Source organism: Belnapia sp. F-4-1, from assembly GCF_000802185.1.
In the GTDB taxonomy this organism is placed as follows: domain Bacteria; phylum Pseudomonadota; class Alphaproteobacteria; order Acetobacterales; family Acetobacteraceae; genus Belnapia.
This window is the reverse complement of sequence record NZ_KN676113.1, coordinates 3,327,019-3,548,882: the sequence shown is the minus strand read 5'-3', so window position 1 is coordinate 3,548,882 and position 221,864 is coordinate 3,327,019. Positions and strand designations below refer to the sequence as shown.

The following is a 221,864-nucleotide window of genomic DNA, read 5'->3' as shown; positions in this document are numbered from 1 at the left end:
CCGGGATGCCGTAGACGAGGCCGACGACGCCCGCGGGCAGGCCGGCATCGATGAAGCAGCGGATCAGCGCGGCCGGGGAGGCAGGCGTCTCCTCGGGCGCCTTCACGATGATCGAGCAGCCGGTGGCGACGGCGGCGGAGAGCTTGCGGACGACCTGGTTGATCGGGAAGTTCCAGGGCGTGAAGGCGGCGACGGGGCCGATCGGCTCCTTCACCACGAGCTGGTAGACACCCTCGGCGCGGGCCGGGATGACGCGGCCATAGGCGCGGCGGGCTTCCTCGGCGAACCAGTCGATGATGTCGGCGCCGGCGAGCGTCTCCATCTTCGCCTCAGGCAACGGCTTGCCCTGCTCGGCGGTCATGAGCGCGGCGATCTCGTCGGCGCGGGAGCGGAGGATGTCGGCGGCCTTGCGCATCAGCTTGGCGCGCTCGAAGGCGGAAACCTTCTTCCAGGTGGCGAAGCCGCGCTCGGCCGCTTCCAGCGCCTCGTCGAGGTCGTCGGTCCCGGCATGGGCGACCTCGCCGATCACCTCCTCCGTCGCTGGGTTGATGACCTGGAGCATCTTGCCGGAGCGGCTGTTGCGCCACTCGCCGTTGATGTGCAGCTGGACGGGCGGATAGGCCATGGGGGTCTCCTTGGCTATTTGGGCGGGGCAGGCCCCGCCGGGCTCGGCCCGCAATGTGGGCCTGTCGCGGGGCGGGGGCAACCCGGGGCGTTGTAGTCCGTCGTTTACAGCGTGACGAAGCGCCCCTGCCCTGCTCCGCGCAGCAGCGCCTCGATCAGCCGCTGCACCGCCAGCGCGCTGAAGCCGGAGTTGGACGGGGCGCGGCCCGCGGCGATGGCGTCCAGCATCTCGGCATGCAGGGCGCGATGGGGGCCGTGGTCGAAGGCCATGGGGTCGGCGCCGCCGCCGCCGGCGCTGCCATGGTCGATGATCTCGGGCGGTGCGCCTTCGGCATGGAGCTCGAGCCGCTCGGCGACCAGCATGGCGCTGCCGCGCGTGCCGGCGATCTCGATCCGCTCCGGGAAGCCGGGGCGCGCGACGGTCGTGGCATCCAGCGTGCCGATGGCGCCGCCCGCGAAGCGGAGGGCGGCGGCGACGATGTCCTCGGTGTCGATGGCGCGCAGCGGGCTGGTGCGGGCGAAGGCGGCCGCCTCGGCCACTGGCCCCATCAGGTGCAGCAGCAGGTCGATGGTATGAATCGCCTGGGTGAGCAGAACGCCGCCGCCGTCGCGCGCCTTCATCCCCCGGCCCGGCTGGGCGAAATAGGCGGCGTCGCGCCACCAGCGGATGGTGGCGGAGGCAGAGAGCGGGGTGCCGAGCAGGCCGCGGTCGAGTGCCGCTTTCAGGCGGAGGGCGGCGGGGCGGAAGCGGTGCTGGAAGACCACGCCGATGGTGACGCCGGCGCGGTCAGCCATAGCCACCAGCGCCTCGGCACGGGCCAGGTCGAATTCGAGCGGCTTCTCCACCAGCAGGTGCTTGCCGGCGGCGGCGGCGGCCTCGGCGACCGGCAGATGGGCTGCGGGAGGCGTCAGCACCAGGACGAGATCGAGGCCTGGCGCGGCGAGCAGGGCGTCGAGGGTATCGAAGACCGGCGCGTTCCAGCGGGCGGCGAAGCCGGCGCGGCGTTCGGCGGAGGGGCTGAAGCCGCCGAGGAGGCGGGCGCGGCCGGCGGATTCGAGGTCGCGGAGCGCGAGGGCGTGCGGGGCGACGGCCATGCCGAGGCCGACCATCCCAACGCCGATCATTCCTGGCATGGCTTCCCTTCCCCCTCGTTCGGCTCCTATCGTGCCGCATCGGCCAGCGCGGGCCAATCGCGCGGCCAGCCCTGGAAGGGGTGTCCGATGAGGCTCGACGAGACCGCGCGGCCGATCGCGCGCCGGGATGTGCTGCAGTTGCTGGGGCTGGCGGCCGGCTCGGCGTTGCTGCCGGCAGGCCGGGCTTATGCGCAGGCGCGCGGCTCGACGCTGGTGATCGGCATCGATATCAGCGACACCATCACCCTCGATCCGGTGAAGCAGGCGCAATACACGGCGCCGATGACGCTGGCCGCGACCTACGATCCGCTGGTGACGCTGACGCCCGGCGACTACATCGAGCCGAAGCCGGCGCTGGCCACTGCCTGGGCGCGGACGCCGGATGGCAAGGGCTGGCGCTTCACGCTGCGCGAGGGGGTGAAATTCGCCTCCGGCGCGCCGCTGACGGCGGAGGATGTGCAGTTCACCTTCGAGCGGCTGATCCGGATGAAGGAGCAGACGCAGCAATATGTGAAGGCGATCGACCGCTGCGAGATCGTCGATGCGAAGACCATCGACCTCGTCATGAACGACCCGGCCGCGCCGCTGCTGAACATCCTCTGCGCGCCGAGCTTCGGCATCACCGAGAAGAAGCTGGTGATGCAGCATGGCGGCAGCATGGGGCCGGATGCCAAGGAGGCCGACAAGGCGACGGACTGGCTGAACCAGAACAGCGCCGGGACGGGGCCCTACCGGCTCGTCAGGTGGGAACGGAACCAGCAGATCCAGCTCGTGCGCAACCCGCATCACTGGCGCGGGGCGCCGGCCTATGAGCGGGTGGTGATCCGGCATTTCAGCGACAGCGCGGCGCAACTGCTGGCGATCCGCCGCGGCGACATCCAGGCGGCCTTCAACCTGATCCCCGAGCAGATCGCCACGCTGAAGGACGAGCCGCAGGTGCGGGCGGAGCGGCTGCCGAGCCTCGACTTCGTCTATATGGCAGTGACGCAGAATGCCGAGTTCAACCGGGCGCTGGCGCAGAAGGCGTGCCGGCAGGCGATCGGCCATGCCATCGACTATGACGGTATCGTCAACAGCATGCTCGGCGGCGCGGCGCTGCGCCCGGCGCATTTCCTCCCCATCGGCGTGAACGGCAGCACGGAGACGGTGGCGCGGGAGATCGGCTTCAAGCAGGATCTGGACAAGGCGAAGCAGCTGCTGCAGCGGGGCGGCTTCGCCGAGGGCTTCGAGTTCGAGATCGCCTATGGCAATGCGGCGGTGGCGGGCGTCTCGTACCAATTGCTTGCGCAGAAGATTCAGGCGGATCTCGGCCGCGTCGGCATCCGCGCGAAGCTGGCGCCGATGGATCAGGTCAACCTGCGGACCAGCTTCACCACCGGGCGGGCGCAGGGCGGGGTGCTGACCTTCTGGAACCCGCCGGCGGTGGAGAACGAGCTCTGGGCCGCCGCCGTGGTGGAGCGGGTGGCGAGGCGCGTCCACTGGAACGTGCCGCCGGAGATGACGGACCTCGTCAAGCGCGCGGCCCAGGAGACGGACAAGGCGAAGGCCGCGGCACTCTGGGTGGAGTGGCAGCGGGCGATGGTCGATCAGGCCAACCACATCATCCTGTTCCAGCCCGTCTACCAGATCGCGGTGCGCAATGCGGTGAAGGAATTCCCGCTGACGGCGGCGGGCTGGCAGCTGGAGATCGGGCAGGCGAAGCCGGCTTAAGGTCGGATGCCGAGACGCGAGAGGCGATGCGCGCGGTCGGCATTCACGGCATGGTCCGGCAGGCGGCCTTCGGTGAGGGCCGTCACCTGCCGAACCGTGTCGAAGGCCTGGTGCTCGATCGCCGCCGGGGTGAGGCCGCCGACATGCGGCGTGGCGATGACCTTGGGATGCGCGGCGAGGCCGGGCGTCGGCATCTGGTCGGGGGCGCGGCCGACATCCATGGCGCAGCCGGCGAGATGGCCGGCATCGAGGGCGGCGCGCAGGGCGGCCTCGTCCACCAGGTTGCCGCGCGAGGGGTTGAGGAAGAAGGCGCCGCGCTTCATCCGGGCGAAGGCGGCGGCGTTCAGCAGGTTCTCGGTCTGCTCGTTGGCGATGGCGAGGCAGACCACGAAGTCGCTCTCGGCCAGCAGCCGGTCCTGCGCGACCTGCTCGATGCGGGCATCCTCAACCTTGGCATGCGGGTCCGTCACCAGCACGCGCATGCCGAGGGCGAGGCCGATCGGGGCGAGGTGGCGGGCGATGGCGCCGTAGCCGATGATGCCGAGGGTGCTGCCGCTGAGCTGCGCACCCATCCGCGCCGAGGGCACCTCGCCGCGATGGTAGCTGGCGGCGGCGCCGCCGATGCCGCGGGCGAGGTCGACCATCTGGCCGAGGACAAGCTCGGCGACGGAGGGGATGAAGCCGGGCGTCGCCTGCGTCACGAGGATGCCGGCGGCGCTGGCGGAAGCGACATCGACGTTGCGGATATCGACGGCGCAACGGAGGAAGGCGACGAGGTCCGGCGCGTGCTCGAAGGTGGCGGCCTCACCGGGCGACTGGCGGTAGCTGACGATGGCCTGGCAGCCGGCGGCGGCCTCGGCCAGCTCGCGCCCGGCGAGGTGGCGGCCGGCCTCGTTGAGGCGGACATCGGCCACCTTCCGGAGCGCGGCGAGGGCGCGGGGGCCGTAATAGTTCTCCAGCGCGTCGGCCGTATGCGTGAGATAGACCTGCATGCTTCCCTCCCCTTCGTTCAGGGCTAGACTACAGGCAAAGGCACCAGGGAGAAGCGGGGCGGATGCTGCGGACGGTGGTCACGCGACTGGCAGGCGCCGCCGTCATGGCTGTGCTGGCAACGCTGGTGGTCTTCCTCATCGCCAATACCGTGCCGGGCGATCCGGTGCTGGCGCAGCTCGGCGACATTGCCGCGAGCAACCCGGCGACGGTTGCGGAATGGCGAGCGAAATGGGGACTCGACCTGCCGCTCTGGGAGCAATACCTGATCTTCCTGCGCGGGCTGGCGCAGGGCGACCTTGGCACTTCCATCGCCTCGCAAAGGCCAGTGCTCGAGGATATCGCGCAATATGCGCCGGCGACGGTGGAGCTCGCCAGCATCGCCTTCGTGCTCGCGCTCGGCATCGGCATCCCGCTCGGCATCGCGGCGGCGGTGTGGCGCGATAGCTGGGTGGATGCGATGGCGCGGGTGGTCTCGCTGATCGGCGTCTCCTCGCCGACCTTCTGGCTCGCCTTCATCATGCTGGCGATCTTCTATGGCGGGTTGCAGATCGCGCCGGGGCCGGGAAGGCTGGATCCAATCGCCTTCCCGCCCGATGAGGTGACTGGGCTGTTTCTGATCGACACGCTGCTGGCGGGCGACTGGGATGGGTTCCATGACGCGGCGGCGCATCTGGTGCTGCCGTCGATCGTGCTGGCGGCGGCGACCATCGGCCTCATCACCCGCACCACGCGGGCGGCGATGCTGGAGGCGATGGGGCAGGATTACGTGCGCGTCTCCCGCGCCAAAGGGATGCGGGAGCGCTACACGATCCTTCGCCATGTGCTGCCGAATGCGCTGATCCCAGTGGTGACGCTGGGCGGGCTCGCCTATGCCAATCTGCTGGCGGGGGCGGTGATGACGGAGACGGTGTTTTCCTGGCCGGGGCTCGGACGCTACACCTTCCGCAGCGCTGCGGCGCTCGACTTTCCGGCGATCATGGGGATCACGCTGGTGGTCTCGGTGACCTATCTGCTGGTGAACCTTCTCGTCGATCTGTCCTACGCGATGCTCGATCCGCGGGTGCGGCGGTGAGCGCGAGCATCGCCCTCCCCGCCCCGCGCTCGCGGCGGGCGCGGCTGTGGCGGCGCTACGGGCTCGCGGGGATCGGGGCGGGGATCGTGCTGGCCTGGGTGCTGGTGGCCGTCTTCGCGCCCTGGCTGGCGCCCTATCCACCCGATTTCGTCGATGTGACGAACCGGCTGAAGCCGCCCTCCGCGCTGCATTGGCTCGGGACCGATGCGTTGGGGCGGGACTGCTTCTCGCGGCTGCTCTTCGGCGCTCGGATTTCGCTGCTGGCGGGGATTTCCGTCGTGGCGCTGGGGGCTGCCTTCGGCACGCTGGTCGGGATGGTCGGGGCCTATGCACGGGGCTTCGTCGATGCGGCGCTGATGCGGCTCACCGATCTCGTGCTGTGCTTTCCGCCGATCATCCTGGCGCTCGCCATTGCGGCGGCGCTCGGGATCGGGACGACCAACACCATCATCGCCATGCTGGTGGTGTGGTGGCCGAAATTTGCGCGCCTCGCCCGTGCTCTCGCGCTGGTGCAACGGAGCCAGGATTATGTCGAGGCCGCCGTCGTGCTCGGGCTGAAGCCAGCGCGCATCCTCGGGCGTCATATCGTGCCGAATGCCATCGGTCCGCTGGTGGTGCTGGTGACGCTCGATATCGGCAATGCGATCATCACCTTCGCCGGCCTCTCCTTCCTCGGCCTCGGCGTGGTGCCGCCGACGGCGGAATGGGGGGCGATGGTGGCCGAGGGGCGGGAGCTGGTGGAGCAGTGGTGGGTGGCGACCTTCCCGGGGCTCGCCATCCTCTCCATCGTGCTCGGGTTCAACTTCCTTGGCGATGGCGTGAGGGATTGGCTCGATCCGAAGGCGCGAAGCCGGTGACCAACCCTGTCCTAGAAGTGGACGATCTCCGCACCGTCTTCCTCACCGATGCAGGGCCTGTGCACGCCGTCGATGGTGTCTCATTCCGCATCGGCGCGGGGGAGACGCTAGGCATCGTCGGCGAGAGCGGCAGCGGGAAGAGCGTAACGGCGCTCTCGCTGATGCGGTTGCTGGAGGAGCCGGCGCGCATCGTGGGCGGCAGCATCCGCTTCCAGGGGCGCGACCTGCTGGCGATGCGGCCGGATGAGTTGCGGTCGCTGCGTGGCGACCGGATGGCGATGGTCTTTCAGGACCCGATGACGGGTCTTAATCCCGTCATCCGCATCCTGCGCCAGCTCACCGAGCCGATGGTGGGGCATGGGCGTTTCGCGGCGCCGGAAGCTAGGCGGCGCGCGGTCGGGCTGCTTGGGCGGATGGGAATCACGGCGCCGGAGCGTAGCGTGTCGCGCTTCCCGCATGAATTCTCCGGTGGGATGCGCCAGCGCGTGATGCTGGCGATGGGTTTCGCCAATGATCCGGCGCTGCTGATCGCCGATGAGCCAACGACGGCGCTCGACGTAACGATCCAGGCGCAGCTCCTCGATCTGCTGCGGCAGCTCAATGCCGAGTTCGGCACGGCGATCCTGCTCATCAGCCACGATCTCGGCGTGATCGGCAGCGTCTGCCAGCGTGTCGTCGTGATGTATGCGGGCGAGGTGGTGGAGGAGGCGGCGACCGAGGCGGTGCTGGCCGATCCGCGCCATCCTTACGCCTGGGCGCTGGTGAACGCGGTGCCGCGGATCGACCAGCCGCTGGGCGCAGACCGGCGTCTCGTCAGCATCGAGGGGGCGCCGCCGGATGCGCTGAACCTGCCGCAGGGCTGCCGCTTCGCGCCGCGCTGCCCCTTCAAGGTCGAGCGTTGCGAGCGGGAGCACCCACCGCTGGCCGAGGTGGCGCCGGGACGGCTGGCGCGGTGCTGGGTGACGCAGGCTGGGCAGGTGTTGCCGAAGGCAGGCGGCTCGGGGCTCGGCGGGGTGCGCGCCTCCCCTCCCCCGGCCATCGAGCCGCTGCTCTCCGTGCGTGGGCTGGTGAAGCATTTCCCGCTGCCGCGCGAGAGCCTCTTCGCCCCGCGCCGCGTGGTGCATGCGGTGAACGGCATCGACCTCGACGTGGGACGCGGCGAGACGCTCGGCATCGTCGGAGAGAGCGGCTGCGGCAAGTCGACCCTCGCACGCCTCGTCACCCGCATCCATGCGCCGAGCGCTGGCAGCATCGTCTTCGATGGGCAGGAGATCGCCGAGGCCAGCCCGGCGGCGATCCGTCCGTTGCGGCGGCGGATGCAGATGGTGTTCCAGGACCCTTACGCCTCGCTCAATCCGCGCATGACCATCGGCGACACGTTGGCGGAGCCGCTGGTCGCGCATGGGCTGGCGCGGCGCGGGGCGGAGGCGCGGGAGCGCGTCGGCGGGCTGCTGGAAATGGTGGGGCTCAATCCGGCCTGGGTTTCGCGCTTTCCCCACGAGTTCAGCGGCGGGCAGCGGCAGCGCATATCCATCGCGCGGGCGCTGGCGCTGGAGCCGGAGATGATCGTCGCCGACGAGCCGATCAGTGCGCTCGACGTCAACATCCAGGCGCAGATCCTGAACCTGATGCTCGACCTGCAGCAGCGGATGGGGCTGACCTACCTCTTCATCGCGCACGACCTGGCGGTGGTGCGGCATCTCTGCGACCGCGTCGTGGTGCTCTATCTCGGCCGGGTGATGGAGAGCGCGCCGGCGGAGGCGCTCTTCGCGCGGCCGCTGCATCCCTATACCGGCGTGTTGATCTCGGCCGTGCCGACGCCGGGGCGGGTGCGCGTGGTCCTGGAGGGCGAGCCGCCGAGCACGCTGGCGCCGCCGCAGGGCTGCCCGTTTCGCGGGCGATGCCCGATCGCGCAGCCGGTCTGCGAAACGATGCCGCCGCTCGCGGAGGCCGAGGCCGGGCGGTGGGTCGCCTGCCACTTCCCGGGCGAGTTCTCTCATGCTGGACTGGGGGCATGAAGGCCAATCTCACCGATATCCTCGCCCGTCTCGATGCCGATGCCCCCGCGGCGGAGGCACGGCTCATCGAATGGCTCCGCATCCCGAGCATCAGCGCGCAGCCGGCGCATGCGGGGGATTGCCTGCGCGCCGCCGAATGGGTGCGCGACCAGCTCGCCGGCATGGGGTTCGATGCGCAGATCAGGCCGACGGCGGGGCACCCCGTCGTCGTCGCGCATCATCCGGGGCCGGGCGGCGAGGTGCCGCATCTGCTGTTCTACGGGCATTACGACGTGCAGCCGGCCGACCCGCTGGCGCTCTGGACCTCGCCGCCCTTCGAGCCGCTGGTGGTCGAGGGGCCACATGGACGGCGCGTCGTCGCACGCGGCGCGGTGGACGACAAGGGCCAGACGGCGATGTGGCTGGAGGCGCTCAGGGCCTGGCACGAGATCGCCGGCGGGCCGCCCTGCCGCGTCTCCGTGCTCATCGAGGGCGAGGAGGAGGTGGGCTCGCCGAGCCTCGATGCCTTCCTCGCCGCCAACAGGGGCGAGCTGGCGGCCGATGTCGCGGTCATCAGCGATACGGGGATGTGGGATATCGACACGCCGGCCATCACCACGCGGCTGCGCGGGATGGTCTATGCGCAAATCGACCTGAAGGCGGCGTCGCGCGACCTGCATTCCGGCATATATGGCGGGGCGGCGTTCAACCCGATCAACGCGCTGTCCCGCGTCATGGGCGGGCTGCATGACGAGAACGGGCGGGTGCAGATCCCCGGCTTCTATGACGGCATCGCCGAGATCACCAATGCGCAGCGGGTGGAGTGGGACAGCCTCGGCTTCGACGAAGGCGCCTTCCTCGGCGATATCGGGCTGGCGACGCCGGCCGGCGAGCGTGGGCGGAGCGCGCTGGAACGGCTCTGGGCACGGCCGACCGCGGATCTGAACGGCATCTGGGGCGGTTACACCGGCGACGGCAGCAAGACCGTCATCGCCTCCGAGGCGCATGCGAAGCTATCCTGCCGGCTCGTGCCCGGGCAGGACCCGGCGAAGGTGGCGGAGGGCATCCACCGCTTCGTCGCCGAGCGGCTGCCGCCGGATGCGAAGGCGGAGGTGCAGATCTTCACCACGACGCCGGGAATCGAGGTGCCGGCGGACAGCCACTGGGTCGGCGCGGCGCGTGGCGCATTGGCGGAGGAGTATGGGCGGCCGGCGGTGCTGATCGGCAGTGGCGGCTCCATCCCCGTGGTCGAGAGCATGCGGCGGCTGCTCGGGCTCGACAGCCTGCTGGTCGGCTTCGGGCTGAACGACGACCAGGTGCACAGCCCGAACGAGAAGTTCGAACTGCGCTGCCTCCACAAGGGCGCCCGCAGCCATGCGCGGATGCTGGCGGCCTTCGCCCGCGACTAGTTCGAGGGGAGCACCTTCCCCGGGTTCATGATGCCCTGCGGATCGAGCGTCGCCTTGATCCGCCGCATCAGCTCCAGCGCCAGCGGGTCCTTCAGCGCCTGCATCGCATGCAGCTTGCTGGTGCCGATGCCGTGCTCGGCGCTGAAGCTGCCGCCGAGCGAGGTGGCGATCTCGTTCACCAGCATGTCGGCGCCGGCGGCGCGGGCAACCCAGTCGGCATGGGTCATGCCGGGCGGCGCCTTCAGGCTGACATGGATGTTGCCGTCGCCGGCATGGCCGATGGCGAACATCCGACCTTCCGGCCAGCGCTCGGCCAGCGCCGCTTCGGTGCGGGCCAGGAATTCGGGGACGGCCGAGACGGGCACGGCGGTGTCGGTCGGGATGGAAGGGCCGTCCATTCGGCCGAATTCGGGGAAATCCTCGCGGATGCGCCAGAAGGCGAGGCGCTGGGCCTCGCTCTCGGCGGGGACGGCGTCGGTGCATTCGCCGGACTCCAGCGCGGCTTCCAGCGCCGTCTCCAGCATGGCGCGGACGGGCACGGCCGGGTGTGGCGCGGCAAGTTCCACCATCACGTACCAGGGGCTCTCCAGCGGCAGCGGCAGCCGGAGCTGCGGGCCGTGGCGGGCGACCATCTCGAGGCAGAGGCGGTTCATCAGCTCGAAGGCGATCAGCTCGGCGCCCGCGCCCTGCATGCGGCCGAGCAGGGAGAGAGCCGCATCCGGCGAGGGGACGGCGAGGAAGGCGGTCTCGACGGCGCGCATCGGCGGTACCAGGCGGAGCGCGGCGGCGGTGATGACGCCGAGCGTGCCCTCGGCGCCGATGAAGAGGTGGCGGAGCGCGTAGCCGCTGTTGTCCTTGCGGACGCGGCGGAGGTCGTTCAGCACGCGACCATCGGCGAGAACGATTTCGAGGCCGAGCACCAGCTCCCGCGCGTTGCCCCAGCGGATGGTGCGGATGCCGCCCGCATTCGTGCCCAGCATGCCGCCGACCTGCGCCGTCCCCTGGGCGCCCCAGGCGATGGGGAAGAGCCGGTCCACGGCGAGTGCAGCCTGCTGCACCTGCTGGATGACGCAGCCGGCCTCGGCAACGAGGGAGAAGTCGCGCGCATCGACGTCGCGGATTCGGTTCAGCCGCTCGAGGCTGAGAACGAGGGAGGGCGGGCCGCCGGGCCGTGCCACGGCGGCGCCGGCAAGGCCGGTGCGGCCGCCGGCGGGCACCACCGGGATGCCGGCCTCGCTGGCGAGGCGCATCGCGGCCGAGACCTCCGCCACCGTGCCAGGCTTCAGCACGGCGAGCGGCATGGCGCGGGAGGTGCCGCGCCAGTCCACCGCATAGGCGGCCATTTCCTCCGGGGTGGTCAGGCAGCTTCTTGGGCCGATGGCTTCGGCCAGGGCGTTGAGCATGGACATGGCCGATAGTCTCCCGCCGCGGATTCCGCTCGGCAAGCCCCTTGGCGCGCGGGTGCAACACGGCTTCACTGGCCCCCATGCGGGAGGAAGCGGAATGAGCGACAGCGTGCCGGTGAGCGCGGATTACGTGGTGGTGGGTGCCGGCTCCGCCGGATGCGCGGTGGCGGCCCGGCTTTCGGAGGACCCCTCGGTGCGGGTCGTGCTGCTGGAAGCCGGGGCGCGGGACCGGAACCCCTGGCTGCATGTGCCGATCGGCTATGCCAAGACCATGTACCACCCAACCCTGTCCTGGAACCTCGCTACCGAGCCGGAGCCCGAGCTGGAGGGACGCCGCGTGCCGTGGCCACGCGGACGGGTGCTGGGCGGCTCCTCGGCCATCAACGGCCTGCTTTATGTCCGCGGCCAGCACGAGGATTACGACCATTGGCGCCAGCTCGGCTGCACCGGCTGGTCCTTCGAGGATGTGCTGCCCTATTTCCGCCGGGCCGAGGACCAGGAGCGGGGACCGAGCGCCTTGCACGGTGTCGGCGGGCCCCTTGCCGTCAGCGACATCCGCGACCGCAACCCGCTGGCCATGTCCTTCATCGAGGCGGCGGCGGAGCTCGGCTTCCCTCGCAACGACGATTTCAACGGCGAGACGCAGGAAGGCGCAGGCCTTTACCAGACCACCTCGCGCAAGGGCTGGCGGGTGAGCGCGGCGACGGCCTATCTGAAGCCCGCCCGCAACCGGCCGAACCTCACCGTGGTCGCCGACGCCCACAGCACCGGCCTGCTGATGGAGGGCCAGCGCGCCGCGGGCGTGCGGTTCCGCCGCCACGGCACCGACCTCACCATCCGCGCGGCCCGGGAGGTGATCCTCTGCGGCGGCGCCATCGCCTCGCCGCACCTGCTGCTGCTCTCCGGCATCGGGCCGGCGGGACACCTGCAGGAGATGGGCCTTCCGGTGGTGCACGACCTGCCATCGGTCGGGACCAACCTGCAGGATCATTTCCAGGCGAGGCTGGCCTACCGCGTCAACAAGCCGGTCAGCATGAACACGCGGACGCAAAGCCTTTGGGGCCAGTTCCTGATGGGCGCGGAATTCGCGCTTCGCCGCACCGGGCCGCTGACGGTCAGCGCCGGCACGGCCGGGTTGTTCGCCCGCGTCCTGCCCGGCAGCGCGACGCCGGACGTGCAGTACCATTTCCTGCCCTTCAGCACCTCGAAGACGATGACGGAGCTGCACCCCTTCCCCGGCATGACCATCAGCGCCTGCCAGCTCCGCCCGGAAAGCCGCGGCACCATCACCCTGGCGAGCCCCGACCCGGCGGCCAAGGCCCGCATCCAGGCCAATTACCTCACCGCCGAGACCGACCGGCGCTGCATGATCGAGGGCATCAAGCTCGGCCGGCGCCTGGCGCAGACCCGGGCGCTCGGGCAATGGGTCGAGGAGGAGATTGTGCCCGGCGCTGCGGCCACGAGGGACGAGGACATCCTCGCCTTCATCCGCCAGACCGGCAATACGATCTACCACCCGAGCGGCACCTGCCGGATGGGCGGCGACCCGCAGAGCGTGGTGGATCCCGAGCTGCGGGTGCGTGGAATCGAGGGGCTGCGCGTTGCCGACGCCTCGATCATGCCGGCGGTGGTGTCCGGCAACACCAATGCCCCAGCCATCATGATCGGCGAGAAATGCGCGGACATGGTCAAGGCCGCGGCGCGGGCGCGGCTGGCCGCCTGAAAGGCGCGAGGCGGACGCCCGCCTCGTCCGCCCCTCAGCCGCCGAGCGTCAGCCCGCCATCCACCACCACCGTCTGCCCCGTCACCATGGCGGCGCCGGCAAGGAGAAAGAGCATCACCTCGGCGAGGTCGTCCGGCGAGCAGCGGCGCTTCAGCAGGGCCTTGTCGATGCTGCCGCTGCGTTGCTTATTGGTCCATTCGATCATCCAGGCGCTGTCCACCGCGCCGGGCGCCACCGCATTCACCCGAACCTCCGGCGCGAGGGCGCGGGCAAGGTTCTTCGTCAGGCTGATGACGCCCGCCTTGGTCGCGCCATAGGCCATGGAGGATCCGGGCGAGTTCAGCCCGGCGATGGAGGCGGTGTTGACGACCGCGCCGCGCGCTGCCCGCAACGCCGGCGCGGCCGCCTTGGTGCAGCGGAAGACGCCGACCAGATTCACCTGCACCAGCGTCTGCCAAAGCTCGTCGGTGATGCGGTCCAGCTCGTGGCTGGCGATGCTGGTGCGGCTGCCCGGCGTGCCGGCATTGTTGGCCAGGAAGTCGAGCCGGCCGAGATCGGCAACCGCCTGCTCCACCATGCGCGGGCCATCCGCCGCGTCGCCGACATTGCCGGGCGCCCCGATCACGTCGAAGCCCTGCTCGCGCAGATGCGCCACCTGCTCCGGCCCGCGTGGGTCGTCCGCCAGATGGTTGAGCGCGACCCTCGCGCCGTTACGGGCAAGCTGCGCCGCCAGCGCAAGGCCGATGCCGGAGGCGGCGCCGGTGACCAGCGCCGCCTTGCCGGCGAGCTCGTAGCGGATCATTCGCTCCGCTCCAGCCCGGCCATCGTGCCGATCTCCCGCATGGCCTGCTTCAACGCGATGAGGCGGCGGTCCCGCGCCTCGAACAGTGTCGCCGGGTCGCCCGGCCAGCTGTAATAGCCGGCGCCGGCGAGGACGCCGGTGCGGCCCTCCGCCACCAAGCGGTCGAGGGTGTCGCTCCGCCCGCGCACCGGTGGCGGCTCATAACTCTTGTTGGCAAGGATCGCCTGGGAGAGGGCGAGCCCCGTGAAATCCGCCTTGGCGAAGACGCCGAGCACCGGCAGGCGCAGGGCGAGGCCATGGATGATGGCGGCGTCGATCTCGGGCGCCGTCGCCACGCCCTCGTCGAGCAGGTGCTGCACCTCGAGCCCGATCGCCGCCTGGATGCGGTTGGCGACATAGCCGGGAACGAATTTCTTCAGGCCCAAGGGCTGCTTGCCCATGGCGCGCAGCATCCCCATCACGCCCTCGGCAACGGCGGGCTCGCATCGTGGGCCGGGGATGACATCGACGAGGTCGACCAGATAGGGCGGCGTGTACCAATGGGCGATCAGCGCCCGCGCCTGCCGCGCCTCCGGAATCAGTGGGAAGACGTCGAGATGGCTGGTGTTGCTGGCGATCACTGCTTCGGCCGGGGCCAGCGCATCGAGCTGGGCGAAGAGGGTGCGCTTCGCCTCCGGCGTCTCGATGATTGCCTCGACGATCAGCTCGGCGCCGTCCACGGCGGCCGCGAGATCGGCATGGCGGGTGACGTGCTGGGCCAGATGCGCGGAGGTCCAGTCCGCCGGCGCTTCGCCGCCTTCGACCAGCGTGGCGAGGGCCTTCTCCATAAGCCCTTGCGCGCGCGCGAGCGTCGCCTCGTTGCTGTCGGTGAGGCGCACCTGATGCCCGCCGAGCGCGAAGACCAGCGCCAGCGCATGCCCCATCGTTCCTGCCCCGATGACCGCGACCCGTGCCATGACTTTCCTCCTTGCCACATTCGGCCCGATACTGCCGCCAGATGGGAGGAAACAGAATGGCCGATCTGCTGATACAACAGGGGCAAGGCGCCGGGCTGCGCTACCAGGACCTGGAAAACCCCGCCGATACCTGGCACTGGCTGGAAGCGCCGCCGGCGGATGCGCGGGAGGGCATTCCCTATGCCTTCATCGCCTCGCTTGGCGATGTGTCGCGGCCGGCGCCCTTCCTCTACACGGTCGAGCTCGACATCGCCGAGGCCGACCTGCCGGCGATCTTCGAGTGGTACGAGCAGGAGCACCTGCCGATGCTGACGAGCTGCCCCGGCTGCATCGGCGGCACGCGCTACCGGCGGCTGGACGGCGGCGCGCCCAACCTGCTGGCCGCCTACCGCTTCGAGCGGCCGGAGGCGAACCAGACCCCGGAATGGATCGCGGCGCGCTCCACGCCCTGGACGGAGCGGGTGCGGCCGATGTTCCGCAGCTCGCGCCGCTTCACCCGGCGCCTGCTGGCGTGACATAGCCGAGGGCGCCGTCACGCGCCGCGGCTTCGGGCGCGCGGCGCGCGGGGTCGCCGAAGCCGCCGCCGCCCGAGGTCTCGAGGCGGATGCGGTCGCCGCGCTGCAGCGGCACATTGTCGGATTTCGGCGGCATCGGGCTTTCGGTGCCGCCGCGCGTCAGCACCAGCTTGCCGGTGCTGGCGGGCGCTCCGCCGGCGAGGCCGTAGGGCGCATGGACGAAGCGGTCCATATTCGCGGTGAAGAAGCAGCGCGGGCTGTCGACGCGCCATTCCCGCAGCAGGCCAAGGCCGCCGCGATGCTTGCCGGCGCCGCCTGAATTCGGCAGGAGCACGTAGCGGGTGATGGTGAGCGGCGCCTGCGCCTCGATCATCTCGATAGGGATGTTGCTGTTGTTGTGCATGCCCGCCGACAAGGCGTTGACGCCGTCCTTCCTCGGATGCGCGCCCGTGCCGCCGATCTCGATCTCGACCAGCACCTCGCGCCGCTCGTCTTCCGCGACGGTCTGGAAGGTGCAGACATAGGAGTTGCCGTAATAGGCGGCCGGGATGCGGTCCGGTACCGCCTGGTGCAGGGCGCCGAACATGGCGTTCAGCAGGCGGTGGGTGACGGCGATGCGGTGAACGACCGGTGCTGGCGCCCGCGCATTCACCACCGAGCCTTCCGGCGCGATGGTCGTCACCGGGCGGTAGCAACCGGCATTAGCCGCGAAGGGCTCGTCGGAGGCGCACATCACGGCGAACATCACCGCCGCGTTGCTGCTGGCGAGCGTCGCATTGGTTGGGCCCTGCACCTGGGGCGAGCAGCCGGAGAGATCGACCGAGATGGCATCGCCCGCGATGGTGAGCGCGACATGCAGCCGGATCGGCCTGTCGAGGTCGATGCCGTCATCGTCGAGCCAGTCGGTGAACTCGTAGGTGCCGTCCGGCATGCGGGCGATGGCGGCGCGCATCGCCTGCTCGCTCATGTCGAGGATGCGGCGGCCGGCCTCGATCATGCCCTCGGCGCCGTAGCGGGTGGCGAGGCGGCGCAGCGCGGCGGCGCCTACCTCGAGCGAGGCGATCTGGCTTTGCAAGTCGCCGAGCAGCAGGTCGGGCTTGCGGATATTCTGCCGGATCATCGCCCAGACGCCCTCGTTGCGGCGCCCGTTCTCGATCAGCTTCAAGGGCGGGATGCGGAGCCCTTCCTGAAAGATCTCGATCGCCTTCGCCGCATAGCTGCCGGCGACGAGACCGCCGACATCGATATGATGGCAGAGCGTGCCGACGAAGGCGATGCGCCGCCCCTCGTGGAAGACGGGCTTGAAGGCGCAGATGTCCGGCAGGTGCTGGCCGCCGCAATAAGGGTCGTTGGAGATGACGACGTCATCCGGCCCCCAGGTGGCGGGATCGACATAGCGGTCGAGGATCTCGCGCAGGAAATGCGACATGCTGTTGAGGTGGCTCGGGATGCGGGCGGACTGGGCGAGGTTGTTGCCCTCCGCATCGAAGACGGCGGTGGAGTAATCGAGCAGCTCGCGCACGATGGTGCTGCGGGAGGTCCGCCAGACGGTGACGTCCATCTCGGCGGCGGCGGCAGTCAGCGCGTTGCGGATGACCTCGATCTCGATGGGTCCGAGGCTCATGCGTCGCTCCTGGCGATGAGGGCACCGGCGGCGGCGAGCGTGGCGGTCCAGCCGGAGCCGATCCAATGGGTGGCGAAGGGTTCCTCGACGATGGCGGGGCCGGTGATGCGCTCGCCGGGCTTCAGCGCCTCGCGGTCCCAGATCGGCAGGTCGTGCCAGACGCCATCGGCGAAGATGCGGCGATGGCCCTTCAGTGAGGGACGCTCCGCCGGACTCGGCTCCGCCGCATCCGGCTTCGGCAGGCGGCCGGTGGCGATGGCGCGGAGGGTGACGATCTCCACCGCCTCCTGCTCATCGGCATAGCTGAAGCGCTGGCGGTGCATTGCATGAAAGCGGGCGAGCAGCGCGGCGAGGTCCGGCAGCTCAGGCCAGGGGATCAGCAACTCGAAGGCCTGGCCGTGGTAGCGCATGTCGGCGGCGATGCCGATCTCGCGTTGCTCGGCCGGCACGCCGTCGCGCGCCAGGCCGGCATCGGCCTCGGCGCGCAGTGCGGCGACGATCTCCTCGATGGCGGGTAGGCTGGCGGGGACCGCCGGCATCATGCGGGAGCGGGCGACGTCCTGCACGAGGTCGGAATAAAGGATTCCATAGGCTGACAAGGTGCCGGGCTCACTCGGGAAGATCACCTCGCGGATGCCCATCTCCGCCGCGACATCGGTCGCGTGCAGGCCGCCGGCGCCGCCGAAGGAGAGCAACGCGAAGTCGCGCGGATCGAGCCCCTTCTCGAAGAGCGACAGCCGCACCGCCGCACCGAGATTGGCGTTGGTGACGGTCAGCATCCCCTGCGCCGCCTGCTCGACGGAGAGGCCGAGCGGCGTGCCAACCTTCGTGGCGATGGCCTCTCGCGTCGCCGGCATGTCGAGCTTCATCATGCCGCCGAGGAAGTAGTCGGGATCGAGCCGGCCAAGGGCGAGGTTGGCATCCGTCACCGTCGGCTCCGTCCCGCCGCGCCCATAGGCGACGGGTCCGGGGCGGGAGCCGGCGCTGCGTGGCCCGACCGTCAAGCGCCCGCCGCTGTCGACGCCCGCGATGGAGCCGCCGCCGGCGCCGATGGTGCGCATCTCGACCATCGGCAGGCGCACAGGCAGGCGGTCGATCTCGCCCTGCGTCACGACGGAGACGCGCCCGCCCTGCACCACGGAGACGTCGTAGCTGGTGCCGCCCATGTCGACGGCGACGAGGTTCGGCCGGCCCAGCAGTTCGGCGATGCGCCCCGCCGCCAGCGCGCCGCCGGAGGGGCCGGAGAGCAGCAGCCGCGCCGGCTGCCCGGCCGCCTGGCGCAGGCTGCAGACGCCGCCATTGCTCTGCACGAGGAAGACGAGCGGGTGGAAGCCCCCTTCCCCCAGCCGTGCCTCCAGCCGGTCGAGATAGGCCTTCACCACCGGCATCAGCAGCGCGTTCAGCACGGTGGTGCTGCTGCGCTCGTATTCGCGGATCTCGGGGCTGATCTCAGAGGAGAGCGAGATGGGGAGCGTGGGCCGGGCAGCGGCGATCAGCGATTTCAGCCGCAGCTCATGCGACGGGTTGACGTAGCTGTGCAATAGGCTGATCGCCACCGCCTCGGCGCCGAGCGCATCGAGTTGCGCGAGCAGGCCGGGCAACGCCGCCTCGTCCAGCGGCTGCTCGGCGGTGCCGTCGGCGCGCATACGCTCTGGCACGCCGAGGCGGCGGTCGCGCTCGATCAGGCAGGGGAAGGGATCGAGGTCGAGCTTGTAGAGCTCCCGCCGCACATGGCGGGTGATCTCCAGCACATCCTCGAAGCCCGCCGTGGTCAGCAGCACGCCGCGGGCGAGCTTCCGCTCCAACACCGCGTTGGTGGCGATGGTCGTGCCGTGCAGCAGCAGCCCGACCTCGGGCAGGGCGAAGCCGAAGCGCCCCGCCGCCTCGGTCACGCCGCGGAGCAGGCCGATGGACGGGTCCTCCGGCGTGGTCGGCGTCTTCCAGGCACGGACGGCGCCGTCGCGGGCATCGAGGATCTGAAGGTCGGTGAAGGTGCCGCCGATATCGACGGCGATCCTGATCGGCTTCTCGCTCATCCCATCACCCGCGGCAGCCAGAGCGCGATATCGGGCCAGATCATCATCAGTACCACCGCCAGAAGATAGGCCCCAAGGAAGGGCATCACGCCCGCGAAGACATCGGTGATGGGCCCGGGCCGCGGCCGCATCCCCTGCAAGACATACATCACCGTGCCGTCCGGCGGGCTGATCTGGGCGATCTCCACCAGCATCGTCACGATCACCCCGAACCAGATGGGATCGTAGCCGAGGGCCTGCACCACGGGGAAGATCACCGGGATAGTGGTGATGATCATGGAGAAGCCCTCCATGAAGGTGCCGAGCGCCAGGTAGAGCGCCAGGATCGCCGCCATGATCGCCCAGGGCGGCAGCGGCAGGCCGCCGATGAAGGCGGCGAGGGCCTGCGGCACGTTGATCGTCGTCAGCAGGTAGTTCAGCAGATAGGCGCCGAAGATGATGAGGCCGAGCAGCGCCGTGTTGCGCGCTGTCGCCTCGGCGCTGGTGTTCAGCAGGCGGAACGAGAGCTTGCCCTCGATTGCAGCGAAGACCGCGGCGCCGACGACGCCGAGCGCCGCCGCCTCGGTCGGAGTCGCATAGCCGGCATAGATCGAGCCGAGCACCAGCACCATCAGCAGCAGGGTTGGCACCAGATCCACCAGCGCCCGCAGCTTGACGGCGAGCGGCAGCCGCTCCGGCTTGGGCAGTGGGTGCCGCAGCCCATGGACGGTGATGACGAGGATGAAAAGGCCCGTCACGAGGAGGCTCGGCAGCAGCGCCGCGACGTAGAGCGCGCCGACCGAGGTCTCGGTGATGAGGCCGTAGATGATGAAGGTGATGCCCGGCGGGATCAGGTTGCCAAGCGCCCCGCCGGCGGCCAGCGAGCCGAGCACCATGCGCTGGCTGTAGGCCGAGTTGTTGAAATAGGGCAGCGCGACGGAGCCCATCGTCGCCGCCGTCGCCACGGAGGAGCCCGAGATCGCCGAGAAGACGGCGCAGGAGACGATGTTGGTGTGCAGCAGTCCGCCGGGCAGCCGGTTCAGCCAGACATTGAGCGCGCGGTAGAGCCGGTCCGACAGGCCGGCGCGCAGCAATATCTCTCCCATCAGCAGGAAAAGCGGCACCGCGACGAGCACGAAATTGGAGGACGGCCCCCAGAGCGTCTGCCCGGCGAAGGCCCACCAGGGCCGGTCGGAGAAGGTGAGGCCGATCAGCACACCGAGCAGGCCGAGCACCGCCGCGACATAGACGCCGGCGCCGAAGAAGACGAGGAAGGCGCCGGTGAGCGCCAGGATCTCCACCACCGGCACCGCCTGCCCGCCCGTCGCCGCGGCGAAGACGGCGACGCCGAGCAGCACCAGCATCAGGACGACGGCGATCATGGTCTGCGCGCCATCTCGACCGCCTCGAGCGCCTCGGCCGCCTCGTCGTCGATGGTGCGCGAGCCGAGTAGCCGGTCAAGCTCCTCCGGCCGGCCCGCCAGCAGGGCGAGCGCGCCATCGAGGGCAAGGACAATGATCATGGCGCAGAAGGCGAAGATGCCGAAGGCCCAGATACCCTGCGGCAGCACCAGCGGCACGCGTAGCGCGCTGTTGTCATGCGCATCGAACAGGATGCTCTCATCCACCAGCGACCAGGCGGCCCAGGCACAGAAGGCTGCGAAAGCCCCGAGCAGCAGCAACGACAGCAGGTGCAGCACGGCCCGCAGCCGCAGCGGCAGGCGGTTGACCCAGACATCGACGCGGATATGGGCCCGCTGCGCCAGGGTATGCGCCAGCGCCCAGGCGATGCCGCCGGCGAGCATGTAACCCGTCACCTCCACCGTCGCCGAGGAGGAGATGCCGAGGAAGCTTCGTCCCAGGATGTCGGCGGTGATGAAGAGCGCGCAGGCCAGGTAATTCCAGCCCGCGACATAGGCCATGCCCGCCGCGAGGGCGGCGGTGCCGCGGCGCAGCCCCCTCACCCGCCGAACCGGATGCCGGCGATGGGGGCGATTACCTGGTTATAGACTTCCCCGCAGCGGGCGCCGCAGCGGCGGACGAAGCCGGGGAGCACCGTCTTCTCCAGGATCTCGCGCAGGGCGGCGCGGTCGGCCTCGGTGCCGGGCACCTCGGTCATCGGGCGGGCGGCGAGGCTGTGGATGCGGCAGGCATCGGCCTTGCCGATGGCGCAGTCGATGCCGTCCCGCGTCGCGGCGGCGCCGAGCTCCCATTGGCGGTTGCTGATCTCGCGGAGCGCGCCCTCCATGAAGGCGCGGACCTGTGGGTCCAGCCGGTTCCACCAGGCGATGTTCACCATGTAGCCGGCCAGGGCCCAGGCGACGGGGAGGTTCGAGACATGCGTCGTCACCTCCGGCCAGCGGGCGGCGACGCCGCTGCCGCTGCCGGTGATGGCGCAGTCCACCACGCCGCGCTCGAGGGCCGAATAGACCTCGGGGAAGCCGATGGAGACCGGCTGCGCGCCGAGGGCGGTGACGAGATCGACCAGCGAGTTGCCGAAGGTCCGCACCTTCCGCCCGCGCAGGTCGGCGAGGCTGGTGAAGGGCGCGCGGCAGAAGACCACCTGCGCCGGGAAGGGGTAGATCACCATCAGCCGGGCGCCGAAGCGCTCCAGGTCGCGGTTGACGACGGGCAGCATGGCCTCGGCGATGCGCTTCGCCGCGCCGATCTCGGGGGCGAGGCCGGCGAGGTCCACCATGTCGAGGATCGGCACGTCGCCCGAGAGGGTGGAGAGGGTGCTGGCGCCGATATCCGCCTGGCCGGAGCGGACGAGGCGCACCAGCTCCGTGCCCGAGAGGTTGCGCTCGGCATGGGTGGAGAGATTGACCTCGATGCGGCCGCCGCTGCGCTGGGCGACCTCCTCCCGCAGCACGGGGATGTCGATGCGGGTGTATTGCGGCTGGGTCGGCAGCGGCTGGGTGACGGCGACGACCGAAACCTTCGGGCCGGCGGGCAGGCTGGCGGGGACCTGCGCCAAGCCTGGGCGGGTGAGCGACAGGGCGGCCAGCGCCGCGATCCAGGCCAGTCTCATGCGGGAGCCTCTCCGTTGCGGGCGGAGCATGGCATGGGCGTGCGCGCTGTCTACCGGTGGAGCGGGCGGTAAAGCGGGGTTCGGGGCGGGCTTTGCCTGCGGGCTGGGCAGGCGGGGAGCAGGGCTTGGGCAGAGGCGGCGTCGGCGGCTAAGCCGTTGATGCAGCTTTCGGACAAATGCAGAGGCGGGGCCGCCCGGGACCCTTGGGGCGCGGGTTTTCGGGCGCTTGGGGCAAGGCGCGATCCGGCTGTTGGCAGCCCGAGGCTAGGTCACGCGGCCACGGCATGACAAGATTATTTTCCTGTTCGGCCCCTGCTGGCTGGCCGTCAGATCAGTCCGAGGGCCATGCCGAGGGCCGTCATGTCATGGGCGGAAATGACGGAGGAGCGCTTGATGTCCTTGTCCCTCAAATTCGGGATGTAGAGCTGCCAGGCTTCCAAGCCGCCGAGAACGTCGAACATCACCGCGCCGCCAGCGACCTCCCGCTCCTTCGCCTTGCGCTCGCGGATGTCCTTGAGGTTGTACTTGGGCTCGCTCCACTTGGGCTGCGGCGTGTAGGTGCCCCAGAAGGCGCGGGCATCGTCCAGCAGTTCGACCTGGACGTAGTTGTCGAGGTCGTTCCAGTCGATCCGCACTGCGGACATGAAGCGGACCATGGCGCTCATGTCGATGCCGTTGAGCTTGGCCTGCTGGTAGCGGCCGAGGGCGCCTTCATAGTCTTCCTTGAAGGGCTTCACCGCGGACCACCAGGCGGTGACGCCGTACTGCCCCTCCTCCGCCTCGCCCTTGGTCAGTTTGAAGAGCAGCATCCCCTTGGGCAGCGTCTCGATCCGCCACTTGGCGAAGCCGCCCTGGTCGGATTTGCGGAGCTTGTAGAAATCGGCGATGGAAAGGCTGGCGTTGAGCATTGGGGCGGCGTTTCCCTCGGTCCGGATGCGCCGGCACCAAGGGAAATGTAACGAGCTCGGTACGCATTCGCCACAAGATTGTATGATTAATGCACCATAAAACCGTAAGGCTTTATTGGCCTCGGTGTACCAAGTTACCAGCGAAGACGACGACCGCCCGCGCCGGATGCGCCCCAATCGCCTCTCCCACCGTCTCCGCCGCGATCGAAAACAGATGCGCCGGCGCCCTCACCGCCAGGGCCGGCGCCTCCTCCCCCATCACCGCCGCCCCGGCCGCGCTCACAATGTCGAAGATCTCGGCGAGCGCCGCATCCGTCCGCGCATCCAGCCGCCAGCCGATGATGGCGGCGCGCTCCAGCATGTCCCCGGTGCCATAGGGGCTCCAGAGGTCGCGCAGGTTGTCGTTGCCGCAGAAGACGCGCACCCCCGCCGCGCGCAGCCGCAGCAGCGGCGGCAGGGGGGCGCCGCCGGCGCCGTGGCTCACCAGCGCCATCCCGGCCTCGGCCATCATCGCCGCCGCCGCCTCCAGCCGGCTCTCGGCGAGCGCCCCGAGGCAGAAGCCGTGGCTGATCGTCACCCGCCCCTGCATGCCATGCGCCCGGGTCCGCGCCGCGATCTCGGCGAGGGAGAAGAGGCCGAGCTCGCTCGCCTCGTGCAGGTGTATGTCGAGGCCGACGCCGTGCCGCTCCGCCAGGCGGAAGAGGATGTCGAGCTGGCCCTTGGGGTCGCGGTCCACCTCGCAGGGGTCGAGGCCGCCGAGCAGGTCGGCGCCGGCGCGCAAGGCGGCGTCGAGCAGCGCCTCGGTCCCCGGCGCCGTCACCACCCCGGCCTGGGGGAAGGCGACGGTCTGGATGCGGACCTCGCCGGCATGGCGGGCCTTGGCCTCCAGGATGCCCTCCAGCATGGAGAGGCCGAAGGTGGGGGTGATGTCGGCATGGGTGCGGATCAGCGCCGTGCCCTGCGCGACGCAGCGGCGGATGAGGTTGCTGGCGCGCTCGGCGGGGGGCAGCGGCAGGTGGGGCATCAGGCGCTGGTCGGTCTCGATGCGGCTGGCGCGGCTGGGGCCGGCGGCGTGCGGCATCCAGGGCAGGCCCATCAGCGTCTTGTCGAGATGGAGGTGCCCGTCGGTCAGGCCGGGGAGGAGGAGCTGGCCGCCGAGCGCATGGGTCGCTGCGGCCGGGGGCAGCGGAGCGCCGGGCGGCAGGATGGCGGCGATGCGGCCGCCGGCGCAGGCGACGGCCATGCCGGTGCGGCCATCCGGCAGGCGGGCCTCGGTGAGGAGCGTGTCGACGGGGTCCATGCCGGGCATGGGAGGCGAAAGCCGCCCGCCCGGCAAGGGCCGTGGTTCAGCGCCCGGAGGTGACGGCCCGGATAGCGTCGGCGAGGGCCGAGAGGGCGCGGGCGATGTGGCCGGCGGCCAGTTCCTCCTGCGCGGCGCGGACACCGCTGGTCGCGGCTTCGAGCGACGGGGTCAGCCCCTTCTCGGCGACCAGCCGGCGGAGATGCGCTTCGGCCAGCGACAGGTTGACGGCGCCGGCCTTGGCATGGTCGTCGCGGAGGTCATGGTCGGCGCCGAGCAGCAGGTCGCGCACATGCTCCGCCTCGGGCGAGCCGGGCGGCAGGGGCAGCACGTTCGGGGCCGGCGGGTCCTTCATGTGGTCGAGCGCCGTCTGGCGCGGCACCAGGCTGGCGATGAAGGCGTCGAGATAGGGGTGTGGCTTGTTGGTCTGCATGGACGGATGCCTTGCTGGGCGGCGTTGCCCGCCGCCTCTGAAAGCTGGGGATTTCAGCGCCGGCACGAATAGCACGGCTGCGTGACGGCGCTGAAGCTTCGGTCACCCAAGGCTCATTCCTTGTAGTCGGGTTCGCGCCGGTCGAGGATCCGCTTCAGCGCAGAGAAGTGCCAGTCGGCATTGGAGCGGCCGCCATACTTGGTGGAGTTCTCGCGGAAGACGGCGATGGTGCCGTCGATGACGGGCTGCGGCAGGTGGCGGAGCGGCTTGCCCGTCCACATGGCGTAGAGCTGCACCTGCGCCACGCGCTCGATGTAGTAGAGCCGGTCATAGGCCTCGGCGACGGTGCGGCCGACGGTGGCGACGCCGTGGTTCGCCATGATGAGGATGGTCTTGTCGCCGACCACGCCGGCCAGCCGCTCGCCCTCGGCCGGGTCGTAGGCGAGGCCGGTATAGGTGAGGTCGTAGGCGGTGTTCAGCATGGTGCCGAGCTCGGTCTGGCCGATCGGCAGGATGCTCGGGTCCTCGAGGCGCGACAGGGCGCTGGCGAAGGGCATGTGGGTGTGGAAGACGGCGGCGGCATTCGGCAGCAGGCGGTGCATCGGCGCATGGATGCAGTAGGCGGAACGCTCGATCTCGCCCTCGCCCGCGAGGCGCGTGCCGTCATAGGCGATCTCCATGAAGCAGCTCGCCGTCACCTCGGACCAGTGGAGGCCGAAGGGGATCTGGTAGTAGCGGTCATCCGTGCCGGGTACGCGGAGCGTCAGGTGGTTGAAGATGCCTTCGTTGAAACCGTGCATGACGGCCAGACGGTGCGCGGCGGCGAGGTCGACGCGCGCCTGCCAGCGCTGGTCGGCGAGCGAGAGGTCCTCGGCGGGGAGGGATTCCAGCGGCATCGGCCTGCTCCTTCGGCGGTAAAGCGGGGATGGTAGGCTTCTCCCGCCCGGGGGCAAGCGTTCAGCGCGCCGCGGCTGCCGCCTGTTGCCGCCGGCGCTCGGCCCTTCGGGCGATGGCCATCAGCTGCAGCCGGGCGGGGCAACGCGGTCGGCCGGGCCGATCAGCTCGAAGCGGTAGGGCTCGGCGGCCTGCGGGTCGATCGTCACCATCACGGCCCGCGTGTCGCCATCGCCGGGGACCATGACGCGGGTGAGGTTCGGCGCCTCCGCCACCGGGTTGTCGCGCAGCCAGAAATGGCTGTCGCCATGCAGCAGCAGCACGGGCCGCCCGAATTCGCGGGCCGCCGCGGCGAGGGCGTTGCGCGTATCCACATGCCCGGCGACGGTGCCGCGGCCGCAGCGGTCGCGGAAGTACATGTCGGCCTGCATGGCAATGACGACCACGCGGCTGCCGGCGCTCCTAGCGGCGGCGAAGCCTCCGCGCAGCCAGGCAAGGTTCGCGGCATTGCGCGCCGGGTATTCCTGCGCGGCGCCGGGCGGCGTGCCCGGCCGGCCATCCTGCGGGCGATTGTTGTCGGAGCCCGGCACATGCAGGGTGAGGAAGGTGATGCCGTCCCGCTCCCAGCGGGCATTCTCGGGATAGGCGCGGAGGGCCGGGTCGAGATCGGCTTGGCGGCGCAACGCCATCGGCTGCTGGCCGAGGCTCACCGGCGCGCTGAAGAAGCGGGCGCGCAGCAGGGCCAGCCGCTCGACTGGGTCGAAGCCGCCGGCGCGCGGCTGCCAGCAATCGGTCCATTCGTTGTCGCCCGGCGTATAGACCAGCGGGCCGCGGATGCGGTTGAACCATGCGGCGGTGCGGTCAAGGATGATCGCGTCGGAGCAGGCCTCGCCGCCCGCCTTGGTGTCGCCGAGGAAGATGCTGAAGGCGGGGCGCGCGGCGTTGATCGCCTCCGTCAATTGCTCGACGCGCGCGACCTCCGCCTCGCAGGCGGTGCCGCGGTTGCAGTAGGGCATGTCGCCGAAGGCGGCGAAGCGCAGCGGCTCGGCAACAGCGGGAGCGGCGAACAGCAGGAGTAGGGGCAGGAGAGCGAGGCGCATGGCGGCAGTCCTAGCCGAGGCGCTGGCGGGGGGACAGTGGCGAAAGCCCGGCGATTCACGCGGATGCGAATTCCGCCTCCCCTGTTCGGGGGAGGCTGGCCGGGCCGTCCCCGCGCTTGCATGGCGGCGGAGTTCGGAGGGATCCCCATGCGCCATCTCGCCCGCCTCGCCGTTCCTGCCCTGCTGGCTGCCGCGCTGTCCGCGACCGGCCGCGCGGCGGCGCAGCCCATGACCGACAGCTTCGACATGCTGCTGGCCCCGCCGCAAGGGCGGAGCCAGCATGTCGCAACGATGCTGGTGACGCCGCAGCCGGGGCGGGCGCTGCCGGCCGTCGTCATCCTGCCGGATGAGGCGGGGCTCGATGGCCGTACCGCGCGCCTCGCCGATGCGGTGCTGGCGCGGGGCTGGGTCGGCATCGAGGTCGATCCGGAGCCGCTCTCGCTCGACGGTGCGGCAGTGCCCCCACCGCCGGCCCCGCCCCGCCTCGGCCGCCTGCTGCGAGCCCTGCACGAGGCGCTGCAGACGGATGACCGGGTCGACCCGCGCCGCATCGCCGTCATCGGCCTCGGGCCGGGGGGGCGGGCAGCGATCCATGCCGGGCTCGGCGATGGACGGCCCGGCTTCGCCGCCCATGCCGCGCTCTATCCGGGCTGCGCCGCCCTCGCCGCCGAGCAGGAGGAGGCGCCCGAGGCCCCTGCCCTGCTGCTGGTGCCCGGGACGGAGGAGCCGGAGGGGGCCTGTGCCGGGCTCGGTGCCCGGGTGGAGCGCTTCGCAGGCGCGACCTATGGCTGGGACCATCTGATGACCGGCGGGATGCGGCGCTGGACCGCCACGGGCTCCACCCCGATCCGCTCCGACATGGCGGTGGCGGCAGCGGCCGAGGCGGCGTTGACGGATTTCCTGGCCGAGGCCTTCAGCCGGGTCCGCTGATGCCGGGCAGCCGGGCGACCAGGGCAGCAAGTGCTGCCTGGCTGCGGGCGCCGGTGGCGTCGAAGCAGCGGTTGAGGTGGCTTCGCACGGTCTCGGCGGACAATCCGAGAGCCGCCGCCGCCCCCGGCACCCCGATGCCGGTTGCGATGCAGCGCAGCACCCGCGCCTCGGCCTGGGTGAGGTCGAAGGCGGCCCGCAGCACTTCGGCCTCCGGCGGCGTGCCGGGGCCGCCGGCCAGGACGGCGACGACGGGGCGCCCGGCCGCTTCCGTCGCCATCGGCAGGGGCGTCACCAGCAGCGGCCAGCCAGGCTCTCCAGAGGGGCGGCTGACCCGCATCCGCCCGCCGAGCCCGGCTGCCACCGCGCGGCCGATCAGCTGGTGCAGCCGCCGCGCCTCGGCCGGCAGCGTGGTGGCGAGGCGGCCTGGCCCGCCCTGTTCCGGCAGCAGGCGAAGACCATCGGACAGCCGCAGCAGCGCCTCGCCGGCCAGATTGGCGTGGCGGAGCCGTCCGCCGGAATCGAGCAGCATCACGGCAAGCGGCGTGGCATCGAGCGCTGCAGCGAGACCCCGCTCCGCAGCGCGGCTGGCCTGGAGCGCACCGGCGAGGTCGAGGGCTTGGCGGAAATGCGGCGCCAGGCGGGTGAAGCGCCGCAGCGCTTCGCCGGGCGCATCCGCAGCCCGGGCGTCGAGGCAAAAGGCCAGGCCCCCGCTGCCATTGCTGCCGCCCCAAGGCCCGTAATTCAGCATGAGGTGATCCTCGATGCCCTGCGGCAGCAGAATCTCGGCATACAGGGCGCTACGCCTCGCCTCGGTATGGGGCCAGAGCGAACTGGCGAGCACCGGGTCGCCTTCCGGCCGCCACTGGATCCCCCTCGCATAGCCGTTGTCGGCATGGCGCTCGATATAGAGGCCGGTGAGCTCGGGATCGAGCCTGCCAACCATGATGAAGTCGCCGCCCTTGGCATAGGTATGCCGCGTGAGGAGGCCACCGATGGCACCGAGATGGTCGGCGGCGAGGGTCAGGGCTTCGGACCAGCGGCCGGGGTCCTGCGCCGCGCCATACATCGCCAGCAGCACGTCGTCGAAACCGATCTGCCGCATTGCCCGCCTCCGCTTGCGGACGGAAAGCCTGCCTGAAACGGCCTGCAATATTCATCACAAGCGATGAAACCGTTTCGCACCGCACCATCACGACTCACGGAGAGTGGTATGGGGGCCTCTCGCCCCGCCCATGGAACACGTCATAGCGGCATCGATGCCGGAAGCCTCAGCAATGGACGCCGGCAGTCAGGTCCAGCCCATGGCGACCACGACCGCCGCACCGAACAGCACGGCGACGGTCGTCAGGGCGAAGGGCAGCATGGCGCCATAAGCATCACGCTCGCGGCCCGGCGTGCCAGCGAGGCTGCATGCGATGGATATGCGCACCGGCGAAACCATGTTCAGCGACAGGGCCGCGGCATGCTGCAAGGCAATCGCGGCAGGCAGGTCGAGTCCGGCCTCGGTCGCCAGGCTGACCTGCGCGGTCATGAAGAGCCCGTTGGCGGCGTTGCTGCTGTTGGCCAGGGCACCATAGACGGCCGAGACCAGCGGCAGCAGCACGACCGCGACCCCGCCGAATGCCTGGAACAGGCCCCCGGCAAGGCCGCTGGCGATGCCCGAGCCGGACAGGATCTCCGCGATGGCGGAAAAGGTGAAGATGCTGAGCACGGCGAGGCGGCCGGTCTTCCACGCCGTCCCGAGGTCAGCCGCGAAGGCCCCTGCCCTTCCCCGCAGCAGCCCGGTGAGCACCGCCGCGACGATCAGCCAGGTGCCGGCATGGAAGAAAGGCGCCCAGGCCGGTGCGCCGGCGAAGGGTTGCAATCGCCCCGCATCGGCGAGGAACGCCTCGACGGGCGGGATCAGCCGGGTCGCCGCAAGCCAGCCGATCAGCGCGGCGAAGGGCAGCATCCGGCGCGCCGTCCGGATCAGCGTGCGGGCATCGGGGCGCTCGTCCAGCAGGTAGCGAAGCGCGATGACCGGGCCATAGGCGGCGAGCATCGCCGTCTCCGACCCGAACACGGCGGTTGCGGCGATGACAAGGGCGAGGCTGGCCCCGAGCCACAGGGCCTCGCTGAACCGCTCCCGCCACCCGGCCTTGAATCCGGCCCGGTCCGCCAGGCGCCAGTAGAGCGCCAGCCAGGCGATGTTGAAGGCGACCACCAGGACGCTGGTATGAATGACCAGCACGGCGGGATCGGTGCGGGCCAGGGCCGCCGCGACGATCGCGCCACTGCCCATCGCGCCCCAAAGGATCATCGTCTGGCTGAGCAGCGAGAAGGCGAGCAGCTGGACCGGCCCCATGCCGAGGCGCCGCACCAGCGTCATGGTGCCGATGATGCCGACGCCGAAGCCCGTGGCCGATTCCGCGAAGGGACCGATGAGGAAGCAGGCCGCGAACAGCAGCCGCCGGGCGGCCTGGCCTTCCGGCGCAACCGTCGCGGCTGGCAGGATGGCATCGCCGGTTCGCATCGCGATCTGCCAGAACAGCAGGCCGCCCAGGATGTACGGGACGACGATCCAGCCGATCCAGGCCCCCCGGACCAGGGAAAGGCCGGCATCCGCGAGCTGGTAGTCCTGCGGCGCGGCTGTCAGCGCAACCGCCAGCGAGGCGGCGAGGCCGCACATCGAAGCACCGAGCGCGCCCATGCGCCCGCTCACGATGGCGCCGATGACGACCAGCGCAGGCAGGCTCCAGACGAGGTAGATCAATGGCCGGCCTGCGTTCGCCGGCCCTCGCCGGGATGCGGGCCGCACACCGCCGCCGCGGCAAGACCCGGCGCCGGGCCGACGGGTTCAGGCATTCGGCCTGAGCAGGTAGGGCGCACCGGCACGTTGGCAGATGCCGCGGATGAGGGCATCCAGGCTGTCCGGCACCGGCACGCCCTGCGCCAGCCGCTCGGCCCGCATCCGGTCCTCCGGCTCGCCGGCCACCAGCACCGGCTCGGCGGGGTCGGCCGGCGGCGTGGCGTGCAGCACGTCGAGCGCATCGTCGAGATCGGCGGCGAAGGCGTCGGCCGTGCGGAAGGCACCGGGATCGAGCGCCAGGAAGAAGTGCCCGATATTGTGCGGCTGGCCCGGCGCCTGCGTGCGGTTGCGGATCGGCGAGAAGCTGGCGCCGACCAGGGTGCCGGCCAGGACATGGACCATCATGGCCAGCCCGTAGCCCTTGGCGCTGCCCGTGGACTCCGCGCCGCCCAGCGGCGTGATGCCGCCTTCCGGGCGCTGGAAGACCAGGGCATTGGCTTCATGCGGGTCGGTGACGCCCTGCCCGGCGCCGTCGATCACCCAGCCCTCGGGCAGGGGCGCGTCGTTCAGGTGGTGCACCTTGACCTTGTTGGCGGCGACGGTCGTGGTCGCCATGTCCAGCACGAAGGGCGGATTGCGGCCGGCGGGTGCGGCGAAGGCGATCGGGTTGGTGCCGAGCACCGGCATGGCGCCGCGGGTCGGCACCAGCGACACGCCCCGCGTCGAGGATGTCACCAGGCCGATGGCGCCGCGGGCCGAGGCCATGCGGGCATAGGCGCCGGCAGCCCCGAAATGGTGGCTGTTGACGACGCCTACCGCGCCGACACCGAATTGCTTCGCCTTGTCCACCGCCATGGTCATGGCCATGGCCGAGACCGGGTGGCCGAGCCCGTCGGCGCCGTCGAGCAGGGCGGTCGGCCCGGTGTCGCGCAGCGGCTTCGGCTGGGCGTCGAGCCGGATGCGCCCTTCGCGCACGCCCTCCTCATAGGCCATCAGCATCGAGACGCCATGGCTGTCGATGCCCATCAGGTCGGTCTCGACCATGATGTCGGCGGTGGTCGCGGCGTGCTCCGCCGGCATGCCCCAGGCACCGAGGATGGCAAGAATCTGCGCGCGGATGGCCTCGGCCGGCACGCGGCGGCCGGTGGTGACGTTGCGGGCCATGGCTCAGTCCACCCTTGCGCCGGTGGCGCGCACGATCGGCACCCAACGGTCGATCTCGGAGGCAATGAAGGCGCGGGTGCGATCCGGCGTCATCCCCTCGGGAATGGTGTTGCCGAGGCCGGTGAGGCGATCGCGCACCGCGGGCTCGCGCAGCGCCTCGGCGATCTGCTCGTAGAGGAACTGGCGGATCGGTGCCGGCGTGCCGAGAGTCGCCGACCAGGGCGTCCAGGTCGTCGCCTGATAGGCCGGCAGCCCGGCCTCGGCGCTGGTCGGCAAATCGGGCGCAAGCGGCGAGCGTTCGGGCGTGGCGATGACCAGGCCGCGCACCGTGCCCGCCTTCAGCGGCTCGGCGAGGAAGGAGATGGTATCGGCCTGGAAGGCGGTGCGCCCGGCGGCGAGATCGGTGAAGGCGGCGGCCGAGCCTCGATAGGGGACATGCTGCGCCTGTACGCCGAGGAGCTGGACCAGCATGGCGCCGGCGATGTGCCCCGTCGTGCCGTTGCCGGAGGAGCCGTAGTCGTAGCGGCCGGGATTGGCCCGCAGCAGCGCGGCGAATTCGGTGAGCGTCCTGACCGGCAGTGAGGGATTGACGGCGACCGCGATGGCCGAATGGCTGGAGATGGTGATGTGGTCGACGCCGGTCAGCGGATGGACACGGAGACGGTCGCCATAGAGGCCGATATTCAGCGCATGCGAGCCGAGCGCGCCGACCAGCAGCGTGTAGCCGTCGGGCGCCGATGCGGCGAGCGTCTCAAAGGCCACGGTGCCGCCGCCGGAGGGACGGTTCTCCACCAGGAATTGCTGGCCGAGCTGGGCGGAGAGCTGGCCGGCGACGACGCGCGCGTTGATGTCGGCATTGCCGCCCGGGGCCAGCGCCACGATGATCCGCACGGGGCGCGCCGGATAGTCGGAGCCCGGCGCCCTCGGCTGGGCCTGCGCGGTGCCGATGGCGAAGGCCGCGAGCGCCGCCGCGATCCATCTCGTCATCATCCGACCCCGTGCTCCAGCACGCCGACGCGCTCCACCTCCAGCCGCATGCGGTCGCCCGCGCGCAGATAGCGAGGCGGCTTGCGGAAATGGCCGGAGCCGGCCGGCGTGCCGGTGGCGATCACGTCGCCCGGCTGCAGCGCTATGTAGCGCGAAACATAGGCGATCAGCGCGGCGACGCTGAAGATGAGGTCCCTCGTATTGCCCTCCTGCACCAGCTCGCCGTTCAGCCAGCAGCGCAGGCCGAGCTGCCAGGGCTCACCCACCTCCTCGGCGGTGACGAGCCAGGGGCCGATCGGGCAGAAGCCGTCCATTCCCTTGGCGAAGCTCGTCATCGGCAGGGGCTGGTCGAACTGGAATTCCCGCGCGGAGACGTCGTTCAGCACCGTGTAGCCGGCGACATGCTCGAGCGCGGTGCCCTCGCTCACCTGCCAGGCGGTGCGCCCGATGACGACGGCGAGTTCCACCTCCCAGTCCGGCTTGGTCACGCCGGGTGGGATGCGCACCACATCGCCCGGCCCGCAGACCGAGGAGCCGGGCTTCAGGAACAGCCGCGGCGCCGTAGGTGCCGGGCCGCCGACCTCCTTCGCGTGTTCCGCGTAGTTGCGGCCGACGCCGATGACCTTGCCTGGCACCAGCGGCGGGCACAGCGTCACCGAGGCCAGCGGGCGGCGCAGCGCCGCCTGGTCCGGCCGATTGGCGAAGGCAAGGGCCCGGCCTGCGGCGACCATCGTCTCCTCCCCGGCGGCAAGCAGGCCGAGCATGCTGTCCGGCAGCGCTTCGGGCGGCTGCCCGGCGGCGGCTCGGGCGGCGTCGAGCGCGGGTTGCAGGGGCACGATCGCATCGCCGTGCACCGCCCCGATCCGCCATGCGCCGTCGGCGCGGAAGGTCGCCAGCTTCATCTCAGGCGGCCAGCGCGGCGTAGTCGAGCGTCGCCATGACCTGCACCCGCAGGATGGTGCGCGGCTCCTCCGCGGCATAGTCGGCGACGGCGTTGTGGGTGGTGCCGATATTGTCCCACATCAGCAGGTCGCCCGGCGTCCAGGCATGGCTGTGGAGGTATTTCGGCTGCGCCTGATGACGGAACAGGTATTCCAGCAGGGCGTCGCTCTCGCCGGGCTCCAGCCCTTCGATGCGCATGGCATAGCCGGGGTTGCAGTAGAGCACGCGGCGGCCGGTGATCGGGTGGATGCGGAAGATCGGCTGCGCAACCGGCGGCTTCTTCGCCCGCTGCGCCGGGGTCAGCGGGCCACGGATGCTGCCCGGGCGCTGGCGCATCATATCCCAGAATTTCTCGAAGTCGTGGATGGCGGTGCGCCCTTCCAGCCGCTCGACCACCTCGCGCGGGAGGTCGTCATAGGCCGCATGCATGTTGCGGAACTGGGTGTCGCCGAGCGGCCTTCCGTCGCGCTGCGGCACCTCCCTGGCATGCAGCACATTGGCCAGCGCGATCTCGGTCGAATAGGACATGTCGGTGTGCCAGCCCTGGCCGGCGTCGTTCAGGCCGGCCGGCCGGCCCTCGGCATCCTTCCGGTTCGAGAGGATCATGACCTCCGGGTGGCCAGGGGCATGGAACAGGTTGGCGACATTCACCTCCAGCATGCCGAAGCGGCTGCCGAAGGCGGAGAGCCGCGGCGCGTCGAGATCCTGGCCCGGGAAGCAGAGCACGCCATACTGGCCGAGGGCGCGCAGCACGTCGCGGCGATCCTCGGTCGATAGCGGCATCGCGAGGTCGATACCTTCCACCCGTGCGCCCAGTGCAGCGTCGTTCGGTGTGATCCGCATGGCCACGTCCCTCCCTTTCGGGGCAGCGTCAGGCGGCGGGGCGCTTCCGTCAACCTTGCCGCGCAGCGGGCGGCGCCGAGTACGGCGCGGTTGCCTTCCGCGCCCCGCCGAGCTACCGCCCCCGCCCATGCGCACCGCGGATTTCGACTTCGACCTGCCCGAGCGGCTGATCGCCCAGGCGCCGGCCCGGCCACGCGACGCGGCGCGGCTGCTGCAGGTAGGGCGCGACGGGCTGGCGGACCGCATCATCGGCGACCTGCCGGGCCTGCTGCGGCCGGGCGACATCCTGGTGGTCAATGACACGCGGGTGATCCCGGCCCGGCTGCGCGGCCGGCGCGGGGATGCCTCGGTCGAGATCATGCTGAACCGCGCCGAGGGCGGCGGGCTGTGGGAGGCGTTGGTGCGCAACGCCAGGCGGCTGCGGCCAGGCGACACGGTCGCTATCGAGGGCGCGCCCGGCCTCGCCCCGCGCGTCGTCGAGCGGCGGGAGGGTGGCATGGCGCTGCTCGATTTCGGTCCTGACCAGGCGGCGCTGGCCGCGGCGCTGGAGGCGGCCGGCGAGGTGCCGCTGCCGCCCTATATCGCCCGGCCGGAGGGCCCGCTGCCGGAGGACCGGGAGGACTACCAGACCATCTTCGCGGCCCGCCCCGGCGCCGTCGCCGCGCCGACGGCGAGCCTCCACTTCACGCCAGCGCTGCTGGGGGCGATCGCCGCCCGCGGCGTCGGCCAGGCCGTGGTGACGCTGCATGTCGGCGCCGGCACCTTTTTGCCGATGCGGGCCGATGATCCGCGCGAGCACAAGCTCCACCCGGAATGGGGCGAGGTGACGGGGGAGGCCGCCAGCGCGGTCAACGCGGCGCGGGCGGCGGGCGGGCGCGTCGTCGCCATCGGCACCACGGCATTGCGGCTGCTGGAGACGGCGGTGGGGGAGGATGGCGTGGTCCGCCCCTTCCGCGGGCTGACGGACATCTACCTGCTGCCCGGCCACCGCTTCCGCGGCGCCGACCTCCTGCTGACCAATTTCCACCTGCCGCGGAGCACTCTCTTCATGCTGGTCTCGGCCTTCGCCGGCGTCGGGCGGATGCGGGCGGCCTATGCCCATGCCATTGCGAACGGCTACCGCTTCTACAGCTATGGGGACGGCAGCCTGCTGGAGCGGGAGGATGCCCCATGACCCTGCACTGGACCCCCCTCGCCCGTGACGGCGCCGCCCGCGCCGGGGTGCTGCACACCGCCCATGGCACGGTCGAGACGCCGGTCTTCATGCCGGTCGGCACCGCCGGCACGGTCAAGGCGATGACCGCCGACGCGGTGCGGACGACCGGCGCGCGGATGGTCCTCGGCAACACCTACCACCTGATGCTGCGTCCGGGGGCGGAGCGCGTGGCGCGGCTCGGCGGCCTGCATCGGTTCATGGACTGGCACGGGCCGATCCTCACCGACAGCGGCGGCTTCCAGGTGATGAGCCTCGCCGGGCTCCGCAGCATGGACGAGGAGGGCGTCACCTTCCGCAGCCATGTCGATGGCGCGAAGCACCGGCTGACGCCGGAGCGGAGCGTCGAGATTCAGCGGCTGCTCGGTGCCGACGTGACCATGTGCTTCGACGAATGCACGCCCTTCCCAGCGACGGAGGAGCAGGTGGCGGCCTCGATGCGGCTGTCGATGCGCTGGGCGGCGCGGTCGCGTGCGGCCTATGAGCCGCGGGAGGGGCACGGGCTGTTCGGCATCATCCAGGGTGGGGTGCATCCCGCGCTGCGGGCCGAAAGCGTGGCGGCGCTGACCGCGATCGGCTTCGAGGGCTATGCGGTGGGCGGGCTCGCGGTCGGCGAGGGGCAGGCGGCGATGTTCGCGACCCTCGACTGCACCGTGCCGCTGATGCCGCAGGGTGCGCCGCGCTACCTGATGGGCGTCGGCACCCCGGCCGATATCCTGGGCGCCGTCCGGCGCGGCATCGACATGTTCGACTGCGTCATCCCGACCCGGTCCGGGCGCACCGGGCGGGCCTATACCAGCCGCGGCATGCTGAACCTGCGCAACGCCCGCCACGCCGATGATCCGTCGCCGCTCGACCCCGCCTGTGGCTGCCCGGCCTGCGCGCGCCACTCGCGGGCCTACCTGCACCACCTCATCAAGGCCGAGGAGATGCTCGGGCCGATGCTGCTGACCTGGCACAACATCCAGTACTACCAGGATTTGATGCGCGGCCTCCGCATCGCCATATGCGAGGGGCGCCTCGACGAGCATGCGGCGGCGCTGGAGGCGGGCTGGGCGACATCGCCCCAAGGGCCGCGTGAGGAAAACGATGGCTGAGGCGACCACCGACACCACCGGGCTGACCCTGCTCGGCCGCAACACTGGCCTGCCGGCCACCCCGGAGGAGGCACGGCTCGAGCGCGTGCCGAACCCGCATCCGGGGCTGCGCTACCTCGTGCGCTTCGCGGCGCCCGAGTTCACGTCGCTCTGCCCGCTGACCGGGCAGCCGGATTTTGCGCATCTGGTGATCGACTACGTGCCACGCAGCTGGCTGGTGGAAAGCAAGTCGCTGAAGCTTTATCTCGGCGCATTCCGCAACCATGGCGCCTTCCACGAGGCCTGCACCGTCGCCATCGGCCGGCGGCTGGCCGACGAGCTCGAGCCGGAATGGCTGCGCATCGGCGGCTACTGGTATCCGCGCGGCGGCATCCCGATCGATGTCTTCTACGCCACGGGGCCGACGCCGGAGGGCGTTTGGGTGCCGGACCAGGGCGTGCCAAGCTACCGGGGACGGGGCTAGAGTTCCGCCGCGATCTCCTCCGCGCCCATGAAGGGGAAGCGCAGCCAGAGCGTACTCTTCGGGTCGGCGAAGGACTTTACCCAGGCGGGAATCTTCCCCGCCGGCGCGGTCTTGATACCGGTGACGGCGCCGCCGTTCGGATATTGCCGCACCTGCGCGTTCGAGAAGGCATGGCCGTCGCTGGCATGGCCATAGACGCCGTAACCCTCCTGCGCCCAGGGCTTCATCGCCTCGGAGATGCGCCACGCATAGCCTGCATCGACGCCGCAGGAGCAGGCATAGAGCACGACCTTCACAGAATACTGCCCGCAAGCCCAGACGGCGTTGGTCAATTGGTCGATGGATTTCAGGTCGAAGCCGGCCGAGGGCATGCCGTCCGGGTAGCCATGGCCGAAATAGACGATCGCATCGTACCAGCCGCCCCCGGTGCCGATGCAGAGGGCATTGATGATCTGCGCCCGCCGCTGTTCCGCGGGCAGGTGGTTGTCGAACATGTACATCGTCACGTCGCAGCCGAGTTTCGTAAAGTATTTCTCGTACAGGGCGGCGCCAAGCTGGAAGGCGCCGGTCGCGTCGTTGCCCAGCGGGTTGGCCTTGTCCGGTGGCTGGTTGTGCATCGGATAGAAGACGAAGCTGCGCTGCGGTGCGTTCATCGATCGCCTCCTGCCGTCTCTTCCGCAACATCCTAACCGTATTGTCCGACTGCCCGATGTCATCTGCCCGTTATTATTGTTTCGGGTCCTCGAACCATCCTTCCTGTCGCCGGAAGGGCTCGCCGGATGCTAAGGAGGCCGCGTGACGAAGGACCTGATCCGCACCGAGGCCGGGCGCCTCGGCTTCGACGCCATCGGCTTCACCGCCGCGACCCTGCCGGAGGAGGCGCGCGCCCGGCTGAATCGCTTCCTCGCCGAGGGCCTGCACGGCACGATGGGCTGGATGGAGGCACGCGCCGAGCAGCGGGCGCATCCCCGCGCGCTCTGGCCGGAGGCGGTGAGCGTGGTCTCGCTCGGCCTGAGCTACGCGCCGGCGGAGGACCCGCTGGCGGTGCTGCAACAGCGCGACCGCGGCGCCATCAGCGTCTATGCGCAGAACCGCGACTATCATGACGTGGTGAAATCCCGCCTCAAATCCCTCGCCCGCTGGATGGTCGCCCACTGGCCGGAAGCGCTGGTGAAGGTCTTCGTCGACACCGCGCCGGTGATGGAGAAGCCGCTGGCGCAGCAGGCCGGGCTCGGCTGGCAGGGCAAGCACACCAATCTGGTGAGCCGGCAGCACGGCTCCTGGCTCTTCCTCGGCGAGATCTACACGACGCTCGACCTGCCGCCCGATCCGCCGGGCCAGGACCGGTGCGGGCGCTGCAGCGCCTGCCTCGACATCTGCCCGACCCGCGCCTTCCCGGCACCACGCCGGCTCGATGCGCGGCGCTGCATCAGCTACCTCACCATCGAGCATCGCGGGCCGATCCCCGAGGAGCATCGCGTGGCGATGGGCAACCGCATCTACGGCTGCGACGACTGCCTCGCCGTCTGCCCCTGGAACAAATTCGCCCGCGCCCATAGCGAGCCCGCCTTCGCCCCGCGCGCCTCGCTCAGTGCCCCGCGTCTCGCCGAGCTGGCGGCGCTGGACGATGCCGGCTTCCGCGCCCTCTTCACCGCGAGCCCGGTGAAGCGCATCGGACGGGACCGGTTCGTGCGGAACGTGCTGGTGGCGATCGGCAATTCCGGCGAGCCCGCGCTGCGCTCCACGGCGCAGGCCCTCGCCGACGATGCCGATCCGGTGGTGGCGGAGGCGGCACGTTGGGCGGCAGGGAGGCTGGAAGCGGCATGATGCGGGACGATGCGGCGCTCGTATTGTTCAGCGGCGGGCAGGACAGCGCCACCTGCCTCGCATGGGCGCTCGAGCGCTTCGCCCATGTCGAGACGATCGGCTTCGACTACGGCCAGCGGCACCGGGTGGAGCTGGAGGTGCGGCAGACCTTCCGCACCCGGCTGCTGCGGGAGAATCCTGGCTGGGCCGCGAGGCTCGGCGAGGATCACCTGCTGGCGCTCGACGCCCTGCGGGCCGTCTCTGACACGGCGCTGACGCGGGAAACGGCGATCGCCATGCAGGCGGACGGGCTGCCAAACACCTTCGTTCCCGGCCGCAACCTGCTCTTCCTCACCTTCGCCGCGGCGCTCGCCTACCGGCGCGGGCTGAGGCACCTGGTGGCCGGCATGTGCGAGACGGATTATTCCGGCTATCCCGATTGCCGCGACGACACGCTGAAGGCGCTGCAAGTGGCGATCAACCTCGGGATGGACCGGCGCTTCGTGCTGCACACCCCGCTGATGTGGCGTGACAAGGCGGCGACCTGGGCGCTGGCGGCGCGGCTTGGCGGCGCGGCGCTGGTGGAGGCGATCCGCCTCGACACGCATAGCTGCTATCTCGGCGACCGCAGCAGGCTGCACGATTGGGGCCATGGCTGCGGCACCTGCCCGGCCTGCGACCTACGCCGCAAGGGCTGGGAGCGCTGGCGGCTCACGGCGGACTGATCGGCCCGGCAGGCGACGGCACCGGGCACGGTGCGCTGGAGCGCAATGCCCCTGCTGCTAGTCCTGATTCTCTCCATCCTGGCCGCCTGTGGCCCACTGCAACCGGCCAGCGGCCCTCCGACCTACAACGAGCGCGGCATGGGCGGCAGCAACAGCGGCGCGTGACCGGCCCAAGCGGTGCACGTCCGGGTTGCCCTAACGCTTCGGCTGTTCCGCCTCGGCCTCCTCGGCCGGCGGGCAGACGGTGACCTGGCCGCCACGCGCATAGAATTCGGCGACCATGCGGCTCGCCTCATCCTCGCTTGGCTTGCCGCCGGCCTGCTCGCTGCGGGCGCGTTGCTCGGCGATGCGGTAGCGCGTGCGCTGCTGCTCCGCGCGCCTTGCGGCAGCGGACATCACCTTGTCGTCGGAGGTGGGATCGGGTTGTTCAGCGGGGGAGGAGGCCATGCCGGCAACCTACCGGGCATGATCCGAGGCCGCCAGCGCCCGGGCGTCACGTCGCCGTCAGCCGCTGCCGATGGGGCCGGGGTGCAGACCGCAACCGAAACATGATGAGACGACGGCTGCATGTTGAACCTCTCCTTCCCCCCAGACCGCCGGGACGGTCCCGGCACCGAAGCTGCGACGGCGGCGGGACTGGGTGGATAGCATCCTGCGCCTGCTGCTCCCGGCCATGGTGGCGCTGCCATTGGCGAGCCGCCGAGCGCACGGCGGCAATCGCCGAGAGCGAGGAGCGGAAGCGGGCGGCGTCGGCCTTTGGGGACCGGCTGGCCCCCGGCTGAGGGCTCGCCGGACCCGGCCGCTACCGGTTCATCTGCCGCCGCGCCTCGGCCAGGCCGGCGAGGCAGCCGGCTTCGTCGCCCCGCCCTGCCCTCTCGCGCGCCTCGTTGAGCCGGGCGCGGGCCTGCACCACGCCATCGCCGCCGGCCCCGGCCTCGGCGGCGCGCTGCGTCGCCTGGGCCTCGCGCGGCGCAGCCTGGAAGGGCCCGCTCGGCGGCGCGGGCTGGTTCGCCGGCGGTGGCTGCAGCGCCTGGCTCTCCCGCGCCGCGGCGACGCCCTGCCCGCCCGAGGAGGCGGCCGCCGCCTCCGCGCCGGCGCCGGACACCTGCCGCTCCAGCGCCGCGATCTGGTCGGTGCAGGGCGAGGCGAGGGCCGGCCCGGCGAGCATCGCCAGGCCGAGAAGGCTCAGGGCCGCCCTCATGTCGTCACCTGGTCGCGGATCGGAAGCTGCCGTATTCGCTTGCCGGAGGCGGCGAAGACCGCATTGGCGATGGCCGGCGCCACGGGCGGCACGCCCGGCTCGCCGACGCCGCCGAGCGGCTGGTTGTAGTCGCGCGAGGGCAGCAGGTGGACGTGGATCTCGCGCGGCGCGCTGTCGATGCGGGTCAGTTCATAGGCGTCGAAGTTGTTCTGTTGCACGCGCCCGTCCTTGAAGCTGACCTCGGCCGAGAGGGCGAGGCCGGTCCCCATGACGACGGCGCCCTCCATCTGCGAGCGGATTCGTTCCGGATTGACCTGCGGCCCGCAATCGATGGCGATGTCGACCCGCGGGAAGCTGATCTCCCCGCGGCTGCCCATCTTCACCTCGACCGCGGCGGCGACATAGGAGACGAAGCTGTAATGCCCGGCGATGCCGAGGCCGCTGCCCTGCGGCATCACCCTGCCCCAGCCGATGCCGGTCGCCGCCGTCTCGATCACCCGGCGCAGGCGGCCGGTGTCGATCGGGTAGCGCTTCGGATCCTCGCCATGGTTCCAGACATCGCCGAGCGTGGTCGGATCGACGACGCGCGGCGCGCCGATCAGCTCCAGCAGGTAGTCCTTCGGGTCCTTGCCCGCGGCATGCGCCAGCTCGGCGACGAAGGACTGGATGGCGAAGGCATGCGGGATGTTGGAGACGGAGCGGAACCAGCCGATCCGCGCATGCGCCTGCGCCTCAGGGTTCTCCATGCGGATGTTGGGGATGAGGAAAGGCGTGTTGACGAGGCCCATGCCGAGTTCGAGCGGCAGCTCGTGCTTCGGGTCGGGCGCGAAGATGGAGCCGATGGTCGGCGCCACGCTGCGATGCAGCCAGGCGACCGGCTTGCCGGCGGCATCCAGCCCCGCCTCGATCCGTTCGACGGAGACGGTGTGGTAGTAGCCGTGATGCAGGTCGTCCTCGCGCGTCCAGGTCATCTTGACCGGGGCGCCGTCCATGGCCTGGCTGCACAGCCCTGCCTCGAGGACGAAGTCCGGCTTCGACTTCCGCCCGAAGCCGCCGCCGAGCAGCGTCACATGCACCGTGACCTTGTCCTCGGGCATGTTGAGGCGCTGCGCGAGGCGCGTCCGCGTCGCCTGCGGCGCCTGGGTGCAGGCCCAGGCCTCGCAGCGGCCGTCGGCGATGCGCACCAGGGCGGCGGGCGGCTCCAGCGGCGTCTGGGCAAGGTGCGGGATGTAGTATTCCGCCTCGACGCGCTTCGCCGCGCCGGCCATCGCGCGGTCCACGTCACCGGCGTTGCGGACGACCTTGCCCGGCTTGCGCGCCGCCTCCTGCAGCTGCGCGCGGTAGGTATCGGAGGAGTAGACGGCGTGCGGCCCGTCATTCCAAGCGATCTTCAGCTTGTCGCGCCCCTGCATCGCCGCCCAGGTGTTGCGGGCGATGACGGCGATGCCGCCGAGCGGCTGAAACTCGGAGGGGATCGCCGGCGCATCGATCGCCACCACCTTGACGACGCCGGGCACCTTCATCGTCTCGGCGGCATCGAAGGAGGTTACCTTGCCGCCGAAGACCGGTGGGCGGGCAACAACGGCGTAGAGCATGCCCTCCGTCCGGGCATCGATGCCGTAGATCGCCTTGCCCGTGGTGATGTCACGGTTGTCGAGGAGTTCGGTGCCTTCCTTGCCGATCAGCCGGAAATTGGCAGGGTCTTTCAGCCGGACGGTCGCGCGGTCCGGCACCGGCATGTCGGCCGCCGCTTTCGCCAGCGCACCGTAGCCGAGCGTGCGGCCGGATCCCTCGTGCACCACCTGGTGGTTGGCGGCCCGAACCTCGGCAACGGGAACGCCCCATTGCTTCGCCGCCGCCGCCTCCAGCATGGTCCGCGCCGCGGCGCCGGCCCGGCGCATCGGCATGAAGAAGTGCCGCAGGCTGCGCGAGCCGTCGGTATCCTGGTTGCCGAAACGGCCCTCGTCGCCATCCGCCTGGGTGACGCGGACCTTCGACCAATCGGCCTCCAGCTCCTCGGCGATGACCATTGGGATGGAGGTCCGCACCCCCTGCCCCATCTCCTGCCGATGGCAGGTGACGGTGACGATGCCGTCCTCGGCGATGGCGATGAAGAGGCGCGGGTCGTCGCGCCAGCCATTCGGCATGCCATCGGCGCCGAAGCCTGCCTGCTGCGCCTCGGAGCGCGGCAGGCCGATGCCGAGGACGAGGCCGCCGGCGGCAAGGCCGCCCAGCAGCCCACGCCGGCTGAGATTGACGATCATGGCCGCCCCCCCTTCGCCGCCTGCTTGATTGCCGCGCGGATGCGCGGATAGGTGCCGCAGCGGCAGAGATTGCCGCTCATCGCCGTATCGATGTCGTCGTCGCTCGGGTCGGGGATGTCCTTCAGCAGCGCGGCCGCCTGCATGATCTGTCCGGTCTGGCAATAGCCGCATTGCGCCACGTTGAGCGTCCGCCAGGCGACCTGCACCGGGTGGTCGCCATCGGGCGAAAGGCCCTCGATGGTCGTCACCTTGGCGCCGTCGATGGCGGAAACCGGCGTCTGGCAGGCGCGCACGGCATTGCCGTCGACATGCACGGTGCAGGCGCCGCAGAGCGCCTGGCCGCAGCCGAATTTTGTACCGGTGAGGCCGAGCTCGTCGCGCAGGAACCAGAGCAGGGGCATTTCGGGGTCGCCCTCGAAACGCCGCTCCGTGCCGTTGATCGTCAGGGTCGTCATTGGGATCGATACTCCCGTATCCGTGTGGGCGATCAAACCACGCGGCGGAAGCGGGCCAGAGTGCCGTTGTCGCGACCTGCCTCAGCCGAGGCGCACCAACCCGTCCAGCGCAACGACGCCGCCTTCCGCCTCGGCGCGGATCATGAGCGGATTGATCTCCGCCTCCGGTACCTCCGGCAGCACGGCGAGGGTGGAAAAGGCAGCAACAGCGAGAGCGAGCGCATGGAGATCGCCGCGCGGCAGGTTGCGCCAGCCGGCGAGTGGCTTCAGCTCGGGAAGAGCTGCGATCATCTCTCTCGCCTCGGCAACGGTGACCGGAGCGAGGCGGAGGGTGAAGCTGCGGCGCAGCTCCGCCATCACGCCGCCCATGCCGAGCACGACGACCGGCCCCACCTCGGGATCGCGGCGGAAGCCGAGGATGACCTCGGCAAGGCCGCGCTGCATCGGCGCCGCCAGCACGCCGCGCAGCCGCGCCGTGGGGAAATGAGCGCGGGCGCGCTCCAGCAGCTCGGCCGCCGCGGTGCGCACTGCCGCTTCGCCCTCAAGGCCAAGACGCACCAGACCGGCATCGGTCTTGTGGGCGATGTCCGGCGAAAGGATCTTGACAGCGAAACGGCCCCCGCCGCGGAACTCCCCGGGTGATTGCAGGAGCTGCAGCTTCGGCACTTCGAGGCCGAGGGCGGCGAAGAGGGCGCAGGATTCCGCCTCGTCCAGCACGCCGGCGGCGCGGCCGGCGAGTACCGCGCGGGGGCCCTCCATCGACTGCGCGGGCACCGGCGGGCGGCGGCGCGGCGCCTGCCAGGCGAGGAAGGCATGCAGGGCATCGGCGCAGCTCTCCGGCGTGCGGAAGCCGGCGATGCCGGCCCGGTCGAGCATGGCGAGCGCGCCATCGGCCTGCGGCGCGCAGAAGACGGCGAGCGGCTTCGGCCCCGGCCCGGCGGCGAGGATGAACTCCTCGACATGGCTCTCCGGCTTCAGCCGTGCCGTGCTGCCGAGCACCGCCAGCACCGCGTCGCAATGGCTGGAGCGCAGCAGCGCGCGCAGCGCCGCCGGGTACTGGCCCCTGGTGCCGCCCATCGGCAGGTCGATCAGCGGCGAGTCGGAGACGGGGACGCCCTCGGCGGCGAGGGCGGCGCGGAAATCCTCCGGCGGTACCGGCACCTCGTCACCGAGCAGGCCGAGCCGATCGACGATCATCCCCGCACCGCCGCCGGTGCCGGTGAGCGCCGCGACGCGCCGCCGCGCGCCCGTACCGGGCTGGTGGCCGAGCACCAGGCGCGGCAACTCCACCAGCCCATCCAGCGTCTCGACGCGCAGGATGCCATTGTCGCGGAAGAAGGCGGAGGCCAGCTCGTCGCCGCCCACCATCGCCCCGGTATGGGAGACGGCAATGCGCCGCCCGAGCTCGGACCGGCCGAGCTTGTAGGTGATGACCGGCTTGCCCAGCGCATGGGCGCGATGCGCGGCGCGGGCCAGCGCCTCCGCATCGCGGAAGGTTTCGAGAAAGAGGAGAATGGCCTGGGTCGCCTCGTCCTCGACCAGGATCTCGGCGATCTCGCCGACGCCGAGGTCGCATTCGTTGCCGACCGAGGCAAGCTTGGAGAAGCCGAGGCCGCGCGCGGCGCAGCGCGAAAGCAGCGCGCCCATCATGCTGCCGCTCTGCGAGACCATGCCGAGCCAGCCGGGCAGCAGCGGCTCCGCCTCCACCGCGGCGTTGACGGTGATGGGGATGGCGTCCGTCACGTTGAGCAGGCCGAGGCAGTTCGGCCCGACCAGGCGCATCCCGCCGGCGCGGGCGATGGCGACGATGCGCTCCTGCAAGGCGCGCCCCTCCTCGCCGATCTCGGCGAAGCCGGCGCTGTAGATGGTCGCAGCCGGGACGTCGGCGGCGACGCAATCCTCGATCGCCCCCGGCACGGCGGCGGCCGGGACCATGATCAGCGCATGGTCCACCGGCCCCGGTGCATCGCGCACGGAAGGATAGGCCGGCACCCCGCCGATCTCGCGGCGCGTGGGGTTGATCGGCAGGATCCGGCCGGCATAGCCCGCCTGGGCGAGGATGCGCTGGGGGCGGGAATTCGTCTTCGCCGGGTCCGGGCTGGCGCCGATGAGGGCGATGGAGCGCGGGCGGAACAGCGCCTCGGCGAGGCTGGCCTTGGTCATGCGCTCTCTCCCAGCGTGCTCGGGTGGAACAGCGCCTCGGGCGGGATCGCCTCGGCCGCCAACCCGTCGGCGACGGCGAAGCGGATCATCGCCGCGGCTTCCTCGCGGTTACGGGCGAAGCCGTAGGGCCATGGATCGCCGCCCATGATAGCCGCCTGTTCCTCATAGGCGGCGGCGATCCAGGGCAGCGAGGCGCGCAGCACATTGACCAGCTGCAGCTCGCCGAGCGCCAGGTCGCGGGCCTTGGCGAAGGCGCGGAACAGCTCCACGGGCAGCCAGGGGTGCCGCTCCGCCAGCTCCCGCCGCAGGGCAATGCAGTGCATGATGGGAAAGAAGCCGGTGGCGCGATGCCAGGCGATCTCCTCCGCCTTGTAGTCCGGGTAGAGCCGGGCGACGCCCTCGCCCTTCGGCGGCCGCGGCGCGATCAGCGCATCGACCTCGCCATCCGCCAGCGCCACGACCGGATCGCGCCCGAGCGGCCGCACGTTGAAGCCGGGCGGCAGGGTGATGGCGATGCGCTCGGCGCCGATCCGCCAGCCGATGCTGCGCGTATCGACGCAGTAATGCTCCCGCAGGATGCCGCGCACCCAGAGCGCCGCGGTCTGCTGGTATTCCGGCAGGCCGATGGTGCGGCCGGCGAGATCGGCGGCGCTGCGGATGCCGCGATCGGTGCGAATATAGATCGCCGAGTGGCGGAAGGCGCGGCTCGGGAAGACCGGCACGCCGACATAGGCGGCATCGCCCCGTGCGGTGGTGACGATGTGCGAGCCCATCGAGAGTTCCGTGACATCGAAAGCCCGGTCGCGCAGGGCACGGCGGAAGATGTCTTCCGGCTCGCCCACCAGCGGCACGATCTCGACGCCGGGGATGGTGACGCGGCCGTCCAGCAGCGGCCGGGTCCGGTCGGAGGCGTGGCAGGCGAGGGAAAGGGTCAGTCGGCTCATGCGCGGGCCAGGTTCTCCGGAGTGAAGGGAAGCTGGCGCGGCCGGATGCCGAGCGCCTCGGTGATGCCGCCGGCGATGGCGGCGATGGCGGGCGCCATGCTGGCCTCCCCGGCGCCAAGGAACGCTTCCTCCGGCCGGTCGATCAGGGCGAGCTCCACCTTCGGCACCTCGGAGAAGCGGAGGATCGGGTAGCCTTCCCAATGATCGCTGGCGACGGTGCGGCGGTCGAAGCGCACCTTCTCCAGCAGGGCGACGGAGGCGCCGTGGATGGCGCCGCCCTCGAGCTGGTTCAGCACGCCGTCCGGGTTCACCGCCTCGCCCACATCGCCGGCGATCCAGAGGCGGCGGCAGAGGACGCGGTCCAGCGCCTCCACCTCGGCGATGACGGCGGCCCAGGCGCCGGTGTTCTTGTAGCGGGCGAAGCCGATGCCCCGGCCCCAGCCTTCGCGCCGTGCCCGCCCGGCCCAGCCGGCGAGATCGGCCGCGCGCCGCAGCACGGCGACGGCGCGCGGGTCCTCGAGATGCCGCAGGCGGTAGTCGAGCGGATCGGCGCCTGCCAGCGCCGCCGCCTCGTCCATCACGCTCTCGATCGACCAGACATTCAGCGTCGCCCCGAGGCCGCGGAGCGCGGAGGTGCGGAGCGGCATCTCCAGCAGCCGCGTCGTCTCCACGCTCATCGCCGGGATGCGGTAGAGGGGCACCGCGTTGCGCGGCGCCCCGCCGCCCGCCGCCATGGCCGGGTTGATGCTCGGCTTCACCGGGAAGGGCGTGGCGAGCATGGAGGCCGCGAGCAGCGTCGGCACCGCGTCCCGCCCCGGCCGGCTGGAATGGCCGTTGCTGACGATATGGCTGCGCCATCCGATAAGCGTGCCGGCGGCGTCGAGATCGGCCTCCACATCGACCAGCATCGCCGGGGAGAAGGGCGACCAGCCCAGCTCCTCCGCCCGCGACCAGAGCAGGCGGACGGGCGTGCCGGGCACGGCGCGGGCGGCGAGCACCGCATCCAGCGCCACGTCGTCGGCGCCGTTATGGCCGTAGCAGCCGGCGCCCTCGCGGTGGCGGACGGTGATGAGCGTCGGGTCGCAGCGCAGCGTCTTCGCCAAGTCGGCGCGGAGGTTGTACGGGCCCTGGCTGTGGGTGAAGACCTCGACGCGCTCGCCCTCCCAGCGCGCGACGGCGCAGGAGGGGGCGATGGAGGCATGCGCGAGATAGGGCCGGTGGAAGCTGCGCCGCAGCGTCTGCGCGGCTGGCGGCGCGGGCTCGGCACGGCTGGCGACGCTGCTGCGCTCGCCTCGCGTGGCAGCCTCGCGCAGCCAGTCGGCGAGCAGCGCCTGTTCGGGCAGCGTGTCCGATGCCTCCCACTCCGTGCGGGCGGCAAGGCGGGCGGCGGCGGCCTCCACCTCCCACTCCGTCGCGGCGAGGACGGCGAGGAAGCTGCCGTCCCGCACAACCCGCGCCTCGCCCGGCAGGGGGCCGTCGCGCAGCGCCACGAGCCTCGCCCCGCGCGCCGGCGGGCGCACCACTCGCGCATGCAGCATCCCCGGCAGGCGCAGGTCGTGGACGTAGCGCGCGGCACCGAAGACCTTGTCCGGCAGGTCGATGCGCGGGATGGAGCGGCCGACAATCCGCCGTTCGCCCGGCGCGCGCGGCCTGGCTTCGGCCGGTGCTTCGCACTCCAGCAGCGCCTGGTCGGCGAGCGACCAGTAGCTGCCGATCGGGCCGGCGGGCCCGTGGAAGATGCCGTCCTCGACGCTGATCGCCTCGACAGGAACGCCAACGCGCTGCGCGACGACGCCGAGGAAGATCGCCCGCGCCGCCGCGCAGGCATGGCGCAGCGCCCCGCCGCTGTCCTGTGTCGAGAGCGAGCCGGAGGTGACGCCCTCATCCGGGCTGTCGGGCGTCGCGGCCGGCCGCGCCTCGATCCGGGCGAGGTCGACCTCCAGCTCCTCCGCCGCGATCTGGCTGAGCGTGGTCAGGATCCCCTGCCCCAGTTCGACCTTGCCGGGCGTGATCGTGACCCGCCCCTCGGGATGGATCGCCAGCCATTGCGACAGCCGGCGGTTGGTCTGGAGGTTGCCCGGAAGCCGATGCATCACGCCATCTCCCGCGCCGCCCGCGCCACGGCGCGCAGGATGCGGTTATGGCTGCCGCAGCGGCAGAGATGCGGATCGAGCGCCGCGCGGATCGTGGCTTCCCCGGGCGCCGGATCGCGCGCCAGCAGCGCCGCGGCACTGACCAGGATGCCGGAGAGGCAATAGCCACACTGCCCCGCCTGCTCGGCCAGGAAAGCCGCTTGCAGCGGATGCGGCGCCTCCGGCGTCCCAAGACCCTCGACCGTCACGACCGCCTTGCCGGCGACGGCGGCAGCGGCGAGCGTGCAGGCACAACGAGGCTCGCCCTCAACCAGCACCATGCAGGCGCCGCACTGCTCGTTGCCGCAGCCGAAGCGCGGGCCGGACAGGCCGAGCGGGCCGCGCAGCGCATGCAGCAGCGCGACATCCTCCGGCAGGTCGAGCGTGACGGCTGCGCCGTTCAGGGTGAAGGAAAGCATCGGCATCAATCCATCCCGATCTTCGCCATGCGGATCCACTCCCGCTGCCGCTCGATGTCGCGGCGCAGGAAGGCGTCGAAATCGGCGATCGTCATCGGCATCGGCTCCGCCCCGCCCTTCGCCATCACATCCCGCCCCGCGGGCGAGGCGAGGACCTTGCCCACCTCTTGGTTCAGCCGCGCAGCGATGGGCGGCGGCAGCCCGGCCGGCGCCATCAGCCCGAGCCAGATCGAGGCCTCGAAGCCCGGCACCGTTTCCGCCACCGCCGGCAGGTCCGCCAGCAGCGGGCTGCGTGCGGGGCCGGTGGTGCCGAGGCCGGTGACGCGGCCGTTGACGATCTGCTCCCGCATGGTCGGGATCGCGTCGAACATCAACGGCACCTGGCCGGCAAGCAGCGCCGTCCGCGCCTCGTTGCTGCCGCGGAAGGGAATGTGGTTGAGCCGGATGCCGGCCATCGCCGCGAAGACCTCGGAGGCGATGTGATAGGGCGTTCCCGGCCCGGAGGAGGCGTAGTCGAGCTTGCCGGGCATGACCTTCGCCCGTGCGATCAGCTCCGGCACCGTCCGGACGGCGAGCGCGCCGTGCACGGCCAATACGTGATAGGCGATGTTGATGGCGGCGACCGGCGCCAGGTCGCGCATCAGCGCATAGGGACGGTTCGGCAGCAGCGTCTCGTTGGCCGTATGGGTGTTCGACATCAGCAGCAGGGTGTGGCCATCGGGCGCCGACTTCGCCACCACATCCGTGCCGATCACCGCCCCCGCCCCGGGCCGGTTCTCGACGACCACCGGCTGGCCGAGCGCGGCGCTCAGTGGCTCTGCGAGGAAGCGCGCGGCGATATCGGCCGAGCCGCCGAGGCCGAAGGGCACGACGATGCGGACCGGACGGCTCGGCCAGGCCTGCGCGGCGCCCATGCGCGGCAAGGCGAGAAGGCAGGGCGCGGCAAGCAGCATGCGGCGGCGCATGGACGTTCCCCAGGGACCATTCTTGCCCCGAGGCTACTCCCCCGCTGCGGCCTCCGCCAGCCAGTCCGGCCGCGGCAAGGCCATATAGGCATTCCGCAGCGCCCCCGACCAACCTTCCGACACCGCGCGGAAATACGGATCCTCCTCGGTGATCCGCCGCCTGAGCGTCACCCGGAAGCCGTCCGTCCGGCAGAGCAGCAGGTCGATCGGCATGCCGACGGTGAGGTTGGAGCGCAGCGTGCTGTCCATGCTGATCAGCACCAGCTTCACGCCATCCATCAGCGGTGTGTCGAAGCCGACGACGCGGTCGAGGATCGGCTTGCCGTATTTGTGCTCGCCAATCTGCAGGAAGGGTGTGTCGGTGGTCGCCTCGATGAAATTCCCCGCCGCATAGACGAGGAAGAGCCGCGGCGGCCCGCCGGCGATCTGCCCGCCGAGCATCAGCGAGATGTCGAAGCCGACGCCATGCGCCGAGAGCGCCGGCCCGTCGGCGGCATAGACCTCGCGCACCGCCTGGCCTACGAGTTGCGCCGCGCGGAACATGCTGGGCGCGCTGCGCAAGGTCAGCGTCTCGCCGCCGAGGGAGACGCCCTCCTGCAGCCGGTTCCACACCGCCTGGGTGATGGCGAGGTTGCCGGCCGAGAGAATCGCCAGCACGCGCTCGCCCGGAATCTCCTCGACCTGCATCTTGCCGAAGGTCGAGATGTTGTCGACGCCGGCATTGGTCCGCGTGTCGGAGAGCAGGACCAGGCCCTCGCGCAGGTGCAGTCCGACGCAATAGGTCATCGCGTGCTCAATGCCGGATGTAGAAGGCGTCGATCTCGCCCCCGAGCGCCGCGACGCGTTCGATCATGGTGGTGAGAAAGGCGTGCAGCCCCTCCTCCATGATGGCGTCGATCCGCCCGTAGCGCAGCTGCGCCTGCAAGGTGCCGGCGAGACGGTGGCATTCGCCACGCCGCCCGCCCTGGCCGAGCGCGATCGCCTCCAGCGTCTCCGCCACCTCGGCGAGGCAGGCCATCAGGCTGCGCGGCAGCTCCGGGCGGAGGATCATCAGCTCGGCGATGCGGCGCGGGTTCAGCCGGTCGCGGTAGATCCACTGATAGGAGCGCAGCGCCGAGACGGAGCGCAGCACCGCCTGCCACTGCACGTAGTCGACCGCGCCCTCGGCTTCCGCCGTCAGCAGGTTGTGCTTCACGTCGAGCAGCCGCGCGGTGTTGTCGGCACGTTCCAGCATGGTGCCGAGATGGACGAAGCGCCAGGCCTCGTCGCGCAGCATGGTGTCATGCGCCGCACCGTTGAAGAGCGTGACGCGCTCGCGCACCCAGCCCAGGAAGTCGGCGAGCTTCTCGCCCTCCATCGCCTCGGGCGGCAGGGCGCGGAGATGGTTCCAGGTATCGTTCAGCGCCTCCCACATGTCGACGGTCAGTGCCGTGCGCACCGCCCGGGCGTTGCGCCGTGCCGCCTCGATGGAGGAGAGGATGCCGGAGGGGTTCTCCGGGTCGAAAACCAGCCAATGGACGACGGAATCGGCCGTCGGCGCCTCGTACTTGCGGTAGAAGCTGGCATCGCCGCCGGAGGCAGTGACGAGCGAGCGCCATTCCTCCGTCTCCGCTCCCAGCCGCGCGGTGAGCGCCGCCATGCGCGAAGCGACGCCGAGGCCGCGGGCGACATTGCCGGCCCGCTCCGTGTAGCGCGCCAGCCAGAAGAGGTTGTCGGCCGTGCGGCTGAGCATCAGCCGCCCGCCGATTGGGATTGCGATTGCGACTGCGCCGATTGGGATTGCGACTGGAAGGCAGCCTCGCCCGGCCCCTCGTCCTCAAGGATCCAGGTATCCTTCGTTCCGCCCCCCTGCGATGAGTTGACGACGAGCGAGCCCTCGCGGATGGCGACGCGCGTCAGCCCGCCGGGGACGATGCGGATTTCCCGGCCCGAGAGGATGAAGGGCCGCAGGTCGACATGGCGCGGCGCAATGCCCTGCTCGACGACTGTCGGACAAGTTGAGAGGGCCAGCGTCGGCTGCGCGATGTAGTCGCCGGGCCGGGCCAGGATGCGGGCGCGGAATTCCTCGAGCACGTCCCGCGTCGCATGCGGGCCGATCATCATGCCGTAGCCGCCCGAGCCCTTGGCGAGCTTCACCACCAGCTTGTCGAGATTGGCGAGGACGTAGCGCCGGTCCTCGTCACGGTCGCAGAGATAGGTGGGAACATTGGCGAGCAGCGGCTCCTCGCCGAGATAGAAGCGCACCATCTCCGGCACATAGGGATAGACCGCCTTGTCATCGGCGATCCCCGCCCCCGGCGCGTTGGCCAGCGCGACATTGCCAGCGCGGTAGGCCGCCATGAGCCCCGGCACGCCGACCAGGCTGTCCGCGCGGAAGGCCTTGGGGTCGAGGAACTCGTCGTCGATCCGCCGGTAGATGACGTCGACCCGCCGCGGTCCCGCCGTGGTGCGCATGTGGACGACATCGTCCTCGACGCAGAGGTCGGCGCCCTCCACCACTTCGATACCCATCTCGTCGGCGAGGAAGCAGTGTTCGTAATAGGCGCTGTTGTAGGGGCCGGGCGTCAGCAGCACGACGCAGGGCTCGGCCCCGGCCTGAGGCGGGGCAACGGCCTTCAGCGTCTCCAGCAGTTCCTCCGGGTAGCGGCCGACCGGCGCCACGCGGTGCTGGGCGCAGAGCTTGGGGAAGAGCCGCAGCATCGCCTCGCGGTTCTCCAGCATGTAGGAGACGCCGGAGGGCGTGCGGCAATTGTCCTCGAGCACGTAGAATTCGTCCGGCCCGGTGCGCACCATGTCGATGCCGGCGACATGGGTATAGACCCCGCCGGGCGGGACGATGCCCACCATCTCCGCGCGGTAGCCCTCGTTCTGCAGCACCAGCGCGGTCGGGATGCGGCCGGCCCTTAGGATCTCCTGCTTGCCATAGACATCGGCGAGGAAGGCGTTCAGCGCCCGCACCCGCTGGCTGAGGCCGAGCGCCATGCGCTCCCATTCCGACCGTGCGATGATTCGGGGGATGATGTCGAAGGGGATCAGCCGTTCCGGGTCACCACCCTCGCCATAGACGGCAAAGGTGATGCCGATGCGTCGGAAGAGCAGTTCCGCCTCCCGGCGCTTGGCGTCCAGCTGCTCCCGCGGGGTGGCGCGGAGCCAGCGATCGATCTCGGCATAGGCGGCCCGGATGCCGTCCTCTGCCCGCATTTCGTCGAAAGCGGCGATTCTAGCCTGCGACACGGACGATGCGGCCCCCATTCTGCGTTCCCGTTCCTGGAAAGCAGCACGGACCATGGCTCCGCCGCAAGCGCCCCGCCGCGATGTTTTGCCCATGCGGCTACCGTTCTGCCCAACCCATGGCCAGCCCCGCCCAGATCAGGGCGATTTTGGCGCCAGCCGAGGACGGCCCTAGGATCGCCTCGTTCCGGAAGGGTGGAAATGATGACAGGTGCGGAGGCGGTGGCCGCAGCTTTGGCGGCGGCAGGGGTAAAGCGCATCCATGGCGTGCCCGGCGGCGGATCGAGCCTTGCGCTGATCGAGGCGGCCGCGGCACGCGGCATCCGCTTCGTGCTGGCGCGCCAGGAAACGGCTGCGGTCATCATGGCGGCGACCGAGGCGGAGCTGACCGGCCGGCCCGGCGTCGCCCTCGTGACGCGTGGCCCCGGCGTCTCCAACGCCGCCAACGGCATGGCCCAGGCGAGCCTCGACCGCGCCCCGGTGCTGCTGCTGGCCGATGGCTTCACCGGCGCCGAACGCGCCTTCGTCAATCACCAGTTCTTCGACCACGCCGCGCTGCTGGCGCCGGTAACCAAGGGAGCGGCGCGCGCGGTGGAACCAGGCGCCGCCGCCGGGGTGATGGCCGCGAGCCTCCTCGCCCTGGCCATGCAGGCACCGCGCGGCCCGGTGCTGCTGGAGCTCTCCGCCGCCGCGGCCCGCGCCCCGGCCCTGCCCCCGCCGCTCGCCGATGCCGCGCCGCCCAGCTTCGTCCGGGGCGCGGCCTTCTCCGAAGCGAACCGGATCCTCTCGGCCGCCCGCCACCCGGTACTGATCGCGGGGCTGGAGGCCGCGGAGCCCGCCGCCTGCGCCGCGCTCCGCGGCCTGATCGCCCGGCTCGGCTGCCCGGCCCTCGTCACCTACAAGGCCAAGGGCGTGGTGCCCGATTCCGACCCGCTCTTCGCCGGCGTCTTCACCGGCGGAGCGGCCGAGGCGCTGGTCCTGGCCGAGGCGGACTGCATCATCCTCGCCGGTGCCGATCCGGTGGAATTCATCCCGCAGCCCTGGCGCTACGCCGCGCCCATCATCGAGTTGGCGACGGCGCCGCGGCCATTGGCCTACCACGCGCCGGAAGTGGCGCTGCACGGCCCCCTCGCCCCGGCCCTCGCCGCGCTGGACGCGCCACGCAGCGCCTGGGCGCCGGAGGCCATCGCCAGGCACCGCCGGCGCTGGCGCGAGTCGCTCGGCAACGGCCCGAGCGGCAACCGCGGCCTTTCGCCCCAGGCGGTGGTGGAGCTCGCCCAGGCCGCCTGCCGCGAGGCCGGGGCGGAACCGCGCATCGCCGTCGATGCCGGAGCTCATATGTTCCCCTGCACCAGCTTCTGGGAGGCCAGCCACCCGGGCGACCTGCTGATTTCGAACGGCCTCGCCACCATGGGCTTCGCACTTCCGGCCGCCATCGCCGCGGCGATACTGGACCCGGCGCGCGGCGCCGTCGCCTTCACCGGGGATGGCGGGCTGCTGATGGCGCTCGGCGAGCTGGCGACGGCGGCGGTGCTCGGCGCCCGCCTCACCGTCATCGTCTTCAATGATGCGACGCTCTCGCTGATCGACATCAAGAAGGACGGACGCAGCATTCCGGAGGCGGCGCTCGGCTGGCCGGAGGCCGATTTCGCCACGGCCTTCATGGCGCTGGGCGGCACCGGCCTGCGGGCCGGCAATGAAGCGGAATACCGCGCGGCCCTCGCCGAGGCCCTTGGGGCATCCGGGCCGGTGCTGCTCGACGTGCGGGTCGATCCGTCAAGTTATCCAAGCCAGATCAAGGCCTTGCGCGGCTAGTAGACCCGTTCCGAACTTCACCCGTTGAGCAGCCGCCCCATCGGATCTCAACCAAAGAGCGATTTAATGTGCAAAACTCCGTGAATGCGATATACCAACACTCACGGTGCCGTGAGGGTTTGGCACCAGGAACATTCCTGGAGGCCAGGGGGCCTCTTCCACAGGGCCCTCCGTGGGCCGCCCCCTTTGCGGGGCAGAACGGACGGAACGATGACGACCGACGTGAACATCCTCATCCGGGGCCAGAGCAACGCGCTCCTGTTCGTCGCCAATGGTGGGGCGCGGGACCTGGAGAAGCAACTCGAAGCCAGCCTGCCGGGCGTCAACGTCAACCTCATCCAGCATTACGGCGACAAGAATTCGACGATCTATTCCGGTACGGCCTTCCTCAAATGGGACACCGACGGCCAGCAGCAGGGCCTGCTGAACTACGTGAAGGCCGAGCCGGCCGACATCAAGAACAACCCGACCGTCACGCTCTGGATGCACAACGAGTATGACGGCAACACCGGCGGCGTCACGACGGCGAACTGGGTCTCCGAGGTGAAGACCGACGCCGCGCTGGTGCGCTCCGCGCTCGGCCAGGACGCCTCGACCACGCCCTATGTCTTCACCTATGTCCCCTACGCCTATGCCCAGGGGAACAGCCCCGCCAACATCCAGGCCGGCATGCGCCAGCTCTCGGCCGACGCCTCCTTCAACGCCAGCTTCGACAGCACGGCGATGAGCGGCCTCCGCATGGATGGCGACGGCTATGCCCATAGCAGCCATATGGGCCAGCAGGACGCCATGCTCGTCGCCGACCGGCTGGCGGACTCGATGAAGGGCATCGTCTCCGATCTCGCCAAGGGCTCGGGCTCGACACCCACTCCGACGCCGCCCGGGCCGACGCCGCCCAAGCCTGCTCCGGACAATGGCATCGTCAAGACCATTGGCACCGGCGCCGACGGCCTGGTGCTCAAGATCAGCCAGGACGCCTGGAAGGGCAGCGCGCAGTACACGATCAGCGTCGACGGCAAGCAGATCGGCGGCACCCAGACCGCCAGCGCCTCGCATGCCGCCGGCCAGGACGACGTCATCACCGTCAGGGGCGACTGGGCGCCCGGCGCGCACAAGGTCACGGTCAACTTTCTCAACGACGCCTGGGGCGGCACCGCCGCGACCGATCGCAACCTGCATGTCGACGGCATCACCTACAACGGCACGGCGCTCGCCAAGGGCACCGCCGACCTGCTGAAGAAAGGCCCGGTCGACTTCGCCTTCACCGACGGCGCCGCCACCCCGGCTCCGAGCCCCGGCCCGGGCGCGGGCACTGCGGTGGTCAAGACCATCGGCGCCGGCGCCGACAGCCTGGTGCTGAAGATCAGCCAGGATGCCTGGCAGGGCAACGCGCAGTACAGCTTGTTCATCGACGGCAAGCAGGTCGGCGGCACGCTGACGGCAGGCGCGCTGCATGGCTCAGGCAATGAGGACAAGATCACCATCAAGGGCGACTGGAGCGCCGGCGACCACAAGCTGACCGTCCGCTTCCTGAACGACGCGGCGGGCCCGAGCGGCGACCGCAACCTCTATGTCGAGGACGCCAGCTTCAACGACGCCACCCTCGGCAAGCATCACTCGACCTTCAAGATCAACAGCCCGGACGACTTCCGCTTCACCAAGACGGCGGATGGGCTCGGCGCCACCTTCAGCGGGACGATGGGCAAGGATGTCTTCGCCGTGCAGCATGGCGACGGCGACATGGTGATCGCCAACTTCACCGCCGGCACCGACAAGCTGCGGTTCGAGGGCTTCGACGAGGCCAAGATGCACATGATCGCGGCGAGCGAGGGCGGGGTCTCCGGCACGCTCGTCATCTTCGACGCGACGGCGGAGAACGTCTTCCTGCCGCACGTCACCAACCTGACCGCGGCCGACACGCTCTTCGTCTGACCTTGCCACGACAGGCCCCGCCCGGCGGGGGCGGGGCCGCGTGCTTACAGGGCTGGCGCCTTGCGGTGCCAGCTCGTTTCCTGCTGGAAGGCATCAGCCGCGCGCAGCACCGTCGCCTCCGCGAAGGGCCGCCCGGCCAGCTGCAGGCCAACCGGCAGGCCCCGGTCGTCGAAGCCGCAGGGCACGCTGACCGCCGGCAGGCCGAGGTAGTTGAAAGGCCGCGTATTGGCGGACACCGCCATGAAGCGCGACCAGTTGGCCGGGTCGGCGTCGATATCCGTCTCGGCCAGCGTCGGCACGCGCGTCCGCAGCGTCGGCGTCGCCACCAGGTCATGCCCGGTCAGCGCTTCGGCGACGAACTGCCGCAGCAAGGATCCGCGCCGCGACAGCGCCTCGACATAGAGATGCGCAGGGAAGGCATAGCCGCCATAAAGCCGCGCGCTCAGATGAATGGCGTAGTCGCCGGGATGCTCGCGCATCCAGTTGGCGTGGATCGCAGCACCTTCGACGCGGCTGATCAGCGCTGTATAGGCATTGATCGCGCGCAGCGACGGCACGGCGATGCGCGTGACGACCGCGCCCCGCGCCCGCAACGCATCGAGTGCTGCCTCGAAGGCCGCAACCACCGGCGCATCGGCACCCTCGAGGAACCAGGTCTCGCAGACCGCGACGCGCATGCCGCGCATGTCGCCCGTCAGCGCCGCCTCGTAATCCGGCACCGCCTCGCGGGCGCTGGTCGGGTCGCGCGGGTCGTGACCTGCCGTCACGCCGAGGAAGCGCGCCGCATCCCGCGCTGTCCGCACCAGCGGGCCGACATTGTCGCAGGAGAAGGAAAGCGGCATCACCCCTGCCCGCGAGACGCGCGTCTGCGTCGGCTTCAGCCCCGTCACACCGCAGAGCGTCGCCGGCAGGCGGATCGACCCGCCGGTATCGGAGCCGAGCGCCGCGTAGAAGAAGCGCGCCGCCACGCCCGCGCCGGAGCCCGAAGAGGAGCCTCCCGTGCAATAGGCCGGGCTCCATGGGTTGTGGCAGTCGCCGAAATGCCGGTTGTGGCCGGTCGGGTTCTGCGCGAACTCGGCCATGTTCAGCGTGCCCATGTCGATGGCGCCGGCGGCATCCAGCCGCTCCAGCACCGTCGCCGTCACCGCCGGCCGGAAGTCGCGGCGGATGCGGGAGCCGCAGCTGCTCACCCTCCCTGCGCGGTAGTACATGTCCTTGTGCATCATCGGCACGCCCGCAAGCCTGCCGAGCGGCCGCCCTGCGCGCCGCGCCGCATCCGCCACCGCGGCGGCCTCCAGCGCCGCCTCGCGGTCGAGGCGGATGACGCTGTTCACCACGCCGTCCTGCGCGGCGATGCGGGCCAGGCAGGCCTCGGCCAGCGCGGTGGCGGTCACCTCGCCCGCGGCGAAGGCATCCGCCGCCTCGGTCATGGAAAGGAGGGCGAGGTCGGCGGCGGCGACGGGGGCGTTCATTGGCCGGGCTCCCTGCAATCGCGCAGCGCGGCCTCGAAGCCGCTCGGCTCCTCCTCGAATCCCATCGTGCCGCGCAGCGCCTCGAGCTCCGCAATCAGCGCCGCATTGTCGGCGAGGCCGATCCGCGCCGCCTCGTTGGGCAGGACGATGCCGCCCCAGCGGGCGATCGCCTCCATGGTCACCTGATCGGGCTCCATCGCAGTCTTCCATCCTTGGCCCTGGCGAGGGTAGCAAGCCGCATGCCTAGCTTCGGCTCGCGAAATTTCGCGAGGGGGTGAGCGCAGGAATTCCGTCCGTCCCGATTACAATCCGGCTCCGATCGAGGAGGACAGCATGGCTGGGACGCTGACCGTCTATCTCGTCAACAAGGCGGGCGATCTCGAAGGCATGTTCGATGAGACAAAGCGCCGCGCCTGTGCCGCCGCCTTGCAAGGCTACTTTTCCACCATCATCAACGGCGTCGCGGCCTTCGGCGGCGTCAGCGTCACCTGGGAGGGCAAGGTCGGCCAGCCGAAGCCGCGCGACTTCGTCTGCTACCTGCTGACCACGGCAAAGGAGAGCATCGCCGCCTCGAAGGCGACCGGCGACGTGACGCTCGGCCCCGCCGGCTCCACCCTGTTCAGCACGGCGGAGCAGGCGGTGATCTGCGAGGTCTATATGCGCCAGGTCGTTCAGGGCGGCGTCCAGCGCGGCAATGCGACGCCAGATGCGGAATGGGTAGTTGCCAACTGCATCCTGCATGAACTCGGCCATGCGCTGCTGGATGCCAAGCCGCCCATCGTCGCCGAGGTCCACAGGCTGAAGGGCGGCAGCATCCTCCGCGACACCGACGGCAGGCCGCTCACTGAGCGGGACCGCCCCTCCGATGCCGACTACCGCGCCTTCCAGACCGGCTTCGGTCGCCCCGGCGCCGGCGCGAAGCCCTATGCCGGCGCCATGCCCACCTGATTTTTCGGTTGAACCGGGCCGCCAGCCATGGCACCCCACCGTTGTTCGTTACGGAGACGACGCGATACGCTGGCTGGCCTTGACCCTTGCACTTACCCTCGCACCCGGCCTCGCCGAGGCCGCCGCCCAACAACGCGAGCCGAGCCCCGCCCAGCGCGCCCAGCAGGCGAAAATGCGGAGCTGCGCCACCCAGGCCTCCAGCCAGCAGCTGCGCGGCCAGCCGCGGCGCGACTTCATGAAGACCTGCCTTTCCGGCCGCGCTGCGTCCTGATCAGCCGGCGCGGCGCGTCAGCCGCTCGCACTGGTTGTTCTCGCCAACGCCGAGCTGGATGGTCGGCAGCAGGGCGAGCGGCGGAAAGACCAAGCCGAGTCCCACCGCCGCACCGCCGCGCGCCACCAGCTCCCCCACCTCCGGCACGACGGAAGGGTTCTTGAAGGTCCCACCGATGCCGATCGCCGTCGGCAACGAGCCGATGGTGAAGTGCTTGCTGCGGGTGCGCATCCAGAGATCCAGCGCCTCGCGGCCGAGGTCGGCGGTGCCGCCGCCGTTCACCACGTAGCTTTCCGTGTCCAGCACCATTGTCCGCGTGGAGAGCCGCCCGCGCTGCAGGCTGAAATCCGCGATGAGGCATTCGATCTCGGTCCGCGCCGGTATCCCGAGCGCCGAGAGCAGCGCATTGCTGAACTGCAGCCCGGACAGGTCGACCAGCAGCGAGGAAAGGTTGCCGCCGACCGTCACCAGCGTCAGCTCGCCATTGCCGTTGCCGAGCAGTTCCGAGACCGAGCGCCCGGTGCCGTCGATCCGGCCCACGCCGCCGAGCGTCCCCGCGCCGCCTGCACCCGCCGCCTGCATGAGCCGGGAGATGTCGACCCGCCTCAGGTCGATCTCGCCCTTGGCCCGCAGCGAGCCGTTTTCCAGCGGCGTCAGCGTGAAGTCGCCGGAAAGCCGCCCTCGCCCGATTCCGAACTGCACCGGATGCAGGCGGATCACGCCATTCTCGATATCGGCGGTGACAGCGAGGCTATCGAAAGGCATCCCTCGCCCCTCGATCGCCGCCGCCTTGTAGCGCAGGTGGATATCCGCCGCCCGCAGGCGGGGGATGCTGATCGGCTGCGTCGGCAGCAGGCGCGGGCTGGCCTCGGCCCGAACGAGGGCCTGGCGCTGCTGCGCCGTCTGCCCCGGCGTGCCGACGCGCCCCGGCGTCGTGCCGACGAAGCCGCCAAGGTCGGCGAGGTCCACCCGGCGCGAGAAAACATCCGCATCCAGCACCGGCCGCTCCGCGCCCGGCGTGATGCTGAAGCGGCCATTGAGGTCGCTGCGGCCGAGCCGGCCCTCCACATCGGAGAAGCGGAAGGCCCCGGCCTCATAGTCGAGCTTGCCGGTGACGCGGAAGGGCGTCGTCGCCGGGATGACGATGCCGGTGAGCGACGCCAGCAGCGCCATGTCCGGCCCGGTGATGTCCAGCCGTATGTCCGCGCCGGCGAGCGCCAGCGGATCCTGCACCGTGCCGCGCAGCCCTACCTTGGTTGGCCCGTTGGCAAGGTCGAGGCCGATCGGCCAGGGCCGTTCCTTGTCCCGCAGGTTGAGTATGGCGCCGCCGCGCAACTCGGCGGTGATCGGCTGCGCAGCATAGGTGCCCTGCGCCCGGGCGACGAGCCGGGGCTCCTCCCCCGGCTGATCCTCGGTGGAGGCAGTGACGCGAAAATCCGATTTCAGCTTGGCGATGGCCACATGCGCCCCGCCCTCCACCAGCCGCAGCGCGCCAATGCGCGGCCCGGGACCACCCGCGGTGGACGAGCCGCCGCCGAGATCGAAGCTGTAGTTGTTGCTGCCATCCGGCTTGCCGAGCACCTCGAATTGCGGCCGCTCCAGCGTCACCGAAGGGATGACAATGGCGCTGCTCTCGATATAGGCACCGACATCGAAGTCGAGGCTGGCACGCTGCACCTCCGCAAAGGGCGGCGCGTCCTCAAATCCTGGCGGGTTGCCGACCCGTAGCCCTTCGGCGCTGATCGTGGTGACCCGGCCCAGCGAGACATGCAAATGCTCGATCGTCACCTTCCGGCCGAGCTTGGCGCTCGCCTGTGCTTCCACGATCGGAATCAGCCAATCCCAGCGGAACAGCGCGACAAAGACGCCGATCGCCAGCAGCGGCACGCCCAATCCCAATGCCCAACGGCGCCAGCGCATCATTCGACCTCCGCAGGCAGAGCGCGGCACGGAGGCGGGAGTTCATCGGTTCGGGCCGCGTGAACGCCATCGACGAAGCGGCTGGCTTCCGTGCCTCCAGCGTCAGTTGCAGGGCCGGCATCCCAATCATCCCCGCGTCATGTTCCATTGCAGCGCAACGCGGCCGCGAGTCCGGACGAGGTTTCCGTGGGTCGTGGAAGCCTCGCCCGATTCCGCTAGGACACCGAGATCGCCGCATCCGGCGCGGTGAGCGCGGCCAGCACCATGTCGCGGCTGGCGCTGACCTGGGCCTGCATCCGCGCCTCGGCCGCCGGTGCGTCGCCGGCGGCGAGGGCCGCGATCAGGGCGCGGTGCTCATGCGCCATCTCGCCGCTGCGGTCGCGCCGGCGGAGGCCGAGGACGAGCATGCGTGTGCTCTCGTCGAGCAGCCTGCCGACCTGCCGGGCGAGGCGGGCATTGCCGGAAAGCCCCGCAACGGCGACGTGGAATGCGCGGTTCGCCTCGAGGAAGCCGAGGGCGGTCTCGGCCGCTTCCGGCCGGTAGCCGGCGGCGCAGACGGCGTCGAGCTGCGCCAGCGCCGCCGCATCGGCGCGGGCAAGCGGGTTGAGCGCGGCGCGGCGGGCGGCCTCCGGCTCCAGCAGCAGGCGGAGGTCGAAGACCTCGTGGATGTCGCGGATGGTGACAAGGGAAACGACCCAGCCACGCCGGGGAACGGCCTGCACCAGGCCTTCCTCCCCAAGGCGGGCAAGGGCGGCGCGGACCGGCGCCTTGCCGAGGCCGAGGCGGGCGGCGGTGGCGGCCTCCGACAGGGTTTCGCCAGGAGCGAGGCGGGCGGCGAGGATGTCGCAGCGGATCGCCTCCAGCGCCCTCGCTGTAAGGGGCGCGGGCATGGCAATGGGTGCGAGGAATGACATGCGGCGCGCCCCCGGGGCTGGTGGAAACGCGAGATTATACGGCGATGGATAACGCCGCAAATCATGGCACGATTCGAGATCGGGATACCTGGACTGCACCGCGACATGGGGATTTTCGGCGGTTCAGTCCACGCTGGCACCGGATTGCCGGATGATTTCGCCCCAGCGGCCGATGTCCCGCTCATGGATGCGGCGGAAGCCTTCCGGCGTGAGGTCGTCCGGCGGGGTGATGCCCTGGGTCTCGACCAGCCACTGACGGAACTCCGGCGTCGAGAGAATGCGGCTGATTTCGCCATTCATCCTCGCCTGGATGGCCGACGGCAGGCCGGGCGGAGCGAAAAGGCCGTACCAGGTGCTGGTCTCGAACCCCGGCAGGTTGCAGGCCGCGGCGATGGTGGGCACGCCTGGCAGGGCTTGGACGGGGCTGAGGGTGCTGGTGCCAAGGGCGCGCACCTGGCCCTGCCGCACCGGTCCGATGGAGGGGCCGGTCTGGTTGAAGAACAGGTCCACATCCCCGGCGAGCAACGCCGACATCGCGCCGGGCTGGCCGCGATAGGGAACATGGGTCAGCTCGATCCCGGTCGCCGCGGCGAATTGGGCTGCTGCGAGATGCGTCGAGGCGCCGTTGCCGGTGGATGAGTAGTTCAGCGCGCCGGGGCGGGCGCGGGCCGCCGCCATCAGGTCTTCGCAGCCGCGGTATTGCGGCCGCTTCTCCGGGCTGACCAGCAGCACGTTGGGGACGTCGCCGAGCAGGGTGACATGGGTGACGTCGCGCAGGGCATCGAAGGGCAGGTTGCGGTAGAGGCCGGGATTGATGGCATGCGTCCCCGCCGTGCCGAGGAGGAAGAGGTAGCCGTCCGGCCTCGCCTTCGCCACCGCGTCGGAGGCGATGTTGCCGCCGGCGCCGCTGCGGTTGTCCACCACCACTGGCTGGCCGAGGGCGCGGCTCAGCGGCTCGGCCAGCTTGCGGGCGTAGATGTCGGTGCCTGCGCCGTTCGGGAAGCCGCCGAGGATGGTGATGGGGCGGCTCGGCCAGGGCTCCTCCGCGTGGGCGGGAGCCAGTGTGGGCGGCAGGGCCAGCAAGGCGGCGAATATCCAGCGGAGCATCCCGGCTCTCCTTTCGGTTTCGGTGCGCACATGGTGTGGGCTAGGCTCGCTGCATGACCAGTCCTTTCGGCCGCGTCGCGCGCGGCGGCAAATCCATCTATGGCGCGCCGCTCGGCATCCTGATGCTGGAAGCCCGTTTTCCACGCATTCCCGGCGATATGGGCAATGGCGAGACCTGGCCATTCCCGGTGCTGTTCCGCGTGGTGCGGGGTGCGACGCCGGAGCGGGTGGTGCTTCAGGGCGCGCGCGGGTTGCTGCCGGACTTCATCGCCGCGGCGCAGGAGCTGGTGGCGCTGGGGGCGGAGGCGATTACGACCAATTGCGGCTTCCTTTCCCTGTTCCAGCGCGAGCTGGCGGAGGCGGTCGGCGTGCCGGTCGCCACCTCCTCGCTGATGCAGGTACCCTGGGTGCAGGCGATGCTGCCGCCGGGGCAGCGGGTCGGCATCGTCACGGTAAGCCGGTCCTCGCTGACGGCGGCGCATCTGGCGGCGGCGGGGGTGCCGGCCGATACGCCCGTCGCCGGGACCGAGGGCGGGCGGGAATTCTTTCGCGTGCTGATCGCGGCGGAGAAGGACGACCTCGATATCGGCCTCGCCGAGCAGGACATCCTCGAGGCCGGTCGCGCATTGGTCGGAGCACATCCCGAGGTGGGCGCGATCGTGCTCGAATGCACCAACATGCCGCCCTATGCGGCGGCGTTGCGCGAGGCGGTAGGCAGGCCGGTCTATGACATCTATTCGATGGTGTCGTGGTTCCAGGCGGGGCTCCGGCCGCGACGCTTCAATTCCCTCAATCCGCTTTAGCCGCCAAGCGGTGCGGAGCCGGCAAAGGATTGATCTGCCTCGGATACGGGTGAAGCAATTGAGGCATTGAAGGTTTGAGGGACTTCGGCGCCCGGTTGGTGATGGGCGCCTGTTATGATTTCAGTCCTATAACGTCGATTGGGCGGCGGGGGCAAGCGTGATGGATGCGGAGGCGGAGTACAACAATCGGGCGCGGGTGCCGGAGAGCGGGACCATTATCGCGGGCTGGGCACGGGATGCGGCGACCTTCCGCGAATCCTGGGCGGAGAAGGAGCTGGGCATCGCCTATGGGGCGGAGGAGCGGGAGCGGCTCGATCTGTTCCGGCCGGGGCCGGGCGGGGACTGGCCGGTGGCGATGTTCATCCATGGCGGCTACTGGCAGGCGCTGGACCGCAGCTTCGCCAGCCATTGCGCGCGGGGCCTGCTGGCGCGTGGGGTGGCGGTGGCGGTGCCCTCCTATGACCTGTGCCCGCGGGTGGCGCTCGGCACCATCGTCGAGCAGATGCGTGCGGCGGCGGGGCTGCTGCACCGGCGCGGCGCCAAGCGGGTGCTCGGCATGGGGCATTCCGCCGGCGGGCATCTGACGGCGATGCTGATGGCGACGGACTGGCCGGCGCGGGGGATGCCGGCGGGGCTGGTTTCCCGGGGAGTGGCGATCTCGGGCGTGTTCGAGCTGTGGCCGTTGCTCGGGACCAGCGTCGGGGCCGGGCTGCGGCTCGACGAGGCGGAGGCGCGGGCCTTGTCCCCTGCCCTACTGGCGCCGCCGGAGGGGGCCGTGTTGCATGCCGTGGTGGGTGGGGCGGAGAGCGGGGAGTTCCGGCGGCAGACGCGGGACTTCGCGGCGAATTGGGCCGGCACCGCCGAAGAGCTGGCGGGGCTCGACCACTTCACCGTGCTCGAGCCGCTCGCCGATCCGGGCAGCGCGCTGGTGAAGCGCGCTGCCCAACTCGCCCGTTAGGTTAGCGAGTGGGGTTCCGAGGCGTGCCAGTGGTCGTGTCGGTGGTCGTGCCAGTGGTCGTGCCCGTGCCGCGGGCGCCGACCTGGCGGTCGTCCTCGATCTCCACCTCGGTGCGGCGGACGGTGTCCTGCACCGTACGGGTCTCGTCATCGGCGGTCTTGCGGATGACGACTTCCTCCGTCACCCGAGCCTCCTTGGCGATGACCGCTTCCTCGGCCGTCTCGGTGGCCTCGATGGTCCGCTCGCGGAAGGCGTCGGCGCCGGCTTCCACCGGGCGATCAACCGGGCGGCGGTCGACCTGCACATGCTCCTGGTGCAGCGTCACCTGCTCCTGCACGGGCGTCTCGACGACATAGGAGCGGACGCGGACACGGCCATGCGCAGTCTCGCGCTTGCCGACGCGGAGGCGCTCCTCAACGATGGGGATGCTCTCCTCGCGACCTGCGGCGAGGCCGGTGGCGCCGGTGGATGCGCCCGTCGCCATGCCCCCGGTCATGCCGGTGGTGGTGGTGGCGGCGGTCGGGGTGCCGGCATTGGCGGCGAGGTCGGCGCGGCCCATGGTCGCCTGCTGCGGCGTCGCCGGGGCGGTCGCGGTCGTCATGCTGCCGCTCTCGGCGATGTTGTCCTCGCTCCAGCCGGCGCCGCGCCATTCTGCCTCACGGCTGTCGAGGTCGATGGCGCCGGAGGCCTCGATCACGTCGGCAGCGGCGGCGAAGCGGTCCTCGGGGACGGTGGCGGAGAGGACGACGCTGCCGCGGCGCATCGCTTCCTCGAGCACGCTGCGGTCGGGGCCGGCGATGCCGAGCTGGTCGAATTCGCCGGTCTGGTTGGCATTGGTGAAGACGGCGGCGCGGACGCCCCCGACCTTGGTGGCGAGATCGCGGGAGGCGGCATCGGCCTCGGCGGCGGAATCGAAGACGGCAGTGATGGTGCGGTTGCTCATGCGTTTGGCTTCCCTGTTCATTCAGTGGTTCGAGGCGGCAGCCTCTCGATCTCGGCGTGCTGGCGGCGCAGCGTGACCGGCGTCTCGACCGACTCGCTGGCGCTGGTGCGGTGGAGGCGGATTTCCTCCCGCAGCACCAGGCGCTTCTCGACGACCAGCACCTCCTCGAAGACGGGGATGACAAGCACCCTGCCCTCGTCCTCCTCGCGCGGTCCGGGCGGCACCTCGCCCTCGGCCAGCTGGCGGCCGATGGGGATGCGCTCGACCTCGATCGCCTCGGAGCGGAGATCGGCATGGAGCTGGGTTTCCTCCGTCTCGGTGCGGAGACGGACGCGCAAGCGCCCGGTCTCCACCTCGCGGCGGTGGATGCTCAGCTTTTCCTCCAAGACAGGAACCGCTTCAGTATCGTCGGAGGACGGTATTTCGTTCTTCTGTGACACGTATTGCGATTCCCATGGCGTTTGCCCGCCTCGACTGGCGACACAACAGGCGAGCGGCGGATTCGTTCATTGCGCAACTGATGGGGACGGCCGATCTCGCTGAGGCTTCTGCTTCGCCCCGGGCTCTGCGAAGCTGCTTGAGTGGCGAAGCGATATGGTTGAGGCTTAAAGCAATCAGCCGGGGGGAGTTTGGGATGACGGGGATCGCCAAAGGGATCGGCAGGCGGGGCGTGCTGGGCGCCGCGGGTGTGGCGCTGGCGATGCCGGCGGTGCGGGCGCGGGCGCAAGCGGCGGGCGTGAAGATCGGGCTGGTGGCGGTGCAGACGGGACCGCAGGCGGCGCTCGGGACGCAACTGCGCGATGGCTTCCTCCAAGGGCTGAAGCATCTCGACGGCAAGCTGGGCGGGCTGCCGGCCGAGGTGCTGGTCATCGACGACGAGCTGCGGCCGGAGGTGGCGGTCACCAAGGTTCGCGCTGCGATCGAGCGGGACAAGGTGGACTTCGTCGTGGGCGTGGTCTTCTCGAACATCCTCGCCGCCATCGTCCGGCCGGTGACGGAATCGGGGACCTTCCTGATCTCGACCAATGCGGGGCCCTCGACGCTCGCGGGGCGCGGGTGCAACCCGAACTTCTTCACAACCTCCTACAACAACGACCAGGTCCACAGCGTGATGGGCCAGGCGGCGCAGGACAGCGGGTACAAGCGGGTCTTCGTCCTCACGCCGAACTATCAGGCGGGGCGGGACGCGGCGGCGGGGTTCAAGTCGCGCTTCAAGGGCGAGGTGGTGGACGAGGTCTACGTCCCACTGACGCAGCTCGACTTCTCAGCCGAGTTGGCGAAGATCGCGGCGGCGAAGCCGGATGCGGTCTTCACCTTCATGCCGGGCGGGCTCGGGGTGAACCTCGTGCGGCAGTACCGGCAGGCCGGGCTTGCCAACATCCCGTTCCTCTCGACCTTCACGGTCGATGAGGCGACGCTGCCGGCGCAGGGCGAGGCCGCGCTCGGCTTCTACTCGGCGGCGTCCTGGGCGCCGAACATGGACAACCCGGCCAATGCGAAATTCGTGAAGGATTTCGAGGCTGCCTATAACTACGTGCCGGCGACCTATGCGGCGCAGGCCTATGACGGGGCGATGCTGCTGGACAGCGCGGTGCGCAAGGTGGGCGGCCGGCTCGGCGACAAGGACGCGCTCAGGGCGGCGATCCGGGCGGCGCAGTTCCGGTCCGTGCGGGGGCCGTTCGAGTTCGGCGCCAACCATTATCCGGTGCAGGATTTCTGGCTCTGCCAGGTGGCGAAGCGGGCGGACGGCAAGTTCCAGACCGAGACGGTGCGGAAGGTGCTGTCGCACGACACCGACCCCTACGCCGCCGAGTGCCGCATGCGATGAGCCTTGGCCTGCTGCTAGTCCAGGGGCTGAACGGGCTGCAATTCGGAGTGCTGCTCTTCCTCGTGGCGGCGGGGCTGACGCTGGTCTTCGGGGTGATGGATTTCATCAACCTGGCGCATGGCGTGCAGTACATGCTGGGCGCCTATCTGGGCGCGAGCCTGGCGGCCTGGACGGGAAGCTTCTGGTTGGGGCTGGTGCTGGCCTTGCCGGCGGCCTTGCTGTGCGGGCTGGTGCTGGAATGGCTGGTGTTCCGGCATCTCTATGAACGGGACCATCTGAGCCAAGTGTTGGCGACCTTCGGGGTGATCCTGTTCCTCAACCAGGCGGTGCGGGCGATCTGGGGATCGGCGCCGTTGCAGATGCCGGTGCCGGCCCTGCTCGAAGGTGGTGTGCAGCTGATGCCGGGGCTGCAGTACCCGGTTTATCGGATCGCCATCCTCGTCGCCGGGCTTGCGGTCGCGGGACTGCTCTGGCTGCTGGTGGAGCGGACACGCGTCGGGGCTCTGGTGCGGGCGGGGGCGACGCATGCGCCGATGGTGGCGGCGCTCGGGGTCGACATCCGTGGGTTGTTCATGCTGGTCTTCGGCTTCGGGGCGATGCTGGCCGGCTTCGCGGGCGTGATGGCTGCGCCGGTGCTCTCGGTCGATCCCGGCATGGGCGACACGGTGCTGATCCTTGCCTTTGTCGTCATCACCATCGGCGGGATCGGCAGCGTGCGGGGCGCATTCATCGCGGCGCTGCTGGTCGGCGTCATCGAGACGCTCGGGCGGTCGCTGCTGCCGGATCTGCTGCGGCTGGTGATGGCGGCCTCGCCGGCGCGGCAGGCTGGGGCGGCGCTCGGCTCCATGCTGGTCTACATCGCCATGGCGCTGATCCTGGCTGTCCGGCCGCGCGGGCTGTTTCCGGTGCGGGGCTGATGCGCGCGGCGCTGGTCGTGCTGGCGGCGCTGGCGGCGGCGCCCTTCCTCGGCTTCGGCGAGGGGTATTCGCTGACCTTGCTGGCGCGGGTGATGATCCTGGCGATGGCCGCCGTCAGCCTGTGGCTGCTGGTGGGCGGGGCGGGGCTGGTCAGCCTCGGGCATGCGGCGATGCTGGGGATCGGGGCCTATGCGGTGGTCGTCCTCGACGATGCGCGTGTGACTGATGCCGTGGTCGTGGTGCCGGTGGCGATGGCAGCCGCCAGCCTCTTCGCGCTGGCGACGGGGGCGGTGGCGATCCGCACCAGCGGGGTGCATTTCATCATGATCACCCTGGCCTTCGGGCAGATGGCCTTCTTCACCGCGTCGTCGCTGGCGGCCTATGGCGGGGATGATGGGTACACGCTCTATGGGCGGATGACGGTGCTCGGGCATCGCTGGCTGGAGGACCGGATGGTCTTCCACTACCTCTGCCTCGGGCTGCTGGCGCTGGTGCTGCTGGGGACGCGGATGGTGCTCGGCTCGCGCTTCGGGCGGGTGCTCAGAGCGGCGCGGGAGAATCCGGTCAGGGTGGAGGCGGTGGGGTTCTCGCCTTACCCCTATCGGTTGGTGGCCTATGTCCTGGCGGGGGCGGTCGCGGGGCTCGCCGGCGTGCTGCTGGCGAATGCGGCGGAGTTCGTGGCGCCCTCCTACCTCGCCTGGCAGAGGTCGGGCGACCTGCTCTTCATGGTGATCCTCGGCGGGCTCGGCTCCCTGCAGGGGGCGGTGCTGGGGGCCGTCGGCTTCGTGCTGCTGGAGGAGTGGCTGGGGCATCTCACCGAGCATTGGCGGCTGATCTTCGGGCCGTTGCTGGTGCTGTCGGTGCTGTTCCTGAAGGGTGGGCTGGTCGGGGTGCTGCGGCGTGGCTGAGGCGCTGCTCGCCGTCGCGGGGCTGCGGAAGCGGTTCGGCGGGCTGGCGGTGACGGATGAGGTCTCCTTCGATGTCGCCGCGGGCGAGATCCATGCGGTGATCGGGCCGAACGGGGCGGGCAAGACGACGCTGATCCATCAGCTTTCGGGGACGCTCAGGCCGGACGCGGGGAGCATCCGCTTCGGCGGGCGCGAGGTGACGGGGCTGGGGCTGGCGCGGCGGGCGCGGCTGGGGCTGGCGCGGAGCTTCCAGATCACCTCGGTGCTGCCGGGGTTCACGGCGCTCGAGAATGCGGCGCTGGCGGTGCAGGTGAGGAGCGGGTCGTCCTTCCGGTTCCTGCGGGCGGCGGCCGCGGAGCGGGCGCTCAATGACGAGGCGATGGCGGTGCTGGAGCAGGTGGGGCTCGGGGCGCGGGCGGGGGTGATGGCGGGGCTTCTGTCGCATGGGGAGAAGCGGCAGCTCGAACTCGCCATCGCGCTCGCCATGCGGCCGCGGCTGCTGCTGCTGGACGAGCCGCTGGCGGGCGCGGGGCCGGAAGAGACGGAGCGGCTGATCGGCATCCTGCGCGGGTTGCGGGGGCGATATGCGATCCTGCTGGTCGAGCATGACATGCAGGCGGTCTTCGCCCTCGCCGACCGCATCTCCGTCCTCGTCTATGGGCGGGTGATCGCGACCGACGTGCCAGCGGTGATCCGGGCGAATGCGGAGGTGCGGGCAGCGTATCTTGGGGAAGATGAAGCGGCATGACCCTCGTCGTCGAAGGGCTGCGGGCCGCCTATGGCGAGAGCCAGGTGTTGCAGGGCGTGTCGCTGACCATCGGCGCGGGGGAGGTCGTCACCCTGCTCGGACGCAACGGGATGGGGAAGACGACGACCGTGCGCGCGGTGATGGGGCTGCTGCCCGGGATGGGCGGGCGGGTGCTGGGCGGGCGGTTGGAGTGGGACGGGGTGGCGCTGGAGGGGCTGGCGCCGCACCGGATTGGGCGGATGGGGCTCGGGCTGGTGCCGGAAGGGCGGCAGGTGTTTCCGCGGCTGACCGTCGAGGAGAACCTCACCGCCACGGCGAGGGCGAGCGGGCGGTGGACGCTGGAGGCGGTGTATCGGTTCTTCCCGCGGCTCGCCGAGCGGCGGCGGAACATGGGGTCGCAGCTTTCCGGCGGCGAGCAGCAGATGCTGGCGATCGGGCGGGCGCTGATGACTAATCCGCGGCTGCTGCTGCTCGACGAGGCGACGGAGGGGCTGGCGCCGCTCGTCCGCGCCGAGATCTGGGCGGTGCTGGCGGCGCTGAAGGCGGAGGGGCAGGCGATCCTGCTCATCGACAAGAACCTGGCCGCGGTGATGCGGCTGGCGGACCGGCATGTGGTGGTCGAGAAGGGACGCACCGTATGGTCGGGGACGAGCGAAGCGCTGGCGGCGTCGCCCGATCTGCGCGAGACCTATCTGCATCTGTGAGGAGGAGGCGAGCATGGTGGAACCGATGACGGCCGGAATCACGCCGGCGGGCGAGGGCGAAGGGGGCGTGGCCTGGAACATCCTCGGCCAGACCTACAAGCCGCTGCAGCATTCGGCGGCGTCCTTCGCCTTCCACACCTACTTCCCGGACGGCACCTTCGTGCCGCCGCATGTGCACCGGGAGCAGGACGAGTTCATCTACATCCTCGACGGGCGCTTCGAGCTGATGCTCGACGGGCAGACGCAGCAGGCCGGCAAGGGCGACCTGATCCGCATGCCGATGGGGCAGCCGCATGGCATCTTCAACAAGTCCGGCGGCCCGGTGACGGCGCTGTTCTGGGTGGCGCCGAGCCATGGGCTCTACGAGCTGTTCAGTCGCATCCACAATCTCGGCGACCCGGCGGAGGTGGTGCGGATCGCCGCGGAATACGCCGTGGATTTCCTGCCGCCGCCGGGCTGAACGCGCGTCAGGGCGGGGCAGTGACCAGCGTCGATTGCGCCGGCACCGCTTCGAGAACCGAGAAGGTGACGCCGCCGATCAGCAGGGCGGCGAGGCCGGCGGCGATGGCGAGGCGCCGGGTGCGACGGTGACGGCGGCGCCGGGAGGGGATGGGGACCACCTCGCCCTGCGGGGCGTCGCGCTCCAGCACGCGGCGGGCGCAGGTGAGCCAGGCGTCGCCGCCAGGCAGGTCGAGCCGCGCCTTCGGGCCGAAGCCGGCCTCCGGCGGCTGGCCGGGCGCGATACGGACGACCGGCAGGTGGCCAGGGAAGATCGCCGGGAAGCGGGCGCGCTCGAGCCGCTGGCGAAGCAGCGCCACGGCATCGGGCGGGCCGCCCTGGATGGCGATGCCGAAGCGGGGATGCAGCAGCACCAGCGGCAGCAGTTGGCCACCGACGCGGCAGCGCGGCAGTGCCAGCCAGCCGGTGGCGGGATCGGGGGTGGGGTCGGGCGACATTGTCTCCTGCGTTCCAACCTTGGCTCACAGGAGGGTAATGGATCGCAGCGGACGATGTCGCTGCATCGCACCATCACAGGCGCGGGAAGGCTTACCGGCGCCTGTGGGCGAAGGCGCCGAGCATGCGGCGGGGTTCATCCGTGCGCCATGCGCTGGCGAAGCTTGGGATGCCGGCGGCGATGGCCTCGGTGATCGGCAGATCCTCCCAGCGGCGGATGAGGGCTTTCTGCAGGCGGAGCGCCTCCCGCCCGGCGGCGCCCAGCATGGCGAGCCATTCGGCGAGCGAGGTGTCGAGAGCTTCATCCGGGCAGGTGCGCTCGACCAGCCCCCAGTCGAGGGCTTCAGCCGCGTCGATGGTTTCGCCGAGGAGGAGCAGGCGGCGGGTGCGGCCCAAGCCGATGAGGCCCGGGAGCAGGGCCGCTTCCACCACGGAGGGAATGCCGACGCGGACCTCGGGCATGCCGAAGCGGGCGGAATGAGCGGCGAGGCGGAGATCGCAGGCGGCGGCGAGTTCGAGGCCGGCGCCCAAGGTCCAGCCATTGATGCGGGCGATGACCGGGGCGGGGCAGGCGCGGACGGCGCGGCAGCAGTCATGCACCTGGGTGATGAAGGCCTCCGCCTCGGCCTCGGTGGCGATGCCGGCCATGGTGTTGATGTCGGCGCCGCCGATGAAAGCCTTGGGGCCAGCGCCTGTCACCACCACGGCGTGCAGGCTGTCGTCGCCCGAGAGGCTGGCCATGGCGGCGACGAAGTCGGCCATCAGCTCCGGGTTCAGCGTGTTCAGCTTGGCCTGGTTGTCGATGGTGAGATGGGCGACGCGGCCGGTCTCGGGCGCCTCGCTGTGGGTGACGTGGATGGTGCCGGGCATCAGCGGGCGACCGCGAAGCCGGCGGTCTGGGCGTAGCCGCGGGCGATGGCGGCGAGGTCTTCCATGGGGATCACATCCTCGATTCGGGTGAAGCCGCGGGGGGCGCGTTCGCAGACCACGTCGACCACGCGCTCGGGGCCGCCGCGGCGGTTGCTGGCGACGAGAGCCGCCGTCTTCGGGAGGCGGTCGGCCTCGTAGGATTTGAGGGCGGTGGGGACGGGCTGGCTGGCCAGGAGGTCGGCAAGGCAGCGGGCGTCGAGGATGGCCTGGGAGGCGCCGTTGGAGCCGACGGGATACATCGGATGGGCGGCGTCGCCGAGCAGGGTGACGCGGCCGGCCGTCCACCAGGGGAGCGGGTCGCGGTCGCACATCGGGTATTCGAGGCGCATGGGCGAGGCGCGGATCATCGCCTCGATGTCGAGGAAGGGCAGCTTCAGGCGGCGGGCGAGCGGCAGGACGTCGCGCAGGCGGCCGGGGCGGGACCAGTCCTCGCGCCTGGGCGGGGGCGCCTCGCCGGTGGCGGTGCGGGCGTAGATGACCCAGTTGGTCAGGCGGTGGGCGGGCGTGCTGCCGGGGCCGATGGGGTAGAAGACGAGCTTCGCCTTCAGGTCGCCGGCGATGAGCATGACGTCGCCACTCTCGAAGGCAGGCCAGTCGAGGGCGCCGCGCCACATCTGGATGCCCTGCCAGCGGATGCCGCCATCCTCCGGGTGCAGCAGGGCACGGAGGGCGGAGTGGATGCCGTCGGCGCCGACCAGGGCGGTGCCGCGCTGCGGGCCGGAGGTGGTGTGGACGGTGACGCCGGTGTCGTCCTGCTCGACGCCGAGGAGGCGCTCGCCGGTGCGGAGCGCGCCGGCGGGCAGGCGCTCGGCGGCGGCGCGCCAGAGCAGGCCGTGCAGGCGGCCGCGATGGATGGAGAACTGGGGCATCGCATGGCCGGCATGGAGGCCGCGCGGCTCCGACCACAAGGTCTGGCCGAGATGGTTGAGGTAGCGCAGCTCGCGGGTGCGGATGGCCGCGGCGTCGAGGGCGGGGAGCAGGCCCAGCTCGGCGAGTTCGGCGATGCCGTGCGGCAGGGTGTTGATGCCGACGCCGAGCTCGCGCACCTCCGTCGCCGCCTCGAGGACGGTACAGGGGATGCCGCGGCGGTGGAGCATCAGCGCGAGGGTGAGGCCGCCGACGCCGCCGCCTGCGATGAGGATCATCCCGGTCCCTCCCCTGCCCTGCACCGGTGCGAGGCTACTCCGCGGCGCGGGCGAGCGGCAATCCGGGGGCATGGCTGCGCGGGCGGGCCTTCAGCCTGAGGTCGCGCAGGTCGGCTTGGTCGCGGGCGGCGTTGCGCAGCAGGGCGTTCTTGCCCCAGCGGTATTGCGGCGGGCAGGCGATGTCGGCGACGCCGTAGGCCGCCGCGGCGCGGAGGGTAAAGCTGGGGTCGGTGAGGTGCGGGCGGGCCAGCGCCACGAGATCGGCACGGCCGGCGGCGAGGATGGTGTTGACCTGATCCGCGCTGGTGATGTTGCCGACGCACATGGTGGCGATGCCGGCCTCCTGCCGGATCATGTCGGACCAGGGGACCTGGAACATGCGGCCGAAGACGGGGGCGGCGTCGTGGACGGTCTGGCCGGTGGAGACGTCGATGAGGTCGCAGCCGGCGGCGGCGAAGGCGCGGGCGATCGCCAGCGTGTCGGCATCGGAGATGCCGCCATCGGCCCAGTCGGTGGCGCTGATGCGGACGGACATCGGCTTGTCCGCCGGCCAGACGGCGCGGAGGGCGGTGAAGACCTCCAAGGGGTAGCGGAGGCGGTTGGCGATAGGGCCGCCGTAGTCGTCGGTGCGGCGGTTGGTCAGGGGGGAGAGGAAGCTGGCGAGCAGGTAGCCATGGGCGCAGTGCAGCTCCAGCATGTCGAAGCCGCAGCGGAGGGCGCGCGTGGCGGCGGCCAGGAAGTCGGCCTTCACGGCGTCCATGTCGGCGCGGGTCATGGCGCGCGGGGTCTGGTTGTCGGAACGGTAGGGGATGGAGCTCGCCGAGAGGATCGGCCAGGCGCCGTGCTCCAAGGGGCGGTCCATGCCTTCCCACATGAGTTTCGTCGCGCCCTTGCGGCCGGCATGGCCGAGCTGGAGGGCGATCTTGGTCGGGCCGTGGGCGTGGACGAAGGAGACGATGCGGGTCCAGGCGGCTTCCTGCGCGTCATTCCACAGGCCGGTGCAGCCGGGGGTGATGCGGGCCTCAGCCGAGGGGCAGGTCATCTCGGTGAAGATGAGGCCGGCGCCGCCGACGGCGCGAGCGCCGTAATGCATCAGGTGGAAGTCGGTGGGAAGGCCGTCTTCCGCGCTGTACATGCACATGGGCGAGACGACTGTGCGGTTCGAAAGCTCCATGCTGCGGAGGCGCAGGGGCTGGAACATCGGCGGCTTTGCCGGGTCGCCGCCTTCCTGCGCGGCGAAGACCGCCTGGGTCTCGGCGACGAATTCCGGGGCGCGCAGCGACAGGTTGTCCCAGGTGATGGCTTTGCTGCGGGTCATCAGGCCGAAGGCGAAGCGGGTCGGGTGCATGTCCCAGAAGCGCTTCACATGCTCGAACCAGACGAGGGAGACATCGGCGGCGTGCTGGGTCTTTTCCACATCCTCGCGGCGGCCGTGCTCGAAGCGCGAGAGGGCTTCCGCCGTGTCGCCGGATTGGAGGAAGGACTGGTGGAGAGCGATGGCGTCTTCCATCGCCAGCTTGGTGCCGGAGCCGATGGAGAAATGCGCGCTGGCCTTGGAGTCGCCGATGAGCACGAGGTTGCCGCGCGTCCAGCGGGCGCATTTCAGCGCGGGGAAGCGGCGCCAAGCGGAGCGGTTGGTGATGAGGCGATGGCCCTGGAGTTCCTCGGCGAAGACCTCTTCCATGAAGCGGGCGCTTTCGGCCTCGTCCATGGCGTCGAGGCCGGCGCGGGCGAAGGTCTCGGGGTCGGTCTCGAGGACCCAGGTGCTGGCATTGGCCTCGTACTGGTAGCAATGGGCGATGAAGATGCCCTCGGGCCGCTCCTTGAAGAAGAAGGTGAAGGCGTCGAAGGGGCGCGTCGATCCCATCCAGGCGAAGCGGTTGGGGCGGAGGGTGACCTCGGGCTGGAAGTGGTCGGCGTGGCGGGTGCGGATGGGGCTGTTGATACCGTCGGCGGCGACGATGAGGTCGGCATCGGGGAAGTCCTCGGGCGTGGCCTCCTCGCCGAAGCGGAGTTCGACGCCGAGCTGGCGGGCGCGCTGTTGCAGCAGCAGCAGGAGGGTGCGGCGGGAGCAGCCGCAGAAGCCGTTGCCGCCGATGCGGTGCTCCGCCCCTTTGGCGTGGATGGCGATGTCGTCCCAGTAGGCGAAGCTTTCGGTGATGGCGCGGTAGCTCGGCGCGTCGGCGGCGGCGAAGGCGTCGAGGGTCGCGTCGCTGAAGACGACGCCGAAGCCGAAGGTGTCGTCGGCGCGGTTGCGCTCTACCACGGTGATGCGCGCCTTCGGGAAGTCGCGTTGCATCAGGATGGCGAAGTAGAGGCCGGCGGGGCCGCCGCCGATGATCGCGATGCGCATGGAGAGGCCTCCGCTGACCGGGATAGTTTAGGCTTCAACTATTTTCCGCCGCAACCGGAATTGGGCGTTGCGGGATCTGAGGACGATGTTTTAGGCTTCAAGCATCATGGATCATGGCAGCGCCGCATTGAGGGGTCTGCCTGCGCTCGTCACCGGCGGGGGTAGCGGGATCGGCCTGGCTTGCGCGCGGGCGCTGAGCGCGGCGGGGGCCGAGGTGACGGTGCTCGGGCGGCGGGAGAGGCCGTTGCGGGCGGCCGTTGCAGCAGGGGCGGCGGCGGGTTTCGTCGTGGGGGATGTGGCGGGGGTGGTGCCTCCCCTGCCCCGCCTGGCGCTGCTGGTGAATGCGGCCGGCGCCGCCGAGAGTGCGCCCTTCCTCAGGACCGACGATGCGATCTGGGGACGGATGCTGGGGGTCAACCTACTGGGGGCGGCGGCCGTGATCCGGGCGGTGCTGCCGGGGATGATCGAGGCGGGGCATGGGCGGGTCGTCAACATCGCCTCCACTGCGGCGGTGAAGGGCTATCCTTACGTCACCGCCTATGCGGCGGCGAAGCATGGGCTGCTCGGGCTGACGCGGGCGCTGGCGCTGGAAGTGGCGGGGCGCGGGGTCACGGTGAACTGCGTGTGTCCGGGGTTCACCGAGACGGAGATCGTGGCGGAGAGCGTCGCGCGCATCATGGCGAAGACCGGGCGGGGCGAGGCGGAGGCACGGGCGGAACTCACGCGGCACAATCCGCAGGGACGGCTCGTCCGGCCGGAGGAGGTGGCGGCGGCGGTGCTGTTCCTCTGCTTGCCCGAGGCAGCGGCGGTGAATGGCGTAGCGCTGCCGGTTGCGGGGGGCGAGGCGTGATGCCGCTCGATGCCGAGACTGCGCTCGCCGATGCGCCGCCGGGGCACAAGGACGAGCTGCGGCTGTGGCTGCGGTTGCTGACCTGCACGAATCTGATCGAGGCGGAAATCCGGCGACGGTTGCGGGCGGAGTTCGATACGACGCTGCCGCGCTTCGACCTGCTGGCGCAGCTCGAGCGGCATCCGGGCGGGCTGACGCTCGGCGACATCTCGCGGCGGATGATGGTGAGCAACGGCAATGTCACGGGGCTTGCCGCGCGGCTGGAGGAGGAGGGGCTGGTCGAGCGGCGCGTCAGTGCGACGGACCGGCGGGCGCAGAGCCTTCGGTTGACGGCGAAGGGGCGGCGGGAATTCGCGCGGCAGTCGGCGGCGCATGAGGGCTGGGTGGCGGAGCTGCTGGGCGGGCTGAGCATCGCCGAGCGGGAGGCGCTGCAGACGCTGCTCGGGCGGGCGAAGGCGAGCGTGACGGCGAGTTTGCAGGAGGGTGGCGCATGATTCCGCTGGCGGGGTATCGGGCGGAGCATTTCAGGCTCGGCATCGAGGGAGCGGTGGCGACGATCACGCTCGACCGGCCGGAACGGAAGAATCCGCTGACCTTCGAGAGCTATGCGGAATTGGGCGCGCTGTTCCGGGCGGCGGCGCGGGAGGAGCAGGTGAAGGTCTTCGTGCTGGCCGGCGCGGGGGGGAATTTCTGCTCGGGCGGCGATGTGCATGAGATCATTGGGCCGCTTATCGAGCGCGACACCAAGGGGCTGATGCAGTTCACCGCGATGACCGGCGAGCTGGTGAAGGCGATGCGGGCCTGTCCGCAGCCGATCATCGCGGCGGTCGATGGGGTGGCGGCGGGGGCGGGGGCGATCCTTGCGATGAGCGCCGACCTGCGGCTGGCGACGCCGCGGGCGAAGGTGGCCTTCCTGTTCAACCGCGTCGGGCTGGCGGGGTGCGACATGGGGGCTTGCGCGATCCTGCCGCGGATCATCGGCCAAGGGCGGGCGAGCGAGCTGCTCTATCTCGGGCGAAGCATGGGCGCGGAGGAAGGGCTGAACTGGGGGTTCTTCAACGCGGTGCACGCGCCTGAGGAGCTGGCGGGGAAGGCGGCGGCGCTCGCCAGCGAGATCGCGGAGGGACCGAGCTTCGGCCATGCGATGACCAAGCGCATGCTGCAGATGGAATGGGCGATGAGCGTCGAGCAGGCGATCGAGGCCGAGGCCGTCGCGCAGGCGCTCTGCATGACCACGGGGGATTTTCGCCGCGCCTATGAGGCATTCGCGGCCAAGCAGCGTCCGGTCTTCAAGGGCGACTGACAGGGATCACGCACAGCCGGCCGACTGCACTCCGGACAGGGAGGTGGCGATGGATGGCATGATGATGGAGACCGTCTCGGCGCATGTGGACGGCTTCGCGCGGGAGCGGTTGCCGCCGCGGGAGCAGTGGCCGGAATTCCGCTTCACCCTGCCGCAGCTGCGGTATCCGCCAAGGCTGAACTGCGCGAGCGTGCTGCTCGATGGGAATCTCGCCGCGCGGGCGGATCATCCGGCGCTGGTGACGCCGGCGGAGACGCTGACCTATGCGCAGCTCGCCGAGCGGGTGAACCGGATCGCCAATGTGCTGGTGCATCGGACGGGGCTGGTGCCGGGGAACCGGGTGCTGCTGCGGGGGGCCAATACCGCCTGGATGGTGGCAGCCTATTTCGCCGTGCTGAAGGCGGGCGGGATCGTCGTCGCCACCATGCCGCTGCTGCGCGCCAAGGAGCTAGGGCAGATGCTGCGGAAGGCGCGCATCAGCCACGCGCTCTGCGATGCCAGGCTGCGCGAGGCGCTGGCCGGGGCGGAGGCGCCGGATCTCGCGCATGTGCTGCATTGGGGGGACGGGGAGCTGGAGGGGCTCTGTGCCGGGGAGAGCGCGGAGTTCACCGCCTGTGATACGGCTGCCGAGGACATCTGCCTGATCGGCTTCACCTCGGGCACGACGGGAGAGCCGAAGGGGACGCTGCATTTCCACCGCGACATGCTGGCGATCTGCGATGCCTATGGGCGGGAGGTGTTGCGGCCCGAGGCGAGCGACGTGTTCATCGGCTCGCCGCCGCTGGCCTTCACCTTCGGGCTCGGGGGGCTGGTGCTGTTCCCCTTCAGCGTCGGCGCGACGGCGGTGCTGCTGGAGCGGGCCGCGCCGGATGACTTGCTGCCGGCCATCGCGCGGCACCGGGCGACGGTGTGCTTCACGGCGCCGACCGCGTACCGGGCGATGGCGGCGAAGGCCGGGGAGCATGATCTCTCCAGCTTGCGGAAATGCGTCTCGGCGGGGGAGGTGTTGCCGAAGCCGATCTTCGAGGCGTGGCGGGAGGCGACGGGCCTCAAGCTGATGGACGGGATCGGCGCGACGGAGATGCTGCATATCTTCATCGCGGCGCGTGAGGAGGAGATCAGGCCCGGGGCGACGGGGCTGCCGGTGCCGGGTTATGAGGCGAAGGTTGTCGATACCGAGGGTGAGGAGGTGCCGCGGGGCGTGGCGGGGCGGCTCGCGGTGCGGGGGCCGACGGGATGCCGCTACCTCAATGACCCGCGGCAGGCGCGGTATGTCGAGCGCGGCTGGAATATCACCGGGGATACCTACATCCAGGACGAGGACGGGTATTTCTGGTACCAGGCGCGGAGCGACGACATGATCGTCTCGGCCGGCTACAACATCGCGGGGCCGGAGGTGGAGGCGGCGCTGCTGACGCATCCGCTGGTGCGGGAATGCGGCGTGGTCGGCGTGCCGGATGACGAGCGGGGGATGGTGGTGAAGGCTTTCGTCGTGCTGGCCGAGGGCGCCGTCGGCGATGCGACGACGGTGCGCGCCTTGCAGGAGCATGTGAAGGCGGAGATCGCGCCCTATAAGTATCCGCGCCGGGTGGAGTTCGTGGCGAGCCTGCCGCGGACGGAAACCGGCAAGCTGCAGCGCTTCGCCTTGCGCCGGGGAGAGATCGCGTGAGCCTCGTGAGCCTTCAGCCGCCGGGCTGGCCGCAGCCGAAAGGCTATGCGAACGGCATGGCAGGACGCGGGAAGACCGTGCTGCTCGGCGGGCAGATCGGATGGGATGCCGAAGGGCGTTTCGCCGGGGGCTTCATCGGGCAGGTGGAGCAGGCGCTGCGGAACATCCTCGCCGTGCTGGCCGAGGCGGGGGGCGGGCCGGAGCATATCGGGCGGATGACCTGGTACGTCGCCGACATGGCGGAGTACCGGGACAGCCTGCGGGCTCTCGGGCCCGTGTATCGTGCCGTGATGGGGCGGCACTTCCCGGCGATGACGCTGGTGCAGGTGGTGGCGCTAGTGGAGCCGGAGGCGCGGGTCGAGATCGAGGCGACGGCGCTCATCCCCGACTAGCGGTTTGCTCCGCACCGGCTCGAGGAGCCCGCTCCAACGGCTGTCGTTTTTGCGAGCCAATTACTCCGACCGGATGCTTCCATCCGACCGGAGTTTGCTCCGGTACTCCCGCGAAACCGCCGCGCGGCTTGGCGGGGCCCCGGATCGTCGCTCGGCGCCTGAGGCGAAGGCCGGGCACCCGGCCCGGCCGTGACGGGTCAGATGGGGTTGGCGCCGGCCATGGGCTCGCCCTCGTCGGGCATCGACTCGGTAGTGGGCATGGGCATGCTGGTGGTGTCGTCCTTCCAGCTGTTGCGGCGCTTCATCGCCTGGCGGGCGAGGCAGGCGCCGCCCACGGCGGCGGCGCCGAGGCCGAGGCCGGTGAGGAAGGCGAAGCTGGCGACGACCATGCCGGTGGTCGTGGCAGCGGCGGCGGTGGTGGCGGCGGCGCGCATAAACATGCTGTCTCTCCGGGACGTCAGGTTAGAGGTGGGGCGGGTGTGGGCTGAGGCAAGCGGCCGGGCTCCCGGTAGGTGAAGCCCTCCCCTGCCCGGTCGGAGGCGTCCAGCGCCAGGGCGAGCAGGGCATGGTGGGGCGAAAGCGCGCAGGCTGGATCGGTCGCCCCCGCATCGCCGGTGAGGGCGAAGGCCTGGCAGCGGCAGCCGCCCCAGTCCTGCTCGGCGCGGGCGCAGCCTCGGCAGGGCTCGGGCATCCAGCCGGTGCCGCGGAAGCGGTTGAAGGCCTCCGACGCTTCCCAGGCCTCGCGGAGGGTGGTCACGCGGGCATCGGGGAAGTCGAAGCCGGGAAGGCTCTCTGCCGCGTGGCAGGGCAGGATGCGGCCGGCGGGGGAGACAGCGAGGAAGCGCTGGCCCCAGCCGCCCATGCAGGATTTCGGGCGCGTGGCGTAGTAGTCAGGCACCACGTAGTCGATAACGAGGCGGCCGCGATGGGCGGCGCGGGCGGCCTCGACCGTCGCCGTCGCGGCGTCGAGCTGGGCGCGGGTGGGCATCAAGGCGTCGCGGTTCGCCAGCGCCCAGCCGTAGTACTGGACGTGGGCGACCTCCAGCCGGCCGGCGCCGAGGTCGAGGGCGAGGTCGATCATCGCAGGCAGGCGGTCGAGATTCTGGCGGTGGACGACGGCGTTGAGCGTCAGCGGCAGGCCGGCTTCGGTGACGAGGCGGGCGAAGTCGAGCTTCTTCGCGTGGCCGCCGCGATAGCCGCCGATGCGGTCGGCGGAGGCGGCTTCGGCATCCTGGACGGAGAGCTGGACGTGATCGAGGCCGGCCTCGGCCAGGGCGTCGAGGCGGGTGCCGTTCAGCAGGACGCCGGAGGTGATGAGGTTGGTGTAGAGGCCGGCCTCACTCGCGGCGCGGGTGAGGTCGAGGATGTCGCGGCGGGCGGTGGGCTCGCCGCCGGAGAGGTGGATCTGCAGGCAGCCGAGATCGGCGGCCTCCGCGAAGATGCGGGACCAGGTGGCGGTGTCCAACTCCTCGCCTGGGCGGGAGAGCGCGGTGGGGTTGGAGCAGTAGGGGCAGCGCAAGGGGCAGCGATGGGTGAGCTCGGCCAGCAGGGCGAGCGGGGGGGCGGTCATGCGGTGACAACGCCCTTGGCGGCCAGATCGTCCAGCATGGTGGTGATGTCGGCGAGGATTTCCTCGCGGGGGGCGGTGTAGCGGGCGGCAAGGGTGTCGGCGATGGCGGCGAGGCTGCTGGTGCCGTCGAGCAGGCGGATGACCTCGAGGGCGATCTCGTCGGGGACGAACATGCGCTCGGGGCCGAGGACGACCCATTGGGCGCGGGCCTTGTCCTCGCGGAGCTTCATGCCGCGGGCCAGGCGGGGGACCGTATCGGGCCTCACGGCTTGAATGCGCCGGGTGGGGGCAGGGCCGGCTCGACATAGGCGAAGTGGAGCGCGTCAAGCTGGGCCCAGAGGAGGTCGCATTTGAAGCGCAGAGCGGCGAGCACCTGCTCCTGCTCAGCGCGGCTGCGGGCCTCGCGCTTCACGTAGCCGAGGGCGAAGTCCACGTCCTGCGGGGCCTGGGTCAGGCGGGGGGTGAAGTAGGCGAGGGTTTCCTCGGAGACGAACTCGTAATTGCGAAGCATGCCGGAGACGCGCTCCGAGATGATCGCGGGGGAGAACATCTCGGTCAGCGAAGAGGCAACGGCTTCGAGGATGGAGCGGGACTTCACGAAATTGACGTAGGCGTCGACGGCGAAGCGGGTGCCGGGGAGAAGGCCTTGCAGCGAGGTGACGTAGTCGCGGTCAAGGCCGAGGCCGTCGGTCAATTTCAACCAGCGCTCGATGCCGCCGGGATGGGTGCCGTCGCCATCGTGGTCGACGATGCGGCGGCGCCATTCGCGGCGGAGCTCGGGCGTCGGCAGGCGGGCGACGAGCGAGGCGTCCTTCGCCGGGATGCTTGCCTGGTAGTAGTAGCGGTTGAGCGCCCAGGCCTGGACCTGGGCCTTCGTCAGCCTGCCGTTGTGCAGCAGGCGGTGGAAGGGGTGGTGGACGTGGTAGCGCTCGGCGCCGATCGCCTCGAGGCGGGCGTGCAGCTCGTCCGGGGAGAGCAGGTCGTCGGTCATGGGGTGACCTCCATGCCGTCCTCGGCGACCTCCCAGCCGGCGGCATGGACCGCTGCGCGCTCGGGGCTGTCGTCCAGCAGGACGGGGTTGGTGTTGTTCAGGTGGATCAGGATGCGACGGCTTATGCCGAGGTCGCGGCAGGTGGCGAGGACGCCCTCGGGGCCGGAGATGCTCATATGGCCCATGCGGCCGCCGGTCTTGGGGCCGGCGCCGGCCAGGATCATCTCGTCATCGCGCCAGAGGGTGCCGTCGATGAAGAGGCAGTCGGCGTTACGGAGGCGGGTGGCCAAGGCCGGGGTCATCGCGGCGCAGCCGGGGATGAAGTGGAGGCTGCGGCCATGGGCCGAGAGGCGCAGGCCGATGGTCTCGCCCTCATCGGCGCGGCCGGGATCCCTGCCCTGCTCGGCGAAGAGCGGGATCTTGCCGGGGACAGGATAGGCCTCGACCGTCAGGCCAAGGAATGTACCGGCGGCATCCGTCAGCGGGAGCGGCGCCTCCAGCGGCAGCGGGCGGCGGGGGACGAGGGCCGGGTTCACGGCGAGGAAGATGGGGTTGGCGGCGATGATATCGAGTGATTGCGGGGCGCCGTAGAGGGCGAAGGGATGGCCTTCGCGGAGCGTCAGCAGGCCAGTGATGGTGTCCACCTCGGCGCCGGTCAGGACCACGGCGGCGACGGGCGAGTGGCGGATGGCGCCGTCGCGTGGCCGCGGGTGGAGGGCGGGCGTCGCCTGGAGCTGGGTGCGGAGGTCGGGCGAGGCGTTGAGCAGCACCCAGCGCTCGCCATCGGCTGTCACCGCCAGCGAGGCCTGGGTGCGGGGGCGCACGGCGGGGTCGCCGGCGCGGGCGCGGAGGCAGCCGGGGCCGGCGGAATTCCATTGCGGGAAGCCGCCGCCGGCCGCGGCGCCGAGGACGATGGCGCGAAGCATGTGGGGAGACTAGCGCCCCGGGGGCGTGGCCGTCACCTCGATGGCGGCGTACCAGGCGGCGAGGTTGGCGATGTCGGCCTCGCTCAGTGGGGCGGCCATGAGGTTCATCTGCTCGTGGACGCGGACTTTGTCGCGGAAGGCGCGGAGCTGGGCGGCTAGGTAGATGGGGTTCTGGCCGGCGAGGTTGGGGGCGTCGGGCTGCACCGCGATGCCGTCATTGCCGTGGCAGACGGCGCAGCGGCCGCCGGCGAGGCGGCGGCCGGCGCGGGCGTCGCCGTCCTGGGCAACAGCGGGGCTGGCCAGGAGGAGGGCCAGCCCCAGGAGCGCGAGCCGCATCAGCGGCGGCGGTCGTAGGAGATGCGGTAGACGGCGCCGGCCATGTCGTCGGAGACCAGCAGGGAGCCGTCGCGCAGCGTCGCCACGTCGACCGGACGGCCGAGATACTCGTTGGTTTCGGAATCGAGCCAGCCTTCGGCGAAGGGCTTGTGCTCGCGCACCGTGCCGTCCTGGTTGAGGAAGGTGACCATGATGCGGGCGCCGATGGGCGTCGTGCGGTTCCAGGAGCCGTGCTGGGCATTGAAGATGGCGCCGCGGTATTCCTCGGGGAACATGCGGCCCTCGTAGAAGGTCAGGCCGAGATCCGCGGCGTGCGGGGCGGTCTCGACGACCGGCGGGACGGTTTCGGCCGGGGCCTGGGCGGTGCGGTACTCGTTGGTGCGGACGCTGCCGCCGCCGAACCAGGGGAAGCCGAAATTCTGGTTCGCGGCGGTGATGCGGTTCAGCTCGCCGGGCGGGGTGTCGTCGCCCATGCCGTCCACCTGGTTGTCGGTGAACCAGAGCTCGCTGGTGTTCGGGCGGAAGGCGATGCCGACGCTGTTGCGGATGCCGCGCGCATAAACCTCGCGGTTCTGGCCGTTGCGGTCCATCCGCACGATGCCACCGATGCCGACGCGGTTGTAGACGTCCATTTTGGCCGGCGCGGGCACGTTGAAGGGCTGGCCGAGCGAGATGTAGAGCTTGTTGTCCGGGCCGATGCGGCAGACGCGGGCGCCGTGGTTGAAGCTCTCCTCCGCCGCGGGGATGAGCCCGCCCTGCGGGACGACCACTTCGGCGGCGACGTCCGGCGTCTCGTAGAAGAACTCGGCCGCGGGGAAGGCGATGACGCGGTTGTGCTCGACGACGTGCAGGATGCCGTCGGGCGAGAAGCAGAGGCCGTTGGGGACGCTGAACTGCACCGAGGGGGCGAAGACCTTCACCTCGTCGGCGACGCGGTCGCGGTCGCGGTCGGTGATGGCCCAGACGCGCTGCTTGCGGGTGCCGACGAAGACGACGCCGGAGGAGGGACCGACCGCGATGTGCCGCGCGTCGGGGACGACGGCGTAGAGCTCGATGCGGAAGCCCTCGGGCAGGCGGATGGATTCGAGGTTGCGGCGGATCGCGTCGGCGCGGCGGCCATCCTGCGGCACGGTCTCGATCTGCATCGAGGTGCCGGTGGTGCGGAATTGGCCGAGGCGGTCGAGGTTGTTCTGGCCAGCATTGGGCACGGGGCCGGGCGGGGGCGGGCGGACCGCGGGGCTGGTCTCGCCGGGGACGGCGCCGCCGGTGTTGGTGGGGGCGCGGCCCGGCTGGGCTTGGTTCTGGGCCTGGTTCTGGGCAACGGCCGGCGTGGCCACGGCGATGGCGGCGCCGAGCAGGATGGCGAAATGCTTCATGGGTCCCTCCCCGCTTCCGCCTTCGCGGCGGTTCGCCTGGGAGCATGCGCAGGCAAGCGGCGGCGGCGGGATGACATCGCCGTGAGAAGCAGGGGCCGGTCGCGACAGCGCCGCGCAGAGGGGGTGCCCCGGCGCGGCGCTGCGTTAGCCTAGACCGGCGGTCAGCCGATTTCGGCGCAGGCGTAGCTGTTGATTTCGAGGGCGAGCGAAACTTCGGTCACCCGCGGCTTCTTCCAGGCCATGATATCCTCCATCGGAGTTGGTGGCCGCTTGATAGTGGGGCCGGGATCGGCGATGGGCAAGCATTCGCTGAGGCCGGACGCGCCGAAGCGGAAGGATGCAAGGAGCAGGGCATGAGCTACAGGGTCGCGGTCGTCGGCGCCACCGGAGCCGTGGGGCGCGAGATCTTGAAGACCCTGGCGGAGCGGGACTTCCCCGTCCGCGAGGTGGTGGCGCTGGCCTCGGCGCGCTCGGTGGGGGCGGAAGTGTCCTTCGGCGAGAAGTCGGTGCTGAAGGTCAGGAGCCTCGAGAGCTTCGACTTCAAGGGGACGGATATCGCGCTGTTCTCGCCGGGCGCGGCGATCTCGGCGGTGCATGCGCCAAGGGCTGCCGCCGCGGGGTGCCTGGTGATCGACAATACCAGCCGGTTCCGCATGGAGCACGACGTGCCGCTGGTGGTGCCGGAGGTCAATCCGCAGGCGCTCAAGCGCCTCGGAAAGCGCGGCATCATCGCCAACCCGAATTGCTCGACGATCCAGATGGTGGTGGCGCTGAAGCCGCTGCACGACATCGCGCGCATCCGCCGCGTCGTCGTCTCGACCTACCAGTCGGTGAGCGGCGCGGGGAAGGAGGGGATGGACGAGCTGTTCAACCAGACCCGCGCCATCTACGTGAACGATGCGACGGTGCCGGAGCAGTTCACCAAGCCGATCGCCTTCAACGTCATCCCGCATATCGACGTCTTCCAGGAGGATGGGGAGACGAAGGAGGAATGGAAGATGACGGTGGAGACGCGGAAGATCCTCGATCCGGACATCGCCGTCATCGCCACCTGCGTGCGCGTGCCGGTCTTCGTCGGCCATGCCGAGGCGGTGCATGTGGAGTTCGAGGTGCCGATCTCCGTCGAGCAGGCGACCGAGGCGCTGCGGGATGCGCCAGGGGTGCAGCTCGTCGACAAGCGGGAGGATGGCGGCTACGTCACGCCGATCGATGCGGCGGGGGAGGATGCGGTCTTCGTCAGCCGGTTGCGGCGCGACCCGACGGTGCCGCATGGGCTCGCCTTCTGGTGCGTCAGCGACAACCTGCGGAAGGGGGCGGCGCTGAATGCCGTGCAGATCGCCGAGCTGGTGGTGGCGCAGGGGATCGTGGAAGGGAGGCGCTAGGCGCCTCCCCACCGGTTACGCGATGGGGTCGAGCATGACGACCGGGATTTCGCGGTCGGTCTTCTTCTCGTAGTCGGCATAGGGTGGCCAGAATTCGAGGGCCTGCTTCCACAGCCGGGCGCGCTCCTCGCCGGAGACGGTGCGGGCGCGAGCCTTGGTCTTCAGCGTGCCGACCTGGACCTCGACCTCCGGGTTGGCGACGAGGTTCTTGTACCAGCCGGGATGCTCCGGGGCGCCGCCCTTGGAGGCAACGATGACATAGCCCTCGCCGACCTTGCCGTAAAAGAGTGGGAAGATGAAGCGCTCGCCGGACTTGCGGCCGGTGGTCGTCAGCAGCAGGGCGGGGACGGTCATCTCGGCATAGCCGGGGGGCGTGACCGTGTACATGTGGCCGTCGGTGCCGCCGCTCGAAAGGTAGCGGTGGATGTGGTCCAGCATCCATTGCGGCAGGTTGGGGGCGATCTTGGCCTCGGGCATGGTCGGGATCTCCTCGTCTCCGCCCGAGGCTACACCCTCCGCCGCGCGGCGGCTAATGCGCGTTGAGGGCGCGGACCAGGGCGGGCTTGTCCATGCGGGAGCGGCCGGGGATGTTGCGGCGGCGGGCCTCGGCCATCAACTCGGATTTGGTCTGGCCGCTGTCCTGCTCGCGGGCCTCGGTGTGGCGGAGGTTGCGGCGGTTGCGGGCGGGGGTCTCGTCGCGCGAGGCGCCGGCCTCGTGGAGCGCGATGGCGACGGCCTGACGCTGCGAGCGCACGGGTGCGCCGCGGCTGGTTTCCAGGTCGCCCTCCTTGAACTCGCGCATCACGCGCTCGATGGTTTCGCGCTGGGGCTTGGATTGCTTCGCCATGGCATGGGCCTCCTACTTCATGGCATCGAGAAGGGACTGGCAGGCCTCGGCGCAGGCGTCGCAGGCCTCGGCGCAGATGCGGCAATGGGCGTGCATCTCGGCATGCTCGCGGCATTCGTCGGCGCAGGCACCGCAGGCGATGATGCAGGCCTCGAGCGCCGCCTCGGTCAGCGCACGGTTCGGCTTCGTCATGCGGGAGACGATGCGACCGGTCGCGGTGCAGAGGTCGGCGCAGTCGAGGTCGAGGCGGATGCAATAAAGCAGCATCGCCGGGTCCGTCTCCGCCATGCAGGCATCAGCGCAGATGGTGCAGCTCTGGGCGCAGTCGTAGCAGGCGGCGATGCAGCTCTCGATCGCGGCCAGCGCCGAGGGCTGGTGCGGCTGGTTGCGGAGCATCTCGGCGAGATGGGTCATGCTGGCACGCCTCGGTCCGGTGATGCGGGGACAACGCGGGCGGGCAGCCGGCCGTTCATTTCAGGCTGGCGCGGGGCGGGCGGTTTCCGGCAAGCTTGCCTTGGTGCGGGAACGTAAAAAAGAGGTCGGCCATGGAGGGATCGGCGCGGCGGGGCTTCCAGCCCCTGGTTCCGGAGCCGCCGGACCTGATGGCGTTGCATCGGCACGGGCTGGAGGTGATGGCGGCGGCGAACCGGCTGGCGCTCGGCTGGCTGCGCAGCGCGGCCGAGCAACAGGCAGCCGCCAGCCGGCGCACTTTCGAGGAGATGTCCGAGGCGGCACGGCGGGTGGCGGCGGCGGGGGCCGGGTCGGATCAGGCGGAGGCGATGCTGGCCATGCTGGACCAGGCGCGCCGGCTCGGGCTGGAGACCGCGGAGGAGCTCGCCCGGCTGATGGAGCGGGTGCAGGGCGAGGCGCTGGAGCTGATGGACCGGGCGATGCGGCCCCCGCAGGAGAGGTAGGCGCCCCAAGGATAGGCGCCTCCCCGGTCAGCGTCCGGTGAAGGTCGGCTTGCGCTTCTCCAGCATGGCGTTGACGGCTTCCTTGTGGTCCTCCGTCGTGTGGGCGAGGGCCTGGAAGGCGGCGGACATCTCCAGCAGCGTCGAGAGGCGGGTATGCTGGCCCTCGCGCAGCAGCTTCTTGGTCATCCGCACCATCTCGGGCGGGTTGGCGGCGATGCGGGCGGCGAGCGCGCCGGCGGCGGCCATGAGCTCCTCATGCGGGACGACCTTGGAGACGAGGCGGACCTCCTTCGCCTCCTGCGGGCTCAGCAGATCGCCGGTGAAGCTCATCTCGGCTGCGACGGACATGCCGACGACGCGCGGCAGCAGCCAGGCGCCGCCATCGCCGGGGACGATGCCGACCTTGACGAAGCTTTCGGCGAAGCTCGCCTTGTCCGAGGCGATGCGGATGTCGCACATGCAGGCGACATCGAGGCCGAGGCCGATGGCCGGGCCGTTCACCGCGGCGATGGTCGGGGCGTCGCAATCATAGAGGGCATTGGCCATGGCCTGGACGCCGCGGCGGTAATTCTCGCGCACATCGGCATGGCTGCCCTCGAGGATGCCGCGGCGGTCGCGCATGGCCTTGAGGTCGCCGCCGGCGCAGAAGGCGGTGCCGGCGCCGGTGAGGATGACGGCACGCACCGAGCGGTCGCGGTTGATGCGGTGGACGGCGGCGACGACGTCGTCGCAATCGGCGAAGGTGGAGATGGCGTTGCGCTTCTCGGGCGCGTTGAGGGTCAGGGTGATGATCGGGCCATCCTGCTCGTACTTCACGTAGTCGGTCATGCGGCGGGTTCCTCGTCGCGGCTGGTGAGGTCGGCCCAGAGATGCGCACCGCCTCTTGCGAGTGCGGCGTCGCCGATGCGGCGGGCCCAGAGCCGCTCCGGCCCGGCGCCGTCGCGCCAGGACCAGATGCGGCGGGTATAGAGGTGCAGCGGGTGCTCGTCGGTGAAGCCGATGGCGGCATGGACCTGGTGGACGATCTCGGCGCCGGTGCCCCCGGCCTCGCCGGCCACGATCTTGGCGGCGGCGATCTCGAATTCGGCACCGGCCAGGCCGCGGCGGTCGGCGGCGCGGCCGGCATTGGCGACGGCGACGCCGGCGGCCGCCACCTCGCCGGCGCAGCGGGCAAGGAGCTGCTGCACGGCCTGGAAGCCGCCGATGGGGCGGCCGAACTGCTTGCGGGTGTTGGCGTAGTCGACCGTCATGTCGAGCACCGCCTCCAGCGCGCCGGCGATGCGGGCGGCGTTCAGCAGAGCGCCCGCGAGGAGGGCGGCGTCGGGGCCGTAGGCGGCGGGGAGGCGGCCTTCAGCCAAGGCCGTGCCGAGGACCGGCTGGTCGGCGGGTTCGCGGGCGATGAGGCCCCTGCCCTGCTGCCAGTCCGTGGGGGCATGGAGCGAGATCTCGCCGCCGGGGGCGAGGGCGAGGTGGGTGGCGCGGCGGCCCCAGGCGACGGCCTCGCCAGGGAGGCCGAGGGCGATGAAGCCGGTGGGGGGCGCGATGCCGGCGGCGGCCAGCAAGGCGGCGGCGGCCATGCTCTCGCCGAGCGGGATGGGGGCGGCGTGGCGGCCCATCACCTGCCAAAGTGCCGCGGCGTCGCCCCAGCCGAGGCCGACGCCGCCCTGCTCCTCGGGGACGAGGGCCAGCGGGAGGCCGAGGGCTTCGGCTTCCGACCAGAGCGCTTCGGGCCAGGTGTCGGCCTCGGCGGCGCGGAGGGTGGCGGGGTCTGAGCGGTCGGCAAGCAGGCGGCTGACCTGCTCGACCAGCATGTCGCGGATGTCGCTCATGTCAGCGGAGCCCCAGCTGGCGGGCGATGATGCCACGCAGGATTTCGCGGGTGCCGCCGCGCAGGCTGTAGCTGCGGGCGACCATGGTCATCAGGCCGAGCATCTCGATCACCTGCGGCGGCGTGCGGGCCGGGTCGACCAGGGCGCGGATCCTCTCGGGCAGGGCTTGCTCGAAGTCGTTGCCGGCATCCTTCACCAGGGCGGCCTCGCGGGCGGGGGTATGGCCCTCCTGCAGCATGCCGGCGACGGAGAGGGACATCTGGCGGAGGGTGGCGGCGCGGGCCAGCAGCCGGCCGACGGCCTCGGGGGCGGCGGGTTCGGCGCGGAGGTCGTCGAGGGCCTCGGTCAGCAACGGGAGGGAAGAGAGGTAGCGCTCCGGTCCGGCGCGTTCAAAGGCGAGCTCGGCGGTCGCCTGTTCCCATCCATTGCCTTCCTGGCCGACCAGCATCGAATCAGGAACGAAGACGTCGTCGAAGGTGATCTCGTTGAAGCCGTCCTGGCCGACGAGGTCGAGGATCGGGCGGATGGAAAGGCCGGAGCTGCGGAGATCGACCAGGAACTGGCTGAGGCCCTGGTGCTTCGCGCGCGCGTCAGGCGCCGGGGCGGTACGAAGGAGCGCGATCATGAAGTCGCAGCGATGGGCGCTGCTGGTCCAGACCTTGCGGCCGTTGACCTTCCAACCGCCCGGGACCTTCTCCGCCTTGGTGCGGAGGCTGGCGAGGTCGGAGCCGCTGTCGGGCTCCGAGAGGCCGATGGCGAAGGCGAGCTCGCCGCGGACGATGCGGGGGAGGAATTCGCGGCGCTGCTCCTCGGTGCCGAGGCGAAGGATGAGGGGGCCGGATTGCCGGTCGCCGATCCAGTGGGCGCCGACGGGGGCGCCGACGGCCAGCATCTCCTCGAGCACGACGTAGCGTTCGAGGGCGGTGCGCTCCCCTCCCCCGTAGGTTTTCGGCCAAGTCATGCCGATCCAGCCGCGCTGGCCGACCTCGCGCGAGAACTCGCGGTCGAAGCCCATCCAGGAATAGGCGGGAACCATGGGCGACCAGTCGCGGCCGGCCTCGGCGAGGAAGGCGCGAAGCTCGGCACGGAGGGCGGGCGCCTCGGCGGGCGTGTCCCGGAGCGGGAATTGGAGGCTGGGCATGGACGTTCTCCCTTGCCTCGATTGGTGCCCCGGATCGGGCGCGGGCGCTACCCCCCTCTCGACAGGGCGGGGGTGGCAGGGCTTTGCTGGCGGGCCAGGGAGGGCGCGCGTCCATGGACAAGTTCGGGATCGGGCAGCCGGTGCGGCGGAAGGAAGACGTCCGCCTGCTGACCGGGCAGGGAACCTATACGGCCGATATCGACCGGCCGGGGCAGGCGCATGCCTATGTCCTGCGTTCGCCCCATGCCCATGCGCGGATCGTCTCGATCGATACGGTGGAGGCGTTATCCGCCCCCGGCGTGGTCACGGTACTGACCGGGCTGGATGCGGCGAAGGATGGCATCGGGCACTTCCCGGTGATGGTGGAGGTGCCGGGCAAGGGCGGGAGCAAGCTCTTCTCGACGCCGCGGGAGATCCTGCAGACGCAAAAGGTGCGCTTCGTCGGCGACCCGGTGGCGCTGGTCGTCGCGGAGACGCGGAAGCAGGCGCAGGACGCGGCCGAGCTGATCGAGGTGGAATACGAGGGCCTGGCGAGCGTCACCGAGACCGGGGCGGCGCTGGAGCCGGGGGCGCCGCTGCTCTGGGAGGAGAATGGCAGCAATCTCTGTGTGCTCTGGGACAGCGGGCGCGAGGCGGAGGCCGAGGCGGGGCTGGCGCGAGCGGCGCGGACGGTCTCGATCGAGCTGGTGAACAACCGCCTGGTCGGCAACCCGATGGAGCCGCGGGTCGCCATCGGCGAGTACGAGGCGGCGACGGGGCGGTACACGCTGCACTCGCCGACCCAGGGCGTGATGCGGGTGCAGGACGGGCTGGCGCGGCTGATCCTCAAGGTGCCGAAGGATCGGGTGCGGGTCGTCTCGCCGGATGTGGGCGGGGGGTTCGGACTGCGCGGGAAGATCCATCCGGAGAGCGGGATGGTGTTGTGGGCGGCCAAGCGTGTCGGGCGGCCGGTGAAATGGGTCAGCGACCGGAGCGAGACCTTCCTCTGCGATCCGCACGGGCGGGACCATGTGACGCGGGCGCGGATGGGGTTCGATGAGGAAGGCCGGATCACGGGGGTCGCCATTCGCACCTTCGCGGCGATGGGGGCCTATCTGCAGGATTTCGGGCCACGCGTGCCGACCGTCGCGGGCGGGCGGATCATGGGCACGGTCTATGACATCCAGGCGCTGAACGCGCAGGTGAGCTGCGTTTTCACCAACACCTCGCCGACCGATGCCTATCGCGGCGCGGGGCGGCCGGAGCAGGCCTATGTGCTGGAGCGGCTGCTCGACCTCGGGGCGGCGGAGCTGGGCATCGGGCGGGAGGAAATCCGGCGGCGGAACTACATCCGGCCGGAGCAGATCCCTTACGTCAACGTGGTCGGCAATGCGATCGACAGCGGGCTCTTCGCCGAGACCCAGGCGCGGGCGATGGCGCTGGCGGATTGGGATGGGTTCGCGGCGCGCAGGGCCGAGGCGGGGGCGCGGGGGAAGCTCAGGGGCATTGGGCTCGGCTATTTCATCGAGGCTTCGGGCGGGCAGCCGAGCGAGTGGGCGCGGGTGCGGTTCGAGGCGGATGGCGGAGTATCCGTCACCGTCGGCACCTTCAGCCATGGGCAGGGGCACGAGACGGCCTATGCGCAGGTGCTGCACGAGAAGCTCGGCATCGGGTTCGACAAGGTGCGGCTGGTGCAGGGCGACACGGATGTCGTCGAGGCGGGGAACGGCACGGGCGGGTCGCGCAGCTCGCAGATGGGGGGCGTCGCCGTCGCCCGCGCCTCGGAGCTGGTGATCGCCAAGGGGCGAAGGCTGGCGGCGCACCTGCTTGAAGCCGCGGTCGATGACGTGGAGTTCGAGCGGGGCGTGTTCCGCGTCGCCGGGACCGACCTGCGCGTCGGCTGGGACCGCGTCTACGAGCTGGCGCAGCGGCCGCCGGAGGGCGAGGCGGCAGGGCTCGACGAGGCGCTGCTCTACACGCGGAACACCGAGTGCAACTTCCCCAATGGCTGCCATGTGGCGGAGGTGGAGATCGACCCGGAGACGGGGCAGGTCGCGCTGGTGCGCTATGCGGCCGTCGACGATGTGGGCAACGTCATCAACCCCATGCTGGTGCATGGCCAGTCGCATGGCGGGATCATGAGCGGCATCGGGCAAGCGTTGCTGGAGCATGCGGTCTATGACCGGGAAAGTGGGCAGTTCCTCAGCGCGAGCTTCCAGGACTACTGCATGCCGAGGGCGAGCGATGCGCCGGAATTCGAGCTTGGCTTCCACGTGGTGCCCTGCCCGAACAACGATCTGGGCGTGAAGGGCGCGGGCGAAGGCGGGTCCTGCGGGGCGCCGCCTGCAATAGTCTCGGCAGTCTGCGATGCGCTGGGCGTTGGGCATATCGACATGCCGGTGACGGCGGAGAAGGTGTGGGGGGTGTTGCAGTCCAGGCAGCAGGTGGCGGCATGACCCAACGCTTCATCCCGGCGACCTTCATTCGCGGCGGGTCGTCGAAGGGCGTGTTCTTCCATGCGCGGGACCTGCCGGCGGACAGGGGAGAGATCGATCCGATCCTGCTGGCGGTGCTGGGGAGCCCCGATCCCTATGGGCGGCAGCTGGACGGGATGGGGGGCGGGATTTCCTCGCTCTCCAAGGCGGTCATCATCGGGCCGCCGACGCATCCGGAGGCGGATGTCGATTACACCTTCGCGCAGGTGGCGGTGGACAAGCCGGTCGTGGACTGGAAGGGGAATTGCGGAAACCTCTCGGCGGCCGTTGGGCCCTTCGCGCTCGATGAGGGGCTGGTGCGGGTGACGGATGGGGAGGCGCTGGTGCGCATCCATCAGGTCAACACGCGGAAGATCATCCATGCACGGTTTCCGGTACGGGACGGCAGGGCGGAGGTGCGGGGGGATTTCGCCATCGCCGGCGTCGCGGGGACCGGGGCGCGGATCAGGCTCGACTTCCTGGCACCGGGAGGAACGCAGACGGCGGGGCTGCTGCCGACCGGGCGCGTCGCCGATGTGCTGGAGGTGGAGGGGTTCGGCTCCATCCGGGCGACGCTCGTCGATGCGGGAAATCCGGCGGCCTTCATCGATGCGCGGGATGTCGGAATGACGGGCGGGGAGAGCCCGGAGGAGATCGAGGCGCGGGCGGACCTCATGGCTTTGCTGGACCGCATCCGGCGGGTGGCGGGGGTCGCCATGGGGCTGGCCGATGCGCCCGAGGGGGTGGGGCTGGCGGCGCCGCGCATTGCCCTCGTTGCCGGGCCGCTCGCGGCGAGGGCCTTGGATGGGGCTGTGCTCGATCCCCGCTCGCATGAGGTGACGGTGCGGATGCTGTCGATGGAGCGGCCGCACCGGGCGGTGCCGATGACGGGGGCGATGGGGCTGGCCGTCGCCTGCCGGGTGGAGGGAAGCATCCCGCACGCGCTGGCGGGGCGGGGCAAGCGGCCGGAGGAGATCCGGGTGGCGCATCCTTCGGGGATGCTGACGGTCGGTGCCGAGGTGGAGCGGCGGGATGGCAGATGGCATGCGGAAAGCGCCGTGGTGTTCCGCACGCAAAGGCGATTGATGCAAGGCGCGGTGGCGGTGCCGGCCTGACTCAGGGGCTCTAAGGGCCTTTCGGCCCCTGGCGGGAGGAGCTTGAGGAGGGCAGCGCCCTCCTCAACCGAGCAGCTTGGGCAAGCTCGACGCCAGCAGCGCCGCTCCGGAGGCCGCCAGCAGGCCGAGGACGATCCGCTGGAAGCCGACATCGCCGAGCCGGCGATAGGCGGCGGCGCCGAGCAGCGCCGCGGCGATGACGATCGGCAGCATCACCGGGAAGAGCCAGGCGGCGCGGACGGAGACGGTGCCGGTCAGCAGGTAGCCGGCCATGGTCATCGTGTGCATCGTCAGGAAGACGAGCTGGAAGACGCTGCGTTGGGTCGCGCGATCCCAGCCGCGGAGGACGCACCAGAGGGTCGGGATCGGGCCGGGCAGGCCGCCGAGGCCGCCCATGATGCCGCCGAGGAAGCCGGCCACGCCATCCGCCGCCGGGCCGCCGAAGGTGACGCGCGGCAGGCGCGCGGCGAGCAGCATCGCCGGGCACCAGAGGATCAGCAGGGCGCCGAGCCCGGCCTGGAAGAGGCGCGGGTCGACCATCGGCAGCAGCCAGACGCCAACCGGCACGCCGGGCAGGCCGCCGAGGATGAAGGGGATGGCGCGGGGGATGGCGGCGAGCTTCAGCATCCGCATGCCCATCGCCTGACCGATGAGCGAGCAGAAGACGACCAGCGGGCCGGCGATGGCGGGCTCCAGCGCCCAGGACCAGAAGGCCATCGCCACCAGGCCAAAGGCGAAGCCGGATACGCCCTGGATGAAACCGGCCAGCGCGCCGCCGAGCACCACGATGGTCATCTCGAATGTCACGTGGCCTGCCCCTGGAATGTCAGAGGGCGGGTTTTCGCGCGGGGCGGCGGGGGATACAACCGGGGCAAGCATCATCGAGAGGAACGTCATGCGCCGCTTTCGAGTCGGCTACCTGTCGCATCTGCCGCACCGGGCCTTCCTCGACACCGCCGCCGGGTGCGCGGCGCTGGAAGTGGTGCGGATTCCGCTCGACCAGCCGGAGGAGGCGGTGCTGGCGGCGCTGCGGGATGTGGACGGGTATTACTGCATGGCCTCGCGGGATGAGCTGCCGCGGCGGTTCCATGTGACCGATGCGTTGTTGGCGGAGCTGCCGGGGCTGCTGATGGTGGGCAGCACGGGGGCTGGATACGACACGGTCGATCCGCTGGCCTGCACGCGGGCGGGGGTGCTGCTGGTCAACCAGGCGGGCGGCAATGCAGAGGGCGTCGCCGAGCATGCAGTCGGCATGATGCTCTCGCTGCTGAAGCGGATGCCGGAGGCGCAGGCGGCCATACGGGCCAGGCGGGCGCAGAGCCGCGAGGCGCTGATGGGGCGGGAACTGCGCGGGCGGGTCGTGGGGCTGGTCGGCATCGGGCATGTCGGGACGCGCGTCGCCGAGATCGTGCGGCTGGCCTTCGGCTGCACCGTGCTGGCCTGCGACCCCAATCTGGATGCGGCGACGGTGGCGGCGCGTGGCGCTCGCAAGGTGGAGATGGATGAGCTGCTGGCGGAGAGCGACGTCGTCAGCCTGCATCTGCCGCTCTCGCCCGAGAGCCGCGGGATGATGGACGCGGCGAGCTTCGGGCGGATGAAGCCGGGTGCGATCTTCGTCACCACGGCACGGGGGCACATCCATGACGAGCCGGCGCTAGCGGAGGCGCTGGCCTCCGGGCACCTGGCCGGGGCCGGGCTCGATGTCTGGGCGCAGGAGCCTCCCTCCCCCTCGCATCCGCTGCTGCAGATGGACAACGTCATCCTGACCCAGCACACGGCCGGCGTGACGCAGGAGAGCCGGGCGAACATCACCCGCATCGCAGCGCTGGCCTTCGCCGATGCGGCGGAGGGGCGGCTGCCGCCGCGGGTCATCAACCCGGATGTGGTGCCGCACTACCAGGAGCGGCGGGCCAAGGCATTCGGCAGCGAGGGAGTAGGCGGATGATCGATCTTGTCGTCAGTGGGGACTGCGTCGTCACGCCGCATGCGATCGGGCCCGCCGATGTGGCGATCGGTGGCGGCAAGGTGGTTGCCGTCGCCGAGCGCGGCGGCTTCCCCGTGCCGGAGGGTGTGCGCCGGGTGGATGCTACGGGGAAGATCATCATGCCGGGCGGCATCGACCCACACACGCATTGCCTCTGGCCGGTCGTGGTGCCGGACGGGACGCCGACGCTGACGCAGGGGCCGTCCGTCGTCGGCAAGGCTGCGCTGTTCGGCGGGACGACGACGATCATCGACTTCACCCGCTGGACGCATGGGCAAAGCGTGCAGGGCGCGATCGAGGCGCGGATGGCCGACTGGCGGGCGGATGGCTGCGCCTGCGACTGGGCGCTGCACACCATGGTGGAGGGCGATCTGCCGCCGGAGGTGCCGGGGCAGCTCGGCGAGGCGATCGAGGCGGGGCATGCCTCGGTGAAGATCTTCACCACCGACATTACCCCGAGCCGCAAGGGGCGGATGGTGGATTTCGGCGATATCTGGGAAGTCTTCCAGGTGCTGGCGCGGAAGGGCGGGCTCGGCGTCATCCATGCCGAGGACAACGACATCGTCATGCACATGTATGCCAAGCTGTTCCGCGAGGGCCGCGCCGGCTTCGAGAACATGGCGGAGGTGCACAACACGCTGTCGGAGGATCTCTCCTTCCGCCGGGTGCTGCGGCTGGCCGAGAAGGTGCCGGGGACGGCGCTCTACATGCTGCATGTCTCGGCTGGTGACGGCGTCAGAGCGATCCGCGAGGCGCGGGCGCGCAACCAGCCGGCCTATGGCGAGAGCCTGCACCAGTACATGCTCTACACGCAGGAGGACTACAAGCGGCCGAATGGGCAGATGTATCACACCTACCCTTCGCTGAAGTCACAGGCCGACCAGGACGAGCTGTGGCGCGGGGCGATGGACGGGACGATCAACTGCGTCGCCACGGATGAGCTGTGCTGCTCGCTGGCGGTGAAGACGCAGGGGAAGCGGATCGACGATACCACGGGGGGGAATTCGGGTGTCGAGCCGCGGGTGGCGGTGATGTATTCCGAGATGGTGGGGAAGCGGGGCTTCACGCTGCGGCAGTTCGTCGATGCGGTCTCGACCAATGCGGCGCGCATCATGGGGATGTATCCGCGCAAGGGCTGCATCGCGCCGGGGGCGGATGCGGATCTTTGCATCCTCGATCCGGCGTTGAAGCGCGAGGTGCGGGCCGAGGCGATGCACGAAAGTGACTACAGCCCCTGGGAGGGCCGGCAGGTGGATGCTTGGCCGGCGATGACCATCCTGCGCGGCAAGATCGTCGTGGAGGGCGACCGTTGGGTCGGCGACGAGCGTGGGGGCGAGTGGATTTCGCGCAGTATCCCCAACGAGATCAGGGCCGGCGCGGCGCTGTGACGCCGCCGGAGCTGCGCGACCTGCTCTCCGACGCACTGGCGCTGTGGGAGGTGCCGGGGCGCGTCGGCGTGGACGGAGGGGGCGTGGTGCTGGCCGGGCTTCGCGTCGCGGCGGCCAGCAAGGACGAGTTGCCGATCCGCTGGTGGATCGAGCGGGCGGGGCATAGGCGGCCCTGCACCTCCGTCTCCGGGCTGCTGCGGGGGGTGCGCAATGCCGTCGGCGCCGGCGAGGGCGAGGCGCGCAGGCTCAGGGTGGCGGGGGCTTGATCCCCGTTTCCGTCGTTACGGGCTTTCTCGGGGCGGGGAAGACGACGCTGCTGCGGCGGGTGCTCGCCGATCCGGCCTGGGCCGACAGCGCCGTCATCGTCAACGAGTTCGGCGAGGTGGCGATCGACCACGAGCTGCTGGCGGCGAGCGAGGAGGTGCTGGTCAATGTCTCGACCGGCTGCCTCTGCTGCCTGGTGCGGACCGATCTCGGCACGACGCTGATGGAGCTGCGGCGCAAGCGGGCGGCGGGCGAGGTGCCGGCCTATAGGCGGGTGCTGGTGGAGACCTCGGGCCTCGCCGATCCGGCGCCGATCCTCCATGCGCTGATGACGGAGGCGCCGGTCGCCGAGACGCACCGGCTGCTGTCAGTGGTGACGCTGGTGGATGCAGTGCTGGGGCCAGCGGTGCTTGGGCGGCATCCGGAGGCACGGCGGCAGGTGATGCTGGCGGACCGGGTGTTGGTGACGAAGCCCGATCTCGGCGATGCGGCGGCGGCTGAGGCCGCGGTGCGAAGGCTGCAGCCGGGGCTCCCTGTCCGGGCGGCGGAGCGGGGCGCAGTGGAGCCGGGATGGCTCTTCGCGCCGGGCGAGCCGGTGGTGCCCACGGATGCGGAGGCCCGGCATAGCGAGGGGGTGGGCAGCATCGTCATCGAGCGGGAGGCGCCGGTGGCGGCCCTCGCCCTCACCCTCTGGATGCAGGCGTTGGCGGAACATGCTGGGGCGAAGCTGCTGCGGCTGAAGGGGCTGGTGGCGCTGGCCGAGGAGCCGGCTCGGCCGATGGTGGTGCATGCGGTGCAACATCTGGTGCATCCGCCCGAGTGGCTGGCGGAATGGCCGGGGGACGAACGGCGGACGCGGATCGTGCTGATCGGCCAGGGCATCCCCAGGCATTTCCCGGCGCGGCTCCTCGCGGCGATCGAGGCGGAGGTCGCCACCGCCTGAGGCGGCGGCTTGCCCCCTGCCCTGCCGCGATGGTCAACTGGCGGCAAGCGGGAGGAACGGAATGGTCGATCCGCAGAGGTTGTTCGGGCTCACGGGCTCGGTGGCGCTGGTGACGGGTGCCTCGGGCGCGCTCGGGGCGCATTTCGCCCGGGTGCTGCATGCGGCGGGGGCCAGGGTGGTGCTGGCGGCGCGCCGGGTGGAGGCGCTGGAGGCGCTGGCCGGGGAGTTGGGCGCGGGGGCCGTGGCGGTGCCGCTCGATGTGGCGCGGCCGGAGAGCGTCGCCGCCTGTTTCGATGCCGCCGAGCGAGCCTTCGGCGTGGCGCCGGACGTGCTGGTCAACAATGCGGGGATCGCGGTCTCGAAGCCCGCCCTGCAGCAGACGGCCGAGGATTGGGACGGCGTGGTGGAGGTCAACCTGCGCGGCTGCTTCCTCGTCGCCACGGAGGCGGGGCGGCGGCTGGTGGCGGCGAAGCGCGGCGGGGCGATCGTCAACATCGCCTCCATCGGGGGCTTGCGCATCCTGCAAGGGGTAGCCGGCTATACGGCCTCCAAGGCGGGGCTGGTGCAGCTAACGAAGCAGCTCGCCGTGGAATGGGCGCGGTATGGCATCCGGGTGAATGCGCTCTGTCCGGGCTATGTCGAGACGCCGATCAACCGGGAATTCTTCGCCTCCGAGGCGGGCCAGGCGGTGGTGAAGCGGGTGCCGCAGCGGAGGCTCGGCGCGCCGGATGACCTCACCGGGCCACTTCTTCTGCTCGCATCGAAGGCGGGGGGCCATATGACGGGCGCCACGCTGGTCGTCGATGGCGGGCATTCGGTCAACGCTCTGTAGGATCAGCAACGATGGATTTCAGCCTGTCTCCCGAGGTCGAGGCGACCCGCGCGCGCATCCGCGAATTCGTCGAGCAGAAGATCATCCCGCTGGAGGCCGACCCCGCCAGCTATGACGAGCATGAGAATATCAACAAGCCGCTGCTGGAGCGGCTGCGGGCGGAGGCGAAGGCGGAGGGGCTCTGGGCGCTCAACCTGCCGAAGGAGCGGGGCGGCGGCGGCTTCCCGATGACCGCCATCGCCGCCTTCTACGAGGAGATGAACCGCAGCATCTTCGGGCCGGTGGTGTTCCATGGCGCGGCGCCGGATGACGGCAACATGCGCGTGCTCAACATGGTCGGCACCGAGGCGCAGAAGGAGCGGTGGCTGCAGCCGATCATCGACGGCAAGGTGCAGTCGAGCTTCGCCATGACGGAACCGGATGGCTGCGGCAGCGATCCGTCGATGACCTACACCAAGGCCGAGCGGCGGGGGAATGACCGCTGGGTGATCAGCGGGCGGAAGCACTACATCACCGGCGCCGAGACCTCGAAGCATTTCATCCTGATGGCGCGGACCTCGGATGACGACAGGACGGGGCTGACCGCCTTCCTGTTCCATGCCGACCAGCCGGGGTGGCGGATCGTGCGGCGCATTCCGATCATGGGGCCGGAGGAGCATGGCGGGCATTGCGAGCTAGAATTCGACGGGCTCGAAGTGGCCGATGAGAACGTGCTGATGGGGGTGGGCGACGGGTTGCGCGTCACCCAGATCAGGCTCGGGCCGGCCCGTCTTACCCATTGCATGCGCTGGACGGGGATGGGGCGGCGGGCGCTCGAGATCGCCATGGCGCATATCGAGCAGCGTAGCAGCTTCGGCAGCAAGCTCGTGGAGAAGGAGGCGGTGCAGCAGCTCGTCGGGCAGGCGGCGATGGAGCTGGATATCGGGCGGCTGCTGACCATGCGCGCGGCCTGGCTGCTTGACCAAGGGAGCCTGGCGCGGAAGGAAATCTCGATGGCGAAGGTCGTCGTCGCGGATGCGCTGCACAAGGCGGTGGATACCTCGCTGCAATTGCTGGGCGCGCGGGGATATTCGAAGGATACGCCCGTCGAGTGGATGTACCGCTATGCGCGACAGGCGCGGCTCGTCGATGGGGCGAGCGAGGTGCATCGCATGGTGCTGGCGAATTTCCTCAGGCGGCAGGGAAAGGATTTCTTCAAGTGGGGGGCGGATCGTGGATGACCATGACCTGCCGAGGCTGGCGGCCAATCATGTGCCACTCTCGCCGGTCTCCTTCCTGCTGCGGGCGGCGCGGGTCTATCCCGGCAGGGTCGCCGTCATCCATGGGGCGCGGCGGACCACCTACGCGGAGATGGCGGAGCGGTGCCGGCGGCTGGCCTCGGCGCTGAGGCGGAAGGGGGTCGGCACGGGCGATGTCGTCGCAGTGCTGGCGCCGAACACGCCGGAGATGCTGGAGGCGCATTACGGCGTGCCGATGGCGGGCGCGGTGCTGCTGACGATCAACATCCGGCTGGATACCGCTGCCATCGGCTTCATCCTGCGGCATTCCGGGGCGAAGCTGCTGATGGTGGACCGGGAGTTCACCCGTGTCGCGCGGGGGGCGGTGCCGGAGGGCGTGACCGTCATCGATATCGCCGACAGCGAGGCGCCCGATGGCGAGGCGCTCGGGGAGGCCGAGTACGAGGATTTCCTGGCGACGGGAGACGCGGCGGAGCCGATCCGCATGCCGGAGGATGAGTGGGAAGCGATCAGCCTCTCCTACACCTCGGGCACGACGGGCAATCCGAAAGGTGTCGTCGCGCACCACCGCGGCGCCTACCTGAACGCGACGGCGAATGCGCTGGCCTTCGAGCTGACGCCGCGGAGCGTCTATCTCTGGACGCTGCCGATGTTCCACTGCAATGGCTGGACCTATACCTGGGCCGTCACCTTGCAGGGTGGGACGCATGTGTGCCTGCGCAAGGTGGAGCCGGGGGCGATCTTCGCCGCCATCGCGGAGCATGGGGTGACGCATATGTGCGCCGCGCCCGTGGTGCTGACCATGCTGATTCATGCGCCGGAGGTGGTGAAGCGGGCACTGCCGGGGAAGGTGGCCATCGCCACGGGTGGGGCGGCGCCGCCCTCGCCCGTCATCGCCGGGATGGAGGGGATGGGCTTCGCCGTCACCCATCTCTACGGGCTGACGGAGTGCTACGGGCCGGCGACGATCTGCCTGTGGCAGCCGGGGCTGGAGGACATGCCGCTCGGCGAGAAGGCCGCCTTCATGGCGCGGCAGGGCGTCAACCACCCGATGCTGGAGGAGGCAGCGGTGATCGACGCGGCCTCGATGCGGCCGGTGCCGACGGACGGGCGGACGCTCGGCGAGGTGATGCTGCGCGGTAATACGGTGATGAAGGGTTACCTCCGCAACCCGGAGGCCAACCGCGAGGCCTTCGCCGGGGGGTGGTTCCATACCGGCGATCTCGGGGTGATGCATCCTGACGGCTATATCGAGGTGAAGGACCGGGCGAAGGACATCGTCATCTCGGGCGGGGAGAATATCTCGACGCTGGAGGTGGAGGAGGTGCTCTACGCGCATCCGGCGATCATGGAGGCGGCCGTCGTCGCGGCTCCTGACCCTAAATGGGGAGAGGTGCCGCATGCCTTCGTCACGCCGCGGCCGGGGGCCGAGCCGCCCACGGAGGCGGAGGTGATCGCCTGGTGCCGCGAGCGGCTGGCGCATTTCAAATGCCCGAAGCGGGTGAGCTTCGGGGCGCTGCCGAAGACCTCGACGGGCAAGATCCAGAAATTCGAACTGCGGGAGCGGCTGCGGGGGGTGTAGCCTTTCCGGATAAACCGGGAGGAAACAACGATGACCATCCTGCGGAGGGGGCTGCTGGCGGCCCCTGCCCTGCTTGCCGTTCGCGCGCGGGCGGAGAGCTGGCCGGACCGGCCGGTGCGCATCCTGGTGCCCTATACGCCGGGCGCCATCAACGACACCCTGGCGCGGCTGGTCGGCGAGAAAATGGGCGATGCGGTCGGGCAGCTCGGCGTGGTCGAGAACCGGCCGGGGGCGAGCGGCTCGCTCGCCATCGCGGCGACCGCGCAGGCGACGGACAACCACACGATCTGCGTCGCCAATACCGCCAACCTGACGATGAACCCCTTCCTCTTCGCCAATACGGGCTACGATTCGACGAAGGACATCGCGCCGCTCTGCGTGACGACGCGGCTGATGAACTGCCTGGCGGTCAGGAGCGATGGCGGGATCGGCAGCCTGCGGGAGCTGATCGCCAGGGCGAAGGCGCAGCCGGGGAAACTGAGCTATGCCAGCTCGGGCGCGGGGAGCAGCCCGCATCTGGCCGCCGAGCTGTTCCGGGTGCAGGCGGGGATCGAGCTGACGCATGTACCCTATCGCGGCAGCGCGCCCGGCATCGCCGACCTGCTGGGCGGGCGCGTCGACATGACCATCGACAACCTGCCGAACGTGCTGCCGCATGTGCAGGGCGGGCGGCTGAAGGCGCTGGCGGTGACAGGGAGCGAGCGGGACCCGACGCTGCCGGATGTGCCGACCTTCGCCGAGGCGGGGCTGCCGGGCTACGAGGTCTATGTGTGGTTCGGTTTCATTGGCGGGGCGGCGATGCCGCAGGCGGTGCGCGATCGGTTGTCGCAGGCGATCATCGGCATCGTGCAGGGGGCGGAGACGGCGGAGAGAATCCGTCGGGCGGGGGCGACGGTCTGGGTGCAGGACGGGGCCCAGATGGCGGCGCTGATCCGGAGCGAGCTGGGGAAGTGGGGCGGGGTGATCCGGGCGGCGAATCTGCGGATCGATTAGTCACGCTATCTCGCGGATCAGCTTGGCGCGGAGAGCGCGGGCGATGTCGCGGCGGTCTTCGGCCGTGACGACGAAGGCACCGGGGCCGCCGATGACCTCGCGGCGGTAGGTCTCGGCGAGCGGCTCGCCGGCGCGGGTGACCTGGCCGGCGGCGGCGACGGCCAGCGCGTTGATCGTGATGCCGGCGGCGACCGCCGCGTCGCGGGCGGTGGCGGCGGGGATATGCGAGCGGAGGTCGGGGCCGTCGCCGGAGATGTCGATGACGCGCTCGGCGGCGCGGAAGGGCGAGGTGGCGATCAGCGTCGTGCAGTGGTCGAGGGCGTCGCCGATGGCGTTCCAGCTCTGCGGGCTGCGGGGGGCGCGGAGGATCGCCTCCGCCAGGGCGGTGGCGGAGGCGGCGTCGGCGAGGCGCATCCACTCCACCACCGTCGCGGCGCCGGCGGGCGAGCCCCATTCGACCATGGCGACGGCGATGGCGCCGCGCGGCTTGCCGCCGATGGCGGCGAGGACGGCGGGATGGGTCAGGGCCTCGGCATAGCCCTCGCGCTGGAGCTGGAATTCGTCGGGGTCGATGGAGCCGGAGGCGTCGACGGCGAGCGCCAGGAGTAGGTCGACCTCGGCCGGTTGGGCTGCGGCGGGAGCGGCGGCGAGGCTGGCGAGGAGGTGGCGGCGGCGCATCGGGGCTCCTTGCGGGGGTCGGTCGGGGGCCGCATCCTTCGCGGGAAGGAATGGGAGGGAAGCGATGCCGAGCCTCGAGGTCAACGGGTATGAGATGTCCTATGCGGAGGCCGGGCGCGGGGCGCCGGTAGTGCTGGTGCATGGCTCGCTCAACGACCAGCGCTACTGGGCGCCGCAGATGGAGCCGCTCGGACAGCGCTTCCGCGTGCTGGCGCCGAGCCTCCGGCATTACTGGCCGGAGCGGTGGGATGGCGTCGGCGAGACCTTCAGGATCGACCAGCATGTCGAGGATGTGGCCGGTTTCATCGAGGCGCTCGGGGCGGGGAAGGTCGACCTGGTCGGGCATTCGCGGGGCGGGCACATCGCCTTCCGGGTGGCGGAGCGGCATCCGGGGCTGGTCCGGCGGCTGGTGCTGGCGGAGCCGGGGGGCGAGCTGGATGAGAGCCTCGGCGGCGTGCCGGGCGGGGCGGGCAAGCAGGCGGGGGCCTTCGCCGCGGCGGCGGAGCTGTTGAAGGCGGGCGACACCGAAGGGGCGATGCGGCGCTTCGCCGAGCATACCGGCGGGCCGGGGGCCTGGGAGCGGCGGAGCGCGGTGCGCAAGGGGATCAACCTCGACAATGCGCAGACGCTGCTCGGGCAGATCGACGAGCGGAGGCGGCCCTATGGGCGGGCGGCGGCGGAGGCGATCCGGGTGCCGACCTTGCTGGTGAACGGGGCGCAGACCCAGCCGCAATTCATCGCCATCGTCGAGGCGCTGGAGCGGGTGATGGCGGATGTGCGGCGGGTGGTCATCCCGAATGCGGCGCATGGGATGAGCAGCGACAATCCGGCGGAGTTCAATGCGGCGGTGCTGGATTTTCTCGGCTGACGGGTTTCGCGTCCCGGCGGAACCGCTTCTGCCGATGTCCTTCCGCGGCTTTCGCCGCGGAAGGACGTACGAGGCGGCGATGCGCTTTCGTGAAGGTTTCTAAATTCGAAATTCGTCCCGGCTGCGGCCTTCCGCTTCCATGGCATGGAGCCATTTCGGCAGCCTGCCGCGCCCGGTCCATTCCTCGCCGTTCGGGCCTCGGTATTTCGCGGCGACCTGGCCTCCGGTGCCGGCCTTCTTCGAAGTCCGGGGGGACGGCTCTGGGGAACGGCCCGGCCAGGCGGTTTCGAAGGCGAGGCCGAGCTGGGCGAGTTTCTCCTTGGCTTCCGCCAGGATGGCATCGCGGGCGCCGTCGAGCTTTTCCAGGCGCTTCGCCTCGGCGGCGTCGCGCAGGGCGGTCAAATCCTGGACGCTCATGTTTTCGAGATCGAATTTGCCTTTTTCCACGACTCGCTTTCTCCGTTGAATTCGGGCGTTTCCTATAACATCGGGAAAAACCCGGCAAGCGAGTCGACGCAAAAATGCCCCGCCGTTTCCGGCAGGGCATTTCTCAGACCGAAACACGTGGTGACGGGTTTGGCTTATCCCTGCGCGCGCACCAGCCGCCCGGGCCGTGCGCCCGTTTCCTCGCCGCGCTCGAAGATCGGCACGCCGCTGCAGATCGTCATGTCGTAGCCGTCGACATGCTGGACGAGGCGGCGGCCGCCGGCGGGGAGGTCGAAAATCATCTCCGGGTGGTGCGGGCGCAGCGCGGCGAAGTCGATGACGTTGACATCGGCCTTCTTGCCGACGGCCAGCCGGCCGCGGTCGTGGAAGCCGAAGAAGTCGGCGGTCTCGCTGGTCTGCCGCTTGATGACGAATTCCAGCGGCAGGCGGGGGCCGCGGCTGCGGTCGCGGACCCAGTGGGTCAGCATGGTGGTGTTGAGCGAGGCGTCGCAGATGACGCCGCAATGGGCGCCGCCATCGGAGAGGCCGAGGACGGTGTGCGGGTCCTCGATCATCTCGCGCACCACCTCCAGGTCGCCATGGACGTAGTTGGTGACCGGGAAGTAGAGCATGCGGCCGCCATCGCCGCCGGTCAGGTAGTCGTAGCAATACTCCTGTGGGGGCTGGCCGGCCGCGGCGGCGAGGGCGGCGATGCTGCGCTCGGGCGGCGGCTCGTAATCCGGGTTGTCGCCGAGGACGTACATGCGGTCCCAGCGGGTGGCGACCTGGCGGGAAAGCGGCGGCAGGATCTCCATCAGGCGCGGCGAGGCCTCCTGCGCCAGGATGTCGGCGCGCACCGCCGGGTCGCGCAGGCGGGCAAGCTGCTCGGCGGGGGAAAGGCGGGCGAGCTCGGCGAAGCCTTCCCGGAGCGCGAAGGGGTTGAGGCTGGTGGCGAGGCCGAGGATCAGCCCGACCGGGCGGCCGGCGACCTGGGCGGAGAGCGCCAGGCCCTGGCCGCGGGCGGCGCGGACGCCGTCCATCAGCCGGCGCCAGCGCTGCGGGTCGTAGCTGCGGTCGGTCAGCAGAAACCAGACGGGGCGGCGGCTGTCGGCGGCGACTTGGCGGAGCCAGCCGAATTCGGCGGCCTCGTCCTCGAAGTCGGAGAGCATGCCGAAGGTGCCACGGCCGGCGCGGCCCATCGCCTTGCCGATTGCGATCAACTCCTCATGCTCGGCGTAGCGGCCGGGGACCAGCTCGCCGGCCGGGGTCTTGTGCTGGTCGGTGCGGCTGGTGGTGAAGCCGAAGGCGCCGGCCTTCAGCGCCTCCTCGGTGAGGCGGGCCATCAGCTCGATGTCGTCCGCCGTCGCCATCTCGCGGGCGATGGCTCGCTCGCCCATGGCGTAGACGCGCAAGGGGTGATGGGCAAGCTGGGCGGCGACGTCGATGGTGCGGGGCAGCCGGGCGAGGGCGTCGAGATAGTCGGGGAAGCTCTCCCAGTCCCATTTCAGCCCCTCGGCGAGGGCAATGCCGGGGATGTCCTCGACGCCTTCCATCAGGTCGATCAGCGCCTGGTGGTGGGCCGGGCGGACCGGGGCAAAACCGACGCCGCAATTGCCGAAGAGGATGGTGGTCGCGCCATGCCAGGAGGACGGGGCGAGCACCGGGTCCCAGGTGGCCTGGCCGTCGTAATGGGTGTGGACATCGACCCAGCCGGGGGTGACGAGGCGGCCCTCGGCCTGGACCTCGCGGCGGCCCGGGCCGGCCTTGCCGCCGACCTGGGCGATGCGGTCGCCGTCGATGGCGAGATCGCCGGTGAAGCCGGGAGCGCCGGTACCGTCGACGAGGGTTCCGCCACGGATCACGATGTCATGCATAGGGGGCTTCCTTGGTCGTTCGACCAAGTGTGGCTTCGGCGGGCCCTGGGGGCAATGGGCGGGTTCAGCCGGCGATGGCGTAGGCCGGGCGGCGCGGGTCGGCGCCAGCGGCGATGAGGCCGGTGCGGGGGTCGGAGCGGACCACCTCCACCGCGCCGGCGAGCCAAGTGCGGTGGGGCCAGTCCTTCACCTCATGGTCGCGGGCGGCAAGGGCGTCGCGGGTGGATTGGGGGATGCCGTCCTCCACGGCGAGGCGGGCGGGGAAGTAGTCGAAGGGAGCGAAGGAGGAGGGGAAGGCGTAGCTGGCGATGCGCGGGGCCTCGATCGCCTCCTGCAGCTCCATGCCGAAATGCAGGATGTTCACCATCACCTGCAGCATAGCCTGGATTTGCACGTCGCCGCCCGGGGTACCGAGGGGCATGAGGCCGCCCTCCGCCGTCACCACGAGGGCCGGGTTGGGGGTGAGGCGCGGGCGCTTGCCCGGGGCGATGCCGCAGGGGTGCGCCGGGTCCGGCCGGCTCTGGCTGCCGCGGTTGGAGGGGATGAGGCCAAGGCCGGGGACCACGGGCGAGTTCCAGGAGCCGTCGGAGGGGGTGGCGCTGAAGGCGTTGCCCCAGCGGTCGATGACCGCGCAATAGGAGGTGTCGGCCTCGACCGTCGGCAGGGCGCGGGGGGCCGGGGCGGGTTCGCCCGCGTCGGCGCCAAGCAATGCGGGGAACATGCCGGGCTGAGCGCGGTCCGGGTCGATGGCGGCGAGGCGGGCCGCGAGATGCTCGTCTGAGAGCAGGCGGTCGATGGGGACGTCGAGGAAGGCCGGGTCGCCGAAATGGTATTCGCGGTCGGCCATCGCTGCCTTGATGCATTCGGTCATCAGATGGAGGTAGTCGGGACTGTTGTGCGCCATGTCGGCGAAGCCGCCGCGCTCGAAGAGCAGCAGCGCCTCCAGCAGGGCGGGACCCTGGCACCAGGGGCCGCAGGTGATGACCTCATGGCCGCGCCATCGCCGGCTGACGGCCGGCTCGATGCGGGAGCGGAAGCCAGCCAGGTCGGCCATGGTCAGGTAGCCGCCCTCCTCGGCCATGAAGCGGGCGATCTCGCGGGCGATGTCGCCGCGGTAGAAGGCGGCATGGGCGGCGGCGAGGCCGGCCGCCCTGCCCTTCCCGGCGGCCGCCGCTTCCTCGTCCACCATGTATTGCAGGCTGCGGGCGAGGTCAGCCTGGACGAATTTCTCACCGACCTCGGGGCGGCGTCCGTTGGGGAGGAAGATGGCGGCGCTGGAAGACCAACGGGCGTAGTCAGCCTCATGGGTGAGGATGTTCTCGGCGAGCAGCGGGTTGACGGCGAAGCCGTCGCGGGCGTGACGGATGGCGTAGCGGGCGACCTCGCCGAAGGAGAAGGTGCCGTGGCGCTCGAGGGCGGTGATCCAGGCATCGGGCGCGGCGGGGACGACGGTGCGGAGCACGCCATCCGGGATGCGGCCGCCATGCTCCCGCTGGAAAAGGTCGGCCGGGATGGAGGCGGGCCAGGGGCCGAGGCCGGCGATGGTCTCGACCCGGCCATCGGCCAGGCGGACCAGGATGGGGGCGACGCCGGCGACGTTCACCAGGTCAGGCAGCAGCACGCCGAGGGCAAGGCCGGTGGCGCAGCCGGCATCGACGGCATTGCCGCCGGCTTCCAGAACCGCGAAGCCGGCGGCCGCCGCCAGGTAGTGGCCGGCGGAGACGGCGTGGCGGGCGCCGTAGAGGGTCGGGCGGGTGGCGTGCATGGGATATGGGCCTCGGCCATGGACGGGGCTGGCCGGCGGCGACACCATCCGGCCCGGTGAAGGCTCCGCCCTGGGCGGAGCGGCTGTCAACGGAGGAAGAAAGATGGAAGATGCGCCCGTCCTGCTCGGCCGCGATGCGCGGGGCATCGTCACCGCTACGTTGAACCGGCCGCATCGCGGCAATGCCTACAACGCTGCCCTGCTCGCCGGGCTGACGGAGGCGCTGGAGGCGCTGGCCGGTGATGCGGGCGTGCGGGCGCTGGTGGTCCGCGGCGCGGGACGGCATTTCGCGGCCGGGGCGGATCTCGGTTGGCTGGCGGAGGTGGCGGGTTATGCGCCGGAGGCCGCCTTCCAAGCCTCGCTGGCGACGGCGCGGACGATGCAGCTGCTCAACGAATTCCCGCGCCCGACCATCGCCCTGGTGCAGGGGGCGGCTTTCGGCGGGGGGTGCGGCATTGTCTGCTGCGTCGATGTGGCGCTGGCGGTGCCGGAGGCGGTGTTCGGCCTGACCGAGGTGCGGGTGGGCGTGGCGCCGACGCCGATCTCGCCGCAAATGGTCCAGGCCATGGGGCTGCGCCAAGCGCGGCGCTATGCGGTGACGGGCGAGCGGTTCGATGCAGCCGAAGCCCTCAGGATCGGGCTGGTGCATGAGGTCGTGGCTGCGGAGGCGATCGAGGCACGGCTCGAGGCGGTCCTCGGCGAGGTGCTGCGGGCGGCGCCTGGGGCGGCGGCGGCGACGAAGGACAGCCTGCTCGGCGCCAATGGGGCCAAGCTCGATGCGCGGGCGATGGCGCTTCTGGCGCATGAGGGCTGGATGCAGCGGGCGACGGCCGAAGGGCGGGAGGGTTTGGCAGCCTTCCGCGAGAAACGTCTCCCGGCCTGGGCACGGCACACCGGAATCGTATAGCAAATGCGGATGACCGGGCCATTTATCGAGCCGGTGTCATCGAAGCTTCATGGATATGAAACCCAGCCGTCTTACGGCGGCTCTAGGAAGGCGCCGCATCCGGGGCCGTAGAGTCCCGGTCGGGACAATCGCGGAGACATACACGTGCATCGTCGCCAACTGCTGGCCTCGGCCAGCCTGCTCGCCGCCGGCACCGCCTTCGGCGGCCGCGCCTTCGCCCAGGGTGGCCAGATCACCGGCGCCGGCGCCACCTTCCCCAACCCGGTCTACCAGAAGTGGGCCGAGGCGGGGCGCAGCGCGACCGGCCTTACGGTGAACTACCAGTCGGTCGGCTCGGGCGCGGGCATCAACCAGATCCGCAACCGCACCGTGGATTTCGGCGCCTCCGACGCGCCGCTGACGCCGCAGCAGCTGACCGAGGCGAACCTCCTGCAGTTCCCGTCGGTGATGGGCAGCCTCGTCGCCATCGTGAACATCCCCGGCATCGAGGATGGGCAGCTGAAGCTGACCGGCGAGCTGCTGGCCGAGATCTATCTCGGCAAGATCACCAAGTGGAACGACCCGAAGCTGGTCGAGCTGAACCGCGGCCTGACCCTGCCGAACCTCGCCATCGCCCCGGCCTACCGGGCGGACGGCTCCGGCACGACCTTCGTGTGGGTTTCCTACCTGGCGGCGGTGTCGCCGGAGTGGAAGGAGAAGGTCGGCGTCGGCACCTCGGTCCGCTTCCCGGCCGGGACCGGCGCGCGCGGCAACGAGGGCGTGGCCGGCACGGTGAAGAACATCCGCGGCGCCATCGGCTATGTCGAGAACGCCTATGCGGTCTCGAACAAGCTGGTCACCACCCAGCTCCGCAACAAGGCCGGGCAGTTCGTGAAGCCGACGCATGAGAGCTTCATCGCCGCGGCGCAGAATGCCGACTGGAACGCGCCGGGCATGGCCGCCAGCCTGATCGACCAGCAGGGCGCCACCTCCTGGCCGATCGTCTCGCCGACCTTCATCCTGCTGCCGAAGAACCCGACGGATGCGGAGCGCAGCCGCAACGTGATGAAGTTCTTCGATTGGGCCTTCAACAACGGCGCGCAGCTGGCGACGCAGCTGGACTACATCCCGCTGCCGAAGCCGGTGCAGGACCAGATCCGCGCCGCCTGGAAGGCCGAGGTGAAGGCCAACGGCCAGACGGTGTGGAACGGCTGATCGCGTAACGGATAAGGAGCCCGCCGCGTGTCGCAGGCCACCACCATGACCACCGGCGCGCGGCCGGCCGCGCCGCGCCGCGCCGGCAGCCTCGGCGATGCCGTCTTCGCCGGGGCCTGCCAGGCGGCGGGCGCCTTCGTGCTGCTGCTGCTCGGCGGTATCATCGTCGAGCTTTTCATCGGCGGGCTGCCCGCCTTCCGGGCCTTCGGCCTGCCCTTCCTTTGGTCCACGGAATGGGACCCGGTGTCCGAGGTCTTCGGCGCCGGCGTCTCCATCTACGGCACCATCGTGACGGCGGTGCTGGCGATCATCTTCGCCGTGCCGCTGGCCTTCGGCGTCGCCTTCACGCTCACCGAACTGGCGCCGCCCTGGCTGCGGCGGCCGGTCGGCACGGCGGTGGAGTTGCTGGCCGCCGTCCCCTCCATCATCTACGGCATGTGGGGCTTCTTCCTCATCGCGCCGCTGATGGCGCAATACGTCCAGCCGACGTTGATCGACAGCCTGGGCGAGCTGCCGGGCATCGGTGCCCTGTTCCAGGGCCCGCCCTTCGGCACCGGCATCCTGACCGCGGCGCTGATCCTCGCCATCATGATCCTGCCCTTCATCGCCGCGACCATGCGCGACGTCTTCGAGCAGGTGCCGCCGGTCTTCAAGGAGAGCGCCTACGGCCTCGGCTGCACCACCTGGGAGGTGATGCGCGGTGTGGTGCTGCCCTACACGCGGATCTCGGTGGCCGGCGGCGTGATGCTGGGGCTCGGCCGGGCGCTCGGCGAGACCATGGCCGTGACCTTCGTCATCGGCAACGCGAACCGCATCACGACGACGCTGTTCGGGCCGGGCAACACCATCGCCTCGGTCGTCGCGCTGGAGTTCGGCGAGAGCGAGACGGGGAGCCTGAAGCTCTCGTCGCTGCTGGCGCTCGGCTTCATCCTCTTCGTCATCTCCTTCGTGGTGCTCGCCACCTCGCGCTACCTGCTTCGCTCCCGGCTGAAAGGCTGACCCGATGAGCGCCACGACACAACCGGCGTTGACGCCGGTGAAGGACAACAAGGTCGCGGCCCGGCTCGGCAGCCGGCGGCGGCGGACCGATGTCATCATCCGCATGCTGTCGCTCGCGGCGACGGCGGTCGGCCTCGTCTTCCTCGCTTCGATCCTGATCACGCTCTTCGTCAAGGGCTTCGGGGCGATGAACCTCGCGGTCTTCACCGAGGTGACCAAGCCGCCGGGCTCCGAAGGCGGGCTGCTCAACGCGATCGTCGGCAGCCTGATCCAGGTGGCGCTGGCGACGCTGATCGGCACGCCGATCGGCATGCTGGTCGGTACCTATCTCGCCGAGTATGCACGGGGCTCGCGCTTCGGCGACGTGGTGCGCTTCGTCTCCGACATCCTGCTCTCGGCGCCCTCGATCCTGATCGGCCTCTTCGTCTACCAGCTGCTGGTGCTGCCCTTCGGCGGCTTCTCCGGCTGGGCGGGCGTCGCGGCGCTCGCCATCATCATCATCCCGATCGTGGTGCGGACGACGGAGGACATGCTGAGCCTCGTCCCCAACACGCTGCGCGAGGCGGTGATCGGGCTCGGCGCGCCGAAGTGGAAGATGATCGTGCTGGTGAGCTGGCGCTCGGCGATCTCCGGCATCATCACCGGCGTGCTGCTCGGCATCGCCCGCATCGCCGGCGAGACGGCGCCGCTGCTTTTCACCAGCCTCGGCAACAATGCCTGGTCGACCAACCTTTCGGCGCCGATGCCGAGCCTGCCGATCACGATCTATTCCTATGCCGGCTCGCCCTTCCAGGACTGGATCGAGCTGGCCTGGGCCGGCGCTCTCCTCATCACCCTCGCCGTGCTGCTGCTGAACATAGGCGCGCGCAGCCTCCTCGGCCGCGGCAAGTGAAGGATCCGAACCCCATGAGCGATCAAGCGACCACTTCCGCCCGGCCCTCCCTTGGCACCATTCAGGCGCGCTCCGGCGCCGCGCTGAACGAGGCGAAGCTGGCGATCAAGGGCCTCGACTTCTTCTATGGCGCGCACAAGGCGCTGAAGGGGATCGGGCTCGACATCCCGGCCCGGCAGGTGACGGGCATGATCGGCCCCTCGGGCTGCGGCAAGTCGACCCTGTTGCGCGTGCTGAACCGCATGTACAGCCTTTATCCCGGCCAGCGGGCCGAAGGGCAGGTGCTGCTCGACGGCGAGAACGTCATCGCGGACGGCGTCGACCTCAATGCGCTGCGCTCGAAGATCGGCATGGTCTTCCAGAAGCCGACCCCCTTCCCCATGACCATCTACGAGAACATCGCCTTTGGCGTCCGGCTGCACGAGCAGCTCAGCAAGGCGCAGATGGACGAGCGGGTGGAATGGGCGCTGACCCGGGCCGCGCTCTGGTCCGAGGCGAAGGACCGGCTGAACACCTCGGCGATGGGCATGTCGGGCGGGCAGCAGCAGCGTCTCTGCATCGCGCGGACCATCGCGGTGCGGCCGGAGGTGATCCTGTTCGACGAGCCGACCTCGGCGCTCGACCCGATCTCGACCCTGAAGATCGAGGAGCTGATCGACGAGCTGAAGCGCGACTTCACCATCGCCATCGTGACCCACAACATGCAGCAGGCGGCGCGCTGCGCCGACCAGGTGGCGTTCTTCTATCTCGGCGAGCTGATCGAGGTGGCGCCGGCGGGGCAGCTCTTCACCGCGCCGAAGCATCCTAAGACGCAGGAATACATCACCGGCCGGTTCGGCTAAGGCGGGGGCCAGGAACATGGAACAGATGGCCGAGCATACCGTGCGATCCTATGCCGAGGAGCTGCGGCGGCTGCGCGACATGATCGCCCGCATGGGCGGCCTCGCCGAGCGGCAGGTGGCGGATGCGGTCGCCTCGCTGATCCGGCGCGACACCGACCTTGCGACCGAGGTGGTCGGGCGCGACGCCGCGATCGACGCGCTGGAGCGTGAGATCGAGAATTTCTGCATCCGCATCCTGGCACTGCGGCAGCCGGTGGGGCAGGACCTGCGGCTGGTCATCGCCTGCCTCAAGATCAGCCACGGGATCGAGCGGATCGGCGACTATGCGCGCAACGCGGCGAAGCGGAGCATCGTGCTGGCGCAGCAGCCGGCGATCGGCAGCCTCAACGGCTTCAACCGGATGGCGGTGCTGGTGCAGGAGAACCTGAAGGGCGCGATCGACGCGCTGGTCAACGACGACGTCGCCCGGGCCGACGAGGTCTGGGAGGCGGACGAGCCGGTCGACCAGGTCTATAACGGCATCTTCCGCGAGATGCTGACCTTCATGATGGAGGATCCGCGCAACATCACCGCGGCGACGCATCTGCTGTTCGTTGCCAAGAACCTCGAGCGCATCGGCGACCACGCCACCAACATCGCCGAGACCGTGCATTACGCGGTGCGCGGCGACAACCTGCCGGACGAGCGGCCGAAGGGCGACGGCTCCGCCTATGCCGTGGTTCGGCCGCCGGGCTGAGGAAGGAATGCCCCCTATGCCTGACATGGTCCAGGGCCATGCCAAGCCGACCATCCTGGTGGTGGAGGACGAGGCGCCGCTGATCACGCTGCTGCGCTACAACCTCGAGAAGCAGGGCTTCCGCGTCGAGGAGGCGGCGGACGGGCAGGAGGCCCTGCTGCGCGTCGCCGAGGCGCGGCCCGACCTCGTGCTGCTCGACTGGATGCTGCCCGCGCTCTCGGGCATCGAGGTCTGCCGCCAGCTCCGCCGCAAGCCGGCGACGCGGGACCTGCCGATCATCATGGTGACGGCGCGGACCGAGGACCAGGATGCGGTGCGGGCGCTCGATACCGGCGCCGACGACTACATCGCCAAGCCCTTCGCCATGGACAGCCTTCTGGCGCGCATCCGGGCGCTGCTGCGGCGCTCGGGCAGCATCGCCACCAAGGGGACGCTGGCCTATCTCGACATCACCATGGACCAGGATGCGCACCGGGTGACGCGGGCCGGCCGCGCCCTGCATCTCGGCCCGACCGAATACCGGATGCTGGAATTCTTCCTGCAGAACCCGGGCCGGGTGTTCAGCCGGGAGCAGCTGCTGGATGCGGTCTGGGGCCGCGACATCCATGTCGAGCCGCGAACGGTGGACGTGCATATCCGCCGGCTGCGCAAGGCGATCAATGTCGAGGGCGGGGCGGATGTGATCCGCACCGTGCGCTCGGCGGGCTATGCGCTGGACCAGGACGGGGATTGAGGCGGCCCAGCACCACCACGGCCGCCGCGGCCTGGATCGCCGCGGCGGCGAGGAAGAGCCACGGCTCAGCGATCGTCCGCAGCAGGCCGAAGGCGGCCGGGGCGAAGGCATAGGCCGCCTGGCTGCAGGCCGTGACCAGCGCCACCGCCCGCGCGGTATCGGCCGCCGCGAAGTCCTGCTGCGCGATCAGTGGCGGCAGCGATGTCGCATTGCCGAGCCCGAGGCCGAACAGCACCACGCCGAGCAGCAGCAGCGGCACCGAGGTCCCGCCCGCCGCCAGCAGCACCAGCGAGCCGCAGACCTGGAGGGCGAAGACCGCCGCCAGCGCCCGGCGCCGGTTCGCCTCCGCCGGCAGCAGCCAGCCGAGCCCGGTCCGCCCGGCGATGGCGCACACCGTCGCCAACCCCGCGGCGAAGCCTGCCCCTTGCGCGCCCATTGCCGGGATCAGCAGCGAGACGAGATGCGCGATCAGCCCGATCTGCGCGAAGAGGCCAAGCGAGGTGGCCGCTGCCAGGGTAAGGAAGCGCCGGTTCCGCCAGAGCGCCCTGCCAGGCAGCGCCGCCGCACCGGCCGGCGCCGCACCGCCCGCCGCCTCGCCATCCGCATATTGGCCGAGCGAGGCCGGCGTCGGCGCCAAGTAGCGGCCGGAGAGCCACCACAGCGCCAGCACCATCGCCCCGCCGGCGAGCGCCGCCGCGCCGGCGAAGCCAAGCATCGCGATCAGCGCCACCCAGAGCGGCGAGAACAGGATGCCGCCGAGGCTCGCCCCGTTATAGGCGGTACTGAGCGCCGCGGAGCGCCGCCGCGCGAACCAGGGCGAGACCATGGCATTGATCGCCGCGCCGCCGGTCGCCGCCCAGCCGAAGCCGCTCAGCAGGGTCGCGGCGAAAAGTTGCCAGGGCTCCGCCGCCAGCGCCCAGCCGAGGATGCCGAAGGCACTCGCCAACGCCGCCGCCCGCGTCACCGCGACGATGCCGAAGCGGCCGTGCAGCGCCGCGAGATTGGCGACGATGACGGCGCCGAGCAGGAAGTGGCAGGTGACTGCGGCGGAGATCAACGCCACCGGCCAGCCCCGCTCCGCCTGGATGGCGGGGAGGAAGACCGGCGGCCCGTAGAACCCTATCCCCCAGCCGAAGACCGCGACGGTGAAGGCGGCCCAGACGACGCGCCAGCCGAAGAAGGGCGGCACGGCGGTCATGGCGGCATGCGGCATGGGCGGTCTCCGGCAGGGTCTGCGGCACCCTAGCCCACGCCGTCTGCTTCAGGTTTCGTCCCCGCGCGAAGCCGGCCAACCCGGCTCCTCAGGCCGGGACGAGGGTCTCGGCCAGCCGGCTCCAATTCGCTTCGCGGAGGTCGCGGCGCATCGCCTCCTCGTCGGTCCAGCGGGCTTCGGCGGGAAGGCGGATCACCTCGCACTGCACCGTCAGCGTGCTGTCGCGGAAGGGCCAGGGGTCCAGCGACCACCGGGATGGCCCCAGCCGCACGAGATTCATCTTGCGGGTACTGCCATCCGCCATCGGCGCCTCCCCGGCCTTGTCCGGATCGGCGAAGCAGAGGGCGAGGGAAAGGGCATCGGTCACCCCGACGAGGTCGTGGTTCCGCCTGACCTGCCCGGGGTCCGCGCCAAGCTTCGCCACCCAGTCCGCCTGGAGGGCGGCCTCCTTGGCGGCGTTGCGGTCGATCGCGGCATGGTCCTCCGGCGGCAGGCGCTCCGGGTCCATGTACTCCGTATAGACACGCGTGCCGTGCAGGGAGATGAGCAGGGCGGGCCAGAGGCCCCAGGCGGCACGGGCGACCTCCACGCCCCGGGCCCACATCGGCGCATGGACGGCGGGGCCGAGGCTGGTGAAGGGGTGGGGCAGGCCCGTCTCCGGATCGAGGGTCGGGGCGGTTTCCCAGTCGAGCCAGGCGAGGTCGTGCTGCTCGGCGGCCAGGATGACCTCGGGCGCCGGGTCGGGCCGCGTGAAGCCGGGGGCGCCCCAGGCGGCCATCATCTGGCCGGACAGCAGGGCATGGGAGGGCTGGGAGATGAGAAGGCGGATGCCGTTCTCGGGGCTGCGCAGGATCATGGCGGGGTCAACGCGCGAGAGAGGCCTGCGGATACGGCGCCTCCGCAACTCCGGCGCTACCCCTCGTCCTCCAGCCCGAGCGCCCGGAGCCGCCCGCGCTCCTCGTCCCAGCCCGGCCGGTCCTTCACGTTAAGGAACAGATGCACCCGCCGTTCCAGCAGCCCCTCCAGCTCGCGCCGGGCGCTCTGGCCGATCGCCTTGATGCGCGCCCCACCATCGCCGATCAGGATGGCCTTCTGCGTCGCCCGGCCGACATAGACGGTGCAGTCCACGCGGACGCTGCCATCCTTCCGCTCCTGCCAGTTCTCGGTCTCGACCGTCGCGTGGTGCGGCACCTCCTCATGCGTCTGGCGGAGGATCTGCTCGCGCACGATCTCGGCGACCAGCATGCGGTTGGGCAGGTCCGACAGCTCGTCCTCGGGGAAGAGGTAGGGGCCAGGCGGCATGGCCTCGGCCAGGCGGTCGAGCAGGCGGTCGAGGCCCCTCGCCTTCTCGGCCGAGATCATGAAGGTCTCCTCGACCGGGAGCAGCGCGTTCAGTTCCTGGGCCAAGGGCAGCAGACGGGGCGGGTCGATCAGGTCCACCTTGTTGAGCGCCAGCCAGACCGGCCGCCGGTCGCGCGCCAGCCGCTCGACGATGGCGCGGACGGCGTCCGTCAGCCCGGCCCGCGCATCGACGATCAGCAGGGTGCGGTCGGCATCCTGCGCCCCGCCCCAGGCGGCGGCGACCATCGCCCGGTCCAGCCGCCGGCGCGGGGCAAAGATGCCCGGCGTATCCACAAGGACGATCTGCGAGCCCCGGTGCATCACGACGGCGCGGATGCGGAAGCGCGTGGTCTGCGGCTTCGGCGAGACGATGGTGACCTTGGCCCCGGCCAGCGCATTCACCAGGGTGGACTTGCCGGCATTCGGCGCGCCGACCACGGCCACCAGGCCGCAGCGGGGCCCCTCCTGCTCGCTCTCGCTCATCCCTGCTCCAATTTGGCCGGCTCCAACTGGGCGAGCCAGGCCTCGGCCGCCACCTGCTCCGCCGCGCGCTTCGACTCGCCCACCCCCTCGGCCTCGCGCCCCGCCGCGCTTACCGCGACGACGAAGATCGGCTGATGCGAGGGCCCGGTAGAGGAGACCAGCCGGTATTCCGGCAGGCCGAGCCCCCGTCCGAGCGTGTATTCCTGCAGCCGGCTCTTGGCCGACATGGGCGGGCGCGGGTCGGCGCCCATCTGCGCCTCCCATTCCCGCCGGACCAGGGCGCGCGCCACCGGCAGCCCGGCATCGAGGTAGAGCGCCCCGAGCAGCGCCTCCATCGCATCCGCGAGCACATTGGCGCGCTCGCGCAACCCCGCCCGCCCCTCGGAATGCGGCACCCGCAGCACGCCCGCGAGGCCGAGCCCCTCGGCCACGCGCGTCAGCGTGTCCCGCGCCACCAGCACGCCGAGCCGCTTGCCGAGATCGCCCTCCCGCTCCTCGGGGAACCGCTCGGAGAGCCATTCGGCGATCAGCAGGGCCAATACCCGGTCGCCGAGGAATTCAAGCCGCTCGTTGCTGTCGAGTTGGGCGCGCTTCGGGTCGGCGGCGGAGCGGTGGGTCAGCGCCTGGGTCAGCAGCTCCGGCCGCGCGAATTCATGGCCAAGCCGAGCGGCGAAGGCCGCGAGGTTGCCTCCGGTCGTCATGGTGTCAGCGGACGCCGGAGAGCAGCCTGGACCAGCGGATCGCAAAGGGCCATGCCCAAACCTCCCACCAGGCGGCAGAGCCGTCGACCGAGAAGAAGATGAATTCGGCCCGGCCGACCAGGTTGTCCACCGGAATGAAGCCCACCGCGTTCTGCACCCGGCTGTCCAGGCTGTTGTCGCGGTTGTCGCCCATGGCGAAGACATGGCCCTCGGGCACCCGGTACTCGGTGGTGTTGTCGAGCGGGCCGTCATCCGCCTGCTCGACGATCGGGTGCGTCCGCTCCGGCCCGCCCGCCGAGGCCGGCAAAGTCTCGCGGTAGAGGCGCACCGTCATGCGCGGCCCGTCGCCCTCGACTACATAAGGCCCGGCCGCCTCGCGCCGCACCGCCGTGCCGTTGACATAGAGCAGCCCGTTACGGACCTGGATGCGGTCCCCCGGCAGGCCGACGATGCGCTTGATGTAGTCCTGGCTCGTGTCCCGCGGCAGCTTGAAGACGGCGACGTCGCCCCGCGCCGGCAGGCTGCCGAAGATGCGGCCCTGGAACAGGTTCGGCCCGAAGGGCATCGAGTAGCGCGAATAGCCGTAGGAGTATTTCGAGACGAAGAGGTAGTCGCCCACCAGCAGCGTCGGAATCATCGAGCCGGAGGGGATGTTGAACGGCTCGAAGGCGATGGTGCGGATGCCGATGGCGATCAGCCCGGCATAGACAACCGTCTTGATGCTCTCGAGCCAGCCGCCGCTCTTATTCTTCGCCATGGAGGTGCTCAAGATCTGACCCATCGGTGCAGGAGGAGGTTCGCCCGCGGGTCGGGTCCCCAATGGTCGGGGATACGGCATCAGGCAGCAGGGATGAAGCCTGCCGGGGGGTGGGGTGTCAAGGAAGGCCCCGGTTACGGCATGTAGCTCCCCCCGCCGACATCGATGGTCGCGCCGGTGAGGTAGCCGGCCGCCTCGGAAGCCAGGAAAGCCGCCACGTCCGCCACATCCTCCGGCGTTCCGAGCCGGCCGAGCGGGATGTTGGCGGCGAAAGCGGCATTGGCGCCCTCGGTCGTCCCCCGCGCCATCGGCGTGTCGATGCGCCCCGGGGCGATGCTGTTCACCGTGATTCCGTCCGGCCCAAGCTCGGTTGCGAGGCTGCGCGCGAAGCCCATCAGCCCGGACTTGGCCGCCGTGTAGTGCGCGCCCGCGATCTGGCTCTTCGCCCGCGCCGCCTGGCTGGTCAGCATGATGATGCGGCCCCAGCGCCGGGCCCTGAGCGGCGGCAGGCAGGCCTGGGAGACGAGGAAGGCGCCGGTGAGGTTCACCGCCAGCACCCGTCGCCATTCCTCGGCCGGCATCTCGCGGATGGGCCGCGCCTTGCCGTCCGGCCCCTTCGGCGAGATGCCCGCATTGTTGACCAGGATGCCGAGCCGCGGCCACCAATCGCCCAGCGCCTCCGGCAGGGCCGAGATTGCCGCCTCGTCCGCCACGTCGAGGGCCATGGCCCGCGCCTCGCCGCCCGCGGCGCGGATGGCGGCGGCGGTCGCCTCCCGCTCCTCCAGTACATCGGCGACGACGACCGGATGGCCGAGCACCCCGAGCTTATGCGCGATGGCGGCGCCGATGCCGCGCGCCGCGCCGGTGACCAGGGCAACCTTGTCCGCATTGCTCATGGCGTGAGGATCACCTTGCTGGCCGCCCGCTGCCGGGCGAGTTCGAATCCGTCGATGCCGCGGGCGAGCGGCAGGCGATGGGTGATCATCGGGCGGAAGGCCTCCGGCTCGGCCGCGAGCCAGGCCATCACCCGGTCCCAGGTCCGCCGCGCGGCGCCATGGGTGGCACGGAGCTGGTGGCGCATGCGGACGAACTCCGTCAGCGGCAGGGTCAGCGACCCGGCATGGATGCCGGCCGCGACGATGACGCCGCCCTTCTTCAGCACCGAAAGCCCCTCGTTGAGGCTCTCCGGCACGCCGGTCGCCTCCAGCACGACATCGACGGGGCGGCCCCCGGTCAGCGCCATCACCTGATCGGCCAGCGGCCCCTCCGCCACGTCGACCGTCTCGGTGAAGCCGAGCTCGTGCAGCACGGCGAAGCGCGGCCCGTCCGCCCGCCCCACGACGATGACGCGGGCGGCGCCGGCGCGCCTTGCCATCAGCGCGATCGCCTGGCCGATGGTCCCCGGCCCCAGCACCAGCACCGTCTCGCCGAGCCGGACCTCGCCGGTCAGCACCGCCTCGGCGCCGACGCCCAGCGGTTCGGCCAGCGCCGCCAGTTCAGCATCCACCTCGTCCGGCACGGCGACGCAGCAGCGGGCCGGGATGCGAACGCTGCGGGCGAAGCCGCCGTCTCGCGTCAGCCCGATCCCCTCGCGCCGGGTGCAGTTGCGGGCGTCATCCGCCCGGCAGGCGGCGCAATGGCCGCAGGCGACGAAGGGGATGACGGCGACCCGCGCACCCTCCGCCCAGCCCGAGCCGGTGCCCGAGCGCACCACGCGCCCGGCGAATTCATGGCCGAGGGTAAGCGGCATGTGCGGGGTCATGAACTCATAGCCCCCCGTCCACTCATAGGCATGGACGTCGGAGCCGCAGATGCCCGCGGCCTCCACCTCGACCACCACCTCGCCCGGGCCCGGCGGCGGCGCCTCCGGCACCTCCTGGAATTCGAGGCCGAAGCCATTTCCCGTCTTGCGCAGCGCCAGCATCAGAAGGGCTCCGGATAATGGCCGGCGTAAAAAGAGATGGGTGGCTTCGCATCCGGGTCGGTGAGCACGTCGAGCAGCACCGGCCGCCGCGCCGCCAGCGCCTCGGCCAGCGCCGGGCCGATCTCGCTGCCGCGCTCGACCCGCCTGCCATCCACCCCGCAGGCGCGGGCGATGGCGGCATGATCCACGGTGGCGAAGAAGACGGCCTTGGTGTGCTCGCCGAATTTCACCTCCTCGGCATGCTTCTGGTAGCCGAGGATGCCGTTGTTCAGCACCAGCGTGACGACGGGCAGCTCCATCCGCCGCAGCGTCTCCAGCTCCGCCCAGCTATGGGCGAAGCCGCCATCGCCGCAAAGGCAGACGACCCGCGCCTCGGGGGCGGCGATCTGCGCGCCGATCGCCATCGGCAGGCCCCAGCCGAGTCCGGCGATGCCGCGCGGCGTGAGGAAGCGTTGGCCTGGTCGCTTGGCGGTCAGGTAATTGGCGATCCAGATGGAGGAGTAGGAGGCGTCGGCGACGACGATGTCCTCCGGCCCGATCAGCCGGTCGAGCTCCGCCATCAGCCGCTCCGGCCGACAGGGCGAGCTCTCCCGGGTGGTGACGCCTTCGACGGTACGGCGCCAGCCGGCGACGGCCTCCGCGATCTCGGCCTCGATGGCCGGCCTCGTGGCGGCGCGGGCCGAGAGGTCGCGCCCCGCCAGCGCCTCGGTCAGCGCGGCCAGGGTGAGCTTGGCGTCGCCCACCAGCCGCATCGCCTCGTAGTTGCGCCCGACCTCCATCGGATCGGCATCGAGATGGATGAAGCGCGTTTCCGGGCCGAAGAGCTTCCAGCTATCCGTGCCGTTCTGGTTGGTGCGGCTGCCGACGAGGAGAACCAGGTCGGCCCGCTCCACCATCGGCCTGAGCGCCGCCGTCCGCGCCCCCTGCCCCATGACATAGCCGACGATGCCGAGGGTCAGCGGATGGGTCTCGTCCGCTGCGCCCTTGCCCATGACGGTGGTGGCGACCGGCAGGTGCGCCCGCTCCTGCAAGCCCGCCAGCTCCGCCGCCGCGCCTGAAAGGTGCACGCCGCCTCCCGCGATCACCAGGGGATGCTTGGCGATGGCCACCGCCTCCGCCGCCGCGGCGATGGCGGCCGGGTCGGCGAGGCTGCGATCCAGCGGCACTTCGCCGAGCGAGAGCCGGCGCGGCCGGAGCCCGCCGAGCGGCGCCGCCGCCTCGGTCAGCAGGTCAGCCGGCAGCAGAAGCACCGCGGGTCCCGGCCGGCCGGAACAGGCGGCGGTGAAGGCCATGTCCACATAGTCGTCCAGCCGGTCCGCCCGGTCGATGCGGCGGACCCACTTCGCCACCGGGGCGAAGAGGCCGAGATGGTCGAGCTCCTGGAAGGCGTTGCGGTCGGTCGCGTCCCGCGTCACCTCCTGCACCAGAGCGAGGACGGGGATGCTGGCCTTCAGCGCCTCGGCTAGCGGCGCCACCAGCAGGGTCGCGGCCGGCCCGTTCTGCGCCGTGACGACGCCGACCTTGCGGGTGATTCGTGCATAGCCATCGGCCATGGCGCCGCCGGCATTCTCCTGGCGATAGACCTTCTGGTCGATTCCGGCATGCGGCGCCGCCAGGTGGAAGGCGGAGGGAAGGCTCTGGCCGAAGGTCAGCGTCACCCCATGCCGGGCGAAGGCTTCCGCGAGGCGTAGGGCGACGGTGGCATTCGCGGCGCTGGCATGGTCCGGCATGACGTTTCCCCTTTGGCCCGGCACGGGCTGGCAGCGGGATTGGACGGCGGTGGAAGCCGGGGCGTCAAGCCGGGCTGCCGCCCGGGCGATGCAGTGCAGCTTGTCTCGCATCCCGCAACGACATGGCGTGACGGGTATCGCTCGCCCAAGTGGCACCCAGGCAGCCGTTCCGGCCTGAACTCGAGAGGTGGGACGCCCTTTTCGACGGGTTCGGCGAGCCGGCATGGCTTGAGGGCCCCTTCGCGGAAAAAGACAATTTTCCGTTTCTCGCGAGGCAAAATTTCCCCATAAGTTGAAAAGCATTTCCCAATAAAGACGCCGAAGAGCGGGGTCACAGGGTCCCGATATGGCACCGCAGCCAATCGTCAGCTTCCTCAACGGCCTCCCGCAGCAAGCCTTTCTTGGTGCCAAGCAACCCTCACCCTGCGCTTGGACAATGCCGCCAGCGGTGCCGAGACGGGCTATGCGCCCTATATCGACCTGATCCTGCCGGCCAACGGCGCGGATGGCGCGGGCGCCGGCAACACCCCCGTCAATGACGGCGTCAGCTTCGTCTCCGCCACCTATCTCGACGCCAGCCTGCAGGCGAAGACCATCGAATTCGACGCGACGGGCCGTGCTACCCACCCCTTCGCCAGGGACACGCTCGGCAACCCAGTGGTCGTCACCGGCACGCCGGGCGACACGCTGCTGGTGCTCACCCTGCCCTTCGGCAGCTTCACCACCGCGCAGACGCCGGCCGACATCGCCCTCACCCTGCAAGTCTCGAACCTGGCCGATCCCGGCACGCTGCTCGGCGTGACGGCGAAGGGCGGCTTCGCCTACGGCGCCGAACCCTTCAACAACCCGTCTGCCAACCCAGTCATCACCGGCCCCGCGGCGGTGACGGCCATCGACCCGGTCGTCGCCAGGCTGTCCGTCACCTATGCCGGTCCGGAACAGGAGACGGCGACCGGCCCCTCCTATCCACGGGAGTGGGTGGTGAAGGGGCTGCTCGCCAGCGGCCAGCCCTTCACCAACTTCACCCTGAGCGACACCACGCCGGACGGCGTCGTCGTCACCGGCGCACATTTGGAACTGAACGGCGTCACCATCGCGGCGCCGGTCAGCATCGTGCGAAATGCCGACGGCACCACCAGCCTGACCGGCACCTTTCCCGGCACCATCACCGGCGGCAGCCAGGTGCCGACCATGGTGATCGACTGGTACGTTACCGAATTCCTGCATGACGGGACGCCGGTGCTTGACCCCTGACCGGCAGTTTTCGTCCGCTGCTCGACAATGCCCGGCTGGAGGCGGACTGGACGCCGGTCGATGCGCGCGACGCCACCCCGACGCATATCGACCTGAACCCCTCGGGCGCCGAGAACATCGTCACGGCGAAGTCCATCGCCATCCAGAAGAGCGTTGCCCTCATCAACGGCGATGCCGACCACGACGGCGTGCCGGACTGGCAGCCGCACGGCACGCTGGCCTACACGCTGAACGGCCAGGTATCGAACTACTTCGAGCTGGGCGGGCTGGTGGTGAGGGACAGGCTGGGCGACGGCCAGACCTTCGATGCCGCCTTCGCACCCACGGTGATCATCCGCGAGGGCGGCCAGACCGTCTACCAGGGCCCGGTGGCCTACACGCTGGGCGCCAAGACCGCGGACGGCACCGCCGCGATCCAGTTCGACATCTCGCAGACCATGGCGAATGCCGGGCTCGACCGGGTGCTCGACGGCAATGGCGTCGCCCTCAACCAGGCGGCCCACGCCACCGACTACAAGCATGCAACCATCCAAGTGGTCTTCCGCACGACCCTGGACGCGACCTGGACCGGTTCCGTGCCGGGCGACCCGCTGGTGGACCAGGGCGACACCGTCCGCAACGACGTGCTCTACGACGGCAATGTCGTCCCGACCGGCAGCACCGCCGAGGATGACAGCCAAGCGGGCGTGACGTTGCCGGTCAACCAAGTCTCCAAGTCGATCTATGCCGTCAATGGCGGCACGACGAAGGGCACGACGAGCTTCGCCACGTCGGCCAAGGTGCAGTCCGGAGACCTTGTCACCTTCCGCCTCGGCCTCGACATCCCGCTGACCTCCTCGCATGTGGTCAATCTGAAGGACTACCTGCTGCTCCCGGTCCTGAAGGCGATAGACCCGGACGCCGACGGCACGGCCAGCGGCTACACCTTCCTTGGCAGCTTCAACCCGAGCGGCCTCGCCGCCGGCACGGTGATGTTCGGGCCGACGGACAGCTTCCACACCCAGGTCCCGGGCGTCGCGCCACGCGTCCTTGTCGATGCCAACGGCAACTCCCTGACGCTCGACTTCGGCGGCGCCACCAACGCGCTCTACCCGGCGACGCATCTCGATTTGCTGGTCACGCTGCGCGTCAACGACCAGGCTTTCGGCGACGGGCTGCTGCTGACCAACCAGGTCACCGCCTCGGAGGCCAATTCCCAGCTCCAGGGCGTCGAGGACAACGCCATCATCCAGTTCGTCCTCGGCGAACCGGCGCTGAAGGTGACAAAAGGGATCATCGGCGTCGACAACCCGGCGTCGATCTTCCGCAACGCGACGACGCAGGACGCGACCATCGGCCCGGTGAGCTTCACCACACCCGGCAGCGCCGGCCTGCGCTTCCGCGGCACGATCGACAGCACCAGCCTCGCGGCGAAGCCGGTCGATGCCAACATCACCTTCGCCGATGCGGGCGACCGCGTCTCCTTCGCCATCATCGTCGAGAACAGGGGCCAGGGCTGGAAGGGCGCCTTCGACACGCTGGTCCACGACACCCTGCCGAGCGGCTTCGTCATCCCGCCGGGCGGGCTGAACCTGCAGGTGACCGACGGCACCGGCGCCGCGCTCCGCGCGACGGGCGACCTGTTCGGCACCGGGCTCGAGATCACGGATGGCGCCAACAAGGGCGGCATCGGCACCTACGACCCGACCAGCGGCAAGAACATCGCCGTCATCACCTATGACCTGGTGCTGGCCACCGCGCTCGCCACGCCGCAGCAGGCGCTGACCAACACCGCCGCCGTCACCCATTACGCGGCGCAGGAAGGCGGCATCGACCGCACGCCCTACGACATCCTGCCGCTCACCGATACCGCCTCGGTCACGGTGCTGCCGACCATCGCCAAGGCGGTGACCGCGACGAGCCTAGCCGCCACCACCAGGGCGCAGGGCGACGCCACGATCGATGATGTGGCGATCGGCGAGACCGTGACCTACACCATCACGCTTCGCTTGCCGAAAGGCGTGATGAGCCAAGTCCATCTCGACGACCTGCTGCCGACGCTGGGTGGGCAGATCAAGGCGGTTTCGGCGAGCGTCACCGGCATCGGCGGCAATGTCAGCGGCACCAGGCCGGCCCTGAACCAGGCAGCGACGCTGAGCGACGGCAACGGCGACGGCGTCGCCGATACGCTGAGCTTCGATTTCGGCACCGTCGCCACTGCCGTCGACAACGTCAGCGACGCGAAGGACACCATCACCGTCCAAGTGGTCGGTCAGCTCACTAAAAATGCGGCCAATGCCGCCGGCGACGTGCTGGTGAACACGGCACGGGTCAGCGCCGCCGACCCAAGCAGCCCCGGCAGCCGCATCAGCCAGGAGGCGACGGCGAAGATCGAGGTGGTGGAGCCGCATCTCGTCATCAGCAAGGCTGTCAGCCAGGCGACGGCGGATGCCGGCGACGTCCTGACCTACACCGTCACCCTGACCAACCAGGTGAAGGGCTTCGACGTCTCGATCGTCGACCTGCTGAACCAGATCGGGCCGAATGCGAGCTATGTAGCCGGCTCCGCGAGGATCACCGGCGGCACCGCGACCATCGCCAGCGGCAACGGCGCCGGCGACGCCAGCCTGCTGGTGACGGCGGCGGCGCTCGATCCCGGCCAGGCCATCACGGTGCAGTTCCAGGCGCGGGTCGGCGACACGGCGACGAGCGGCAAGACCTTCACCAACACCGCCAGCGCGACCGGCAGCTCCCTGCCCGGCACCGACCCGGAGGAACGCGCCAGCCCGGTGAGTGCCTCCGCCTCGGTCGGCATCGGCGCCTCCACCATCACCAAGGCGGTGACGGCGACAAGCTATGCCGATACCAGCGCAAGCCGGGGCACCGCAACCGATCAGGACGTCAAGGTCGGCGAGACGGTCACCTACACCAACACCCTGACATTGCCGGAAGGCGAGAGCGTCAACTACAGGGTGATCGATCAGCTGGCCGACTCGCTCGTTACCGGCAACACCGGCGGGCAGTTGGTCTATGTGCCCAACTCCGCCAAGGTCGCCGGCATCGGCACCAACCTCTACACCAATGCAGGCTTCACGAAGCATCCATCGGGCGCCGCCATCACCGCGGCGAACGGCACCGGCAGCGGCGACCCCGCCTCGCCCGACACCGTCACCTGGGCCTTCAGCAACATCTACAATAAGGCCGACAACACGGTCAGCGCCGCCGACCAGATCGTGCTGCAGATCCAGGCCGTGGCCTCCAATGTCGCGGCCAACCAGACGGGCGACCGGCTGGTAAACACCGCCAGGGCCTATAGCGACTTCACCGCCACCCAGACCGCGACGGCGACCGTCTACGTCGTCCAGCCCCTGCTCGCCGTCACCAAGGCCGCCTCCGCCACCACGGGCGATGCGGGCAACCTCATCACCCACACGCTGACGATCAGGCACGCCTCCAGCAGCACGGCCGATGCCTATGACGTCGACCTCGCCGACATCCTGCAGCCTGGCATCGCCTACGTCACCGGCAGCCTGACCAGCACGGCGGGTAGCGCCAGCCTGGCCAACGGCACGCTGAGCTTCCACATGAACCAACTGGCGCTCAGCAGCGGCACGGTGACGCTGACCTACAAGGCGATGCTGCTCGACAGCGTGGTGAACGGGCTGACGATCCCGAACACCGCCACGCTTGACTACCAGACCTCCTCCCCCGTGCAGGATCCGACCGGGGGCCGCAACATCACCGCCTCGGCGGCCGCGCCGGTCACCGTCGCCATCACCGACACGGTGACCAAGGTCATCGCCAGCACCGACAACCCCTATTCCACGGACGGCAACCTCGCGGTCGGCGAGACGGTCACTTATCTGCTCACCGCGACACTCGGCGAGGGCAGCCAACACCTCATCCTAAAGGATGCCCTGTCGGCCGGCCTCACCTATGTCTCCTCGCAGGTCACGGCAATCAACGGGATCACCGGCTCCGCGCTCGCCATCGGCGATGCGGGCAGCGTGAGCGACGGCGCCCTCACCTTCGACTTCGGCGACATCGTCAACCTAGGCGACAACAACGCCGCGACGGGCAGCGTGCAGGTCCAGGTGGTGACGAAGGTCGCAGCCGGCACTGCCGTCGCTACGGTGCTGACCAATACCACGACCCTCGCCCCAACGGTCGGTGTCAATCCCTACGGCATCAACCCGGGCACTGTCATGCCGCCAAAGACCGCGAGCGTCGCCTCGACGGTCGTGGCCGCCTCGATCGGCGACAAGGCCTTCGAGGAATTGAACGCGAACGGCGTCCAGGACAGCGGCGAGCCGGGCCTCGCCGGAGTGAAGGTCGACCTCTACAACGCCGCCAACCAGCTCGTCGCCACGACCACGACGACCGGCACCGGCGTCTATTCCTTCGGCAACCTCGTCCCCGGGCACTACCGCGAGGCCTTCACCGCGCCGGCGACGGGAAGCTGGTTCGCCTCGCCCCAGGGCAGGGGCCCCGCAGCGACCGACAGCGACCCGGACGCCGCGGGCAACGGCCCCGTCATCACCTGCGCGACCGGGACGGCAGCGACGCCGCAGACAGCGATGCCAGCCCGCTTACCGGCATCACCGGCACCTACACGCTCGTCTCCGGCCAGATCGCGACCGGCGTCGATGCCGGGCTCTACCAGCCGGTGACAATCGGCGATCGCGTCTGGGTCGATGCCAACGGCAATGGCGTGCAGGATGGCGGGGAGCAGGGCCTCGCCGGCGTCACCGACCTCGGCCGCGATGCCGGCCTCTACATCCCGCCGAAGATCGGCGGCACGGTCTCGCTCGACCTGCCGCCGGGCATTTGCGACTACAAGCGGCCCGATGCGGTCTTCGCCGGCGTCACGGTGGAGCTGCGCGACGCAGATGGCCGCGTGGTGCGCACAACGGCCACCGGCAGCGACGGCACCTATCTCTTCGAGAACCTGGTACCCGGCACCTACAGCGTCGCCTTCGTCGCCCCAGCCGGCACGCATTTCATCAAGGGCGTGCCTGAAAGCGGCCTTAGAGGCAGCATCGCCACCGTCAGCGGCGATGCCTTCACCCATGTCGATGCCGCGCTCAGCCATCTGACCCGCACGATCTTCGACCAGCCGCCGACCGTGCTCACCTCCTCAAACGCCTATGATGCGAATACGGCGGTGAACATCCCCTTCGAGGGCGCTGGCCATACGAACCTCAACGCGCCGGGCAGCTACGTGGTCGGCGGTCACGGCGGGCTCACCGCCAGCAGCAACCAGGCGGGCCAGTACATCATCGGCGGCGCCGGCGACAACCTGCTGCATGGCGGCTCCAATGGCGCGACCCTCGGCGGCAACGTCCTCGTCGGCGGCGCCGGCAACAACGCCTTCGAGGCGACCAGCGGCAACGACATCGTCCTCGGCGGCTGCGGCGCCAACAACATGCAGGGCCTCGGCACGGTCGGTGCCGGCGCACCACGCGGCCTCGCCGGCTTCGACATCCTGGTCGGCGGCCTCTCGGCCGATGTGGTCGAGGGCAACAACAGCACCGCCGTCATGCTCGGCGGCGGCGGCGGCGACCAGATCCATGGCGACGGCACCATCATCGGCGGCACCAATGACGGCACCATCAGCCATGCCGACGGCGTCTTCTCCAATTTCCGCATCGGCGATCACCTGGAAGGCGGCGGCGCGGCAAATACCTTCGTCTACCAGAAGGGCGACGGGGTCCACTGGATCGAGAACTACCACCCGGGCCAGGGCGATAGCCTGCAGATCTACGGCTATGCCGCCCCGACCGCGACTGGCACGGTGAACGGCTTCACCGTGCTCTATTTCGGCCCGGATGACGCGCTGGTCTTCAACAGCGCGGCGCCGACCGAGAATGTCACCTATTTCGCCCACCAGGACAGCGCGCCCGGCGCCTATGGCCGTTGGGCGCCGCTCCCGCCGACGCTGCTGGCCGCCGCCGTCACCCTCTATACCGGCACCCAGGGCGACGACATCGCCATCGGCTCCTCCAGCGGCAATGCGCTCGACAACCAGATCACCGGCAACGCCCTGCCGAACTGGCTGATGGGTCAGGCAGGCAGCGACACATTGGAGGGTCTGGGCGGCGGCGACGTGCTCCATGGCGGCTCGGGCGCGGACAGCTTCGTCTCCGGCCGCGGCACCGGCCAGGACGTGGTCGGCGACTTCACCCTGGGCGAGGACAGGCTCCTGCTAAAGGGCTTTGGCCTCGCCAGCTTCGCCGATGTCGAGGCGCATATGACCGAGGCCAATGGCAGCACGATCATCGATCTCGGCCAGGGCGACGGCATCCGGCTCCACGGCGTGGCGAATGCCGCGCTGACGGCGGCGGATTTCCTTTACGCCTGACTCTGCATGAAGAGCGGGCGCCCCAGCAAGGCGCCCGCCAGCACCAGCAGCAGCATGGCCCCGCCATGCCAGAGCAGCACCATCAGCGCCGCATCCAGGTGATGGAACAGGCTGAGCCCCGCCGAGCAGAGCGCCGCCGAGGCCAGCCCCCCCAGCAGCAGCACCGGCAGCGGCCGCACCGGCCCAGCATGCCGCAGCAGCCAGAACTGCGCCGCCGCCAGCGGAATCCCCATCGCCAGGATGAAGCGCAGGCACGGCCAGCTCGTCCTCATCTGCCCGGCCATCGGCCCGAGCCGTGCCAGGTCGGCCAGGCACCCCCAGCCGAGGCTGGCGAACCAGGCGAGCAGCGCCGGAACCGGCAACAAGGCCCAGCGCCAACTCCGGTCCGGCCGCGCCAGCATCGCCGCCGCCACCGCCGCCAGCACGCCGGCCAGCACGGAGGCTACCCACTGCCCGACCTCCTGCGGCATGAGCATGCGCTGGTGAAGGTCGTGCCGCAGCCCATTCGCCAGCACGGCAGTGCCGACGGCCATAGCCGCGAGGCCGAGCCACAGGGCCGCCTGCCGCCACGGCGAGGCCATCCGCCGCACCGGCCGCAGCCCGGCCGCCAATTCGCCGATCAGCTCCTCGCTCCGCACCTACTCCTCCACGCCCAGGCGCCGCCGCAGCACCTTCATCGCTCGATGCGTCGCCACCTTCAGCGCCCCGACCGACATGCCGGACCGCGCGCTGGCCTCGGCCAGCGGCAGGTCCTCCAACTTGGCCAAGCCGAGCGCCGTCCGCTGGGCCTGGCTCAGTTCGGCCACGGCAGCCCGCAACTCGGCCGAGGCCACCCTCTCCTCTCCCTGATTCGCGCTAGGGGCCGGCAAGGTTTCACCGAAATCCTCGAGCGGTGTCTCGCGCGCACCACGCCGGCCGTGGCGCCGCAGACGGTCGATCGCCCGCCGCTCGCAAATCGCGACCAGCCAGGGCCGGATGGGCCGGGCGGGATCGTAGCTGTGGCGGAGGGTGTGGATGGTCAGCAGCGCATCCTGCACCGCATCCTCCGCCTCGGCGGCATTGGCGATGCGCCGGCGCGCGACGGCCCGCAGCAGCGGCAGCGCCGCCCGCAGCAGGCGGTCATAGGCGGCGGCATCGCCGGCCTGGGCCGCCGCCATCCAGGCTTCCCACTCGCCTTCCGTCCGGCTCACGCAGCCATGGCGGGGCGTGTCGCGCGCCAGGCATGCGCCTTCTCGTAGGCGTCCGCGGCGCAGAACAGCAGCGGCTCGGCGAAGGGCTTCGCCACCAGCTGCATGGCGACCGGCAGCCTGCCCTCACCGAAGCCGGTCGGCACGGTGATGCCGGGCCAGCCGGTGACGTTGAAGGGGATGGTGAAGTTCGGCTTCTCGAGGAAAGCCCATTTCGGCACGGCCTCGATCCGCGGTGCCTCGCCCGGTTGGGCAGCCGTCAGCAGCAGGTCGCACTCCGCCGAGGCGGCCTCGGTGGCGGCGATCAAGGCCCGCCGCCGCTTCTGCGCCTGAAGGATGTCGGCGGCGGAAAGCAGTCCGCCGAGCACCAGCCGGTCCCGCAGCAGCTCGCCGTAGAGGTTGGGGTCCTGCCGCATCCAGCCCTCGTGGACGGCGAAGGCCTCGGCCAGCAGAATGATCCAGCCGCAGGCATTGAACTCGGCGAGCGAGGGCAGCGTGACGTCCCGCACCTCCGCCCCCTCGGCGCGAAAGAAGGCGGCGGCGCCCTCGATCCCGGCCAGCGTCGCCGGGCTCACGGGATGGTCCGTCTCATGGAAATGCCGGATGACGCCGACCCGCAGCCCCTTCACCCCCCGCCCGAGTTCGGCGCGGAAATCCGGCACCGGCCGGTTGGCGCTCGCCGGATCGGCCGGGTCATGGCCGGCCATCGCCTGGAGCAGGATGGCGCAGTCCTCCACCGTCCAGGCCATCGGCCCGGCATGGTCGAGGCTCTGCGCCAGCGGCAGGATGCCGGCGCGGGAGCAGAGGCCGTAGGTCGGCTTGATGCCGGTGATGCCGCAGAGCGCCGCCGGGCCGCGGATGGAGCCGCCGGTATCGGAGCCCGTGCCGCCCAGCACCATCCCCGCCGCGACGGCCGCGCCGGTGCCGGAGGATGAGCCGGCCGTGAAGTGATCCGGGTTCCAGGGGTTGCGCGCCGGCGGCCAGGGCAGGTCGAAGCTCGGCCCCCCGAAGGCGAATTCATGTGTCGCGAGCTTGCCGAAGGGGATCACGCCCGCCGCCGCCAGCTTCGCCACGGTGGTGGCATCCATGGCAGGGACATGCTCCTGCAGGACGCGGGAATGCGCCGTCGTCGGGATGCCGGCCGTGCCGTAGATGTCCTTGTGGGCGAAGGGGATGCCGTCCAGCGGTCCGCGTGGCCCCTCCTTCATGATGCGTGCCTCAGCCGTCCGGGCCACCGCCCGCGCCTCCTCCGGCATCAGGCGGATAAAGGCGTGCAGCTGGCCGTCCAGCCGCTCCGCCCGCGCCAGGCAGGCCTCGGTCAGTTCCACCGGGGAAAGCTTGCGAGCGGCAATCAGCGTGGCCGCTTCGGCGATGCTCGGGATCATCGGCCCGCCTCCGCCGAAAAGGTGGTCGCCGGCTCCTCCTCCGCCTTGGGCAACGGCGTGCGGATCAGCGCCTGCATCGCGGCCAGCCCCGGCAGCGCCGGCAGGATGCCCGCCTGTTGCGCCGGGCTGAGCGGAATGCCGGCCCGCGCGAGCATCGCTTCGAGTTCGGCCTCGGTGATCGGCTGCGGCATGCCCTCGCCCCCTGGACTGAATGTGACCGCCGCCGAGTATGACGTGATTCCCGGGCGCGGAAACCACCCCCGCGAAGCCCGGGAGGCGTGGTTGCGCATTCGCCCCGCCGGGGGTTAGGCTCCCTCCAAGGAAACGAATGCGGGGCCGGATGCCGGCGCCGCGATAAGGGCCGGGTGGCTCATATCAGGGGAGGACGACCCAATGAAGCTCGGCGACGCGATCGCAGAGATCATGAAGCGCGAGGGGATCGAGATCCTCACCGGCTATCCGGTGAACCATCTCATCGAGCACGCTGCCGCCCGCGACATCCGCCCCGTGATGGTCCGCCAGGAGCGCATCGGCCTCCACATGGCGGATGCCATCTCCCGCGTCACCTCCGGCCGCAAGCTCGGCGCCTTCTGCATGCAGCACGGGCCGGGCAGCGAGAATGCCTATGGCGGCGTCGCCCAGGCCTATGGCGAGTCTGTTCCCATCCTTGTCCTGCCGATGGGCTATCCGCGCCGCATCGCGCATGTCGACCCGAATTTCAACTCGACCGCGGCGATGCGCGGCATCACCAAGAGCGCCGAGCCGATCACCCTCGCCGCCGAGGTGCCGAACATCCTCCGCCGCGCCTTCACGCAGTTGCGCAACGGGCGCGGCGGCCCGGTGCTGGTCGAGATCCCGACCGACATGTGGAACGAGGAGGTGCCGGAGCCGCTCGACTATCAGCCGGTGATGGCCACGCGCTACGGTCCCGACCCGGCCGATGTGAAGCGCGCCGCGCGCATGCTGGCGAATGCGAAGCGCCCGGTGATCTATGCCGGCACCGGCGTCCACTGGGCCCAGGCTTGGCCGCAACTAAAGGCGCTGGTCGAGCTGCTGGCCGCGCCGGTGACGACGAGCCTCGGCGGCAAGTCCTCCTTCAACGAGGACCACCCGCTGAGCCTCGGCTCCGGCGGCCTCGCCATGCCGAAGCCCGTCCGCCACTTCCTCGACGCGGCCGACGTGATCCTCGGCATCGGCTGCTCCTTCACCGAGACCAATTTCGGTGTCCGCATGCCGCGCGGCCCGCGCATCATCCACGCGACGCTCGACCCGATGCACCTGAACAAGGATGTGCGGGCCGAGATCGGCCTGATCGGCGACGCCGCGCTGACCCTCGATGCCCTGCTCGCCGAGCTCTCGACCCTCGTTTCCTCGCCGCGCGACCCCGCCCCCGTCGCCGCCGAGATCCAGTCGATCCGCGAGCCCTGGCTCGCCGAATGGATGCCGAAGCTCACGCACAAGGACGCGCCGCTGAACCCCTACCGCGTCCTCTGGGACCTCCAGCACACCGTCGACCGCGACAACACCATCATCACCCATGACGCCGGCAGCCCGCGCGACCAGCTCTCGCCCTTCTGGAAGTCGACGACGCCCCTCTCCTATCTTGGCTGGGGCAAGACGACGCAGCTCGGCTACGGCCTCGGCCTGGCGATGGGCGCGAAGCTGGCGGCGCCGGAGAAGCTCTGCATCAATGTCTGGGGCGATGCCGCCATCGGCTTCACGGGCATGGATTTCGAGACCTGTGTGCGCGAGCGCATCCCGATCATGTCCGTCCTGCTCAATAATTTCTCCATGGCGATCGAGCTGAAGGTGATGCCGGTCAGCACGGAGAAGTACCGCAGCACCGACATCTCCGGCGACTATGCGGCGATGGCCCGGGCCTTCGGCGGCCATGGCGAGCGCATCACCGATCCTGCCGAGATCGTCCCCGCCATCCGGCGCGGCATCGAGAAGACGCAGCAAGGCATTCCCGTGCTGCTCGAGTTCATCACCTCGAAGGAGACGCAGGTCTCCCGCTTCGCCTGAACGATAAACAAGCCGCGTCCATCAGGGAGGACCAATGGCCAGCGTCGAGATCCGCAACGTCCGGAAAGCCTTCGGTCCCGTGCAGGTGCTGCATGGCGTCAATGTCGATATCGCGGATGGGGAATTCGTGGTGCTGGTCGGGCCCTCCGGCTGCGGCAAGTCCACCCTGCTGCGCATGCTGGCCGGGCTCGAGAACATCACCAGCGGGGAGATCGCCATCGGCCCGCGGGTGGTGAACAACGTGCCGCCGAAGGACCGGGACATCGCCATGGTGTTCCAGAACTACGCGCTCTATCCGCACATGACCGTCTTCGACAACATGGCCTTCTCGATGAAGCTGGCCAAGGCGCCTAAGGAGGTCATGGAGCAGGAGGTCGGCCGCGCCGCCAAGATCCTCGGCCTGGAGGCGCTGCTGCAACGATACCCGCGCCAGCTCTCTGGTGGCCAGCGGCAGCGCGTGGCCATGGGCCGCGCCATCGTCCGCAACCCGCAGGTCTTCCTCTTCGACGAGCCGCTTTCCAACCTCGACGCCAAGCTGCGCGTGCAGATGCGCGCCGAGATCAAGGAGCTGCACCAGCGCCTCCGCGTCACCACCGTCTACGTAACGCATGACCAGATCGAGGCCATGACCATGGCCGACAAGATTGTCGTGATGAATGGTGGCCATGTCGAGCAGGTCGGCCCGCCGCTCGAGCTCTACGACCGGCCGGCCAACCTTTTCGTTGCCGGCTTCATCGGCTCACCGGCGATGAACCTGGTGAAGGGCGGCCCGGCCGAGGGAGGTTTCCAAGCCGAAGGCGGTGCCGTGCTGCCGCTGCCGCAGAGCCTGCGCGGTGAGGCCGGCATCTACGGCATCCGCCCCGAGCACATCCAGCTCCGCGAGGACGGCATCCCGGCGACCGTCGTGCTGGTCGAGCCGACCGGCTCCGAGACGCAGGTCGTCGCCCGCATCGGCCAGACGCCGCTGACCTGCGCCTTCCGCGAGCGCGTCACCGCGCGCCCGGGCGAGACCATCCGCATCATGCCCGAGATGGGGCTGGTGCATCTCTTCGAGTCCGGCTCCGGCCGGCGGCTTGCCGCATAAGCAACAAGACAAAGGGGAAACCACAGGGAATGCACATCATGAACCGGCGCGCCGCGCTGAAGCTCGGCCTCTCCGCCGCCGCGCTCTCCGCCTTCCGCGCCTCCGCCCAGACGCCGATCCAGGCCGCCGACGCGCCGGAGCCGCGCCTCCAGATCGAGAGCGGCGCCACGCTCCGCATGCTGCGCCCCGTCCGCTTCGTCCAGCCGGATGAGGAGGTGTTCCGTGCCAATGCGGCGAAGTTCACCCAGAAGACCGGCGTGCAGGTCCGCGTCGACTTCGTCGGCTGGGAGGACATCACCCAGCAGACGGCCGTGACGGCCAATACCGGCGCCGGGCCGGACATGATCATCGGCTTCGGCGACGCGCCGCATATCTACCAGGACAAGCTGGTGGAGCTGAGCGACGTCGCCGAATATGCGGGCAAGCGCTATGGCGGCTGGCTGGCCCTCGCCGAGCGCTACGGCAAGAAGCACGGCACCAACTCCTGGATCGGCCTGCCCTTCGGGGCGACGGCCGGCCCGACTGTCTACCGCAAATCGGCCGTCAGCGCTGCCGGCTTCGACCGCATCCCGGACGACCATGCCGGCTATCTCGACCTCTGCAAGAAGCTGAAGGCGGCGAACAAGCCGGCCGGCTTCGCCCTCGGCAATGCGGTGGGCGACGGCAATGGCTTCGCCAACTGGCTGATCTGGTCGCATGGCGGCTTCCTCGTCGACGAGGAGGGCAAGGTCGCAATCAACAGCCGCGAGACGATCAACGCCCTCAACTACCTGAAGGAGCTGTACCCGACCTTTGTGCCGGGCACGCTGTCCTGGGGCGATATCAGCAACAACCGCGCCTATGCTGCGAGCGAGTGCTGGATGACGGCGAACGGCGTCTCGCTCTACTTCAGCATCAAGAACGACCCGGCGACGGCGCCCATCGCCCAGGATACCGAGCATCAGGAACTGCCGAAGGGCGTGTTGAGCGCCTCGCCCATGGCGGGGCTGACGCTGAACGCCATGGTCTTCAAGCACAGCCGCTACCCAAACGCTTCCAAGGCCTTCCTGCAATTCATGCTGGAGCGGGAGCAGTACGACCCCTGGCTGAATGCCAATCTCGGCTACTGGGCGCATCCGCTGGCGAATTACGACGCCAGCGCGGTCTGGACCAGCGACCCGAAGGTGGCGCTGTTCAGGAACACCATGCGCAGCACCTTCTACAACGGCTACAAGGGCCCGCTCTCCGAGGCGACGGGTGCCGCGACGGCCGACTACGTCATGGTGCAGATGTGCGCCGCCGTCGCCTCCGGCCAATCGACGCCCGAGGCCGCCGCGCGCGAAGCCGAGCGCCGCGCCCGCCGCTACTTCCGCCGCTGAGCCGCGCGGGCGGTGCCATCCCGGCGCCGCCCCCGACCGGGGAGCCACGCATGTCCGCCACCACCGCATCGGTCTGGACCAAGCCGCAGCAGCAAGCCAACTGGCTGGTCCGGCTGTTCGACTGGAAGCCCTTCCTCGCCTTCGCCTGCCTGCTACCGGCGGCCGGCCTGCTGCTGGTCTTCCTCACCTATCCCCTGGGCCTCGGCATCTGGCTCGCCTTCACCGACACGACCATCGGCCGCAGCGGCTACTGGGTGGGCCTCGAGAACTTCCAGTACCTATTGGAAGACCCTTTGTGGTGGAACGCTGTCTTCTACAGCGTCTTCTACACGGGCATTGCGACGATCGGGAAATTCGCCCTCGGCCTCTGGCTGGCGCTGCTGCTGAACAACCACCTGCCCTTCAAGTCGCTATTGCGGGCCATCATCCTGCTGCCCTGGATCGTGCCGACGGTGCTCTCCGCGATCGCCTTCTGGTGGATCTACGACCCGCAATTCTCGATCATCTCCTTCCTGCTGGTCGACAAGCTCGGCATCCTCGACAACTACATCGACTTCCTCGGCAGCGCCTGGCCGGCGCGCTTCTCGCTGATCGCGGCGAATATCTGGCGCGGCATTCCCTTCGTCGCCATCTCGCTGCTCGCCGGGCTGCAGACCATCTCGCCCTCGCTCTACGAGGCGGCGCTGCTCGACGGCTCCACCGGGTGGCAGCGCTTCCGCTACATCACCTTCCCGATGCTGATGCCGATCCTGGCGATCGTCATGACTTTCAGCATCATCTTCACCTTCACCGACTTCCAGCTGGTCTACGCCATCACCCGCGGCGGGCCGGTGAACTCAACCCACCTGCTGGCGACGCTGGCCTTCCAGCGCGGCATCCCCGGCGGGCAGCTTGGCGAAGGCGCGGCGATCGCCGTCTCGATGATCCCCTTCCTCGTCTTCGCAACCCTCTTCAGCTATTTCGGCCTCGCCCGGCGCAAGTGGCAGCAAGGAGAAGGCAATGACTGACGCCGCCGTTCTGCCCGAAGCGCAGCAGAGCAATGCCGCCACCGCCCAGCCCGAGGCCATGGCCTGGGACAACAAGGCGCGGCGGATGGTGACGATTTACCTGCCGCTCGCCTGCTTCCTCCTCATCCTGCTCTTTCCCTTCTATTGGATGACGGTGACGGCCTTCAAACCGAATGCCGAGCTGTTCGACTACAAGACCTACAATCCCTTCTGGATCGGCTCGCCGACGCTCGACCACATCAAGCACCTGCTGTTCAACACGGCCTATCCGCACTGGCTGGTGACGACGATGACCGTCGCGGTCTGCGCCACCTTCCTGTCGCTCTTCGCCTCGACGCTCGCGGCCTATGCGATCCAGCGGCTGCGCTTCAAGGGCAGCCAGTATGTCGGGCTGGCGATCTACCTCGCCTATCTCGTGCCGCCCTCCATCCTGTTCATTCCGCTGGCGACGATGGTCTTCCGCCTCGGCCTGTTCGACAGCCCGCTGGCGCTGATCCTCACCTACCCGACCTTCCTCGTGCCCTTCTGCACCTGGCTGCTGATCGGCTACTTCAAGTCGATCCCCTACGAGCTTGAGGAGTGCGCCCTGATCGACGGCGCGACCCGGCTGCAGATCCTCCGCCAGATCACCCTGCCGCTCGCCGTGCCGGGGCTGATCTCCGCCGGCATCTTCAGCTTCACGCTCTCCTGGAACGAGTTCATCTACGCCCTCGCCTTCATCCAGAGCAGCGAGAACAAGACCGTCCCGGTGGCGATCCTCACCGAACTGGTTTCCGGCGACGTCTACCAATGGGGCGCGCTGATGGCGGGCAGCCTGCTCGGCTCGCTGCCTGTCGCCATCTTCTATTCCTTCTTCGTCGACTACTACGTCTCGTCGCTGACGGGCGCGGTGAAGGAGTAAGCGCTCACAGCTTCCGACCCAGCGCCGCGACATAGCCGCGGTTATGGGTCGGGGTGAGCCAGACCTCGTTCATCGTCACATGCGGCGGCAGCGTCGCCACATAGAGCAGCAGCTCGGCGCAATCGGCGGGCTGCAGCATCTGGTTCAGCTCCTCCTGGCTCAGCGGGTTTGGCCGCTTCTTCAGGATCTCGGTGTTCACCTCGCCCGGGCAGAAGGCGGTGGAGCGGATGCCGTTGACGCATTCCTCCATGTTGAGGCTGTGGCTCATGGCGACGACACCATGCTTCGCCGCCGAGTAGCCGCCGCCGCTCATCACCCCGACATGCCGCCCGGCCATGGAGGCGGTATGAATCATCACCCCGCCGCCCTGCGCCCGCATGATCGGCAGCACCGCCCGTGCCACGTAGAAGGCGGAGGAAAGGTTGCCCTGGATCAGCTCGTCGATCCCTTCCGGCGTCAGCTTCGCCCAACTCCGCTCCACCACATTGAGCCCGGCATTGCTGACCAGCAGGTCGAGCCGACCGAATTCCTGCCCGATCCCATCGGCGACCCGCTGCACCTCCGCCGGCTTCATCAGGTCGGCCGGCCGTACATGCGCCGTGCCACCCGCCTCGCGGATGCGCCCGGCCACCGCCTCCAGCTTCTCCGCCCGGCGCCCGGTGATGACCGTCACGGCACCCTCCGCGGCAAAGCGTTCCGCCACCGCCTCGCCGATGCCGCTGCCCGCGCCGGTCACCCAGGCGATCTTCCCATCCAGCTTGCCCATCGCATCCTCCCTTGATGAAGGCAGGCTAACCCCGCCCCGGCGTCTTGTGGAGCCGCCGCCGCCATGCTTCGCTTGGCCGGAGGGATAAGGAAACGGAGGACGCGATGAAGATCGCCCGGGTCGAGACGCTGCGCGCGGATGCCGGATGGCGCCTGTTCTCCTTCCTCAAGGTCACGACGGATGACGGCCTCACCGGCTGGTCCGAATACAATGAGAGCTTCGGCAGCACCGGCCTCTCCGCCGTGATCGAGGGCCTCTCACCCCTCATCATCGGCCGTGATCCGTGCCGCTGGGAGGAGGTGACGGCCTGGCTGCACGTCATGACCCGCCAGTCGCGCGGTGGGCTGAACCAGCAGGCCATTGCCGCGATCGAGAACGCGTTGCTCGACATCGCCGCCCGCGCGCGGGGGATTTCCGTCGCCGCCCTCCTCGGCGGGCCGATCCGCGAGCGCATCCCCGTCTACTGGTCGCATTTCGGCAGTTACCGCGTGCGCAACGCGAAGCATATGGGCGTCCCCCCGCTCGCCGATTACGACGAGGTCGCCCGCCACGCCGCCGAGGTGAAGGCAATGGGCTTCCGCGGCCTCAAGACCAACATCCTGATCCCTGGGCCCGATGGGCTGCTCTACCAGTACTCCCCCGGCTTCGGCCGCCATGGCGGCTGGCCCGAGCTGAACTGGGACAACCGGACGCTGGCCCAGCTCAAGCACCACCTGCGCATCATCCGCGATGCCGTGGGCCCGGAGATGGGCATCCATCTCGACACCAATTTCCACTTCCGCACCGAAGGCTTCCAGCGCGTCGCGGAGGCGGTGGCGGAGTTCGACCTCACCTGGCTCGAGATCGACAGCCACGACGCCGCGGCCCTGGCGACGATCAAGCGCATGGCCCCCTGCCCCATCGCTTCCTGCGAGACGCTGCATGGCCGACGCGAATTCCGCCCCTTCCTCGAGCATTACGCCATGGATGTCGGCATCGTCGACGTCATCTGGAACGGCATCGCGGAATCGATGAAGATCGCCGCCATGTGCGACGTCTATGAGGTCAACTGCGCGCCGCACAACTTCTACGGCAACCTGTGCAGCATGATCAGCGCCACCTTCAGCGCCTGCATCCCCAATCTCCGCGTCATGGAGATCGACATCGACAGCGTCTCCTGGCGCGACGAATTCACGCCGCCGCCGGTGATCGAGAATGGCGAGCTGGTGATGCCGACGGGCCCCGGCTGGGGAGTCGAGGTGAACGAGGCCGCCATCCGCGCGCGGCCGCCGAAGTAAGAGGGACGAACCTATGAGCAAATACCGAATCGTCACGCCGGCCGGCGCCAGCTTCACCGTCGCCGGCGGCGGCTATGCGTTGGAGAGCGAAGCCCTGGACGGCCTCGACGCCGAGATCGTCGAAGCCCCGACCGACACCGCCGGCTTCATCGCCGCGGCCAAGGATGCCGACGCCATCTACGCCAAGGGCATCCCCATCACCAAGGAGATCATCGACGCGCTGCAAAGCTGCAAGGTCATCACCCTCGGCAGCGTCGGTGTCGACAGCGTTGACGTGAAGGCGGCGACGGCGCGCGGCATCCCCGTCACCAACATCCCCGACACCTTCATCGAGGAAGTCGCCGACCATGCGATGACCCTGCTCCTCGCCGGCTTCCGCCGCCTGATCGAGCAGGACAAAATGGTGCGCGACGGCCGCTGGAAGGAAGGCCGCCCGGCGCTGCTGAAAATTCCGCGCCTGATGGGCCAGACCCTCGGCTTCATCTCCTTCGGCCGCGTCGCGCGTGCCGTCGCCCGTCGGGCCGCGCCCTTCGGCCTCAGGATGATGGCCTACGACCCCTTCGTCGAGGAGATGCAGATCTCCGAGTACGGCGTCCAGCCCGCCACCCTCACCGAGGTCCTGAGCCAGTCCGACTTCGTCAGCATGCACGCCCCGGCGCGGCCCGAGGTGCATCACATGCTGAAGGAGCAGCATTTCCGCCTGATGAAGCCCTCGGCGATCTTCATCAACACCGGCCGCGGCCCGACCGTGCAGGAGGAGGCGCTGATCAAGGCGCTCCAGGAAGGCTGGATCGCCCATGCCGCCCTCGACGTGCTGGAGGTGGAGCCGCCCTCGCACAACAACCCGCTGCTCAGCATGGAGAACGTCACCCTGACGGCCCATGTCGCCAGCGCCAGCGCGCGCTTCGACGAGGCCCGCAAGCGCCGCGTCGGCAGCGAGTTGGCCCTCGTCCTCCAGGGCAAGTGGCCGATGAGTTGCGTCAACCCGGCGGTGCTCCAGAATACCCAGCTTCGCCGCTGGCAGCCCATCGGCATGGGCCGCGGCCCGAACAGCTAGGCCCGAATAGCTAGGAAAGACACAGCCATGACCACCCAATATGCCGTCGTCACCGGCGCCGGCTCCGGCGTCGGCCGCGCTGCGGCGCTCGCGCTGCTTGGCGGCGGCTGGACCGTCGCGCTCGCCGGCCGTCGCCGCGACGCGCTAGAGGAGACGGTCGGCCTCGCCGGCGACGCCGCCTCCCGCGCTATCCCCGTTCCGACGGATGTCGGCGACCCGCAATCGGTCAACGCCCTCTTTGAACGGCTGAAGTCCGACTGGGGCCGGCTCGACTTCCTCTTCAACAATGCCGGCGGCAACGTGCCCGCCGGGCCGATAGAGGATCTCGCCTATGAGGATTGGGCGCGCGTCGTCCAGGTGAACCTGACGGGCAGCTTCCTCTGCGCCCAGGCCGCCTTCCGCATCATGAAGCAGCAGCAGCCGATTGGCGGCCGCATCGTCAACAACGGCAGCATCAGCGCGCATGTGCCGCGGCCGGAAAGCGTTGCCTATACCTCGACCAAGCACGCCATCACCGGCCTCACCAAGACGCTGGCGCTCGACGGCCGCGCCTTCGACATCGTCAGCGGCCAGATCGACATCGGCAATGCCGCGACGCCGATGACCGCCCGCATGGCGAAGGGGGTGAAGCAGCCCAATGGCGAGATGAAGGTGGAGCCCACCTTCGACGTCGCCCATGTCGGCAGCACGATCCTGATGATGGCGAACCTGCCGCTGGATGCGAACATCCAGTTCGTCACCATCGCCGCGTCCAAGATGCCCTGGATCGCCCGCGGCTGACCCTCAGGCTGGCCGTGCCGGCTCGATGAGCCCCAGCATGGCCAGCAGCGTCGCCCGCTGCACCGGCTTGCCGAGATACTCGTCCATCCCGGCATCCCGGCATTGCTGCTCGAAGACCGGGCCGACGGCCGCCGTCAGCCCGATGATTTTGGTCCGCCGGTTCGGCCCAGTGCTGCGACGGATCTGCCGCGTCGCTTCCAGCCCATCCATCACCGGCATTTGCAGGTCCATCAGGATCACGTCGAACAGCTCGCGCCGTGCCGCCGCCACCGCCTCGGCCCCGTCCGGTGCCACCTCCACATCGCAACCGGCGCGCTGCAGGATGGTCCGCATGACGAGCTGGTTGGTGGCATTGTCCTCCACCAGCAACGCCTTCAGCCCCAGCGCTTCCGCGGCAAGGACCGCTACCGGGGCTGGCCGCGCCGTCTCCGCCCCGCCCAGCGCCTGCGCCAGCGCCTCGCGGAATCGCCCCGGCAGGGCCGGCTTCAGCAGCACCGCCTCCACCAGCCCGGGCGGCGGCGGGTCGCGCAGCGCCTCGCCGGCGCTGGCGCAGAGGATGATCGCCAGCCGCGCCTCGCCCGCCGCAGCCCGGATGCGCCGCGCCAACTCCTGCCCCTCCTCGCCCGGCAGATCGGCATCCACCACCACGGCCGCGAAGGGCCGGCCGGCGGCGCGCCCTTCCTCCAGCGCGGCCAGCGCCGCCTGCCCCGTCTCCACGGCGGCGGATTCGGCACCGAGGACCATCAGCTGCCGCGTCAGGATTTCGCGGTTGAGCGCCAGGTCATCGACTACCAGCACCCGCTTGCCGGCGAGCGGCCGCGACTCCCGCGCCTCCCCCGTCTGCTCCGGCGCCATGCCCACCAGCAGGTCGAAGCGGAAGACGCTGCCCCCGCCCGGCCGTTGCGCCGCGCCGATGCTGCCCCCCATCCCCTCCACCAGCTTGCGGCAGATGGCCAGCCCCAGCCCCGTCCCGCCGTATTTCCGGCTGATCGAGGCATCCGCCTGGGTGAAGCGCTCGAAGAGCAGCGGAATCGTCTCCGGGTCCAGCCCGATCCCGGTATCGCTGACCCGGCAGGAGAGCCGCCACCCCTCTTCCTCCCGCTCCGCCGAGAGCCCCAGCTCGATCCAGCCGGATTCGGTGAATTTCACCGCATTGCCGACCAGGTTGAACAGCAGCTGGCGGAACCGGCCGGGGTCTCCCACCACCCGCGCCGGCATGCTGGGCGAGAGCGAGCAAACCAGCTCCACCCCATTGGCCGCAGCCTTCGGCGCGAAGAGTTCGACGATGGTGGACAGCTCTGTCTCGATGGCGAAGGGCACCTCCTCGCGCTCCATCATCCCCGCCTCGAGCTTCGAGAAGTCGAGGATGTCGTTCAGCACCATCAGCAGGTGTTCGGCCGAGCCGGCGATGGTCTGCGCGTAGCGCCGCTGCACCGGGTCGAGCTCCGTATCCAGCAGCAGGCCGGACATGCCGATGACGCCGTTCATCGGCGTGCGGATCTCATGGCTCATGGCGGCGAGGAAGTCCTCCTTCGCCCGGCTGGCGGCGACGGCCTCCTGCTCGCTCCGCGCCAACCGGCTGCCTTGGCGCTGCAGCTTCTCGGCCAGCCGAACCATCATCCAGAGCGCCGCCAGCGTGGCGACCGCCGCCGCCCCCACGCCGCCACCGAGCACCAGCCCGAGCTGGCGCAGCGCCGCGAAGGCGTCCGACCGGGCGCGGGCCACCTCGACGACGAAGCTGCCCTGCCGCGTCACCGCGAAGCTGGCGATTACCGGCTTGCCGTCCTGGTCCAGCCCCTGGAAGGTGCCGAGCTCCCGCCGCGGCAGGAAGTCGCGGAACAGCCAGGCGCTGGAATGGAGCTGCCCGACGCCCTGGGTGCTGCCATCCGAGCGGGTGAGGAGCTGCCCGCTGGTCGAGTGCAGCCGCACGGTGACGCCGAAGGCCTCGGCATAGCGGCGCGAGACGCCGTTGAAGTAGTCGGGGTTCAGCAGCGCGACAGCCGCCCCTTCGAATTCCCCGCGTGGCGAGCGCAGCGCCCGGGCGAGCGGGATGGTCCAAAGCCGGCTCTCGAGGAGCGCCGCGCTGCCGGTGCCGAGATAGCGCCCTGCCTCCGGCGCCCCGAGGCGGATCGGCTGGCCGCCGAAGCGCAGCACGCGGAACCACTCGCGCTCGCCGACCGTCAATTCGCGCAGGGAATCGACCGTCGCCTGGGTTACCCGCCCGGCGGCATCGGTCACCACCAGGGCACGGATCTGCGCCAGGTCGCGCAGCCGGTTCGCCATGGTCTCGGCAAAGACCGCCGGACCTGGCTCACGCGGGTTCTCCGCCAGGTCGTTGAGAATCAGCTCCACGGTCTGGGTCGCGCGGGTGAGTTGGTCGGACAGTGCGGCAGCGACGCTCTGCGTCAGCTTCTCGGCCTCGGTCAACGCATCCTGCTGGCCCCGCCGGAGGACGATGCCGTAAATCACCACCAGGCAGGCGGCGACCAGGGCCACCGCCGCACCGAACAGCAACCACGGCCGCGGCTCCGCCGGCTTGGGAGCGCCAAGACGAAGGGACCGGCGGATGAAGGCGTCCAATTTTGCAAAAGGGTGCATTGCCGCATCCCTTATTGCACCATTGGTATGGTTTATCGAGATGAATGCAGCCCTCGGCCAGGCAGCGAACCGCCCGGCCGCCCGTCCGCCCGTGGCGGCCCCCCAGGCCCCTCCCGCCTGGCCGGCCGAGCCGCCGGCCGCGCCCGACCGTCTCTCCCTCATCCGCAGCCGGGGCGAACTCGCCATCTGCATCTGGCCCGACTACTTCGCCATCAGCTACCGCAACCCGCGCAACAGCGAGCTGGAAGGGCTCGACATCGACATGGCGCGGGCGCTCGCCAACCGCCTGCTGGTCCAGCCGCGCTTCATCGAGACGAATTTCGCCGAGTTCATGGACAAGATCGAGGCCGGCGCCTGCGACATCGCCATGATGGGCGTCGGCATTTCCGCCGCCCGGCAGCAGCGCGTTGCCTTCTCCAAGCCCTACATGACCAGCGCCGTCCATGCGGTGACGACGCGGGAAAGCAACCGCATCACCCGCTGGGAGGATATCGACGCGGTCGGCACGGTGGTCGCCGTCGCCGCCGGCACGTTGATGGAGCCGCTGATGCGCCGCAGCCTCAAGGCGGCCGAGCTGCTCGTCGTCCGCCCGCCCCGCACTCGCGAGTCGGAGGTCCAGGCAGGCCGCGCCGACGTCTTCATGAGCGACTTCGCCTATACCCGCCGCATGGTATCAGTGCATGACTGGGCGCGGGTGATCGAGCCGCCGGACCGCTTCGGCGAGGCGCTCTACGCCTATGCCGTGCCGCGGGGGGATGCGCCCTGGCTGGCCGAGGTGAACGGCTTCCTCACCATCGCCAAGGTTGACGGCACCTTAGCCCGCGCCGGCGCGCGGCACGGGCTGAGCGCAGCGCTAGTCTATTGATCAACCCTGGCCAAGGGCCGCCAGGGCCTTCGCCACCTCGCCCGGCAACCGGCCGAGGGCGCCATGCAGCCCGCCTAAATCTTGCTGCCGCGCGGCCATTTCCACCGTCAACAAATCCTCGGCGAGCACGCCAAGGCCGAAATTGGCGGCGACGCCGCGCAGCGCATGGGCTTCGGACAGCAGGGTGCGGAAATCCCCGGCTGCCGCGGCCGCCTGGATGCGCGGATGACGCTCCCGCAACTCCTCGGCGCAGAGCCCGGCCAGGACGGGGCCGTAGAGGGCGGCGAGCGAGGCTTGGTTGTTTGGCATGGCGGCGACCTCCCGGCCGGGCTGGAAGGCGATTGTGCTGCGGCCCTGGCTTTGATCAAGCATGCGGCGTACCCTCAGCCAGAGGATCAGGCCGGACGCCGGCCCTTGGAACAGCCGAAGCGGGCCCGGGTTTTCACCGGACCAACAGAAGCAGGAGCATTCTACCGCCCCGCGACGTCTCTGCGGCCTTCGACACGTCAGGCGCGACTAAACACGAAACCGCCACTACCATCAAGTGTGTCGTTCTCGAACCAAACACGCCGGCTTCCGATGGGCTTGCCCGCGACCGGGCCGGGTGCGATGTTCCCGCCGCCCCAACCCCCGCGGCGCCCCGGGCGCCCCATGCGGGAGACCATCGAGGACAGGCATGGCAAAGATCCAGGTAAAGACCCCCGTCGTCGAGCTCGACGGCGACGAGATGACCCGCATCATCTGGGGGTTCATCAAGGAGAAGCTGATCCTCCCCTACCTGGACGTGGATCTGAAGTACTACGACCTCGGCATCGAGTACCGCGACCAGACCGACGACCAGGTGACGGTCGACGCCGCCAACGCCATCAAACAGTACGGCGTCGGCGTGAAGTGCGCGACCATCACCCCGGACGAGGCACGCGTCGCCGAGTTCGGCCTCAAGAAGATGTGGAAGTCGCCGAACGGCACCATCCGCAACATCCTCGACGGCACCATCTTCCGCGAGCCGATCATCTGCTCCAACGTGCCGCGCCTGGTGCCGCACTGGTCGAAGCCGATCGTTGTCGGCCGCCATGCCTATGGCGACATCTACCGCTCGGTCGAGATGAAGGTGCCGGGCGCCGGCAAGGTGACGATGACCTTCACGCCCGAGGGCGGCCAGCCGCAGGAGATCGGCGAGTTCGTCATGCCGGCCAATGGCGGCGTGGCCATGATGATCCACAACCTGAACAAGTCGATCGAGGGCTTCGCCCGCGCCAGCTTCAACTACGGCCTGGCGCGCAACTATTCGGTCTACTTCAGCCACAAGAACACGATCCTCAAGGCCTATGACGGCAACTTCAAGGACATCTTCCGCGGCATCTACGACGCCGAGTTCAAGGCGGAGTTCGAGAAGCGCGGCCTGACCTACGAGGACCGGCTGATCGACGACATGGTCGCCTCCGCGCTCAAGTGGGAAGGTGGCTATATCTGGGCCTGCAAGAACTACGACGGCGACGTGCAGTCCGACATCGTGGCCCAGGGCTTCGGCTCGCTTGGCCTGATGACCTCCGTGCTGCTCTCGCCCGACGGCAACACCGTCGAGTCCGAGGCCGCCCACGGCACGGTGACGCGCCACTACCGCGAGCACCAGAAGGGCCGCGAAACCAGCACCAACCCGATCGCCTCGATCTTCGCCTGGACCCGTGGACTCGCCTACCGCGGCAAGTTCGACAACACGCCGGACGTCACGGCCTTCGCCGAGACGCTGGAGAAGGTCTGCATCCAGACCGTCGAGAGCGGCTCCATGACCAAGGACCTTGCCATTCTCATCGGTAAGGACCAGCCCTATCTGAGCACCCAGGCCTTCCTCTCGAAGCTCGACGAGAACCTGAAGAAGGCGATGGGCTGAGCCCAGCCGCTGCCACGGAAGGAGGGCGGGCCCGCAACGGCCCGCCCTTTTTTTGCGCTATACCGGCCGCATGCATTCACTGACCCTGCTCGACTGGCTGGCCTTCGGCGTCTTCGCCGCCAGCTGGGCCATCTACTCCACACTGGTGGACCGCCACCCGGCGCTCCGCCGGCGCAGCGTCATCGCGGCGATGGACGAGCACCGCCGGCGCTGGATGCGCGTGATGGCGACGCGGGACAACCGCATCATGGATACGAACATCGTCGGCAACCTGATGAACAGCACCAGCTTCCTCGCCAACACCGCCATCTTCATCCTGGGCGGCCTCGTGGCGATGCTGGGCAGCCCAGAGCTTGGCGCCCGGGTCTTCGGCGCCCTGCCCTTCGCCACCGCGCCCGACCCGGCAGCCTGGGAGATGAAGATCGCCCTGCTGCTGCTGATCTTCGTCCGCGCCTTCTTCGAGCTGACCTGGGCGCTCCGGCAGTTCAATTACTGCTCGATCGTCATGGGCGGCATCTCGCAGGACCCGCAGGACCCCGGCCAGGCGCACCACGCCGAGATGGCCGCCAAGGTCGCCAACCGCGCCGCCGGCCACTTCAACAGCGGGCTGCGTGCCTACTATTTCGGCCTGGCGGCGCTGGCCTGGATCCTCCACCCGCTGGCGTTGATCCTGGCCAGCCTCCTGGTCATGCGCGAGCTCTACCGCCGCGAATTCCGCTCCGTAGTCCGCGAGGCCCTGCGCAGCTGAGCGGTGCCGGTCAGGCGGCCACGAGCGCCGCCCTGACGGCCTCCAGAGCCGCATCGGCCAGCGCCGCATCCGGCCCGCCCGCCTGCGCCATCTCTGGCCGGCCGCCGCCGCCCTTGCCGCCCGCCGCCGCGCTCGCCGCACGCACCAGGGCGACAGCGTCCGCCTTGCCCCGCGCCGCCTCGCCGAGCCCGACGACGATGCTCGCCTTGCCCTCCGCGGTGGAGACCAGCGCCGCCACATCCGCCGTGCCGCCCTTGAGAATGGCCTCCGCCACGCCCTTCAGGTCGCGCGCCGGGATGTCGCCAAGATTGCGCAGCGCCACGCGAAGCCCGCCGATGCTCTCCGCCTCCGCCGCCGCGCCACCCGTCGCCAGCTTCTTCCGCAGCTCGCTGACCTCGCGTTCCAGCCGCCGCCGCTCCTCGACCAGGGCCGCGACCCGGGCCGGCACCTCGGCCGGGGCCACGCGCAGCGCCTGCGCCGTCTCGGTCAACTGCCGCGCCTGATCCTCGACGAGCGCCAGCGCCGCCTCGCCCGTCACGGCCTCGACCCGCCGCACGCCGGCCGAAACTGCGCCCTCGGAAACAATCTTGAACAAGCCAATATCGCCCGTCCGCCGCACATGTGTGCCGCCACACAGCTCAAGCGAATAGACGCCCTGCTTCTCGGTGGCCGCCGGATCATGCCCCATGCCGACGACCCGCACCTCGTCGCCATACTTCTCGCCGAACAGCGCCATGGCCCCGACGCCGACCGCCTGCTCCGGCGTCATCAACCGCGTCGTCACTTCGGCATTCTCGCGGATGCGGGAATTCACCTCCGCCTCGGCCCAGGCGATGTCCTCCGCCGTCATCGGCGTCGGCTGGGAGACGTCGAAACGCAGCCGGTCCGGCGCATTGAGCGAGCCCTTCTGCGCCACATGACTGCCGAGCCGCCGCCGCAGCGCCTCATGCAGCAGGTGCGTCGCGCTGTGATGCGCGCGGATCGCCCCCCGCCGCCCATGATCGACCTCCGCCAGCACCGCCAGCCCCGCCCGCGCCTCACCATGCGCGACGGTGCCGTAATGGACGAAGAAGTCGCCGAGCTTCTTCTGCGTATCCCGCACCACGATCCGGCAGGCCTCGCCCGCCGAGATCAGCCCGGCATCGCCCACCTGCCCGCCGCTCTCGGCATAGAAGGGCGTCTGGTTCAGCACCACGGCGACCTCCGCCCCCGGCCCGGCACTCTCGACGGCCTTGCCATCCGCGATGACGGCCAGGATCTCGCCCTCGGCGGACTCCGTGCTGTAGCCGAGGAACTCGCTCGCCCCAACCCGCTCCTTGATGTCGAACCAGACGGCATCCGTCGCCGCCTCGCCGCTGCCGGCCCAGGCCGCCCGTGCCCGCCGGCGCTGCTCCGCCATCGCCGCCTCGAAGCCGGCGACATCGACGCCGCGCCCCTCCGCCCGCAGCGCATCCTGCGTCAGGTCGAGCGGGAAGCCGTAGGTGTCATACAGCCGGAACGCCACCTCGCCCGACAGCACGCCGCCCTCGCCGAGCTTGCCGCTCTCATCGGCCAGAAGGCCGAGCCCGCGCTCAAGCAGGTTGCGGAAGCGCGTCTCCTCCAGCTTGAAGGTCTCAGTGACCAGCGCCTCGGCCCGCACGATTTCCGGATAGGCCGCGCCCATCTGCCGGATCAGCGCCGGCACGAGCTGGTTCAGCAGCGGCTCCCGCGAGCCCATCATATGCGCATGCCGCATCGCCCGTCGCAGGATGCGCCGCAGCACATAGCCTCGCCCCTCGTTGGAGGGCATGACGCCATCGGCCATCAGAAAGGTGCCGGCCCGCAGATGGTCCGCAACCACGCGATGGCTGGTCTTCCACCGGCCGTCAGGGTTTTGGCCGGTCGCCTCGGCCGAGGCGAGGATCAGTGCCCGGAGCGTATCCGTATCATAATTGTCGTGCTTGCCCTGGAGGATCGCGGCAAACCGTTCCAACCCCATGCCGGTATCGATCGAGGGCCGCGGCAGCGGCACGCGGGTGCCGGGCGGTCCCTCCTCGAACTGCATGAACACGAGATTCCAGATCTCGATGAACCGGTCGCCATCCTCGTCCGGCGAGCCCGGCGGTCCGCCCGGGATATGCTCCCCATGGTCATAGAAGATCTCGGAGCACGGCCCGCAGGGCCCCGTATCCCCCATGCGCCAGAAATTGTCGCTGGTCGGGATACGGATGATCCGGCTGTCCGGCAGCCCGGCGATCTTCTTCCAATAGACCGGCGCCTGCTCATCCTCGGAAAAGACCGTGACCAGCAACTTGTCCTTCGGCAGGCCGAAGTCCCGGGTCAGCAGTTCCCAGGCATGGGCGATCGCCTGTTCCTTGAAATAGTCGCCGAAGGAGAAATTCCCCAGCATCTCGAAGAAGGTATGGTGCCGGGCCGTATAGCCGACATTGTCCAGGTCGTTGTGCTTGCCGCCCGCGCGGACGCATTTCTGCGCCGTCGTCGCCCGGCTGTAGGGTCGTTTCTCCTGCCCCGTGAAGACATTCTTGAACTGCACCATGCCGCTGTTGGCGAACATCAGCGTCGGGTCGTTCCGCGGCACCAGAGGCGAGCTTTCGACCACCTGATGCCCGTTGCGGCCGAAATAGCCGAGGAAGGTCGCGCGGATATCGTTGCTGCTGGTCATCGCCGGTGCCGGTCCTGTCTTCCGCCCCGCCGCATCCCGGCCGCGGGGCCTCGACGCCTCCTACCGCGCAGGGCAGGAGGCGTCGAGAGGCGCCGGCTTACTCGGCCGGCGCCGCCTCGTCCTCGCTCTCGGCCGACTCGCTTTCGCCCGTCAGCATGGCATTGGCGACGATGCCGGCCTGCGCCCGCACCTTGGCCTCGATGCCGGCGCCCATGGCCGGGTTGTCGCGGAGGAACTGCTTGGCATTCTCCCGCCCCTGGCCGATCCGCTGGCCCTCGGCGCTGAACCAGGCGCCCGACTTCTCGACCACGCCGGCCTTCACGCCGAGATCAACCAGCTCGCCGACCTTGGAGATCCCCTCGCCATACATGATGTCGAACTCGACCTGCCGGAACGGCGGCGCCATCTTGTTCTTCACCACCTTCACCCGGGTCTGGTTGCCGACCACGCTCTCCCGGTCCTTGATGGCGCCGATGCGGCGGATTTCCATGCGGATCGAGGCATAGAATTTCAGCGCGTTGCCGCCCGTCGTCGTCTCCGGGTTGCCGAACATGACGCCGATCTTGAGCCGGATCTGGTTCAGGAAGATCAGCAGGCAGTTCGAGCGGGAGACGGTGCCCGTCAGCTTGCGCAGCGCCTGGGACATGAGCCGGGCATGCAGGCCGACATGGCTGTCGCCCATCTCGCCCTCGAGCTCCGCCCGCGGCACCAGCGCGGCCACGCTGTCGACCACCAGCACGTCGATCGCGCCGGAGCGCACCAGCGTGTCGCAGATCTCGAGCGCCTGCTCGCCGGCATCCGGCTGGCTGATCAGCAGGTTGTCGATATCGACGCCGAGCTTCTTTGCATAGCCCGGATCGAGTGCATGCTCGGCATCGATGAAGGCGCAAGTGCCGCCCTTTTTCTGGGCCTCGGCGATCATGTGCAGCGCGAGCGTAGTCTTGCCCGAGCTTTCCGGCCCATAGATCTCGATGATGCGGCCCTTCGGCACACCGCCGATGCCGAGCGCGATGTCGAGGCCAAGCGAGCCCGTCGAGATCACCTCGATCTCACCGTCCAGCGCCTGGCGGGCGCCCATCTTCATGATGGACCCCTTGCCGAAGGCCCGTTCGATCTGGCTGAGCGCGGCGTCGAGCGCCTTTCCCTTATCCATCCTGGCTATCCCGTCCTGGCCCCGTTCACCCGCCCAAACTACACGCAAGGAGCTGAGAATGAAACAGGATCGTAACTAAAACCATCGCCTCGCAATGGCACTGTCAAAGTATGGGCTCGGCGCCACCGGAAAACAAGAACATTTGGAAAACACCTTCATGCTGCAACCGGCTCCCGCCGGGCCGCCGCCAGGGCCGATGTCAGCTCCGCAGGCGTGTAAGGCTTCGCCAGCAACTGGAAGCCTTCCGCCGCCAGATCCGCCTGTAGCGCGGCATAGCCGGAGGTGAGAACCACCGGCAGGTCCGGCCATCGCGCGCGCAGCCGCCGCGCCAGCGCCAGCCCGTCCATTCCTGGCAAGGCGATGTCGCTCACCAGCACTCCTGGCGCCGGCGCCCGCTCGAGCAGGTCGAGCGCAGCCTCGGCATGCTCGGCGAGCATCAGGGTATACCCGGCCCGGCCAAGCACCCGCTCGGCGAGCCGCCGCAGCACCGCCTCATCCTCCACCAGCAGCACCGGCCCCTGCACCACCGATGCCGGCCGCGGCTCGACCACTTCGCAACAGGGCAGGTGGATCAGGAAACAGGCCCCTTGACCCGGCTTGCTCTCCACCGCAATCCGCCCGCCGGCACCGGCGACGATATCCTGCACCGTCGCCAGGCCGAGCCCGGTGCCACCCGACGCCGCCCGTGTGGTGAAGAAGGGCTCGAACAGCCGCGGCATCGCCTCGGGCAAAATTCCCCGCCCGGTATCCCGCACCGCCAGCACCACCTCGCCCGCCTCCAGCCGCGTGGTGATGTCGAGGCTGCCCCCCTCCGGCATCGCCTCTCCCGCATTCACCGCAAGGTTCAGCACCAGCTGGTCGAGCTGCACTGCCGCCAACCTCACCTTCGCCCCGGGCGCGTGCAGGGTAAGGTCCAGCCGCACCCCCACCCCCAGCAGACGCCGCAGCATCGGCGCGAGCGCCTCGATTGCCGCATCGAGCTCCAGCTGGCCGGGTGCCGCCTGCCCCGGCCGGATGAAGGCCAGCAGCTGGCCGATCAGCGCCGAACCGCGCTGCGCCGCATCCTCGATCTCCTGTAATTCCGCCAGGACCGGCGGCGCCAAGCCCTCGGCTCGCATGGCATCGGCACTGCCGCGAATGGCCGCCAGCAGGTTGTTCATGTCGTGCACGACCCCGCCGGTGAGCCGACCGAGCAGCTCCAGCCGTCCGGCGGCCGCCAGCCGCGCCTCGGTCCGCCGCTTGGCGCCGTGGTCGGCGACTCGCAGCAGCTTCTGCCCATCCGGCAGGGGCTTGACGGTGACGGTCCATTCGGCCTCGCCACTCCCGGTCGGTGAGGCCTGCAGGCTCGCCGGCCCGGCCCCTGCCAGCAGCGCCGCCAGGGCCGGCCGGTCCACCGCCGCCAGCAAGCCGGTCGCCGCATGTCCGGGCTTTGCCCCCGGCCCGGCCATCCGGCCGAATGCCGGATTCGCCTCGATAACCCTCCCCCGGGCATCAAGCAGCGCCAGCCCTTCTGGTGCCGCTTCGAAAAGGGTCCGGAACGCCGCCCGCAAGGCCGTCGGGGACTTAGCCATGACGTTGCCCCTGCAGCCGCCAGACATAGGCGATGATCTCGGCTACCGCCTGCCAATGCTCGGCCGGAATTTCGCTATCCACTTCCTGCCGCCAGAGTGCCCGGGCAAGCGGTGGGTTCTCAACGATCGGCACGCCATGCTCGGTTGCCGCAGCCCGGATCCGTGCCGCCATGGCATCCACCCCTTTCGCCACCAGCTTCGGCGCCGAGGCCTGACCCGGCGCATAAGACAGCGCGATAGCGTAATGAGTTGGGTTCGTTACGACAACCGTTGCTTTGGGCACCGCCGCCAGCATCCGCCGGCGCGCCCGCTGCTCCCGCAGTTGCCGCAACCGGGCCTTGATATGCGGGTCGCCTTCGCTCTCTCGGTACTCTTGCCGCAGTTCTTCGCGGCTCATCCGCATTCGCCGCAGGTGCCGCCAGCGCACCCACAGCAAATCGAGCAAGGCGAGTGCCCCGAGGGCGAAGAGCGCCGCCACCAGCAGCCGCAAGCTCCCTCGCCCGACCTCGTCGAGGAGCATCGTGGCAGGCAGGTGCAGCAGCATCTGCAGCATCGACAGGTCGACGGCATGCCAGACGGCCGCCCCGACCAGTGCCAGCTTCATCAGGGTTCGCGCCAACTCCGCCAGCCCATCCGGCCCGAGCAAGCGCTTCAGCGCCGCCGCCGGGTTGAGCCGACTCAACTGCGGCGCCAAGGCTTCCGCTCGCATCACCATTCCGGTTTGCGCCAGGCTCGCCAGCATCCCCGCCAGCGCCACCAAACCCAGCACCGGCAGGAGGGTCAGCGCCGATTGCCGCAGCAAGGCCGGCGCCAGCACCGCCCCTTCCCCCGGCATCTCCAGCAAGGCCCGCATCAGCCGCAGCCACTCCGCACCGAGCGGTGGCAAGGTCAGGAACCCGGCCAGCGTCCCGGCCAGCAAGGTGGCGAAACCAACCACCTCCCGCGAAAGGGCTGACTGCCCCTCATCCCGTGCCCGATCCAGCCGCCGTTGCGTCGGAGCTTCTGTCCGGTCCTCCGCGGATGCCGCTTCCCCCTCTGCCATCGCCTAGTACGCCAAGGCGAGCGAAGTGGTGGCGGCCCCCAGCCACGCCGCGACCAGCGCCGGCAGCAAGAGGCCGAGCAACAACAGCCCGCCCAGGATTTGCCCCGGCGCTGCGACGGTGAACACCTGCACCTGGGGTGCCAGCCGCGCGAGCAAGCCAAGCGCGAAATTCCCGAGCATGGCCGCCAGCACCAGTGGCCCGGCCAGGCGCAAGGCCAGGGCTAGGCTCTCGGCCACCGCCTGCGCCACCGACTCCGCACTCCGCCCCAGCGGCAAGGGCGCCCCCGGCGGCAACGCCGTGTAACTTTCCGCCAGGGCCCGCAAGGGCACCGCATACAGCCCCGTGGACAAGACCAGCAACGCCGCCAGCAAGGTGAACAACCGCCCCGTCGCTAAGGACTGCGCGCCCAGCATCGGGTCTGTCTGCAGGGGACTAGCTAGACCAATCATCAACCCCACCACTTGCCCCGCCTGGCCGAGCGCCAGCGCGACCAGCCGCGCCAGCATGCCGAGCCACAACCCGATCGCCGTTTCCGTTAGCATCAGGCGCAGAAGCTCCGGCAGTTCCGCCGGCAGCGGTGGCAGCCCGGGCGCCAGTACGGGAAGCAGCACCGCAACCAAGGCCAGCAGCAGGGCAAGCCGGATGCTGGCAGGCACGTCCTGCTCGCCGAGCCCGGGCAACAGCAGCACTGCCCCGCCGAGCCTCGCCACCAACAGCATTGCCTGGAACGCCAGCGCGGGGAGCGCCTCCACCATCAGGGCTGCCCGCCGACCGCGATCATCCGGTCGAAAAGCGACGCCGCATATCCTCGCATCGCCCCGGCCATGGCCGGCCCGAGCAGCAGCGCCACCAGCCCAAGCACCACGAGCTTCGGCAAGAAGGCCAGCGTCGCCTCCTGCACCTGCGTCAGCGCCTGGAAGACGGACACCACCAGCCCAACCGCCAGCATCGCCAGCAGGGGCGGACCGGCCAGCTGCAGCGCCATCCACAACGCCTCCCGCACCGCCAGCACAGACTGGTTCTCCATATCCGCGCCTCCTGCGCTAGATTGGCATCCGCATGACGTCCTGATAGGCTGAAACCACCCGATCCCGCAGCGCGACCGCCGTCTGCAAGGCAAGTTCCGCCCGCGACACCGCCATCACCACATCGGACACACTGCCCTGGCCGAGCAGCGCCTGCGTGCTGGCCGCATCGGCGCCTCGCCCCATCTCGACCGCGCCTTCCACCGCCCGCTGCAGGGTCGCGCCGAAGCCACCCTCGGCCGGGACCTCCGGCGCCGCCGCCGCACGATAGGCCGCTGCGGCCTGGACCGGCGCTATCGCCACCGGCATCAGCGCAGGGCCTCGATGGTGCGCGTCAGCATCCCGCGCGTAGTCTCGAGTACGGCCAGATTGGCGCTGTAGCTCCGCTGCGCCTCGCGCATGTCCATCATTTCGACCAAGCTGTCGACATTGGGCCGCTTGACATAGCCCGCCGCGTCGGCCGCCGGGTGCGACGGGTCATGAAGCTGCGGGAAATCCCCGGGCGCCGTTCCAATCCGCCTTATCTGCACCATCTCGACGCCAAGGCTGCGGTCCAGCCGATTGCCGAAGGTCACCGTCTTCCGCCGATAGGGGTCCGCCCCAGGCGCTGGCCCGGTGCTGTCCCGATTGGCGAGGTTTTCCGCAACCACCCGCAACCGCGTCGCCTGCGCCTGCATGCCGGCAGCGGAAATTCGCAAGGCGCTGTCTAGATCCATGACCAACCCTCCCTCATGCCTCATTGCGACCGGCCGAGCGCGGTCCGGAACAGCCCCATCCAGCGCCGGTAGAGCCCGGTCGCCAGCGCATGCGCCGTGTCGGTATCGGCCACCCTCATCGCCTCGCGGTCGAGCGAGACGGCATTGCCGTTCGGCGCCCGGTCCGCCGCCGCCCGATCCAGGCGGGCCCGCACCGCACCGCCGCTGCCGGCGACATGCAGTTCGCTCGTCCGGGCCAGGCCGAAAGCTCCGGCGAGGCTTTTGCGAAAGTCATCGAGGTCGCGCGGCTGATAGCCTGGCGTATCTGCATTGGCGATGTTCTGAGCCAGCACCCGCTGGCGCTCCTCGAGCCAGGCGATGCGGCGTTCCGCCAAGGCGATGGTCGGGCTGCGGGTGGGGTCCATGGCGCGATCCTGCACGCCGACTTCCGAAGATTCCGTAAACCTCGATCCTAAGCCTTCCTTAACCCTGCCGCGCGCAGGATCGCGGCATGACGCAAGCGACCCTCGCCGCGATCGAAGCCCTCTACGACACAGTGGTGATGGCGCGCGCCCTCGCCACGAGCGGTCGCCAGATCGACCTCGCCGGCCTCGATACGGAAGCCGCCGCCCTCTGCGCCGCGATCGCGCAGATGCCGCGTCACCGCGCCAAGCTGCTACGCCCGGCGCTCGAATCCCTGGCGCAGGAGGTCGAAGGCCTCGCCGCCGCCTTGCCGCCGCCCTAACACCCCTTGCTGGCAGGATGCCGCATGACGATCGACACCGGACCATGGTTACAGGCCGCCGGCGCCCTCGCCGCCATCCTCCTGTTGCTGGCACTCGGCGCCCGCGGGCTGCGCTGGGGCGGCCTCGCCACGCGGCCCAATCGACGCCTCGCCGTGCAGGAGGTTCTCGCCCTCGATTCCCGCCGCCGCCTCCTCCTTCTCCGCTGCGACGAGAGGGAGGTGCTGCTGCTCACCGGTAATGGGCAGGATGCGTTGCTCGGCTGGCTTCCTGTTCGGGATGAGCCGGCATGAGGCGCCTGGCCCTCGCATTGCCGCTCGCCGCCATGGCCCTGCCCGCTGCGGCGCAGAGTGTGAACATCGATCTCGGCACCGGCGGCCAAGCCGGCGCGACGATGCGCCTCGTCCAGTTGACGGCGCTGATCGGCCTGCTCTCCCTGGCCCCGTCGCTGCTGGTGATGGCAACCGCCTTCACCCGCATCGCCATCGTGCTGTCGTTGCTGCGCAGCGCCATTGGGGCCCAGGGCGTGCCGCCGAATCCGGTGCTGATCGGCCTCGCGCTCTTCCTTACGCTCTTTGTCATGCAGCCGGCGTTGGAGGCAAGCTGGCAGAACGGCCTTGCGCCGATGATGGAAGGCCGCATCGGCGAAGTCGATGGCCTCGTGGCGACGGCCGAACCCTTCCGCAGCTTCATGGCCAACCAGGTGCGCGAGGGCGACCTGGCTCTCTTCCTCGACCTTGCCGGCCTCCCGCCCGTGTCGGAGAATGTCCGGCCGGATCAGCTCCCCTGGCGCGCGCTGTTGCCCGCCTTCCTCGTCGGTGAATTGAAGCGGGCCTTCGAGATCGGTTTCCTCGTCTTCCTGCCGTTTCTCGTCATCGACATGGTCGTCGCCAGCCTGCTGATGTCGCTCGGCATGATGATGCTACCGCCGAACGTCGTCTCGCTGCCCTTCAAGCTGATCTTCTTCGTGCTGATCGACGGCTGGAGGCTTATCGCCGGCAGCCTCGTGCAGGGCTTCGCCACCAGCTGACGACATCGAGGGCCGTGGCTGCTGGCCTCGGCCCTAAACGTCCGGCAGGTGCTCCGCGATATAGGGAGGCAAGTTGAATGCGCCGCAATGGATCTCGGGCGTCCAATACCGCGTCTCGCCAAGGATGCCTGCCATCGCCGCCCGCTCGCGGATTTCGCTCACCGTCGCGGCCCGCAACCCGGCATCCTTCGCCGCCCAGCCGAGGGTCATGAATCCGCCCACATAGGTCGGCACGGCCGCCACATAGGCATGGACATCGGCAAAGGCCTTGGCCCGCCGCAGGCTGGTCTCGTGCAACTCATCGGCCTGCATGAAGGGCACGCCGCACTGGTTCACTACAAGGCCGCGCTCGGTGAGCAGCCGCGCGCAGTTCGCATAGAACTCGTCGGTGAACAGTACCTCGCCGACGCCGATCGGATCCGTGCTGTCGACGATGACAACGTCGAAGCTGGCATCCGGCGCTTGACGCACGTAATCGATTCCGTCCCCAACGATGACCTCGGCCCGGGCGTCGTTCCACGCCTCGCCGGCGATGCCCGGCAAGTGTTCCTTGGCAAGCCGGATCACCTCGCCATCGATCTCAACCATGACCGCGCGCTCGACGGTGCGATGCTGCAGCACCCGCCGCAGCACGCCGCCATCGCCGGCGCCGATGATCAGCACCCGCTTGGCGGCGCCATGCGCCAGCAGCGGCACATGGGTCAGCATCTCCTGGTAGACGAACTCATCCGCCTCGGTGATCTGCACCACGCCGTCGAGCAGCATGACCCGGCCGTGGGTCTCGCTTTCGAAGACCATGATGTCCTGGAAGTCGCTCTGCGCCCGCGCCAACTCGCGTACCACGCGGAAGCGCTGCCCCCAGGCGCTGTAGAGCGTCTCGTTCACCCACGAATCGGTCGCCATGGAAAACCCCTGAAACAACGAGGGCGGGACCTTAAGGCCCCGCCCCTCGCCTTGCATGCACGCTTCGATGTCAGCCGACGAGGCCGCGCTTGTGCTCGGCCAGCTGCACGCGGCCCGGCATGAAGCCGCGCTTCAGCACCGGGATAGCCTTGTACGGATTGCAGACGCCACAGACGAAGATGTCGAGCGCCGCATAGTCCCGCTCCGGCCAGGTGTGGATGGAGACATGGCTCTCCGCCAGCACCAGCACACCGGAGACGCCGCTGTTCGGGCCGAAATGGTGAAAATGCCCGTGCAGGATCGTGGCGCCCGTGGCGATAGCCGCCTCGCGCAACACAGCGTCGATATGCTCCGGATCCGCCAGGTTGGTGGCATCCCAGAGATCGATGATCAGATGCGTGCCGGCGAACTTCACGCCATCACGGGTAACAAAATAGTCCTTAGCCTCGCTCGCCGAGGTTTCAGAATTCTGGGCTTCGCTCGGGAGCAACTCCGAGACCATCCCCAGTTGGAGAAGAGCGTCCATCGCGGGCTCCTATTCCCACCAGCAGATGACCAGGGTGATCGGGATTGATCAGGTCAACGGGGCGCGCATATGGGGCACGGGCGACAGGGACGCAAGCGAAAACTGCCCGCAACGGCCGAAATTTTTGCCGCCCTCCCCCGCGCCCGACGCGGGACTTAACGTGTCACCGGGCCGCCAGCCCGCAATGCCTCCAGCCGCGGAGGGATGGTTTGAAATAGCAACAATTCCTTTTGCAGCCGCGGCAGGTCGGCCAGGCCTCGCAGGTGCTCCGCCGTCAGCAGGGTGAAAGCCGCGGCCAGGGGTCCCTCCGGCAAGCGCGCTGCATAGTTCCGTCGCACCGCGGCGAGCCCGGCCTCGTCACCGGCCAGAGCCAGCATTGCCGCCTGGGCCAGCAGTGATCGCTGTTGCGGCTCATCGAGCGGCGCGGGCGCAGCCGGTAGCGCTGCACGCAAATGATCGGAAAGCGCCGCAGCGGCACCCGCCCAATCCTGCCGCTCTGCCAGGAGCTGCGACAACGCAGCGGCCCCAGCCGCACCGAGTGCCTTGAGGCCCGCCACCGCCTCCTCGACGCGCCCCAGCCGCGATTGCGCCTGAGCCGCGAGCACGGCACGAGGCAGCACCAACGCATCAGGCAGCATTTCTCCGCTGCTTTCCTGTAGAGCCTTCAGCGCTGCGGTCGCATCGCCGTTGGCGAGGTGCAACACACCCTGGTGCAGGCCGAGCGCGGCACGCGGCGCCCCGGCAGTGCGGCCTACGGCTTGGCCCAGGAGAGCGGCGGCGCGGTCGGATAGGTCGAGCGCCACCAGCCGGTCCGCAAGGACCAGCATCGCTGCCTGTCCGTTCGCATCCTTCGGCAGGAGGTCAGGATAGGCGTCGAACAGCGCAACCGCATCGAGTGGCGGCTCATGCTCCAGGGCGGCGACAAAGGCCGCGTTGATCGCTGCGCGCAAGGCCGGCCCACGCTCGGGGAAAAGCGCTTCCGTCTCCCGCAGCAAGGCAAGCGCGCCTCGCGCATCGCCGGCGGCGCGCCGAAGCTCGGCAAGGCGGATGCGCGCCGCCGCCTCCTCGCCATCGCCGCGCCAGGCGAATAGCGTTGCCTCGAGTGCCCGTGCCGCCTGGGCGGCATCGATCTTGTGCGTGGCAAGCCGCAGTTCGACTGCTCGCCGCAGCGCTCGTGCCCGCGCCAGCCGATCCCGGCCCAGCGCGATCTGATCGTACCCGGCCAGCGCCACTTCGGCATCGCCGTTGGCTTCGGCCAGCATGGCGCGCGGCAGGGCAAGCTCCGGCATGGGTCCCGCCTTCTCCAGCAATTGCCGCAAGGGCGCGACGGCACCGGCCTCGGCCAGGCTCTGGGCTGCCAGCGGCAGCAACCGGGAACGCAGCCCCTCCGCATAGTCGAAAAGCACCGGCAGGGCCGAGGCCAGCCTAGGGGCGGCCTCCTGCGCTTCGCCCTCGGCTGCGAGCAGCAACGTCTGCCAGAAGCTCAGCTCATCCGTCTCCGGCAGTTCGGCCTGGCGCAAGGCGATGGCTTGCGGCATCCGGCCGGCCAGCAGGGCCGCAGCGCCTGCCAGGGCATTGAGCCGCCCGTCCCGGGTTGCCTCGGGGTCTTCCCCCCGGGCCAGTTCTACCATCGCCTGGGCTTCCTGCGGCATCCCGAGCGCCAGCAGCGTCTCCGCTGCGGCGCGACGCAGCGCCAGGCGGTTCAGCGGCGGCGCCGCAGCGATGCTGGCCTGTAAGGTCCGGAGCCGCTCCAGCAAGCGCGGCGTCGGCATGCGCGGCAGGTCGAAGCTGCGCGTCATTGCCTCGGCGTGGGGCATCTCGGCCGCGGCTGCGTCGAGGGCGAGTGGCCCGTTCGCCGCGCCAACCAGGAAGCCACCGGCCGTCGCCCGCATCGTCACCTGGTCGGCCCGGGCAAGCACGGCGACGCCGAGCAGCGTTGGCGGCAGATCTAGCTCCGGCAGCCGTCGCCAGATCGGCATCAGCTGGCCGGCCGCGCGCACCGTGCCGACCAGCAGCGGCAGGCCACTTTCGGGATCGGTGATGGGGACGACCCGCCCCGGCTCGCCGGCACGCAGCATCAGGCGCGCGGCCACGCCGCCTTCCGCCTCCAGCCCCACCGACCGGCCGGCCGCACCCTGGCCCTCGGCCGGCCGATAGGCTTCCAGCACCCAGCCATTCGGCTCCCGCCGGGCCTTCAGCTGACCGGGTGATGGCAGCGGCAGGCGCAGCAAGGTCGCTCCACCCAAGGCCTCGACCTCCAGCGCCGCGAAGACCGGGTCGGCCCGCAGGCCCGTCAGGTCAAGCGCCTCGCCGCTGTCGAACAGCGCCAACAGCTCGCCGCCGCGGCGCAGTACCGCAAGGCCGGTGCTTGCGGGATAGGGCAGCAGAATACCGCCCCCCCTCGGCAACGGCTTCACCGCCAGGGCATCTGGCCGCGGCAGGGCAAGCACGGGCGTGGCCGGCGCCGGCGTCGCCGGGCGCGATATTGGGGACGCGGCTGGCGCCGCGGGCGGCACCACGGCCTCAGGGGCCAACTCCGCCCTCGCCGGAACCGCCTGCGCCTGCGCCATCTGTGCCGGCTCGGCCGGCGGGCTCAGGGCGTCGACGACGAGCTTCGGCCCGAGGCGGAAGATTCGCGCCCGCACCCCTGGTTTCAGCGCGATGCGGATGCCCTCCCCCTCGGCCGCAACGGCTGCCATGTTGCGCGGCAGCCGGCGCGCGCCCGACAGGTCGATGGCCGAACCCGGCGGGAAATACAGCACCACCGCATCACCCACCTGCTCCACCCGGTACTGGGGCGGCGCAGGCCAGTCGAAGACGAGTCGGCCATGGCCGGGATGATTCCCGACCCGGACCCCGACCGCCTCCTGCGCCCAAGCCGCCGGCGCAGCCAGGAGCAGAGCGAGCAATGGTGCCCAACGCATCAGTCGAAACTCGCCAGCAACCGGTCGATCTCCGCCTGGGAGGTGCCAGCCCCCGGCAGCTGCGGCCCGTTGGCCAGTTCCTCGCCCTCGGTCCGTGGTGCCGCGGGCTCCTCCTGCTCCGCGAGTGGGGCGCTCTCGCCACGGCCGAAGCTTTGCGTCACCGCCGCCACCCGTCGTTCGATCGACTTCAGCGCCGAGACCACCTTGCCAATGCGCTGGCCGGTGATGTCCTGGAAGCTGCAAGCCTCGTAGATGCGGGTGACGGCGCCGCCCAGCGCCTCGGCATCCTCGCCCGCCAGCCGCGCCTGGAGGCCTTCGAGCACCTCGCAGCAATCGAGGATCTCGTTGGTCGCCGTCGCGGTATGGTTAACGACCGCATCCAGCTCATCCGTCGCGGTCGGGATATGGCTGGCATTGATGTCGTCAACGCGGAGCGCGGCGATCTCGCTCTTCGCCCGCGCCACCTCGCGACCGAGCGCCTCGAGCTCGCCGAGAAGCGCCGCCTCGGTCACCGTCATGTCGCCCGAGAGGCTGCCGAGCACCGCCCGAACCGCGGCCTCGATCCGGTCTCCGCCGGCCTGGCCGTCAGGCATGGGTCAGCACCTTCTCGATCTTGCCGCGCAAAGTCTCGGCGTTGAAGGGCTTGACGATGTAGTTGGAGACGCCGGCCGCCTTCGCCGCCACTACGTTCTCCGTCTTGCTTTCGGCCGTGATCATGATGAAGGGCGTATCCTTCAGCCGTGCATCCGCCCGCACCTCCTTCAGCAGGTCGAGGCCCGTCATCGGTTGCATGTTCCAGTCGCTGATGACCAAGCCGAACTGCCCGGCGCGCAGCTTGGCCAGCGCCTCCTGCCCGTCCGAAGCCTCCTCGACATTGTCGAATTCCAGCTGCTTGAGCAGGTTGCGGATGATGCGCAGCATCGTCTTGTAGTCGTCGACGATCAGCACGTTGGTGTTCTTGTCCATCGCAGGCTCCTTGACTGTCCTCACTCGGTCGGCCGGGCACGATGCCGGGCCAGCTCGGCCGTCAGCAGCCGGGCGCGATCGGGCTTCATCGCGCCGAGCACCGGTGCTGCCTTCGCCTCCCGCATCCGGTCCACCAGCTGGACCAGAACGGGCATCTCCAGGTCGTCGAAGATCGCCGCCGCGTCGCGCGGCCGCATGCCTTCGTAAAGCTTCACCATCTGCCGCCAGCCGGCCTCCTCGCGCGCGCCGAGCGCCTGGTCGGCGGCTTGCAAGCGCTGCTGAAGCGCCGTCATCTCCTCGATCCGCTGGGTCAGCCGGCGTTCGGCGGCGGCCAGCACCACCTCGCGCGCTGCCAGCGCCTGCTCGCGGCCGTCGAGCTCCGCCCGCCGAGCCCGCAGCCCTTCGAGCAACGCCCGTTCAGCCCGCTGCTCGGCTGTCGGCTCCGCCGGCGCGGGCGGAGGCGCCACGGCCTGCGCCGGCACCGGTGGCGGGGCCGGGTTGCTGGCCTGTGCCGGCGTCACGCCCAGGGACGCCCCGGCCAGGGGCTGCACGCCGGCTGGCAGCAGCGCCGCCAGCTTCGCCGCCAGTAGCAAGGCGATCGCACCGAGCGCCGCCGGCATGAGGCGAGGGCGGAAGCGTATCATCGTCCCCCCCGCGCGCCGGCCAGGCCCTGGCTCAAGGCCCGCAGCAGGTCCCGCTCGGCCTGGCTCGGCGCGGCGATGGCCGGGTCTGGTGCGGCCATCGGCCGCGCGGTGCGGACAAGGCCCTCCAGCCGGTCCGCCAGCCCTTCGGCCCGCTCCACGAGATAGCGCAGGTCGTCCCGCATCGGCTCGGCCGTTGCCAGCCGCTCGGCCACCTGCCGTCCCGCGCCCTCTGCCGTCGCCCGCAGCCGCAGCGAAGCCGCCTCCGCCATCCGCGTCGCCTCGCCGAGGCCCGCCGCGCTGACCTCCAGCGCCTCGCGGTCGCGCCGCACCGCGGCCAGCGTCCGCTCCAGCTTGAGGATGCAGGGAATCGCCGCCACCAGCAGCCCGATCAGCAGCAGCTGCGCCGACCATTCGTACCAGCCCATGCTCACGCCTCCGCCTTTTGCCGCAGCTCGCGCGTGATGCGGACGGCCATGCGGTTCTCCCGCCGGCCGAGCTCCGCCTCGAACATCGTCACGTCGCCGCAGCGCAGCTGCACCGGCGCCCCGGGCGCGGTGTTCAGCGTGATGCGGTCGCCGCGCTGCAGCGACATCACCGCCGCCAAGGGCATGGTCTGCTCGTCGAGGACGACGTCCATCGACATCTCGGTATGCCGCAGCTCCTCGGCGAGGTGCGTCTCCCAGATGCTGTCGCGGCCGAATTTCTCTCCCATGAACTGTTGCAGCAGCAACTCACGGATCGGCTCCAGCGTTGCATAGGGCAGCAGCAGCTCGATCTTGCCGCCGCGGTCCTCCATGTCGACCCGGAGCCGCGACAGGATGCAGGCATTTGACAGCCGCGACACGGCCGCGAAGCGCGGATTGACCTCCAGCCGTTCAAAGCGGAAATGTGCCGGCGACAGCGGGCTGAAGGCGTCCGACAGGTCGGCCAGAACCACGGTGATGAGCCGCTCCACCAGCGTCCGCTCGATCGTTGTGTAGGGCCGCCCCTCGATCCGCATCGCCGCGGTGCCACGCCGCCCGCCGAGCAGCACGTCCACGACCGAATAGATCAGCGCGCTGCCCACCACGATCAGCCCGTAATTGTCCCACTCCTCCACCTTGAAGACGGCGAGCATCGCCGGCAGCGGCACGCTGTTCAGGTAGTCGCCGAAGCGCAGCGAGACGATGCTGTCGATCGAGACCTCGACATTGTCGCTGGTGAAGTTACGCAGCGAGGTGGACATGATGCGCACGAGCCGGTCGAAAATGATCTCCAGCATCGGCAGGCGCTCGTAGGAAACGAGGCCGGCGCTGACGATGCGCTGGATGCCGGACTGCTCCTCCTCCTGCTGCGCGCCGCCGCCGAAGCCGAGCAGGCTGTCGATCTCCTGCTGGTTCAGCACGCGCGTTGCATCCGGCGTCAGCGCGGCCGGCGCGCTCTCCGGCGCGGCCTCCGCCTCCAGTGCCTCGCCCCAGGCGGCAGCCATGTCGTCTTCTTCGGCGCTCATTGCAGCAACAGCTCCGTGAAGAGGATGTCGGTCACGCGGGCCGGCGGCGCCGCCAGGTTGGCGCGCGCGATCAGCTCCTCGCGCAGGCGCTGCGTGCCGCTGCTGCCACGCAGCTCCTCCGGCCGCAGTTCCCGCAGGTAGGTGGTGAAGAGGTCGAGCAGCCGCGGCATCGCCGCCTGCAACGGCGCGGCATCCTCGGCCCGCGCCAGTTCCAGCTTGCTGCGCAGCTTGATGTAGCTCGCCCGCCGGCCGCTGACGCTCAGATTGGCGACGATGTCGGGCATGTCGAAGAAGACCGGCGCCCGCGGCGGCGGCGCCGCATGCTCGGCATGGGCGTCCTCCGCGCCGCCCTGCAGCAGCTTCGGCAGGATGCCGCTGAACCAGAGCCCGGCCCCTGCCGCCGCCAGCAGCAGCGGCACCGCGAGCAGCAGCTTACGCTTGCCCTTGCCTTCCTGCTTCTCCGGCTTCGCCTCGCTCGACATGCCCTGCCCCAGGTCATCGCTCCGGGCAGTCTCGCCTCCCAGCCGTTAAGGAAGCCTTGCGACGGCAGGAAGCGCCGCGCCGCCCGGCATTTCCTGCCGCCCGCGGCAGTCCTCGCCGCCCTGCGCCGGGCCCATCCCTGGCACACCCCTTGCCCCGGGACCTGCCAGCAGGAGACCACGATGGACCAGCCCGGCTACATCATTCTGTCCCGCCTCAGTGCCCAGATGCGGGCGACGCAGGTGCTGGCGAACAACATCGCCAATGCCGACACGCCTGCCTACCGTGCCGAGCGCCCGCTCTTCGCTACCCGGCTGAGCTGCGCCGCCGCGGGCGAAGCGCCCATCGCCTACAGCCTCGACCGCGCCACCTGGCGCGACACAAGCAGCGGCCCACTCGCCACCACCGGCAACCCGCTCGATGTCGCCCTGCGCAGCGAAGGCTTCTTCGTCGTCGAGACGGAGGGCGGCGAGCGCTACACCCGCGCCGGCCGCTTCACCCTGGACCCGACCGGCCGCCTCACCGACCAGGAGGGCAATGCCGTGCTCGGCGCCGGCGGCACGCCGATCGCCTTCGGGCCCGGCGACACGCGAATCGAGATCCAGGGCGATGGCACCGTGCGCAGCGAGAACGGCGTCGTCGGCCGGCTTCGCATCGTCCGCTTCGCCGACCCGCAGCGCCTCCGTGCCGAAGGCGGCCGCCTCTACGCCGCCGACGGTCCGCCCGAGGACATGCCTCGCCCGCAACTCGTGCAGGGTGCGGTCGAGGGCAGCAACGTTTCCCCCATCACCGAGATCACGCGCCTCACCCAGGACGTGCGGGACTTCGAGTTGGCCACCCAATTCGCGGAGCGCGAGGGCGACCGGCAGCAGAACGCCATCGACCGCATCCTCCGCCGCCGTAGCTAAAGGAAACGTCCCATGCGCGCCTTGCAGATCGCCGCCACCGGCATGATGGCCCAGCAAACCAATGTCGAGGTCATCTCCAACAACATCGCCAATATGAGCACGACCGGCTTCAAGCGCCGCCGTGCCGAATTCGAGGACCTGATCTACCAGAACCTCCGCCGCGTCGGCTCGCAGAGCTCGGAGAACGGCACGGTCCTGCCCTCCGGTGCACAGATCGGCCTCGGCGTGAAGACGGCGGCCATCTACCGAATCGGCGAGCAGGGCAGCCTTTCGCAGACCGACAACCGCTTCGACCTCGCCATCCGCGGCAACGGCTTCTTCCAGGTGCAGCTGCCTTCCGGCGAGATCGCCTATACCCGCGACGGCACCTTCGGCCTTTCGGCAGAAGGCCAGCTGGTCACCTCGGAGGGCTTCCAGGTGCTGCCCGCCATCACCATCCCGGCCGCCGCGGTGGATGTCACCATCAATGCGGCGGGCGAGGTGCTGGCGAAGCTCGACGGCCAGGCCAACCCGCAGAATGTCGGCCAGATCCAGACCGCGATCTTCGCCAATGAAGGGGGCCTGGAGCAGACCGGCGACAACATGCTGCTGGCAACGCCCGCCTCCGGCCAGCCCCAGCTCGCCGCCGCCGGCCAGCCCGGCCACGGTCAGGTGCTGCAGGGCTTCATCGAGACCAGCAACGTCAACGTGGTGCAGGAGATCACCCAGCTCATCACCGCTCAGCGCGCCTACGAGATGAACAGCAAGGTCATCACCGCGGGCGACGAGATGCTCTCCACCCTTTCGCGGATGCGCTGACCATGCGCGCCGTCGCCCTGCTCCTGCTGCTCGCCGGCCCGGCCGTGGCGCAGGACCTCGCCAGCATCCGCCCGCTCGCAACGGTCGAATCGCCGACGCTGCTGCTCGGCGACATCTTCGACGGCGCCGGCCCGCGCGCCGGGCAACCGGTCGGCGCCAGCCCCGCCCCCGGCCGCCGTATGGTGCTGGAGGCCTCGCAGCTGATGGCCCTCGCCCGCGCCCATGGCCTCGCCTGGAGGCCGCTCTCGTCCTACGACCGCGCCGTCGTCGAACGCCCAGGCCGTCCGGTCATGCCGGCGGAGATCGCCGATACCCTCCGGCCCGAGCTGCTCCGCCTCGGGATGGATGCGGAAGCCGAGCTCGACCTTGGCCCCCTGCTGCCGCCCATGGTGCCGCCCGGTGCCGTTCTCCGCCTCGCTGCCGAAGGCCTCGCCTTCGACCCGACGACCGGCCGCTTCGCCACCACGCTGGTGGTGATGGCCGAGGGCATGCCGGTGCAGCGCCAGCGCCTTGCCGGCCGCGCCGTGCAGACCGTCCCCGCCGTCGCTGCCACCCGCCGCCTCGCCGCTGGCGAGATCCCCCGCCCCGCCGACCTGCGCCCCATCCGCCTCCGCGCCGAGCGCACCCGCCTCGGCCTCGCCGAGCGGCCCGACCAGGTGATCGGCCAGCAGCTCCACCGCCCCGTCGCCGCCGACAGCCCCATCGCGCTCGCCGACCTCGGCCCGCCCGCCCTTGTCGAGAGGAACGCCCTCGTCACCATGCTTCTCGAGTCCCCCGGCCTCTCCCTCAGCGCCCAGGGCCGCGCCTTGGAGGCCGGCCCGCGCGGCGGCCTCGTCCCGGTAATGAACCTCGCCAGCCGCGCCGTCATCGAGGGCGAGGTAATCGGCCCCGGCCGGGTCCGCATCGCACCCGGCGCCACCCCGCTGCGGAGGCCCTGACGATGCGCGCCGCCTTCCTCCTGCTGCCCCTCGCTCTCGCCGGCTGCGGCTCGCTCGAGCGCCTTTCCCGCGTCGGCCGCCCGCCAGAGCTTTCCGAGGTCCGCAACCCCACCGCCGACCCGGCCTGGCGCCCCGTCTCCATGCCGATGCCGGGCGCGCAGGAGGCGCCCTCCGGCGCAAACAGCCTGTGGCGTACCGGCAGCCGCACCTTCCTGCGCGACCAGCGCGCCTCCCAGGTCGGCGACCTCGTGACGGTCCTGGTCACCGTCTCCGACAACGCCCAGCTGCAGAACCGCACCCAGCGCAGCCGCGCCGGCACGGATAGCCTCGGCATCCCGCAGATCTTCGGCATGCAGACGCGCTGGCTGCCGCGCGGCGCCAGCCCCGCGAGCCTGCTCGATGCGACCGGCGGCCAGACCAGCGACGGCGACGGCACGGTGAAGCGCGGCGAGACGATCAATCTCCGCCTTGCCGCGACGGTCACCCAGGTGCTGCCGAACGGCAACCTCGTCGTCACCGGCAAGCAGGAAGTGCGCGTCAGCGCCGAGCTGCGCGAGCTTTCCGTCCAGGGGGTGATCCGGCCCGAGGACATCGCCAGCGACAACACCATTCGCCACGACCGCCTGGCCGAGGCCCGCATCGCCTATGGCGGCCGCGGCACCCTCTCGGACCTGCAGCAGCCACGCTACGGGCAGCAGCTGCTGGATGCGGTACTGCCGTTCTAGGGAGGCATGCCGCCGATGGCGGGCACCTGCCCCATGCATGCCCCATGCGATGGCTGGCCTCAGCCATCTCCGGGCAGCGGCAGGCCTTCAGCCCAGATCGAAGTCGAATTTGAAGTCCGAGGCCGACAACCGGTAGGTCCCGACAAGCTCGATCTGGCCATGGGCAGTTGGCGGCGTCGCGGGATCATGGAGATCGCCGACGTAGAATTCGACGATGGTTCGCCCGTCCTGCACCTCATAGCGGAGCTGCGTACGGTCCTCGTCGACGAATCCGCCGGTTCCGTGGAAGACCGTGGGGCCAAGGTCGGAGCCGTAGACCGCCTTGTAACCGGCAAAGTCGAGGATGTCCTCGCCCTGGCGAAAATCGAGCACCACATCGCGCTTGCCGTGGCCGATGCCGGTGTCGATGCCGCTGGTACTCGGACGCCAGCTCTGCATGCTGAAGGCGAAGGCGTCATGCCCCGCACCACCGAGGAGGACATCCACGCCGGTACCACCCGCGACCGTGTCGTCCCCGGACCCGCCCCGGATCGTATCGCGGCCGCCGAAGCCCTGGATGCTGTCGTTTCCGGCGCCACCCGAGAGAAGGTCGCCCCGGTCGAAGTTGAGCGCCTCGATGATAAGCGGGGGATAGGGGAAGCTCGGCGTGCCTGCTCCCGAGAGCGTGTCATTGCCTGCCCCGCCGGATACAATGTCATGACCGAAGCCGGCGATGATGCTGTCGTTCCCGGTCCCGCCGAAAATCAGGTTGCTGCCGGCCGCAGGCTCGCCCGGAGCGGTGTTGATGTAACCGCGTGGGTCGGGGCCGACTTCATTCTCGCCATGAATGGTATCGTTGCCGCTACCGCCGCTGAGAACGTCGTCCCCGAAACCGCCTATCAAGCTGTCGTTGCCGGCACGACCAGCGACGAGGTCCAAATGTCCGGTACCGTGCAGGGTGTCGTCTGCCGCCGTGCCGAGCCGCATCGCCATGGCCGTTCTCCTCGCCTGTCTGCAACTTTTGTTTTTTCGAGGATGTCGAGACAGGGCAAGCGGAGCCAGTGTTTTATAACAAGCGCCACGCACGAGATTGCGAGAGCCGCTCCCGGCGTTTCCGTCGACGCTCGCGTTCGTCAGCGACGAACGTCAGGCAGCGACGCCATGAGCGCGCGGAACCTGGCGGAGGTACCAGGCGCCCCGTCAGCCGATACCCGCATTCCGCCCAGCCATCCTGAGCGCCGCCTCCAGCGCCTCGAACATCCGGGGCTCCGAGGACCGTGCCGCGTTGAAGCGCAGGTGCCGGCTCTCCCCACGCTCCGGCCGGAACAGCGAGCCGCGCGCCAGCAGCAGCCCGCGGTCGAGCGCTGCCTGGTAGACCGCCTCGGGGTCGCAACCCGGCGGCAGCCCCGCCCAGAGGAAGAGCCCCGGCTCTCCTTCCGCCGCCAGCCCGAAGCCGAGCGCCGTGAGGCGTACCACCGCCTGCGCCCGCGCCGCCGCCAGCTTCGGCCGCAGCCGGTCGAGCCAGCGCCGGTACCGGCCAGAGGCCAGCAGTTCCGCCACCAGCGCCTCCATCAGCGGCGGCAAGGCGGGCGCCGAGAGCAGCTTCGCCTGCAGCAGCGCCTCGATGATCGGCCGCTCGGCGGCGATGAAGCCGAGCCGCGTCGCCGGCCCCACCATCTTGGTGAAGGAGGAAAGGTAGATCAGTCCCCGCCCGCCGGCCAATTGCAGCAGCCGCACCGGATGGCCGGGATGCAGGTCGGCATAGGTGTCGTCCTCGACCAGCAGCAACCCGTGCCGCTCGGCGATCAGCAGCAGCCGGTGCAGCGTCGCCGCCGAGGCCGTCCAGCCGGTCGGGTTGTGCAGCACGCTCTGCACCAGGAAGAGCTTCGGCCGCACCGCCCGGCAGGCCTGCTCCACCGCCTCCAGGTCCGGCCCCTCGGGCGTCCAGGGCACCGGATGCAACCGCACCCCGGCCCGCTCCAGCATGGTGTAGAATTTGAAGTAGCCGGGATCCTCCGCCAGGACCGTGTCCCCGGGCTGCAACTGCGTGCGGATGACGAGGTCGAGCGCCTGCGTGCCCCCGAGCGTCGTCAGCAGGCAATCCGGCGAGACCGGCATCGCCATCCCGGCCAGCCGCACCGCGATCTGCTCGCGCAGCGCCCCGTCCCCCCGCGCCGTGCCGTCGCAGGCCAGCAGCTCCGGCATCCGCCGCTGCACCCGGTGCAGCACGGCGGCCGGCCAGGCCTCGCGCAGCCAGCCTTCCGGCAGGTAGCCGTTGCCCGGCTTCCACAACGCCGGCGGCCCGGAGCCGCGGAGGCTGACCGCCTCGTCCCCCACATCCGGGTCCGCGCCCCGCCCTGCCGGCTGCGGCCCGATAGTGGCGACGAAGGTTCCCGCCCCCGGCCGCGGCGCCACCAACCCCATCGCTCCCAGCCGGTCATAAGCCTCGACGACCGAGTGGACGCTGCATCCGAGCCGCCCCGCCATCGCCCGTACGGAGGGCAGCCGCACCCCGGCGGCGAGGGCACCGCCGCGGATCATCCCGCCGAGCTTCTCGACGATCTGCTCCACCACCGGCTCATCGCGGTCGAGCCTCAGCGTCGCCAGTGAATGGGCCAGCGGCAGCGTGTCCGACATGCCCCCAGCCTGCCGCCCCCCAGCCCGCTTCCGCAAGCATCACCGTCCCGGTGGCGCGACGCACTGTACCACCCGCCAACCGGTACAGTTCCCCCGGCATCCGCCTGCCCGTACCGGGACCGCAAGATCGGTCCGCTCCACCCTCCGCAATGCCAGTCCAGGAGATGGAGCCATGCAAACCGCCCTTCGCACGCTCGCCCTCGCCCCTCCCGCCAGCCTGACCCGGCGCCCGCTGCGCGTCCGCGTCACGGCCTGGCTGCGGCTCGGCCTGGCCCGGCACCGCGAGCGGCAGTACCTGCAGGAGATGGAGCCGCGCATGCTCCGCGATATCGGCATCGGGCCGCATGATGCGCTGCACGAGGCGCGGAAAAACTGGTGGAAGGCCTGAGAGACGAGGGGGACCCTGTCCCCCTCGAACTCCCCATGCCAAGGGCCGGTTGAACCTATAGGTTCACCCCCTGGCCCCTTCGAGTCAGCGCTGTTTCGGCGGTGGGGGCTCCGTCGATGCAACGCTCGGCCGCGCCAGATGCCGCGTCAGGTAACTCGCCAGCGCCGGCAGGCCGGCTATGATCGCCCCGGCCTCCGGCAACCGCGCCAGGTAGTAGAGGATCGGCAGCAGGTTCGCATCCGCCAGCGTGAACCCCTCCCCCACCAGATGCCCCGTCGGCGCCACGCTCCGGCCGAGGAAGCCAAGCTGCTCCCGCACCCCCGGCACCGCCGCCTCGATCGCCCCACGGTCCGACGCCCCGTCCCCGGTCCCTGGGAACACATGCGCATAGAGATACCGCCGGATGCAGAGCGGATCGATCACTGTATTCACCACCGAAACCCATTGCTCCACCAGCGCCTGCGCCACCGGCTCCTCCGGGATGAGCCTCGGCCCGGAAAACACCCGGTCGATATAGGTGCAGATCGCCTTCGACTCGTAGAGCACCACCTCGCCATGCCGCATCGCCGGAATCTTCCCGAAGGGATGCAGCGCCCGCATCTCCGGCGTTCCCGGCCATCCCCTCGTGTGGAGATGTGGGACGCCCTTCTCCGCGCAGACCATCCGGCAGGCCCACACATAGGTGCTCCGCGCCACGCCGATGATCTCGAGCTCCGCCATCGCATTCCTCCACCCATGCTGTAGACTGCGCCGATGTGCGGACGATACTTCCAGCAGCGCGGCCCGGCCTCCGTCGCCCGCTACTTCGAGACGCTGAACCCCTTCCCCAACACGCCCCCGAGCTGGAACCGCGCCCCGACGCAGGATGCGCTGGTCGTCCGCCGCCATCCCGAGACCGGCGCCCGCCACCTGGACCCCTTGCGTTGGGGCCTCGTCCCCCGCTGGACCAGCGACCCCTCGGTCGGCAGCAAGATGATCAATGCCCGCTCCGAGGGCATCACGGAGAAACCCTCCTTCCGCGAGGCCTTCCGCAAGCGCCGCTGCCTCGTCACCGCCGACGGCTTCTACGAATGGCGCACCGAGGGCAAGGCGAAGCAGCCCTTCGCCGTGGCGCTGGCCGGCGGCGAGCCCATGGCGCTCGCCGGCCTCTGGGAAGGCTGGCGCGCCCCCGACGGCAGCATTCTCCGCACCTGCACCATCGTCACCGGCGAGGCGAACGAGAAGCTCGCCGCCATGCACCACCGCATGCCGATGATCCTGCCGCGCGAGGCCTGGCCCGCCTGGCTCGGCGAAACCCCCGCCGAACCCGAAGATCTCCTCGCCTTGCTGAAGCCCTACCCGCCCGAGCTGACCCTCGCCTGGCCCGTCACCAGCCGCGTCAACAAAGTGGCCGAGAACGACCCCAACCTCTTGTTGCGCGACCCCTTGGCGATGCCGCCGGCGGGCCTCGACGACCCGCCGCCCGAGTTCAGGGAGTGACCACCGGGTCCCGTGCCGCCAGCCGCGCGAGCAGGTAATCCACCTCCGCCCGCGTCTCGGCCGAAAGCTTCGGCCCCGGCCGCCGTAGCGCGTCGGAGGCAATTATGCCGCGCCGCATCAGCACGTATTTCCGGACGGCAAGCCCAAGCCCCGGCTGCAGCTCGGTCCGGATCAGCGGCAGATGCAGGTCGAAGAGGTCCTGCGCCGCGTCGCGCTCCCCCCTCGCCATCATCTCGCAGACCCGCACCAGCATCTCCGGCACGCCATAGCCGGTCATGATGCCATCCGCACCGCGCGACAGCTCCTCCGGCAGGAACTGCCCGCCGAGCCCGCCGAGGATGCTGACGCGCCGCATCCGCCCCTCGTCGGACAGCCGCCGCAGCGCGCTGATCTTGTCGAGCCCCGGCCAGTCCTCCGCCTTCACCATGACGAGGCGCGGGTCCTCCGCCATGCGCCGGATCATCTCGACCGACATGAAGATGCCGTTCGCCTGCGGATAGTCCTGCAGCACATAGGGCGCCTCACCCACCGCCTCCGCGGCGCCGGCGATGTAGGAGACAACCGCGTCATCTCCCTTCAGCCCCGGCGTCGGTGCGATCATCACCCCCGCCGCACCCGCATCCATCGCACTCCGCGACAGCGAGGCCATGCTGGCGAAGCCCGGTGACGAGACGCCGACCACCACCGGCACCCGGCCATCCACCCGGCGCAACACGCGGGCGGTGAACTCCACCGCCTCCGCCGCATCCAGCTTCGGCGCTTCCCCCATGATGCCGAGGATGGTCAGCCCGCTTGCCCCGGCGGCGAGATAGGCCTCCACCATCCGGTCCGTGCTGCCGAGGTCGAGCGCGCCCTCCGGCGTGAACGGCGTCGGCGCGATGACGAAGACGCCGCGCGCCGTCTCGGTGAGCTGTGCCATATCAGGCCGCCGTCACGGACATGTCGAAGGGCGGCTGCACATCGGGCGACAGCACCGGCTCGTAAGGGTTGGCCGCCGTCCTTGCAGCGAGATCGGCCTTCGCCGCCTCGATCAGCCCCGGGTCGCGCAGGCAGTCGACCGCCGTGCCCGCCATCACCTTCGCCACATGCACCATGCCCTTGTGCGCCGCTGGCAGCTTGCCCTGCGCGGTGAGCTGCCAGGAATGCCCCGGCGTGCCGATCGCATAGGTCGAGCCCCGTGCCTGCACGGTCGGCACCACCCAGGAGACGTCGCCCACATCCGTCGAGCCCATCATCGGCGCTCCCCGCACCTCGAGCGGCACGACGACGTCGCAGAGCGACACGCCCTTGCGCATCGGCAGCCCGATCCGCCGCCAGGAGGCCGCGATGTCTTCCTCGGTCAGCGTCGCCTGGAACTCGGCGGCCCGCGCCCGGTCGAGGTCGTCGAAGGGCGGCGGCCCCAGCCGGTCGAGGTTGTTCTGCATCGCCCGCTCCAGCGGCCCATTGCCGAGCAGGTTGGAGACGCCCGAGACGACCTTCGACGAGACCTTGGTCTCCGTCATCAGCGCCGCCCCGTCGGCGACCTTGCGCACCCGCTCGATCAGCCGCCGCAGCTCGACGAGGTCCCGCGCCCGGATCAGGTAGCGCACCTTGGCCGTCGGCTGCACGACGTTGGGCGCGACGCCGCCCGCATCGAGATAGGCGTAGTGGATGCGCGCATCGCTCGGCATGTGCTCGCGCATGTAGTTGACGCCGACATTCATCAACTCGACGGCATCCAGCGCGCTCCGCCCCAGATGCGGCGCCGCCGCCGCATGGCTGGCGCGGCCCACGAAAGAGAAGTCGATCCGCGTATTGGCGAGGCTGACGGCCTCCTGCACCGCGGCGAAGGCCGCCGGATGCCAGGAGATGGCGACATCGACATCCTTGAAGGCGCCGTCACGGACCATGAAGCCCTTCGCTGCCCCGCCTTCCTCCGCAGGACACCCGTAGTACCGCACCCGTCCGGGCAGGTTGTTCTCCGCCAGCCACTCCTTCACCGCCGTCGCCGCCAGTAGCGAGGCCGAGCCCAGCAGGTTGTGCCCGCAGCCATGGCCGAAGCCCGGCCCCGGCAGCGGCCGCGGCTCGGCGACCCCCGCCTCCTGGGAAAGGCCCGGCAACGCGTCATACTCGCCGAGGATGGCGATCACAGGCCCGCCCTCGCCCGCCTCGCCCATCACCGCGGTCGGGATGCCCGCCACCGTCTCGGTGACGCGGAAGCCCTGCTCGCGCAGCATCGCGGTGTGCTCCGCGCAGGAGCGCGTCTCTGTATAGGCGAGTTCGGGCATGCCCCAGACACGGTCGGAGAGCGCCTCGAAGCCGCCCCGCTTCGCATCCACCAGCCGCCAGATCGCTTCGCTATTGTCCATGATGGTCAGGCCCATGCCTTGAGTGTGCCCGGATCATAGCCCGCCCCGCGCATGTAGCCACCCGTGAAGGCCAGCATCTCCTCGCGCGACATCACATCCTCGATCCGTGCGAAGGGCCGGTCGCCCGTCCGCGCATAGACCTCGCCGAGGATCGCATCCGGCGGCACCTTGCGGTTGGTCAGCACCACCTGCGTCGTCGCCGGCAGCCGTTCCGCCTCATAGGCCTTCAACGCCGTCTCCGGGTCGTCCACATGCTGCGCCAGCCGGTCCGCCAGGCAGCGCGCATCGAGGATGGACTGCATCGCCCCGTTCGACCCTCGTGGCACCATCGGATGCGCCGCATCGCCGAGCAAGGTCAGCCGCCCGAAGCTCCAGCGCGGCAGCGGGTCCTGGTCCACCATCGGGAATTCCAGCACCACGTCGGAAGCGCGCAGCATCGAGGGCAGGTCGAGCCAGTCGAAGACCCAATCCCGCACATAGGCGATGACATCCTCCACCTCGCCCGGCCGGTTCCAGTCGCGGCGGGAACGGTGCTTCTCCGTTTCCACCTCGAAGACCCAGTTGATGAGCTGCCGTCCCTCGTCATCGACATCGCGGCGGATGGGGCAGATCACCATCTTGCCGGTCTTCAGCCAGCCCGCCCGCGTCACGCTCGCGCCCGTCAGGATCGGCGTCCAGCGCGTCACGCCCCGCCACATGTTGTAGCCGGTGTATTTCGGCTCGCCCTCATTCGGGTAGAATTGCCGCCGCAGCACGGAATGGATGCCATCCGCCCCGATCGCCGCACTGCCCCGCAGCGGCTCCGGCGTCGCCCCGCCGCGCCCCGGGGTGAAGTGGATGGTGACGCCATCCTCGTCCTGCTCCACCCGCGCCACCCGCCGGTCGAGCAGCACCGCCTCCTTCCCCAGCCGCTCCCGCACGGCGGCCAGCAGCACGCCGTGCAGGTCCGCCCGGTGGAGCGACATCTGCGGGTGGTCGTAGCCCGCTGCCCGGCCGAGCGGCTCGCGGTGGATCAGCTGCCCGAACCGGTTGAAGAAATTCGCCTCATCCGTCAGCACGCACTGCCTGAGCAAATCATCCTCGAGGCCGAGCCGCGCCAGTTCGGCCGCGGCACGCGGCAGGATGTTCACCCCGACGCCGAGCGGCTTGACCTCCGCCACCGCCTCGACCACCCGGCAGGGGATGCCGCTGCGGTGCAGGCCGAGGGCGAGGGTCAGCCCCCCGATGCCCCCGCCGATGACCAGGATGCCCTCCATGGCGCCTTTCCCCTCCGCCTTGCGGATACTGGCTCCCCCGCCCCCGGGGTCAAGCGCCGCCGCCTTCGTGCCGCGGCACGATCCATGCTTGTCGGCGACCGGATCGACCGGGGAGCTCGCGTGCTGCGCGTCTTGCTTGTGGACAGTGACCCGGAGCGGGCGGCCGCCGTCGAGGCCGGCCTCTCCGCCACCGGCTGCACCGTTGTCGCCATCGCCTCGGGCACGCGCGACCTGACGCGGCATGTCCGCGACACCGGCGCCGAGGTCATCGTCTGCGGCCTCGACGACCCTTCGCGCGACGAGCTGGAGGGCATGGACGCCCTCCACCGCGACGAGCCCCGCCCCGTCATCCTCTTCGCCGAGAAGGCCGAGCCGGAGCAGATCGAGGCGGCGCTGGCCGCCGGCGTCTCGGCCTATGTGGTGGAAGGCATGGCCCCCGCCCGCATGCGCCCAGTGATCGAGGTCGCCATCCGCCGCTTCCGCGCCCATCAGGCGCTGCGCGAGGAGCTTGCTACCGCCCGCCGCGACCTCGATGAGCGCAAGCTGGTGGACCGCGCCAAGGCGCTGCTGATGTCCCGCCACCGCCTCACCGAGCCCGATGCCTATAAGCGCCTCCGCCGCATGGCGATGGATCGCGGACTGCGAATCCCCATCCTCGCAGCGCTTCTCGTGGACGCAGATTAGGCATTATGCCCACATAATAAACCAGAACTGTGCCTCCACGTCTTTCTGCCTATTCTTATCGCATTTTCTTCTTGACCCGTCGCTCCGGCTTCTGGTGCATTGCAGCGGCGAGGCGATGCGCAACGGCGTGCATCGCACCGGCCCCGAGCGGGGCCCGCGCCCGATCCACCCGCGGTCCAATGGCGGCCCGCACCTGGCCCTTCCCGGGCCGGAGGACCGCCTCGTGCCGCTCGATGCCGACGACGCCCCCCGCCCGACGCTCCGCCGCCCGGTTCTCCGTACCCTCCGCCTCGGCTTCGTCCCGCTGACCGACGCCGCGCCGCTGCTTGCAGCGCAGGAACTCGGACTGTTCGATGCCGTCGGTCTCCGCGTGACCCTCTCGGCCGAGCCCTCATGGGCGGCGCTGCGCGACAAGTTGGCCTTCGGCGCGCTCGACGCCGCCCACCTGCTGGGTCCCATGCCGATCGCGCTCGCCGCCGGCCTCACCGGCGTTCGCGCCCAGGTCACGATTGCCGCCGGGCTCGGTGCCAACGGCAACACCGTCACCCTGTCGAACAGACTGGCGCAGGACCTCGGACGCTTCCCCAGCCCGCTCGCCGCCGCCAGCTTCGCCGCCCTGGTCCGCCGGCGCGCCGCGGCAGGCAGGCCACCGCTGACGATCGCCGTCGTCTTCCCTTTCTCCTCGCACAGCTACCTGCTGCGCTACTGGCTGGCCAAAGGCGGGCTCGACCCCGACCGCGACCTCCGCCTCACCGTCGTCCCGCCGCCGATGGTCGCCCAGCGCCTGGCCGAGGGCGAGATCGACGGCTTCTGCGCCGGCGAGCCCTGGGGCAGCCATGCCGCCGCCCTCGGCGCCGGCCGCATCGCGCTGTCCTCTGGCGACATCTGGCCGAACCACCCCGAGAAGGTCCTCGCCTTCGACACTGCCTACGCCACGCGCGACCCGGAGAGCGCGACGGCCTGCACCGCCGCCGTCATCGCCGCCGCCCGCTGGCTGGACGAGCCGGCCAACCAGGCCGAGGCGGTGAACATCCTCCGCCGCCGCGCCTTCCCCAAGCTCGACCGCACCGAGATCGCCGCCGCCTTCGAGGGCACCGCCGAGGGCCTCCCCCTCGACGCCCCGCTCCGCTTCCACAACGCGACGCTGCCGCGCCGCGAGCAGGCCGCCTGGTTCCTCCGCCAGATGCGCCGCTGGGGCCACGTCCCCGCCGCGGTCAGCGACAGCCTGGCCCTCGCCCCCTGGCGCCAGGAGATCTGGCGTGCCGCCGCCGCCCGCCTGCACGAGGCCGAGCCGCCCGCGCCCCCGCCACCCCCATCCTCGCCGCTGACCGACAGCCTGGAGCACGCCTGAGATGAGCCTCACCCGCCGCACCGCCCTCACCGCGACGGCCGCCCTCCTCGCCGCCGCCCGCGCCGCCACGCCCCGCGGCGCCCACGCCCAACGCGCGACCACGCCCGAGGTGAAGAAGGCCGTGCTCGGCTACATCGCGCTGACCGACGCCGCCCCCCTCATCATCGCCAAGGAAAAGGGCCTCTTCGCCAGGCACGGCATGCCCGATGTGGAAGTCTCGAAGCAGGCGAGCTGGGGCGCGACGCGCGACAACCTCGTCCTCGGCGGCGAGCGCGGCGGCATCGACGGCGCGCATATCCTGACGCCGCTCCCCTACCTGATGACCGCCGGGCGCGTGACGCAGAACAACCAGCCGGTGCCGATGGTCATCACCGCCCGGCTGAACACCAACGGCCAGGCGCTCTCGGTCGGCGAGAAGCACAAGGCGCTGAAGCCGACCATCAACTCCAGCAGCCTGAAGCGCGCCCTGACGCAGGAGAGCAAGGTCGCCATGACCTTCCGCGGCGGCACGCACGACCTCTGGATCCGCTACTGGCTGGCGGCCGGCGGCATCGACCCGGACCGCGAGGTGCAGACCATCGTCGTCCCGCCGCCGCAGATGGTCGCCAACATGAAGGTCGGCACCATGGACGCCTTCTGCGTCGGCGAGCCCTGGAACGACCAGCTCGTCAACCAGAAGATCGGCTTCACCGCCGCCGTCACCGGCGAACTCTGGCGCGACCATCCGGAGAAGTCCCTCGGCCTCCGCGCCGACTGGGTGGAGAAGCACCCCAACGCCGCGACGGCGCTCACCGCCGCCGTCATCGAGGCGCAGCGCTGGTGCGACGAGGCCGTGAACAAGGCCGAGATGTGCGCCATCATCGGCCGCCGCGCCTGGTTCAACGTGCCCGTCGCCGACATCCTCAACCGCAGCCTCGGCAACATCGACTACGGCGACGGCCGCAAGGTGGAAGCGAGCCCCCTGCTGATGAAGTTCTGGCGCGACCACGCCAGCTACCCCTATCCGAGCCACGACCTCTGGTTCCTCACCGAGGACATCCGCTGGGGCATCCTCCCCGAATCCACCGACACCAAGGCCCTCATTGCCCAGGTCAACCGCGAGTCCATCTGGCGCGCCGCCGCCGAGCGCGCCGGCGTCCCCGCTGGGGAGATGCCCACCGGCACCAGCCGCGGCCGCGAGACCTTCTTCGACGGCAAGGTCTTCGACCCGGAGAACCCCGCCGCCTATCTCGCCTCCCTTTCCATCAAGAAACTCGCCGGAGCCTGAGCGATGACCATGTTGGCCCAGAAGCCGGCGGCCACCGCCCCGGCCGCCCTCTCGGCGCCGGCGAGCTTCGCCGCCCTGCCGCGCGCCTCGCGCCTCCGCCCCATCCTGGCGCAGGCGATCCCGCCGCTTCTGGTGGTGCTCGCCCTCGCCGCCCTCTGGGAATTCGCCGCCAGCGGCCCCGGCGCCACGCTGCCCCCGCCGAGCAAGGTCTGGACGGATGCGCGCGACCTCATCACCGACCCCTTCTTCGACAACGGTGGCCTCGACAAGGGATTGTTCTGGCACCTGCTGGCGAGCCTGCAACGCGTCGCCCTCGGCTTCGCCCTCGCGGCGCTGGCCGGCATCCTGACGGGCCTCTTGATCGGCACCTCGGACTTCGCCATGCGCGGCCTCGACCCGATCTTCCAGGTCCTCCGCACCGTCCCGCCGCTCGCCTGGCTGCCCCTCTCGCTGGCCGCCTTCCGCGAGGCGCAGCCTTCGGCGATCTTCGTGATCTTCATCACCTCGATCTGGCCGATCATCATCAACACCGCGGTCGGCGTGCGCAACGTGCCGCAGGACTACCGCAACGTCGCCGCGGTGATCCGCCTCCGCGGCCCCGCCTTCTTCTGGAAGATCGTGCTGCCGGCCGCCGCCCCCTACATCTTCACCGGCCTCAAGATCGGCATCGGCCTCTCCTGGCTGGCGATCATCGCCGCCGAGATGCTGATCGGCGGCGTTGGCATCGGCTTCTTCATCTGGGATGCCTGGAACAGCTCCAACCTCTCCGACATCATCGTGGCCCTCACCTATGTCGGCCTGGTCGGCTTCGCGCTCGACCGCATCGTGGCCCTCGTCGGCCGCTTCGCCACCCGCGGCACCTCGGCCTCGTAAGGGAGAACAGCAGATGGACCGCTTCCTCGACATCTCCCAGCTCTCCGTCGCCTTCCCCAAGACGCCGGTCCCCGTTCTCCGCGAGATCGACCTGCAGATCGCCCGCGGCGAATACGTCGCCGTCATCGGCCACAGCGGCTGCGGGAAAAGCACGCTGCTGAACGTCATCGCCGGCCTCCTCCCCGCCACGGCGGGCGGCGTGGTGCTCGAAGGCCGCGAGATCGAGGGCCCCGGCCCCGACCGCGCCGTCGTCTTCCAGAACCACAGCCTGCTGCCCTGGCTGACCTGCTACGAGAACGTCAAGCTGGCGGTGGACCAGACGCTCAGCAAGACGATGTCCCGCGCCGACCGCCACGCCTGGGTGCTGGAGAACCTTGCCCTCGTCCGCATGACCCACGCCAAGGACAAGCGCCCTTCGGAAATCTCGGGTGGCATGAAGCAGCGCATCGGCATCGCCCGCGCCTTGTCGATGAAGCCCAAGGTCCTGCTCCTCGACGAGCCCTTCGGCGCCCTCGACGCCCTGACCCGCGCCCACCTCCAGGACCAGGTGATGGAGATCCACGCCAGCCGCGGCACCACCGTGGTGATGATCACCCACGACGTCGACGAAGCCGTGCTGCTGTCCGACCGCATCGTCATGCTGACCAACGGCCCCAACGCCCGCATCGGCGAGATCCTCGATGTGGACCTCCCCCGCCCCCGCGACCGCCTGGCCCTCGCCGCCGACCCGCGCTTCGTCGCCGCGCGCACGGCGGTGCTGGAATTCCTCCACGCCCGCCACGCCAACCCGGCGCTGGCCGCCGCCTGAGGCCCAGCACCATGCGCATCCTCGTCATCGGCGCGGGCCCGGCCGGCACGCGCTGCGCCGTCCGGCTCGCCGAGCGCCTGCCCGAAGCCCGCGTCACCCTCGCCGGCGCGGAGGCCGCGCTGCCCTATGACCGCGTCGCCCTGTCGAAGCTGCTGACAGGCGACGCCACCATCGAATCCCTCATCACCCACCCCCTGCCGATGCTGCGGCGTTTAGGCATCCACTACCGCCCCGCCACCCCCATCGCCGCCCTCGACCGCGCCGCGGGCGAGGCCGTCACCACCCGCGGCGAACGCCTCCCCTATGACCGGCTGGTCCTCGCCACCGGCTCCACCGCCATCCGCCTGCCGCTGCCGGGCGCCACGCTGCCCGGCACCGTCCTCTACCGCGACATGGACGACGTCCGCGCCATGCTCCGCGCCGCCCGCACCGGCGGCCGGGCGGTGGTGATCGGCGGCGGCCTGCTCGGCCTGGAGGCCGCCGTCGGCCTCGCCGCCCGCGGCATGCGGGTGACGGTCGTCCACGCCGTCGGCTGGCCCATGGAACGCCAGCTCGACCCGGCGGCCGGCGCCCTGCTGACCACCCGCCTCGGTACCCGCGGCATCCGCTTCGCCATGCCGGCGAGCACCACCGCCATCGAAGGCGAGGACCGCGCCCGCGCCGTGCTGCTGGCCGATGGCACCCGCCTCCCCGCCGAGCTGGTGGTGATGGCCGTCGGCATCCGCCCCAACATCGCCCTCGCCCGCGAGGCCGGCTTGCCCGTGGCCCGCGCCATCACCGTGGACGACGCCATGCGCACCGCCGACCCCGCCATCTTCGCCATCGGCGAATGCGCCGAGCATGCCGGCCGCTGCATCGGCCTCGTCGCCCCCGCGCTGGAGCAGGCCGAGGTCGCAGCCCGCGCCATCGCTGGCGAGGCCGCCGCCTGGGCCCCCCGCGCCGATGCCACGGCGCTGAAGGTCTCCGGTACCGCCGTCTGGTCCGCCGGCGACATCGCCGACGCGGAGGCCGAGTGCATCACCCTCCGCGACGAGGCGGAGGAGCGCTACCGCCGCCTGCTGCTGCGCGACGGAAGGCTCATCGGCGCCGTCCTCTACGGCGACACGACGGATGCCGGCTTCTACCTCGATCTCATCACCACCCGCCGCAGCGTGGCGGGATTCCGGTCGGCCCTCGCCTTGGGTCCGGCCTTCGTGCGGGAGGCCGCCTGATGCCCGACACCGGTTTCAGCCCCGAACAGCAGGAATACCTGAAAGGCTTCATGGCCGGCGTCGAGGCCCGCCGCGGCGGCCTCGCCCCGGCCTCGGAGGGCACCGCCCCCGCCGACGCCCTCCGCGCCGCCCAGGACCGCACGCTGGCCGCCGGCGGCAAGCTCGTCCCCCAGGAGCAGGCCAAGCGCGAGCGCCACCCCCTCGACCGCTGGGACGAGCTCGCCGCCCGCGCCGCCGCCGGCCGCTTCCCGAAGCCGATCGAGGACTTCATCGGCCGCTACCACGGCCTGTTCTACGTCGGCCCGGCGCAGGACGCCTTCATGTGCCGCCTCCGCATCCCCGGCGGCATCCTGAACGCGTGGCAGCTCCGCGGCATCGCCGACATCGCCGAGGACTGCGCCGGCGGCTATGCCGACGTCACCACGCGCGCCAACCTGCAATACCGCGAGATCCCGGCCGCGAAGGGCCCCGAGGTGGTGATGCGCCTCGGCGATCTCGGCTTGCTGCCGCGCGGCACTGGCGCCGACAACATCCGCAACATCACCGCATCGCCGACGGCCGGCATCGACGCCGCCGAGCTGGTCGACACCCGCCCCCTGGTCCGTGCCCTCCACCACCACATCCTGGCGACGCGCGACCTCTTCGCCCTGCCGCGCAAGTTCAACATCGCGCTCAGCGGCGGCGGCGCGGTGGAGGTGCTGCAGGAGACCAACGACATCGCGCTCACCGCCATCGAGACGGCCGAAGGCATCCGCTTCAGCCTTAATCTCGGCGGCATCACCGGCCACCGCGACTTCGCCCGCGCCACCGGCGTCGCCATCCCGCCCGAGGATGTGGTCGCCACCTGCGACGCCATCCTCCGCGTCTTCATCGCCGAGGGCTGCCGTACCGACCGCGCCAAGGCCCGGCTGAAATATGTCCTCGACCGCATGGGCATCGGCGCCTTCCTCCACGCCGTCGAGGATCGCCTCGGCAAGACCCTCCCCCGCCTCGCCACCACCACCCCGCCTGCCACGCCCGCGAAGCACGGCCATATCGGCATCCACCCCCAGAAGCAGCCCGGCCTCTTCTATATCGGCGTGACGACCCGCCTTGGCCGCCTCACTGCGGCGCAGCTCCGCGGCCTCGCCGCCCTCGCCGAGCGCCATGGCAGCGGCACCATCCGCCTCACCGTCTGGCAGAACCTCCTGCTGTCCGACATCCCCGAGGCCAACCTCCCCGCCCTCAAATCCGGCCTCACCGCCCTCGGCCTCGGCTGGGAGCCGAGCGCCCTCCGCGGCGGCCTCGTCGCCTGCACCGGCGCCGCCGGCTGCAAATTCGCCGCCGCCGACACCAAGCGCCACGCGGCGGAGCTCGCGGACTTCCTCGAGCCGCGCATCGCCATCGACCAGCCGGTCAACATCCACCTGACTGGCTGCCACCACTCCTGCGCCCAGCACTACATCGCCGATATCGGCTTGATCGGCGCCAAGGTCGAACGCGGCGAGGACATGGTCGAAGGCTACGACCTGCATGTCGGCGGCGGCGCCGGTCCCGAGCAGAAGATCGGCCGTCTGGTCCGTAAGCATGTCGCCCATGACGAGCTCGGCCCCATCCTGCTCAGCCTGCTGCAAGCCTGGCAGCGCACCCGCGCCGAGGCCGAGAGCTTCCACCTCTGGTCCGCCCGCCAATCCGACGAAGCCCTCACCGCCCTCGCCGCCGCCCAGGTCCTGGAGGCCGCATGAACGCCATCTCCCCCACCCCGCTGATTCCCGAATCGGCCCCCTTCACCCCCGCCCAGCGCGCCTGGCTGAACGGCTTCCTCGCCGGCCTCTACGGCGGCGCCGAAGCGACCCCCGCCCCCGCGCCGGAAGCGGAGGACTTCCCCTGGCACGACCCCGCCCTCGACCTCGCCGAGCGCCTGGCGCTGGCCGAAGGCAAGCCGAAGCCCCGCCGCCTGATGGCCGCCATGGCCCAGCTCGATTGCGGCCAGTGCGGCTACATCTGCCAGACCTACGCCGAGGCCCTAACCAGCGGCGCCGAAACCTCCGCCTCCCTCTGCGTCCCCGGCGGCAAGCCGACCGCGAAGGCACTGAAATCTCTCCTCGCCGAAGCCGCCCCCCTCGCCGTACCGGCCCCGCCGAAACCCACCGGCCCCCTCGGCGAGCCCGTTCGCTTCCTCGCCGCCACCCGCCTGACCGGCCCCGCCTCGGCCAAGGACGTGCGCCACGTCACCCTCGACCTCGCCGGCACCGGCCTCGCCTACCAGCCCGGCGACAGCCTTGGCATCGCCGCCGAGAACGACCCCGCCTTGGTCGATGCGGTGATGGCCACCCTCGCCGCCGACCCCACCTTCCGCCCCGTCCTCCTGCGCGAGCGTGACATCGCGCGCCCCCTCGACCGCACGACGGACCTGCTGGCCGGCGCCGCGAAGGATCCGCGCGAAGCCGCCATGCTCCGCAAGCTCTCCGATGGCGACGACGACGCCGAGCCGAAGGACGCCGACCTCCTCGACCTCCTCCAGGCCTTCCCCTCCGCCCGCCCGCCCCTGGTCGACCTCATCGCCTCCCTCCCCGCGCTGAAGCCCCGCCTCTACTCCATTGCCTCCTCGCCCCTCCCCACCCCGGGCAAGGTCGAACTCTGCATCGGCGTCGTGCAGGCCGAGCGCCGCGAACGCCGCCGCGACGGCATCGCCTCCTGCCACCTCGCCTTCCGCGCCACGCCCGACCAGCCCCTCCGCGCTCATATCCACCCCAGCCACTTCCGTCTGCCTGAGAACCCCGAAACCCCCATCATCATGATCGGCCCCGGCACCGGCATCGCCCCCTTCCGCGCCTTCCTCCAGCACCGCGCGGCGACCGGTGCGCAGGGCCGCAACTGGCTCTTCTTCGGCGACCAGCGCAGCGCGACCGACTTCCTCTTCCGCCCGGAGATCGAGGCCTGGCGCGAGGACGGCCTGCTCACCAGCCTGTCGCTCGCCTGGTCCCGCGACGGCGTGCAGAAGGTCTATGTCCAAGACCGCATGCGCGAGTCCGCCGCCGATCTCTGGCGTTGGCTGCAGGATGGCGCCCATGTCTATGTCTGCGGCGACGCCTCGCGCATGGCGAAGGATGTCGACACCGCCCTCCGCGTGATCGCCATGCAGCAGGGCAAGATGAACGCCGACCAGGCCCGCGACTGGATCGTGGCGCTGGCCCGGCAGCACCGCTACCAGCGCGACATTTATTAACTCCCCGCGACACCGCTGACGCGGCGTCCCCGGTCGTCGCTCACGCCCGAAGCCTCGCCTCGCCTGCCACGGCCAAGCCGCGGCAAGGCATCAGCCAGCCCGCTCCTGACAGGCGCATCCCCAATGGCCGAGACGCGTACCACTTGCCCCTATTGCGGCGTCGGCTGCGGCGTCCTCGCCTCGCCCGACGGCACGGTGCGTGGCGACCCGGACCACCCCGCCAACCGCGGCCGCCTCTGCAGCAAGGGCACCGCCCTCGGCGAGACGCTCGACCAGCCCGGCCGCCTCCTTCACCCCGAGGTCGACGGCAAGCGCGCCAGCTGGGACCTGGCCCTCGACGCGGTGGCCGAAGGTTTCCGCAAGGCGTTGGCTGAGCACGGTCCCCAAGGCACCGCCCTCTATGTCTCCGGCCAGCTTCTCACCGAGGACTACTACGCCGCCAACAAGCTGGCGAAGGGCTTCCTCGGCACCGGTAACATCGACAGCAATTCCCGCCTCTGCATGGCCAGCGCCGTCGCCGGCCACCGCCGCGCCTTCGGCGAGGACCTCGTCCCCGGCCTCTACGAGGATCTCGAACTCGCCGACCTGGTCGTGCTGGTCGGCAGCAACCTCGCCTGGTGCCACCCCATCCTCCACCAGCGCCTCCAGGCCGCCCGCCTCGCCCGCCCTGGGATGCGCCTCGTGGTGATCGACCCCCGCCGCACCGCCTCCTGCGAGGGCGCCGACCTCCATCTCCCCATCGCTCCCGGCCGCGACGTCGCCCTCTTCAACACCCTGTTCCGCCACCTCCACGCGCAGGGCTTCCGCAGCGACGCCCCCGGCCTCACGGAAGCCCTGGCGAAAGCCGATGGCGAGACCGGCCTCGACGCGGCCCTGCTCGCCACCTTCCTCGACTGGTTCACGACGACGCCCCGCACCGTCACCCTCTTCAGCCAGGGCGCCAACCAGTCCTCGGCCGGGACGGACAAGGCCAACGCCATCATCAACTGCCACCTGCTGACCGGCCGCATCGGCGAACCTGGCGCCGGCCCCTTCAGCATCACCGGCCAGCCGAATGCCATGGGCGGCCGCGAGGTCGGGGCGCTGGCCAACACCCTCGCCGGCCACCTCGACTGGTCCAGCCCCGCCGAAGCCACGGCGCTGCGCGACTATTGGCGGGCGCCCAACCTTGCCGCCGGCCCCGGCCTCAAGGCGATCGACCTGTTCCACGCCGTGGGCGCTGGCCGCATCGGCGCCCTCTGGGTGATGGCCACCAACCCCGCCGTCTCCCTCCCCGACGCCGCCCGCATCCGCGATTCCCTCCGCCGCACCCCCTGCCTCGTCGCCTCCGACTGCACGCGGGAGAGCGACACGATGGACCTCGCCCGCATCCGCCTCCCCGCCCTCGGCTGGGGCGAGAAGAGCGGCACGGTGACCAATAGCGAGCGTGTCATCAGCCGCCAGCGCGCCTTCCGCCCCGCGCCCGACGAGGCCCGCCCGGACTGGTGGGCCATAGCAGGGGTCGCCGCCCGCCTCGGCTGGGGCGATGCCTTCGCCTGGACCTCCGCCGCCGCCATCTTCCGCGAACATGCCACCCTCACCGGCTTGGCCCGCCCCGCTCCCCGCGCCTTCGACCTGTCCGGCCTCGCGGACCTGACCGATGCCGAGTACGCCGCCATGGCGCCCACCCGCTGGCCCGTTGCCCGCCGCGGCCAGCAGGGTGGCCGCCTCACCCCCGCCACCCGCTTCGTCCCCACCGCCTACCGCTCCCCGGCGAACCCGACCGGCGCCGCCTACCCGCTCGCCCTGCTGACAGGCCGCCTCCGCGACCAGTGGCACACCATGACCCGCACCGGCCCCGTCCCGCGCCTCATGGCCCACACCCCCGAGCCGACAGCCGCCGTCCATCCGGAGGATGCGCCCGGCTTTCCGGATGGCAACCTCACCCGCATCGAGAGCCCCTGGGGCAGCGCCACCCTCCGCCTCCGCCACGAGCCGGGCATGGCCCGCGGCACCGTCTTCGTGCCGATGCACTGGACCGCCCGCTTCGCCCCGGCGGCCCGCATCAACGCCTCGGTGAACCCCGCCGTGGATCCCATCAGCGGCCAGCCCGAGCTGAAGCACACCCCCATCCGCCTCGTCCCCGCGCTCATGGCCTGGCACGGCTTCCTCCTCGCCCGACGCAGCCTCGGCGCCGGCCTTGCCGGCTGGACCGCCCTCATTCCCGCCGGCCCCGACCTCTTCCGCCACGAACTCGCCGGCACCGAGCCCCCCGCCGAGGCCTTCGCTCGCCTCCGCGCCCTGGTGGAAGAACCCGACGCCGCCTGGGTCCTGCTCGAAGACCCCGCCGCCGGCCTCCACCGCGCCGCCCTGCTCCGTGATGGCCGCCTGTTCGCCTGCCTCTTCCTCGCCCCCAATCCCGCCGCCCTGCCGCCACGCGACTGGCTCCTTTCCCTTTTTCCCGAGCCCGCCATCGGCAGCGCCGCCCGCCGCGCCCTGCTCGGCGGCGCCCCGGCCGATGGCCCCACCCCCTCGCCCACCATCTGCGTCTGCCACGGCATCGCCGCATCCGTGATCTGCGCAAGCATCGCCCGTGGTGCTAACACGCTCGCCCTGGTCGGCGAGGCGACGCGGGCCGGCACGGGCTGCGGCTCCTGCCGCCCGGAGATCGCCGCCCTGCTCGCCAAGACCCCGGTGCCGGAACCCGCCTGATGCAGCATTTCCCCGTCTTCCTCGACCTCCAGGCCCGGCCGGTGCTGGTCCTCGGCAGTGGCGAGGTGGCGGAGCGCAAGGCCGAGCCCCTCCGCGCCGCCGGCGCCGAGATCCGCTTCGCCGCCCGCTTCGACGAAGCCCTGCTGGAGGGGTGCTCCCTCGCCATCGGCGCCGACGCCCCGGAGGAGGAACTGCACGCCCTCGCCGCCGCCTGCCGCGTGCGGGGGATCCCGGTGAACGTGGTCGATCGCCCCGCCCTCTGCACGGCATTGATGCCGGCGATCATCGACCGCGACCCGGTCACCATCGCCGTCTCGACCGGCGGCGCCGCCCCCGTCCTCGCCCGCATGGTCCGCCAGCGGATCGAGGCCATCCTCCCCCCCACCCTCGGTCGCATCGCCGCCATGGCCGAGCGCTTCAAGTCGGCCGTCCGCGCCCGACTGCCCGACCTCGGCGCCCGCCGCCGCTTCCTCGAGACGGCGCTCGCCGGCCCTCCGGCCGAGCTGGCGCTGGCCGGGCGCGACACCGAGGCCGATGCCGCCTTCGCCGCCGCCCTCGAGCAGGCCGAGGCCCGTCCCCGCGGCATCGTCCACCTGGTCGGTGCCGGCCCCGGCGCGGCAGACCTGCTGACGCTGCGGGCGCTGCGTCTGCTTGGCGAGGCCGATGTCATCGTCCATGACCGCCTCGGCACGGAAGCGGTACTGGAGATGGCCCGCCGCGACGCCGAGCGCATCTTCGTCGGCAAGGCCCGCGCCAACCACTGCATGAAGCAGGAGGACATCAACGCGCTGCTGGTCCGCCTCGCCCGCGAGGGCCGCCGCGTGGTCCGCCTCAAGGGCGGCGACCCGCTGATCTTCGGCCGCGGCGGCGAGGAAGCGGAAGCCCTGGCCCAAGCCGGCATCCCCTGCGAGGTCGTCCCCGGCGTTACCGCGGCGCTGGCCTGCGCCGCCGGCGCCGGCATCCCGCTGACCCACCGCGACGCCGCCCGCGCCGTCACCTTCGTCACCGGCCACCGGCGCGACGGCGGGGTCGATGTCCGCGGCCTGGTGCAGCCCGGGCAGACGTTGGCGATCTACATGGGCATCACCACCCTCGTCCCGCTGCGCGACGCCCTCATCGCCGAGGGCATGTCGCCCGCGATGCCCGCCGCCGTGATCGAGCGCGGCGGCACGCCGCAACAGCGTGTCCTCCGCGGCACGCTGGAGAGCATTGCCGGCGACGCGCCGGACTGGGTCACCGGCGGCCCTGCCCTGCTACTGGTCGGCGAGGCGGTCGCCCGCGGCGCAGCCGGGGGCTGGCTTCAGGCCGCCTGACCGCGCCCCCTGTCGCCCCCCGGGTCCCGCGCGTCATAGGCACGCTGCGCCGCCGCCACCTCGCCGAACCGCGCCTCCGCCCAATCCATCAGCGGCCGCAGCGCCGTCGCCAGCGTCCGTCCGAGCGGCGTCAGCGCGTATTCCACCGTCACCGGCACGGTGGCGAAGGCGGTCCGCGTCACCAGCCCATCCCGCTCCAGGCCACGCAGCGTTTGGGCCAGCATCTTCTGCGACAGCCCCTCCACCTCCCGCCGCAGCTGGTTGAAGCGCCGCGGCCCGACCTCCAGCAGCCCGAGCACCAGCACCGTCCATTTGTCGGCGATGCGGTCGAGCACCTGCCGGGTCGGGCAATCCGCCACATAGGGATTGGGCAGCAGCATCGGGGTTTCTCCTCGGTAACCAGCGCACCCCAAGGTGCCTTCTTGTGACCAGGATTACTTTAGACCACCTGGTTCCCATCCGAAACCTACGGAGCAAACCATCATGAAGATCGCCCTCCTCGGCGCCACTGGCCGCGCCGGCTCCCGCCTCCTCGCCGAGCTGCTGCGGCGCGGCCATGCCGTCACCGCCATCGCCCGCCACCCGGAAGGCTTGGCCCCCGCCCCCAGCCTTACCCCCGCGCGCGGCGATGCGGCGGATGAGGCGAGCCTCGCCGCCCTCCTCGCCGGCCATGACGCGGCGATCAGCGCCCTGCCCTTCGCCGGCACCGACCCGCACCGGCTGCTCCGCGCGATGAAGGCTGCCGGCATCTCCCGCTATCTCGTCGTCGGCGGCGCCGGCAGCCTGGAGGTCGCTCCTGGCCAGCTGCTGATCGATGCGCCCGGCTTCCCCGCCGAATACCGGGCCGAAGCCAGCGCCGGACGCGCCTTCCTCGATATCCTGCGGGGCGAGGCGGCACTCGACTGGACCTTCCTCTCACCCGCCGCGATCTTCGAGCCGGGCAGGCGCACCGGCCGCTTCCGCCTCGGCACGGACGCGCTATTGACCGATGCCGGGGGCAACAGCCGCATCTCCATGGAGGACTACGCCATCGCCCTGGTGGACGAGTTGGAGCACCCTGCCCATTCCCGCCGCCGCTTCACCGTCGCCAACTGAGCTTGCAGAACGGATGCGGCCAGAATATAGGACTTAAAACCTATTTCCAAGCTGCATCCGGTGTTCGCTCACCTTCCAGAACCCTTAAAAATCGCAATTCCCGGCGATCATCCCAACGGCATGAGGGCCTTGCCCGGCCGCCGGTTGAGGATTTCAGACCACCCGCTCCAGCGGCAGCCCGCGGCAATCCATCTCGTATTCCAGATCGACCACGGGCGGCCGGCAGTGCTGCCAGGTAACGCCATGCCGCGCTGCCCCTCGCCGCACCAGCTCGTCGCCGAGGAAGGGATGGATGTCATGCACCGTATAGACCTGCACCCCCGTGGTATCCCGCCACCCGGCATCGAGCGCCGCCATCCGCCGCTCCATCTCGCCCAGCACATACTCCGACTTGGCGCGGAGGCCGGCCGGCGAAAGGTCCCGGTAGGCGACCGTGCTTTCCGCGTAGGTCGCCTTGCCCTCGACGCTCTCCCCGCTGCCCGCGACGACGAAGCTTGGCCCCGCCGCAGCATCCGGCAGCGCAAAGGTGAAGGCGTGGAGGGCCGGCTCGGCCGGCGGCGCGATCTCCGGGCAAACATTGCTCCGCGCGACGGGGTTGTGTCCCTCCGTGAGCACGCCCCATTCACCGAGCACCTTCGCGTAGCCCTCGTTGAAGCTGCGGAAACCAGCATCGGTGAAGGGCGCGGGCGAGCGCAACTCGCAGGCGCAGAAGGCCGTCAGCGGCAGCCCTGCCCCCCGCAGATAGTCCGCGATCCGCGCGAAGCCCGCCAGCAGCGGCACCGGCTCGGCGAAGCGCACCCGCTCCAGCCGCCAGCCGGGCAGCGCCGCGACGCCGCCCGAATACTGGAACACCGCCGGGATGAATCGGTAGCCGCGCCCGGCGAGCGTGATGGTGCTGTACATGCGGGAATCTCCTTCGCACCGCTATGGTGCCACTGAAACCATCTTCCGGAAGCCCCCGCCGATGCCGATATCCCGCCGCGCCGTCCTCCACCGCGTCCCCATGCGCCACCCGGGCGACACCGCGGCGATCGAGGACCTCATCGCCGCGGGCAGGCTCGACCCTTCGGGCATCGTGGCGATCCTCGGCAAGACCGAGGGCAATGGCTGCGTCAACGATTTCACCCGCGCCTATGCCGTGCAGTCGCTGACGCTGATGCTCGCGCGCCATGGGGGCGCCGAGGCCGCGGCCCGCGTCGCGCTCGTCATGTCCGGAGGCACCGAGGGCGGGCTTTCTCCGCATTTCCTCATCTTCGCGGTCGAGGCGGGCGATGCGGCCAACTCGGCCGGCGCGCTCGCCATCGGCACCGGCTTCACCCGCGACTTCGCCCCGGAGGAGATCGGCCGCCCCGCCCAGGCCGAGGCCGTCGCCGCCGCCGTCCGCCAAGCCATGGAGGAGGCCGCCATCACGGAGCCGCACTACGTCCAGGTGAAATGCCCGCTGCTGACGACGGAGCGCATCGCCGCCGCCGGCGCAGCCGTGGCGACGGAGGACACCTATGCCTCGATGGGCCTTTCGCGTGGGGCCTCCGCCCTCGGCGTCGCCCTGGCGCTCGGCGAGGTCGAGGCCGTCCTGCCGGAGGATATCGGCCGGAACTGGGAAAGATACTCCGCCGTCGCCAGCGCCTCGGCCGGCGTGGAGCTGGAGCGCTGCGAAATCATCGTGCTCGGCAACAGCACGGCCTGGTCGGGCGACCTCGCCATCGCCCATGCGGTTATGCAGGACGCGATCGACCTGCCCGCCGTGCACCGCGCCATGCGCCTCGCCGGCCTGCCGGCCGAGGACGGCCAGCTTGCCCCCGCCGCCGCAGAGCGCCTCGTCGCAGTGCTGGCGAAGGCGGAGCCTTCCTCCACCGGCCGCATCCGGGGCCAGCGGCATATCATGTGGGACGACAGCGACATCAACGCCACGCGCCATGCGCGGGCGCTGGTCGGCGGCGTCATCGCCGGGGCGGTCGGCCGCACCGACATCTTCGTCAGCGGCGGCGCCGAGCATCAGGGCCCGGATGGTGGCGGGCCCGTCGCGGTCATCGCGCGACGGGCCCTGCCGGTTTAGACAACCGAATCGGGATTCCGGTTCGGGTTGGTCTCGTTCTCGGGGTGGGCGCCGCTCACATTGGTGCCCGCCACCTTGTCGAAGCCGCGCGACACCTGGGTGCCCGGCGGGTTGCCCGGCGTGCCGTCCGGCGCGCCACTGCCCAGCCCCGTCCCACGCGAAGCCTCGTTGCCTGGCCGCGCGCCGCTGACATTGGTGCCGGCGACATCGTCGAGGCCGCGCGAGACCTGCGTACCCGGCGGGTTGCCTGGCGTGCCGTCCGGGGCGCCGACTGCGGCATCCGTCACCGTGCCCGTCCCCGTGCGGGTGCCCATCTGCCCCGCCGCCGTGGTGGTGCCGATGCCGGCCGCGGTGCCGAGGCCGCCTGCGGGGTTCGCCATGCCCGGCGTCGCCGCGGCACGGGACGGAACGGTGGCGTCCGCCGCGCCCGTCGCCGTGTCACCACGCACCCAGCCGCCCTCGTCCCAGCGACCGGTGCCCACGTCGAGCTCCTGCGCGTTGTGGCGCGAAAGGATGGCGTCGATCTCATGCGCGCGGCTTTCCTCGGCGCGTACGGTGACGAGGTTGCTGCCGCGCCGCACGCCCTCGGCATAGGCGGCCGCATGCTCCTCGCCGAGCCCCGCCTGGGTCAGACCGCCAAGCAGCCCGCCTGCCGCGGCACCCACGCCGGCGCCGGTCAGCGCTGCCACGAGCCAGCCGGCCGCGACGACCGGCCCGAGCCCCGGGATGGCCAGCGCGCCGATGCCGGCGAGCAGCCCCGCGCCGCCGCCAACCAGCGTGCCGAGCGTCGCGCCCGTGCCCGCGCCGGTCCCGGTGCCGGTATGGCCTGGGCCGTTGTCGGCGACATCGGTGGTGCTGGTGGTCGGCGTCGTCGTCGCTGCGCCGCCCTCGGCGCCGCGTGCGACGAGGCTGATGTCGTCATGGGCGAAGCCGGCCGCCTCCAGGTCGCGGACGGCCGCGGCCGCGTCGGAATAGTTATCGAAAAGACGCGCGATCGTGCGTGTTGCCATAATGGAATCTCCTACCTATCGAGGGGGGTTCAGCGCGTCGTCACATTGCCCTGGTAGTCGAGCGAGACGGAAACCTGCTGGCCGTTCCGCGTCGCCCGGCCGCGCCAGATGCCCTGATCGTCCTTCTGCAGGTCGTCCACGCCGCTGAAGCCGGCGGCCTCGATGCGGCTGCGCGCCTGGCCTTCCGTAAAGCTGTTGGCGCCGGCGGCCGGGGTTGTCGCGGTGCGGGTGCCATTGTCCGTGGTGACGGCCGGCGGCGTGCTCTCGGTACGCGCGCTCGGCGCATTGGTGCCAGTTGCACTCGGCGCAGTGGCGCGAGGGGCAGCGGCGCCAGGAGCAGTGGCGCCAGGAGCAGTGGCGCCAGGAGCAGTGGCGCCAGGAGCAGTGGCGCCAGGAGCAGTGGCGCCAGTGCGGTCGGGCGCGGTCTGCGCGAGGGCTGGCAGGGCGGCGATGGCGCCCAGCAATGCCAGGCTAAGGCTCGTCTTGCGCATGTCTTGTTTTCCCGTGTCGTGGCCATGGCCCGCTTGCAACGAGCCATTGCGGTACTAACGGGAAGCGGGGCATCGCGTTCGTTGCGTTTTCAGTTCGAACGACCAGGATCAGGGCTGTCCCGCAAACGTGTCGCAGGCCCGCGGGTCGCCCGCCTCCAGCCCGCGGCGGAACCACTGCATGCGTTGCGCCGAGCTGCCATGGGTGAAGCTTTCCGGCACCACCACGCCGCGCGAGCGCCGTTGCAGCCTGTCGTCGCCGACCGCCGCCGCGGCATTCAACCCTTCCTCGATATCGCCCTGCTCCAGGACCCGGCGCGTCTGCTGCGTCCGGTTCGCCCAGACGCCGGCGAAGCAATCCGCCTGCAACTCCACACGCACCTGCAGGGCGTTCGACTCAGCCTCGCCCATCCCGCGCCGCTCCGCCTCGACGCGCCGCAGCACGCCGATCTGGTTCTGGACATGGTGGCCGACCTCATGCGCGATGACGTAGGCGCGGGCGAAATCGCCCGGCGCGCCGAGCCGCCGCTCCATCTCGCGGAAGAAGGCGGTGTCGAGATACACCTTCTGGTCGAGCGGGCAGTAGAAAGGTCCCGTCGCCGTCTGCGCCGTGCCACAGCCGCTCTGCGTCACGCCGCTGAACAGCACGAGGTTGGGCGGCTGGTAGGTGTTGCCGCCGCGACGAAAGGCTTCCGTCCAGACATCCTCCGTCGTCGCCAGCACCTGGGCGACGAAGCGGCGCTGCCCGTCATCCGCAACCTCGGACGGGCCGCCGCCCTCCTGCTGGCGCGTCACCGGCGCTTCCGGCTGCCCACCGCCACCCGAGAGGATCACCGAGGGATCGACGCCGAAGAACAGCGCCACCAGCACCAGCGCGATGGTGCCGAGGCCGCCGCCGGCCACGCCGATCGGAAAGCCTCCACGGCCGCCGCCGCCGCGCCGGTCCTCGATATTCCCGCTTTCCCTCTCGTCGCCGAGCCGCATGACCAGGGCCTCCCGCTTCGGCGGCACAACAGCCAGGGAGGCGGATGGTTCCGGAAGCGGGTGTTACCCCTCGCGCAGCACGCCCGCCTCCCGCAGCCGCGCAACCTCGTCCTCGCCGAGCATCGGGCCGAGCACGGCGTCGTTATGCTCCCCGAGGCGCGGCGCAGGCCGGGCGAGGATGCCGGGCGTCGCCGAGAGTCGCGGCACCATGCCGTGCATTGGCAGCCAGCCCTCCGGCATCTCCTCGTCCGGTACGGCGATCACCGCCTCGCGCTCGATCACGTAAGGGTCTTCAGCCAGCATCTCGGCATCCATGATCGGGCCGATGGTGACGCCCGCCGCGTCGAAATGCGCCAGCGCCTCAGCGAGGCTCCGCTCCGCGATATAGGCCCCGATGATGGCATCCAGCTCCTCGCCATGCCGCACCCGGTCGGCATTGGTGCGGAAGCGCGGATCGTCGATCAACTCCGTCCGGCCGATGCTGCGCAGCAGCTTCTCCGTCATCCCCTGAGTCGAGGCCGAGAGGCAGACCCAGCCGCCATCCTTCGTTTGGTAGGCATTACGCGGCACCGCATTGGTGCTGCGGCTGCCGGTGCGCGGCTTCAGCTCGCGGGTGAGCTGCCAGTTGGCGTGCTGCGGCTCCATCATCACATGGATCGGGTCGAAGAGCGTCAGGTCGATCACCTGCCCCTGCCCGGTCGCCTCGGCATGGCGGAGCGCGATCATCGCCGTCGCCGCACCGTAGAGGCCTGCATAGCCATCGGCCATGTACATCGGCGGCAGCACCGGCTCGCGGTCGGCGAAGCCGTTGACGGCGGCGAAGCCGGCATAGCCCTCGACCAGCGTGCCGAAGCCCGGCTTGTGCCGGTAGGGCCCGTCCTGCCCCCAGCCGCTGATCCGGACGATGACGAGGCGCGGGTTGATCGCCAGCAGCACCTCGGGCGCGAGGCCCATCGCTTCCAGCACGCCGGGGCGGAAGCTCTCCACCAGCATCGACGCATCGCGCACGAGGCGCTTCACCACCTCGATCGCCCGCGGGTCGCGCAGGGCGAGGCAGACCGAGAGCTTGTTGCGGCTGAGCGTCTTCCAGGTGGTGGAGACGCCCTTGATGCGCCAGGCGCGCAGCGTGTCGCCTTCCGGCGGCTCCAGCTTCACCACCTCCGCGCCATGGTCGGCCAGCACCTTGGTCAGCACGTTGCCCGCGACGAGGCGCGAGAGGTCGAGCACGCGGAGCCCATGCAGCGCACCTGTGGCGGCGGGGTCGAAGTCGTGGCGATGCGGCGTCATTCGGCGCGGATCTCCGCGATGCGCGCCACCTCGCGCCAGCGCGCGAGATCGGCATGCAGGATGGCAGGGAATTCCTCCGGCCCAACCGGCGAGGGCGTCGCACCTTCGGCGGCGTAGACGCGGGCGAGGTTGGCATCGCCGAGTGCGGCATTCGCCGCCGCATGGATGGCGGCGCGCGTCTCGGCCGGCAGGCCGCGCGGCGCCAGCAGCCCCCACCAGATGGCGGCCTCGTAGTCGATGCCCGCCTCGTGGACGGTCGGCACCGGCGGCGCCTCCGGCGGCAACCCGCCACCCGGCGCGGTCGCCGCGATAACGCGCACCCGCCCGTCGCGGATGGCGGCATTGGCGCTGGCGACGGTCGTGATCATCACCGGGATCGTCCCTGCGACGAGGTCCGTCACCGCCGGCGCGGTGCCGCGATAGGGGACGTGGTTCATGCGGATGCCGGCGCGCTGGCAGAAATACTCGGAGATGAAGTGGTTGATCCCGCCGGCGCCGGAGGTGGCGTAGTCGAGGCCACCCGGCTTCGCCTTGGCCAGCGCCACCAGCTCCGCCACGCTGCGCACCGGCACCTCCGGATTGACCATGATGAAGAAGGGCGCGCGGGCCAGCAGCGCCACCGCGTCGAAACTCCCCTCCGCGTCCCAGCCCGGCTTCTGCAGGATCGCCGTGGTCGGGAAGGAGGAGGAGGTGACCATCAGTGTGTAACCATCCGCCGGCGCCTGCGCGACCTGGCCGGCACCGATCGCCCCGCCCGCGCCGCCGCGGTTCTCGACGACGAAGGGCTGGCCGAGCCGCGCCTGCAACCGCTCCGCCAGCGGCCGCGCGACGACATCGTTGGAGCCGCCCGGCGGGAAGGGCACCACCACCCGCACCGGCCGGTTCGGCCAGGCCGGCTGCGCCCGCGCCACGGCGGGCGCCGCGAACAGGCCAGCCATCAAGGGACGCCGGGCGATGGGGCGCATGGACTTCCTCCGTGCCGCGAGCCTCCCCGGCATGGCGGGCGCTGTCAATCTTGCGGCCTCCCGCCCGCCCCGCCTAGGCTCGCGGGGACCGCAGGGGATGCAGGCATGGCCGAGGACGAAGGCTTCGATCCGATCACCCTCGAGATCCTCTGGAGCCGGCTGATCTCCATCGCCGACGAGGCGGCCGCCGCGCTGCTGCGCACCGCCTTCTCCACCATCGTCCGCGAGTCGAACGACTTCGCCTGCGTGCTGATGGACCGCAACGGCGACAGCATCAGCGAGAATACCGGCGGCATCGCCAGCTTCTCCTGCATCCTGCCGAAGACGACCAAGCACTTCCTGCAACGCTTCCCGGCGGAGGAGTGGCGGCCGGGCGATTGCGTCGTCACCAACGATCCCTGGCTGGCGACCGGCCACCTGCCGGACATCACCGCGGTGACGCCCATCTTCCATCGCGGCGCGCTGGTCGGCTTCGCCGGCTCCATCGCCCATAGCCCGGATGTCGGCGGCAGCCTCTGGTCGGCCGATTGCCGCGAGGTCTATGAGGAGGGTGTGCGCATCCCGCCGATGCGCCTTTTGCGCGAGGGCGTGCGGAACGAGGCGCTGCTGGAGCTCTTCCTCAACAATGTCCGCGTGCCGAAGCAGGTGCTCGGCGACCTCGAAGCGCAGATCACCGCGAACGAGGTCTGCGCCGCCCGCCTCGCCGAATTCCTCGAGGATGCGAAGCTCGACGACCTGCAATCCCTCGGCCGCGCGCTCCATGCCCGCGCCGACCGGGCGATGTGCGGGGCGATCGCCGCCCTGCCGGACGGCAGCTGGTCCGCCAGCATCGAGGCCGACGGCTTCGACGAGCATGTGACGACCATCGCCTGCACGGTCACTGTCGAGGGCGAGCGCATGGTGATCGACTTCACCGGCAGCAGCCCGCAAATCGATCGCGGCATCAATTGCGTGATGAACTACACCCACGCTTATGCCGTCTACCCGGTGAAATGTGCGCTCGATCCCTTCACCCCCCGCAACGAGGGCAGCTACCGCGCCATCGAGGTGCGGGCGCCGGAGGGCAGTATCCTCAATCCGCGCTTCCCGGCGCCGGTCAGCGCGCGGCAGCTCACTGGCCACCTGCTGGCGGGCGCGATCTACAAGGCGATGAGCGAGGTCGTCCCATACCAGGTCGTCGCCGAATGCGGCGGGGCGCCGACCATGCGGGCGCTCTTCTCCGGCCTCGACCGGGCGGGGGACCGGTTCAGCCAGGTGCTCTTCGCCTCGGGCGGCATGGGCGCCTGCCCGCACCGCGACGGGCTGCCAACCACCGCCTTTCCGACCAATGCCGGCGCCGGCAGCATCGAGGCCTTCGAGAGCGTCGCGCCGTTGGTGGTCTGGGCGAAGCAGCTCCGCCCCGACAGCGGCGGCCCGGGCCAGTATCGCGGCGGGCTCGGGCAGGAGGCGGTGATCGAGGTGCGCTCGCCGGGGCCGCTCCGCCTCTCCCTGCTCTCCGACCGGCGCGACCATCCGGCGGAAGGACTGCTCGGCGGCGCGCCCGGCGCCCCGGCCGAGATCGTGATGAGCGACGGCACCCGGCCGCACCCGAAGTCCCGCACCACCATCGCGCCCGGCACACGGCTCGTCATGCGCTATGCCGGCGGCGGCGGCTACGGCCCGCCCACGGCACGCGACCCGGCGGCGCTGGCCGCCGACCTGCGCGATGGCTATGTCACCGACCCCAGCCCCTATGAGGGGCGCTGAGCATGGCGCGGCTCGGCGTCGATGTCGGCGGCACCTTCACCGACCTCGTCCTGCATGACCCTCAGCGCGACACGGTCCATACCGGCAAGCTGCTGACCACGCCGGACGATCCCTCCCGCGCCATCGTCGAGGGCACGCAGCGCATTCTGCGCGAGGCCGGGCTCGCGCCACGCGACCTCACCAGCATCGTCCATGGCACGACACTGGTGACGAACACCGTCATCGAGCGCACCGGCGCCCGGGTCGGGCTGCTGACCACGGCTGGCTTCCGCGATTCCATCGAGATCGGCCGGGAGATCCGCTACGACCTCTACGACCTCTTCCTCGAGGCGCCGCCGAGCCTCGTCCCGCGCCATCTCCGCCGCGAGGTCCCCGGCCGGCTCGATGCCTCGGGCGAGGAGCTGCTGCCGCTCGACGAGATCGCGGTCGCGCGCGAGGTCACGGACCTCGTCGAGGGCGGGCGGATCGAGGCGCTGGCCATCGGCTTCCTGCACAGCTACCGCGACGCCCGGCACGAGCGCCGTGCCGGCGAGATCGTCCGCAAGCTCTACCCGCGCCTGGCGCTGACCCTCTCGGCCGAGGTGGCGCCGGAAATCCGCGAGTACGAGCGCAGCTCCACGGCCTGCGCCAATGCCTATGTCCAGCCCCGCATGCGCCGCTACCTCGACAAGCTGGAGGCCGACCTCGTCGACATCGGCTTCGCCGGGCGACTCTATGTGATGCTCTCCGGCGGCGGCATCGCCGCGGTTCGGGAGGCGAAAGAGTTCCCGATCCGCCTGATCGAGAGCGGCCCGGCCGCGGGCGCGATGGCCGCCGCCTTCTTCGCCCGCCTCGCCGGGCTCGACCGCGTCGTCAGCTACGACATGGGCGGCACCACGGCGAAGATGTGCCTCGTCGAGGATGGCGCGCCCGACCATAAATTCGACTTCGAGGCCGGGCGGGTGCGCCGCTTCGTCAAGGGCAGCGGGCTGCCGCTGAAGGTCTCGGTCGTGGACATGATCGAAATCGGCGCCGGCGGCGGCTCCATCGCCCGCATCGAGCACGGCTCCGGGCTGATGAAGGTCGGCCCGCGCAGCGCCGGTGCCGTCCCCGGCCCGGTCTGCTACGGCCGTGGCGGCACGGAGCCTTGCGTCACCGATGCCGACTTGCTGCTCGGCCGGCTCGACCCCGGCTACTTCCTTGGCGGCGAGATGGCGCTCGACCCGGACCGCGTGCGCCGCGCCTTCGCCGAGGGCGTGGCCGAGGCGCTCCGCCTGCAGCCCGTCGAGGCGGCGCTCGGCGTGCAGCGCATCGTCGACGAGACCATGGCGGCGGCGACGCGCATGCATCTCGCCGAGAAGGGGCGCGACCCGCGCGGCTACACGCTGATCGCCTTCGGCGGCGCCGGGCCGGTGCATGCCTGGAACCTGGCGCGGCTGCTGAAGATCAGGCGCGTGCTGGTGCCGCTCGGCGCCGGTGTTGCCTCGGCGCTCGGCTTCCTCGTCGCGCCACCGGCGACCGACATGGTCCGCAGCCATGTCGGCCGGCTGGAGCGGCTGGACTGGGGCGTCGTCAACGGCCTGATCGCGGAGATGGCCGCGGAGGGCCGCGTCCTGCTCGCCGAGGCCGGAGCGGACCCGGCCGCCATCACCCTGACGCCGACCGCCGACATGCGCCATGTCGGCCAGGGCTTCGAGATCGCCGTGCCGCTGCCTTCGGTCGCGCTCGGCGAGGCCGACCTGCCCGCCATCCGCCGCGCCTTCTTCGACAGCTACCGCACCCGCTTCGGCCGGGTGGTGGAGGATCAGCCGATCGAGGCGCTGTCCTGGCGGCTGGCCTGCGCCGCGCCCGGCCAGGACATCCGCATCCGCGCCCCGGAAGGCTCTGCGCAGGCGGGCGAGCGGCCGGTGCCGCGCGGCGAGCGGCCCGTCACCTTCGAAGGCCATGGCGCCCTGCCCTGCCCGGTCTACGACCGCTACGCGCTCCGCCCCGGCATGGAATTCGCGGGGCCCGCTTTGGTGGAGGAGCGGGAATCCACCTGCGTCATCGGCCCTGGAACGCGCGCCTCGGTCGATGCGCAGCTCAACCTGCTGCTGGAACTCGGCTGATGCGCCGCCGCACGCTGCTCGCCGGCCTTGCCCTGCCCGCCGTCGCGCGGGCGCAGGGCGCCTATCCCGACCGGCCGGTGACGATCGTCAATCCCTGGCCGGCGGGTGGATCCTCGGACAGCGTGGCGCGCATCCTGGCGCAGCGGATGTCAGCCGATCTCGGCCAGCCCTTCGTCGTCGAGAACCGGCCCGGCGCCACGGGGACGCTCGGCCACAACTACGTCGCCCGCGCCCGGCCGGACGGGGCGACGCTGCTGGTCGGCACCAACAGCACCTATGCCATCGCGCCGCACCTCGCGGCGCTGCCCTATGACAACGCGACGGCCTTCACCGGCATCTCGCTGCTCGCCAGCAGCCCGCAGATCCTCTGCCTGCACCCTTCGGTCCCGGCCCGGAGCTTGGGCGAATTCCTCGCCCTGGCACGGGCGAAGCCGGACGGGTTCAGCTTCGGGACCTCCGGCATCGGCGGCACCAGCCACCTGGCGACGGAGATGCTGATGGCCATGGCCGGCATCTCCATGCTGCACGTCCCCTATCGCGGCGGCGGACCCTCGGCGCAGGCGCTGCTGGCAGGAGAGACGCAGATGACCTTCATCGACCTCATCACCGCCCTGCCCTTCTTGGCAAGCGGGCAGGCGCGGCCGATCGGCACCTCGACGACGCGGCGCGCGGCGCTGGCCCCGGAGGTGCCGACCATCGCCGAGGCAGGTCTGCCCGGCTTCGAAAGCTCGACGGATTTCGCCATGCTTGCCCCGGCCGGGACGCCGGAGCCCATCATCCGCGTGCTCGCCTCGGCCAGTGCCGCGGCGCTGCGGGCGCCTGAGGTCCAGGCGAAGCTGGAGGCAGCAGGCATCAGCATCCTCGCCGAGGGGCCGGCGGAATGGGCCGGCTATTTCAGCCGGGAAGTCGCCAAATGGGGCGGCATCATCAAGGCACGGAACATCCGCGCGCCCTGAACATCGGCCCCTCGGGCAACCGCATCAGTCGTCGCGGTGGACCCGCTCCATGCGCTCGTGGCGCTCCTGCGCCTCGATGGAGAGGGTGGCGATCGGCCGGGCCTCGAGGCGGCGCAGGCCGATGGGCTCGCCGGTTTCCTCGCAATAGCCGTAGGTGCCGTTCTCGATCCGCTCCAGCGCCTGGTCGATCTTGGAGATCAGCTTGCGGGCGCGGTCGCGCGTGCGAAGTTCGAGGGCGCGGTCGGTCTCGACGCTGGCCCGGTCGGTCAGGTCGGCCTCCGAGATGCCGCCGGCGGAGAGGCTTGCCAGGGTATCGCCAGCTTCCCGCAACAGGTCGAGCCGCCAGCGCCGCAGCTTCTGGCGGAAATACTCCTGCTGCCGGGAACTCATGAACTCTTCGTCGTCCGTGGGACGGTAATCGGGCGGGAGGGTGATCAGCATTGTCTGGACGGCCCCATTCCGCATTGGGAGCCCGGACACGCCGCCCCGGCCCCTTGACGCGGCCGGACCATACAGGCGGGTCCAGGCGGAAGCCAAGGGGTTGCGATACCGCAAATTGCTGACGGAACGCGGTTTTCACGCAAAGGCCATAGGTCCATCCAGGCCGCGGCGCAGCAATTCCACCTGGGCGCGCAGAACCACGCCTTGCACCACCTCTCGCAATGCGGGGTCGACGCCCTCCTCGCCCGACTCCACCAATCGCCGCAACCGGGCAGGGTCGGCCTGGTTGCCGCCGAGCATATCGCATTGCAGCGCGGTCAGTTCCGCGAGGATGTCGGTGGCCCGGCGCTGCGCCGCCTCGTCCCGCTCCGCCGCGCTGCCATGTTCCTGCAAGGCGAGCAGGCCAAGCCCGGCCGGGGCGATGCCGCCCGTCGCCGCCGCCTCTCGCGCCGCCTCGCCCTCGCCTGCCTCGATGCGGAAGCCGCCTGGCCCGCCGCGGGTCTTGCCACGTGCCGGTGCGGCCTGGCCGATGCCGCCCAGCCTGCCGATCCCCTGCATTCCGAACCCCCTTTTGCCCATGGCCCGGCAAGGCCGGGCCCCTGCCCGGCAAGCCTTGCCGGCCTTACCCCCCCGCGGCGCCTGGCATGGCGGTTGCGATGCCGGGGGCGGTGTGACCGACAAGGTGCAGCGTGGCCAAAAAGCTTTCGCAAGGGCGAAGATCTTCCAGTCTGCCGTGCTGGCCCTGACCCTCCTTTTCCTGGCCGGGCCGGCCACGGCGCAATCCGTCCGCATTAAGGACATCGCCGATGTCGAGGGGGTACGGGACAACCAGCTCGTCGGCTACGGCCTCGTCGTCGGCCTCCCGGGCACCGGCGACCGGCTACGGACGGCGATCTTCACCCGGCAATCACTGATCGGCATGCTGGAGCGGCTCGGCGTCAACACCCGGGACAACGAGGCGCGGCTCGACACCCGCAATGTCGCGGCGGTGATGGTGACGGCCAACCTGCCCGCCTTCGCCCGGCCCGGCAGCCGGATCGACATCTCCGTCTCGGCGCTCGGCGATGCGACCAACCTCCAGGGCGGCACGCTGGTGGTGACGCCGCTGCTCGGTGCCGATGGCGAGGTTTATGCGGTGGCTCAGGGCGCCGTCGCCACCGGCGCGGTCGCGGCGCGGGGAGCGGCCAGCAGCATCCAGCGCGGCGTGCCGACCAGCGCGCGCATAGCCTCCGGCGCCATCGTGGAGCGGGAGATCCCCTACAGCCTCGCCGGGCGGCCGAATATCCGCCTCTCGCTCCGCAACCCGGACATGACGACGGCCCGCCGCATCGCTGCCGCCATCAACCAGTCCACCGGTAGCACCTCAGCCGTCGCGACCGACCCGCGCACCGTGGCGCTGGCCATGGTCGGGCGGGACCCGGTCGGCTTCCTCGCCCAGATCGAGCAGCTTCGCGTCGAGCCGGACCAGGTCGCGCGGGTCATCATCGAGGAGGCCTCGGGCACCATCGTCATGGGGGCGAATGTGCGGGTCTCGACGGTCGCCATCGCCCAGGGGAACCTCACCATCCGCATCACCGAGACGCCGCAGGTGGCGCAGCCCAACCCCCTCGCCGGGGGCGAGACGGTGGTGGTGCCGCGGACCAATATCGAGGTGGACGACCAGGCGCAGCGCCGCGTTGGCCTGCTGTCGGGCGGCGTGTCGCTGCAGGAGCTGGTGCGGGGACTGAACGCGCTCGGCGTCGGGCCGCGCGATCTGATCTCCATCCTGCAATCGGTGAAGGCGGCGGGCGCCCTCCAGGCCGAGATGGAGCTGCGCTGATGAACCCCGTCTCGCTGCAATCGGCGCCGCCGGCGCTCCGCCGCGCCGCCCAGGCCTTCGAGGCCCAGGCGCTCGGCCAGCTGCTGCAACCGATCTTCGCCACCCTGCCGAAGGGCCGCTTCGGCGGCGGCGCGGCGGAGGCGCAGTGGCAGCCCATGCTGGTCGACGAGATGGCGAAGGCCGCCAGCCGCTCCGGCCATGGCATGGGCCTTGGCGATGCTGTGCTCAGGGAAATGCTGCGCTGGCAGGCCGCCGGCGCCCGAACGGAGGACCAATCCCGATGATGGATGCCCTGCTCACTGCCGGCCAGCGCCTGGCCGAGGCGCTGCGCGCCGAGAACGAAGCCCTGGCGGCGCTCGACCTGCCGCGCGCAGCCGGCCTCGCCACCGCCAAGATGCAGGCGGCGGATGCCTTCGCCGCCGCCTTCGCCACCACCCGCAAGCTCGGCGTGCGGGCCGAGGGCACGCAACGGGCCAGCGCCTCCGACCTCACCGCCCGGCTGCAACAGCTTGGCGATGAGAACCGGCGGCTGCTGGAACGCGCCATCGCCATCCAGTCCCGGGTGATCGAGACCATCGCCGGGGCGGCGCTGCCGCGCAGCGGCTCCGGCGCCTATGGGGCCGCCGGGCGGCTGGCGACGGCGCGGCAGGCGCCGGCCATCGCCATGGCCACCAGAGCCTGATCAGCCCTTCTTGGCGACCAGCGTCTTCACCTCGTCCATCGCCTCGGTGAAGCGCGTGTTGAGCAGGGCCAGCGCCTCGGTGTTCGACTTCTGGATGAGGTCGGCCACCTCGCGCATGTTGCCGACGGCCTTCTCGTAGGCGCTCTTCAGCAGCTCGGTCTGGCGGGCGGCCTTGGCCTGGGGGCTCTCCTGGCTGGAGATGGCCTTCACAGCCTCGGTCATCTCCGACATGGCGGACTGAAGGATCTCCATATGCCGCCGGGCCACCGCCTGGGCGCCCTCGAGCGCGATGCGGTTGGCAGCGGAGAGCGCCTCGAGGTTGCGGCGCTGCGCGGCGGCGAGCGCTTCCATGTCCGGCATGCCGGGCAGGCGGAACTCCGTCAGCATGCGCATGATATCGGTTTCCGGCTTGAAGCCCATCGGGTCTGCCATGCGGTCCTCCTCCACCCTGTTTTGTCGTCCCCGACCCTAGGCCCGGCGCTGCGGGCCGGTCAAAGCATCGAGGCGTCTGGTTCGCCGGTGGTCTCCCCCGGCTCCAGCCGCAACGCACGAGCGACCTGTTCGGCACGATCGAGCGCCCGATCGAGCGCGGCCATGGTGGCGCCGAGATCGGCCGTGTCGTCCCCCGCCCAGGCCCGGAGCGTCGCCAGCCAGACCGCGGTCAGGCCCTTGGCACGCGCGAGGCCGGCCAACCCGCCGGAGCCGAGCCCCGCCGCTTCCAGCATCCAGGCCATGGAGCCCGGCAGGGCGGCGAGCAGGGCGAGGGCCAGCAGCGGGTCGCGCTTCAGCTCGTCGAGGAAGCGGAGGATGCCGGCGCGGTGCGGCTGCAGCGCATCGATCCGCCGCATGATGACGTCGAAGACGCGGTCGCGCGGGGTGTTGTCGTCCGGCGCCTCGGGCACGATGCCTTCCAGCACCGCCTGGTCCACCAGGCGGCCGTGCAGCAGCAGCAGGTGGTGCGGCGTCGGGCAGCGGCGCCTGATATCGGCCGGGGCGACGCCGGAGGCGGCGGCGACCCGCCGCATCGAGAGCCCCGCCCAGCCATGCGCGGCGACCACCTGCCAGAGGCCGGCGACCAGCCGGGCCTCGATGTCCTGCATCTCGCTCATGAGGCTGAGTGTGGGGATGGAGCGCTGCTTCGGATAGGGGTCAACCTGCCAGCTCCCGTGATCGCTCGGTGGCGGCGGCGATGGCGCGGGACATCAGCGCCGGCCAGGCCTCGTCCGCCATCAGCACGGCGAGCGCCCGCTCGGTGGTGCCCTTGGGGCTGGTGACGTTGCGGCGGAGCTGCGCGCTGTCCTCGGCGCTTGCCGCCAGCAGGGCACCGGAGCCGGCGACGGTGGCGCGCGCCATCCGCCGGGCCAGATCGGGCGGCAGGCCTTGCTCGATGGCGGCGGCCTCCATCAGCTCGGCCAGGAGGAAGACATAGGCCGGGCCGCCGCCCGAGACGGCGGTGACCGGATCGATCAGCCCCTCCTCCTCCACCCAGGCCGTCTCGCCGATGGCGGAGAGCAGCCGGCCGGCCAGCGCCCGCTGCCCGGCATCGACGCCCGGGCCGGGAAAGGCGACGGTGAAGCCCTGCCGCACCGCCGCCGGGGTGTTCGGCATGGCACGGACGATCCGCGCCGCCTCGCCGAGCATGCCCCGCATGCCGGCGGTACTGCGCCCGGCCATGATGGAGATGAACAGTGTCTCCGGCCCGGCGAGCGAGGCGAAGGCTGGCAGGGTTGCCCCCGCCTCCTGCGGCTTGATCGCCAGCACCACGGCGCCGGGGCGGAAGCCGGCGGGGATGGCCGCCGGGCTGTCCACCACCCGTACCCTTCCGGCGAAGGGCGCGGCGGCGGCGGCATGCGGCTCCACGACAACCGCATCGGCGAGGCCATTCTCCAGCCAGCCGGCCAGCATGGCCCCACCCATCTTCCCGCAGCCGACCAGCAGCAGCGGGGGCAGCGCTTCGGCGCTCATGGCATCCCTCCCCAGGCGAATCCGGGGAGAGGCTGTCAGGCCTCGCCGACGCAGTCCAGCATGGCGGCCTGGAGCGCCTCGGCCGGGCTCTTGCCGCCCCAAAGGACGAACTGGAAGGCCGGGAAGAAGCGCTCGCACTCGGTCAGCGCGATGTCGACCATGTCTTCCAGGCTCTCGGCGCTCGCCCCAGGGGCGCCGCGCAGCAGGACGGAATGCCGGAAGACCGGTACCCCTTCCTCGGACTCGATGCCGAAATGCCCGATCCAGAGCTTCTCATTGGCCAGCGCCAGCAGCTCGAAGAGCTTGCCGCGGGCTTCCGGCGGCACCTTCATGTCAAAGGCGCAGGAGAAGCCCATGGCGCTGATCTCCCCCGACCAGGAGAAGTAGAGGCCGTAATCACACCACTTGCCCGGCGCCTCGGCCGCCATCTCGCCATCCGAACGGCGCTCGAAAGCCCATTCGTTGGCGGCGACGATCTGTTCGAGGACATCGAGGGGGTTGGTCGCATGCTCGCGCTCGAGGGCCAGCAAGCCTGACATCGCGCACCTCCTCACTGGTCTGCGGCATTCCCGCCCACCCGATATCTTGGGTGAATCGGCTGAGCGGGACCACCAGGGCTAGGATACCCAGGCGCCAAACGCGGCTGCAAGCCCGACGGTTGCGCGAGCGTTGCGAGGCCCGTTCGAAATGCCGTCAGCCGCCGCCGATCGGGGGCGGATTTTTCATCGTGCCGCTGATCGGCGGGGGCTCGCCCGGCGCGCTGGGCGGGACCTCGGTATTGGGCATCGCCTCGGCCGAGGCGGTGCCGGCGTCAGGCGCCGCGGCCTCGCCAAGGCGGGCCTCGAGGGCGGCAACGCGGGCCTCCAGCGCCTCCTGCGCCTCGCGGGCGCGGCGGGCGAGTTCCATGGCCGCATCCAGCTCCTCGCGCTTCACCAGCTCCAGCCGCTGGACCATCTGGTCCACCTGGCTCCGCACCGCGGCCTCCACCTCGGTCCGTACCCCGGCCAGGGCCGAGAAGGCACCGCCCGCCACCCCGGCGAGGTCGTCAAACATGCTGCCGCGCTTCCGGCCGCCGCTACCCGTATCGTCCATGGACCCGCTCCCCTTCACAGCCCGCGTCGCCGCGGCCTATACCCCCCGCCGCCCGGTGCCGCCATGCGGTGCGCCGGCCATTGGGGGTCGTGGAGATGTATCTCGTCACCGGCGGGGCCGGTTTCATCGGCTCCAACCTCGTCGCCGCGCTCTGTGACCGCGGCGCGGAGGTTATGGTGGCCGACCGGCTGCGCTCCGGCGAGAAATGGCGGAACCTGGCGAAGCACCCGATCGCCGGAATCCTGCCGCCGGAGGAGCTGGAACGCTTCCTGGCCTCGGCGCCGCCGCTCGAGGCCGTGCTGCATCTCGGCGCCATCAGCGCAACGACGGCGACCGATGGTGACTTGGTGGCTGCGACCAATCTCACCCTCTCGCTCCGGCTCTGGGAGGCCTGCGCCGAGCGGGGCATTCCCTTCCTCTACGCCTCCTCGGCCGCGACCTATGGCGATGGCTCGCTCGGCTTCGAGGACGACGCCTCGCCCGAGGCGCTGGCACGGCTCCGCCCGCTCAATCTTTATGGCTGGTCGAAGCTGGCCTTCGACCGGCGCGTCGCCGACCTGCTGCGCCGCGGCCGCCCGGCGCCGCCGCAATGGGCGGGACTGCGCTTCTTCAACGTCTACGGCCCGAACGAGGCGCACAAGGGGCGGATGGCGAGCGTCCTCTTCCACAAATTCCGGCAGGTGATGGGGGGCGAGGCGGCGACGCTGTTCCGCTCCGACCGCGAGGGCATCGCCGATGGCGAGCAGCAGCGGGACTTCGTCCATGTCGATGACTGCGTCGCGGTGATGCTCTGGCTGCTCGACAACCCCGGCGTCTCGGGCCTGTTCAACCTCGGCTCCGGACGGGCGCGGAGCTTCCGCGCGCTGATCGAGGCCATGTTCGCCGCACTCGGGCGCGCCCCCGACATCCGCTACATCGACATGCCGGCGGACCTGCGCGGCAAGTACCAGTATTTCACCGAGGCGCCGCTGGACCGCCTGCGCGCCGCGGGCTTCAACGCGCAGATGACGCCGCTCGAGGAAGGGGTTCGCCGCACCGTGCAGGACTTCCTCACCCAGCCGGACCCGTATCGCTGATGCTCTTCGCCATCCCCTTCCCGATCATCGACCCGGTCCTGGTGCAAGTCGGGCCGCTCGCCATCCGTTGGTATGCGCTGGCCTATATCGCCGGCATTCTCGGCGGCTGGTGGCTGGCCCGCCGGCTGGTGGCGCTGAAGCCCGAGGTGGCGACGCGGCAGCAGATCGACGACTTCGTCACCTGGACGACGCTCGGCATCATCCTCGGCGGGCGGCTCGGCTATGTGCTGTTCTACCGGCCCGGCCACTACCTCGCCCATCCGCTCGACATCCTCAAGGTGTGGGAAGGGGGCATGAGCTTCCATGGCGGGGCGCTCGGGGTGATCGTCGCCATCGTCCTGTTCTGCCGGCAGGAGCGGCTCGACATGCTGGGCTTCGCCGACCGGGTGACGGCGGTGGTGCCGATCGGGATCTGCCTCGGGCGGCTGGCGAATTTCATCAATGCCGAACTTTGGGGGCGGGTGACCGACGTGCCCTGGGCCATGGTCTTCCCGACCGGTGGGCCGGAGCCGCGGCATCCCAGCCAGCTCTACCAGGCTGGCATGGAGGGCGTGCTGCTCTTCATCCTTTTGCAGGTGCTGGTGCACCAGCCGGCGATCCGGGCACGGCGGGGCTTCGTCGCCGGGGCCTTCCTCGCCGGCTATGGCGTGGCGCGCTTCATCGGCGAGTTCTTCCGCCAGCCGGATGCCTTCCTGGGCTTCCTCTTCGCCGGCGCCACGATGGGGCAGCTGCTGTCGGTGCCGATGATCCTTGTCGGCGCCTGGCTGATGCTGCGGGCGAAGCCGCGGCGGGAGGCGGTGGCCTGAGCGCGCCCGAACGCCTCGACCGGTTCATGGGCCGCGCGGCCCAGGCCTATTACGCCGGGCGCGACCCCTTCGGCCGCGGCGGCGACTTCACCACGGCGCCCGAAATCTCGCAGGCCTTCGGCGAATGCCTAGGCCTCTGGGCGGCCGTCACCTGGCAGATGATGGGCGCGCCGGCGCCGGTGCGGCTGGTGGAGCTCGGGCCGGGGCGCGGGACGCTGATGGTGGATGCGCTGCGGGCGGTGGCGGAGGTGATGCCTGCCTTCCGGTCGGCGGCAGAGGTCCACCTCATCGAAACCTCGTCGGCGCTGCGGGCGGCCCAGGCGGCGCGGCTGCCGGGCGCGGCCTGGCACGAGCGCGTCGAGGCGGTGCCGGCAGGGCCGGCCATCCTCATCGCCAACGAGTTCTTCGACGCCCTGCCGATCCGTCAATTCGTCCGGCGCGAGGGAGCTTGGCACGAGCGCTTCGTCGCCGGTGGCGGCTTCGTCGAGCAGCCGGCCGAGGCGGCCCCTGTCCTGCCCGAGGCAGCGCCGGACGGCGCCATCCATGAGGTGTCCGAGGCCGGCCTCGCCATCGCCCGCCACCTCGCCGGGCGGCTGCGGGTGCAGGGGGGCGCGGCCCTGATCCTCGATTACGGCCCGGCCGGGCCCGGCTTCGGCGACAGCCTCCAGGCCATGGCCGCGCATGGCCGGGCCGACCCACTGGCCGAGCCGGGCAGCGTCGACATCACCGCCCATGTCCGCTTTCCCGCCCTGGCCGCGGCGGCGCGGGAGGCGGGCGCCGCCACGCATGGGCCGCTGCCGATGGGGCTCTTCCTCCAGCGGCTCGGGCTGATGAGCCGGGCGGCGATCCTGGCGCGGTCCAACCCGCGCCAGGCCGGGCTGATCCTCTCCGGGGCGGAGCGGCTGGTGGCGCCGGAGGGGATGGGGCGGCTGTTCAAGGCGCTCTGCCTGTGTCATCCGGGGCTCGCCATTCCTCCGGGCTTCGAGCCAGCATGAGTTCCGCCGAATACCTCACCACCCCCGTGCTCGCCGCGGCGACCGGGCTGCGCCATGGCTTCTTCACCCGCCGCGGCGGGGTGTCGGAGGGGCCCTGGGCGGCGCTCAACTGCTCCCTCTCGGGCCAGGACGACCCGGCGCGGGTGCGGGAGAACCGCCGCCTCGCCGCCGGCGCGCTCGGCCTGCCGGCCAGCGCGCTGCACGGGCTGACGCAGGTCCATGGCGTCGCCGTCGCCGAGGTCGATGAGCGGGGCTGGCGCGAGGGCGAGGGGCCGCGTGCCGATGCCGTCGTGACGCGGCGGCCGGGCGTCCTGCTCGGCATCGTCACCGCGGATTGCGCGCCGGTGCTCTTCGCCGAGCCGGCAGCGGGCGTCATCGGCGCCGCCCATGCGGGCTGGCGCGGGGCGGTGGATGGGGTGATCGAGGCGACGATCGGCGTCATGGAAGGGCTCGGCGCCACGCGGTCCCGGATGCTGGCCGCGGTCGGCCCCTGCATCGGCCAGGCGAGCTACGAGGTTGGGCCCGACCTGCGCGAGGCCGTGCTGGCCCGCGACCCGGAGGATGCGCGGCACTTCGCCCCCGGCCGGCGGGAGGATCGCTGGCAATTCGACCTCGCCGGCTACTGCGCCGCCCGGCTCCGCGCCGCGGGACTGGCGGTGGTGGGGACGGCCGATACCGACACGCTGGCCAACGAACAGGCATTCTTCAGCCATCGCCGGCGCACGCTGGCGGGGGGCGGGCCGATCGGGCACCAGCTCTCGGCCATCGGCATCGCGGTCTGAGCCATGCCCTACATGGTCCAGTTCTTCGTCCTCACGCTGCTTACCATCATGGTGGCCTGTGCGCTTCTCTAGGCTGCTGCTCATCCTGCCGCTGCTGCTCGGTGCCTGCGGCGACCTGCCGCAGCCCTTCCGCGGCCGGCCCGGGGCGGAGGCACAGCGGCTGGCCGTGCCGCTCGCCATCCGCCTCGCCGTGCCGCCGCCGACCGAGGCGCTGCTGAACGATGCGGGGGCGAAGGGCCTGGCCGACAGGATGGCCGAGGCGCTGCAGGCGCAGGACATCCCGGCTGTCGCCACGCCGGCGCCGCTGCCGCTCGACTGGCGCGTCGACATCGCCGCCGAGCGCCAGGGCCAGGCGGTGCTGCCGAGCTTCCGACTGGTCGATGCCGATGGGAAGGTCCAGGCAGCAAGCCGGGGTACGCTCGTGCCGCTCGCCCGCTGGGCCGAGCCGACGCCGGAACTCTTCACCGAGGTCACGGCGCAGGCCGTGCCCGAATTGGCCAGGCTGCTGCTGCAGGTGGAGGCGGCGCGGAAGTCGACCGACCCGCAATCCATCGCCGCCGGGCCGCCGCGCATCCGCCTCGCGGGCGTGAAGGGCGCGACGGGCGACGGCAACCAGGCGCTCGCCGGCCGGATGCGCGAATTCCTCGGCAATGAGGGTTTCGTCGTCCAGGACGTGGCGGATGGGGCGGCCTATGCGCTGGAGGGCGATGTCGTCATCGTCCAGGCTGCCTCGCCGGCACAGCAGCGCGTCGAGATCCAGTGGATCGTCAGCCGGCGTGACGGCGAGGAGCTCGGCCGCGTCGTGCAGCTCAATGAGGTGCCAACCGGGCGGCTGCGCGGCCTCTGGGGCGACATCGCCTATGCCGCGGCGGAGCAGGCGGCGCCGGGCGTCCGCACCGTCGTCGCCAATGCGATGAGCACGCCGCCGAGCACCGCGGCCGAGCCGGCTGCGGCGGCGCCGCCGCCCCGCTGAGGGCTACGGGTTGGCGATGCCGCGCATCGCGTCGAAGCCGACCGAGACCGCGCCGAGCTGGAGCTGGATGTCGCCGCCCGAGGGGCGGCGGGCCGCCGTCGCGGTGCCGACCACCGTCGCCGTGACGGGCTGCACGGCGCCCTGCGCATCGAGCCCCGCGACGGCGAAGTCATAGGCGCCGTCCGGCATGCGCTGGCCGGCCCTGGTCTTGCCATCCCATTGCCAGTCCCGGGCCGCGCTGCCGAGCTTCACCGTATCCTCGCGCAAGATGCGGCCGGCGGAATCCAACACGCGGATCACCGCCTGCTGCACCGTGCCGGCGGCCGGCAGGCGGAGCGTCGCGCTGCCGTCTTGCAGGCTGAGCCGGTTGCTCTCCACCTCCACCCGCTCGCCAATCAGCGGCGCCGCGGTGGTGAGCTGGGCGCCCTGCTGCAGGCCGATGAGTCTGGTCAGGTGGGCGTTCATGGCGATCTGCTGCTCGACGCCGGCGAAGGAGACGAGCTGGTTCGTCATCTCGTTGGTGTCCATCGCCTTGGTCGGATCCTGGTTCTGCAACTGTGTGGTCAGCAGGGTGAGGAAGGTGTTGAAGTCGCCGGCGAGGCCGGTCGTGCCCTTGGTCGCGGTGGCGGCAGCGGCGGCGCCTCCGCCCGCGCCCGTGGTGCCCTGGATGGTGCCGCTCATCGGTTGTGCTCCGTCAGACTGCGATATCAAGGATGGACAGGGCGTTGAGCGTGGTCTGGACCGGGCCGGCCAGGGCGAGCGGCGCCTGCCCTCCCCCCTGATCGCGCCCTTGCCCGCCGCCCTGCTGCTGCGGGCGCTGGTCCTGCGTCGCGCCGCCCTGCCCGCCGGAGAGGCCGAATTGCATTCCCCCGCTGGCTACGACGACACCGGCCTGGGCGAGGGTTCGGTCGAGTTCCCGCGCATCGCGTTGCAGCAGGGCCAGGGTTTCCGGCCGTTCCGCCAGGACCCGGACCGAGGCGGCATCGCCATCCGCCCCGCGCTCGATGCGGATCTCGACCCGGCCGAGGCTCTCCGGCTCCAGCGCTACGGTGAGCCGCGGCGCCCGGCCCTGACCGAGGGCAAGGGCGATCGTCACCTGCGCGACCTGGCGCGCCGGCGGCGGCGGTGGGGCGACAGGCACGGTGCCGGCCGGGGCAGCCGGGGCAATGCCGTCGGTGGATGCGGGGGCCGTGGACAACGGACTCAGGCCCTGTGGCATCGCCTGGAGCGGATCCGGTGGGGCGGGTTGCGCCTTCGCCGACTCGGCGGGCCAATGCGGTACGGGGAGGAGAGCGGCCGGCTCCGGCCCGATCCGCTCGGGCAGCGGCGCGGGCTGGTCCGAGGGGGCAAGCATCTGCTCCTGGGCCGTGGCCTGGCCGATGGCGGCGGCGAGGGCCATCGGCCGGTCGCGCGAGGGTGACGGCTTCGCCGGGTCCTCCGGAGCGGCCTGACGCGGTCGCGGGATTGGCGGCGGCGTGGCCGGCACGGGGTCCGGCGAGGCCGAGGTTGGCTCCTGCGGCGCGGCATTCGCTTGCGCGGCACCCGCGGCGGGTGGCGCGGCAGCCTGTTGGACGGCGGCGGCCCAGGGGTCGGACGCTGGGCTGGGCGCCGGGCCGGCCCGCGGCGCCGGCCGCGGCGGCGCCCCGGCCTCCGGCCAGGTGGCGGCAGGCATCCCGCCACCGAAGGGTTCGGCCATCGCGGGCTGATCCGGCTGGTTTCCGTCCGGCAAAGCCGTCGGCGGAGCCTCAGGGGTGGTGCCGGTGGCCGTGGCGAGGACGGGTCGCCCCGCCCCGGCCGCGGCGGCAGTGCCTGCCTGGAACGCGCGGACCGAGGGCGGAAGCCCTGTCATCGCCGGCACGGGTGGCGGAGGCGGGATGGGCAGCGGCATGGCGCCCGCGGCCAGTGCCGGGGGCATGTCCGCCAGATCGGGCGCCTCCGCATCCTGCGCTTCGCCGGCCTCCCCCATTCCTCGGAACCGCCGTCGGCCGCGGTTCCGGGTTGGGCGGGGTCCAGCAGGCCGGGTGCCGCGGGCGGCGCCGGGGAAGGCGTGGCGACCGGGACCGCAACCGGCGGGAGACCGGCCGGCGCCAGCGCCGCGGGCATGGCAGGCTCGGTCACGTCCTGGCCGGCACGCAGCAGCAGGGCGGCAAAATCGCCATCACTCGGTGCCGGCGGCTTGCCGGCAGCGGCAGCGGGGGAAGCAGGCGGCGCCGTCGGTGACGGCGGGAGGGCGGTGAGGTCCATGGCGGTCCGGTCCAGCGGCGCGCCCCCGGTGCGAAGCCCGGGCCAGTCCCCAGGCCCATCGCGGCGGCAAGCTCCGCCGCCTGCTCGGCAAAGCCTGCCGAGCAGGCGGCAGGACCGGCTGCCCCGACCCGTCCCGGCGCTGGCACGCCGCCTGCGAAGCCCGGCACGACGAAGGCCGGGCCGCATCCACTGCGCGGCGCGGCTCCTGGATGACGGAGGCCCGACCATGTCCCTCTTCGGCTCGCTCACCGCCGCCATCAGCGGCCTCACCTCGCAGAGCCGTTCGCTCGGCAACATCTCGGACAACATCGCAAACAGCCAGACCGTCGGCTACAAGCGCGTCGATACCAACTTCATCTCCTACATCACCTCCTCGAGCCAGACGAACAACCTGCCGGGGGCGACGATCGCCATGCCCTCCTACACCAACACGGTGCAGGGCACGATCGAGCAGTCCGAGAACCCGCTCGCCATGGCGATCGGCGGCCAGGGCTTCTTCAGCGTGGCGCAAGCCAAGGGTACGGTGAACGGCCAGCCGGTCTTCGACGAGCGGCAATTCTTTAGCCGCGCCGGCGACTTCGCGCGGGACTCGGACGGTTACCTGACGAACGGCTCGGGCTACTACCTGAAGGGCTGGCCGGTCGATGCCGGCGGCAACCCGGACCGCACGACGATCGAGCCGATCCGGGTGAACCAGCAGGTCTTCAATCCCATCGCCACCAAGCAGATCGACCTTGCGGCGAACCTCCCCGCCACCATGCCCACCTCGGCCGTCACCACCCAGGCGCAGCTCTACGACACGCTCGGCAGGCTCCATACGGTGAACCTCATGTTCAGCCCGGGGACCAGCACCAACCACTGGACGCTGGAGGTCGTCGTACCGGACGACACCGTCCCGACGACACGCACCGTCGAGCTGAATTTCGGCGCGGGCGCCTCGCCGGCCGTGGCGGATGGCACCATCGGCACCTTCGGTGCGGTCAGTGCCATGAGCGTGCCGCCGACCAACGCCGTGGGCGATCCCGCAGCGGTGAGCTTCAGCGTCGATTTCGGCCAGGGGCCGCAAGAGGTATCCCTCTCGCTCGGGCAATTCGGCAAGGCCGTGGGGCTGACCCAGTATGCCGGCTCGGAATTCGCCCTGCGCAACCTGACGCAGGACGGCGTGCCGCTCGGCGCCTTCTCCTCGCTCAGCATGCGCACCAACGGCGACGTGGCGGTGAATTACGACAATGGGCAGAGCCGGGTCATCGCCCGCGTCCCCCTCGTCGCCTTCAACGACCCGGACAGGCTGCAACGCCTCGACGGCCAGGCCTTCATGCGTACGCCGGAATCGGGCGAGGCGCGGGTGACGGATGCCGCCTCCAACGGCGTCGGCAAGCTCGTGATCGGCTCCATCGAACGCTCGAATGTCGACATCGCCAGCGAGTTCAGCAAGCTGATCGTCGCGCAGCGCGCCTATACGGCCAATACCAAGGTCGTCAGCGCGACGGATGAGCTTTTGCAGGACACAATCAACATGCGGCGCTGAGGCAGGGGGCTGAGCGATGAGCCTCGACCTCGCCCTCGGCATCGCCCGCAGCGGCCTCGCCGCGGTCCAGCGCAGCCTGGCGCAGGCCTCGCAGAACGTCGCCAATGCCGAGACGCCGGGCTATGTGCGGAAGACGGTCGAGCAGCGCTCGCTCGTCGTCGCCGAGATGCCGGCCGGGCTGCGCAGCGGCGATACGCAGCGTGCGGTGGACCTCGCCCTGCTCGCCGGCTCGACCGGAGCCGCGGCGCCGCCGCTGCCGCCACGCTGCGCGAGGAGCTGCTGACCGGCATCGAGCAGGCGCATGGCGCGACCGCCGACCGGGCGACGCTCGGCGATGCGGTGGCGGTGCTGTCGACCGCCTTC

Annotated in this window: 218 protein-coding genes (1 of these 218 running past the window's edge); 98 read left to right on the top strand and 120 right to left on the bottom strand. The window is 70.6% G+C overall.

Going from position 1 to position 221,864, the window contains the following annotated elements:
* Together LH62_RS16815 and LH62_RS16810 are read right to left on the bottom strand one after the other, a co-directional pair.
* Window positions 1-625: the 5' end (the start) of an NAD-dependent succinate-semialdehyde dehydrogenase gene (locus tag LH62_RS16815; RefSeq protein WP_043363186.1), read on the bottom strand. 812 nt of this gene lie to the left of the window's left edge; the window shows 625 of its 1,437 coding nt (coding positions 1-625); it begins with the start codon at window positions 623-625; the stop codon falls past the left edge of the window.
* A 104-nt stretch (window positions 626-729) separates the two neighbouring features.
* Window positions 730-1,758: a Gfo/Idh/MocA family protein gene (locus tag LH62_RS16810; protein WP_043363184.1), complete on the bottom strand. Its 1,029-nt coding sequence runs from the start codon at window positions 1,756-1,758 to the stop codon at window positions 730-732.
* A gap of 87 nt (window positions 1,759-1,845) precedes the next feature.
* Here LH62_RS16810 and LH62_RS16805 point away from each other — a divergent pair, with 87 nt between their 5' ends.
* Window positions 1,846-3,468 carry an ABC transporter substrate-binding protein gene (locus LH62_RS16805; RefSeq protein WP_043363182.1) on the top strand — a complete coding sequence of 541 codons (1,623 nt, stop codon included), beginning with the start codon at window positions 1,846-1,848 and terminating at the stop codon, window positions 3,466-3,468.
* Here the strand turns inward: LH62_RS16805 and LH62_RS16800 are convergent.
* Window positions 3,465-4,460, bottom strand: coding sequence for an NAD(P)-dependent oxidoreductase (locus tag LH62_RS16800; protein WP_043363181.1), 996 nt, complete (start codon window positions 4,458-4,460; stop codon window positions 3,465-3,467). The two genes, LH62_RS16805 and LH62_RS16800, sit on opposite strands and share 4 nt — an antisense overlap.
* A 62-nt stretch (window positions 4,461-4,522) precedes the next feature.
* On the opposite strand from LH62_RS16800, the gene LH62_RS16795 reads away from it, so the two are divergent.
* Genes LH62_RS16795 through LH62_RS16780 form a run of 4 tightly spaced genes read left to right on the top strand, consistent with a single transcriptional unit; the run spans window position 4,523 to window position 9,796 of the window.
* A complete protein-coding gene (locus LH62_RS16795; protein ID WP_043363179.1) occupies window positions 4,523-5,533 on the top strand; it encodes an ABC transporter permease in 1,011 nt (336 codons plus the stop codon).
* Window positions 5,530-6,390 carry an ABC transporter permease gene (locus LH62_RS16790; protein WP_052214600.1) on the top strand — a complete coding sequence of 287 codons (861 nt, stop codon included), beginning with the start codon at window positions 5,530-5,532 and terminating at the stop codon, window positions 6,388-6,390. The genes LH62_RS16795 and LH62_RS16790 overlap by 4 nt, the downstream gene beginning before the upstream one ends.
* A complete protein-coding gene (locus LH62_RS32045; RefSeq protein ID WP_236552566.1) occupies window positions 6,387-8,408 on the top strand; it encodes an ABC transporter ATP-binding protein in 2,022 nt (673 codons plus the stop codon). Before LH62_RS16790 ends, LH62_RS32045 begins: the two co-directional genes overlap by 4 nt.
* Window positions 8,405-9,796, top strand: a complete 1,392-nt coding sequence (locus LH62_RS16780; RefSeq protein WP_043363175.1) for a dipeptidase — start codon at window positions 8,405-8,407, stop codon at window positions 9,794-9,796. Before LH62_RS32045 ends, LH62_RS16780 begins: the two co-directional genes overlap by 4 nt.
* Here the strand turns inward: LH62_RS16780 and LH62_RS16775 are convergent.
* Window positions 9,793-11,205, bottom strand: coding sequence for an FAD-binding oxidoreductase (locus LH62_RS16775; protein WP_043363173.1), 1,413 nt, complete (start codon window positions 11,203-11,205; stop codon window positions 9,793-9,795). The two genes, LH62_RS16780 and LH62_RS16775, sit on opposite strands and share 4 nt — an antisense overlap.
* Window positions 11,206-11,299: 94 nt before the next feature.
* On the opposite strand from LH62_RS16775, the gene LH62_RS16770 reads away from it, so the two are divergent.
* Window positions 11,300-12,925 (top strand): GMC family oxidoreductase, encoded by a 1,626-nt coding sequence (locus LH62_RS16770; RefSeq protein ID WP_043363171.1) that lies wholly within the window; start codon window positions 11,300-11,302, stop codon window positions 12,923-12,925.
* Window positions 12,926-12,959: 34 nt separating this feature from the next.
* On the opposite strand, the gene LH62_RS16765 is transcribed toward LH62_RS16770, so the two are convergent.
* Entirely contained in the window at window positions 12,960-13,727 is a 768-nt protein-coding gene (locus LH62_RS16765; RefSeq protein WP_043363167.1) for an SDR family NAD(P)-dependent oxidoreductase, read from the bottom strand.
* A complete protein-coding gene (locus tag LH62_RS16760) occupies window positions 13,724-14,683 on the bottom strand; it encodes a 3-hydroxyacyl-CoA dehydrogenase family protein (protein ID WP_043363164.1) in 960 nt (319 codons plus the stop codon). The genes LH62_RS16765 and LH62_RS16760 overlap by 4 nt, the downstream gene beginning before the upstream one ends.
* Before the next feature lie 56 nt (window positions 14,684-14,739).
* Between LH62_RS16760 and LH62_RS28495 the strand changes: the two genes are divergently transcribed.
* Window positions 14,740-15,198: a DUF4286 family protein gene (locus LH62_RS28495; protein WP_052214599.1), complete on the top strand. Its 459-nt coding sequence runs from the start codon at window positions 14,740-14,742 to the stop codon at window positions 15,196-15,198.
* Here LH62_RS28495 and LH62_RS16750 read toward each other — a convergent pair.
* The 10 genes from LH62_RS16750 to LH62_RS16705 form a co-directional block, all read right to left on the bottom strand.
* Entirely contained in the window at window positions 15,176-16,822 is a 1,647-nt protein-coding gene (locus LH62_RS16750) for a hydantoinase B/oxoprolinase family protein (RefSeq protein ID WP_043363161.1), read from the bottom strand. The two genes, LH62_RS28495 and LH62_RS16750, sit on opposite strands and share 23 nt — an antisense overlap.
* Window positions 16,819-18,858 carry a hydantoinase/oxoprolinase family protein gene (locus LH62_RS16745; RefSeq protein ID WP_043363159.1) on the bottom strand — a complete coding sequence of 680 codons (2,040 nt, stop codon included), beginning with the start codon at window positions 18,856-18,858 and terminating at the stop codon, window positions 16,819-16,821. Before LH62_RS16745 ends, LH62_RS16750 begins: the two co-directional genes overlap by 4 nt.
* On the bottom strand, window positions 18,855-20,219 hold the full coding sequence (locus LH62_RS16740; protein ID WP_052214598.1) for a TRAP transporter large permease: 1,365 nt from the start codon (window positions 20,217-20,219) through the stop codon (window positions 18,855-18,857). The genes LH62_RS16745 and LH62_RS16740 overlap by 4 nt, the downstream gene beginning before the upstream one ends.
* On the bottom strand, window positions 20,216-20,800 hold the full coding sequence (locus tag LH62_RS16735) for a TRAP transporter small permease subunit (RefSeq protein ID WP_043363156.1): 585 nt from the start codon (window positions 20,798-20,800) through the stop codon (window positions 20,216-20,218). Before LH62_RS16735 ends, LH62_RS16740 begins: the two co-directional genes overlap by 4 nt.
* On the bottom strand, window positions 20,797-21,867 hold the full coding sequence (locus tag LH62_RS16730; RefSeq protein ID WP_052214597.1) for a TRAP transporter substrate-binding protein: 1,071 nt from the start codon (window positions 21,865-21,867) through the stop codon (window positions 20,797-20,799). The genes LH62_RS16735 and LH62_RS16730 overlap by 4 nt, the downstream gene beginning before the upstream one ends.
* A 326-nt stretch (window positions 21,868-22,193) precedes the next feature.
* Window positions 22,194-22,775, bottom strand: a complete 582-nt coding sequence (locus tag LH62_RS16725) for a hypothetical protein (protein WP_043363154.1) — start codon at window positions 22,773-22,775, stop codon at window positions 22,194-22,196.
* Between the two features lie 112 nt (window positions 22,776-22,887).
* Window positions 22,888-24,084, bottom strand: a complete 1,197-nt coding sequence (locus tag LH62_RS16720; RefSeq protein ID WP_082012613.1) for an amidohydrolase — start codon at window positions 24,082-24,084, stop codon at window positions 22,888-22,890.
* 37 nt (window positions 24,085-24,121) lie between these two features.
* Entirely contained in the window at window positions 24,122-24,508 is a 387-nt protein-coding gene (locus tag LH62_RS16715) for a hypothetical protein (protein ID WP_043363151.1), read from the bottom strand.
* Between the two features lie 113 nt (window positions 24,509-24,621).
* On the bottom strand, window positions 24,622-25,404 hold the full coding sequence (locus tag LH62_RS16710) for a class II aldolase/adducin family protein (RefSeq protein ID WP_052214596.1): 783 nt from the start codon (window positions 25,402-25,404) through the stop codon (window positions 24,622-24,624).
* A gap of 120 nt (window positions 25,405-25,524) precedes the next feature.
* On the bottom strand, window positions 25,525-26,502 hold the full coding sequence (locus LH62_RS16705; protein ID WP_052214595.1) for a hypothetical protein: 978 nt from the start codon (window positions 26,500-26,502) through the stop codon (window positions 25,525-25,527).
* Between the two features lie 147 nt (window positions 26,503-26,649).
* Here LH62_RS16705 and LH62_RS16700 point away from each other — a divergent pair, with 147 nt between their 5' ends.
* Window positions 26,650-27,432 carry a hypothetical protein gene (locus LH62_RS16700; protein ID WP_144404509.1) on the top strand — a complete coding sequence of 261 codons (783 nt, stop codon included), beginning with the start codon at window positions 26,650-26,652 and terminating at the stop codon, window positions 27,430-27,432.
* On the opposite strand, the gene LH62_RS16695 is transcribed toward LH62_RS16700, so the two are convergent.
* The 6 genes from LH62_RS16695 to LH62_RS16670 all read right to left on the bottom strand — a co-directional run bounded on the left by LH62_RS16695 (window position 27,416) and on the right by LH62_RS16670 (window position 34,156).
* On the bottom strand, window positions 27,416-28,534 hold the full coding sequence (locus LH62_RS16695) for a LuxR C-terminal-related transcriptional regulator (RefSeq protein WP_043363147.1): 1,119 nt from the start codon (window positions 28,532-28,534) through the stop codon (window positions 27,416-27,418). The genes LH62_RS16700 and LH62_RS16695 overlap by 17 nt on opposite strands.
* 186 nt (window positions 28,535-28,720) lie before the next feature.
* Window positions 28,721-30,184 (bottom strand): L-lactate permease, encoded by a 1,464-nt coding sequence (locus LH62_RS16690; RefSeq protein ID WP_043363145.1) that lies wholly within the window; start codon window positions 30,182-30,184, stop codon window positions 28,721-28,723.
* Window positions 30,185-30,268: 84 nt separating this feature from the next.
* Complete coding sequence (locus LH62_RS16685; RefSeq protein WP_052214594.1) at window positions 30,269-31,384, bottom strand: Ldh family oxidoreductase; 1,116 nt, start codon at window positions 31,382-31,384, stop codon at window positions 30,269-30,271.
* A gap of 3 nt (window positions 31,385-31,387) precedes the next feature.
* Window positions 31,388-32,374: a tripartite tricarboxylate transporter substrate binding protein gene (locus LH62_RS16680; protein ID WP_043363143.1), complete on the bottom strand. Its 987-nt coding sequence runs from the start codon at window positions 32,372-32,374 to the stop codon at window positions 31,388-31,390.
* Window positions 32,371-33,273, bottom strand: coding sequence for a fumarylacetoacetate hydrolase family protein (locus tag LH62_RS16675; protein WP_052214593.1), 903 nt, complete (start codon window positions 33,271-33,273; stop codon window positions 32,371-32,373). Before LH62_RS16675 ends, LH62_RS16680 begins: the two co-directional genes overlap by 4 nt.
* A 1-nt stretch (window position 33,274) precedes the next feature.
* Entirely contained in the window at window positions 33,275-34,156 is an 882-nt protein-coding gene (locus LH62_RS16670; RefSeq protein ID WP_043363141.1) for a TauD/TfdA family dioxygenase, read from the bottom strand.
* Window positions 34,157-34,283: 127 nt separating this feature from the next.
* Between LH62_RS16670 and queA the strand changes: the two genes are divergently transcribed.
* The 3 genes from queA to queF are packed head-to-tail and all read left to right on the top strand — an operon-like array spanning window position 34,284 to window position 36,929.
* The gene (gene queA / locus LH62_RS16665; protein ID WP_043363139.1) at window positions 34,284-35,330 is read left to right on the top strand and encodes a tRNA preQ1(34) S-adenosylmethionine ribosyltransferase-isomerase QueA; all 1,047 of its coding nucleotides are present in this window, start codon (window positions 34,284-34,286) and stop codon (window positions 35,328-35,330) included.
* Window positions 35,327-36,466, top strand: a complete 1,140-nt coding sequence (tgt, locus tag LH62_RS16660; protein ID WP_043363136.1) for a tRNA guanosine(34) transglycosylase Tgt — start codon at window positions 35,327-35,329, stop codon at window positions 36,464-36,466. Before queA ends, tgt begins: the two co-directional genes overlap by 4 nt.
* On the top strand, window positions 36,459-36,929 hold the full coding sequence (queF, locus tag LH62_RS16655) for a preQ(1) synthase (protein WP_043363132.1): 471 nt from the start codon (window positions 36,459-36,461) through the stop codon (window positions 36,927-36,929). Before tgt ends, queF begins: the two co-directional genes overlap by 8 nt.
* Here queF and LH62_RS16650 read toward each other — a convergent pair.
* Window positions 36,926-37,582, bottom strand: a complete 657-nt coding sequence (locus LH62_RS16650; protein ID WP_043363130.1) for a hypothetical protein — start codon at window positions 37,580-37,582, stop codon at window positions 36,926-36,928. The genes queF and LH62_RS16650 overlap by 4 nt on opposite strands.
* Before the next feature lie 142 nt (window positions 37,583-37,724).
* On the opposite strand from LH62_RS16650, the gene queG reads away from it, so the two are divergent.
* Both queG and queC read left to right on the top strand, forming a co-directional pair.
* Window positions 37,725-38,756: a tRNA epoxyqueuosine(34) reductase QueG gene (gene queG / locus LH62_RS16645; protein WP_052214592.1), complete on the top strand. Its 1,032-nt coding sequence runs from the start codon at window positions 37,725-37,727 to the stop codon at window positions 38,754-38,756.
* Window positions 38,756-39,460 carry a 7-cyano-7-deazaguanine synthase QueC gene (queC, locus tag LH62_RS16640; RefSeq protein ID WP_043363128.1) on the top strand — a complete coding sequence of 235 codons (705 nt, stop codon included), beginning with the start codon at window positions 38,756-38,758 and terminating at the stop codon, window positions 39,458-39,460. Before queG ends, queC begins: the two co-directional genes overlap by 1 nt.
* A 195-nt stretch (window positions 39,461-39,655) precedes the next feature.
* Here queC and LH62_RS16635 read toward each other — a convergent pair whose 3' ends face one another.
* From LH62_RS16635 to LH62_RS16580, 12 genes are all read right to left on the bottom strand, one after another.
* Entirely contained in the window at window positions 39,656-39,907 is a 252-nt protein-coding gene (locus LH62_RS16635; RefSeq protein ID WP_043363126.1) for a hypothetical protein, read from the bottom strand.
* A 355-nt stretch (window positions 39,908-40,262) separates the two neighbouring features.
* Window positions 40,263-40,661, bottom strand: coding sequence for a hypothetical protein (locus LH62_RS16630; RefSeq protein ID WP_043363123.1), 399 nt, complete (start codon window positions 40,659-40,661; stop codon window positions 40,263-40,265).
* A complete protein-coding gene (locus tag LH62_RS16625; RefSeq protein ID WP_052214591.1) occupies window positions 40,658-42,925 on the bottom strand; it encodes a xanthine dehydrogenase family protein molybdopterin-binding subunit in 2,268 nt (755 codons plus the stop codon). Before LH62_RS16625 ends, LH62_RS16630 begins: the two co-directional genes overlap by 4 nt.
* On the bottom strand, window positions 42,922-43,380 hold the full coding sequence (locus tag LH62_RS16620; RefSeq protein ID WP_043365985.1) for a (2Fe-2S)-binding protein: 459 nt from the start codon (window positions 43,378-43,380) through the stop codon (window positions 42,922-42,924). Before LH62_RS16620 ends, LH62_RS16625 begins: the two co-directional genes overlap by 4 nt.
* Before the next feature lie 81 nt (window positions 43,381-43,461).
* Complete coding sequence (locus tag LH62_RS16615; RefSeq protein ID WP_043363121.1) at window positions 43,462-45,543, bottom strand: acetate--CoA ligase family protein; 2,082 nt, start codon at window positions 45,541-45,543, stop codon at window positions 43,462-43,464.
* Complete coding sequence (locus LH62_RS16610) at window positions 45,540-46,487, bottom strand: ABC transporter substrate-binding protein (RefSeq protein ID WP_043363119.1); 948 nt, start codon at window positions 46,485-46,487, stop codon at window positions 45,540-45,542. The genes LH62_RS16615 and LH62_RS16610 overlap by 4 nt, the downstream gene beginning before the upstream one ends.
* Window positions 46,484-48,580, bottom strand: coding sequence for a molybdopterin cofactor-binding domain-containing protein (locus tag LH62_RS16605; protein WP_043363117.1), 2,097 nt, complete (start codon window positions 48,578-48,580; stop codon window positions 46,484-46,486). The genes LH62_RS16610 and LH62_RS16605 overlap by 4 nt, the downstream gene beginning before the upstream one ends.
* The gene (locus LH62_RS16600) at window positions 48,580-49,044 is read right to left on the bottom strand and encodes a 2Fe-2S iron-sulfur cluster-binding protein (protein WP_043363114.1); all 465 of its coding nucleotides are present in this window, start codon (window positions 49,042-49,044) and stop codon (window positions 48,580-48,582) included. Before LH62_RS16600 ends, LH62_RS16605 begins: the two co-directional genes overlap by 1 nt.
* A complete protein-coding gene (locus LH62_RS16595) occupies window positions 49,044-50,003 on the bottom strand; it encodes a tripartite tricarboxylate transporter substrate binding protein (RefSeq protein ID WP_043363111.1) in 960 nt (319 codons plus the stop codon). Before LH62_RS16595 ends, LH62_RS16600 begins: the two co-directional genes overlap by 1 nt.
* A 33-nt stretch (window positions 50,004-50,036) precedes the next feature.
* Window positions 50,037-50,789, bottom strand: coding sequence for a proteasome-type protease (locus LH62_RS16590; protein WP_043363109.1), 753 nt, complete (start codon window positions 50,787-50,789; stop codon window positions 50,037-50,039).
* Between the two features lie 7 nt (window positions 50,790-50,796).
* Entirely contained in the window at window positions 50,797-51,735 is a 939-nt protein-coding gene (locus tag LH62_RS16585; RefSeq protein ID WP_043363108.1) for an alpha-E domain-containing protein, read from the bottom strand.
* The gene (locus LH62_RS16580) at window positions 51,735-53,204 is read right to left on the bottom strand and encodes a circularly permuted type 2 ATP-grasp protein (protein ID WP_043363106.1); all 1,470 of its coding nucleotides are present in this window, start codon (window positions 53,202-53,204) and stop codon (window positions 51,735-51,737) included. The genes LH62_RS16585 and LH62_RS16580 overlap by 1 nt, the downstream gene beginning before the upstream one ends.
* A 231-nt stretch (window positions 53,205-53,435) precedes the next feature.
* On the opposite strand from LH62_RS16580, the gene LH62_RS16575 reads away from it, so the two are divergent.
* Window positions 53,436-55,049: a thiamine pyrophosphate-binding protein gene (locus LH62_RS16575; RefSeq protein WP_043363105.1), complete on the top strand. Its 1,614-nt coding sequence runs from the start codon at window positions 53,436-53,438 to the stop codon at window positions 55,047-55,049.
* Between the two features lie 210 nt (window positions 55,050-55,259).
* The gene (locus tag LH62_RS28490) at window positions 55,260-56,981 is read left to right on the top strand and encodes a carbohydrate-binding domain-containing protein (protein WP_052214589.1); all 1,722 of its coding nucleotides are present in this window, start codon (window positions 55,260-55,262) and stop codon (window positions 56,979-56,981) included.
* Window positions 56,982-57,025: 44 nt separating this feature from the next.
* On the opposite strand, the gene LH62_RS16565 is transcribed toward LH62_RS28490, so the two are convergent.
* Together LH62_RS16565 and LH62_RS16560 are read right to left on the bottom strand one after the other, a co-directional pair.
* A complete protein-coding gene (locus tag LH62_RS16565; RefSeq protein WP_043363102.1) occupies window positions 57,026-58,453 on the bottom strand; it encodes an amidase in 1,428 nt (475 codons plus the stop codon).
* Complete coding sequence (locus LH62_RS16560) at window positions 58,450-58,650, bottom strand: hypothetical protein (protein ID WP_052214588.1); 201 nt, start codon at window positions 58,648-58,650, stop codon at window positions 58,450-58,452. The genes LH62_RS16565 and LH62_RS16560 overlap by 4 nt, the downstream gene beginning before the upstream one ends.
* A 136-nt stretch (window positions 58,651-58,786) precedes the next feature.
* On the opposite strand from LH62_RS16560, the gene LH62_RS16555 reads away from it, so the two are divergent.
* Window positions 58,787-59,401, top strand: coding sequence for a hypothetical protein (locus LH62_RS16555; RefSeq protein WP_043363101.1), 615 nt, complete (start codon window positions 58,787-58,789; stop codon window positions 59,399-59,401).
* 79 nt (window positions 59,402-59,480) lie between these two features.
* On the top strand, window positions 59,481-59,672 hold the full coding sequence (locus LH62_RS31175; protein ID WP_052214587.1) for a PsiF family protein: 192 nt from the start codon (window positions 59,481-59,483) through the stop codon (window positions 59,670-59,672).
* Here LH62_RS31175 and LH62_RS16545 read toward each other — a convergent pair whose 3' ends face one another.
* The 3 genes from LH62_RS16545 to LH62_RS16535 all read right to left on the bottom strand — a co-directional run bounded on the left by LH62_RS16545 (window position 59,673) and on the right by LH62_RS16535 (window position 63,613).
* On the bottom strand, window positions 59,673-61,595 hold the full coding sequence (locus LH62_RS16545; RefSeq protein ID WP_043363099.1) for an AsmA family protein: 1,923 nt from the start codon (window positions 61,593-61,595) through the stop codon (window positions 59,673-59,675).
* A gap of 212 nt (window positions 61,596-61,807) precedes the next feature.
* The gene (locus LH62_RS16540) at window positions 61,808-62,506 is read right to left on the bottom strand and encodes a GntR family transcriptional regulator (RefSeq protein WP_052214586.1); all 699 of its coding nucleotides are present in this window, start codon (window positions 62,504-62,506) and stop codon (window positions 61,808-61,810) included.
* Window positions 62,507-62,629: 123 nt separating this feature from the next.
* Window positions 62,630-63,613, bottom strand: coding sequence for a tripartite tricarboxylate transporter substrate binding protein (locus LH62_RS16535; RefSeq protein ID WP_043363094.1), 984 nt, complete (start codon window positions 63,611-63,613; stop codon window positions 62,630-62,632).
* 53 nt (window positions 63,614-63,666) lie between these two features.
* Between LH62_RS16535 and LH62_RS16530 the strand changes: the two genes are divergently transcribed.
* Window positions 63,667-64,416 carry an aspartate/glutamate racemase family protein gene (locus tag LH62_RS16530; protein WP_043363092.1) on the top strand — a complete coding sequence of 250 codons (750 nt, stop codon included), beginning with the start codon at window positions 63,667-63,669 and terminating at the stop codon, window positions 64,414-64,416.
* A gap of 160 nt (window positions 64,417-64,576) precedes the next feature.
* Complete coding sequence (locus tag LH62_RS16525; RefSeq protein WP_043363090.1) at window positions 64,577-65,374, top strand: alpha/beta hydrolase; 798 nt, start codon at window positions 64,577-64,579, stop codon at window positions 65,372-65,374.
* 1 nt (window position 65,375) lies between these two features.
* Here LH62_RS16525 and LH62_RS16520 read toward each other — a convergent pair whose 3' ends face one another.
* Window positions 65,376-66,317 carry a YsnF/AvaK domain-containing protein gene (locus tag LH62_RS16520; RefSeq protein ID WP_043363088.1) on the bottom strand — a complete coding sequence of 314 codons (942 nt, stop codon included), beginning with the start codon at window positions 66,315-66,317 and terminating at the stop codon, window positions 65,376-65,378.
* Between the two features lie 17 nt (window positions 66,318-66,334).
* Entirely contained in the window at window positions 66,335-66,757 is a 423-nt protein-coding gene (locus LH62_RS16515; protein ID WP_043363085.1) for a YsnF/AvaK domain-containing protein, read from the bottom strand.
* A gap of 194 nt (window positions 66,758-66,951) precedes the next feature.
* Between LH62_RS16515 and LH62_RS16510 the strand changes: the two genes are divergently transcribed.
* Genes LH62_RS16510 through LH62_RS16485 form a run of 6 tightly spaced genes read left to right on the top strand, consistent with a single transcriptional unit; the run spans window position 66,952 to window position 71,882 of the window.
* Window positions 66,952-68,145 carry an ABC transporter substrate-binding protein gene (locus LH62_RS16510; RefSeq protein ID WP_082012610.1) on the top strand — a complete coding sequence of 398 codons (1,194 nt, stop codon included), beginning with the start codon at window positions 66,952-66,954 and terminating at the stop codon, window positions 68,143-68,145.
* On the top strand, window positions 68,142-69,062 hold the full coding sequence (locus LH62_RS16505; RefSeq protein WP_043363084.1) for a branched-chain amino acid ABC transporter permease: 921 nt from the start codon (window positions 68,142-68,144) through the stop codon (window positions 69,060-69,062). The genes LH62_RS16510 and LH62_RS16505 overlap by 4 nt, the downstream gene beginning before the upstream one ends.
* Window positions 69,062-69,970, top strand: a complete 909-nt coding sequence (locus tag LH62_RS16500; RefSeq protein WP_043363081.1) for a branched-chain amino acid ABC transporter permease — start codon at window positions 69,062-69,064, stop codon at window positions 69,968-69,970. The genes LH62_RS16505 and LH62_RS16500 overlap by 1 nt, the downstream gene beginning before the upstream one ends.
* Window positions 69,963-70,718, top strand: a complete 756-nt coding sequence (locus LH62_RS16495; RefSeq protein ID WP_043363078.1) for an ABC transporter ATP-binding protein — start codon at window positions 69,963-69,965, stop codon at window positions 70,716-70,718. Before LH62_RS16500 ends, LH62_RS16495 begins: the two co-directional genes overlap by 8 nt.
* Window positions 70,715-71,422 carry an ABC transporter ATP-binding protein gene (locus LH62_RS16490; protein WP_043363076.1) on the top strand — a complete coding sequence of 236 codons (708 nt, stop codon included), beginning with the start codon at window positions 70,715-70,717 and terminating at the stop codon, window positions 71,420-71,422. The genes LH62_RS16495 and LH62_RS16490 overlap by 4 nt, the downstream gene beginning before the upstream one ends.
* A 13-nt stretch (window positions 71,423-71,435) precedes the next feature.
* Complete coding sequence (locus tag LH62_RS16485; RefSeq protein WP_043363074.1) at window positions 71,436-71,882, top strand: cupin domain-containing protein; 447 nt, start codon at window positions 71,436-71,438, stop codon at window positions 71,880-71,882.
* A 7-nt stretch (window positions 71,883-71,889) separates the two neighbouring features.
* Here LH62_RS16485 and LH62_RS16480 read toward each other — a convergent pair whose 3' ends face one another.
* The 4 genes from LH62_RS16480 to LH62_RS16465 all read right to left on the bottom strand — a co-directional run bounded on the left by LH62_RS16480 (window position 71,890) and on the right by LH62_RS16465 (window position 76,804).
* Complete coding sequence (locus LH62_RS16480) at window positions 71,890-72,378, bottom strand: hypothetical protein (protein WP_043363072.1); 489 nt, start codon at window positions 72,376-72,378, stop codon at window positions 71,890-71,892.
* Window positions 72,379-72,469: 91 nt separating this feature from the next.
* A complete protein-coding gene (locus LH62_RS16475; protein ID WP_052214585.1) occupies window positions 72,470-73,246 on the bottom strand; it encodes an enoyl-CoA hydratase in 777 nt (258 codons plus the stop codon).
* A complete protein-coding gene (locus LH62_RS16470) occupies window positions 73,246-74,451 on the bottom strand; it encodes a flavin-dependent oxidoreductase (protein ID WP_043363070.1) in 1,206 nt (401 codons plus the stop codon). Before LH62_RS16470 ends, LH62_RS16475 begins: the two co-directional genes overlap by 1 nt.
* 34 nt (window positions 74,452-74,485) lie before the next feature.
* Window positions 74,486-76,804 carry a bifunctional salicylyl-CoA 5-hydroxylase/oxidoreductase gene (locus LH62_RS16465; protein WP_043363068.1) on the bottom strand — a complete coding sequence of 773 codons (2,319 nt, stop codon included), beginning with the start codon at window positions 76,802-76,804 and terminating at the stop codon, window positions 74,486-74,488.
* Between the two features lie 106 nt (window positions 76,805-76,910).
* Between LH62_RS16465 and LH62_RS16460 the strand changes: the two genes are divergently transcribed.
* Genes LH62_RS16460 through LH62_RS16440 form a run of 5 tightly spaced genes read left to right on the top strand, consistent with a single transcriptional unit; the run spans window position 76,911 to window position 81,018 of the window.
* Entirely contained in the window at window positions 76,911-77,654 is a 744-nt protein-coding gene (locus LH62_RS16460) for an SDR family NAD(P)-dependent oxidoreductase (protein WP_043363067.1), read from the top strand.
* Complete coding sequence (locus LH62_RS16455; RefSeq protein ID WP_043363065.1) at window positions 77,654-78,148, top strand: MarR family winged helix-turn-helix transcriptional regulator; 495 nt, start codon at window positions 77,654-77,656, stop codon at window positions 78,146-78,148. The genes LH62_RS16460 and LH62_RS16455 overlap by 1 nt, the downstream gene beginning before the upstream one ends.
* Window positions 78,145-78,957, top strand: a complete 813-nt coding sequence (locus LH62_RS16450) for an enoyl-CoA hydratase family protein (RefSeq protein ID WP_043363063.1) — start codon at window positions 78,145-78,147, stop codon at window positions 78,955-78,957. The genes LH62_RS16455 and LH62_RS16450 overlap by 4 nt, the downstream gene beginning before the upstream one ends.
* Before the next feature lie 49 nt (window positions 78,958-79,006).
* The gene (locus LH62_RS16445; RefSeq protein ID WP_043363061.1) at window positions 79,007-80,626 is read left to right on the top strand and encodes a benzoate-CoA ligase family protein; all 1,620 of its coding nucleotides are present in this window, start codon (window positions 79,007-79,009) and stop codon (window positions 80,624-80,626) included.
* A complete protein-coding gene (locus LH62_RS16440) occupies window positions 80,623-81,018 on the top strand; it encodes a RidA family protein (RefSeq protein WP_043363058.1) in 396 nt (131 codons plus the stop codon). The genes LH62_RS16445 and LH62_RS16440 overlap by 4 nt, the downstream gene beginning before the upstream one ends.
* Before the next feature lie 197 nt (window positions 81,019-81,215).
* On the opposite strand, the gene LH62_RS16435 is transcribed toward LH62_RS16440, so the two are convergent.
* The 8 genes from LH62_RS16435 to pqqA all read right to left on the bottom strand — a co-directional run bounded on the left by LH62_RS16435 (window position 81,216) and on the right by pqqA (window position 86,471).
* Entirely contained in the window at window positions 81,216-81,458 is a 243-nt protein-coding gene (locus tag LH62_RS16435; protein WP_043363056.1) for a hypothetical protein, read from the bottom strand.
* Between the two features lie 17 nt (window positions 81,459-81,475).
* A complete protein-coding gene (pqqE, locus tag LH62_RS16430; protein ID WP_052214584.1) occupies window positions 81,476-82,588 on the bottom strand; it encodes a pyrroloquinoline quinone biosynthesis protein PqqE in 1,113 nt (370 codons plus the stop codon).
* On the bottom strand, window positions 82,585-82,854 hold the full coding sequence (gene pqqD / locus LH62_RS16425; RefSeq protein ID WP_236552564.1) for a pyrroloquinoline quinone biosynthesis peptide chaperone PqqD: 270 nt from the start codon (window positions 82,852-82,854) through the stop codon (window positions 82,585-82,587). Before pqqD ends, pqqE begins: the two co-directional genes overlap by 4 nt.
* Window positions 82,851-83,579: a pyrroloquinoline-quinone synthase PqqC gene (gene pqqC, locus LH62_RS16420; RefSeq protein WP_043363049.1), complete on the bottom strand. Its 729-nt coding sequence runs from the start codon at window positions 83,577-83,579 to the stop codon at window positions 82,851-82,853. The genes pqqD and pqqC overlap by 4 nt, the downstream gene beginning before the upstream one ends.
* Entirely contained in the window at window positions 83,576-84,505 is a 930-nt protein-coding gene (gene pqqB / locus LH62_RS16415; protein ID WP_043363047.1) for a pyrroloquinoline quinone biosynthesis protein PqqB, read from the bottom strand. Before pqqB ends, pqqC begins: the two co-directional genes overlap by 4 nt.
* Before the next feature lie 9 nt (window positions 84,506-84,514).
* Window positions 84,515-84,841, bottom strand: a complete 327-nt coding sequence (locus LH62_RS16410) for a cytochrome c (protein WP_043363044.1) — start codon at window positions 84,839-84,841, stop codon at window positions 84,515-84,517.
* Complete coding sequence (locus LH62_RS16405; protein WP_082012609.1) at window positions 84,841-86,217, bottom strand: sorbosone dehydrogenase family protein; 1,377 nt, start codon at window positions 86,215-86,217, stop codon at window positions 84,841-84,843. The genes LH62_RS16410 and LH62_RS16405 overlap by 1 nt, the downstream gene beginning before the upstream one ends.
* Before the next feature lie 161 nt (window positions 86,218-86,378).
* A complete protein-coding gene (gene pqqA / locus LH62_RS16400) occupies window positions 86,379-86,471 on the bottom strand; it encodes a pyrroloquinoline quinone precursor peptide PqqA (RefSeq protein WP_043336367.1) in 93 nt (30 codons plus the stop codon).
* Window positions 86,472-86,570: 99 nt separating this feature from the next.
* Between pqqA and LH62_RS16395 the strand changes: the two genes are divergently transcribed.
* Entirely contained in the window at window positions 86,571-87,599 is a 1,029-nt protein-coding gene (locus LH62_RS16395) for an aspartate-semialdehyde dehydrogenase (RefSeq protein WP_043363042.1), read from the top strand.
* A 15-nt stretch (window positions 87,600-87,614) separates the two neighbouring features.
* On the opposite strand, the gene LH62_RS16390 is transcribed toward LH62_RS16395, so the two are convergent.
* The 3 genes from LH62_RS16390 to LH62_RS16380 are packed head-to-tail and all read right to left on the bottom strand — an operon-like array spanning window position 87,615 to window position 88,860.
* Complete coding sequence (locus LH62_RS16390; RefSeq protein WP_201445516.1) at window positions 87,615-88,076, bottom strand: nitroreductase family deazaflavin-dependent oxidoreductase; 462 nt, start codon at window positions 88,074-88,076, stop codon at window positions 87,615-87,617.
* 52 nt (window positions 88,077-88,128) lie between these two features.
* Complete coding sequence (locus LH62_RS16385) at window positions 88,129-88,446, bottom strand: DUF6496 domain-containing protein (RefSeq protein WP_043363040.1); 318 nt, start codon at window positions 88,444-88,446, stop codon at window positions 88,129-88,131.
* A 12-nt stretch (window positions 88,447-88,458) separates the two neighbouring features.
* On the bottom strand, window positions 88,459-88,860 hold the full coding sequence (locus tag LH62_RS16380) for a ferredoxin (RefSeq protein WP_043363038.1): 402 nt from the start codon (window positions 88,858-88,860) through the stop codon (window positions 88,459-88,461).
* A gap of 131 nt (window positions 88,861-88,991) precedes the next feature.
* Here LH62_RS16380 and LH62_RS16375 point away from each other — a divergent pair, with 131 nt between their 5' ends.
* Window positions 88,992-89,360 carry a phasin family protein gene (locus LH62_RS16375; protein WP_043363035.1) on the top strand — a complete coding sequence of 123 codons (369 nt, stop codon included), beginning with the start codon at window positions 88,992-88,994 and terminating at the stop codon, window positions 89,358-89,360.
* 27 nt (window positions 89,361-89,387) lie between these two features.
* Here the strand turns inward: LH62_RS16375 and LH62_RS16370 are convergent, their stop codons facing one another.
* From LH62_RS16370 to LH62_RS16360, 3 genes are read right to left on the bottom strand one after another with little or no spacing between them, the layout of a single operon-like run.
* On the bottom strand, window positions 89,388-90,188 hold the full coding sequence (locus tag LH62_RS16370; RefSeq protein WP_043363032.1) for a crotonase/enoyl-CoA hydratase family protein: 801 nt from the start codon (window positions 90,186-90,188) through the stop codon (window positions 89,388-89,390).
* Window positions 90,185-91,189 carry an acyl-CoA dehydrogenase family protein gene (locus LH62_RS16365; RefSeq protein WP_043363030.1) on the bottom strand — a complete coding sequence of 335 codons (1,005 nt, stop codon included), beginning with the start codon at window positions 91,187-91,189 and terminating at the stop codon, window positions 90,185-90,187. Before LH62_RS16365 ends, LH62_RS16370 begins: the two co-directional genes overlap by 4 nt.
* A gap of 1 nt (window position 91,190) precedes the next feature.
* Window positions 91,191-92,330: an acyl-CoA dehydrogenase family protein gene (locus LH62_RS16360; protein ID WP_043363027.1), complete on the bottom strand. Its 1,140-nt coding sequence runs from the start codon at window positions 92,328-92,330 to the stop codon at window positions 91,191-91,193.
* Between the two features lie 113 nt (window positions 92,331-92,443).
* On the opposite strand from LH62_RS16360, the gene LH62_RS16355 reads away from it, so the two are divergent.
* Both LH62_RS16355 and LH62_RS16350 read left to right on the top strand, forming a co-directional pair.
* Window positions 92,444-94,765, top strand: coding sequence for a xanthine dehydrogenase family protein molybdopterin-binding subunit (locus LH62_RS16355; protein ID WP_043363025.1), 2,322 nt, complete (start codon window positions 92,444-92,446; stop codon window positions 94,763-94,765).
* Window positions 94,762-95,898 (top strand): 2-methylaconitate cis-trans isomerase PrpF family protein, encoded by a 1,137-nt coding sequence (locus tag LH62_RS16350; protein ID WP_043363022.1) that lies wholly within the window; start codon window positions 94,762-94,764, stop codon window positions 95,896-95,898. The genes LH62_RS16355 and LH62_RS16350 overlap by 4 nt, the downstream gene beginning before the upstream one ends.
* 63 nt (window positions 95,899-95,961) lie before the next feature.
* Here the strand turns inward: LH62_RS16350 and LH62_RS16345 are convergent, their stop codons facing one another.
* Window positions 95,962-96,705 (bottom strand): sulfite exporter TauE/SafE family protein, encoded by a 744-nt coding sequence (locus tag LH62_RS16345; RefSeq protein ID WP_201445515.1) that lies wholly within the window; start codon window positions 96,703-96,705, stop codon window positions 95,962-95,964.
* An 88-nt stretch (window positions 96,706-96,793) separates the two neighbouring features.
* Between LH62_RS16345 and LH62_RS16340 the strand changes: the two genes are divergently transcribed.
* The 8 genes from LH62_RS16340 (at window position 96,794) to LH62_RS16305 (ending at window position 105,122) form a co-directional block, all read left to right on the top strand.
* On the top strand, window positions 96,794-97,843 hold the full coding sequence (locus LH62_RS16340; RefSeq protein ID WP_043363019.1) for an NAD(P)-dependent oxidoreductase: 1,050 nt from the start codon (window positions 96,794-96,796) through the stop codon (window positions 97,841-97,843).
* Window positions 97,840-99,270: an amidohydrolase family protein gene (locus LH62_RS16335; protein ID WP_043363017.1), complete on the top strand. Its 1,431-nt coding sequence runs from the start codon at window positions 97,840-97,842 to the stop codon at window positions 99,268-99,270. Before LH62_RS16340 ends, LH62_RS16335 begins: the two co-directional genes overlap by 4 nt.
* Entirely contained in the window at window positions 99,267-99,536 is a 270-nt protein-coding gene (locus tag LH62_RS16330) for a hypothetical protein (RefSeq protein ID WP_043363015.1), read from the top strand. The genes LH62_RS16335 and LH62_RS16330 overlap by 4 nt, the downstream gene beginning before the upstream one ends.
* Window positions 99,533-100,477: a GTP-binding protein gene (locus LH62_RS16325; protein ID WP_052214582.1), complete on the top strand. Its 945-nt coding sequence runs from the start codon at window positions 99,533-99,535 to the stop codon at window positions 100,475-100,477. Before LH62_RS16330 ends, LH62_RS16325 begins: the two co-directional genes overlap by 4 nt.
* 61 nt (window positions 100,478-100,538) lie before the next feature.
* Window positions 100,539-101,309, top strand: coding sequence for an SDR family NAD(P)-dependent oxidoreductase (locus LH62_RS16320; RefSeq protein ID WP_043363013.1), 771 nt, complete (start codon window positions 100,539-100,541; stop codon window positions 101,307-101,309).
* Between the two features lie 11 nt (window positions 101,310-101,320).
* Window positions 101,321-102,529, top strand: coding sequence for an acyl-CoA dehydrogenase family protein (locus LH62_RS16315; RefSeq protein ID WP_043363010.1), 1,209 nt, complete (start codon window positions 101,321-101,323; stop codon window positions 102,527-102,529).
* Window positions 102,522-104,129, top strand: a complete 1,608-nt coding sequence (locus tag LH62_RS16310; protein ID WP_236552563.1) for an acyl-CoA synthetase — start codon at window positions 102,522-102,524, stop codon at window positions 104,127-104,129. Before LH62_RS16315 ends, LH62_RS16310 begins: the two co-directional genes overlap by 8 nt.
* Before the next feature lie 30 nt (window positions 104,130-104,159).
* On the top strand, window positions 104,160-105,122 hold the full coding sequence (locus LH62_RS16305) for a tripartite tricarboxylate transporter substrate binding protein (protein ID WP_043363008.1): 963 nt from the start codon (window positions 104,160-104,162) through the stop codon (window positions 105,120-105,122).
* On the opposite strand, the gene LH62_RS16300 is transcribed toward LH62_RS16305, so the two are convergent.
* Window positions 105,123-105,800: a DUF1194 domain-containing protein gene (locus LH62_RS16300; protein WP_043363005.1), complete on the bottom strand. Its 678-nt coding sequence runs from the start codon at window positions 105,798-105,800 to the stop codon at window positions 105,123-105,125.
* 64 nt (window positions 105,801-105,864) lie between these two features.
* On the opposite strand from LH62_RS16300, the gene LH62_RS16295 reads away from it, so the two are divergent.
* Entirely contained in the window at window positions 105,865-106,668 is an 804-nt protein-coding gene (locus tag LH62_RS16295; protein ID WP_043363003.1) for an alpha/beta fold hydrolase, read from the top strand.
* Window positions 106,669-106,767: 99 nt separating this feature from the next.
* On the opposite strand, the gene LH62_RS16290 is transcribed toward LH62_RS16295, so the two are convergent.
* The 3 genes from LH62_RS16290 to LH62_RS16280 form a co-directional block, all read right to left on the bottom strand.
* Window positions 106,768-107,115 (bottom strand): H-NS family nucleoid-associated regulatory protein, encoded by a 348-nt coding sequence (locus LH62_RS16290; protein WP_052214581.1) that lies wholly within the window; start codon window positions 107,113-107,115, stop codon window positions 106,768-106,770.
* Between the two features lie 134 nt (window positions 107,116-107,249).
* Window positions 107,250-108,968, bottom strand: coding sequence for an amidohydrolase family protein (locus LH62_RS16285; protein ID WP_043363000.1), 1,719 nt, complete (start codon window positions 108,966-108,968; stop codon window positions 107,250-107,252).
* A 64-nt stretch (window positions 108,969-109,032) separates the two neighbouring features.
* The gene (locus LH62_RS16280) at window positions 109,033-110,733 is read right to left on the bottom strand and encodes a gamma-glutamyltransferase family protein (RefSeq protein WP_043362998.1); all 1,701 of its coding nucleotides are present in this window, start codon (window positions 110,731-110,733) and stop codon (window positions 109,033-109,035) included.
* A gap of 103 nt (window positions 110,734-110,836) precedes the next feature.
* Here LH62_RS16280 and LH62_RS16275 point away from each other — a divergent pair, with 103 nt between their 5' ends.
* From LH62_RS16275 to phoB, 7 genes are all read left to right on the top strand, one after another.
* Complete coding sequence (locus LH62_RS16275) at window positions 110,837-111,640, top strand: enoyl-CoA hydratase-related protein (protein WP_043362996.1); 804 nt, start codon at window positions 110,837-110,839, stop codon at window positions 111,638-111,640.
* A 144-nt stretch (window positions 111,641-111,784) separates the two neighbouring features.
* Window positions 111,785-112,834 (top strand): phosphate ABC transporter substrate-binding protein PstS, encoded by a 1,050-nt coding sequence (pstS, locus tag LH62_RS16270; RefSeq protein ID WP_082012606.1) that lies wholly within the window; start codon window positions 111,785-111,787, stop codon window positions 112,832-112,834.
* Window positions 112,835-112,879: 45 nt separating this feature from the next.
* Window positions 112,880-113,833 (top strand): phosphate ABC transporter permease subunit PstC, encoded by a 954-nt coding sequence (gene pstC / locus LH62_RS16265; protein ID WP_043365968.1) that lies wholly within the window; start codon window positions 112,880-112,882, stop codon window positions 113,831-113,833.
* 4 nt (window positions 113,834-113,837) lie between these two features.
* The gene (gene pstA / locus LH62_RS16260; protein WP_052214580.1) at window positions 113,838-114,725 is read left to right on the top strand and encodes a phosphate ABC transporter permease PstA; all 888 of its coding nucleotides are present in this window, start codon (window positions 113,838-113,840) and stop codon (window positions 114,723-114,725) included.
* Between the two features lie 14 nt (window positions 114,726-114,739).
* A complete protein-coding gene (pstB, locus tag LH62_RS16255; protein WP_052214579.1) occupies window positions 114,740-115,567 on the top strand; it encodes a phosphate ABC transporter ATP-binding protein PstB in 828 nt (275 codons plus the stop codon).
* A 16-nt stretch (window positions 115,568-115,583) separates the two neighbouring features.
* The gene (gene phoU / locus LH62_RS16250; RefSeq protein WP_043362995.1) at window positions 115,584-116,303 is read left to right on the top strand and encodes a phosphate signaling complex protein PhoU; all 720 of its coding nucleotides are present in this window, start codon (window positions 115,584-115,586) and stop codon (window positions 116,301-116,303) included.
* A gap of 16 nt (window positions 116,304-116,319) precedes the next feature.
* Window positions 116,320-117,036 (top strand): phosphate regulon transcriptional regulator PhoB, encoded by a 717-nt coding sequence (gene phoB, locus LH62_RS16245; RefSeq protein WP_052214578.1) that lies wholly within the window; start codon window positions 116,320-116,322, stop codon window positions 117,034-117,036.
* Here phoB and LH62_RS16240 read toward each other — a convergent pair.
* The 8 genes from LH62_RS16240 to LH62_RS16205 all read right to left on the bottom strand — a co-directional run bounded on the left by LH62_RS16240 (window position 116,960) and on the right by LH62_RS16205 (window position 125,185).
* Complete coding sequence (locus LH62_RS16240; protein WP_201445514.1) at window positions 116,960-118,249, bottom strand: MFS transporter; 1,290 nt, start codon at window positions 118,247-118,249, stop codon at window positions 116,960-116,962. The two genes, phoB and LH62_RS16240, sit on opposite strands and share 77 nt — an antisense overlap.
* Window positions 118,250-118,337: 88 nt before the next feature.
* A complete protein-coding gene (locus tag LH62_RS28485; RefSeq protein WP_052214577.1) occupies window positions 118,338-119,105 on the bottom strand; it encodes a DUF3891 family protein in 768 nt (255 codons plus the stop codon).
* 56 nt (window positions 119,106-119,161) lie between these two features.
* Complete coding sequence (era, locus tag LH62_RS16230) at window positions 119,162-120,073, bottom strand: GTPase Era (protein WP_043362992.1); 912 nt, start codon at window positions 120,071-120,073, stop codon at window positions 119,162-119,164.
* The gene (rnc, locus tag LH62_RS16225; protein ID WP_043362990.1) at window positions 120,070-120,774 is read right to left on the bottom strand and encodes a ribonuclease III; all 705 of its coding nucleotides are present in this window, start codon (window positions 120,772-120,774) and stop codon (window positions 120,070-120,072) included. The genes era and rnc overlap by 4 nt, the downstream gene beginning before the upstream one ends.
* A gap of 4 nt (window positions 120,775-120,778) precedes the next feature.
* The gene (gene lepB / locus LH62_RS16220) at window positions 120,779-121,531 is read right to left on the bottom strand and encodes a signal peptidase I (RefSeq protein ID WP_043365958.1); all 753 of its coding nucleotides are present in this window, start codon (window positions 121,529-121,531) and stop codon (window positions 120,779-120,781) included.
* Window positions 121,532-121,665: 134 nt separating this feature from the next.
* Entirely contained in the window at window positions 121,666-122,427 is a 762-nt protein-coding gene (locus LH62_RS16215) for an SDR family NAD(P)-dependent oxidoreductase (protein ID WP_043362988.1), read from the bottom strand.
* Entirely contained in the window at window positions 122,424-123,455 is a 1,032-nt protein-coding gene (locus LH62_RS16210; RefSeq protein ID WP_043362986.1) for a zinc-binding dehydrogenase, read from the bottom strand. The genes LH62_RS16215 and LH62_RS16210 overlap by 4 nt, the downstream gene beginning before the upstream one ends.
* Window positions 123,455-125,185: an acetolactate synthase catalytic subunit gene (locus tag LH62_RS16205; protein ID WP_043362981.1), complete on the bottom strand. Its 1,731-nt coding sequence runs from the start codon at window positions 125,183-125,185 to the stop codon at window positions 123,455-123,457. The genes LH62_RS16210 and LH62_RS16205 overlap by 1 nt, the downstream gene beginning before the upstream one ends.
* A gap of 429 nt (window positions 125,186-125,614) precedes the next feature.
* Here LH62_RS16205 and LH62_RS16200 point away from each other — a divergent pair, with 429 nt between their 5' ends.
* The 3 genes from LH62_RS16200 (at window position 125,615) to LH62_RS16190 (ending at window position 132,779) form a co-directional block, all read left to right on the top strand.
* On the top strand, window positions 125,615-126,439 hold the full coding sequence (locus LH62_RS16200) for a hypothetical protein (RefSeq protein WP_043362978.1): 825 nt from the start codon (window positions 125,615-125,617) through the stop codon (window positions 126,437-126,439).
* A gap of 188 nt (window positions 126,440-126,627) precedes the next feature.
* Entirely contained in the window at window positions 126,628-131,088 is a 4,461-nt protein-coding gene (locus LH62_RS16195) for an isopeptide-forming domain-containing fimbrial protein (protein ID WP_043362975.1), read from the top strand.
* Window positions 131,085-132,779 carry an SdrD B-like domain-containing protein gene (locus LH62_RS16190; protein WP_043362973.1) on the top strand — a complete coding sequence of 565 codons (1,695 nt, stop codon included), beginning with the start codon at window positions 131,085-131,087 and terminating at the stop codon, window positions 132,777-132,779. Before LH62_RS16195 ends, LH62_RS16190 begins: the two co-directional genes overlap by 4 nt.
* Here LH62_RS16190 and LH62_RS16185 read toward each other — a convergent pair.
* Genes LH62_RS16185 through LH62_RS16170 form a run of 4 tightly spaced genes read right to left on the bottom strand, consistent with a single transcriptional unit; the run spans window position 132,770 to window position 135,542 of the window.
* On the bottom strand, window positions 132,770-133,417 hold the full coding sequence (locus LH62_RS16185) for an NrsF family protein (protein WP_043362971.1): 648 nt from the start codon (window positions 133,415-133,417) through the stop codon (window positions 132,770-132,772). The genes LH62_RS16190 and LH62_RS16185 overlap by 10 nt on opposite strands.
* Entirely contained in the window at window positions 133,418-133,936 is a 519-nt protein-coding gene (locus LH62_RS16180) for a sigma-70 family RNA polymerase sigma factor (protein WP_043362968.1), read from the bottom strand.
* Between the two features lie 29 nt (window positions 133,937-133,965).
* Window positions 133,966-135,351, bottom strand: a complete 1,386-nt coding sequence (locus LH62_RS16175) for an amidase (protein WP_043362967.1) — start codon at window positions 135,349-135,351, stop codon at window positions 133,966-133,968.
* On the bottom strand, window positions 135,348-135,542 hold the full coding sequence (locus LH62_RS16170) for a hypothetical protein (RefSeq protein ID WP_043362966.1): 195 nt from the start codon (window positions 135,540-135,542) through the stop codon (window positions 135,348-135,350). Before LH62_RS16170 ends, LH62_RS16175 begins: the two co-directional genes overlap by 4 nt.
* 163 nt (window positions 135,543-135,705) lie before the next feature.
* Here LH62_RS16170 and LH62_RS16165 point away from each other — a divergent pair, with 163 nt between their 5' ends.
* The 5 genes from LH62_RS16165 to LH62_RS16145 are packed head-to-tail and all read left to right on the top strand — an operon-like array spanning window position 135,706 to window position 141,726.
* Window positions 135,706-137,376, top strand: coding sequence for a thiamine pyrophosphate-requiring protein (locus LH62_RS16165; RefSeq protein WP_369796828.1), 1,671 nt, complete (start codon window positions 135,706-135,708; stop codon window positions 137,374-137,376).
* A 34-nt stretch (window positions 137,377-137,410) separates the two neighbouring features.
* Window positions 137,411-138,460, top strand: coding sequence for an ABC transporter ATP-binding protein (locus LH62_RS16160; RefSeq protein ID WP_043362961.1), 1,050 nt, complete (start codon window positions 137,411-137,413; stop codon window positions 138,458-138,460).
* Window positions 138,461-138,498: 38 nt separating this feature from the next.
* Window positions 138,499-139,818 carry an ABC transporter substrate-binding protein gene (locus LH62_RS16155; protein WP_236552562.1) on the top strand — a complete coding sequence of 440 codons (1,320 nt, stop codon included), beginning with the start codon at window positions 138,499-138,501 and terminating at the stop codon, window positions 139,816-139,818.
* Window positions 139,819-139,868: 50 nt separating this feature from the next.
* Complete coding sequence (locus LH62_RS16150) at window positions 139,869-140,825, top strand: carbohydrate ABC transporter permease (protein WP_043362957.1); 957 nt, start codon at window positions 139,869-139,871, stop codon at window positions 140,823-140,825.
* A complete protein-coding gene (locus LH62_RS16145; protein WP_043339814.1) occupies window positions 140,818-141,726 on the top strand; it encodes a carbohydrate ABC transporter permease in 909 nt (302 codons plus the stop codon). Before LH62_RS16150 ends, LH62_RS16145 begins: the two co-directional genes overlap by 8 nt.
* A gap of 4 nt (window positions 141,727-141,730) precedes the next feature.
* On the opposite strand, the gene LH62_RS16140 is transcribed toward LH62_RS16145, so the two are convergent.
* Complete coding sequence (locus LH62_RS16140) at window positions 141,731-142,492, bottom strand: SDR family oxidoreductase (protein ID WP_043362954.1); 762 nt, start codon at window positions 142,490-142,492, stop codon at window positions 141,731-141,733.
* 104 nt (window positions 142,493-142,596) lie between these two features.
* On the opposite strand from LH62_RS16140, the gene LH62_RS16135 reads away from it, so the two are divergent.
* The 3 genes from LH62_RS16135 to LH62_RS16125 are packed head-to-tail and all read left to right on the top strand — an operon-like array spanning window position 142,597 to window position 145,606.
* Entirely contained in the window at window positions 142,597-143,769 is a 1,173-nt protein-coding gene (locus LH62_RS16135; protein ID WP_043362952.1) for a mandelate racemase/muconate lactonizing enzyme family protein, read from the top strand.
* A gap of 13 nt (window positions 143,770-143,782) precedes the next feature.
* Window positions 143,783-144,826 (top strand): C-terminal binding protein, encoded by a 1,044-nt coding sequence (locus LH62_RS16130; protein WP_043362950.1) that lies wholly within the window; start codon window positions 143,783-143,785, stop codon window positions 144,824-144,826.
* A 27-nt stretch (window positions 144,827-144,853) separates the two neighbouring features.
* Window positions 144,854-145,606 carry an SDR family oxidoreductase gene (locus LH62_RS16125; protein ID WP_052214576.1) on the top strand — a complete coding sequence of 251 codons (753 nt, stop codon included), beginning with the start codon at window positions 144,854-144,856 and terminating at the stop codon, window positions 145,604-145,606.
* Between the two features lie 3 nt (window positions 145,607-145,609).
* Here the strand turns inward: LH62_RS16125 and LH62_RS28480 are convergent, their stop codons facing one another.
* On the bottom strand, window positions 145,610-148,120 hold the full coding sequence (locus LH62_RS28480; protein ID WP_052214575.1) for a response regulator: 2,511 nt from the start codon (window positions 148,118-148,120) through the stop codon (window positions 145,610-145,612).
* A gap of 124 nt (window positions 148,121-148,244) precedes the next feature.
* Between LH62_RS28480 and LH62_RS16115 the strand changes: the two genes are divergently transcribed.
* Window positions 148,245-149,069, top strand: coding sequence for a transporter substrate-binding domain-containing protein (locus LH62_RS16115; protein WP_052214574.1), 825 nt, complete (start codon window positions 148,245-148,247; stop codon window positions 149,067-149,069).
* On the opposite strand, the gene LH62_RS16110 is transcribed toward LH62_RS16115, so the two are convergent.
* The gene (locus LH62_RS16110; RefSeq protein WP_043362947.1) at window positions 149,070-149,441 is read right to left on the bottom strand and encodes an Hpt domain-containing protein; all 372 of its coding nucleotides are present in this window, start codon (window positions 149,439-149,441) and stop codon (window positions 149,070-149,072) included.
* Between the two features lie 304 nt (window positions 149,442-149,745).
* Here LH62_RS16110 and LH62_RS16105 point away from each other — a divergent pair, with 304 nt between their 5' ends.
* Both LH62_RS16105 and LH62_RS16100 read left to right on the top strand, forming a co-directional pair.
* Window positions 149,746-150,960 carry an NADP-dependent isocitrate dehydrogenase gene (locus LH62_RS16105; RefSeq protein ID WP_043362945.1) on the top strand — a complete coding sequence of 405 codons (1,215 nt, stop codon included), beginning with the start codon at window positions 149,746-149,748 and terminating at the stop codon, window positions 150,958-150,960.
* A gap of 70 nt (window positions 150,961-151,030) precedes the next feature.
* On the top strand, window positions 151,031-151,708 hold the full coding sequence (locus LH62_RS16100; RefSeq protein WP_043365952.1) for a DUF599 domain-containing protein: 678 nt from the start codon (window positions 151,031-151,033) through the stop codon (window positions 151,706-151,708).
* Window positions 151,709-151,718: 10 nt separating this feature from the next.
* Here LH62_RS16100 and alaS read toward each other — a convergent pair whose 3' ends face one another.
* The 9 genes from alaS to LH62_RS16055 all read right to left on the bottom strand — a co-directional run bounded on the left by alaS (window position 151,719) and on the right by LH62_RS16055 (window position 160,282).
* Window positions 151,719-154,370, bottom strand: a complete 2,652-nt coding sequence (gene alaS / locus LH62_RS16095) for an alanine--tRNA ligase (RefSeq protein ID WP_043362943.1) — start codon at window positions 154,368-154,370, stop codon at window positions 151,719-151,721.
* Window positions 154,371-154,467: 97 nt separating this feature from the next.
* Window positions 154,468-155,523: a recombinase RecA gene (recA, locus tag LH62_RS16090; protein WP_043362941.1), complete on the bottom strand. Its 1,056-nt coding sequence runs from the start codon at window positions 155,521-155,523 to the stop codon at window positions 154,468-154,470.
* 155 nt (window positions 155,524-155,678) lie between these two features.
* Entirely contained in the window at window positions 155,679-157,094 is a 1,416-nt protein-coding gene (locus tag LH62_RS16085) for an ATP-binding protein (protein ID WP_160299843.1), read from the bottom strand.
* Complete coding sequence (locus LH62_RS16080; protein WP_043362940.1) at window positions 157,087-158,136, bottom strand: flagellar biosynthesis protein FlhB; 1,050 nt, start codon at window positions 158,134-158,136, stop codon at window positions 157,087-157,089. The genes LH62_RS16085 and LH62_RS16080 overlap by 8 nt, the downstream gene beginning before the upstream one ends.
* A 3-nt stretch (window positions 158,137-158,139) precedes the next feature.
* A complete protein-coding gene (locus tag LH62_RS16075; protein WP_043362937.1) occupies window positions 158,140-158,892 on the bottom strand; it encodes a flagellar biosynthetic protein FliR in 753 nt (250 codons plus the stop codon).
* On the bottom strand, window positions 158,892-159,164 hold the full coding sequence (locus tag LH62_RS32410; protein ID WP_043362935.1) for a flagellar biosynthetic protein FliQ: 273 nt from the start codon (window positions 159,162-159,164) through the stop codon (window positions 158,892-158,894). Before LH62_RS32410 ends, LH62_RS16075 begins: the two co-directional genes overlap by 1 nt.
* 16 nt (window positions 159,165-159,180) lie before the next feature.
* The gene (locus tag LH62_RS16065; protein WP_043362933.1) at window positions 159,181-159,471 is read right to left on the bottom strand and encodes a flagellar hook-basal body complex protein FliE; all 291 of its coding nucleotides are present in this window, start codon (window positions 159,469-159,471) and stop codon (window positions 159,181-159,183) included.
* Window positions 159,471-159,878, bottom strand: coding sequence for a flagellar basal body rod protein FlgC (flgC, locus tag LH62_RS16060; RefSeq protein ID WP_043362930.1), 408 nt, complete (start codon window positions 159,876-159,878; stop codon window positions 159,471-159,473). The genes LH62_RS16065 and flgC overlap by 1 nt, the downstream gene beginning before the upstream one ends.
* 20 nt (window positions 159,879-159,898) lie before the next feature.
* Entirely contained in the window at window positions 159,899-160,282 is a 384-nt protein-coding gene (locus LH62_RS16055; protein ID WP_043362928.1) for a flagellar basal body protein, read from the bottom strand.
* An 86-nt stretch (window positions 160,283-160,368) separates the two neighbouring features.
* On the opposite strand from LH62_RS16055, the gene LH62_RS16050 reads away from it, so the two are divergent.
* The 3 genes from LH62_RS16050 to fliP are packed head-to-tail and all read left to right on the top strand — an operon-like array spanning window position 160,369 to window position 161,630.
* On the top strand, window positions 160,369-160,602 hold the full coding sequence (locus LH62_RS16050; protein ID WP_043362925.1) for a hypothetical protein: 234 nt from the start codon (window positions 160,369-160,371) through the stop codon (window positions 160,600-160,602).
* Window positions 160,603-160,626: 24 nt separating this feature from the next.
* A complete protein-coding gene (locus LH62_RS16045; protein ID WP_052214571.1) occupies window positions 160,627-160,893 on the top strand; it encodes a hypothetical protein in 267 nt (88 codons plus the stop codon).
* On the top strand, window positions 160,890-161,630 hold the full coding sequence (gene fliP / locus LH62_RS16040; protein WP_043362922.1) for a flagellar type III secretion system pore protein FliP: 741 nt from the start codon (window positions 160,890-160,892) through the stop codon (window positions 161,628-161,630). The genes LH62_RS16045 and fliP overlap by 4 nt, the downstream gene beginning before the upstream one ends.
* 33 nt (window positions 161,631-161,663) lie before the next feature.
* Here fliP and speE read toward each other — a convergent pair whose 3' ends face one another.
* The 9 genes from speE to LH62_RS15995 all read right to left on the bottom strand — a co-directional run bounded on the left by speE (window position 161,664) and on the right by LH62_RS15995 (window position 169,564).
* Window positions 161,664-162,533 carry a polyamine aminopropyltransferase gene (gene speE / locus LH62_RS16035; RefSeq protein WP_043362919.1) on the bottom strand — a complete coding sequence of 290 codons (870 nt, stop codon included), beginning with the start codon at window positions 162,531-162,533 and terminating at the stop codon, window positions 161,664-161,666.
* A gap of 70 nt (window positions 162,534-162,603) precedes the next feature.
* Window positions 162,604-163,059: an adenosylmethionine decarboxylase gene (speD, locus tag LH62_RS16030; RefSeq protein ID WP_043362916.1), complete on the bottom strand. Its 456-nt coding sequence runs from the start codon at window positions 163,057-163,059 to the stop codon at window positions 162,604-162,606.
* A 155-nt stretch (window positions 163,060-163,214) separates the two neighbouring features.
* Entirely contained in the window at window positions 163,215-165,968 is a 2,754-nt protein-coding gene (locus LH62_RS16025) for a hypothetical protein (protein WP_043362914.1), read from the bottom strand.
* Between the two features lie 14 nt (window positions 165,969-165,982).
* A complete protein-coding gene (locus tag LH62_RS16020; RefSeq protein WP_043362912.1) occupies window positions 165,983-166,576 on the bottom strand; it encodes a protein phosphatase CheZ in 594 nt (197 codons plus the stop codon).
* Window positions 166,569-166,949, bottom strand: coding sequence for a response regulator (locus tag LH62_RS16015; protein ID WP_043343247.1), 381 nt, complete (start codon window positions 166,947-166,949; stop codon window positions 166,569-166,571). The genes LH62_RS16020 and LH62_RS16015 overlap by 8 nt, the downstream gene beginning before the upstream one ends.
* Window positions 166,950-166,969: 20 nt before the next feature.
* Window positions 166,970-167,593 (bottom strand): MotE family protein, encoded by a 624-nt coding sequence (locus LH62_RS16010; RefSeq protein WP_144404507.1) that lies wholly within the window; start codon window positions 167,591-167,593, stop codon window positions 166,970-166,972.
* A complete protein-coding gene (locus LH62_RS16005) occupies window positions 167,590-168,018 on the bottom strand; it encodes a DUF6468 domain-containing protein (RefSeq protein WP_052214569.1) in 429 nt (142 codons plus the stop codon). The genes LH62_RS16010 and LH62_RS16005 overlap by 4 nt, the downstream gene beginning before the upstream one ends.
* A gap of 2 nt (window positions 168,019-168,020) precedes the next feature.
* Complete coding sequence (gene fliM / locus LH62_RS16000; protein ID WP_043362909.1) at window positions 168,021-169,082, bottom strand: flagellar motor switch protein FliM; 1,062 nt, start codon at window positions 169,080-169,082, stop codon at window positions 168,021-168,023.
* Window positions 169,079-169,564 carry a flagellar basal body-associated FliL family protein gene (locus LH62_RS15995; RefSeq protein ID WP_043362907.1) on the bottom strand — a complete coding sequence of 162 codons (486 nt, stop codon included), beginning with the start codon at window positions 169,562-169,564 and terminating at the stop codon, window positions 169,079-169,081. The genes fliM and LH62_RS15995 overlap by 4 nt, the downstream gene beginning before the upstream one ends.
* A 180-nt stretch (window positions 169,565-169,744) precedes the next feature.
* Between LH62_RS15995 and flgF the strand changes: the two genes are divergently transcribed.
* From flgF to flgH, 4 genes are read left to right on the top strand one after another with little or no spacing between them, the layout of a single operon-like run.
* Entirely contained in the window at window positions 169,745-170,470 is a 726-nt protein-coding gene (flgF, locus tag LH62_RS15990) for a flagellar basal-body rod protein FlgF (protein ID WP_043362905.1), read from the top strand.
* Window positions 170,471-170,482: 12 nt separating this feature from the next.
* Window positions 170,483-171,268 (top strand): flagellar basal-body rod protein FlgG, encoded by a 786-nt coding sequence (gene flgG / locus LH62_RS15985; protein WP_043362903.1) that lies wholly within the window; start codon window positions 170,483-170,485, stop codon window positions 171,266-171,268.
* A 2-nt stretch (window positions 171,269-171,270) separates the two neighbouring features.
* Window positions 171,271-172,206 (top strand): flagellar basal body P-ring formation chaperone FlgA, encoded by a 936-nt coding sequence (gene flgA / locus LH62_RS15980; RefSeq protein WP_043362900.1) that lies wholly within the window; start codon window positions 171,271-171,273, stop codon window positions 172,204-172,206.
* Window positions 172,207-172,208: 2 nt separating this feature from the next.
* Window positions 172,209-172,931 (top strand): flagellar basal body L-ring protein FlgH, encoded by a 723-nt coding sequence (gene flgH, locus LH62_RS15975; RefSeq protein ID WP_043362898.1) that lies wholly within the window; start codon window positions 172,209-172,211, stop codon window positions 172,929-172,931.
* 87 nt (window positions 172,932-173,018) lie between these two features.
* Here the strand turns inward: flgH and LH62_RS28475 are convergent, their stop codons facing one another.
* Both LH62_RS28475 and LH62_RS15965 read right to left on the bottom strand, forming a co-directional pair.
* Window positions 173,019-173,903 carry a calcium-binding protein gene (locus LH62_RS28475; protein WP_052214568.1) on the bottom strand — a complete coding sequence of 295 codons (885 nt, stop codon included), beginning with the start codon at window positions 173,901-173,903 and terminating at the stop codon, window positions 173,019-173,021.
* 207 nt (window positions 173,904-174,110) lie between these two features.
* On the bottom strand, window positions 174,111-175,547 hold the full coding sequence (locus tag LH62_RS15965) for a PLP-dependent aminotransferase family protein (RefSeq protein ID WP_052214567.1): 1,437 nt from the start codon (window positions 175,545-175,547) through the stop codon (window positions 174,111-174,113).
* Window positions 175,548-175,719: 172 nt separating this feature from the next.
* Between LH62_RS15965 and LH62_RS31170 the strand changes: the two genes are divergently transcribed.
* A complete protein-coding gene (locus tag LH62_RS31170; protein WP_043362896.1) occupies window positions 175,720-175,935 on the top strand; it encodes a DUF1127 domain-containing protein in 216 nt (71 codons plus the stop codon).
* Window positions 175,936-176,019: 84 nt separating this feature from the next.
* Here the strand turns inward: LH62_RS31170 and LH62_RS15955 are convergent, their stop codons facing one another.
* Window positions 176,020-176,655 carry a glutathione S-transferase family protein gene (locus LH62_RS15955; protein ID WP_043362894.1) on the bottom strand — a complete coding sequence of 212 codons (636 nt, stop codon included), beginning with the start codon at window positions 176,653-176,655 and terminating at the stop codon, window positions 176,020-176,022.
* A 33-nt stretch (window positions 176,656-176,688) separates the two neighbouring features.
* Between LH62_RS15955 and LH62_RS15950 the strand changes: the two genes are divergently transcribed.
* Window positions 176,689-177,414 carry an SOS response-associated peptidase gene (locus tag LH62_RS15950; RefSeq protein ID WP_043362892.1) on the top strand — a complete coding sequence of 242 codons (726 nt, stop codon included), beginning with the start codon at window positions 176,689-176,691 and terminating at the stop codon, window positions 177,412-177,414.
* On the opposite strand, the gene LH62_RS15945 is transcribed toward LH62_RS15950, so the two are convergent.
* Genes LH62_RS15945 through LH62_RS15935 form a run of 3 tightly spaced genes read right to left on the bottom strand, consistent with a single transcriptional unit; the run spans window position 177,404 to window position 181,018 of the window.
* Window positions 177,404-178,333, bottom strand: a complete 930-nt coding sequence (locus LH62_RS15945; RefSeq protein WP_043362890.1) for a dihydrodipicolinate synthase family protein — start codon at window positions 178,331-178,333, stop codon at window positions 177,404-177,406. The two genes, LH62_RS15950 and LH62_RS15945, sit on opposite strands and share 11 nt — an antisense overlap.
* A 1-nt stretch (window position 178,334) precedes the next feature.
* A complete protein-coding gene (locus LH62_RS15940; RefSeq protein ID WP_043365944.1) occupies window positions 178,335-179,762 on the bottom strand; it encodes a M20 family metallopeptidase in 1,428 nt (475 codons plus the stop codon).
* Window positions 179,763-179,767: 5 nt separating this feature from the next.
* Window positions 179,768-181,018, bottom strand: coding sequence for a flavin-dependent oxidoreductase (locus LH62_RS15935; protein WP_043362889.1), 1,251 nt, complete (start codon window positions 181,016-181,018; stop codon window positions 179,768-179,770).
* 120 nt (window positions 181,019-181,138) lie between these two features.
* On the opposite strand from LH62_RS15935, the gene LH62_RS15930 reads away from it, so the two are divergent.
* The 10 genes from LH62_RS15930 (at window position 181,139) to cysG (ending at window position 194,424) form a co-directional block, all read left to right on the top strand.
* Window positions 181,139-181,702: an ANTAR domain-containing response regulator gene (locus tag LH62_RS15930; protein ID WP_043365943.1), complete on the top strand. Its 564-nt coding sequence runs from the start codon at window positions 181,139-181,141 to the stop codon at window positions 181,700-181,702.
* A gap of 127 nt (window positions 181,703-181,829) precedes the next feature.
* On the top strand, window positions 181,830-183,053 hold the full coding sequence (locus LH62_RS15925; protein ID WP_160299842.1) for a CmpA/NrtA family ABC transporter substrate-binding protein: 1,224 nt from the start codon (window positions 181,830-181,832) through the stop codon (window positions 183,051-183,053).
* 1 nt (window position 183,054) lies between these two features.
* On the top strand, window positions 183,055-184,320 hold the full coding sequence (locus tag LH62_RS15920; protein ID WP_043362887.1) for a CmpA/NrtA family ABC transporter substrate-binding protein: 1,266 nt from the start codon (window positions 183,055-183,057) through the stop codon (window positions 184,318-184,320).
* 3 nt (window positions 184,321-184,323) lie between these two features.
* Window positions 184,324-185,193, top strand: a complete 870-nt coding sequence (gene ntrB / locus LH62_RS15915) for a nitrate ABC transporter permease (RefSeq protein WP_043362885.1) — start codon at window positions 184,324-184,326, stop codon at window positions 185,191-185,193.
* A 13-nt stretch (window positions 185,194-185,206) separates the two neighbouring features.
* Window positions 185,207-186,001, top strand: a complete 795-nt coding sequence (locus LH62_RS15910; protein ID WP_043362883.1) for an ABC transporter ATP-binding protein — start codon at window positions 185,207-185,209, stop codon at window positions 185,999-186,001.
* An 11-nt stretch (window positions 186,002-186,012) separates the two neighbouring features.
* Window positions 186,013-187,212 carry an NAD(P)/FAD-dependent oxidoreductase gene (locus LH62_RS15905; protein ID WP_052214565.1) on the top strand — a complete coding sequence of 400 codons (1,200 nt, stop codon included), beginning with the start codon at window positions 186,013-186,015 and terminating at the stop codon, window positions 187,210-187,212.
* Window positions 187,212-188,936, top strand: coding sequence for a NirA family protein (locus LH62_RS15900; RefSeq protein WP_043362882.1), 1,725 nt, complete (start codon window positions 187,212-187,214; stop codon window positions 188,934-188,936). The genes LH62_RS15905 and LH62_RS15900 overlap by 1 nt, the downstream gene beginning before the upstream one ends.
* The gene (locus LH62_RS15895; protein ID WP_043362879.1) at window positions 188,933-190,420 is read left to right on the top strand and encodes a sulfite reductase subunit alpha; all 1,488 of its coding nucleotides are present in this window, start codon (window positions 188,933-188,935) and stop codon (window positions 190,418-190,420) included. The genes LH62_RS15900 and LH62_RS15895 overlap by 4 nt, the downstream gene beginning before the upstream one ends.
* Before the next feature lie 123 nt (window positions 190,421-190,543).
* Window positions 190,544-193,111, top strand: coding sequence for a molybdopterin-dependent oxidoreductase (locus LH62_RS15890; protein WP_043362876.1), 2,568 nt, complete (start codon window positions 190,544-190,546; stop codon window positions 193,109-193,111).
* Window positions 193,111-194,424: a siroheme synthase CysG gene (gene cysG / locus LH62_RS15885; protein WP_043362873.1), complete on the top strand. Its 1,314-nt coding sequence runs from the start codon at window positions 193,111-193,113 to the stop codon at window positions 194,422-194,424. The genes LH62_RS15890 and cysG overlap by 1 nt, the downstream gene beginning before the upstream one ends.
* On the opposite strand, the gene LH62_RS15880 is transcribed toward cysG, so the two are convergent.
* Window positions 194,412-194,804 carry a helix-turn-helix domain-containing protein gene (locus tag LH62_RS15880; protein ID WP_043362870.1) on the bottom strand — a complete coding sequence of 131 codons (393 nt, stop codon included), beginning with the start codon at window positions 194,802-194,804 and terminating at the stop codon, window positions 194,412-194,414. The two genes, cysG and LH62_RS15880, sit on opposite strands and share 13 nt — an antisense overlap.
* Window positions 194,805-194,907: 103 nt before the next feature.
* Here LH62_RS15880 and LH62_RS15875 point away from each other — a divergent pair, with 103 nt between their 5' ends.
* A complete protein-coding gene (locus tag LH62_RS15875; protein ID WP_043362868.1) occupies window positions 194,908-195,519 on the top strand; it encodes an NAD(P)-dependent oxidoreductase in 612 nt (203 codons plus the stop codon).
* A gap of 153 nt (window positions 195,520-195,672) precedes the next feature.
* Here LH62_RS15875 and LH62_RS15870 read toward each other — a convergent pair whose 3' ends face one another.
* A complete protein-coding gene (locus LH62_RS15870) occupies window positions 195,673-196,422 on the bottom strand; it encodes a hypothetical protein (RefSeq protein ID WP_043362867.1) in 750 nt (249 codons plus the stop codon).
* A 61-nt stretch (window positions 196,423-196,483) separates the two neighbouring features.
* On the opposite strand from LH62_RS15870, the gene LH62_RS15865 reads away from it, so the two are divergent.
* Complete coding sequence (locus LH62_RS15865; RefSeq protein WP_144404506.1) at window positions 196,484-197,575, top strand: ring-opening amidohydrolase; 1,092 nt, start codon at window positions 196,484-196,486, stop codon at window positions 197,573-197,575.
* Here the strand turns inward: LH62_RS15865 and LH62_RS31545 are convergent.
* From LH62_RS31545 to LH62_RS15840, 5 genes are all read right to left on the bottom strand, one after another.
* Window positions 197,572-198,585, bottom strand: a complete 1,014-nt coding sequence (locus LH62_RS31545; RefSeq protein ID WP_201445513.1) for a hypothetical protein — start codon at window positions 198,583-198,585, stop codon at window positions 197,572-197,574. The genes LH62_RS15865 and LH62_RS31545 overlap by 4 nt on opposite strands.
* Before the next feature lie 29 nt (window positions 198,586-198,614).
* Window positions 198,615-199,076 (bottom strand): hypothetical protein, encoded by a 462-nt coding sequence (locus LH62_RS31540; protein WP_201445512.1) that lies wholly within the window; start codon window positions 199,074-199,076, stop codon window positions 198,615-198,617.
* Window positions 199,077-199,184: 108 nt separating this feature from the next.
* Window positions 199,185-200,057 (bottom strand): neutral zinc metallopeptidase, encoded by an 873-nt coding sequence (locus LH62_RS15850; protein WP_043362865.1) that lies wholly within the window; start codon window positions 200,055-200,057, stop codon window positions 199,185-199,187.
* 63 nt (window positions 200,058-200,120) lie between these two features.
* Window positions 200,121-201,344, bottom strand: a complete 1,224-nt coding sequence (locus LH62_RS15845) for a CaiB/BaiF CoA-transferase family protein (protein ID WP_043362863.1) — start codon at window positions 201,342-201,344, stop codon at window positions 200,121-200,123.
* Window positions 201,341-202,309: a tripartite tricarboxylate transporter substrate binding protein gene (locus tag LH62_RS15840; protein WP_043362861.1), complete on the bottom strand. Its 969-nt coding sequence runs from the start codon at window positions 202,307-202,309 to the stop codon at window positions 201,341-201,343. The genes LH62_RS15845 and LH62_RS15840 overlap by 4 nt, the downstream gene beginning before the upstream one ends.
* A 105-nt stretch (window positions 202,310-202,414) precedes the next feature.
* Here LH62_RS15840 and LH62_RS15835 point away from each other — a divergent pair, with 105 nt between their 5' ends.
* From LH62_RS15835 to LH62_RS15825, 3 genes are read left to right on the top strand one after another with little or no spacing between them, the layout of a single operon-like run.
* Window positions 202,415-204,055, top strand: a complete 1,641-nt coding sequence (locus LH62_RS15835) for a hydantoinase B/oxoprolinase family protein (RefSeq protein ID WP_043362859.1) — start codon at window positions 202,415-202,417, stop codon at window positions 204,053-204,055.
* 2 nt (window positions 204,056-204,057) lie between these two features.
* Window positions 204,058-206,142: a hydantoinase/oxoprolinase family protein gene (locus LH62_RS15830; RefSeq protein ID WP_043362857.1), complete on the top strand. Its 2,085-nt coding sequence runs from the start codon at window positions 204,058-204,060 to the stop codon at window positions 206,140-206,142.
* Window positions 206,142-207,098 carry a tripartite tricarboxylate transporter substrate binding protein gene (locus LH62_RS15825; protein WP_043362855.1) on the top strand — a complete coding sequence of 319 codons (957 nt, stop codon included), beginning with the start codon at window positions 206,142-206,144 and terminating at the stop codon, window positions 207,096-207,098. Before LH62_RS15830 ends, LH62_RS15825 begins: the two co-directional genes overlap by 1 nt.
* A 24-nt stretch (window positions 207,099-207,122) precedes the next feature.
* On the opposite strand, the gene dksA is transcribed toward LH62_RS15825, so the two are convergent.
* Complete coding sequence (gene dksA, locus LH62_RS15820; RefSeq protein ID WP_043362853.1) at window positions 207,123-207,539, bottom strand: RNA polymerase-binding protein DksA; 417 nt, start codon at window positions 207,537-207,539, stop codon at window positions 207,123-207,125.
* 135 nt (window positions 207,540-207,674) lie between these two features.
* Window positions 207,675-208,097: a flagellar assembly protein FliX gene (locus tag LH62_RS15815; RefSeq protein ID WP_052214563.1), complete on the bottom strand. Its 423-nt coding sequence runs from the start codon at window positions 208,095-208,097 to the stop codon at window positions 207,675-207,677.
* A 124-nt stretch (window positions 208,098-208,221) separates the two neighbouring features.
* Here LH62_RS15815 and LH62_RS15810 point away from each other — a divergent pair, with 124 nt between their 5' ends.
* Genes LH62_RS15810 through LH62_RS15800 form a run of 3 tightly spaced genes read left to right on the top strand, consistent with a single transcriptional unit; the run spans window position 208,222 to window position 210,040 of the window.
* Complete coding sequence (locus LH62_RS15810; RefSeq protein WP_369796827.1) at window positions 208,222-209,358, top strand: flagellar basal body P-ring protein FlgI; 1,137 nt, start codon at window positions 208,222-208,224, stop codon at window positions 209,356-209,358.
* Window positions 209,358-209,642: a rod-binding protein gene (locus LH62_RS15805; RefSeq protein ID WP_052214562.1), complete on the top strand. Its 285-nt coding sequence runs from the start codon at window positions 209,358-209,360 to the stop codon at window positions 209,640-209,642. The genes LH62_RS15810 and LH62_RS15805 overlap by 1 nt, the downstream gene beginning before the upstream one ends.
* Window positions 209,639-210,040, top strand: coding sequence for a hypothetical protein (locus LH62_RS15800; protein WP_043362850.1), 402 nt, complete (start codon window positions 209,639-209,641; stop codon window positions 210,038-210,040). The genes LH62_RS15805 and LH62_RS15800 overlap by 4 nt, the downstream gene beginning before the upstream one ends.
* On the opposite strand, the gene LH62_RS15795 is transcribed toward LH62_RS15800, so the two are convergent.
* The 5 genes from LH62_RS15795 to LH62_RS15775 all read right to left on the bottom strand — a co-directional run bounded on the left by LH62_RS15795 (window position 210,041) and on the right by LH62_RS15775 (window position 213,097).
* Window positions 210,041-210,472, bottom strand: a complete 432-nt coding sequence (locus LH62_RS15795; protein ID WP_043362847.1) for a phasin family protein — start codon at window positions 210,470-210,472, stop codon at window positions 210,041-210,043.
* Window positions 210,473-210,531: 59 nt separating this feature from the next.
* Window positions 210,532-211,140: a TetR family transcriptional regulator gene (locus LH62_RS15790; RefSeq protein ID WP_236552561.1), complete on the bottom strand. Its 609-nt coding sequence runs from the start codon at window positions 211,138-211,140 to the stop codon at window positions 210,532-210,534.
* Window positions 211,141-211,189: 49 nt separating this feature from the next.
* On the bottom strand, window positions 211,190-212,005 hold the full coding sequence (gene proC / locus LH62_RS15785; protein ID WP_043362844.1) for a pyrroline-5-carboxylate reductase: 816 nt from the start codon (window positions 212,003-212,005) through the stop codon (window positions 211,190-211,192).
* 35 nt (window positions 212,006-212,040) lie between these two features.
* The gene (locus LH62_RS15780) at window positions 212,041-212,544 is read right to left on the bottom strand and encodes a YbjN domain-containing protein (RefSeq protein ID WP_043338709.1); all 504 of its coding nucleotides are present in this window, start codon (window positions 212,542-212,544) and stop codon (window positions 212,041-212,043) included.
* Between the two features lie 154 nt (window positions 212,545-212,698).
* Window positions 212,699-213,097, bottom strand: a complete 399-nt coding sequence (locus LH62_RS15775; RefSeq protein ID WP_201445511.1) for an accessory factor UbiK family protein — start codon at window positions 213,095-213,097, stop codon at window positions 212,699-212,701.
* A gap of 95 nt (window positions 213,098-213,192) precedes the next feature.
* Here LH62_RS15775 and rfaD point away from each other — a divergent pair, with 95 nt between their 5' ends.
* The 5 genes from rfaD to LH62_RS15750 are packed head-to-tail and all read left to right on the top strand — an operon-like array spanning window position 213,193 to window position 217,729.
* Window positions 213,193-214,173 (top strand): ADP-glyceromanno-heptose 6-epimerase, encoded by a 981-nt coding sequence (rfaD, locus tag LH62_RS15770; RefSeq protein ID WP_043362842.1) that lies wholly within the window; start codon window positions 213,193-213,195, stop codon window positions 214,171-214,173.
* Window positions 214,173-214,979 (top strand): prolipoprotein diacylglyceryl transferase, encoded by an 807-nt coding sequence (gene lgt, locus LH62_RS15765; RefSeq protein ID WP_043362839.1) that lies wholly within the window; start codon window positions 214,173-214,175, stop codon window positions 214,977-214,979. The genes rfaD and lgt overlap by 1 nt, the downstream gene beginning before the upstream one ends.
* A gap of 26 nt (window positions 214,980-215,005) precedes the next feature.
* Window positions 215,006-215,974: a class I SAM-dependent methyltransferase gene (locus LH62_RS15760; protein WP_052214560.1), complete on the top strand. Its 969-nt coding sequence runs from the start codon at window positions 215,006-215,008 to the stop codon at window positions 215,972-215,974.
* Window positions 215,971-216,756 carry a peptidoglycan editing factor PgeF gene (gene pgeF, locus LH62_RS15755; RefSeq protein ID WP_043362837.1) on the top strand — a complete coding sequence of 262 codons (786 nt, stop codon included), beginning with the start codon at window positions 215,971-215,973 and terminating at the stop codon, window positions 216,754-216,756. The genes LH62_RS15760 and pgeF overlap by 4 nt, the downstream gene beginning before the upstream one ends.
* Window positions 216,757-216,814: 58 nt before the next feature.
* Window positions 216,815-217,729, top strand: a complete 915-nt coding sequence (locus LH62_RS15750) for a hypothetical protein (protein ID WP_043362833.1) — start codon at window positions 216,815-216,817, stop codon at window positions 217,727-217,729.
* 3 nt (window positions 217,730-217,732) lie between these two features.
* Here the strand turns inward: LH62_RS15750 and LH62_RS15745 are convergent, their stop codons facing one another.
* Together LH62_RS15745 and LH62_RS15740 are read right to left on the bottom strand one after the other, a co-directional pair.
* Window positions 217,733-218,410 (bottom strand): flagellar hook assembly protein FlgD, encoded by a 678-nt coding sequence (locus tag LH62_RS15745; protein WP_052214559.1) that lies wholly within the window; start codon window positions 218,408-218,410, stop codon window positions 217,733-217,735.
* A gap of 13 nt (window positions 218,411-218,423) precedes the next feature.
* Complete coding sequence (locus LH62_RS15740) at window positions 218,424-219,695, bottom strand: flagellar hook-length control protein FliK (protein ID WP_043362832.1); 1,272 nt, start codon at window positions 219,693-219,695, stop codon at window positions 218,424-218,426.
* 504 nt (window positions 219,696-220,199) lie between these two features.
* Here LH62_RS15740 and flgE point away from each other — a divergent pair.
* A complete protein-coding gene (gene flgE, locus LH62_RS15735; protein ID WP_043362830.1) occupies window positions 220,200-221,501 on the top strand; it encodes a flagellar hook protein FlgE in 1,302 nt (433 codons plus the stop codon).
* A gap of 16 nt (window positions 221,502-221,517) precedes the next feature.
* Window positions 221,518-221,784 carry a flagellar basal body protein gene (locus LH62_RS15730; protein WP_043362828.1) on the top strand — a complete coding sequence of 89 codons (267 nt, stop codon included), beginning with the start codon at window positions 221,518-221,520 and terminating at the stop codon, window positions 221,782-221,784.
* Window positions 221,785-221,864 lie beyond the last annotated feature (80 nt).

Bases quoted from the DNA above. Each gene is read 5' to 3' on its own strand.
- LH62_RS16810 (WP_043363184.1), bottom strand. From the start codon at position 1,758: ATGCCAGGAATGATCGGCGTTGGGATGGTCGGCCTCGGCATGGCCGTC.
- LH62_RS16805 (WP_043363182.1), top strand. From the start codon at position 1,846: ATGAGGCTCGACGAGACCGCGCGGCCGATCGCGCGCCGGGATGTGCTG.
- LH62_RS16800 (WP_043363181.1), bottom strand. From the start codon at position 4,460: ATGCAGGTCTATCTCACGCATACGGCCGACGCGCTGGAGAACTATTAC.
- LH62_RS16795 (WP_043363179.1), top strand. From the start codon at position 4,523: ATGCTGCGGACGGTGGTCACGCGACTGGCAGGCGCCGCCGTCATGGCT.
- LH62_RS16780 (WP_043363175.1), top strand. From the start codon at position 8,405: ATGAAGGCCAATCTCACCGATATCCTCGCCCGTCTCGATGCCGATGCC.
- LH62_RS16775 (WP_043363173.1), bottom strand. From the start codon at position 11,205: ATGTCCATGCTCAACGCCCTGGCCGAAGCCATCGGCCCAAGAAGCTGC.
- LH62_RS16770 (WP_043363171.1), top strand. From the start codon at position 11,300: ATGAGCGACAGCGTGCCGGTGAGCGCGGATTACGTGGTGGTGGGTGCC.
- LH62_RS16765 (WP_043363167.1), bottom strand. From the start codon at position 13,727: ATGATCCGCTACGAGCTCGCCGGCAAGGCGGCGCTGGTCACCGGCGCC.
- LH62_RS16760 (WP_043363164.1), bottom strand. From the start codon at position 14,683: ATGGCACGGGTCGCGGTCATCGGGGCAGGAACGATGGGGCATGCGCTG.
- LH62_RS28495 (WP_052214599.1), top strand. From the start codon at position 14,740: ATGGCCGATCTGCTGATACAACAGGGGCAAGGCGCCGGGCTGCGCTAC.
- LH62_RS16750 (WP_043363161.1), bottom strand. From the start codon at position 16,822: ATGAGCCTCGGACCCATCGAGATCGAGGTCATCCGCAACGCGCTGACT.
- LH62_RS16745 (WP_043363159.1), bottom strand. From the start codon at position 18,858: ATGAGCGAGAAGCCGATCAGGATCGCCGTCGATATCGGCGGCACCTTC.
- LH62_RS16740 (WP_052214598.1), bottom strand. From the start codon at position 20,219: ATGATCGCCGTCGTCCTGATGCTGGTGCTGCTCGGCGTCGCCGTCTTC.
- LH62_RS16730 (WP_052214597.1), bottom strand. From the start codon at position 21,867: ATGAGACTGGCCTGGATCGCGGCGCTGGCCGCCCTGTCGCTCACCCGC.
- LH62_RS16725 (WP_043363154.1), bottom strand. From the start codon at position 22,775: ATGCTCAACGCCAGCCTTTCCATCGCCGATTTCTACAAGCTCCGCAAA.
- LH62_RS16720 (WP_082012613.1), bottom strand. From the start codon at position 24,084: ATGCCCGGCATGGACCCCGTCGACACGCTCCTCACCGAGGCCCGCCTG.
- LH62_RS16715 (WP_043363151.1), bottom strand. From the start codon at position 24,508: ATGCAGACCAACAAGCCACACCCCTATCTCGACGCCTTCATCGCCAGC.
- LH62_RS16710 (WP_052214596.1), bottom strand. From the start codon at position 25,404: ATGCCGCTGGAATCCCTCCCCGCCGAGGACCTCTCGCTCGCCGACCAG.
- LH62_RS16705 (WP_052214595.1), bottom strand. From the start codon at position 26,502: ATGCGCCTCGCTCTCCTGCCCCTACTCCTGCTGTTCGCCGCTCCCGCT.
- LH62_RS16700 (WP_144404509.1), top strand. From the start codon at position 26,650: ATGCGCCATCTCGCCCGCCTCGCCGTTCCTGCCCTGCTGGCTGCCGCG.
- LH62_RS16695 (WP_043363147.1), bottom strand. From the start codon at position 28,534: ATGCGGCAGATCGGTTTCGACGACGTGCTGCTGGCGATGTATGGCGCG.
- LH62_RS16685 (WP_052214594.1), bottom strand. From the start codon at position 31,384: ATGGCCCGCAACGTCACCACCGGCCGCCGCGTGCCGGCCGAGGCCATC.
- LH62_RS16680 (WP_043363143.1), bottom strand. From the start codon at position 32,374: ATGATGACGAGATGGATCGCGGCGGCGCTCGCGGCCTTCGCCATCGGC.
- LH62_RS16675 (WP_052214593.1), bottom strand. From the start codon at position 33,273: ATGAAGCTGGCGACCTTCCGCGCCGACGGCGCATGGCGGATCGGGGCG.
- LH62_RS16670 (WP_043363141.1), bottom strand. From the start codon at position 34,156: ATGCGGATCACACCGAACGACGCTGCACTGGGCGCACGGGTGGAAGGT.
- queA (WP_043363139.1), top strand. From the start codon at position 34,284: ATGCGCACCGCGGATTTCGACTTCGACCTGCCCGAGCGGCTGATCGCC.
- tgt (WP_043363136.1), top strand. From the start codon at position 35,327: ATGACCCTGCACTGGACCCCCCTCGCCCGTGACGGCGCCGCCCGCGCC.
- queF (WP_043363132.1), top strand. From the start codon at position 36,459: ATGGCTGAGGCGACCACCGACACCACCGGGCTGACCCTGCTCGGCCGC.
- LH62_RS16650 (WP_043363130.1), bottom strand. From the start codon at position 37,582: ATGAACGCACCGCAGCGCAGCTTCGTCTTCTATCCGATGCACAACCAG.
- queC (WP_043363128.1), top strand. From the start codon at position 38,756: ATGCGGGACGATGCGGCGCTCGTATTGTTCAGCGGCGGGCAGGACAGC.
- LH62_RS16635 (WP_043363126.1), bottom strand. From the start codon at position 39,907: ATGGCCTCCTCCCCCGCTGAACAACCCGATCCCACCTCCGACGACAAG.
- LH62_RS16630 (WP_043363123.1), bottom strand. From the start codon at position 40,661: ATGAGGGCGGCCCTGAGCCTTCTCGGCCTGGCGATGCTCGCCGGGCCG.
- LH62_RS16625 (WP_052214591.1), bottom strand. From the start codon at position 42,925: ATGATCGTCAATCTCAGCCGGCGTGGGCTGCTGGGCGGCCTTGCCGCC.
- LH62_RS16620 (WP_043365985.1), bottom strand. From the start codon at position 43,380: ATGACGACCCTGACGATCAACGGCACGGAGCGGCGTTTCGAGGGCGAC.
- LH62_RS16615 (WP_043363121.1), bottom strand. From the start codon at position 45,543: ATGACCAAGGCCAGCCTCGCCGAGGCGCTGTTCCGCCCGCGCTCCATC.
- LH62_RS16610 (WP_043363119.1), bottom strand. From the start codon at position 46,487: ATGAGCCGACTGACCCTTTCCCTCGCCTGCCACGCCTCCGACCGGACC.
- LH62_RS16605 (WP_043363117.1), bottom strand. From the start codon at position 48,580: ATGCATCGGCTTCCGGGCAACCTCCAGACCAACCGCCGGCTGTCGCAA.
- LH62_RS16600 (WP_043363114.1), bottom strand. From the start codon at position 49,044: ATGCCGATGCTTTCCTTCACCCTGAACGGCGCAGCCGTCACGCTCGAC.
- LH62_RS16595 (WP_043363111.1), bottom strand. From the start codon at position 50,003: ATGCGCCGCCGCATGCTGCTTGCCGCGCCCTGCCTTCTCGCCTTGCCG.
- LH62_RS16590 (WP_043363109.1), bottom strand. From the start codon at position 50,789: ATGACCTATTGCGTCGGACTGCACCTGCGCGAGGGCCTGGTCCTGCTC.
- LH62_RS16585 (WP_043363108.1), bottom strand. From the start codon at position 51,735: ATGCTCAGCCGCACGGCCGACAACCTCTTCTGGCTGGCGCGCTACACG.
- LH62_RS16580 (WP_043363106.1), bottom strand. From the start codon at position 53,204: ATGCGGGCAGAGGACGGCATCCGGGCCGCCTATGCCGAGATCGATCGC.
- LH62_RS16575 (WP_043363105.1), top strand. From the start codon at position 53,436: ATGATGACAGGTGCGGAGGCGGTGGCCGCAGCTTTGGCGGCGGCAGGG.
- LH62_RS28490 (WP_052214589.1), top strand. From the start codon at position 55,260: ATGACGACCGACGTGAACATCCTCATCCGGGGCCAGAGCAACGCGCTC.
- LH62_RS16565 (WP_043363102.1), bottom strand. From the start codon at position 58,453: ATGAACGCCCCCGTCGCCGCCGCCGACCTCGCCCTCCTTTCCATGACC.
- LH62_RS16560 (WP_052214588.1), bottom strand. From the start codon at position 58,650: ATGGAGCCCGATCAGGTGACCATGGAGGCGATCGCCCGCTGGGGCGGC.
- LH62_RS16555 (WP_043363101.1), top strand. From the start codon at position 58,787: ATGGCTGGGACGCTGACCGTCTATCTCGTCAACAAGGCGGGCGATCTC.
- LH62_RS16545 (WP_043363099.1), bottom strand. From the start codon at position 61,595: ATGATGCGCTGGCGCCGTTGGGCATTGGGATTGGGCGTGCCGCTGCTG.
- LH62_RS16540 (WP_052214586.1), bottom strand. From the start codon at position 62,506: ATGTCATTCCTCGCACCCATTGCCATGCCCGCGCCCCTTACAGCGAGG.
- LH62_RS16535 (WP_043363094.1), bottom strand. From the start codon at position 63,613: ATGCTCCGCTGGATATTCGCCGCCTTGCTGGCCCTGCCGCCCACACTG.
- LH62_RS16530 (WP_043363092.1), top strand. From the start codon at position 63,667: ATGACCAGTCCTTTCGGCCGCGTCGCGCGCGGCGGCAAATCCATCTAT.
- LH62_RS16525 (WP_043363090.1), top strand. From the start codon at position 64,577: ATGGATGCGGAGGCGGAGTACAACAATCGGGCGCGGGTGCCGGAGAGC.
- LH62_RS16520 (WP_043363088.1), bottom strand. From the start codon at position 66,317: ATGAGCAACCGCACCATCACTGCCGTCTTCGATTCCGCCGCCGAGGCC.
- LH62_RS16510 (WP_082012610.1), top strand. From the start codon at position 66,952: ATGACGGGGATCGCCAAAGGGATCGGCAGGCGGGGCGTGCTGGGCGCC.
- LH62_RS16505 (WP_043363084.1), top strand. From the start codon at position 68,142: ATGAGCCTTGGCCTGCTGCTAGTCCAGGGGCTGAACGGGCTGCAATTC.
- LH62_RS16500 (WP_043363081.1), top strand. From the start codon at position 69,062: ATGCGCGCGGCGCTGGTCGTGCTGGCGGCGCTGGCGGCGGCGCCCTTC.
- LH62_RS16490 (WP_043363076.1), top strand. From the start codon at position 70,715: ATGACCCTCGTCGTCGAAGGGCTGCGGGCCGCCTATGGCGAGAGCCAG.
- LH62_RS16485 (WP_043363074.1), top strand. From the start codon at position 71,436: ATGGTGGAACCGATGACGGCCGGAATCACGCCGGCGGGCGAGGGCGAA.
- LH62_RS16480 (WP_043363072.1), bottom strand. From the start codon at position 72,378: ATGTCGCCCGACCCCACCCCCGATCCCGCCACCGGCTGGCTGGCACTG.
- LH62_RS16475 (WP_052214585.1), bottom strand. From the start codon at position 73,246: ATGCCCGGCACCATCCACGTCACCCACAGCGAGGCGCCCGAGACCGGC.
- LH62_RS16470 (WP_043363070.1), bottom strand. From the start codon at position 74,451: ATGATCCTCATCGCAGGCGGCGGCGTCGGCGGCCTCACCCTCGCGCTG.
- LH62_RS16465 (WP_043363068.1), bottom strand. From the start codon at position 76,804: ATGCGCATCGCGATCATCGGCGGCGGCCCCGCCGGCCTCTACTTCGCC.
- LH62_RS16460 (WP_043363067.1), top strand. From the start codon at position 76,911: ATGGATCATGGCAGCGCCGCATTGAGGGGTCTGCCTGCGCTCGTCACC.
- LH62_RS16455 (WP_043363065.1), top strand. From the start codon at position 77,654: ATGCCGCTCGATGCCGAGACTGCGCTCGCCGATGCGCCGCCGGGGCAC.
- LH62_RS16450 (WP_043363063.1), top strand. From the start codon at position 78,145: ATGATTCCGCTGGCGGGGTATCGGGCGGAGCATTTCAGGCTCGGCATC.
- LH62_RS16445 (WP_043363061.1), top strand. From the start codon at position 79,007: ATGGATGGCATGATGATGGAGACCGTCTCGGCGCATGTGGACGGCTTC.
- LH62_RS16435 (WP_043363056.1), bottom strand. From the start codon at position 81,458: ATGTTTATGCGCGCCGCCGCCACCACCGCCGCCGCTGCCACGACCACC.
- pqqE (WP_052214584.1), bottom strand. From the start codon at position 82,588: ATGACCGCCCCCCCGCTCGCCCTGCTGGCCGAGCTCACCCATCGCTGC.
- pqqC (WP_043363049.1), bottom strand. From the start codon at position 83,579: ATGACCGACGACCTGCTCTCCCCGGACGAGCTGCACGCCCGCCTCGAG.
- pqqB (WP_043363047.1), bottom strand. From the start codon at position 84,505: ATGCTTCGCGCCATCGTCCTCGGCGCCGCGGCCGGCGGCGGCTTCCCG.
- LH62_RS16410 (WP_043363044.1), bottom strand. From the start codon at position 84,841: ATGCGGCTCGCGCTCCTGGGGCTGGCCCTCCTCCTGGCCAGCCCCGCT.
- LH62_RS16405 (WP_082012609.1), bottom strand. From the start codon at position 86,217: ATGAAGCATTTCGCCATCCTGCTCGGCGCCGCCATCGCCGTGGCCACG.
- pqqA (WP_043336367.1), bottom strand. From the start codon at position 86,471: ATGGAGGATATCATGGCCTGGAAGAAGCCGCGGGTGACCGAAGTTTCG.
- LH62_RS16395 (WP_043363042.1), top strand. From the start codon at position 86,571: ATGAGCTACAGGGTCGCGGTCGTCGGCGCCACCGGAGCCGTGGGGCGC.
- LH62_RS16390 (WP_201445516.1), bottom strand. From the start codon at position 88,076: ATGCCCGAGGCCAAGATCGCCCCCAACCTGCCGCAATGGATGCTGGAC.
- LH62_RS16385 (WP_043363040.1), bottom strand. From the start codon at position 88,446: ATGGCGAAGCAATCCAAGCCCCAGCGCGAAACCATCGAGCGCGTGATG.
- LH62_RS16380 (WP_043363038.1), bottom strand. From the start codon at position 88,860: ATGACCCATCTCGCCGAGATGCTCCGCAACCAGCCGCACCAGCCCTCG.
- LH62_RS16375 (WP_043363035.1), top strand. From the start codon at position 88,992: ATGGAGGGATCGGCGCGGCGGGGCTTCCAGCCCCTGGTTCCGGAGCCG.
- LH62_RS16370 (WP_043363032.1), bottom strand. From the start codon at position 90,188: ATGACCGACTACGTGAAGTACGAGCAGGATGGCCCGATCATCACCCTG.
- LH62_RS16365 (WP_043363030.1), bottom strand. From the start codon at position 91,189: ATGAGCGACATCCGCGACATGCTGGTCGAGCAGGTCAGCCGCCTGCTT.
- LH62_RS16360 (WP_043363027.1), bottom strand. From the start codon at position 92,330: ATGCCCAGCCTCCAATTCCCGCTCCGGGACACGCCCGCCGAGGCGCCC.
- LH62_RS16355 (WP_043363025.1), top strand. From the start codon at position 92,444: ATGGACAAGTTCGGGATCGGGCAGCCGGTGCGGCGGAAGGAAGACGTC.
- LH62_RS16350 (WP_043363022.1), top strand. From the start codon at position 94,762: ATGACCCAACGCTTCATCCCGGCGACCTTCATTCGCGGCGGGTCGTCG.
- LH62_RS16340 (WP_043363019.1), top strand. From the start codon at position 96,794: ATGCGCCGCTTTCGAGTCGGCTACCTGTCGCATCTGCCGCACCGGGCC.
- LH62_RS16335 (WP_043363017.1), top strand. From the start codon at position 97,840: ATGATCGATCTTGTCGTCAGTGGGGACTGCGTCGTCACGCCGCATGCG.
- LH62_RS16320 (WP_043363013.1), top strand. From the start codon at position 100,539: ATGGTCGATCCGCAGAGGTTGTTCGGGCTCACGGGCTCGGTGGCGCTG.
- LH62_RS16315 (WP_043363010.1), top strand. From the start codon at position 101,321: ATGGATTTCAGCCTGTCTCCCGAGGTCGAGGCGACCCGCGCGCGCATC.
- LH62_RS16305 (WP_043363008.1), top strand. From the start codon at position 104,160: ATGACCATCCTGCGGAGGGGGCTGCTGGCGGCCCCTGCCCTGCTTGCC.
- LH62_RS16300 (WP_043363005.1), bottom strand. From the start codon at position 105,800: ATGCGCCGCCGCCACCTCCTCGCCAGCCTCGCCGCCGCTCCCGCCGCA.
- LH62_RS16295 (WP_043363003.1), top strand. From the start codon at position 105,865: ATGCCGAGCCTCGAGGTCAACGGGTATGAGATGTCCTATGCGGAGGCC.
- LH62_RS16285 (WP_043363000.1), bottom strand. From the start codon at position 108,968: ATGCATGACATCGTGATCCGTGGCGGAACCCTCGTCGACGGTACCGGC.
- LH62_RS16280 (WP_043362998.1), bottom strand. From the start codon at position 110,733: ATGCACGCCACCCGCCCGACCCTCTACGGCGCCCGCCACGCCGTCTCC.
- LH62_RS16275 (WP_043362996.1), top strand. From the start codon at position 110,837: ATGGAAGATGCGCCCGTCCTGCTCGGCCGCGATGCGCGGGGCATCGTC.
- pstC (WP_043365968.1), top strand. From the start codon at position 112,880: ATGACCACCGGCGCGCGGCCGGCCGCGCCGCGCCGCGCCGGCAGCCTC.
- pstA (WP_052214580.1), top strand. From the start codon at position 113,838: ATGAGCGCCACGACACAACCGGCGTTGACGCCGGTGAAGGACAACAAG.
- pstB (WP_052214579.1), top strand. From the start codon at position 114,740: ATGAGCGATCAAGCGACCACTTCCGCCCGGCCCTCCCTTGGCACCATT.
- phoU (WP_043362995.1), top strand. From the start codon at position 115,584: ATGGAACAGATGGCCGAGCATACCGTGCGATCCTATGCCGAGGAGCTG.
- phoB (WP_052214578.1), top strand. From the start codon at position 116,320: ATGCCTGACATGGTCCAGGGCCATGCCAAGCCGACCATCCTGGTGGTG.
- LH62_RS16240 (WP_201445514.1), bottom strand. From the start codon at position 118,249: ATGCCGCATGCCGCCATGACCGCCGTGCCGCCCTTCTTCGGCTGGCGC.
- LH62_RS28485 (WP_052214577.1), bottom strand. From the start codon at position 119,105: ATGATCCTGCGCAGCCCCGAGAACGGCATCCGCCTTCTCATCTCCCAG.
- era (WP_043362992.1), bottom strand. From the start codon at position 120,073: ATGAGCGAGAGCGAGCAGGAGGGGCCCCGCTGCGGCCTGGTGGCCGTG.
- rnc (WP_043362990.1), bottom strand. From the start codon at position 120,774: ATGACGACCGGAGGCAACCTCGCGGCCTTCGCCGCTCGGCTTGGCCAT.
- lepB (WP_043365958.1), bottom strand. From the start codon at position 121,531: ATGGCGAAGAATAAGAGCGGCGGCTGGCTCGAGAGCATCAAGACGGTT.
- LH62_RS16215 (WP_043362988.1), bottom strand. From the start codon at position 122,427: ATGAGCAATGCGGACAAGGTTGCCCTGGTCACCGGCGCGGCGCGCGGC.
- LH62_RS16210 (WP_043362986.1), bottom strand. From the start codon at position 123,455: ATGCTGGCGCTGCGCAAGACGGGAAATGGCTTCGGCCTCGAATTCCAG.
- LH62_RS16205 (WP_043362981.1), bottom strand. From the start codon at position 125,185: ATGCCGGACCATGCCAGCGCCGCGAATGCCACCGTCGCCCTACGCCTC.
- LH62_RS16180 (WP_043362968.1), bottom strand. From the start codon at position 133,936: ATGGCGGCGGCCCAGGCCGGCGATGCCGCCGCCTATGACCGCCTGCTG.
- LH62_RS16175 (WP_043362967.1), bottom strand. From the start codon at position 135,351: ATGATCCCGAGCATCGCCGAAGCGGCCACGCTGATTGCCGCTCGCAAG.
- LH62_RS16170 (WP_043362966.1), bottom strand. From the start codon at position 135,542: ATGCCGCAGCCGATCACCGAGGCCGAACTCGAAGCGATGCTCGCGCGG.
- LH62_RS16160 (WP_043362961.1), top strand. From the start codon at position 137,411: ATGGCCAGCGTCGAGATCCGCAACGTCCGGAAAGCCTTCGGTCCCGTG.
- LH62_RS16155 (WP_236552562.1), top strand. From the start codon at position 138,499: ATGAACCGGCGCGCCGCGCTGAAGCTCGGCCTCTCCGCCGCCGCGCTC.
- LH62_RS16150 (WP_043362957.1), top strand. From the start codon at position 139,869: ATGTCCGCCACCACCGCATCGGTCTGGACCAAGCCGCAGCAGCAAGCC.
- LH62_RS16145 (WP_043339814.1), top strand. From the start codon at position 140,818: ATGACTGACGCCGCCGTTCTGCCCGAAGCGCAGCAGAGCAATGCCGCC.
- LH62_RS16140 (WP_043362954.1), bottom strand. From the start codon at position 142,492: ATGGGCAAGCTGGATGGGAAGATCGCCTGGGTGACCGGCGCGGGCAGC.
- LH62_RS16135 (WP_043362952.1), top strand. From the start codon at position 142,597: ATGAAGATCGCCCGGGTCGAGACGCTGCGCGCGGATGCCGGATGGCGC.
- LH62_RS16130 (WP_043362950.1), top strand. From the start codon at position 143,783: ATGAGCAAATACCGAATCGTCACGCCGGCCGGCGCCAGCTTCACCGTC.
- LH62_RS16125 (WP_052214576.1), top strand. From the start codon at position 144,854: ATGACCACCCAATATGCCGTCGTCACCGGCGCCGGCTCCGGCGTCGGC.
- LH62_RS16115 (WP_052214574.1), top strand. From the start codon at position 148,245: ATGAATGCAGCCCTCGGCCAGGCAGCGAACCGCCCGGCCGCCCGTCCG.
- LH62_RS16110 (WP_043362947.1), bottom strand. From the start codon at position 149,441: ATGCTTGATCAAAGCCAGGGCCGCAGCACAATCGCCTTCCAGCCCGGC.
- LH62_RS16105 (WP_043362945.1), top strand. From the start codon at position 149,746: ATGGCAAAGATCCAGGTAAAGACCCCCGTCGTCGAGCTCGACGGCGAC.
- LH62_RS16100 (WP_043365952.1), top strand. From the start codon at position 151,031: ATGCATTCACTGACCCTGCTCGACTGGCTGGCCTTCGGCGTCTTCGCC.
- alaS (WP_043362943.1), bottom strand. From the start codon at position 154,370: ATGACCAGCAGCAACGATATCCGCGCGACCTTCCTCGGCTATTTCGGC.
- recA (WP_043362941.1), bottom strand. From the start codon at position 155,523: ATGGATAAGGGAAAGGCGCTCGACGCCGCGCTCAGCCAGATCGAACGG.
- LH62_RS16085 (WP_160299843.1), bottom strand. From the start codon at position 157,094: ATGGCTAAGTCCCCGACGGCCTTGCGGGCGGCGTTCCGGACCCTTTTC.
- LH62_RS16080 (WP_043362940.1), bottom strand. From the start codon at position 158,136: ATGGCAGAGGGGGAAGCGGCATCCGCGGAGGACCGGACAGAAGCTCCG.
- LH62_RS16075 (WP_043362937.1), bottom strand. From the start codon at position 158,892: ATGGTGGAGGCGCTCCCCGCGCTGGCGTTCCAGGCAATGCTGTTGGTG.
- LH62_RS32410 (WP_043362935.1), bottom strand. From the start codon at position 159,164: ATGGAGAACCAGTCTGTGCTGGCGGTGCGGGAGGCGTTGTGGATGGCG.
- LH62_RS16065 (WP_043362933.1), bottom strand. From the start codon at position 159,471: ATGCCGGTGGCGATAGCGCCGGTCCAGGCCGCAGCGGCCTATCGTGCG.
- flgC (WP_043362930.1), bottom strand. From the start codon at position 159,878: ATGGATCTAGACAGCGCCTTGCGAATTTCCGCTGCCGGCATGCAGGCG.
- LH62_RS16055 (WP_043362928.1), bottom strand. From the start codon at position 160,282: ATGGACCCCACCCGCAGCCCGACCATCGCCTTGGCGGAACGCCGCATC.
- LH62_RS16050 (WP_043362925.1), top strand. From the start codon at position 160,369: ATGACGCAAGCGACCCTCGCCGCGATCGAAGCCCTCTACGACACAGTG.
- LH62_RS16045 (WP_052214571.1), top strand. From the start codon at position 160,627: ATGACGATCGACACCGGACCATGGTTACAGGCCGCCGGCGCCCTCGCC.
- fliP (WP_043362922.1), top strand. From the start codon at position 160,890: ATGAGGCGCCTGGCCCTCGCATTGCCGCTCGCCGCCATGGCCCTGCCC.
- speE (WP_043362919.1), bottom strand. From the start codon at position 162,533: ATGGCGACCGATTCGTGGGTGAACGAGACGCTCTACAGCGCCTGGGGG.
- speD (WP_043362916.1), bottom strand. From the start codon at position 163,059: ATGGACGCTCTTCTCCAACTGGGGATGGTCTCGGAGTTGCTCCCGAGC.
- LH62_RS16020 (WP_043362912.1), bottom strand. From the start codon at position 166,576: ATGCCTGACGGCCAGGCCGGCGGAGACCGGATCGAGGCCGCGGTTCGG.
- LH62_RS16015 (WP_043343247.1), bottom strand. From the start codon at position 166,949: ATGGACAAGAACACCAACGTGCTGATCGTCGACGACTACAAGACGATG.
- LH62_RS16010 (WP_144404507.1), bottom strand. From the start codon at position 167,593: ATGATACGCTTCCGCCCTCGCCTCATGCCGGCGGCGCTCGGTGCGATC.
- LH62_RS16005 (WP_052214569.1), bottom strand. From the start codon at position 168,018: ATGGGCTGGTACGAATGGTCGGCGCAGCTGCTGCTGATCGGGCTGCTG.
- fliM (WP_043362909.1), bottom strand. From the start codon at position 169,082: ATGAGCGCCGAAGAAGACGACATGGCTGCCGCCTGGGGCGAGGCACTG.
- LH62_RS15995 (WP_043362907.1), bottom strand. From the start codon at position 169,564: ATGTCGAGCGAGGCGAAGCCGGAGAAGCAGGAAGGCAAGGGCAAGCGT.
- flgF (WP_043362905.1), top strand. From the start codon at position 169,745: ATGGACCAGCCCGGCTACATCATTCTGTCCCGCCTCAGTGCCCAGATG.
- flgG (WP_043362903.1), top strand. From the start codon at position 170,483: ATGCGCGCCTTGCAGATCGCCGCCACCGGCATGATGGCCCAGCAAACC.
- flgA (WP_043362900.1), top strand. From the start codon at position 171,271: ATGCGCGCCGTCGCCCTGCTCCTGCTGCTCGCCGGCCCGGCCGTGGCG.
- flgH (WP_043362898.1), top strand. From the start codon at position 172,209: ATGCGCGCCGCCTTCCTCCTGCTGCCCCTCGCTCTCGCCGGCTGCGGC.
- LH62_RS28475 (WP_052214568.1), bottom strand. From the start codon at position 173,903: ATGGCGATGCGGCTCGGCACGGCGGCAGACGACACCCTGCACGGTACC.
- LH62_RS15965 (WP_052214567.1), bottom strand. From the start codon at position 175,547: ATGTCGGACACGCTGCCGCTGGCCCATTCACTGGCGACGCTGAGGCTC.
- LH62_RS31170 (WP_043362896.1), top strand. From the start codon at position 175,720: ATGCAAACCGCCCTTCGCACGCTCGCCCTCGCCCCTCCCGCCAGCCTG.
- LH62_RS15955 (WP_043362894.1), bottom strand. From the start codon at position 176,655: ATGGCGGAGCTCGAGATCATCGGCGTGGCGCGGAGCACCTATGTGTGG.
- LH62_RS15950 (WP_043362892.1), top strand. From the start codon at position 176,689: ATGTGCGGACGATACTTCCAGCAGCGCGGCCCGGCCTCCGTCGCCCGC.
- LH62_RS15945 (WP_043362890.1), bottom strand. From the start codon at position 178,333: ATGGCACAGCTCACCGAGACGGCGCGCGGCGTCTTCGTCATCGCGCCG.
- LH62_RS15940 (WP_043365944.1), bottom strand. From the start codon at position 179,762: ATGGACAATAGCGAAGCGATCTGGCGGCTGGTGGATGCGAAGCGGGGC.
- LH62_RS15935 (WP_043362889.1), bottom strand. From the start codon at position 181,018: ATGGAGGGCATCCTGGTCATCGGCGGGGGCATCGGGGGGCTGACCCTC.
- LH62_RS15920 (WP_043362887.1), top strand. From the start codon at position 183,055: ATGAGCCTCACCCGCCGCACCGCCCTCACCGCGACGGCCGCCCTCCTC.
- ntrB (WP_043362885.1), top strand. From the start codon at position 184,324: ATGACCATGTTGGCCCAGAAGCCGGCGGCCACCGCCCCGGCCGCCCTC.
- LH62_RS15910 (WP_043362883.1), top strand. From the start codon at position 185,207: ATGGACCGCTTCCTCGACATCTCCCAGCTCTCCGTCGCCTTCCCCAAG.
- LH62_RS15905 (WP_052214565.1), top strand. From the start codon at position 186,013: ATGCGCATCCTCGTCATCGGCGCGGGCCCGGCCGGCACGCGCTGCGCC.
- LH62_RS15900 (WP_043362882.1), top strand. From the start codon at position 187,212: ATGCCCGACACCGGTTTCAGCCCCGAACAGCAGGAATACCTGAAAGGC.
- LH62_RS15895 (WP_043362879.1), top strand. From the start codon at position 188,933: ATGAACGCCATCTCCCCCACCCCGCTGATTCCCGAATCGGCCCCCTTC.
- LH62_RS15890 (WP_043362876.1), top strand. From the start codon at position 190,544: ATGGCCGAGACGCGTACCACTTGCCCCTATTGCGGCGTCGGCTGCGGC.
- cysG (WP_043362873.1), top strand. From the start codon at position 193,111: ATGCAGCATTTCCCCGTCTTCCTCGACCTCCAGGCCCGGCCGGTGCTG.
- LH62_RS15880 (WP_043362870.1), bottom strand. From the start codon at position 194,804: ATGCTGCTGCCCAATCCCTATGTGGCGGATTGCCCGACCCGGCAGGTG.
- LH62_RS15875 (WP_043362868.1), top strand. From the start codon at position 194,908: ATGAAGATCGCCCTCCTCGGCGCCACTGGCCGCGCCGGCTCCCGCCTC.
- LH62_RS15870 (WP_043362867.1), bottom strand. From the start codon at position 196,422: ATGTACAGCACCATCACGCTCGCCGGGCGCGGCTACCGATTCATCCCG.
- LH62_RS15865 (WP_144404506.1), top strand. From the start codon at position 196,484: ATGCCGATATCCCGCCGCGCCGTCCTCCACCGCGTCCCCATGCGCCAC.
- LH62_RS31545 (WP_201445513.1), bottom strand. From the start codon at position 198,585: ATGGCAACACGCACGATCGCGCGTCTTTTCGATAACTATTCCGACGCG.
- LH62_RS31540 (WP_201445512.1), bottom strand. From the start codon at position 199,076: ATGCGCAAGACGAGCCTTAGCCTGGCATTGCTGGGCGCCATCGCCGCC.
- LH62_RS15850 (WP_043362865.1), bottom strand. From the start codon at position 200,057: ATGCGGCTCGGCGACGAGAGGGAAAGCGGGAATATCGAGGACCGGCGC.
- LH62_RS15845 (WP_043362863.1), bottom strand. From the start codon at position 201,344: ATGACGCCGCATCGCCACGACTTCGACCCCGCCGCCACAGGTGCGCTG.
- LH62_RS15840 (WP_043362861.1), bottom strand. From the start codon at position 202,309: ATGCGCCCCATCGCCCGGCGTCCCTTGATGGCTGGCCTGTTCGCGGCG.
- LH62_RS15835 (WP_043362859.1), top strand. From the start codon at position 202,415: ATGGCCGAGGACGAAGGCTTCGATCCGATCACCCTCGAGATCCTCTGG.
- LH62_RS15830 (WP_043362857.1), top strand. From the start codon at position 204,058: ATGGCGCGGCTCGGCGTCGATGTCGGCGGCACCTTCACCGACCTCGTC.
- LH62_RS15825 (WP_043362855.1), top strand. From the start codon at position 206,142: ATGCGCCGCCGCACGCTGCTCGCCGGCCTTGCCCTGCCCGCCGTCGCG.
- dksA (WP_043362853.1), bottom strand. From the start codon at position 207,539: ATGCTGATCACCCTCCCGCCCGATTACCGTCCCACGGACGACGAAGAG.
- LH62_RS15815 (WP_052214563.1), bottom strand. From the start codon at position 208,097: ATGCAGGGGATCGGCAGGCTGGGCGGCATCGGCCAGGCCGCACCGGCA.
- LH62_RS15805 (WP_052214562.1), top strand. From the start codon at position 209,358: ATGAACCCCGTCTCGCTGCAATCGGCGCCGCCGGCGCTCCGCCGCGCC.
- LH62_RS15800 (WP_043362850.1), top strand. From the start codon at position 209,639: ATGATGGATGCCCTGCTCACTGCCGGCCAGCGCCTGGCCGAGGCGCTG.
- LH62_RS15795 (WP_043362847.1), bottom strand. From the start codon at position 210,472: ATGGCAGACCCGATGGGCTTCAAGCCGGAAACCGATATCATGCGCATG.
- LH62_RS15790 (WP_236552561.1), bottom strand. From the start codon at position 211,140: ATGCAGGACATCGAGGCCCGGCTGGTCGCCGGCCTCTGGCAGGTGGTC.
- proC (WP_043362844.1), bottom strand. From the start codon at position 212,005: ATGAGCGCCGAAGCGCTGCCCCCGCTGCTGCTGGTCGGCTGCGGGAAG.
- LH62_RS15780 (WP_043338709.1), bottom strand. From the start codon at position 212,544: ATGTCAGGCTTGCTGGCCCTCGAGCGCGAGCATGCGACCAACCCCCTC.
- LH62_RS15775 (WP_201445511.1), bottom strand. From the start codon at position 213,097: ATGGACGATACGGGTAGCGGCGGCCGGAAGCGCGGCAGCATGTTTGAC.
- rfaD (WP_043362842.1), top strand. From the start codon at position 213,193: ATGTATCTCGTCACCGGCGGGGCCGGTTTCATCGGCTCCAACCTCGTC.
- lgt (WP_043362839.1), top strand. From the start codon at position 214,173: ATGCTCTTCGCCATCCCCTTCCCGATCATCGACCCGGTCCTGGTGCAA.
- LH62_RS15760 (WP_052214560.1), top strand. From the start codon at position 215,006: ATGGGCCGCGCGGCCCAGGCCTATTACGCCGGGCGCGACCCCTTCGGC.
- pgeF (WP_043362837.1), top strand. From the start codon at position 215,971: ATGAGTTCCGCCGAATACCTCACCACCCCCGTGCTCGCCGCGGCGACC.
- LH62_RS15745 (WP_052214559.1), bottom strand. From the start codon at position 218,410: ATGAGCGGCACCATCCAGGGCACCACGGGCGCGGGCGGAGGCGCCGCC.
- LH62_RS15740 (WP_043362832.1), bottom strand. From the start codon at position 219,695: ATGGGGGAGGCCGGCGAAGCGCAGGATGCGGAGGCGCCCGATCTGGCG.
- flgE (WP_043362830.1), top strand. From the start codon at position 220,200: ATGTCCCTCTTCGGCTCGCTCACCGCCGCCATCAGCGGCCTCACCTCG.
- LH62_RS15730 (WP_043362828.1), top strand. From the start codon at position 221,518: ATGAGCCTCGACCTCGCCCTCGGCATCGCCCGCAGCGGCCTCGCCGCG.